The sequence below is a fragment of the Gordonia sp. CPCC 205333 genome (assembly GCF_048537885.1).
Lineage (GTDB): Bacteria > Actinomycetota > Actinomycetes > Mycobacteriales > Mycobacteriaceae > Gordonia.
Window position 1 is genome coordinate 403,243 of sequence record NZ_JBCLVI010000004.1, and the last position, 230,686, is coordinate 633,928.

Consider the following 230,686-nt stretch of genomic DNA (forward strand, 5'->3'; position numbering starts at 1 on the left):
GGAATACGTCCTGCTGGTCGGCGTCGAAACGATGTCGGTCGTGATGGACCCGACCGATCGCAATACCGCCTTCATCTTCGGCGACGGTGCGGGCGCCGTGGTCATCGGCCCCAGTGAGGTCAACGGGATTTCGCCGACCGTATGGGGCTCGGACGGCGAGAATTCCGAAGCCATCTCACAGAACTACGACATCCCCGAATATATGGATCGCGCGCAGGAGTACCAAAACCGTGACGCCACAATCGATCCGGTCGGTCGGATGGTGGTGAATATGGAGGGTCCACGGGTATTCCGCTGGGCGGCAATCACATTGCCGAAGGCCCTTGGGAATGTGATCGAACTGTCCGGCATCGACAAGTCGGAAATCGAGGTCTTTGTGCCGCACCAGGCGAATGCCCGGATCAACGAGTTGATGGCGAAGAATCTCGGCCTCGCCGACGACATTCCGGTCGCGAACGACATCGAGAACACCGGTAACACTTCCGCCGCGTCGATCCCGCTGGCAATGGAAGAGATGCTGGTGACCGGTAAGGCGAAGGGCGGCCAGACCGCACTGTTACTCGGTTTCGGAGCCGGACTGAGTTACGCCGGCGCGGTTGTGACGTTGCCACCCGCCCCCAAGATCAGCAGTTTGGACTAGTCACTGCTAGAACTGTCCCGTGGGCGACACAGGCGCGCTATATCACCGCCTGCTCGCCCTACGGGGACAGTTTCAGCAGTAGCCCTACGCGTTCTCCTTGCGGAAGACGCTTGTCCCCCACCAGGTTCCGAGCGCCGCCAAGATCACCGACGCCAGTAGACCCCATGCGACTGTTGCGGTCCACACGTCGCCACCGAAGGCCGACCGCGCGGCATCGACTACCCAGCGGAACGGCATGAAATCGCTGACCCTCTTGAGCCAGTCCGGCCCGAGAGTCATCGGCAACAGGATGCCCGACAACAGCAGTACCGGCATCATCACCATATTGATCAACGGCGCCATGACATCTTCGCTCTTGGTGGTCAACGCCAGCGCATTCGACGCCGCGGCGCACGCCCCACCGATCAGCAAAGTGATCACGATGCCCACGACGATGCCGACGAATGACCCGCGCATCCCCATCAGTAGACCGAGCAACACCAGAATGATGGCCTGCACCAGCAGCTGCAATTCATCGCGCATCAGGCGGCCCATCAACAGTGCCGTACGGCTAGCCGGCGTAACCCGCTCGGCCTCGATGACGCCCTCGCGCCACTCCCCGATCAAGCCAAAGCCGGCGAAAAACGCGCCAAAGATGCCCAGTTGCACCAACAGTCCGGGCACTAGGAAGGTGTAGGCGTTGTCCGCCCCGCCCGGAAATTGCGCCACGAGTGGTTTCAGTAGCGGCCCAAATAACACCAGATACAGCACCGGCTGCATGATCCCGATCAGCACCCACGCGGGATTGCGCAGGTTCATCCGAATCTGGCGGCGAAAAACGATGGTCGATTCGCGAACGAATGTCATTGCGAGACAACTTCTTTCGTCAGGGTCGGAGCTGATTCCGAATCGCCGGATTGCCCGGATTCGGCGTCGCGCAGCGAACGTCCGGTGAGTGTCAGAAAGACATCGTCGAGTGTCGGCTTTACGATTTCGATGGAATCCAGTGCGACGCCGTCGGATTCGAGGGCGCGCAGTAGTCCGGGGATCTCCCGACCGGCCCCGCGGACTCGGCCGCGCACATGCCGCGCGTCGGTCTCGACGTCGCTGGCGATCACGCCCAGTCGCTTGGACGCGATCGCAACCTGCTCGGTGGTCGCGACTTCGAGACTGACCAAATCGCCGGATACCTGAGCCTTGAGGTTTTCCGCGGTGTCGGCGGCGACAATGGTGCCATTGTCGATGATGATGATTCGATCGCTCAACGCGTCAGCCTCGTCGAGGTAATGCGTCGTGAGGAACACGGTGGCACCGCGTTCGGTACGAAGTTTTGCGATGTGATCCCAGAGATTCGCCCGAGCCTGCGGGTCGAGCCCGGTGGTCGGCTCGTCGAGAAATACCAGCGTCGGATCGTGGATGAGCCCCATGACGATGTCGAGACGACGCTTCTGACCGCCCGACATATTCTTGGGCATCCGCTCCCACAGTCCGTCGAGCTGCAACTGGGCGAATAGCTCATGACCGCGGGTGACCGCGGCGCGGCGCGACATTCCGTAGAGCATCCCGTGGTCGACGACCTCGTCGCCGGCCTGCGCCTGACTGAATGTGCCGCCGGCCTGTGACACGTACCCGATGCTGCGTCGCACCTTGACCGAGTCATGCACGACGTCGTAGCCGTTGACCGTCGCCGTCCCGGCCGTTGGTCGCAACAGTGTCGTGAGCATGCGCAGTGTCGTGGTCTTTCCCGCACCGTTTGGCCCGAGGAAACCCACGACCTCGCCTTCCGCGACGTCGAGGTCAACCCCGTCGACCGCGCGCACTTCCCGTTTTTGCTTGCCTCTGCCGGTGTAAAACGTCTGCACGAGACCTCGTGCTTGAATCATTTCCATCGATTTCGCCTGCCTCCCTTGGTCCGCGACCCACCCTGCCGCAGATTCCGGTCAGATTCCGTCCGGAGCTGTCGTCGAATTCCAAGTATTCAAATTTGAATAGTTTGCGCGTCGAGTTTGCCGGGTTCGCGGACAAGTGTCAACTCAATTCATCCACTCGACGTCGAGTTTGGACACATGACAGACCACCTCGGCGCACCGAATTCATCGGTCGAGCAGGCGCCGGTACCGCTCTCTGTCCCGAGACATCTGATACCCGGGATCATCGGCGGGCGGCGCCCAACTCGCCCCGGTGTCGTTGATGAACAATTCAAGCGAGCCGCTGCGATAGTCGTCGATCACCGACTCCAGCCAGTCAAGCTCGGCAATCGCCGCGGCGTGCCACAGTTGCTGACCGCGCAGCGCGTGAGGCGGTGCGTACGGGAAGGCGGCAGCGTCACTGAGATCCGGAAACGCGGCAATGGTCGCGGTCAACGCTTCCCGTCGCTGTACCAGCATCTTCTCGCCACGCTCCCGACCGAGTAGCGGCAGCATGCCGAATGCGGCGTTGAAATGACGCCGGTCGAACATGTCGACGGTAGCCAGTGCGGACATGAGCAACTCGTCGAGCCGATCCCGGCCAGCCGGCGTCAATTCGTAGACCGCGACATCGCGACCACGGTCAGAGAGCGTGTGCCGCAACAACATTCCCTTATCCGCCAGCGCACCCAGGCCGTGGTAGATCGACCCCGGCTTGATATTGGCCCATTCATCGACCCGCCACGACATCAGTTCTCGACGGATTTGATAGCCGTTGACGGGTTCGAATAGGCCAACCGCGCCGAGCAACAGCATGTGAGTTGTCGAGACGGCCATGGGTGCCAAGCCTAGGCGCGTTGTCATTCGACTTCGATAGAAGCCGTCTCCGTACCGCTACTCTCATCAAAAAGAAGAGGACACGAATGACTGAAGCTCTGCCCAAGCCCGCACGAGGTGGCTACTGGATCGGCGCGATACTTATCGCGCTCGGCGTGATCAGCAGTGCTGTCGGGTTGGTCATCGGACTCGCGTCGCTGTTCGAGGGGCCGACCGTGACCTTCACCGGTTCGACGATGGTCGAACTGCTCGAGAACGAGCCGAAACTCGTCTATGTCGATTCGGAAACAGCCCGTTACCGTTGCACCCTTACCGACGCCACGGGCGAGCAGCTCGAGTTGCGCCAATATCCAGGATCACTGCAGATCAACCGGTGGTATGGCGCCTACGTTTTGCCGACTCCGACGCCCGGCACCTATCTTTTGACCTGCCAGAGCAACGATTCATTCGCAACATTCGGGATAGGTCCCCGAATGGGGACGGGAGCGAAAGCCGCGCTGATCGCGGGGCCGCTCGTCGGATTACTACTGGTAGTCGGCGGGTTCGTGCTGATCATCCTCACCGCGGTCCGCAACGGGCGTCGACGACCGAAGTTTCCGCCCCAACCTACTTCCGCGTAACTTGGTTCGTATGAGACGGTTATGTAACCCGACATAACTAGCACGCCGTTACCGGCATGCCATGACGTAAAGGAACCCCATGACTGTCCTTGCGGAGACCAACGGAATACGCAACATCGGCATCCTCGGTATCGGCGCGTATCGCCCCGAACGGGTCGTCACCAACGACGAGATCTGCGAGAACATCGACTCCTCCGACGAGTGGATCTACACGCGCACCGGTATCAAGACTCGCCGTTTCGCCCGCCGTGACGAGAGCGTCATGGAGATGTCAGTCGATGCCGGCCGCAAGGCCATTGCGAATGCCCTGCTGTCGGGCTCGGATATCGACGCCGTCATCGTTGCTACCAACACGCACCTACTGCTGACTCCCGCCGCAGCGGTTAAGGTCGCCACCGACCTCGGCGCCAACGGCGTCCCCGCCTTCGACGTCACCGTCGGCTGTGCTGGTTTCGGTTACGCGATGGCCCTCGCATCGGATATGGTCCGCGGCGGCAGTGCGACGCATGTACTCGTCATCGGCGCCGAGCAACTGTCGGTGACGATGGATATGAACGATCGCGGCAACTGTTTCATCTTCGGCGATGGAGCCGGCGCGGTCGTCGTGGGACCAACCGAGGAGCAACAGCTCGGTCCGGTCATCTGGGGTTCGGACGGAACACAGTTCAACGCGATCCGCCAAGACATCGACTGGATCACCTTCCTCGACGGCGATGATCACCTCAAGCGCCCCTACCTGCGCATGGAAGGCACCAGCGTCTTCCGCTGGGCCGCATTCGAAATGGGTAAAGCCGCGCAACGCGCGCTCGACGCCGCCAAGATCGGCGCCGAAGAACTCGACGTCTTCGTTCCGCACCAGGCAAACTCGCGGATCAACGAATTGCTGGCTCGCGGCCTGAAACTCAAAGAAGGCACCGTCGTCGCCAACGACATCGAGTACACCGGCAATACCTCCGCAGCATCGATCCCCCTGGCGATGGAAGACCTACTGTCAACCGGCAAGGCCAAGCCCGGCGACACCGCACTACTGCTCGGCTACGGCGCCGGATTGAGTTACGCGGCGCAGGTCGTGAAGATGCCGCCCGTCCCCTTCGAGTGACTCCCGGCGCACCGACTACCCTGGCTAGGTGACTTTCAGCCCCGACACCGTTGCCCGCGAGGTCAGTCGTCGGCGCACTTTCGCGATCATCTCCCACCCCGACGCCGGTAAGTCGACGATGACCGAGGCGCTGGCCCTTCACGCACGCATGATCAGTGAGGCCGGCGCCGTACACGGCAAGGCCGGGCGCAAATCGACCGTCTCGGACTGGATGGAGATGGAGAAGGCGCGCGGCATCTCGGTGAGTTCGACGGCGCTGCAGTTCAACTACACCGCCTCGCAGTCCCCGACGACCCCAGCCGACGACCCGGACAATCCGCATGTCGTCAACTTGGTCGACACGCCGGGTCACGCCGACTTCTCCGAAGACACCTATCGGGTGCTGACCGCGGTCGATGCGGCAGTCATGTTGATCGACGCCGCGAAAGGTCTTGAGCCGCAAACTCTCAAACTGTTCCAGGTCTGCCGCCACCGTGGGATTCCGGTGATCACCGTGGTCAACAAGTGGGACCGGCCGGGCCGTACACCGCTGGAGTTGATCGACGAGATCACCGATCGGATCGGCCTCACCCCGACTCCGCTGTTCGTGCCGGTGGGCATCGCGGGCGACTTCCGCGGCCTGCTCGACCGCCGCACCGGCGAGTACGTGCGGTTCAGCCGTACCGCCGGTGGCGCCAAGATCGCCCCGGAGGAGATTCTCGACGCAGATGCGGCTGTCGCCCGCGAAGGAGACGAGTGGACCTCCGCTCTGGAGGAGAGCGAACTGCTCTCCGAGATGGGTCAGGATCACGATCAGGAGATGTTCCTGGCCGGCGAAACATCGCCGATGATCTTCACCTCGGCGATGTTGAATTTCGGTGTGCGCCAACTCCTCGAGGCTCTGGTCGAACTCGCTCCGGCCCCGGCCGGCCGGGCCGACATAGACGACACCGTCCGCGAGGTGACTGAACCGTTCAGCGCGGTGGTGTTCAAGGTGCAGGCAGGTATGGATTCCAGCCACCGAGATCGGTTGGCGTATATGCGAATCGTTTCCGGCGAGTTCGAACGCGGCATGGTCGTCACTCACGCGCAGACTGGAAAGCCGTTCGCTACCAAGTACGCTCAGGCGGTTTTCGGCCGGGACCGCTCGACCGTGGACACCGCTTATCCTGGTGACGTCGTGGGACTGGTCAACGCGATGGCCCTCGCCCCCGGCGACACCCTGTTCGACGCTCCTCGCGTGCAGTTCCCGCCGATCCCTTCCTTTGCGCCGGAACACTTTTCGACGCTTCGCGCCAACAGCGCCGGTAAGTACAAGCAGTTCCGCAAAGCGATGGATCAACTCGACTCCGAAGGCGTCGTGCAGGTGTTGCGCAACGACACCCGCGGCGATGCATCGCCGGTACTCGCTGCCGTCGGCCCGATGCAGTTCGAGGTGGTGACGGCTCGGATGAAATCCGAGTTCGGTGTGGATACCACCATTGAGCCACTTGGCTATTCACTGGCCCGTCGCACCGACGAGGAAAGTCGCGCGAGCCTCGACCGTCAGCGCGGGGTTGAAGTCTTCACTCGCACCGACGGTGCCATTTTGGCCCTGTTCAGCGACAAGTGGCGGCTGGCCTACGTCGAGAAGGAACTTCCCGACCTGACACTTGAACCCCTTGTGGCTACGGCGGATTGAGGATGAATCTACGCAGTCGCACGCGATCGCCGATCCGCGCCGCCGCATTGATCGGTGTCGCCGGGGTGTTCGCGATGGCGTGCGGGACTGATCCGGTCCCCCCGAGCGAGACGCCAACGTCGAAGGCGAATACAGCTCAATCCGCCGTCGTGGCCAATGACGAATGCCAGCGGATGCCACCCAGTGGCCATATCGACCGGTCCGGAATGAATCTGAATTTCGGCACCGGCGATATCCGAATTTCGTTGTCGCCCACCACTGCGACACCCGCACCGACCCCGGTGGCTCCGCCCCCCGCAGCGCCCGCTCCGCCGGGTGGCCCTAAACCACCAGCAACGTCGAGTCCGACCCCCTCCAGCACACCCGCCGCGCCGAAGTCGCAGTGTTTCGGCTTCTCGCGCTGGGGTAACGGCGACCCATCGGTCCCGCCAGATTCGTTGCTCTTCAGTTTCAAAGGGCCGGACGACGTTGGTGCGCAGGTGTCATTCTTCGTCGGCGACCTCACCGGCGGCAGTCCGCCACCCGCCGGCGGCGCGAAACGCGTCGTCCCACCGCTGGTCACGCCTATCAACGCGCAGGTCGGGCTTTCGGTCGACGGCAAGTATTTTCAGGCGACGCAGTGTTCGCTCAAGATTACCGCGATGTCCTCGGCCCGCGCCGCAGGTTTCTTCCAATGTCCCACTGCGACAACGTCAGAGGCCAATCCGTTCGAACCGTCCGACGACGTCGCATACGACTCCGACGAGTCGATGACCACCACGCCCGCACCGGGTGGGCCGACGCCATCGACACCCCCTCGGACCACAACCGCACCGCAGACGGCGAGCCTGTCAGGCTGGTTCAGCGTCACCAAATAGCGCGGACGTTCACTCGCCGACGATGCGGGCCACTGTCGCTGCGTCAACTTCATCCAGGGTGGCCGGCACGAAAGCTGGCCTGCGATCTTTGTCCACGAGGACCGCACGGACCCCCTCAGCGAAATCGGGGGTCGCGGTAATCTCTTGCGCCGCACGGAGTTCGCGATCGAAACACTCATCCAGCGTTGACTGCGCACCGGCTGCTATCAATGCAGTGGTGACCGCGAGGCTCGTCGGCGATGCCGCGTGGAGCAGGTCGAGCATTTGCGACGCCCAGTTCTCCTCGGTCGCGCCATCGTCGGGACCGGCCGCTCCGCGCAATCCGCCGACGATACCGGCCGCGCTGTCGCCGACGAAATACTCCGCGACCTTGTCAAGCGGCAGTGAATCAGCGGCTGGAACACTAAGTCCGCCAAGCGCTTCGATCAGCGGCGCACCCGATCGCAGTGCCGTAGCCACGTCGGGAAGGTCGTCTGAGTGGACCGCGTGCGTGGCAAGGCCGACTTGCAGGGCCTGCGCCCCGGACACTCGTGCTCCGGTGAGCCCCAACCAGTTTCCGACTCCCTCCGGCAGTCGGGGCAGGAAATATGTCGAGCCGATATCGGGGAAGAATCCGATGGCCGTCTCGGGCATCGCGATGAGCGCCCGCTCAGTCACGACACGGATCTCGCCGTGAACGCTGATTCCCAGCCCGCCGCCCATCGCGGCGCCATCGATGAGGGTGACATACGGCTTGGGGTAGTTCGCGATCAGTTGATCGAGCCGATACTCCGCACTGAAATAGTCGGTGATTGCGGTGTGGTCACCGGCCACCGCAGCCTCGCGGATCGCCCTGATATCACCGCCGGCACAAAAGGCGCGGTCCGACGCCGAACTGACCAGGACAGTACGAACTGAATCGTCGTCGCCCCAGGCTACGAGCACCTCGTAGATATCCTCGACCATCGATTGATCCAGGGCGTTGAGGGCTTTGGGGCGATCGAGGATAATTTCGCCAACGCCGTTGGCAACTGCGCTACGGATGTACGACATGCACCGAACATTAGTGCGTGTAGGCCAGATCACGCCCGGAGGGGCACTCGGTCATGACATACTCCACAAATGGTAAACGTTACGACGGACGTTGTCACGGTTCTTGCGGCCGACAGCGGTGGCGGTGCCGCGCTTGATCAAGTGTTCGGCATGACTGCCGTCGCAGGCGTAGTCTCGCTCGGGCTCCTATGGATCGCCTATCAGCATCGGATGCGAAAATCGGACTGGCTCAACGATCTTGGGCGCTGGGTGGGGTCGGTTGGCGAGCGCCCGAGTTGGTCGGTACTCCCGGTCGTGCTGTTCACCACGACGATCCTCACCGCGTTCCTCGGATTCATCTGGGATGTCAGTCTGCATATCGGCCGCGGGCGCGACGAAGGGCCTCTCGCCAATCCCGCGCACTACTTCATTCTGGTCGGCCTATTCTTCTTGTTCATCGCAGGTTCGCTGGCGATGATTCTGCCGCGTAACGCAGACGGGTCGGTCGCCAAACCGGGCAAAGCCGCGGTGAAGATCACCCGCACGTGGTACTCCCCGGTCGCCGGCATCCTGGTTGCCGCGTGTGGCCTCTACGCGTTGATCGGCTTCCCGCTCGACGACATCTGGCATCGCATCTTCGGTCAAGACGTGACGCTGTGGGGGCCGACCCACCTCATGCTCATCGGTGGTGCCGGGTTCTCGCTGATCGGCATCATCCTGCTAATCCACGAGGGTTACCTCGCGGCTACGTTCAACGCGGACAAGGACATTCCACAGGGCCCGGCCAAGCTCGGGTCGTTCACCATCCCGGCGTGGGTCACCGGAACTGCCTCGACCAAGTTGGCGCAAGCACTTGCCTGCGGCGGTCTCCTGATCGGTCTGTCGGTATTCCAAGTCGAATTCGACTTCGGCGTTCAGCAGTTCCGTCTGCTGTTCCAGCCCGTGCTGATGATTGCCGCGGGCGTCTTCGGTCTCGTCGTCTGCCGGCTGTGGGCCGGCGTTGGCATGACCTTCGTCGCGGTCGCCTTCGCGGCAATTGTCCGCGGCATCGTGGCGGTCCTCGTCGGCCCGATCCTCGGTGAACCGAGCAATATTTTCCCGCTGTATCTCGGCATCGCCGTCGTCGTGGAACTGCTGGCCTTGACGCCGCTACGCAACAATGCCATCGCCTTCGGCGGCGTCAGCGGTCTGGTCGGCGCGACGCTCGGCGTATGGGGCGAATCGCTGTGGGTCAACGGACTCTTCCAGACTCCGTGGCCAACGAGTCTGTGGCCGTCGATCCTGACGGTCGGCATCCCGGTCGGCATTACCGTCGGGCTGACCGCCGGCCTGCTGGCCCGTGTTCTTCAACCAAAGCCGTTGCCCAGCAAGCCTATTCGACGCGGCATCGTTGTGCTGATGATCGCAACCATCGCCGGAGCGGTGCTCTACGGCCTCAATATCAAAGAGCCCGAGGACGCGGCTGTCACGGTGGCGTTGACCGAGGCGCCGGTGGTCGACGGGTTCCGGATGGTCACCGCGGATGTACGTATCGTTCCCGATTCCACCGTGTCCGACGACCCGGACTGGGTAACCATCCTGGCGTGGCAGGGCGGCGGCGACAGCCTGCACGGCCTCGTCATCGACCGCCTCGACAAGGTCGGGCCGGGTCACTACAGATCCACCAAGGCTGTACCGGTATCAGGCACCTGGAAGACAGTATTCCGTGTTCAGGACGGCAATATCCTGACCGCCGCGCCGATCTACCTCGCCGGAGATCCCGCGATCGGCGCGACCGAAGTAACCGCGACGCCGTCGTTTACCCGACCGCTCAGCCGCGAGATCGACGTCTTGCAGCGCGAACGTAAATTCGATCACCCGGCGTGGCTCTTCTCTACGGCAACCTGGATCGTCGCGCTGATGACGATAGTCCTGGTGTGGGTGTTGTCCTGGGGCGCTGCCCGAATCAACGAGTCTTACTACGGCAGCCAAACAACGACCGAGCCGGTACCAACGCCCATCCCCGAGAACGCCGCGTGAGGGTTGTCTACCTGGCCGACCACTCGGTGTGGTTGGCATTGCCCGCCTTCGCACCCGCTCTGCTGATCGCCGGGGTGGTCGTCGGGATGGTGATTCGTGATCGTCGTGCGCCAGATGATGCCGAGGACGACAACGGAACCGACGAAACGGATCTTCCATGATCGACGTCGTAGCGCATGGGACCGGTGAAGCGTCCGCGCTTCCAGTCCCCATCACCTTTGCCCTGATCGGCGGATCGTGGGCGCTCGCCGGTTCATTCGCGGTACTCGCGTTGGCCTGGCGTAAGCCGCGCCTGACGGCGTCGGGCCATTTCGCATCAGTGAGCGGTAGGGTGACGGCGGTCGCCGACAGTTCGGTCACGCGCGCAATGCTCGGCGTACTTGGCATCGTCATCTCCGCTGCGACGCTGATCCTCGGTGTCGTTGCCGACGACGAGCACAATCCGTTGACCGGTACGTTCTACGCGCTGCTGTGGGTTGGGCTCGTCCCGCTATCCCTGCTGTTCGGCCCGGTGTGGCGATTGATCTCACCATTGCGCGCCATTCATGGGTTCGCGTGTCGAACAACCGGTTTCGACTTAGACCGCGGATTGCTGACATATCCCGACCGGTTCGGCCGATGGCCGGCCGCACTTGGGTTGTTCGCCTTCGTATGGATCGAATTGTGTTCGAGCAATCGCGGCTCGGCCGACGCGGTATTGGTGTGGCTGATCGTTTACGTCGTGGTACTCGGCCTCGGTTCGATACTCTTCGGACGCCGGTGGTTTTCCAGCGCCGATCCGTTCGAAGTATTCAGCGAGACAATCGCAACCATGTCGGTGCTCGCACGCAATCCTGATGACCGCTCATTGATGCTGCGCGGTCCCCTTTCCGGGCTCTCGACATATGGCAGCGGCCCGGGATCGGTCGCGGTTATCGCAGTCCTGCTCGGCTCGACCGCCTTCGACAGCTTTACCAGGATCACCATGCCGCACACCATGATCGAGCGGACCGGGGTGATGGCGGCATTCATCGCCGGGGTCGCGGCGACCTTCGTCGCGGCGTCGATGGCTACCGGCGGAGTAACGTCGGCGCAGCGGCGCGCATTGCCCGGTAACCTCGCCCACAACTTGATTCCGATTGTCGTTGGCTACCTGATCGCCCACTACGCAACATACTTCGTCGAAGAGGGCCAGGAAGCGGTAGGCGCGTGGTGGGTTTCGCTGACCGGCGGTGGCGAGCCGGGGGTATGGCGGACCTTTACCGAACACCCGGCGATCCCTGCCTCGATCGCGGTGAGCGCGGTGGTGATCGGTCATATTCTCGCGGTCATCGCGGCACACGATGCGGCACTGCGGGCCCTGCCCCGCCGACATCAACTGACCGGTCAACTGGCGCTAATGTTGCTGATGGTCGGCTACACCTTCACCGGGCTGTACCTGCTATTCGGTGCATAAACCCGGCAACGCACCGCTCACCGCTGGTCGAGTGCCATCCCCACCGCTGGTCGAGTGCCGACGAGCCTGCGAGTCGGTGTATCGAGACCACCGCACCACTCACCGCTGGTCGAGTGCCGACGAGCCCGCGAGTCGGTGTATCGAGACCACCGCTCACCGCTGGTCGAGTGCCGACGAGCCCGCGAGTCGATGTATCGAGACCACCGCACCACTCACCGCTGGTCGAGTGCCGACGAGCCCGCGAGTCGATGTATCGAGACCACCGCTCACCGCTGGTCGAGTGCCGACGAGCCTGCGAGTCGGTGTATCGAGACCACCGCACCCCGAAGTCGAAACCCCCTTGCCAGATCTACTGAGAACAGCTAACGTTGGCGCCGTTCTTGTAGCCCACCGAGGAGTTGATCGCCAGATATGAACGACTGAGATTCGTCCACCACGCCGCGCGCCACGCATCTTATGCGTCGAGCCCGTCGGCATCATCGGATCAATCTCATTGGAGTCGCTCATGTCTACCTCGTTTCCCGCTGCCATTTCCCCCTCCGCGTCGGGCTCGCCAATCACCCTGTCCGACATCACCTTCGCCTGGCCCGACGGTACCGCGGTCTTTAAACATCTATCGGCGACCATTCCGGCCGGAGTCACGTCGATCGTCGGCGCCAACGGCGCGGGGAAGACAACACTGTTGCGCCTGATTGCCGGTGACTTGCGGCCGACGTCAGGAAGCATCACGGCTACGGGCTCGATCGGTCTGGTAGATCAGCATCCGCAGGCCAACCAGACCGACACGGTTGCCGACGTACTCGGCATCACCGATCGTGTCGCCGCGCTGCGCCACATCGAAGCCGGCTCTGTCGATCCCGACGACTACACTGTGATCGGCGATGACTGGGATATCGAGGCACGGGCAGTCGCGGAACTATCTGGAATCGGTTTGGGCACACTGGAACTCGACCGCACCGTCGGCGAGGTTTCCGGAGGTGAGGCGACGCTACTGGCCATCGCGGCAAGATTGCTCGACCGGCCGACCGTTTTGATTCTCGACGAACCGACCAATAACCTCGATCCGCGAGCGCGCCGGTTGCTGTTCGACGCCATCGATCGGTTCGCCGGCTCAGTCTTACTCATCAGTCACGACTTGGAATTGCTCGAACGAGTCAATACCACAATGGAGTTGTATCGCGGTGACCTCCGCGCATTCGGTGGTGCGTATTCGCTCTACCGACAGACGATGGAGTCCGAGCAAGATTCCGTGGCTGCCGCCGTCGTCACAGCCTCGAATGACCTTCGCAAACAGCGGCGCGAGATGATCGAGGCGCAGACCAAGCTGGCACACCGGGCGCGGACGGCCCGCAAGGCGGAAGCCGAGAAGCGCGTACCCAAGATCATCGCCCACGGACGTCGTTCCGCCGCACAGGTTTCGGCGGGCAAACTGCGTACCGAGGTGGCGGCCGACGTAGATGCCGCGAAGGAGCATTTGAACGACGTTGCGGCCGATGTCCGCAACGACCTGACCGCGAAGATCGCGCTACCTGAACTATCGATCGCGACGCGCCGCGAGATTGTCGTCGACGACGAATTGCCGGTTGACGGACCCGAGCGCATCCGGGTGGCCGGAGCGAATGGCTCCGGCAAGACAACCCTGCTGCGTCGAATCATCGACGATGAGGCGATCCAGGTCCCGTATTGTTTTGTGCCGCAGTTGATCACCTTCGACGACGAGAACCGATCGATCGCCGAGGCGATGGCCGACGCGCATCCCGAACTGACGCTGATGCACATCCATTCCGCGTTGGCGCGCATGCTGTTTCGAGGCGATCGGTCAAAGCAACGGCTCTCGACACTGTCGGGTGGAGAACGCCTGCGAGTTGCGCTGGCGATCGGGCTGGCGGGCACCACGCCAGCGGAACTGCTCATCATCGATGAACCGACGAACAACCTCGATATCGAAACCGTCGAACAATTGGCCGCTGCGTTGAACGGGTGGAACGGAGCGTTGGTGCTGGTATCTCATGACGAGAATTTCGTTGACCGCGTAGGCATTTCACGAACGGTGACGCTCTGATCGACCAGCGGAAAGTCACCACAGCTCACCAATCGCCGCTGGTCGAGCGCCGAGGAGCACTAGCGACGAAGTGTATCGAGACCCCGTGAGAGACTTGCGAAGCAACTCACCAGGTCTCGATACACCGACTCGCAAGCTCGCCGGCACTCGCCCAACGGAAAGTCGCCTGCCACTCGACCGGCGCGAACTCGCCACACTACGGCCAGAACTACTCGATCTGCTCAGCGGCCTCCAGCCACTGCATCTCAGCGTCTTCCTTGTCCGCGACCACCTTGCGCAACTCGGTGTCCAACGCGACCAACTTCTCCTGATCGGTTGCAGCAGCTGCCAATTCGGTGTGCAGCTTCGCCTCGCGTGCGTCGAGCTTTTGGATTTGCCGCTCCAGCCGGTTCATTGCCTTACGTGCCTGATGATGTGCTGCGGCGTCGGTGGTCAGCTCAGAACCCACCGAATTCGACTGTGCCGTAACTACTTTCACCGAACCCTGACTGCCGGCCAACTCGGCCCGCCGAGTCAGGTATTGCTCGATGCCGCCGGGCAGGTTGGTCAGCGCGCCGTCGCCGAACAGCGCCCAGGTGGAATCGCAGATTCGCTCGATCAAGTACCGGTCGTGACTGATCACCACCAGGGTTCCGGCCCACCCGTCGAGCAGGTCCTCCAACTGTTGCAAAGTATCGATGTCGAGATCGTTGGTCGGCTCGTCGAGCAGCAGCACATTCGGCTCAGCCATCAGGACGCACGTCAGCTGGAGCCGACGACGCTCCCCACCGGACAGATCGCCGACCGGCGTGCGCTGTCGCGCGGGCGCGAAACCCAACCGCTCAGCGAGCTGGCTGGCAGAAAGTTCCTTGTCCCCCAACGTAATATGGCCCGCGACTGCCTCGACGGCGTCGAGTACACGCTGATCGGGATCGAGGTCGTCGAGTTCCTGGCGCAGCCAACCGAGCGACACCGTCTTGCCCTCAATCCGCCGCCCGGGTGCCACCGGCACCTCACCGGCGAGCGCGCGCAGCAGCGTCGTCTTGCCCGAGCCGTTGACTCCGACCAAGCCAATACGTTCGCCGGGCGCCAACCGCCAGGTGAGATCGTCAAGCAACACCGTCGTCGTACCGTCGGCGCCGACCGGTGTTTCGATATGAGCGTTCTCCAGTTCGATCGCAACCCGACCGAGGCGTCGCTTCGCGAACGCCGAAAGGCTGACGCTGTCACGCGGCGGCGGCACGTCCGCGATGAGCTTCTCCGCTGCTTCAATTCGATAGCGGGGCTTGGACGTTCGCGCCGGCGGTCCGCGTCGCAGCCACGCCAACTCCTTGCGAGCGAGGTTACGGCGACGCTCTTCGGCGGCGTCGGCCAATCGCACGCGTTCCGCTCGCGCGAACACCCAGTCGTTGTAGCCGCCTTCATATTCGTCGACGCGGCCGGAGTGGACTTCCCAGGTGCGCTGGGCGACAGTGTCGAGGAACCAGCGGTCGTGCGTCACGACGACCAGCGCGCTGGACCGCGAGACGAGATGCGAGGCGAGCCACTGCACGCCTTCGACGTCGAGGTGGTTGGTCGGCTCGTCCAAGACCAGCAGGTCGGCGTCGGAAACCAGGGCCGCAGCTAGCGCCGCGCGTCGTCGCTGCCCGCCTGATAATTCGTCGACGCGCGAGTTCATCAGCGCATCGACGCCGATCCCCGCCAGGACGCCGCGGATTCTGGCGTCGCCGGCCCATTCGTGTTCCGCCAAACCCAACTGTCCGATGACGACATCGGCGACGGTCGCACCGGGTGGAAGTTCGCCGCGCTGGGTGACGGTGACGACACGCACTCCCCCGGCCCGCGAGACTCGCCCGGCATCAGGTTCGACGATGCCGGACAGAATTTCCAACAATGTCGTCTTGCCGCCACCGTTTAGACCGACGACGCCGATACGTTGGCCGGAATGGACACCGACACTGACTTCGTCGAGCAGGGGTTTGATGCCGAAACTCTTGCTGATTTTCTCCGCGTTGATCAGCACCGCGTTGGGAGTGGTCATTTCACTCCGATGAGTTCAGATACTTTGACTCGCTCAACACAACGCACCGCTAGACGATACCAACGCCGCTCATGACCTCTGACCACGCGCCCTCGCGGGCGACCGAACGACTGCCAGTCGTCCTGGTACATGGCTTGCGAGTCAGCGGGGCAGCCCTGCACCGGATCGACGCGGCGATCACCGATCGCGAGACCCGATGCCCCGACCTTCCCGGTCATGGCACACGGAGCGGCGAAGTCTTCACGATGGAATCCGCGGTCGACGCGGTATTCGACGCGATCGATGACGTCGGCGGTCGTGCGATGGTGGCGGGTATGTCACTGGGCGGGTATGTCGCAATGGCGGCGGGGGCCCGCGACTCGACGGCAATCGCGGGTCTGACGGTGATGTGTGCGACGACTCAACCGACTGCACTGTTGGCCGCACCATTCCGGGTCTTCGGTGCGGCGACGAGATATCTGCCGAAGGAGGCGGCCGCTATCAGCAAATTCCTCACCCGGATCGCCGTCGGACGCGGTGTGTCCGAGGATATGGAAGCTGGCGGGCTCTCCCTGCATTCGATTCGCGACGTAGTGAATGGCCTCGCAACGTTCGACGCTCTCAGCGCGATCGCGTCCTATGCCGGGCCGACTGAATTTCTCAACGGCGCACAAGATCCGTTCCGCTTGAATGAACATCGATTCCTCGACGCCGCTCAGGACGCCCGTCTGACCGTCGTCGAATCAGGCAGTCATCTCTTTCCTCTGATCCAACCGGCGCTGGTCGGCAAGTTCATCGCCGCAGAGGCTGCCAGCCTCGACCATGATTTCGACCCGGCCACCGACCGATAAGCACTGGATAACAAAACTCCTTCACTTTTGTCACTTCTGTAACCAGTGCGTACCGTCGAGACGGTGAATCGCGAATCCATCCGAAATCGGGCGCTCGTCACCTTGGCGGCAGCGATCGCCGCCGGAACTCTGACCGCCGCTCCGGCGACGGCGGCGCCACAAGTCGGCCCTGACGTGTCGAGCCATCAACATCCGGGTTCGTCGTTCATCAACTGGTTCGCGGTGCGCGCAGCAGGTCAGCAGCTCGCGATGGTTAAGGCAACTGAGTCCACCTGGTACGTCAATCCCTACTTCGTGCCCGACAGTGTGTCGATACGTGCGGCCGGTCTGATCCGGGGCACCTATCACTACGCCGATCCCTCCCGATCCGCCGCCGCGCAGGCGCTGTTCTACGCGACGACGGTGCTTGGCCAAAACGGCATCCTCGACCTTCCACCCGTACTCGATCTGGAAGCGACCGGCGGACTGGGCCCACGAGCGCTTGCGGCCTGGGTACGTGAATTCTGCGGGACGCTCGAGGCGATCACGCACCGCAAGACGATCATCTACACCTACCCACAGTTCTGGAACAACGCGATGGGTGGCACCCGCGAATTCGGCGACCATCCGTTATGGATCGCGTCCTACAACGGCAAAGCCGCGCCGGTGATGCCCAAGGGCGGCTGGCGAACCTGGACTTTCTGGCAGTTCACCGATAGTGGACGGCTGGCCGGCGTGCCGACACGGGTGGATCTCAACCGATATAACGGCTCGATCGCCGGACTCCGACGTTATGGCAACGCGCTCAACGCCTTTGGCAGCTGAGGCGATATTATTTTGCCAAGTTTCGAAGAGCTCCGCGCAGAAATTGCGAATAAATGCGGCTGACATTTTCCCGGTCTACGTCCGACGCGGTCAAAATATGGTATCCGAGCGCCGCGCCAGATCCGGTTACCATTGCGGCTATGGCGGGTAAGTCGTCGGAGGTTATCGACGAGCCATCGAACTCCGACTCCTGTGCTTCTATCAATTCGGAAATCTTATCAACGAACATGCCGCCCACAGTAATAAGCTGAGAAACAATAGGATCCGGAGAGAGTTCGAGGGATATTCGAAGTATGTCCCCTATCTGGGGACGTTGAGCGATATAATTCATGCCGACATTAATCAAAATGTCGACACTGTCTTCGAGCGGGCTATTGAGCACACTGTCGTAGTAGGGGAACAACTCCCTCACCACATTCATTAGTTCCCGCTGAATTACCCTGTTAAACAGATCCTGCTTGGATCCGAAATGCGCATAAAGTGTCGGTTTCGTGGACTGCGCGACCTCAGCAATTTGGCCCATGCTGGTATTGGCGTAGCCATTTTTAGCGAATTCCTCGAGTGCGGCATCGAGCAGATCGTCGTCGCTCGGGCGGCGTTGAGTTGGAGGCACGGGTTTCCCGACTTCCTCTCCATGGGCGGCTCGGCAGATCGCAAATCGCCCTTGACTGTACCGGACACGTAAGCGTCAAGCCGGAGTCGCCACGTGTCATGAGAGGAATGATTTGAATCCGAGCACCACTTCCGGACCCGAACTTCCCTCCCGATTCGCAGACTGGCGGCTAGGTCCATTCACGCCGGCCTCAGTACTGTCGCCAATCGCTTACAATAGAGTCCACAGTCATCGAAACGCATAGCGGACCAGGCGTGGCGCCGGGAAGATGACGGCTTCTATGACACCGCGTGTTCGCGATTAAGATTCCATGAAATCGTGGCTGCGCATTCGGGCAGCGTTCGGTTGGGAATTCGGGTTACGAGGCAATAAATGGAGGTTGCGAGGCTGATTATGCTGTATATCAGCTGGCGACCGGCATATCGGTAGCAGTCGCTCCTGGCCCACCCAACCGCCTAGCAGCTCGCTGGCCTCGTAGGGCAAGGGGGACCAGCCACAAGAATGCTCCAAGGTCGCCCACGAGCGTCGAAGGTAGACGATTGTGCACGAACCCGACGGACAGCCCACTGTTCACATCGGCCCAGCCGAAACACCCGCTCAGGCCGACATGGCCGAATCCGGGGGCGAGCCCGGGGACCGGACTACGATGGAACCCCAGATTCCATGACATCGGTAGTCCGATCACTCGATCACGCTGCCAGCGGCGCTCGCCGTCGAACATCCGTACCCGCTCGGCGGAAAGAAGGCGGTCTGCGCCGACGCGGCCGTCCGTCGCGAGAGCGGCGTACACCCGGCCCAAGTCACGCGCCGTGGAGATCGCGTTTGCCGCTGGCATCTGCGTTCCCGTCAGATACTTCTCAGGTGACGTCGCAACCATGCGCGCGGTACCCGGTCCCATGTAGAGCGCACGGCACGAGGCCCCGCCGAGAGCTGCCGGGAAGCGCGTTCCGCGCGCAAGCAGGTTGTCGCGAGCTACAGCGGTGAACACTCGTCGGGGATCGACATAGTCCGCAACCTGAACCGGCGGCCTCGGAGTACCGAGCGACAGTTGAGTGAGGCCAAGAGGGGCGCATAACTCGTCTTGGTAGAGGGTTCGCATATCTTTGCCGGTGACGTGTTTCGCGATTCCCGCGAGTAACCAGCCGATCGTCAACGCGTGGTACGCGGGTTTCCCCGCCAATTCATCGCGACGCGAACTTGCCAGCCGTCGTTGCATCAACTCATGGTCGAGTGCGTCATGGACAGATCGCGACATTCCGCTCAGTGCCGACAAGCCTGCGGTGTGTGACAGCACTTGCCGCACCGTAATGTCCGACTTCCCTTCGGCGGCGAAGTCCGGCCAATACTCGGCAACCGGATTGTCATAGTCGATAAGCCCGCGATCAGCGAGACGATGAATAACGATCGATGACAATCCTTTCGAGGCCGAATAGATCACTGCGGCGGTCGACTCCGTCCAGGGCTGCTCGCCACGCGCATCCCGGTTGCCGCACCAGATATCGACCACCGGGACCCCATTGTCGAAGACAGCCAACGCGCCGCCGCCCAAACCACCCGACCAGACTCGCCCGAAGACCTTCGTCAACCGCTCGTAGCCGCGATCCGAGTATCCAGAAACTACGGTGTGCATTGCCAACCCTTTCAGCTTTACTCCGAGTAAAGCATTGTGGGGCACGCTACCGCTCTGGTGTGACCGAGTCAACACTCATCAGAGATGCGGTTGTCTATACGGATTCGTGACATTCGGAAAATGTGCGATCACCCAAGTCGGCCGAGCGTCGACCAACAGCCTTCTTATCTCACCGAAACGGCTGCCCTACCGAGTCTGCGATTCGGCATGTCGGGGTACCGGCCCCGACTTTCCATCAGGAATGCGCGACTAAACCACCCGCGCACCGGGCACCGGACCGGTCGCGATACGCACTGCTTTCGCCACCCCCGCGCCCGACAATTCCGCGGCCACGTTAACCGCAGCCGCTTCGTCGGCGCAGAGGAAGGCGCAGGTCGGCCCGGAACCCGAAACGATACCGTTCAGCGCGCCAGCGTCGACGCCGGCGCGCAAGGTTCGACGCAGGGTCGGCTGAAGGGACAGCGCGGCCGGCTGTAAATCGTTGTGCAGCAAAGCCGCAACGCGCGCAGGCTCACCGGCGGCCAGCGCCTGCAACAACCCGTCCGGTGGCGGTACATCATGGTCAGCGTCGTCACTGCGGGCCGCGCGCAGTCGGTCGAGTTCGGCGTAGACGGCCGGCGTCGACAATCCTTCCCGTGCGAGCGCCAGTACCCAGTGAAATTGTCCCCGCGAAAGGATCGGTATCAGCCGTTCGCCGCGACCGGTGCCGAGCGCCGTCGCGCCATGCAGCCCGAACGGTACGTCGGAGCCGAGTTTCGCCGCGATCTTGTTCAGAGTCTCCCGGTCGACATCGAGTTTCCAGAGCGTCGCCAGCGCCACGAGCGCCCCGGCCGCATCGGCGCTGCCACCGGCCATCCCGCCGGCGACCGGAATCTGTTTGCCGATAACGATGGCGGCCGACGGGTCGCGGCCGGCCCAGGCGGCCAGCTCGATCGCTGCGCGCGCCGCCAGGTTGGTCGCATCGTCCGGCACATTGCCCGCACCCTCCCCGGCGGTCGAGACGGTCAGCTCATCGGCGGTGGTCACACTGATGTCGTCGCCGAGCGACAGCGCTTGGAACACCGTGGTCAGGTCGTGATAGCCATCGTCCCGCAACGCCCCGACGCCAAGGTAAAGGTTCACCTTCGATGGCGCGTGCACGGTGATCGGGGTCGGAACCGCCGAGAGTGATGGGGACACGGGAATACAGCGTAACGCAGGTGCGGGCTAAGCCGGTGTCGACGACGTTACGCCGGGTCCACCTGCGCCAGCCGGACGAAATCGTCGACCGACAAACGTTCGCCGCGCGTGCTCGGCTCGATGCCTGCCGCACGCAGACGTCGTTCGGCCTCGGGCGCGCTACCCGCCCAGCCAGACAGGGCCGCCCGCAATGTCTTTCGGCGCTGCGCGAACGCGGCATCGACTACGGCGAATACTGCGCGCCGGAACTCGGCATCGTCGGGGAAGGTGTCGGTGCGCTCGATCCGGACCAGGCCGGACTCGACCTTCGGCTCAGGCCAGAAGACGTTACGTCCCACCGCACCAGCCCGGGAGACTTTTCCGTAATACCGGGCCTTCACGCTGGGCACCCCATACACCCGACTCCCCGGATCGGCCGCAAGCCGATCGGCAACTTCAGCCTGAACCATCACCAAAGCCGTTGTCAGCGTGGGAATTTCAGCCATCAGGTGAAGCAATACCGGCACTGCGACGTTGTAGGGCAGGTTAGCGACCAGCGCAGTCGGAGTACCCGGCACGTCCGCGGCCTTCACTTTCATGGCATCGCCGAGCACAACGGTGAAATCGGCCAGCTGACTTGGCGCGAATTCGCCGATGGTGTGAGGCAATCGATCGGCCAGCACCGGGTCGATCTCCACCGCGACAACGGATCCGGCTACCGCGAGCAAAGCCAGGGTCAGCGACCCCAGTCCCGGACCAACCTCGAGCACGGTGTCGTCGGGACCAACTTTCGAGGCGGCGACGATACGGCGCACTGTATTCGCGTCGTGTACAAAATTCTGACCGAGGGTCTTGGTCGGGCGAACGTTCAATTCCGCTGCGAGAGATCGGATCTGAGCCGGACCGAGAAGTCGGGGCTTGGGGTCGGTACTCAGCGCAGACCAAGACTCGACGAGCATGCGGGCCAGGCGCCCCACCCCTGTGCGGCAAGAGTCTTCTTGGCGATATCGATCTGCTCTTCACGGGTCGCGAGGTCGGCCCGCGGAGCATACTTGCCGCCACCCCAACGCAACCACGTCCCGGCGTCGAACTGAATGCCACCGTAGAAACCATTGCCGTTGTTGATCGCCCAGTTGCCGGTCGACTCACACTGCGCAAGCGCATCCCAGACCGAACCCGCCGGGACGAACGGGGCGCCGGGCTTTGTTCCGACGCGAACAGTCGCGGCGACCGGCTCGGTGGTCGTCTGCGATTCCAGCTTCTTCCGCTTGACTTCTTTTCCGTTGATCGTGGTGACTTCGTAAGTTACCCGCGCCTGACCGGGCTTGCCAGGACTGACGACGACCTTGCGGTCCTTGATGAGGTTGGGATCTTTCTTCTGGATCTGCGGCGGCGCGACAGCCTCGACTCGAGAGGTCTCCGAGACCCGGATACGGGTGACCCGAATAGCCATATTGGCCTTCACCGGCGTCGATGCCGCTGGCCAGACCTTGTCGGTGGGCGCCAGCGGTTTGCCTGTCGCGGCCAGCACATCGGCAACGGTCTTCGCGGCGACGTCCGGGGTCCAGGTGACGGTTCCGTCAGTCAGTTTGACCTTCTTGGGGAGCGTCACGTCAACGATGGCGCCGTTGGTCGGCAGCGTCGGGAAATGCGCGTCGGTCGCCGAGTCGCCCAGATTGGTCTGCGCGAGCAGTTCAGGCACGGTCGAAGCATTGGTGCGGACAGTCTTGGGTTTTCCGTCGACGTCGATGGTCACCGACTTCATCCGCTTCATCGTCACCACTTGGCCGTCGTGCAACGACGAGTTGCCAGCCGGCAGCAGAAGGTCACCGTCGGCGGGGGTATACCCCTTGGACCGTAGGACCGAATCCACCGACATCGACATCGTCGAGACATGTTCGATATTGCCGTCGACATTGAGAGTGACGTTCTTATGCATCGCCACCCCCATCGCTCCGCCAGCGGCGACGGTCAACGCGACGGCGCCGACTGCGAGCCGCGCACGGTTCGACTGAGAGCTATTGATCTTGGAAACGACAGACACGTTGTGACAACCCTGGTTCGACGACAGTCTTCGTCCGACCCCGCTGAAGACGACTTCGGGGATCCGACGGATCACAGTATGGTAACGAACGTGCGCAATTAAGGCAAAGCAAGCCCGAAGGCAGCGCAAGCGTTTGCCCCGAGTTGGATAGCCAAATCAGTTGCGTCGACGCCACGGATCGCGGCGAGCCCGCGCACTGAAAATGGCAGGCAGTAGGACTGATTTGGCTGGCCACGGTAGGGATGCGGCGTCAAGAACGGCGCGTCCGTCTCAACCAGCAATCTATTTTCTGGGACCAGTTTCGACGCCTGCGCCAACTCTGAAGCATTGGTAAAGGTCACAGTTCCCGCGAAGCTGAGGTAGTAGTCACGCTCCACGCATTCACGTGCAACGTTTCGGTCACCGGAGAAGCAATGCATGATTACGGTCTCCGGGTCCCCTTCGGCCGCCAGAACATCGAGCAGATCGGCGTCGGCCTCTCGATTGTGGATCATCAGCGGCTTACCGATCCTCTTCGCGAGGTTGATATGCCAGGCGAAAACATCCTTCTGCACGGCCGGGTCGGCGCAATCGTCGGATTTGCCCGGCCAGTAGTAGTCGAGGCCGGTTTCGCCGATCGCGACGACGCGGGGATGCGCGGCCATCTCCTCCAATTCGGCCGCGGTGTCATCGTCGAGATCATTGGCATGGGTCGGATGCAATGCGACGGCGGCATAAGCACGCTCGTCCCAGTCCGCCGCTGCCACGGCCCAGCGCGCATCGACCATGTCATCGGCGACGGTGACGACGGCGCGCACACCGACCCGCTCGGCATGGTCGAGGATCTCGCGCACGGACTCGGGGTCACGCCCGCCGCATGCCGCGAGGTGCGTATGGGAGTCGATGAGCCCCGGCAGGGGCGTCGGATCTGGCGGCGGCTCACGACGACGACTCTTGCTCACCGCGCCCACTCTGCCAGGTGCCGACTCCCCGACTCCGGTCCGCCTATAACTCGACGGACCCGTCGACCACAGTTGTCGACTGTCCGCCGATCCAGATTCGATCACCGTCGTCATCGACGTATACGCGTCCGATCCGATCCAGGACGGTCCCCTGTGCGGCGACATACGAAGCGGGGGCATCGTGTGTGGCGCGCAGCCACATGGCCAGACCCGCGTTGAGGCTCCCGGTGATCGGATCTTCCGGTACGCCTTGTCCCGGAACAAAGGCGCGCACCTCGTAGTTCGGCTCGCCTGCTTCGACGTCGGTGTACGCCCCCACGACACCAACTTCGTAGTCGCCCAATGCGGCCATATCCGGGACTAAGTCCAACACACGCTGCGCCGAATCGAGTAGCAGTCCCATCCAGTTGGGACCGTTGGCGACCCATGCGGCATCGACGATGTCGGTGACACCGATACCGAGGGCGAGAGCGATCTCGGTCCGCACCGACTGGTCAATCGGGCCGCTGCGGATCAGCGGCGGCGCGGCGAATGCGAGTCGGTTTCCGTCGACTCGGATATTGATGAGGCCTGCACCGCATTCCTGCACGATCTCAGGTCCTCGTGGGGTGCCACCGTTTGTGCGCCAGGCATGCGCCGAACCCAGCGTGGGATGGCCCGCGAACGGCAACTCGCCTGCCGGGGTAAAGATACGCAGGCGATAGTCAGCGCCCTCGACGGTCGGCGGCAGGACGAAGGTGGTCTCGGACAGGTTCGTCCACCGCGCGAAAGCGGCCATGTCGGTGTCGGATAGGCCATCGGCATCAAGTACCACGGCAACCGGATTGCCTCGTACCGGAACAGAAGTGAACACGTCGACCTGAGCGAATTTCCGTTGCATGCCCGCCATGCTGGCACGGGTCGGGCAACCCCCGCATGTGGTTTTCCACGCACTGAGACACCCCGCCGGCCATAGCGCGCCAGATCCGTCGAAGACAGGTAGCGTTTGCGCAGTGTTGGGTTTGCCAGATGCAATCAGAGTCGCACTTTTCGATCTCGACGGCGTATTGACTACGACCGCCGTGCTACACCGCACTGCCTGGGGAGAAGCGTTCGACGCGTTCCTGTCCACCCGCGCGGGCGGTGGTGCGGCGAGTGACGGCGAGGTCTACCGTCCGTTCACCGAGCAGGACTACCTCGACTACGTTGACGGGCGCCCGCGCCTCGACGGAGTGCGCAATTTCCTGGCGTCGCGCAACATCACCGTCGACGACGCAACGGCCGATGCCATCGGCGCGGGAAAGAACAAACAATTCTTGGATTTGCTCGAACGTGACGGCGTGACCCCGTATCCGGGATCGGTGCGCTATCTTCAGGCCGCCGCCGACGCGGGATTAGGCATAGCCGTCGTGACGTCTTCGAAGAATGGCGAAGCGGTGCTCGACGCCGCCGATCTCTCGAAATTCGTGCAAGTGCGGGTCGATGGCTTGGAAGTCGCTCGACGCGGCCTGCCCGGCAAACCCGCGCCCGATTCCTATCTACTCGGCGCCGAGTTGATGGGTGTAACAGCCTCCGAGGCCGCAGTTTTCGAAGATGCGCTGTCGGGCATCGAATCCGGTGTCGCCGGAAAATTCGGCTACGTCGTCGGCATCGATCGGGTTGGCGGCACCCAAGCCGCCTCGATGACTTCAGCCGGTGCCGATATCGTCGTCACCGATCTCGATCAGCTACTTGAAGGAGGGTCGCGGTGACCACACCCGATCACGGTTTCGACATCCACCCCTGGCAGTTGAGTTGGCGCGGACTCAATGTCGACATGTTGTCGGTGACCGAGTCCCTGTTCGCACTGTCCAACGGGCACATCGGGTTACGCGGGTCCTTCGAAGAAGGCGAGCCGGTTGACATGCCGGGCACCTACCTGAACGGCTTCTACGAACAACGTGGGCTGCCCTACGCCGAGAGCGGTTACGGCTACCCCGAGTCCGGCCAGACGGTGGTCAACGTGACCGACGGCAAGATCATCCGGCTGCTCGTCGAAGACGAGCCGATGGATCTGCGCTACGGCACCACGGTGGAACACGAACGCACACTTGACTTCCGGACCGGCACCCTGCGTCGCGAGACGCTGTGGACCTCGCCGACCGGACGCACGGTACGGATCAAGTCGGAGCGTTTGGTGTCTTTCACCAAACGCACCATCGCCGCCATCCGCTACGAGGTCGAGCCCATCGGCGAGGACATGAAGATCGTGGTGCAGTCGGACCTGCTGGCCAACGAGCCGGTGGCACCTCCGGGCAGCGACCCTCGACTCGCCGCCGCCTTGGATCAGCCACTGGTCTCCGACCTCGCCGACTGCCGCAACTACTGGGGTGTGCTGGTACATCACACCCGCAAGTCCGGCCTGCACATGGCCGCGGGTATGGACCATGAGATCGAATTCCCCGACCGCGCAGACACTTTCGTACGCGCCGAGGGGGATTTGGCACGCCTGACCGTCGCCGCCAACGTGCCGCAGGGCACCAAACTGGTCTTGACCAAGTACATGGGATACGGCTGGTCGGCTCGACGCAGCGTGCCCGCTCTGCGCGCACAGGTCGACGCCGCACTCGCGATGGCCGTGGAGACCGGCTGGGAGGATCTGAAGGCCGACCAGGCCGCCTATCTGGAAGACTTCTGGCATAACGCCGATATCGAACTCGACGGCGATCCCGAACTGCAACAAGCGATTCGCTTCGCCCTCTTCCACGTGTTGCAGGCCGGTGCCCGCGGCCAGTCCCGCGCCATTCCGGCCAAGGGGCTCACCGGCCCCGGCTACGACGGTCACGCGTTCTGGGATACCGAGTCCTTCGTCCTGCCGATGCTCACCTACACGCTGCCGGCATCGGCCGGTGAGGAATTGCGTTGGCGGCACTCGACTTTGGATAAGGCGCGCCACCGCGCACAGGAACTCTCGCAACCCGGCGCCATGTTCCCGTGGCGCTCCATCAACGGTGACGAGTGTTCGGGATACTGGCCGGCGGGCACCGCTGGCGTCCACGTCAGCGCCGACATCGCCAATGCCACCGCGCGCTACCTGCGCGCAACCGGCGACGAGCAGTTCGAAACCGAGTGTGGCGTCGAACTATTGGTTGAGACAGCGCGAATGTTCGCGGGTCTCGGTCACCACGATGCCGACGGCGGCTTCCGCATCGACGGGGTCACCGGCCCCGACGAGTACACCGCCATCGTCAACAACAACATCTTCACCAACCTTGCCGCACAACAGAATCTGCGGGATGCGGTCGCCGCTGTCCGTCGCCGACCCGAGGTTGCTGCCGAGTTGGACGTGACCGATGCCGAAGTGGCGCATTGGGTTTCCTGTGCAGATGCGATGGTGATCCCCTACGACGACAAGCTCGGCGTACATCAGCAGTGTGAGTCGTTCACACATCTGGGCGCATGGGATTTCGAAGCTTCGGTTGGCAAATACCCACTGCTGCTCAACTATCCGTATTACGACCTCTATCGCAAGCAAGTCGTCAAACAGGCCGATCTGGTCTTCGCGATGTACACCCGCGGCGATGCCTTCACACCTGAACAGAAGCTGCGCAATTTCGACTACTACTATCCGTTGACCGTGCGTGACTCGTCACTGTCGGCATGCTGCGAGGCGATCGTCGCGGCCGAGGTCGGCTACCTGGACCTGTCCTACGACCTGATGTGCGAGTCGGTGTTCACCGACCTACACGACCTGCACAAGAACGTCAGTAGCGGACTGCATATCGCGGCGCTCGCCGGCGCGTGGATGGACTGTGTCGCCGGCTTCGGTGGTATGCGTGATTTCGGCGGTCAGATCACCTTTGCGCCGCGGCTGCCCAGCCGGTTGTCGTATCTCTCGTTCCGCATGGTCGTCCGTGATTCGAAGATCGTGGTTGCCATCGACCGGGACAAGGCAACCTACCGGTTGATGGACGGCCCGCCGATCCAACTCGCGCATCACGGCGAACAGTTCATCCTGGACGGGGAGGGACCAGTCAATCTCAATATTCCCTCGATCGTGACTTCCGACCCGCCCAAGGCGCCGGTCGGGTGCGAACCGTACCGACGGGAGACCGTGGCCGAATAGCCCAGGCGGGGCCGGGAGAAGGGTTTCGCGGCTCACCTCCCGTTCCCGGCTCCCCGCCGGCACCCCGCTACGATGAGACGATCATGTCGAACGCCACCGCCAGCGCCGCCTCACACGGTCAGTCCAGCCCGTTTTACCTGACCACCGCGATCGCGTATCCCAATGGTGCACCGCATATCGGGCACGCCTACGAGTACATCTCGGCGGACACACTCGCCAGGTTCAAACGACTCGACGGTTACGACGTCCGGTTCTTGACCGGCACCGACGTCCACGGTCAGAAGATGCAGCAGACCGCGCAGACCGAAGGTATCCCGACTGCCGATCTCGCCAACCGCAACTCCGATCGCTTCCAGGTGCTGCAGGAGCGGCTCGGCTCCAGCTTCGATCGGTTCATCCGAACCTCCGACGCCGATCACAAGCGCGCGTCGGAGGCCATCTGGCAGCGGATGGCCGACGCGGGCGATATCTACCTCGACAAGTACTCGGGCTGGTACGACGTTCGCGACGAGACTTTCTACTCCGAGGACGACACCACAACCGACGACTCAGGCAGCCGCGTCGCCGCCGATACCGGCCACGTACTCACCTGGACTGAAGAAGAGACGTACTTCTTCCGGCTGTCCGCCTACCAGGATCGTCTCCTCGAACTGTACGAGTCCCATCCTGAGTTCGTCGGCCCCGACGTCCGGCGTAACGAGGTCATTAGTTTCGTCAAAGGCGGCCTGACTGACCTGTCTATCTCTCGAACCACCTTCGACTGGGGCGTTCCGGTGCCTGGGCATCCTGACCATGTCATGTACGTGTGGGTTGACGCGCTGACCAACTATCTGACCGGCGTCGGATTCCCCGACGACGAGCAGACGTTGAATCGCTACTGGCCGGCAGATCTGCACATCATCGGCAAGGACATCATCCGATTCCATTGTGTCTATTGGCCGGCATTCCTTCTGAGCGCCGGCATCGAATTGCCGAAACGTGTTTTCGCACATGGCTTCTTGTTCAACAAGGGCGAGAAGATGAGCAAGTCGGTCGGCAATGTCGTCGACCCCGAAGCGCTTATCGACGAGTACGGTCTCGATCCGGTGCGCTACTTCTTCCTCCGTGAGGTTTCCTACGGGCAGGACGGATCGTATTCCACCGATGCCATCGTCGCGCGGATCAATGCCGACTTGGCGAATGAATTCGGCAATCTCGCGCAACGCACACTCTCGATGATCGTCAAATACTTCGACGGAGTCGTGCCGGAGCCCGGCACGTTTACCGCCGATGACACCGCCCTGCTCACCCGCGCCGATGGCCTGCTTGAGCAGATGCGTGCCCACTTCGACCAGCAGGCAATCCATTTGGGGCTTGAGGTGTTGTGGTCGACGCTCGCCGAGACCAACCGCTACATCTCCGCTCAGGAGCCGTGGAAACTCGCGAAGACCGATCTCGCGCGTACTGGCACTGTGCTCTACGTGTGCGCCGAGGTAGTTCGAATCGTCGCACTGCTGGCGCAGCCGGTGATGCCGACATCGTGCGCGACGTTGCTCGACCTACTCGCCGTCGATGCGAAGGCGCGTGACTTCACCGCTACCGCAACACGTTTGACTCCGGGCACTACGCTGCCCAAGCCGTCGCCGGTGTTCCCGCGTTACGAAGCGTAGGCACCCCTGGTCGCCCCCGGCAACGCCAACATGACCGACACCCACTTGGCACTGCGACTCCTCACAGCGCTCGACGCCCACACCCGCGCGCATGGCATGCCCGGCCCCGCCGCGCTGATCGGCGACTGGGCCGGCGGCGACGCCGTGATCGCGCCGTCGCTAGCGTTGGCCGCAGACACACCCATACCCGATCGACCGCAACAGTTTTGGTTCGGCTACCACGGTTTCGGCATTCATGCACAGCGGTCACCACTGCCCGACGTCGTTGGTGGACTATCCGACGACATGCTGGTGTTGCGCGACGATCAGTGGCACTATCGCCATATCGACGATCATCCGCTTCCGGACTGGATCGCCGAATGTCTAAGCGTCGCCGAATCTTTCACCACATCCGCAACTCCTTGGTCGGCATCGTGGACACCTCCGCCACGGGCGCCACACGTGTCGGCTATCGCCCAGTGCCTTGAGGCCATCCGCGCCGGCGAGATCTATCAGGCGTGCGTCTGCACTCAGTTCACCGGTCGGATCGACGGCTCACCGCTCGGATTCTTCGTCGACCTGGCTTCAGCCACTACGCCAGCCAAAGCGGCTTTCCTGCAAGGTGATTGGGGGGCCGTGGCAAGTTTCTCGCCCGAACTGTTCCTTTCCCGACACGGCGCTCGAGTGTCATCGAGCCCGATCAAAGGCACCATCGCCGCATCCGACGATCCTGCGTCTCTTCGGGCGTCGGTGAAGGACGTCGCGGAGAACATCATGATCGTCGACCTGGTCCGCAACGATCTGGGGCAGGTGGCGAAGATCGGCTCGGTTGCTGTCGAGGACCTGCTTTCTGTCGTTCCGGCCCCTGGCGTGTGGCATCTGGTGTCGACGGTGTCGGCGACCCTCGATGACACCGTAGGGAACGACAAGCTGCTCGAAGCCGCTTTCCCACCGGCATCGGTGACCGGTACCCCAAAGATCCGAGCATGCGAGCTACTCAGCGACTGGGAATCAAAGGCACGTGGAGTGTATTGCGGCGCAATAGGTTTCGCGGGTCCAGATCTCGAGCTCGATTTGAACGTGGCGATCCGGACGGTCCAGATCACCCCCGACGGTTCGGCGACCCTTGGGGTAGGCGGCGGGATCACCATCGACTCTGATCCGGATCGAGAGTGGCAGGAATGCCTGGACAAGGCGTCGTCGATCATGGAGTTCAGTCGAAGCGTTGCGTCACCGGGTCTCGATACACCTCGTCGCTAGCGCTCCTCGGCACTCGACCAGCGGGAAGCACCAGACCATCTGCAAACAACCCCCGATGGTCGAGTACCGACAGACGAGCTTGCGAGTCTGCCGGTGTATCGAGACCACACAAACACCCCCGATGGTCGAGTGCCGACAGACGAGCTTGCGAGCCTGCCGGTGTATCGAGACCACGCAACACCCCCGATGGTCGAGTGCCGACAGACGAGCTTGCGAGCCTGCCGGTGTATCGAGACCACGCAACACCCCCGATGGTCGAGTGCCGACAGACGAGCTTGCGAGCCTGCCGGTGTATCGAGACCACGCAACACCCCCGATGGTCGAGTGCCGACAGACGAGCTTGCGAGTCTGCCGGTGTATCGAGACCACGCAACACACCAACCCAACCCCCAAGCACCCCAACACTTCTCCACACCACTCACGGAGTCTCGATACACCTCGTCGCTAACGCTCCTCGGCACTCGACCACCGGGAAGCACCTAACCTCGCGCTGTTAGCACCGCCTCGTATAACTCTCGCCGGGACACTCCCGCCGCGGTTGCCACCTGTCCGCACGCGTCTTTGAGGCGCAGTCCGTCAGCGACCAACGCCTCGACGTCAGTCACCAGATCGGCCGGGTCTGCATCGACGGCGACGGCCGGTGCCAGTACGACGGTGATCTCGCCCCGTACGCCTTCCGCCGCCCACGCTGCCAATGCCGCCAGATCGCCCCGCCGGACCTCTTCGTACGTTTTGGTCAACTCTCGGCACACCACCGCGTTTCGGCTCCCGCCAAGGACCTTCGACGCCGCCGCCAACGTATCGGCCAAACGGTGCGGCGATTCAAAGAACACGACGGTGCGCGGTTCAGTTGCCAATGTCGAGAGCCACGCGGTTCGCGCGCCTGCCTTGCGCGGCGCGAAGCCGTCGAAGCAGAACCGCTCGGAGGGCAGGCCCGACACGGCCAGTGCGGTCGTCACCGCCGACGGGCCCGGCAAACATGTCACTCTCAACCCGGCGTCAGCACAAGCGGCGACGAGTTTAAAACCCGGATCGCTCACCGAGGGCATGCCCGCATCGGTGATGACCAGAACGTCCGCGCCACCGCGGATCGCCTCGACGAGCCCCGGCGTTCGGGCCGCCTCCACCTGGTCGTAGTAACTGATGAGCCGCCCACCGATAGACACTTCGAGGCCGGCGGCGAGCGCCCTGGCGCGCCGGGTGTCTTCGGCGGCGACGATGTCGGCGTCGGCCAGCATCTGCCGCAACCGCGGTGACGCGTCGCCGTATTGCCCCATCGGTGTCGCGGCCAGAATCAAACGGCCCGCGGTCGACGAAGTCATGTCATCCACCCTATGCGCGGCATCGACCTCTAGGATCGGTTGGGTGACTTCTGCCGTGCTGGACGCAAACTCGACAGCGCCCGGTCCGTTGGCTCAAGATTCTGTCGAGAACTCAACTGACCTCGGCAGTCGACCAGGCCGCACGATTCCCCGCCCGATCTTCGGCCCAACCGACCGGTTCCGCGGTCGATGGGTCGGCCTGGTGATCCTGATACTGGCCACCGTCACGCGCTTTTGGGCGCTGGTTTACCCAACTGATCAGGGCACTCCCGTCTTCGACGAGAAGCACTATGTGCCCCAGGGCTGGCAGGTCCTGACCGGCGGCAACTGGATTGAGGACAATCCCGCCTACGGCCTGGTGGTTCATCCGCCGGTCGGCAAATGGATGCTGGCGATCGGTGAGTCGGTATTCGGCTACACCCCGCTCGGCTGGCGGATCATGCCGGCGCTCTGCGGCATCGGCATCATCATGATGGTCTATCTGGTGGTGCGACGGATGTCGCGCTCGACGCTCATTGGCGCGCTCGCCGGTATTTTCGCGATCTGCGACGGTGTGCTGGTCGTGCAGTCCCGACTCGGGATGCTCGACATATTCCAGGCGTTCTTCATGCTCGCGGCGTTCACCGCTCTGATTGCCGACCGCGATCAGATGCGCGAGCGTATGCACCGGGTGTATGTCGAAGGCCGGATCAGTGACAGTCGGTTCGGCCCACGGCTCGGCTTTCGCTGGTGGCGTTTCACATCGGGTGTGATGTTGGGTCTCACCTGCGGAACCAAATGGTCGGGCATCTACTTCGTCATCTTCTTCGTCATCCTCGCGCTCGGCTTCGATGTTGCGGCCCGTCGCGCCTATCACGTTCAGCGACCGTGGGTCGGAACGCTGGTGCGAGACGTAGTGCCATCCGGGATGAGCCTGGCCGTGATGCCGGTAATCATCTATCTACTTGCCTTCATCCCCTGGTTCAATAGCGAGACTTCGGTCTACCGCTATCAGGTCGGCAATACTGTCGGGCTGGTCGGTCCGTGGGCGTGGGTGCCCGCCGCTTGGCGATCGCTTTGGTACTACGAGTCGAGCATCCTGAACTTCCATGAGGGACTGACCAATTCGGCCGGCAATCACCATCCGTGGGAGTCCAAACCGTGGACGTGGCCGATGGGCCTGCGACCGATGCTCTACGCCATCGAGAACGGGCCCGACAAATGCGGTAGCGGCGATTGCGTGCGCGCACAGATGTTGGTCGGCACGCCCGCGATGTGGTGGCTCGCGCTGCCGATGCTCGCCTGGGGATTGTGGGCAGTGGTGGTTCGGCGGGACTGGCGATATGCCGCGGTACTCGTCGGCTACGGCGCGGCCTTCCTCCCGTGGTTCGCCAACCTCGATCGCCAGATGTATTTCTTCTATGCCACCGCGATGGCACCGTTCCTGGTGATGGGCCTGGCATTGTGTTGCGGCGACATCCTGTCGGCAACAGCTCGAACCGCCTCGCGAAGACCGGAGAGGCATATCCTGGCGATCCTGGTCGTCTGCCTTTACACCGGGATGGTCATCGCGAATTTCTTGTGGCTCTGGCCGATCCTTACCGGAGCTCCGATCAGCCAGGAGACCTGGCGACTGCAGATCTGGTTGCCCAGCTGGGGATAGTTGCGCAGCGCTCGGCTTCCCTCCGCCCCACCAGACCTGGGATCTTCCGGAGATAGTCCGTCGACCAGGGGCAAGTTGCCCCCACCCGACGGACTATCACCAGACTTTATTCGCGGCGCAGGTTATTCGACGCCGCCCCTTTGCGGACGTTCACTCACTTTTGCGCGTCACCACTAGACGACGCCTCGGCCACGATCACTTCTGACGTATCGATATCCGTGGTGGCCCGGTCGTCGGACGGTCCGAAGTCGTCACCGGCGATTTCCTGGGCCTGGGTCCTGATGTGCTGGTCCACCTGACTGAGCAACTCTTCCCGTGCGACGACGAGAGGGTCCTTGCGCAGGTCCATGTAGAGCGAGACACACATACCGATCATCACCACCACGAATGGCAAGGCGGCGATAATCGCCATCTGTTTGATTCCATCGAGCGCATCCTCTCGTATCGCCAGCAGCAACGCCGCCACAGCTCCGGTGAGCACACCCCAAAAGATCGTCACCCATTTGCTCGGCTCGGCCACCCCGCGCTGCGAGAGCGTACCCATTACCAACGACGCCGAGTCGGCACCCGAGACGAAGAAGATCGCCACCAACAACATCACCAGGCCCGCGGCTATCGGGAACCAGGGCAACGTGTCGAGCATCTTGAAGAGAATCGAATCTGACAGTGCGTCAAAGGCTTTGGCGGTCATACTGTCCGGAACGCCAGGCAGCTTATTCTGCTCCTGCTGCCGGATCGCCGCGCCGCCGAACACGCAGAACCAGACCAATGACACTGTTGTCGGAACGACCATCACACCGATGACAAACTCGCGAATGGTGCGGCCCCTGGAGATTTTCGCCAGGAACATTCCGACGAAGGGTGTCCACGACACCCACCAGGCCCAGTAGAAGATGGTCCACCCGGCCAACCAGCTCTGACCGTCGCCATCAACAGTCGCCGACGATCGTGCGGAGAATGTGGTGATATCGGTCGCGTAGGCGCCCAAGCTGGTCGGCAGCAGGTTGAGAATGAAAACCGTTGGGCCAACGACGAATACGAAGACAGCCAGCACTAACGCCAGCACCATGTTGATATTGGATAGCCACTGAATCCCTTTGGCCACACCGGAAACCGCCGACGCGACGAAGGCAGCGGTGAGGACCGCGATGATCGCCACGAGCAGTAACTTGCTTGGCTCGTTGACCCAGTTCGCCGATTGCATACCCGAGCCAATCTGCAATGCGCCGAGGCCCAGGGATGCAACGGTGCCGAAAAGCGTTGCGAATATTGCCAAAATGTCGATTACCTTGCCACCTGCGCCGTTGGCCCGGTGGCCAAGGATGGGAGCGAACACCGCTGAGAGCAACTGGCCGCGCCCCAGTCGAAAAGTGCTGTAGCCGATGGCCAAACCGACGACCGCATACATCGCCCACGGGTGAAATCCCCAGTGGAACATCGTCGTGGCCATCGCGATGCCGACGTCGCGGCCGTTCGTTCCCGGCGGCGCGAACATGAAGTGCCGCAACGGTTCATAGGACCCGAAGAACATCAGCCCGATGCCCATACCGGCGCTGAACATCATCGCAATCCAACTGACGGTTCGGAATTCGGGCTTTTCCCCGTCTTGGCCGAGTGGGATTTTGCCATATTTGCTTAACGCCAGGAAGAGCGCGAAGATTACGAATCCGGTGGCGGCCAGGATGAATAGCCAACCAAGATTGTCGGTGATCCAGCCGAGCGCCTTGCCGGTTGCGTTGTTGAGGCTGTCGGAAGCTACTAAGCCCCAGATCACAAAGCCTACGACGAATGCCGCCGTGACGCCGAATACCCAGGGGTCGACCCGTGGGCGCGATGTTGAAGGTTCCTTTTCATTTACTGTGCGTTTCGTATGATTTCTAGTAGAGGCCACCTAGATACACAAACAAAGATCGCCTCGAACTATCAACTTTTCGCGACTTTCGGTACGTCATCGTTAACTGAAATTTCCGTCAATACCGCCTTTGATCTGCTAGAACTGCCGAATCAACGGACACACCAATCCACGAGGTCCACCTCGGACGGAAACCAGCTTGCTGCCGTCGATCTCGAGGACTTCGATGCCGGCATCGACCAGACGCCTGTTCGTCTCAACACTCTCGTCGTACGCGATAACCACGCCGGGTGCGACGGACAGGAGATTGCCGACCTCGACATTCGACTCGACATCGTCGGAGCCGGGACGGCTTTGGATGAGCCGCATCTCGGTTGTACCCACCGCTTCGGCCGCCGCCTGCTGAAACGGCCGCGGGGTTTCGACGCGAACGCCGCCGTCGTCGCGCGATCGAATCGTGTAGGCGACGAGGGACATCGCGGCGGACCGGCCGACGAGAAGGGTATCGGTGTCGACCATCGTCACCAGGGTGTCCAACCGGGTGTGCGCAACCCGACGGTCGATCGGTACCGCAAGCACGGTATGCGCTAGATCGTCATCGAAGAGACTGCGCGCCAACGATTCTGCCCCGGCAGGTGTGGTGCGTTCGCTGACCCCGACAACCGCGACGCCCGCCGAGAGCAACAACACGTCGCCACCTTCGACCGGAACCACCTGAGATCCATAGGCCCGACGCGTACCGCTGAACATCGGATGGTGGGCGTAGATGAGATCAGTCAGCGACGATTCACGTTCTCGCGCAACGGAAGCCAACGAGGCGATGGCGAACCGTTGTCCGATCCAAAACGAACTGTCGCGCGCGAAGAGAAGGTTGGGCAGCGGGTCGATCGCGAAGTCATCACCGTGATGCATCTGCCGCACAAGCGAAGTACCGTCCAGTGGCACCGACCGAGCGTCGTGCCTCGGCAATTCGTCGAAGGTCATTCCTGCGATCAGAATTTCAGCGAGACCGGCTGCGGGAAGCCCACGCAGATACGCGGAGAGTTCACCGGCCAGTTGCACTCCGAGTCGCCGCGGGCGGACGGCCGCTGCGATGCCCTGGATCCGGGCGGCGCCGCTGACCGCGATGGTCTCGACTAACAGCTCACCAAGCAGGTACACCGCAACGTCGCGGTTCCTGAGCACGTCGGCAAGGGAGTCATGTGCCTGCTGAATACACTCGAGTCGCGCTGAGCCCGTTAACAATCGGTCAGTATCACGGGGCGTCACCCGCTGGATCTCATCACCGGGACGATGCAGCATGACGGCGCGCAACGGAGCCGTTTCGGTGGTAACACCAGGCGTCGTTCCGTCCGGCAGTCGCGCCGTCGATAGTCCGTCTGCCCCGCCTGCCATCACCTTCTCCCGTCGCCATTGGCGATGTTCACTCGCCGGTCTCCGGTATCAGTATCGCCGCCGGAGCCGATTCACGCGCGAAGACCCACATCACGAAGGCCACCGCGAGCACCGCGCCGGTAGCCGCGAAGGCCACCCCGAACCCGAGTTGCTGGGCCAGGTAGCCGACGATGATCGGACCGCTGACCGCACCACAATCGGCGGCCATCCCAAATGTCGCGAGCGCTGACCCACCCTGCGCTCGGGAACCGAGCACATCGGCGAGGGCGGCCTGCTGTGTCGGCGCGAACAGCCCTGCGCCGGCACCCGCGATCACCGAGAGAACCAGCACGACCGCCAACTGCGTTGGCAGACCGAACACCGCGGTCGACACCGCCGTCACCGCGAGTCCCGGCAACATGATCACGCGCCGGCCACGTAGGTCAGACAGCCTGCCCGCCAGCAAGATCGCGACCACGTTGCCGGCGGCGAATGCCGCCATCACAATGCCGGCCCACGCGGCTCCCCGCTGCAGCCCTTCGGTGATCATCAAAGGCACCACCGCGACTCGCACGCCCATCGACGCCCACCCCTGGGCGAAGTTGGATGCGAGGATGGCCCGATAGGTGCTGTCGCGCAAGGCTTCCCGCAGGGTCAGCGGATCGGCCAACACAGTCCCGCCAGTGGTTGCCACCCGATGTGCATCGCCGAGCGCAGTCGCGACCACGAGCAGTGCGACCAGTAGCGCAACCGAGTACACGATGAACGGCAACCGCAGCCCGTACGACACCAATGCACTGCCGATTAACGGGCCAGTGATATTTCCAATCAGGAACCCCGCGGAGAAGTACCCCGATACCTTTCCGCGAATATCCGGTGGCGACATCCGGATCAGCAGCGCCATCGCCGAAACCGTGAACATCGTCGAGCCGATGCCGCCCAAACCGCGGAAAAGCAATAACTGCCAATAGGTTTGGGCGAATGCAGTTGCGAAAGTGCTCACCGCGACGATGAACAGGCCGGTCAGATAGACACGTCGCTCGCCTAGTTTAGTGACCAGACGCCCCGCCGTCGGCGCGAAGACCAATCGCATGACGGCGAATACCGACACGATCGCCGATGCCGCGGTCAGCCCGACGTTGAAGCTGTGCGCGAAGGACGGCAAGGCCGGTGCGACCAACCCGAATCCAAGGGCGATAACCACATTCGCTGCCAACAGCACCCAGATACCGCGCGGGATAGCACTCCTTGCACTCGACCGGACGGTGCCAGCGCTCACGTGCCACTCCCGGAATCGAGCCGATCGAGGGACTCTGCGGCCAATCTGCGGCCGAGTTCGATCATCTCGCCTGCCTTATGGAAATCCAAGGTGCGAACCGACTTTCGCGGAACTCGAATCATCAGATCAGGTGGAGTACGGGCCAACTGGTAGCGCGTCAGCGTGTCTTGCATGATGTCGAGGGAACGACTGAGGACGTCGAACCGCCCCATCTTGGCGAGGACCTCGGCACCCGGATCGGCGATCACCGCCGGTCCGGCGTCGACCACCGCGCCACCCGCAGCGTCAGGTATCGGTTCGGCGGGGTCGCCATCGGGCAGATGACCTTCGCTGCCGAAGCGGTCGCGCACCGACCTCATGAAATCGCTGTCCATGAACGTCCGCGAACTGCGCCGCCAAATCGTGTCCGGACGCACGGCGGTATCGACCGCCGCTGGCTCGAAGCCCATATCGGGCACTCCGTCGGAGCCGAGAATCACGCCGATGGTGAGGTCACTGATCACCGACGTCGTCGGCGAGATCGGCAAGGCATCGAGGATGCCGCCGTCGCCGAAGACCCGGCCGTCGTAGACATGTGGGCTGATCACGCCGGGAATGGCGATCGACGCGCGGATCGCGTCGACCAGGCTGCCTCGTTGAAACCAGACCGAGCGACCGGCGTTGAGATCGGTGGCGACGGCGGTGAACGGGATCGGCAACTCTTCGATCATGACGTCGCCGAGGATTTCGCGTACCCGCGCCAAAATACGTTCGGCGGCGATCACCCCGGGCTTGGAGAGGGAGATATCGAGTAGTCGCACCACATCGAGCTGGGTCAGCTTGCTGGTCCAGTCGACATAGTCGTCGAGTTTTCCCGCGCTGTACAGGCCGCCGACCAACGCACCCATCGACGAACCGGAAACCGTCACCACCTCGAAACCCCGGGCGTCGAGTTCGTTGAGAACTCCGATATGTGCGTAGCCGCGGGCCCCGCCACTGCCGAGTGCGACCGCCACACGCCTAGGTTTCGCCATACCCTCAGCGTATCGCCGAGTGCCAGAGCCTTATTGGCGGACCACCATCACCGGGCAGGTCGCGTGATGCAGCACCTTTTGGCTGGTCGAGCCGAGCAACAAGCCGCGGAATCCACCCCGACCACGACTGCCGACGATGATCAACGATGCGGTATCACCCGCCGCTTCGACGACGGCTTTCGCCGGATCGTCAGGCAGCACGCGTCGCTCAACCTCGACGTCGGGGTAGTCGGCGGCATAGCCGGCCATCCGCTCGGCGAGCGCTTCGACGGCGTCGTCGGACATCCGCGCGATAGCGTCGGGTTCGATTCCGTAACCGTGTAGCGCATCCGCGTCGAGTTGTGACCATGTATGCACTGCAATGAGTTTCACATTTCGCAGCGATGCCTGCCGGTACGCTTCGGCGACGGCCGGGTCGCTGACTGGATCATCGCTGACACCAACCACGACCGGACCGTCGGGGTTAAGAGCCGAGTCACCTTCGACAATGACCGAACGGCCGTGGTGATGCGCGGCTACCGAGATACTCACCGAACCAAGCAACAGCCCACGGATACTTCCAAGACCGCGCGTCCCCACGACGACAGTGGCGTCTTTACCTACTTCCAGCAATGCACCGGCCGCGTCGCCCTCAACCACCGTTGTCGACACCCGGAGATCGGGAGCGACTTCCGCGGCGACGGTCGCGGCGGCGTCGGCCGTTTCGCGTGCCTCTGCACTAATCGCATCGACCACATCTTGGGGAATCACCAGCCCCGGTGCGTAATTGCTGACACTCGCGTCGTAGGCGCTTACCAACGTAAGGTCGGCTTCCTCAATTGCGGCGGCATGCGCAGCCCACCGGACCGCCTTGGTCGACGCTTCCGAACTATCCACTCCGACAACGAATTTCGCCATTTTTGTCTGTACTCCTCAGCTGTATCGAACAACCCGCGGGTTTCCAGCGGTGCCGCCGGCCCACTACCCATCGTGCCCGTTTGCCCGATGCCCGGCAATGGACCTTTGACCCGAGCCGACCTGCCCGGCACGCCGAGAACCGTCGAAAACCAGCGCTCTCGCACGTCCGGGGCATGACAAAGGCAAATCGGGCAAACGAGTACCGTTGACGGTGTGACCAATTCGGCCGACAAACACCAGCCCTCAGACTCGGCGGACAGCGCCAGGGCGCAGCGGTCGGTGCCCCAGTCCGATCCGTCAGATCTGCGCGGATCGGACGGATCACTCCGTCGGGCAGTGGTACATAGCGTCGTAACCGCGGGCTTCTCGATCGCCGTCCTCCTCGTCGCAGCCGCCTCCAGCGACACCCTGCGGACCGCGTTACTCCTCGCCGCACCGGCGATCATGCTGATCGGCGGGCTCACCGCCTTGGTCCGGACCTACCTCGCGTATCGCAGCGGTCGTCGCTGGGGTGTGTGGCAGGGTGCGGCATGGTTCCTGCTGTGCCTCGCCTTGATGTTGTTCATGTCGGCGGGCAATGTCGTGTTGAAGTCTGAGTGAGGGTCGGCTGGGCGGCGGGAGGCCTCGTCGGGTCAGGCTGAAATCTGCGACGTCGGGCGAGGCGAGGGCAGCACTCCCCCGCAGGCGCTGCCCGTGCAGTTTCGAGCCGCTGCTGAAGTCTGCGACGTCGGACCAAGCGAGGGAAATGCTCCCCTACAGGCGCTGGTCGTGCAGATATCAGCGGCGCGCCGCCCGAAACTGCGGCATCACAGCGCACAGGGGCAGATACTCCTCGCAACCCGTGGCTCTGCCGCTTCCAGCCAGTACTGAAGTCTGCGACGTCGGGCGAGGCGAGGGAGATTCGCCCTCGAAGACTCTGGCCCCGCAGATTTCAGTTGGCGCTAAAGTCTGCGACGTCGGGCGCAGCGATCAGCCCGACGCCCCCTACCGGCTCCGCTTCCCGTACCGACGTTCGAATCGCTCGACGCGGCCCGCGGTATCCATCCGGCGCGCCGTGCCCGTCCAGAACGGGTGTGAATCACTTGTCACGTCGACCGTGATCAGTGGGTAGGTGTTGCCGTCCTCCCACTGCACAGTCGATGCCGACGTCGCCGTCGAGCGGGTGAGGAATCGCTTCCCGGTGTTAGCGTCGGCGAAGACTACCGGGTGATAGTCAATGTCGGCTGTGGTCGCGGGCAATTTCTGTTGCGGGCTCATGGGTTTCGCCTTTCTCCGGTGGATCGAGTTGTGGGATCGGGAAGCTCGACGTCGTCGCAGGGCTCGACATGCGACATGCCGAACGGACTGTCAAACGTATCCCAAAGTTGTTGTCCGCCAGCCATTTCCTCATCGGTCAGGCATGCGGACCGCAATGCGTCCTGGATACGACCGCCGTCTGGACGGTGAATCAGCACGACGATCGCGCTGTGCCGATCGCCATAGACCGGATCCCACCGCAGCGCCGACATCGCCACGCGCGCAGGATCTTCGAAGGATCTCTCCTCCGGCTCCATAGCGGCAAGCCACGGCGCACCTGCAGCGATACGCAGCCCGCCGCCAGCACCTTCAAGCCAGAGCGCATCATCGGGATGACTCGCCAGCCATAGCCTGCCCTGCGCGCTGACCACCCCGTCGAGCAGTGAATCAATGGCATCGTGCAGCCGTTGTGGGTGAAATGGCCGGTCGGAGTTGAACTCCACCAAGCGGACACCGCAGTCTTCATCCAACGGCGGCTGACCATCCAGGAGCGGGTCGTGCGGCCCAGCGACTCGACCTCGTCGCGCACTATCAGGGATCGCAGTCATCAACTGCGCCATAAGAATTGGGGTAAGACGACGCTGCGGCAGTTCGATCATCGTCGGCGCGTTCGGTGCCAAGCGTTTCAACACCGCCATCAGCCTCGCAGAGTCCCAGGGCTCGCGCATGGCGGGATCACAACCTGCGACGATGAGCGCGTCGGCAAACCGCACCTGTCCGACGGCGACCTGCGCGAGGGTCCGCTCGTCATCATCGACCGAACCGGGCATCTCTTCGTCACCCGTCGCGGCAGTGAGCCACGCATCTTCCTCGACGCAGGCGATGGTCGCGCGTACGTCGACGTCGGCGCCGGCCGGCGCGTCGGTGAATCCCGGCATGTCGGCGACCACGACGTGGCTGATTGCCCAGCTGACTTGTTCCGGTTCCATTGTTGGGTCAAGTTGCAGCACAATACTTTCCACCGAAGACCTTCGATGCAGCCGGCGCAACAGTGGCAACAGATCCGCCCTCAATGTGCACGACACACAGCCATGCTCAAGCTGGAGCTCATTCACCGCAATGCGTTCCTCGCCACCGAGATCGACGCTACGAACCGTTGCGACCACCACCCCCTCGGACAGGCGGCTCACATCATGGTGAACAAGGGTGACTCCCGCGACCACCAGCGCTTCCGCTGCGCGGGCTGTCGCACGCGCGTCCAGTCCGGCGACCATCACGACCGGCGTCCGCCCATCGTCGGACATACTCCACCTCCAAAGCCTGCTGTTGGAAACGATTTCCATTTGAACGACTTCGACTGTAGCGTGACAGATCGGCTAACGCCAATCGTTTTCATTAACAATCATGCATACCTACTCAGAGAAGGACGAGGACATGTCCGCGCACTGCCAAGTCACCGGGCGCAAACCCGGCTTCGGCAAACAGGTTTCGCATTCACACAAGCGAACCTCCCGCCGCTGGAACCCGAATATTCAGCGGCGTCGTTACTACCTGCCCAGCGAGGGACGCACTATCACCCTGCGCGTCTCGACGAAAGGCATAAAGACAATCGATCGCGACGGGATCGAAGCCGTGGTCGCCGCGATTCGCACTCGCGGGGAGAAGGTCTGATGTCCAAAAGCACCGATATTCGTCCGATCGTGAAACTCAAATCCACGGCGGGCACCGGATACACCTACGTGACACGCAAGAATCGCCGCAACGACCCGGACCGTCTGGTCTTGCGCAAATACGACCCAGTCGTGCGGCGCCACGTCGACTTCAAAGAGGAGCGCTGAGCCCAATGGCCAAGAAATCCAAGATCATTCGGAACGAACGGCGCAAAGTCCTCGTCGCCAGATACGCCGAGCGGCGGACCGAGTTGAAGGCGATCATCGCGAACCCGGCATCGACGCCGCAAGCCGCCTTGGCGGCAACCGCCGAACTTCGACGCCAGCCCCGCGACGCGAGCGCGACGCGAGTTCGCAACCGCGACGTCGTTGACGGCCGTCCGCGTGGCTACATCGGAAAGGCCGGTTTGTCGCGCGTGCGTTTCCGCGAGATGGCGCACCGCGGCGAACTTCCGGGTATCGCAAAGTCCAGCTGGTAATCGAGAAAGACAGAAAACATGGGAACCAAACGTTCACCTCGCCCGGCCGCTCCGGCGAAACCTCGCTCGAATCCCCTCGCCGGGCACACCGAACCCATCAGCTACCACGACGTCGCGCTGCTACGACAATTCCTTTCCGACAATGGCAAGATCCGGAGCCGCCGGGTCACCGGTTTGACTCCGCAGCAACAGCGTCAGGTAGCGACCGCCATCCGAAACGCGCGGGAAATGGCGCTGCTTCCATTCGGAAAGACAAGCCGACCAGGACGCTGACCTGCACAGTTGCAATTAATTTGGTGCCGCCCTGGATTGTGACAATGGATGTTGCTAACGTTGCGCTATGACCAGCACACTCGATGGTGGCAAAGCCCAAAAATACGTCCCCGCACCCGCAGATGACGAGAGCGGTGACTACGCACAGCTCCTGGACGATCTGTCCGACGCGTCAGTGCGACGCAATTTCGACCCCTACATCGACATCGATTGGGACGCTCCGCATATGGCGGTCGTCCCGAACGACCCGCGCTGGGTACTGTCGACCGAGGCCGACCCCATCGGACGATCCGACTGGTACAAATCGCTTCCGCTGGAGAAGCAGATTGAGGTCGGCATGTGGCGTCAGGCCAATGTCGCGAAGGTGGGCTTGCAGTTCGAGTCGATCCTGATCCGGGGCTTGATGCAGTACAGCTTCAAATTGCCCAACGGCGCCAAGGAATTTCGGTACACCACCCACGAGGCCAAAGAAGAGTGCAACCACACTCTGATGTTTCAGGAGTTCGTCAACCGCTCGGGTATGGACGTGCCCGGTGCCAAACTCGGCCACCGGCTGATCTCGCCATTTGTGCCCTTGGCATCGACGATCTTTCCGACCATCTTCTTCTTCGGTGTACTCGGCGGCGAAGAGCCGATCGATCACATCCAGAAGGACTTCCTACGCACCGGCTCCAAGCTTCACCCAACAATGGCTGCGGTCATGCAGTTACATGTCGCCGAGGAAGCTCGCCACATCTCCTTCGCACACAACCTGCTGCGCGAGACCGTTCCGGCGAAGGGGCGCATCCAGCGATTCCTGTTATCGCTCGTCTTCCCTATCGTGATGCGTGTACTGTGCGGTGCGATCGTGGTCCCGCCGAAGGAGTTCCAGCGTCGCTTCGACGTGCCAGATTCAGTCATGAAGGAAATGTTCTGGCGTTCGGAAGACTCGAAGGCGTTCCTGCACAACGTGTTCGGTGATGTGCGCATGCTCGGCGATCAGTGTGGCCTGATGAACCCGGTATCCCGCCGGATCTGGAAGGCAATGGGGATCGACGGACGGTCGTCGCGCTTCCGCAGCGAGCCGCTGTACCGGGCGGCCTGACCTAACCCATGCCCCATGTAGTAACCCAGGCGTGCTGCGGCGACGCCTCCTGCGTCTACGCATGCCCCGTCAACTGCATCCACCCGACGCCGGATGAGCCGGATTTCGGCACGGCGGAAATGCTGTACATCGATCCATCGACCTGCGTGGACTGCGGAGCGTGTGTAAGCGCGTGTCCGGTCGGCGCGATCAAGCCGGGACATCGACTGCCCGACAACCAACAGCGCTTCCTTGACATCAACGCCGGGCAGTACGGCGATTCGGCCGGCGACGTTCGCTTTCCGGTGGACCAGAAGTTCCGACTGCCGATGGCACCGATGGATCATCCGACACCGCTGCGCATTTCGGGCACAAAGCCCGTATCGGTGGCCATTGTCGGATCCGGACCGTCGGCGATGTACGCGGCAGATGAGCTGCTGCGGTACCCACGTGTCGAAGTGACGATATACGAGCGATTGTCGACACCGTTCGGGCTCGCCCGCTTCGGAGTGGCACCTGATCACACCGAAACCCGCACTGTCATGCGGCTTTTCGACACTGTGGCTCGGGACCCACGACTGAACATTCTGCTCAACACCGAGGTTGGGCGCGACATAACGCTCGACGAGCTGAGGTCGCGGCACCAGGCAGTCATCTGGGCCGGCGGTGCGCGGACGGATCGCCCGTTGACTGTGCCCGGCGTCGAAGCGGTCGGCTGTGCGAGCGCGACCTCGTTCGTCGGGTGGTACAACGGCCATCCTGATTTCGCCGATTTGGATTTCGATTTGTCGAGCGAGCGAGTAGTACTGGTCGGCAACGGAAACGTGGCTCTCGACGTCGCTCGTATCCTCACCGCGGATCCGGAATACCTTGCCAATACGTCGATTTCGCGTCGCGCACTCGTTACGCTTCGGAAGTCGGCCGTATCGGAGGTACTCGTAGTCGGGCGGCGCGGCCCAGAGGTCGCCGCGTTTACCCTGCCCGAGTTGGTTGGCCTGGCCGACGGCGGAGCCAATGTCACCGTGGATCCGCTTGAGCTCGGAGCGCTACCTGAATTGCCTGCGGCACAAGGCCATCCCGGCGACCACGTTGCCGCTGAGAAGATTGCACTGCTTCGCGAAATATCGGCACGCCGCGTTCGCGCCGGAAAGACGATCCGGTTGGCCTTCCGCCGTTCGCCTGAAGAGATCCTCGTCGATGCGGAGGGCACCGTTTCCGGAATTCGGTTGGGTATCAACGAGATCGACACATCAGGTGCGGCGAAAGCTACGGGTGCCAGCGTCAACGTGGACGCTGGATTAGTGCTGACGTCAATCGGCTACCGCGGTGTTGCCGTACCCGGCCTGCCATTCGACGATGCGCGCGGCGTGATACCGAACGACCGTGGCCGAGTTCTCGACGGCCAAGGACCAATGCGAGGCGTCTACGTGACCGGGTGGATCAAGCGTGGACCGTCCGGCTTCATTGGCACCAACAAGACCGACTCAACCGAGACGGTAGCGATGCTGCGGGAGGACTTGGAAGCCGGAGTGTTGGCTTCGGCTGTCGTATAGGGCAGTCGGCCGCTGGTCGAGTGCCAGACGCCAACCCTCGGCCGGTCGAGTGCCAGACACCAACCCTCCGCCGGTCGAGTGCCAGGCGCCAACCCTCCGTCGGTCGAGTGCCAGGCACCGAGCTTGCGAGGTGTCTGGTGTATCGAGACCACGCAAGACGAAACGCCCAACCCAGCCACCCGCAGCACTCAACTATCCACACCCTGTGGATAACCGATTGCGCCGTCCAGAATTCTGCACCATAGTCGGCGCATGGGCGGGCACATGTACATACTGCGGTGCGCTGACGACAGTTTCTACGTCGGAAGTACCGTCGACGTCGAAAAGCGCGTAAGTCAGCACAATTCTGGGAAGGGCGCCAAGTACACCAGGCGCCGATTGCCCGTAGAACTCGTCTACCAGGCGGAGTTCGAAACGATCGACGAAGCGTATGCGCTGGAGAAACGCGTGCAGAACTGGTCGCGCGCCAAACGTCGGGCGCTCATCGAGGGGCGATTCGATTTGCTTCCAGGACTGTCCAAGAAATCATTCGATCGCGAGTGATTTCCGGCTGAGTGTTGCGGCGGCGGACCTGTTGGGCGCGTTGGTATTTCGGGTTGCGGGGTCTCGATACACCAGACACCTCGCAAGCTCGGCGTCCGGCACTCGACCAACGGAAGTGAGCACCACGCAAGCTCGGCGTCCGGCACTCGACCAACGGAAGTGAGCACCACGCAAGCTCGGCGTCCGGCACTCGACCAACGGAAGTGAGCACCACGCAAGCTCGGCGTCCGGCACTCGACCAACGGAAGTGAGCACCACGCAAGCTCGGCGTCCGGCACTCGACCAACGGAAGTGAGCACCACGCAAGCTCGGCGTCCGGCACTCGACCAGCGGAGGAGGTCACTCGACCAGCGGAAGTGAGCGGCCCGCCGTCAGAATTCGCTGATCAGTACCGCAATCGTGCCCGGCTCTAATGCGTCGAAGATATGCTCCAGGTCGCCCGCGTAGCTCATGTAGTCACCTGGGGCGAGTTCTACCGCGTGATCGGTTGGGCCGACTCGCGCTCGTCCAGCGCTGATGATCACATGTTCGGTGACTCCACGCGCGTGTGGTTCGGACACCCGAGGCCGGCCCGGTTCAGCGCGGATCAGGTAAATATCGCGCCGCGTTCCCGGACGCGCCGCCGACATGAGAGTCGACGAGTAGTCGTCCGCCTCACCCGCCTTGATCACCGGCCCGTCGCCCAGTCTGATCACTTCGACCGTCGGCGCCGGAGCGTCGACGAGCGCCGAAAACTGCACTCCGAGAGCCAGACTCAGCGCCCACAGCGTCTCAACGCTGGGATTTCCGTCGCCAGTTTCTAGCTGCGACAACGTCGACTTACCGATCCCTGCCCGTCGGGCCAACTCGGCGATCGACAGCCCGACTCTCGTGCGTTCCCGCTTCAGAGCGGCGGCGACTAACTGCTGCGGGCTTACCCTACTACGATCGTTCGACATACCGGCCGATCGTTCATCTTGACGGATCTCGTCCATGGGTCCATCATAGTGGCCATGCGTTCGCCATGGAGAACAATCCCCCGCGATGTCGTCGTCATTGCGGCATCGATGTGGGTTATCGGCGCGTCATATGGCGCCGCCGCTCACGCCATTGGGCTGGCCTGGTGGCAGATTCTCCTCATGGCATGCGCGGTTCTGGCCGGATCTTCGGAATTCGTCCTGATCTCAGTCGTCGCGGCCGGCGGCGTACCGATAGTCGGCGCGCTCGCCGGACTACTTGTCAACGCACGAAACATCTCCTACGGCCTGTCCGCCGGGCGCTATCTGCCGCGCGGATGGCGCGGACTGGCGGCTGCGCATTTCGTCAACGACGAGACCGCCGTATACGCCGCGCCGCATACAGACCTCAACGCCGCTCGGCGGGCCTTCTTCCTGTGCGGCATCGGCGTGGCGGCGTCGTGGCCGCTCGGCGCACTCACCGGCAGCGTGATCGGACAAGTAGTCTCACCGGAGACACTTGGACTCGACGCCGCATTCCCCGCGCTCTTGTTCGCGCTGGCAATCCCCGCGCTGCGTAATCGCGAAACCCGTTGGGCCGCAATATTCGGTGGAGCCATGGCTATCGCAACCGCGGGTTTCGTCACTGCGGGCCTGCCGGTGGTACTCGCCCTTGTCGGCATTCCGCTCGGATGGGTCATTACCCGCCGCGGCGAGACACCGGAAGGTCAGCACAAAGCCGACACCCAGCGCTCCGACGACAAGATCCTGGTGTCTTGATGACTGGATGGCAATTCGCCGGCGCTGTAACGCTTTTGGCCGGCGGCACCTATCTAATCCGAGTCGCCGGGCCGCTACTGCGGGCGCGCCTGGACATCACGCCAAAGGCCGAGGCGGTACTGGAACGCGCGACGATCGTATTACTGATCGCCGTCGCGTTAACCAGCACGCTATTCATCGGTTCCGACATCGCTGGGCCGGCTAGACCGATCGGCGTAGCCGTAGGCGTTCTGGCCGCCGTGCTGCGCGCACCGCTCATCGTCGTAATCGTCGCGGCGGCCGGCACCACGGCGGCACTGCGAGCCGTCGGAGTGGCTTGACGACCTGAATCAGCCTTGACGCGCGGGGCGCCGAGCGCCCTGTGCCGCTCCGCTGCGGCGACGACCGGGCTGATGCCCCGCAGTCGACGAACCGCCGCGCTGGCCGCCCGAGGGACGACCGGAAGTGTTATGCCCGTTGGCATTGCGGCCTTCAGCTCCGCCCGACCGGCGCGCCTGGCCGCCCTCGCCATTGGTACGACGAGCGCCACCGCTGCGGCCGCTGGACGGACGCCCACCGGACCGATTGCCCGACGAACGACCGCCGCCGCTGCGCTGCGGTGCGGCTGCGACCGGTTCGGGCTTGACGTACGCGGCGCGTTCGCCGACCAGTTCGCCCACGACTGTCGACTTTGCATCCACTCGCTGTGGTTTCACGTCAATCTTCGCCTTGCTCAACAGCTTTCGCAGATCGCTGCGCTGCTCAGGCAAGCAGATGGTGACGACATCACCATCACTACCGGCACGCGCAGTGCGGCCGGAGCGGTGTAGATAGGCCTTATGCTCGGCCGGCGGATCGACGTGGACAACAAGTTCCACGCCGTCGACATGTACGCCACGGGCCGCGACGTCGGTGGCTACCAGAACGCGGGCGCCGTCGCCGCCGAAAGCGGCGAGATTGCGGTCACGCTGGGCCTGGGAGAGGTTTCCGTGCAGGTCAACCGCCGGAACTCCTTCGGCGGTAAGCTTTTTGGCCAGCTTCTTGGCCTGATGCTTGGTACGCATGAAGAGGATCCGACGTCCGGTACCTGACGCCAATTCACGCACCAGGTCATTCTTATCCGCGGTTGAAGCGGCTTCGAATACGTGGTGAGTCATCTGCGCGACCGGCGAGTTAGCCTCGTCAACCGAGTGCATCTTCGGGTCGTGCAAGAAGCGCTTGACGAGCTTGTCGACACCGTTGTCGAGCGTCGCCGAGAAGAGTAGGCGCTGGCCATCGGCTGGCGTTGCGGCGAGGATACGAGTGACGACCGGCAGGAAGCCAAGGTCGGCCATATGGTCGGCCTCGTCAAGCACGGTGATTTCGACATTGTCGAGGCGAACGATCTTCTGCCGCATGAGATCTTCCAGCCGTCCGGGGCACGCGACGACGATGTCGACACCGCGGCGGAACGCCTGCTCCTGGCGAGCCTGCTTGACGCCGCCGAACACAGTGGTGACGGTCAGTCCAACGGCCTGCGCCAGTGGGGTGAGGACGTCGGCGATCTGGGTGGCGAGCTCGCGGGTCGGAGCCAGGACCAGCCCGGTCGGCGCCCCCGGCTTGCGCGTGACCTCCAACTCGGCCAATCCGGCAGCCATCGGAATGGAGAAGGCAAGGGTCTTACCCGATCCGGTCTTGCCGCGACCAAGTACGTCATCACCGGCGAGGGTATCCGGCAGGGTGTCGACCTGGATCGGAAATGCTTCGGTCTTTCCCTGCGCGGCAAGGACTTTCACAATCGCCGCGGGGACACCGAAGGATTCAAACGTGGTACTCAAACTTAAACTGCCTTTCCGGCAACATGATTCACCCGAAACAGCATGGCGCGAGGCCCTGGTGTGACGATCCGGAGGAATCGAATGGCGAAGGCGCAGGTGTGCGCATTCGTTCGCCGTATGAAGTCATCTGGCCGGTGGGATCCGGCAAAAGGAGGCGTTCTACGACGCGTGATCCAGCGCCGAAACGCGGATCAATATTGTCAATTCTACCCCAGCGATGCCATTACTTCGAATCGAGGCGATGAGGCGTTCACCACTCAGTCTCGCCGACTATTCACGATAAGCCATGGTAAATTCTCTAAATGACACTTGATGCGTCGGGGCTGTCACGCGCTTTTCGGGGACATGTTGCCGTTCAAGCCGCAGACCTCACTCTTCCCGCCGGCCGGATATGCGGACTGGTCGGCCCGAACGGGGCCGGCAAGACAACCCTGCTCCTTATGCTCGCCGGCCTGCTCGCGCCAGATACCGGCTCCATCGGCATCGACAACACACCGGTGTCACCACGCGAACTACGTCGGCAAGTCGGGTGGATGCCGGATACCTTCGGGACCTGGGAGAGCCTCACCAGCCGCGAGATCTTGACGACCTTCGGCCGCCTGTACGGGCAATCGACCACATCGGCACGGGCTCGGGCGGATGACCTGCTATCGCAGGTCTATCTGAGCGAGTTCGCAGACAAGAAGGCTCACGAACTCTCCCGCGGGCAGAAACAACGACTCGGCTTCGCGCGCACTCTGATGAACAGTCCCAATATCCTGCTCCTCGACGAGCCTGCTTCCGGGATGGACCCGCGATCGCGTGTCGAACTCCGCGATCATCTACGCCGCCTGGCCGACAATGGCGCCGCCATCCTGTTGTCGTCCCATATCCTCACCGAGTTGTCGGAGATGGTCGACGACGTGGTTCTGATGACAGCCGGCCGCACCGAGATCTATCATGCACCGACTGAACCTCGATGGCGCATCCGGCGTATCGACCAGCCCATCGGCGAAGCCGAAACCATCGACTTTCCCGACGAGCGGGCGGCGGCGGACTACCTGACCCGACTCATCGGTTCAGGTGTGCAGATTGCCGAGTTCACCCGCGTCTCAGGTCATCTCGAAGATGCCTACCTGGCGTTGGATCCGGTGCGTCGATGATGTCTACTGCCCAGCCCACAAAGCGCAACCCCGAACCAACAATCGACGAGCAAGGAAACACCGTGCTGGATTGGCTTCGAATCATTGGCGTGATCGTCGGCCTGGAATTACGCCAACGCCTGCGCACTACGCGCTGGCGCATCACACTGTGCGTGCTGTTCGCATTTGTTTCCCTTGGCGTATTGGGGTCGTTGTACCTGGCCGTCAACGCATTTGACGCCACTTACCGTGAGTGGACGGTCAACTTCTACGCAATCTTGATTTCAATACTGATGTTCGTCGGCATCATCTTGGCCCCCACGTTGGCCGCAACGTCAATCAACGGCGACCGCAAGGATGCGACGCTGGCCGTCGTTCAGGTCACATCAATCACCAATTGGCAACTCGCGCTTGGCAAGCTGTTCGCGAACTGGCTGGCTTCGCTAGTCGTAGTCCTGATCGCGAGCCCGTACTTGATCTGGGCGATTACTACCTCACCCTATGGCGTGGGCCCGGCGATCCTTGGTGTCGCGATACTCGCGCTGCTGTTCTTGTGTTACGGCGGAATAGGTTTGGGGCTCTCATCGCTGACGTCGCGGCCAGCGGGCTCGGCAGTGCTCACCCAGGCGACGGTAATCTTCCTGATCCTGGGGCTACCCGCATTGTTCGGCCTGCTTTACGAGAGCACCGCCGAACGCCACGACGTTGTCCGACAGGAGTACAGCTACCCGTCCGGCTACGACGACGCGGGCGTATGCACCGACAAGGTGGAGTCCGTGAAGTTCAACCACACCGAACGTATCTGGTGGCTGCTGCTGCCGAATCCATTTACCATCACCGCAGACGCTCTCGCACCGCATGACGGCACGCGCGCCGCCGATCCTGACAACTGGGATACCAACGGCCGGTCGGTCGCAGTCGACATGTCCCGTCTCGTCTCCGGAGCTCGAACGCCCCCGTATATCGCCGACTTACGCTGCTCCGACACGCAGTCCGTTCGATACAGCCGGGGAGGACGCAGTGACACAGACTCTTATTGGGCACGCGAGCGGCGCCATGAGAATTCACGCGTTGGGGATAGCTGGTACCTCGGGCTGTTGGTAAATCTCGCGATCGGCGCTGCGGGCCTGCTCATCGCCGCACGCCGCCTGCGGGTACCTGCAACGAAACTGAGTCGCGGAGTACGCATCGCATGAGTCTGTACACCCTCGTTGTCATCGCAGTCTTCGCTGCCGTTCCCGCAGCGATCGCGGCAGTGTTGGTGGCCGTCATCGCGAAGTCGGAACAGCCGCTTTCACGCGGCGCGTCGCTGACCGTCGTAAGCGCGCTGGGTGTCATCGGTGGGGTGGCAAGCGCGGCAGCGTTCTTGACTTGGGAAGTGGGGTTCACCAGGTACCCCAACGGGAGTATTGAAGGGCCATATGGGTTTTGGCAACTCGTCGGGACCGCCTTGTGCGCGGCAGGCGTCTGCGCATTCGCCACCGCCCGCGCGCGCCACATTTGGGCCGGGGCACTCGCCGCGGCCGCGTCGACAACGCTCGCCTACGCGCTGACATGGGCAATCATCGCGTCGACCAAGGACTCGACCGGCCTCTTTCTGGTCGGAATGATCGGGGTGATGATCGGGGGCGGATTCGCACTGTCGTGTGTCGCGACGCTCGTGGCGTTGATCCGGTCCGCGCGTCGACCGGCCGTGCCGCGATGAAATAGGCGTCATTTCGAGGGAACTAGGCACAACATCGCCACTTGCATCCGATCTCAGTCGAGGTTAAATTGACCAGCGAGTCATATCTCCTATCGTGAGGAACTCCGAATGCTGTCTCGGATTTACAACGCCGTCGGCTCGCAGGTCAACCGCATAGATTCACTCAATCGTGCAGCGTTTGACCCGACGACCCCGCAGCATCCTGCTGTTGATCGGTGGAAGATAGTGCACTACGGAATCATGGTTCCGGACCTGCCCGCTCCCTTTCAGTTCTTCGACATGATTTCGGTCCTGGGTACCGCCAAGCGCGTTCGCGCGTTCTCGGTCCCCTCGCTCGCCAAAACAGCAGGCGATGACACCGCATGGCTCCTCGTTGGCTCCGCGGCTACCCGCAATAGCTTTCGCCAGTACGGCATCGAGTCCGAATGTGAACTGGCTGCCGACGGTTCAGATTTACGGTTCGGCGACGCGGTGCGAATCGAACACTCCGCCAACGGAATTCAAATGACCGCCGCCGTCGACGACGTACGCGTCGAACTCAGCATCAAGCCGACCGATGCGGTCTCCCACTTCGCACACATTCCGTCGGTCTACGACCATTGGAGTGTGCTCTGTGAATACACCGGCACGTTCACCATCGGTGGAAACAGTGTCGATACCGCGGGTCTGTGCACCTACGAGTACGCGCGGGGACGACAGGCACCATTGCCAATCCACTTCTTCACCTATCAAATCCTCAATGTGACGCCGACGACACAAGTCCTGATGACCGACCTCAGCGGCCCGGGCGGACTCCCGATTCAGCGAATGGTGTTCGTACGTGACCTCAACGCCGGTGGTTCCACCTATCAACGTGGATTCGCCCATCAGGTAACCGAGCCCGGTTCGGTCATCACCACACCCGATGGTCTTGCAATGCCCCTTCCCGGCCGGTTCACCTGGCGTGTCGACGATGCCGAGGGCGATGAACTGATCAAGATCGTCGGCATCAGCAATGACGATTGGGCATACGGCATGGCCGCGGGATTCGCGGGCAGCTATGAATACACCGGATCTTTGCGCGGCGAACCGATCAGCGGGCGCGGATATATCGAATGGATCGACCGCCGATAGGCGCGACACATCCGAACCGCGAGTGATCCTGTCTGGGCATTCGCCAGCCGTCAGCGAACCGTTGTGAATCAACCCGGGGTGCGGCGCAACTAGTCGTCTTCGGTTCTCATCCGCAGACTGATTTCTTCGGCGTCGAGGATCGCGAGCTCAGCGGTGAGAACCGCAGCGCTGTATACGCCCTCATCGCGGAGCCGGAGCAACTCGCTGCGCTGCCCGTCGATCATCGTCAGGCGCGCCTTGACGAAATTCTCTCGGGCCAGCGGCGTCAGATGCTGCTCCTGATCCTCCTCCTGTTCGGCCGTCTTCAGAAACGCCCCGAAACGTTCGCGCAACCCGGGAATCGTGTCGAGATATCCGGACTCAGCGATGGCGCGTTGCGCAGTCTGACGCATCTCCAGATGCAACCGCTCGCGCTCCTCGGCTTGTTCGGCCGACGTATCGGGGATGTGGAGGGCCCGCATCACCAGCGGCAAAGTTCCCCCCTGAATGAGCAACGATGCCGCGGCGGCCGTGAAGGCGGTCAGGACGAGCAGCGAACGCGACGTCGTATCGGCCGGCAGTGTCTGCGCCGCGGCAACCGTGACGACTCCACGCATCCCGGCCCACACCACCAGGCTCGCTTCCTTGGGCCCCAGCGGCGCCGAGAGGTAATAGTCGATGTCGGCGAGTTTGCGGTTCACTCGAAAACTGAAGCGCGCCAACTGTTCCGGCGAATGATTACGCACCGCGCCGTCTTTTCCGGTGCGTCCGATTGGCTTCCGTTGAGGCAGTGTCACCGGCTCACCATCCGACGGCGTGAGTCGCTCACCGAGATCCTGTAATCGCGGCTTGATGGATTCGCCGCGGCGCGCGCTACGCGCCAGCCCGGAGAGAAGCGGTGCGACGAAGAGCGCGCGCACGGCCAGGGTGACGGCCAACGCCACGAGTCCGACCCATAGCGCGACGAGCGCGCTGCTGTGCTCCTCGTGAACATCGCCAATCAACCCCCACAGTTCCAGTCCCATCAGGAAGAACACGCCTCCCTCGAGGAGTAGTTCGATGGTCCGCCAATTCTGTGCGTCGGAAACTCGATGCTGCGGTTTGAAGAACTTGGCCGCGCCACGTCCGGTGACCAAACCCGCGGTCACCGCCGCCACCAATCCGGAGGCGTGGACATGCTCGGTCGGCAGGTATGCCAGATAAGGAACGGTGAACGAAATCGCCGTATTGACAGCGGGATTGGTGATCCGTGCACGCAGCCACAAGTTGGCTCCACCAATCACGACACCCACGGCTACCGCCGCGACAACCGCCCACACGAAGTCCAGTGCGACACCGCCGAAAGAGATGCCGCCCGCCATCGCGGCAACTGCCGCACGCAGCAGCACCAATGCGGTGGCGTCATTGAGCAGACTCTCCCCTTCCAAGACCGCGACGACTCGGGGTGGGGCGCCCAGCTTCTTGACCATTTGCGTGGCAACAGCATCGGTCGGGCTGATGATGGCGCCCAGCGCGATGCCAGTTGCGAGGTTCACCCCCGGAATCAGCAGGGACATGATGAGGCCGAGGACGACCGCGCTGAGAATTACGAGAAGCACGGAAAGCCCACTGATCGCGGTGAAGTCCCGACGAAAGTCCATGGTGGGCATGGACACCGCCGCCGAATACAGCAGCGGTGGAAGCACTCCCACCAGAATCCATTCCGGATCGATCTCCACTGCCGAGACGAAAGGGAGAAAGCTGATCGCCACGCCTACCGGCACCAGGATCAACGCGGGGGCTAGCGCGAGTTTGGGCCCGAGCGCATTCGCCGCGGCGACGATCAGAATGCCGACTACGGCATAGGTAATGAAATCCACGTTCCTTACCTTTCCTCATCGCCACCGGTTTCGCTGGAAGGCGAGGACGCGACCGGTGCTATAAGAACAAGAACGCCACCGGCGCAGCGGCGGCAAGGCCCTCAATTCACTTGAGTGCGCAGGAACTCCACCGTTGTCGTCCATGCCTTTTCGGCAGATCCATGGTGATAGCTTGGCCGAGTCGAGTTGTAGAAGGCGTGGCCGGCCGGATATAGCCGCAAGTCGGCGTCGATGCCGGACTGCTCGGCGATCTTCTCGCGCAATTGCTCCAACATCGACGCCGGGATGCTGGCGTCCTGTGCGCCGAAGTGACCGAGGACTGGCGCAGCGAGACCGTGGTAGTCGGCGTCGACCGTATGGTCGTCGAGGCCCCACCATTCCTGAATCAGGATGACGCCACTGCCCGACCGCGACTTCGGAATCGCGAGATAGCCGTGGGCTTGGACTCCCGAACTGTCGAAAGTGACGTTCTGGCGAGGGTTCACGGTATCGGTCATGTCGGACTCAATCTTGTTCGGCGGCTTTAAGATCCAATCTAGCGCGCCGTTTTGTGGACGAGTCGTATGTTGTCACATGTCCGCACCGAGCTCAGACCGCCTCGACGATCATCGCGACCGACATTCCGCTACCCGCACAAATCGACACCAGGGCACGCCCACTCCCCTTTTGCGCCAATAGCTTTGACACTGTCGCGACAATCCGTCCGCCGGTCGCGCCGAATGGGTGACCGGTCGCCAAGGAGCCGCCGACAACATTGAGTCGAACACGATCGATTGCGCCAAGCGGCGCGTCCAGGCCCAGATGATCGCGGCAGAACTCTGCGTCGTTCCACGCGGCTAGCGTCGAAAGGACCTGGGAGGCAAAGGCTTCATGTATCTCGTAGAAGTCGAAATCTTGTAGCGTCAACTCGTTGCGGCGCAGCAATTCGTTCACCGCATAGACCGGCGCCATCAGAACGCCCTGGGTCTTAGGGTCTCCATCGGCGTAGTCGACACCCCAGCTCTGAGCGTCGACAATCCGCGCCAACGGCGTCAACCCACGCTCGGATGCCCACTTGTCGGTGCCCATCAGGACCGACGACGCGCCGTCGGTCAGCGTCGTCGAATTGGCGGCGGTCATCGTGCCGTCCGGGCCGCCGAAACACGGTTTGAGTCCCGCGAGCCGTTGCACGGAGAGGCCACGACGCAGATTGTCATCCTCGGCGAGACCCGCGAAGGGGGTTACCAGGTCATCGAAGAATCCGCCGTCATACGCGGCGGCAAGATTCTTATGCGAGTTCAGGGCGATCTCGTCCTGCTCGGCTCGCTCAATACCCCACGCCGCACCGGTAATCGCCTGTGCCGCACCGGGAGTCAGGTTCGTCCGACGCTCGGCGGGGCTCGGAATGTCGAAGTCGAGTGACAACGGGATCCGAACCGCCTGCTTGGCCATCTCCACCGTCGACCGGGCAGCGTTGATCCGCACGAGACGATCGCGCAGCCGCGGACCGAACCCGATCGGCGGATCAGAGGTCGTGTCGGCACCACAGGCGACGCCGGATTCGATTTGGCCACAGGCGATCTTGTTGGCGATATGCACAACGGTTTGCCCGCCGGTCGCACATTGTTGCTGCATGTCGACGGTGGGCGTCGCACGCGACAGTTCGGTGTCGAGGAGCGCTTCGCGGGTGAGACTGTGGTCTCGCGCGAGTTTCACGACCGCGCCGCCGGCGACCTCACCGAGGTGTTGGCCACGCAAGTCGAATCTCTCGACCAGGCCAGACAGGGTCGCGGTCAACATCGACTGGTTTGTCTCGCCAAGATAGGCGCCATTGGAACGCGCGAAAGGTATGCGATTGCCGCCCAGAACATAGACGGGCGTGAGCTGGCGTGTGGTCATGGCCAGTGACTGTAGTAGAAACGTCGGCCAACCTTTACATTGGGTGATGTAAAGGTTGGTTCCACTTCCGCCAGTTTCACCATATCGCGTGATCGGGGGCTTGCCGCAAGGCCCCGGTGATGGTGCAAACTCTTCTGGCCGCAACCGAATTCAGGAGGGGTTTGATGAGTGATGTGATCGTCGTCGGTGCCGGACCGACGGGGTTGATGCTGGCTGGCGAGTTACGACTGCAGGGGGTCGACGTCGTTGTCCTAGAACAGAATGAGGAACCCACGCCCTTCGTCCGCGCATTGGGCATTCACGTTCGCACTATCGAGATCATGGAACAACGCGGCCTACTGGAAGATTTTCTCGCGGAGGGCAAGAAGTACCCACTCAACGGATTCTTCGCGGGAATATCACGCCCTCAACCGCCGAACCTCGACACCGCCCACGGATTTGTCCTCGGCATACCGCAGCCGACTATCGATCGGATCCTCGCCGAACATGCCGTCGCCGTCGGCGCTGACCTGCGTCGGGGTCAGCGCGTCGTCGCGATCGATCAGGACGACGATGCGGTGAGCGTCGAATTATCCAACGGCACAACACTTTCCGGACAATATCTGGTCGGGTGCGATGGCGGGCGGAGCACCGTACGCAAGCTGCTGGACATCGAGTTTCCCGGCGAGCCATCGACGGCCGACACGCTGATCGCCGAAGTGGACGTGACGATGCCAGCCGATGAACTTGCCGCGAAGGTCGCCGAAATCCGCCTAACACAGAAACGGTTCGGCATCGGCCCGTCGGGTACGGGAACGTATCGCCTGGTGGTTCCCGCCGCCGATGTCGCTGACGGGCGCACCGCACCACCGACCCTCAATGACATCAAACAGCAGCTCCTCCTCGTCGCTGGCACCGACTTCGGCGTTCATTCGCCTCGTTGGCTCTCACGCTTCGGCGACGCGACTCGGCAAGCTGAGCGGTACCGTCGCGGGCGAGTGTTTCTCGCCGGTGACGCCGCACATATCCATCCGCCGATGGGCGGGCAAGGATTGAACCTAGGTGTTCAAGACGCTTTCAACCTGGGCTGGAAGCTGGCCGCACAGATCAACGGTTGGGCACCCGCGGATCTGCTCGATACCTACGAATCCGAACGGCATCCGGTGGCCGCCGACGTCCTTGACAACACGCGCGCGCAGGCGGTGTTGATGTCCACCGACGCGGGCCCGCAGTCGGTGCGGCGCTTGTTCACCGAGCTGATGGACTTCGACGATGTCGCGCGATATTTGATCGAGAAGATAACCGCGATTTCGATCCGGTACGACTTCGGCGATGGGCCCGACCTCGTCGGCCGACGACTCCGGGACGTCGGACTGACTGGCGGCAATTTGTATCGGCTGATGCGCTCCGGGCGTGGATTGCTAATCGATCGGACGGGGAAATTGTCAGTCGGCTCGTGGCGATATCGCGTCGATCACGTCGTCGACGCCGACGCCGAAATCGACTTTCCCGCAATACTTTTGCGCCCCGATGGTTACGTGGCGTGGGTCGGCGATGACCAGTTGGGGCTCGAGTCGACGTTGGATAGGTGGTTCGGAACGAGATAGGGCTGGTTGCCGGGCGCCACGTCGACGTCGGCTACGTGAACGTCGGCACCGCCTCGGCCGCCACGCGAGCGATACCGTCGAGCTCACGCCTCGTGGCTCCGTCGCGAGCACGCTGCGCCAAACCGTTGAGTATCGCCATTACATAGCCGGCCACAGCAGCCGTATCGGTATCAGCGGGGAGCCTGCCCGCATCGACATCACTGTCACATTTGCGACGCAATGCGGTCGTGTTGCCCTCACGCATCTTCGTAAGTGCGGCACGAACCTCCGGGTCGTCGGTACCCGCGTCACCGTATGCGACCAGACATCCCCGCGGCAATCCCCGTCGGGTGTATCTGCCGGGAGCCTCGGACAAGATGCGGCGGATTGCCTCCCGCGCGGTAGGTTCTTCGGTCAGCGCAGCGACGATGAAACCGCCGTATTCGCTGTCGTAGACACCGACCGCCTCGTCGAATAGCGCTCGCTTACCACCGAAGGCGTTGTAGAGGCTCGGCTGTCCGATCCCGAGTTCGTCGCTGAGATCGCGGACCGATGTCGCCTCGTATCCCTTGCGCCAGAACAGGCGGATCGCCTGGTCGAGCGCTATGTCGCGATCGAAGGCACGAGGTCGGCCACGTGTCGGTGTAGAAGCCATACTGCCATTTTATACCGTCCGCTACACAATCTGCTACGCTCACCTTAAACTAGCGACCGCTACAAAAAGGGGTTCTCCAAATGTCGAGGTTGACGGGTAAGACAGCATTGGTCACCGGGGCGGGGCGCGGGATCGGACGCGCTATCGCTCTACGTCTCGCGGCCGACGGCGCACGGGTCGCGGTCCACTACGGCACGAGCACAGATGCGGCATATCGCGTCGTCGACGAGGTGGAGGGGCGCGGCGGTTCCGCATTCGCGATCGGCGCGGAGCTCGGGTCCCCAGATGGCGTCGCCCTGCTGTGGTCGGCATTCGACGCACAGGCCGAGGGCCTCGACATTCTGGTGAACAACGCTGGCACACTCGGCGCGCGGACCCCGTTCCCCGACGTCGAAAGGTCAAGTTACGAAGAGGTTTTCGCGGTCAACACCACCGCGCCATTCTTCATCGCTCAGAGCGGATTGTCGAGGCTGCGCGACGGCGGCCGGATCGTGAATGTCTCGACATCGTTCACCCACGGGCTACGCAATCCCGACCTGCTGCCCTACGCGATGTCGAAGGCGGCGGTGGACGCGTTCACCGCAGGTCTCGCGAAATATCTTGGGCCGCGGGGTATCACGGTCAACGCCATTGGCCCCGGCGCGACCGCGACCGATATGAACGCGACCCGGCTAGCGACTGACGAAGGGCGACAAGCGATTGCGTCACGCTCACCGCTCGGACGGGTAGCCGAGCCCGAGGATATCTCCGACATCGTGGCCTTTCTTGCTTCCGACGACGCGCGATGGGTTACTGGACAGTGGATCGACGCGAGCGGAGGGTCGTTGCTCTGATGCCGCGTGCGATTTGGATCATCGGTTTCGGCATCTTCGCCCAGGGCACAAGCGAACTCATGCTCGCCGGTCTGCTGCCGGAGTTGGCCGACGACCTCAATGTGACCATCCCCCAAGCCGGCTGGCTAATCAGCGCGTTCGCGCTGGGCATGCTGGTGGGTGCGCCAGTGCTCGCGATCATCACGCTGCGATGGCCCAGGCGGCTTGCGTTGCTCGCCTTTCTGGGGGTGTTCATCGTCGGACACGTGATCAGCGCACTCACCGACAGCTATGGAGTCCTTTTCGCGATGCGATTTGTGAGTGCGTTCGCCTACGCCGGATTCTGGGCCGTCGGCGGGAGTACGGCGATGACGTTGGCCGGGCCGGAACGTCGGGGCCAGGCGATGAGCGTCGTCGCGGGCGGGCTCACCGTCGCGACCGTCATTGGACTACCCGTTGGCACGTGGATAGGACAACATCTTGGCTGGCGCGGAGCGTTTTGGACGGTTGCCGTGCTGTCAATTGTCGCTGCCGTCGCTGTCGTTGTCGCGGTGCCGACGTTGCGGACCGATGAGCCGCCGAGCATCCGTGCCGAACTGCGCGGTCTTCGACCACCCCGATTGTGGTTGTCGTATGCGATGACCGCTGTCTCGACGACCGCGTTGATCGGTACGTTCTCCTATCTGGCGGCGATGTTGATCACGACCACCGGCCTGGATCCAGCCTGGGTACCTGCGGTCCTGTTCGGATACGGGTTGGGCGCGCTGATCGGAATCACGATCGGCGGGCAGACGGCTGACCGGTTCCCGCGAGCGATACTCGGGGCGGGGTTCACCGGGTTGATGTTGACCTCGGCGTTGCTCGCGCTCGCAGCACATCATGTCGGCGCGACTATTGTCTTGATCGTCACTCTTGGCCTGCTCGGCTTCGGCACGAATCCGGCTTTGAATTCGCGGTTCGCGGCCATTGCACCGGAGGCTCCCACCCTTGCCGTGTCTGGGAATGTGTCGGCGTTCAATGTCGGGATCACGGCCGGGCCGTGGCTGGGCGGGCTGGCACTGGCAGCGGGGTATGACTACCCGGTTGTCCCGTGGATCGGGGCCGGGGTCGCGGGGTTGGCGTTGGTGTTGTGGGGGTTGGATACGTGGGTTGTGCGACGTGTTCAGCCGCGGTCGGCTCCAGTCGAGCACGCGAGTGTCGGATGAAGAACACCCCGCATCCGAGGCCCCGCTCTTTCTCAGCGGTGCACTCGACGCCATACCGCACGCACACAGCAATTGTCCTGGCCGTCTGCTTTCAGTTCGAATACGGCAAGACCCCCTCGCTCCTGCTCCGTCGCAGGTGAGAGGGGGTCTCGTGGTGGAGCTAGGGAGAATCGAACTCCCGACCTACTCGATGCGAACGAGTCGCGCTACCAACTGCGCCATAGCCCCTGGTGGCCTCTTCAGGCCAGCCTTCGACACTTTATCAGCCGTCCCGAGCGGCGTCGCATTCGCCGGTCGCCTACCGTGGTGGCGTGGCTGAACTTTCCGACGACCAGGTCGTCGCCATCCTCGACAAGGCTGTCGCTGCGATCAACCCGGTCCTCGACCTCCTCGCCGAGCGCGACGTCCTGGGCCTCAAGAAGCACACCTATCACCCTTGGCCCGACGGTCCGCGCAGCCATCAGGCGATCCATCTCGCCTCTACCCCACTGGATTTCGCGGACTGGCCGGGCACCGCCGGCTGGACCGAGCTATCGATGAAGGAACGTGCGCAGTGGTGGGTCACTCGCGTCGGAGCGCTGAATACGGTCGGCGTTGCCTTCCCCAGCGTTTTCGGGTTCTGGGCGCGCTACCTGCCGGTGACGGCACTGCTCGGCTTCGCCAACCAGGCGATAGTGTTGGTCGCCATCGCACGCGAATACGAAGTGGTCGAGCCGCAGTATCAAGTGGAGCTGTTGGCGGCGGTGCTGTGCGGTCGGACCATCGACGCACACGCCGCGGGCCGCGCGACGTCGGCGATACCCACCGGCGGACGCTCGCTGATCGCGACGGTATGGAATGTCGCACAGACTCTGCGCAGTCTGTCCGGCGAGCTGGATCGACGCCCCGGTCCGGCGAAACCCTTTGAGGCACTTCGCCTTATCCCGATCATTGGCGGACCGTTCTCCTATCTCGGCGAACGGCTCGCACTCAGTCGCGCGGCATCGCTGGGTCGACGCTGGATTGTCGATCATCCCGACTCGATCTCACCAATCGACGACTAGAGCGCGACGCACACAGACACGAACATGCCCCACCCGACCCGCGGATGGGGCATGTTCTCGTAACTGAGTCTGTGGGCTAACCGACGCGGCGGAAATCCTCGTCCTCGCGCATCACCCGACGACGCTGGAACGGCGGCAGGTGCTCGAATATCGGATCGTCGTCGTCGATCTCCAGGACAACCGACCCCGGTCGGCGTAGTCGACGCGGAATGCGTTCGGCGAGTTCAGGTTCGGCGATCTCGCGGCGGCGACGCGCGTCGGCTTCACGACGTGACTTCTCCAAGCGTGCCGTCCGCTGCTTACGGATCTGCGCTTCGGTGCGCACCGCTCGTCGCAGATAGGCGAGATAGGCGGTCAACGCCACAACCGCGACACCCGTCGCGATCCAACCGATCATGCCGAACAGCACACCCGCTCCCACCGCGAGCAGAGTCAGGGCCAGCAGTCCGATCAACACCCGCTGGCGTTCGCGGTACCGGACGTCGCCACGGCTTTGGTCTAGTTCCGGGTTGTAGCCACCCCGCCCACGCGGCCGTGAACCCTGTTCCTGCTCCGACTCAACGTCATCGTGATCTTGCGCGGCAACGGTTTCCAGGTCATCGTCGTAGTCGTCATACTCGGCATCTCCGTCGAGATCGTCGTCATACTCAGCGTTCTCATCGAGTTCGTCGACGTACTCAGCGTCCTCATCGAGTTCGTCGTTATACTCGGCATCCTCGTCAAGGTCGTCGTCATACTCGGCGTCGGAATCCTCACCTACGACGTCGATCACCTCGGTGACATCCTCGGAACTGTCGTCGTACTCAGCATCGACGATCGAATCATCCTCGGCCACAACATCTTCGGCGGCATCGTCTTCGACCAATTCCGCGTCGACAGTCACCGGAGCGACTTTCTTCATCTCGACGGTCTTTTCTTCATAGGCGACGGCGCCGACGGATTCGGCATCGGCGTCATCACTCGACGAGTCCGCTTCGGCAGCCTTCGCGTCAGCGGCCGCCGCGGCTTTGGCCGACATCGCCGCCTTCACAGTTCGCTTGTAAGACGCATCATGCGGATGGGCGCCGGACGCGATACGGCTTCGCGATTTCGCTCGCACCGCTCCGCCACGGTGCAGCAAACGGGTCCGCCGGACGGCTTCGGTGGTCTTGGCGACCTCCGGACGTCCCTTGATGAACATCGGGACCAAGACGAAGAGCCAGATGGCCACCAGCCCTACCCACAACACCGAGTTCGGCATTCGACTCTCCTCTCACATTGGTTAACCCGAGTCACAAGAATCCACCACACAATCTATTGCTCCGGCGGTCAGGACCGGTGGCGGCGCGCCGACGCGGATCAGGTTTCTCAGGACTTGCCAAGAAACCTGTTGACCCTCGACGACCAGCGGGAGTAAATTCATCGTTAGGTGAATTCAACGCACGATGAATTGAGGCATAGATGAACACCTCCCCACCCGCCATCGCATGCGAACGAGTCACCGTGCGCCGCGGCTCGATTACCGCCGTCGACGACCTCACCGTCACCATCCCGCAGGGTTCGATCACGGGTCTGTTTGGGCCGTCGGGTTGCGGAAAGACCACCCTGATGCGCTCAATCGTCGGCACTCAAGGCAACGTCGAGGGAACCATCGAAGTGCTCGGCCACCCGGCCGGCTCCGCGATATTGCGCCGTCATGTCGGCTACGTGACCCAGTCGGCGTCGGTGTACACCGACCTCACCGTTGAACAGAATGTGCGCTATTTCGCGACCCTGTTCGACGCCGAGGAACACATCGACGAGGCTATGGCGGCAGTCGACCTCACCAGCTATGGCCCGCATCCGACGTCGGATCTGTCGGGCGGACAGGTGAATCGAGTGTCGATCGCTTGCGCGCTGGTCACTCAACCCAAGCTACTGATCCTCGATGAGCCGACCGTTGGACTCGATCCGGTCTTACGCGCCGACCTGTGGGCCCGCTTCGCGGGCCTCGCCGAATCCGGAGTGACGCTGCTGGTGTCCAGCCACGTCATGGATGAGGCCGCGCACTGCGACAACCTGATCCTGATGCGCGATGGTCGGCTGGTTTCGCAGTTGACCCCCCTCGAACTACGCTCGCGCACTGGGCAATCCAACCTTGAGGACGCGTTCCTCACCCTCATCGAGGAGTCCGCGGCATGACTATCGTCACCGCCCACGCGTCCAGCAGATCGCCGATACACCCGAAGCTTCTGGGTGCAACGGCAATCCGGGTTCTACGACAGCTGCGCGCCGACCCTCGCACCATCGGGTTGATCATGATGATTCCGCTGCTGCTAATGACGCTGCTCTACTTCATGTTTTCCGAACAGCCCGCACTTCCCGGTGGCACAACCGAATTCGACGCCATCGGGATCATAATGCTGGGCATCCTGCCGTTCGTCACGATGTTTCTCATCACGTCGATCGCGATGCTCCGCGAACGTCGGTCGGGAACATTGGAGAGGTTGCTGACCACTCCGATCAGCCGTCTCGACCTCCTGGGCGGCTACGGCATCGCGTTCTCCGTTGTCGCCGCGGTACAGGCGATCCTGGCCTCCGGAGTCTCGTTCTGGCTGCTCGGGCTGCAGACTCAAGGGTCGGTGCTGTGGGTTTTCGTAATCGCAATGCTCGACGCCATGCTCGGCGTCGGATTGGGTCTACTGTGCAGCGCTTTCGCCCAGACCGAATTTCAGGCCGTGCAATTTCTGCCCATCGTCGTCATTCCTCAGCTATTCCTATGCGGCCTATTCGTTCCACGCGATCAGCTACCAGGATGGATGGAGGCGTTGTCGCGCGTGATGCCACTGACCTACGCGGTACAAGCCCTACAAGAGGTCGCCAGTCATCAGTCCCCGACCGCCATCATGTGGCGCGACATCGTCATCGTCGCGGCATGTATCGTCGTCGCGCTCGCCCTGGCGGCGGCCACACTGCGACGACGCACTCCGTAGACAGCCGCTACCGTAGTGACGCCATGACTACTCGACGCAGCGGCCGACGCCCCGGTGACCCGGACACACGGGGTGCGATCCTGCACGGCGCACGCGAACTCTTTGCCCGCGATGGCTTCGACAAGACGTCGGTACGGGCAATCGCGAGCGCGGCCGGCGTCGATGCCGCCCTCGTCCACCACTATTTCGGTACAAAACACAAGCTCTTCCTGGAAGCAGTCGCCATCCCGGTCGACCCGGCGGAGATCCTCGCCGAACTCAGCTCAGTCGATGTGGAACACCTTGGCGTTCAACTGATTCGAGTCGTCCTGGGCGTATGGGATGGCGAATTGCGCAGTGCCGGTGTTGCCTTGTTGAAGACCACGCTGGCCGCCCCCGACGCCGGCATTATCCGGTCCTTCCTCGGCGAGATCATTTTGACGAATATCGCCCAACGCGTCGAGGATGACGCGGAAATCCGCACGTCCCTATTGGCTACTCAGATGCTTGGGTTGATCGTGACCCGCTACGTCGTCGAGCTGGAACCGATCGCGTCGATGCCACTCGACGACGTCGCGCGGAAAGTAGGGCCGACGCTGCAGCGATATCTGACCGGCGAGTTGTGAGGCGCTACTCGCCCGCGACGAAACGCGCATCCACACTTACACTGATCTCGACCCCATCGGACTGAATCTCCAATGCGTGGCCTCCGGCCGGAGCCGCGAACATCGCCGCGCGCACCACCGGCCCATTGCTCGACACACCTGTCGAGAGCATCCCCGGATCGCCAAGTGCCAACGCTCGGACGGCACCCGCATCGACGGCATCGGCATACGCCTGAGCTTTGGCGATTGCGTTGCGAACGGCCTGGGAACGCACGTCGGCTTCGTAGGCGTCGCGATTCTCACGTAGTACCGCCCAATGCAATTCGCCGATCTGCACCCCATCACGGGCACCCCAGGCGTCCATGAACGGTGCGAGGGCGTCGAAGTCGGTGAACTCCACCGACACCGAGATCGACGTGCGATAAATCGGCGGCTGCAATCTTCCGTCGTGGTCGGTCGGCCGATAGCTGCGACTGCGTACGCGATCCGAACTCCAGTTACGCACCGACCCCGCGGTCTCAAGCTCGCGCACGGCGGAAATCAGCCGACTTTGCAGCGCCACTGCTTTCTCGTGCGCGGCAACACTTTTCAACTCCTCGAATTCGGCCGTCAGTGGAACCGAGACACACTCGGCCGAGTAGATCTGCGACGCGGTTCCGCGGACAACGAATTCAGTCATGGTGCCACCATAACCGTCAGGAGTAATTGGCCCGCCCGAGCCGGACCAGACTTTCAGCGGCACTGCCCATCAGTTCGTCGGCGGTCAGCGCGAACAGAATATGGTCGCGCCAGCGGGAATTCACATCCATGTAGCGTTCAAGCAGCCCTTCGCGTCGAAACCCGATCTTGGTGAGCACCGCCTGCGATGCGCTATTCGACGGCTGCACTGTTGCCTCCAGACGATGCAGCCCGACTGGGCCAAACGCATGGTCGACGCCCAGAGCGACTGCGGCAGTGGCGATTCCATTTCCGTAGTGCTCAGAATCGATCCAGTAGCCGATCCATGCGCTGCGCACAGCGCCACGCTGAACGTTGCCGATCGTCAGTTGTCCGACATATTCGCCGTCGACCTCGATCACCAACGGCAGCAACGTCCCCCGTTTGGCTTCCGAACGGAGCACTGAGAATAACGGACCCCAATTGCTACGCTGATGGCGTTGCGCCCACGACCCCGGCGCCGTGGGTTCCCAGGGCAGCAAAGCGTTCTGATTACGCAGTCGGAGATCGCTCCACCGTGCGGCGTCGCGGAGTCTCACCGGACGAACGGTCACCAATCCACCGGCAACGCGCAGCGGTCCCAGGGTGGCCGGCCACCCCGGGTGTACGTGCGATTTGGACCACGAGAACACTCGGCCAGTCTAGTCATCGGATCGACAGCTTTGGTACGCGAGACAGAAAATGTGTCGTTCGCGCCAAGGGACGGCGGAAAACCGGTTTCCACAGCGCCGCGCAGCCGCTCATCCAGCATCTGCGGGTCCACGGCGACCGGCTTCCCCGGCAGTCGTCGACCCCGGCTAACGAAGATGGTGCGGCGCAATCAGTTCCGACGCGGCCTAGCCTCGCTGGGCCAGGAACATCACATCTACCTCATCGCCGGTCCGCAACTCTTCGGTATCGGAGTTCACCACAATCAAACAGTTCGCCTCGGCCAGCTCAGCCAACAGATGCGACGTCCCGGTCGGCGAGCCGCCGATCACCTGGACGAGATAGTCGCCCGTCCGCTCATCGCGCATCAACTGCCCGCGCAGATATCCGGTCCGCCCCTCGACCGACAGAATCGGCCCAATTGTGCGTGCCTTGATCACCCGACGCATGGGCTGCCGTTTGCCAAGTGCGATACGGATCAACGGCCGCACCATTACTTCGAAGCAGACCAGCGCACTAACCGGATTAGCGGGCAGCAGGAAGGTGGGCACATCGTCTCGGCCGAGGCGACCGAACCCCTGCACGGAACCGGGATGCATTGCGACGCGGACGATTTCGAGGTCGCCCAGTTCACCCAGCGCGTCGGCGACCGCACGCGACGCCGCACCTCCGACCGCACCGCACAGCACGACGATCTCCGAGCGAATCATCTGCGCCTCAACCACTTCACGAAGGCGTGACAACTCGCGCTCCGCAATACCGACACGGTTGACGTCAGCTCCGGCATCACGTGCGGCCGCGGCGAGCGCGTAGCTGTTCACGTCGTACACCTGGCCCGGACCGGGGACGCGGTCGATATCGACGAGTTCATTGCCGATTGCGATCACCGACAGTCGCGGACGGGGGTGAACCAACACGCGTGCCTGTCCGACCGCGGCCAACAACCCCACCTGCGCGGGCCCGATGATCATGCCTTCGCGGACCGCTACGTCCCCCGGCTGCACGTCGTCGCCGACGCGGCGGACGTATGCACCCGAATCGACCGACTGCCCGACACTGACCGTCTGGACCCCACCATCGGTCCAGCGCAACGGGACCACGGCGTCGGCGAGAGTCGGCAGCGGCGCACCCGTTTCCACCCGGACCGCCTGCCGTGGCTGCAGTCGTGTCGGCGTACGGGATCCCGGTTCGACCTCGCCGACGACAGGCAGTTTGACCATCATCGGCTCACCATCGACATCGACATCCGCGTCGCCGACGTCGAGATCCTCTGGAGTCTGGCCGGCCGCTACAACGTCGACGGCGCGGACCGCGTAACCATCGACGGCAGCTTGGTCGAAACCTGGGAGCGGGCGTTGGGTAACCACTTCTTCAGCACAAAGCAGGCCCTGAGCTTCCGAGATCGCTACCTTCACCGGACGAGGCATCACCGCTGCCGACGTGATCAACGCCAGATGATCATCGACAGAACGCATTTCGCCTCCTCAAACAGTGTCACTCGGCCCGCGTTGTGCTCCCGGCGCCGGTCACAGCCGGTCCTCTTCAGCCTGAAACGTTATACGCCACAAGCTGTCAACGCGGGGAGGCACACCGTGTCGGTTGGTTCACTGGACGCGCCGAATACACCTGGGACCAGGTGGCAATGTACGGCGCGAGCTACTTAACGCCGAGTCGCTGCGTCAGCCAGGCACGCAATTCAGGACCGTAATCATCGCGATCGAGCGCGAAATCGACTGCGGCTTTGAGGTATCCCCCCGGATTGCCGAGGTCGTGGCGAGTACCGCGGTGAACAACCACGTGTACCGGCTCGCCCTCCTCGATGAGCAGGGCGATGGCGTCTGTCAGCTGCAACTCGCCGCCCGCGCCGGGCTTGATCCGGCGGAGGGCGTCAAAGATCTTGCGGTCCAAGATATATCGACCCGCGGCCGCGAAATTCGACGGTGCGTCTTCGCGTTTGGGCTTCTCGACCATTCCGCGCAACCGCATCACGTTGGGATTCTTCGCGTCGGGTAACTGCTCGACATCGAATACTCCGTAGGCGCTGATCTGCTCGTCGGGGACCTCGATCGCGCAGAGCACCGATCCGCCGCGTCGTGCACGAGTGCGAGCCATCACTTCCAGGACACCGCCGGGTAGTACGAGGTCATCGGGCAACAGGACCGCTATCGCATCCTCGTCATCAGTCAGGTACTGCTCTACACAACCCACCGCGTGACCCAGGCCGAGCGGCTTGTCCTGAACCACCGAGGCCACTTCCAGCAACGATGGCGCATTGCGCACCTTGGCCAGCATTGCCTGCTTGCCGCGTTTGGCCAGCGTGCTCTCCAGAACCAGATCTTCGACAAAGTGCGCGACCACGCCGTCTTTGCCCGGCGAGGTAACGATCAACAGTCGCTCGGCGCCAGCCGACTTCGCCTCCTCAGCGACCAATTCGATTCCTGGAGTGTCGACAACGGGCAACAATTCCTTCGGAACCGTCTTGGTCGCCGGCAGGAATCGAGTACCCAGACCTGCGGCGGGAACAACAGCGGTCCGCGGAATCGGCGGGGCAATCGGTTTGTCGTCGTCTAGATCGGTACTCTCGGTGCGTGCCATAGCCGTCAGCCTAATGCCGATGGCTTTGAACCTCCGGGCGAGAGGGTGCGAAGTGACTGGGAACGCAGCCAAAGTGCAGCGGCGGGCGGAATTGTCGGCGCGACGCGACGCGATGTCGCTCTTCGCGCGGGAACAGGCGGCGGCCAACCTGTCCGAATGGGTCTATTCGGCACCATTCAGGCTGGAATATGACGTGACGGTGGCCGCGTATATCCCCGTCGGGACCGAGCCGGGGTCGTTGAGCTTCCTCGACGCTCTCGCCGACCGTGACGTCCGCGTATTGGTGCCACTCGTCCCCGACGGTAAACCAGCACCGTTGGAGTGGATTTCATACGACGGCCAGGATTCGTTGGAGACGCGTCGATTCGGTTTGCTTGAGCCAGCGGGCACATCCTTGGGAAGCGGCGTGCTCGATACCGTCGATGTCATCTTTGTGCCGGCTCTCGGCGTCGATCGGCGCGGAGTGCGCCTTGGCCGCGGAGCGGGCTACTACGACCGGAGTCTGAGCGGTGTCGATGCCGAGTTGGTCGCCGTCGTGTACGACGATGAACTGGTCGACGAGCTTCCCGAAGAATCGACCGACATCCGGGTTGGATGGGCGTTGACGCCCGGCAGTGGATTCGTAGAACTGGGCTAGCGGGGCGCTACGACGCCGCAGCAGCGGTCTTCGTGGTCGTCGAACTGCTCGACGACGAATCCGAACTCGATGAAGAACTGCTCGACGCGGAATCGCTCGACGATCCCGACGAGGTCGAGCTATTCGACGAGCGGTTGTCGGTGCGGTAGAAACCGCTGCCCTTGAACACGATGCCGACCTGGCTGAACAGCTTACGTAGCTTGCCGGAACACTCCGGGCAGACGGTCAGCGAGTCGTCAGAGAACGACTGAACAATGTCGAACTTGTTGTCGCACTCCGTGCAGGCATACGAGTAGGTTGGCACCGAAACCTCCGGAAGATCAATGTTTGCGTCTGTCAGTCTAACCGAAAATGGCACTCGAACATTCCGAGTGCTAACTCTCGCCGATGACGGCGGTGTCCCTATCCACGACTCCATCCAGATTCATATCCGCTGACCTGGCCCGATGCGCGTCCCACCGCAGTGCAACCGCTCCGATGACAGCCGCCACTACGGTCCCGATCAGAATCGCGACCTTGGCCGCGTCGTGGTCCGTGCCATCGGGAAAGGAAAGTTCGGCGATCAACAATGACACCGTGAAACCCATCCCGGTCAGCACTCCGACCGGCAGCAAGTCACGCAGGCCGACGGCGTCGGGCAATCGCAGCGGCGTCAGTCGGGTGACCAGCGCGGTCGTCCCCATCACGCCGACAACCTTGCCGACCACCAGACCCGCCACAATCCCCGCGGTCACCGGCGATGACAGCATCGACGACAGTCCACCCTGCGCTCCGACTACCGAGACTCCAGCCGCGAAGAAGGCGAACACCGGCACCGCGGCAACGGTCGAGAACGGTCGCACCGCGTGTTCGATCGATGTCGTCGGAGCAGCGTCGCCGCCCCGTGCGATGGCGGGCACCGTGAAGCCGAGCAACACGCCGGCCACCGTGGCGTGAACTCCGGACTCGTGCATCAGACCCCAGGCGACCACAGCGAGCGCGATCAGTATCGGTGGCCGCACAAACCGGAGTCGGGCCGAATCCATCCGCACCACCGCCCCGAATGCCATGATCACCGCGAGGGCACCGGCGAGGGCCACGGCATCGATTGTGTCCGTGTAGACGGTGGCGATGACGACGATGCCGAGAAGGTCGTCGACGACCGCAAGTGTCAGCAGGAAGGTTCGTAATGCGATCGGCAGGCCCCGACCGAAGACGGCGAGCACCGCCACCGCGAAGGCAATATCGGTGGCGGTGGGGATTGCCCAGCCGCGCAACAGATCTGAATCGCCGCCGCGTAGGCCGACGATCACGACGAAGAACGCGGCGGGAACAGCCATGCCACCCACCGCCGCTGCGATCGGAACGCCGGCCAGTCGTGGCTGCCGGAGGCTGCCCGCGACGATCTCGTGTTTCAGCTCAACGCCGACAACGAAGAAGAAAATCGCCAGCAGTCCGTCGGCGGCCCACTGTCCCAGACTGAGGTGCAGCCCCAGCCCACTCGGGCCAACTTGGACGGCCACTAGCTGCGAATACGCCTCGCGCCAGGGCGAATTCGCCCAAATCAACGCGATCGCCGAGGCGATCAGTAGTAACACACCGCCGGTGGTCTCCGCGGAGAGCCGACGCCGAAGCGTCGCCAACCGATCCGGATGTACCGGCGCATCAACCATGTCTGCGACCTTATCCACAGATTTGTCGCCAAGCGAACCGTAGTGGATAACCCAAGAGACAGTGCTACGCCCGCTGTTTTCCCAACTATGTTGTGCGACATGCAATTCGACAGCCTCTCCGGCCGACTGGCGCCCCGTTGGGCTGACCGGGTAGCTGCCTGGCTGCGGCCCGGGTGGGCGCGGGCGGTGATAGTCCGACGCGCCGTCGCCATCGGGTTAGTAGCCATAGCCACGGTCGTGACCGTCGCCGATCACCGTGCCGCACAAGGACAATCGGTGGTGGCTGCCGCGCATGACCTGCTTCCGGGCCGCGTCCTGGCGGCCTCCGACCTCACCATACGACGCATCGCGGGCACGAACTTGCCCGACGGTGCGCTGCGCCTGTCGGCAGACGGCGTCGGTCGAACGGTAACCGGCGCGGTGCGTGCGGGCGAGATCGTGACCGATGTCCGCCTGCTGTCGTCACGTCTACCCGCGGCATTGCGCGGAATACGAGATTCGCGGCTGGTACCCGTCCGACTCGCCGACGACGCCGTCGCTGATCTCCTTCGCGAAGGTGACGTCGTCGACGTACTCGACGAAACATCGGAACTGCTCGCGCGCGACGCCGTCGTAGCACTGGGCGTCGCCAGGCGAAGTAGCGGAATAACCGGCAATTCCACTGGTATACGGCCGATTCTGCTTGCGATGAGTGGTCGTGACGCCCACCGGGTGGCAACGGCCGGGCTGAAAACCGCCCTGACGGTTGTCCTACATTGACTTGCCGCACTTTTAGGTCATCTGTGTCGAATGTGCATCACATTCACTGTCGAATGATCCTATTGGTTTAAGATCAACCTTAGGTTTAGCCTCGCGAAGGACGAACCCCCGAACTACCCAGTGCTGCAATCGAGAGCGGAATCTACACGAGAGGACCGCACAGCGTGCTTAAGGGATTCAAGGAATTCATACTCAAAGGCAATGTCGTTGAGTTGGCCACTGCGGTCATCATTGGTGCCGCATTCACCGCCATCGTCACTGCCTTCACCACGAAGATCATCCAGCCTCTGATCAATGCCATCCCGATCGGCACGGATAAGGCTGACGGACTCGGCTTCAAGATCACCGACAACGCGAACACCTTCGTCGATATCGGCGCGGTGATTACAGCGGTAGTCAACTTCATCATCGTCGCGGCAGTGGTCTACTTCATCATCGTGCTGCCGTACAACAAGCTGTCGGCGTTGGCCGGCTTCACCAAGGACGATGCTGAGCAGGTCGAGGTCGCACTCCTGACCGAGATCCGCGACATCCTCGACCCGGAGGCCGCCGCCAAGGCCAAAGCCAAGACGGTCGCCGAGGCCGATGCGAATCGGCCAGCGTCCGACAGTGAATCGTTCGAAAGTGGTCCATTCGGCCGTGGCCCGCAGCCGCCCGCCGGTGGACCGCAGCAGGGATTCACACCTCAGGGATATCCCGGGTCGGACGGACCGGCCATCGTGCCGTCTCGCGATCTGGGCGGTCCGCCGTCGGGCGCGATTCCGCTTCAGACCCATCGGTTCCCCGGACCTGCTGTCCAGCCGTCGCAGCCGCCCCAGGGCCCGCCGCCGGCAGCGCCGGCCGGCGGTGGTTACGCCCCGCCCAGTCCCGCACCGGGACCCGGCCAGGGCAGCTATCCTCCTCCGCCGCAGGGTAATTACCCTCCGCAGGGGCAGGGCAACACGCCACCGCCGAGTTTCCCCCCGTCGAATTTCCCCCCATCGGACTTCCCCCCGTCGGATTACCCACCGTCGGATTACCCACCGTCGGGCGGATTCCCGGCTCAGGGTGGCGACCCGGATGCCCCGGGACGCCATTCGCGCTAGTTCGTCGAATTGAAAGAACCGCCTCCACAGCGTGGGGGCGGTTCTTTTGCTCTACGCTGGCGTCTCGAGCACCACTGTCCGGTCGGCCATCGCCGCTACGAACGGATCGTGGGTGATGATGATCGTCGTGCGGCCCGACGCGAGGCGCCGCAACGGGCCCAGGATGCGGTCGGCAGTCTCCCGATCGAGTCCGGTAGTCGGCTCATCGAGTACCAAGACCGGCGTATCGCGCAGGAACGCGCGGGCCAATGCGATTCGTTGGCGTTGTCCGCCACTGAGATTCGCACCCGAATCGCGCAATTCGGTGTCGTAGCCATCGGGCAAACCGCGAATGAATCCGTCGGCGTCGGCGGCTTGCGCGGCGTCGACAATGGCCGCGCGGTCGGCGTCGGGGCGACCGAAGGCGATGTTGTCGGCGATAGTGCCGTGGAAGATGGCGATCCGCTGCGGCAACAGTGTCGTGCCCGCGCGGGCATCGGTCAGCCGTCGCGCACGCAAGTCGATGCCGTCTACTTCAACCGATCCCTCGTCGGGGTCGTAGAAACGCAACAGCAGATGCGTAAGCGTTGTCTTTCCGGTGCCACTGGCGCCGGTGAGCGCGATACATTCACCCGGCTGGACAGTCAGCGAAAAGTCTTCGAGCACACGGGTATCCGCGCCGGGATAACCGAATCCGACGCTACGAAAATCGACTCGCGCCCCGACGTCGTGCCGGTGGGCGGAAGAAGTGATCGGTGCAGCCACCTCGACATCGTCGGATAGGCCGGCGGGCTCGTCGAGCAACTGTGCGACCCGCTCCGCGCTCGCCGTCGCCGACGTCACCTGAACGGCCAGACCGCCGAGCGCCTGAATCTGCGGGTAGAGGTACCCGAGATAACCGGTCAGTGCGATCAGACCGCCGATGGTGGTCCGACCTTCCGAGATCTGCCACGCGCCGAGCGCCAAAACACCAAGCATGCATAGTAATTCGACGACAACCACCGATTGCTGAAATGCCTCGCCGGCTTTCGCCTCCGATACCCGCGCGCGCATCCAGCGGTAGCTCTGCCGTTGTACGCGGGCCTGATCGGCGCCTGACTGGTTATCCGCCGCGATGGCGTGCCCGTTGTCGATGCCCTCGGCAATGAGGGACGAGATCTCGCCGTTGGCCGCTCGCTCAGTCCGCGAGGCGCGCTTGAGGATCCGGCCGAATCGTCGGGCAACCAACCACAACACCGGAGCGAGGACAAAGGCGATCAACGCCAAATCCCAGCGAACCCACACCGCCGCAACGGCATAGGCGACAACTGACGCAGCGGCGATAATTCCCGACACGATACCCGAGGAGACGAGTTGTTCCACCTCGTCGACGTCGCTGCTGTGCCGGGCGATGAGATCGCCGGTCTGGAACTGCCGACGGGTATGCGGCGCGAGCCGTTGAGTGTGCGCATACAGATCAGTACGCAGGCGCAGCAGCATCCGTTCGGTAACGACCTCGGCGAGAATACTGCCGAAATAGGATGCCGCCGCGCCCGCGAGAGTCACCACGATCCACCACACCATCGGAGCGATGAGGGCATGGAGATCGCCAGTCGCCAGTACGTCGTCGACGATATGCGCGAATAGATAGACGACCGCGACACTGGCCAGAACGTCGAGGAACTGCAGACCGACAGCGGCGGCCAATTTTCCCCACAGTTCCGACATATACGGCGAGAATCGTCGCATCGCCGAGAACACTGTCAGCGTCGGATGCCACGGATCGCTCGACGGGAAGGAAAGCTCGGGCTGGTCGATCAACGACGTGACCGATGCTGGAGAGTCGGCGACTCCGATTGTGGCTGACTGCGGTGTCACGCGACTCTCCTTCAACGTACTGCGGTGATGCGACTACTCCTTATGAACCGAAGAAGCCGAGTGGCGGCACCCGGCGTGGCGCCGGTCCCGGGCGACGCCCCGGCTTCGGGCCACGGTGCGGCCGACCCGGATTGCCGTGACGGCCGCGGGGCTGGTGCTGGGGCTGACGAGGACCACGAGGCATAGATATCTCCTGTGTTAACCGCGGCGAAGACCACGGATTCGGTAATTCGTCACCGAATCGCGACGAACATCCGCAACGGTAGACACAAGATCGATCGAATGCTTCCATCCGAAGTGCCAGTAAGAACCCTAGAACGATTGTCTGGAAAGTCGCTGTGCGATGACTGGGAGTTCGGATCGTCACTAATCGCTGGTAAAGGGTTTAGTCCCGTTGATTTCTGGCAATTATTGGCGATTCCTACCAGGATGCTGACACTTGCCACTTGACTCGTGCTCCGCGCATAAAACGACTCAGCGCGGTAACCGAATCGGTTACCGCGCTGAGTCGTTTGATTACCGGAGCAATTATCAGCCGATGCTGAACGGCTTGCCCCACAAGGTGATAACGCCCTTGACCGAGTCCGTGCTCACCTTGACGGTGAAACGCGCACGCGCCGAAGCGTAACCAGCACACCCATTCAGACGGAAGCCTTCTTGGCTGAATGCGACGCCGCCACGGTTGCCCTTGAAGGTGAAGTCACTGACTTCGTAATCCTTGTAGGTGGTGTAGTCACCCGAGGTGGTTTCGATAATCGGCACGAAGCCGGCTTGGCCGGGGCCGAGCGAAATCGATGCGCTGCCCGAAGCGGACGGTGTACCGCCGCTGTCAACGCTTCCTTCGCTTCCGCCCGATACGCCAGAGAGGTTCACCTGGCAACCGACGACGTAGCCGCCAGCGATTACGCCACCCTCGGCGCCACCGCCGATATTGACGGCGATCTTGCCGGATACCCACACCTCGCGGCTGGTCGCGATATTGGCGACGTTACCGGCGCGGTAGTTGACGAACTCGTCGTACAGACGAGCGTTGACGGTGGAGCCGTCGATGAGTTTCTTAGCAACGTGGCCGCCGGGTAGTTTGCCTGCGGTCGCGCCACCGGCACCGACCGTGGTGAGCCCCATCAACGCGACACCGGCGATACCGGCAGCCGCAGCGAGGCGACGAGTAAAGGTCTTGTTCATGATTCCCCTTTGGGTTCAGTTCAGGGTTAGAAGGTCTGGATGGTCAGATCGCCGAGATCAGCCGAGGCTGAATGGCTTGCCGTAGAGCGTGGACTGGACAGCACTGCCCTCGCCGTTCACGGTGCCCTCGTCGGTGTTGTAGCCATCGGCTGCCAGGACCTTGACGTAGGAACGCGCCTGCGCGAAACCACCGCAACCCTGCACGTCGATCTCCACACCGGAGAACTGCAGACTCACCAGATTGTTCTTGAAGTCTTTGTCGGTAACTGAGACCTTCTTGATCTCGCCGGGCGACAGGGGCAGGGAAAGCGATGCCCCGATCGACGGAGTAGCCGAGATGGAAATACCCGCATCCAAGCTACCCAGATTCACCTGGCAGCCGACCAAATAACCAACCTCGACGTTGCCGCCGCCCTTGGAAATCTTCGACGTGTAGGTACCCGATACCCGTGCCGAACGACCGGCGCCGTTATGCGCCTCCGACTGCTGCGCGAAGGCGTATTCGCCGGTACGCCAGGTCTGCACGACCTGACCATCGATGCCGGTGACCTTCTTGTAGCCATTGGGCAGCTTTCCGGCTGCGGCCCCACCCGCACCCATGCTGGACAAACCAACTGCGGCGACCGCAGCGACAGCGGCGGCCGCGGCTGCGCGACGCATGCCAAGCTTGCTGATCTTCATTCGTTCCCTCTCACCGGAATGGGCTGCGACCCCAACTTGCGCGAGCCGATATTCACACGTTCGCCCGCAGTCGGCGACTGCGAGCTTGGCCGAAACGTTATCGGGTTAAGAGAATGCTGAGCAACATGAACGCACTTATATAAGAAGATTTAATCTTTCCGATATTTAGTATTTACATGCGAATAGCGAAATATGGAAAGTAAACACCAGGAAAACTCACAGCCCAAAGCATGTTTGCAGGTACATGCGTTATTCGTAATGTGGCGGTCGGTTGGCTTGATACCACTCAACCGGAGCGCCGATGTGACCTTCATCACGATCATCGGCGGTTTGAGACGGCAGGTCATCGCCGAAAATGTCGGCTAGGCGCTGCCGCCTGCGCGAATTCTCACCGAGGGGTTCATTTCGCTGTGATATGTTGCCGGGTTGCTTAGCGTCGCTAATCGAGTCGGGATCGCCCGTATCCCCGCCGCACGTCGGGTCACCCGATTCGGTCAACGGTCGGACTCAGAAGTCGCTAATGGACTCAATGACGTGCCTAGCCAACATCGTCACGGTCGCCATACCGTCGCGGACAGCGGCCCGCGAGTCGGCGAGGTTCACCACCAATGTCTGTCCGGAGATGCCGGCAAGACCCCGTGAAAGGCCCGCGTCAGTAGCACCCGCGGCCAGTCCCGAACTGCGGACCGCCTCTTCGATGCCAGGCAGACGACGATCGAGGAGCGCTTCGGTCGCTTCGGGGGTTACATCCCGTGCTCCGACACCGACACCGCCAACCGAGATCACCAAGTCGACGCCGCCGATGACGGCGGTATTGAGAGCGTTGCGGATTTCCACTTCATCGCCGGAGACGACGACCGTGGCGTCAGCATGGAAGTCGGCCTCCTCCAGCAATTCGACGATCAGCGAGCCGAGTGCGGTATCCCCATCACCGTGTGCCGCGCGGTCGCCGACCACAACGACCAACGCCCGACCGACCTCTGAACCGTCTGGTGCCGACGCGGAGCCACGACGCTGAGCGAACTCGCGCGCGGCCGCGTCGGCGGCATCATCGGCCGCTGCGTCGGGGACGGGAGTGGAAACATCGGGAACCAGGTCAGACATTGCGACAGGCCTTTCGACGACTTATGACGATGAGTTAGATATCTATACAAACAAATGGAAGTCGACGGCCTCTACTTGGCCGGCAGCGTGCCCAGGGTTACCTGGACGGTCTTAGTCTGTCCGCCCGCGGTGTAGGTGACAGGCACGACATCGCCAGGCTCATAAGACCGTACCGCGGCAACAAGCGCGTCTCCCGAGGAAATCGTGCGATCACCGAATTTAGTGATCACCGCTCCGTTGGGAATACCCGCTTTGGCCGCCGCGCCGTTCGCAGTCACCTCGGACACCTGCGCGCCAGCCAACGTGGCATCGGTCGTATCGGAACGAACCGACACCCCAAGGCTCGAATGCTGAGCCTTCCCAGTCTTGATCAACTGGTTGGCAACCTGGATAGCTTGGTCTACCGGAATCGCGAAGCCCAGACCGATGCTGCCCGACCGGGCGGTGCCACTGGAATCGCCGCCACCGGTCGTCGCGATCGCTGTGTTGAGACCAATCAGTGCGCCACGCGCGTTGACCAGCGCACCACCGGAGTTGCCTGGATTGATCGCGGCATCGGTTTGGATGGCGTCGATCACCGAAGTGGTACCGCCGGTCCGCGACGTTGACACCGGACGATTGAGCGAGGAAATAATCCCGGTGGTCACCGTGCCGGCCAGGCCGAGTGGCGAACCGATCGCGATCACGTTCTGCCCGACAGCCAAATTCTTCGACGTCCCGATGCTGATCTTCTGCAAGCCAGACTTGTTCACCTTGATGACTGCGATGTCGGAGATCGCGTCGGTGCCGACCACCGTCGCCTTCGCACGTGAACCATCGTTGAACGCGACGGTCACATTGCTCGCCGGCCGGTCGCCGCCGGCACTCACGACGTGATTGTTGGTCATGATGGTGCCGTTGTCGTCCAGGATCACGCCCGAACCCTCGCCCTCGACATTGCCTTCGCGCACCAGCACCGAAACCACGGTCGGCAACACACTGGCAGCAACGGCCTGAACCGAGCCGGCGGGCGCCTCGACCGGTTTGTTGGACTCGTTGGGATCTCCGCCGAGCGGACCGGAGATCGTCGTCGACGGCGTGTCGTCGTCAATCGCGGAATATGTCGCTGCGCCCGCGCCACCGGCGACGAGCGCGAGTGCTACCGCGCCGACCGCGATTGCCGCCGTGGCGCCACCCTTTCGACGCGGAGCAGGCACCGCAGCCTGTAATGGTGCGGTGCTCTGTTGGCCATATGCGCCATAGGGATTCGATGCCGGGTCGAAGCCCACTGGCGGCTGCGCTCCCGATGGCTGGCCATAGGCCGGCTGCTCGCCGTACTGCGGCCCGCCGGTCGCGTTCCCTTGACCGTACCCCGTGTGTTGGCCATGGCCGGTCGAACCGTAGTCACCACCCTGCCCGTAGCCGAACCGCTGCGGTGCATTCGGTTGAGGGGAATTGGGCTGCGATGGATTCTGTGCGGATGGATTCTGTTGGGGCGAACCAAACGGGTCAGTCCCATAAGGCTGCTGAGGCCCCTGCTGCGATGGCCCCTGCTGCGATGGACCCTGTTGCGGATACGACGGAGGCGGGCCGAAAGGCGATGTCCCCGAACCGAATTGGTCGCCGCCGGACGGTGTCGAATTCGGCGGTGTCGAGCTCGGTGGCGTCACGCTCGGATCCGGCGTCGCCCCCTGACCGTTTTGGTCACCCCCGTAGCTGTACGGGTCGGGGGTCTGATCACCGTTGTCGCGATCATCGCCGGTCATGTGCGCCTTCTTTCATTTCTGCTCAGGGCCTCCTCGTCGAGGCGGCGGTATACGGCTCGTTCGCTGGCCGTCTACGAGAACCACGCGTGGGATAGTCGCTCACTCCGGACAGATTGTGGATTCATCATTACTGACGAACCACTACCGGAGATGGTTCCACGGGAACCGAATGTCCGGGCAAAGTCATCCTAATGAGCGCCCCACCAAGATGAGATTGTGATGCCGAAATGCTGCCGCCGTGTTTCACAATCACTTGACGGACGATTGCCAGCCCCAATCCAGAACCCGGCATCGACCTCGACTGCGTCGAACGATAGAACCGCTCGAAGACCAACTCCCGGTCCTCGGGCGGAATCCCCGGACCGGCGTCGGCGACCGTGAATTCGGCAGTACTCAAATCGATCTGGCGCAAAGTCACCTCAATCGCACGACCACGCGGACTCCACTTCGCGGCGTTGTCGAGCACATTGAGGATCGCTCGGGACAACCCAGCCGGCTCACCGAAGACATACCAGGGTGCGGCGTCGACCCTGAAGTCGACGTCGCTGCGTCGGCGTCGAACACGTTCCAACGACCGCTCGATGACCTCGACCATGTCGACTTCCTCGTGCACCACTTCGGGAGCGTCTTCACGGGCGAGATCAACTAGATCACCGACCAGAGTCGACAACTCCTCGATCTGGGCCAATACATCCGAACGCAACTCGACCATGTCCGCCGCCGGCACCGGCGGTGCGCCCGGCGCGGTCGAGGCCATCAATAGTTCGAGATTGGTCCGCAACGACGTCAACGGGGTACGCAACTCGTGCCCGGCGTCGGCAACCAGTCGCGCCTGTTGGTCGCGCGACTCCCCCAACGCGCGCAACATCGTATTGAAAGACTCTGTGAGGCGGGCCAATTCGTCATTGCCGGTCACCGGCAACGGGGTGAGATCCTGCGTTTTGGCGATCCGCTCGGCCGCCCGAGTCAATCGAGTGACCGGCCGCAGTCCGGCCCGCGAAACAGTGGTGCCGGCCAGCGCGGCGAACGCCACACCGCCGCCACCCACCACCAACAGCACCCAGGCCAATCGTTTAAGCACGCGGTCGGTCTGTAACAGACTCTGGGCAAGAACAAGGGTGTTGCCGTCATCGAGTTTACGAGCCAGTACCCGCTGATTGGCGAGGGTACGCAGGCTCTGGTTGTGCTGGCCGGGCGCATTGACCGAGCGGGCGACCGCCTTCTCGGCATCCTCGAAGGGCACTTCACCGATCAGGTATGTCGCGCCATCTGGACGCACCAACGCCAGAGAGATGTTGGTGGAGAACACCGTTCCCGTTGCCAACGCCTGCGGTCGTTCGGCGAGCATGCCCGACTTGGCCAGCGCTGTCATACCGTCAGCGCGAGACTCGAGCTGTCGGTCCACCTCGTTGTACATCGCGCGATAAACAACGAAATATGCTGCGGCAGCCATCAACCCGACCGAGACAAGCACCACCGTCGCCGACAAGAGGGTGACGCGCATAGTCAGCGACGCTGAGCGAGTCAGCGCCCAGGGCGCGCGCATCTCCTTCTTGACACCATCGTTTCGACGATTGCCGACGGAATGGTTGCGGCGCAATGCCTTCCAGCGCGAGGTATCGCGATCTGTCAACACAGACTTCTCACGGCGGCGTCTCCCGCAACACATACCCGACGCCGCGCACGGTGTGGATCAGGCGCGGCTCGTCGTCGGCTTCGGTCTTGCGGCGCAGGTACCCGACGTATACCTCCAGCGCATTACCCGACGTCGGAAAGTCGTAACCCCACACTTCTTCCAGAATTCGACTGCGAGACAACACGCGGCGCGGATTGGCCATGAGCATCTCCAGCAATGCGAATTCGGTGCGGGTAAGGCTGATCGACCGGTCGCCGCGCGCGACGTCGCGGGTCACCGGGTCAAGTGTGAGGTCGGAGAATTCCAACGCCTCGGAATCCGCATCGTCGTCGGGAGTGGCGCGACGTAGTAGAGCGCGCAGCCTAGCGAGCAATTCCTCCAACGCGAACGGCTTCGGCAGGTAGTCGTCGGCACCCGCATCGAGGCCGGAGACCCGCTCGGACACCGAGTCACGAGCCGTGAGCACCAGGATCGGCAGATCGTCGCCGGCCGACCGTAGTCGACGGCAGACTTCAAGTCCGTCAAGCCTGGGCATCATGACATCGAGGATGAGCAGATCGGGGCGGTCGGCCACGACCTTCTCCAGTGCTTCCAAGCCGTCCGACGCCGTTTCCACGCTGTAGCCATTGAACGCAAGAGATCGACGCAGTGACTCACGTACCGCACGATCGTCGTCGACGACAAGAATCCGCATGACTACAGTCTTATCGCAGTCCGGCTGAGAGACGTGTAAGACTCACTGAGAAAGCCCGATGCCCGGCACCACATCGTGGCACCGGGCATCGAATTTCAGTTATCGCAATGCGTACTTACGGGGTAAGCGGTGCGATGGGACCGCGGGAGACCCGACGCCACGAGTACGCGGTGAACAGAGCCGCGACCGGAATACTGACCAAGCCGCCAATACCGCACAGGATCAATCCAACCGTCGCGATAATCGCCGCCAGCAAGTACGTGATCAGAGTGGTGACGAAATTGTCCTTGACCAGATTGAAGCTGGTCTTGATTCCGTCGATGGCCGACAAATCGCGTTCGACGACTGCCCAGGTGGTGTAGAAGGCGAACAAAGCGACGATAATTCCGCCGATAATGATGATGCTGCCAATCGCCGCCGCGATACCGACCAACAGAGACGCGACGATCACCTGAACAACATTGCGGGGTTTGAAGAACGAGCCGATGTCGACCTGTTGGCCGTCGGCGATCTTCAGCACGCTGTTGATGAAGGCCGAGGCAAAGACACCGACCAGCACCAACACGATCAAGTAGCCGACAATGAGGACGATAAAGCTTGCGGCACCGAGTGTCTTAGCACCTTCGATCGTCATGGTTTCGCCGCTATAAGACGAGGTGTACGAAGTGGTGGAGGTGGTGCCCAGTGCCGCTGCGGCAACCCAGACGATCGCGTAGATGACACCGATGATTACCGCGTACGCGAGCGTTGCGACAATGAGCGGCACCGCATTCTTACTGAATTTGTTCCAGGCCCAACTAAAAGCGTCGCCGACATTAAATTCGACCGGCCCGTTGGCCGGGTATCCGGGCTGACCTGCCGGGTGATATCCGCCGGGTTGCGCCTGATACCCCGGCTGCTGATAACCCTGGCCCTGTTTGGCGAAATCCGGACCGCCTGCTTGCGGAGGCTGATACCCGCCCGGCTGACCCGGCTGGTAACCACCGGGCTGCTGCGGAGGCTGGTAACCACCGGGCTGCTGCGGAGGCTGGTAACCGCCCGGCTGCTGCGGTGGCTGGTATCCACCCGGCTGGGGTTGCCCCGGCTGCTGCGGGGGCTGGTAACCGCCCTGCTGCGGAGGCTGGTAGCCGCCGGGCTGACCCTGTGGGTTCTCGCCGGGGTTGGGTGGCTGCGTCATCGGACTCCTCAATCTTTTCCTAATTCGGTCACTACCGTGCCCAAACTTATCAACTTAGCCGGACAATTGGGAGCTTCTTAGTCATCCATTCACGCGACCAACCGACCAATGTTCACTAATCGCGACCTGCGAAAACTCGTTCCCCCTGCTAACGCTTCAGCAGGACGAATGATTTTGTGCAGCGTGAATGGGATCGCGCGTGTTGTTTCGACGCCGAAGAAAACCTCTGCCGGACGCGAATTCTCAGGCTTTACGCCATCCGGCGGCCTTGACCATGTCGCCGACCCGCGTGAATTTCACCCGAGGGCGTCCCTCGCGCGCTCCCCGAGCACGTTCGGCACGATCGATCGACCGCATACCTCGATAACCGATCACCTTCGCCCGGCGCGAGCGCAGCAGCGCGGCGAACGCACCCGGCTGGGTCACCGGCGGTCGAAGCGAGCCGGCGACGGCGTCGTCGAGAAATTCTTCGACGGTGGTGACGGCGTCGAGCTTGTTGGTTCCGATACCACCGCTTGGACCACGTTTGGCCCAACCGATGACGTATTGCCCTGGCATCACGACACCGTCGGCGTCGAGAAGACGTCCGAGATCGTTGGGGAACACGCCGCGCGTATCGTCGAACGATAGCCCGCCGATCGGAACCGAGCGATAGCCGATGGAGCGGACCACCAAGTCGGTGGCAATGTCATGGGTCGTCGACCCGGTAGCGACCGAAACTCGTTCCACCGCAGCGTCACCCAGGATCTTCTCGGGCGCGGTATGAAACAGGAAAACGATGCGGCGGTTGCTTGGGTCGGCCGGGCCGGAAAGATCGATGTCGGTCGACGCATCGTCGAGTACCACCACATCTACGCCCGGAATCGATTGCAGCGCACGGTATTCCGCATCGGTGTAGGCCGCGGAGTCACTGCCGCGGCGCCCGAGCAGCACCACCTCGTGGACGTTCTGCTCCGCCAAGATGCGCAGGGCGCGATCAGCGATGTCGGTGGTTGCCAACAACTCTGGCGGCGAGACCAGTATCCGCGCGACGTCGAGTGCGACGTTGCCGGTACCGACAATCACCGCTCGACCGGACCCGTCGTGCCGGATCGGTGGTGCCGATGCTCCGGGCACCGCGTTGTACCACGCGACAAGGTCTGTCGCCGACGTCGATCCGGGTAGGTCTTCGCCCGGAATGCCAAGTCGCCGTGACTCACTCGCGCCGACGCAGTAGAAGACAGCGTCGAAATTGTCGGCCAGTTCAGCCGGCGTGATCTGGCCGACGGCGACGTCGGGGCCGACGGTGACGTTAGTCGCCATCGTTACCCGTGGGTCGCGGTAGAGAATGTCGAATGCCTTCATAACATTCTTGGTGCTCGGATGATCCGGCGCCACACCCGCACGGACCAGTCCACCCGGCGTGGGCAGCTTATCGATCACGGTGACCTGCGCCTGAGTGCGATCAAGAATGGTGCGAAGCGCGTACCCGCCCGACGGCCCCGTCCCCACAATGGCAACCCGCATACCAGCCGGCAACTTCGGCAAGGTCGGATAAACAACGTCGTTCCAGCCGGACTTCACATCGTCGTTCTCCTTGTAATAGGAGGCGTTGATGTCGATGAAGACCTTGTCGCGAGTCCCCAACCGATCAGCCGGATAGATGGCGTCAACCGGGCATGCGTCGGCGCATGCCCCACAGTCGATACACGCCTGCGGGTCGATATGCAGGATGTCGGAGCTGCCGAATCCGCGCTCCTCCGGCGTCGGATGGATGCAGTTGACCGGGCATACCGCCACACATGCCGCATCGCTGCAGCATGACTGGGTAATGACAAACATCAGAGCATATTCACTTTGCGGTAGATACGCGCTGCGGGCTTGGTCAGCAGGCCAGCCTCGTCGAGAAATTCCATCAGATGAGCGCAACCACCGCGGACCATCGAGGCGAAATGCTCGTTGTTCTTGGCCTCCCGACGTGCACGCTCGACGTCGAGACCGGCGTCGGCGTAGGCCTGCGGACGCACCAAGCTGGAGAAGATGAAGGCTGCCGCCGAGGCGATATAGAAGGCACTCCACTGACGACGGATCTTGCCAACCGTCTGCATGGAGTCGCGGACCTCTTCGCGTGCGAACTTCATATGACGCGATTCTTCGAGGACGTGGATCTCGTTGATCTCGCGGATGAACGGCAGAACCCGCTCGTCGCGCATACAACCGCGCTGGAAGACGTCGAGAATCTCCTCGGCAACCAAGATGCCCGCGTAGGCGACCTCGTCTTTGGCCGTCCGCATGAACACCTTGCCCAGGCGGCCGACCTTCTTCGACGGCCGGTACGACTTGCCGACCATCTTCGCCGAGGCCTTGGCAAACATGATGGAGTGGCGGCACTCGTCGGCAACCTCGGTCAGCGCGAACTGAAACTCGGGGTCGTGGTAATCGCCGAGATACTGGTCCCGAATCACCATCTCCTGCAGGATCATCTCGAACCAGATGCCGATATTCATGATCGACGCGAACTCGTGACGAGTCAGCGCGATTTGCTGTTCGGTGGTCATCTCGTTCCAGTAGTCGGTGCCGTACAGCGTCGACCATTCCGGGCTGCAGCCGTACTGCGCCGGATCCATCGGAAGGCTCCAGTCGATCTCGGTCATCGCATTGCGCGATAGCCGCGCAGCGGATGCCAGCAGACGTTCAGAGACCTCGTTCGCGCCGGTGTCGCGGGTGCTGACGTCAGCGCCTACGCTGGCGGCACTTTCGGGGGATACGGTGGCAGTCACTCGAATCGACCTCCTAGTAGTGTTTACCCCGTTCACCGGGCTAAACTATGTGACAACGTTCGATGGTATGACAACGAATATTGTCACGATAGCATCGAGCTGCCGCAAGGTAAACGACTTCGACGTACTGAATTGGAACAGATTCCAGTTCACCCCCGTGTATGCGACCACAATAGAAAAGAGGGCTACCTCACATGCCATCGATCTTCATCTCCGGCGGCGCTGCCGGCATCGGCCTCGCAACGGCACAACGATTCGCGAGCGAAGGCTGGACCGTCGGCGTCTACGACGTCGACCAGAAGGCGCTCGACGCCGTGAAGGCCGACAATCCTGAATTCGTCGTGGGCACCCTCGACGTCCGAGACGAAAAGCAGTGGGAACAGGCGTTGGCCGACTTCACCTCGCATACCGACGGCAAACTCGACGTCCTAGACAACAATGCGGGAATCCTGGTCGCCGGACCACTCAACGAGATCTCGGCCGACGCCATCAAACGTCAGATCGACATCGACGTTCTGGGGGTCACCCTCGGCGCGCAAGTCGCCTTCCCCTATCTGCGCGACACCGAAGGCTCCCACCTGGTCAATATCGCGTCGGCGTCGGCTATCTACGGTCAGCCCGACATCGCCACCTATAGTGCGGCCAAGTTCTACGTGGCGGGTCTGACCGAAGCACTTGAACTGGAATGGGAACCGCACGACATCCGCGTCGTCGGGATCTGGCCGCTCTGGGCCAAGACCGCGCTGGCCGACAACGATGCCAAGTCCACCAAGACGCTCGGTGTTCGAATCACCCCTGAGCAGGTTGCCGAGCGCATCTGGGAGTCGGTACATCCCAACCAGAGCGACAAACTGATCCACCGCACGCATTACTCGGTCGGCATCCAGACGACGCTGCTCAACAACGCGAGCAAATTCGTGCCGAATTTCGTGTCGCGACAAGTGAATAAGCTCATCGCCCAGTAGTCCCGGTCGCCGTCAGACCGTTGAACCGCCCGGGAAAATCGTCCGAATAACACCTCGCCGAGGGCATATTGCCCTAGGTGACGAAGTATTCGGACGATTTTCCCGGCCGACGGGGCGGCGGCGCGCTATCTCTCCAGTCGACCGAGTAGTTCGCGGAGCGTGGCCAAGTCGTCAGAACTGAACTCTTGCAATGCTTTTGGCGCAGGATCGGGAACGGCATGGGCACGTTCGACGACCTGTCGGCCAGCGTCGGTAATCGACACCAGTTTGCAACGACGGTCGCCCGGGTCGACATCGCGCATCACCATGCCGCGCGCTTCGAGTTCATTGATCGCGACGGTGGTGGCGGGCTGATCGAGCGCCGACGCATGGGCCAATTCCTTGAGCGTCATCGCGCCGGCACGATTGAGTCGCTTCAACACCCGAATTCGACTGAACGCCACCCCGGTATGCTCGGCAACCGCACGACGCCAGCCATCCCGATCGTCAATCGCGATGCGTACCAATAGGTTCCACACTTCATCGGCTGATCCCGTCACGTCAGACATTCGCCGGCTCCTTTGTCTCGTCGAGCAGGTCTGCCACCGATTGGCGCGAGCGCTCGGCCACCGCCCCGGTCGCGGCGACGCCGAGCACAGCCACTATCGCAGCCAAACCCGTCACCGTCCACCACAGGCCAGCGCCCGACAGTTGCCCGCATAGCGCCACGCCGAAGGTTATTCCGACCTGGCGGCTCGATGATGCGACGGCCGCCGCGGCACCCGCCTGGTCAACCGGCATGCCACTGACCGCCGAATTCGTAATCGGAGCGTTGAGCAGACCGAATCCGATACCGAAGACCGCGAAGATGACCGCCAGCGCCAAGAGCGACGTCGTCGCCCCGACGACGGTGAGGCACCCGGCCGCGACTGTCATCAGCGTGCCACCACCGACCAACGACGGTCGTGCACCGAACTTTCCGACCAATCGACCCGATAGCGGAGAGAACACCAGCACCGCGAGCGCCATCGGCAGGAACATCGCGCCGGCCTGCACCGCCGAGAGTCCGCGGATCCCCTGCAGGTAGATCGACATCGTGAACAGGAATGCGCCGAACCCTGCGAACGCACAGACCGCGGTAAGCGTCGCGGCCGAGAACGGCACACTTCGAAAGAACCGCAGATCGAGGAACGGCGAACGGGATCGGCGCTCGTGTACGACGAAGACCACACCCGAGATCACGCTGACAATGACGAGTAGTGGCAACCTCTCAATGAGTGCGAAGACCAGAGTGAACATCGTGACGATGGCGAGAAGTTGCCCGATCGGATCGAAATGGCGCGAGCGCGCTGCCTTGGATTCGGGCACCACCAAGAATGTCCCGACAAGTGCGACCGCAACGATAGGCAGGTTGATCCAGAAGACCGACTGCCACCCAAGCGAATGAATCAAAAACCCGCCGACGATCGGGCCGATCGCCGTCGACACCCCCACCACCGAACCCCACACACCGATCGCCCTGGCTCGCTCGACGCGGCCGGTGAAAGTCGCGGTGATAATCGACATCGCGACCGGATTGAGCATCGAACCACCAATAGCCTGCAAAAACCGCGCGGCGATCAGGATCCCGATCGTCGGCGCCAAGCTGCAGAGCAGCGAACCTACCGCGAAAATCACCAGACCGATACGGAAGACCCGACGCCGACCGAACCGGTCGGCCATTGCCCCGGAAACCATAAGCAGACTGGCCAATGTCAACGTGTAGACGTCGACGACCCACTGCAGATTCGACAGTGGCGCACCAAGGTCGGCACGAATGTCGGGCAGCGCGACGTTGACGATGGTGATGTCCATTGACGAGATCAACAGACTCAGACTGCAGGTGAGCAGCACTAACACCTTTACGGCGCGGCGTCAGCGCGGAAATGCTTGTATTCACACAAGAATTGTAGAGTCACAATTAATTTCCTGGCAAGCACGAAAAACAAAACCCCCACCTCCGCGATGGAGGTGGGGGTCAGTTAAGTGCGACTAGCGGCGATCGAGATCGACCAGACCGAGCTGAGCAGCCTTGACCAAGCGACGCGGGATGCGCTGAGCAACGCCGTTCACCTTGGTCTCTTGCAATGCCGGGTTGTCCGCCTTCCACTGCGAACGACGGCTGCGGGAGTTAGCCCGCGACATCCGGCGCTTGGGTACAGCCATGATTAAGCCCTTCTCATAAATGCAGGTTCCGTGCAGGTATACCGTGCGAGTCTTGGTGTGCGTACACCAGCAGACCCCGGTCGGGAGCGGCATACAACCAGTCAAGACTACCGAACAGTGCGGCTTCGTCCAAAACCAACGGTCAGGACGATGCGTCCGCAGCGAGTCCGATCACCACGAGGACAACGAACAAGGCGATGAAGGCGACGCATATCCAGCCCATGATGATCCCCGCGAGCGCCATGCCCGCACCATCCTGGGCACCGTTGGACTCGTCGATCTCCTTCTTGGCGATATGGCCCAGAATGACGCCCGGGATGCCAAGGACTCCGCAACTGACGAGAAGCCCCAAGATACTCAAGATCATCGCGGCCACCGCTTTACCATTGGTCGCGCGAGGGGTATAGCCGTAACCCGGATATCCCGCGTAGGGGGCGCCATACGGCTGCTGCACGGGGTAAGCGGGCTGAGCCGGGTAGGTGGGATAGGCCGGTTGCGCCGAGTAATCCGGATAGCTCGGCTGGCTAGCGGCACCAGGCGCGATATACGGCGCGGCGGGCTGCTGGTAGTCGGGTGTCGCTGTCGGCTCCGGCGTAGGCACGGGCGCGAAGTCGTCGGCGGGCGGCTGTTTGTTGAGATCCAGCTTTGAGATGTCACGCAGCTGGGTCTGGTCGTAGGCGCCGGGCTCTTCCGACGGCCCGGGTTTGGACATATCGGGTCCGGTCATGACTTCATACCTTTCACTCGTTCCACTGCGAGGTCGGTTGTCTGCCGGACGCGGCAACACCCGAAGGAATAGGGATAGCGAGATATTCAGGATATACACCGCGCGATGCCCACCCGGCGAACGGCACCGTCACTGTCATCGCGGTAGGGACTGACACCTAGACTCGGTTGTCGTGTCCGGCGTCGTCTCAGGCTTTACCGTCATCTTCATTGTGGTGGCCGTCGGTTTGGTACTTGGCCGCACGAAGGTACTGGGGTCAGCTGCGACCGATGTGCTCTCGCGTCTGGTGTTCTTCGTATGTACGCCAGCACTCCTGTTTCATTCACTGCTGACCACTGACCTATCGGTGGTCTTCTCCTCGACGCTGGTCATCGCCGGAGCAAGCGCGCTGATCATCGGCGCGCTCTACGCGGTCATCGCCACTTTCGTGTTGCGTCGCGCGGTACCCGAGGTCGTGATCGGCGCGCTGTCGTCGTCCTATGTGAATAGTGTCAACCTGGGGCTCCCCATCGCGATCTTCGTGCTCGACGACGCATCGTTCATCGCACCGCTATTGCTGTTCCAGATTCTGCTGTACTCGCCGATAGCGTTGGTGACGCTCGACGTCACCGCGCTTCCCGGAGCAGAAAACCGATCGACGGTACGCGATGCCGTTATCGCACCACTGACCAACCCGATTGTGTTGGGAGGCGTTGCCGGCCTTGCCTTTTCATTCCTGGACTGGCATCCGCCCAACGCCGTGCTCGAACCGATGAAGATGCTGGGAGAAGCGTCGGTCCCGTTGGCGCTGCTCGCTTTTGGACTATCGCTGACAGGTGTCAAGATCCTGCGAAAAGGCGACAGTCCACGCCGCGACGTCGCACTGGCGGCGACGCTGAAGATGGTGGCTATGCCACTGTTGGTCTATGTGATCGCCCGATGGGGTTTCGGCCAGTCCGGACACCAACTGTTCGCCCAGGTGGTCATCTCAGCCCTACCGACAGCACAGAATGTATTCGTCTACGCGACTCGATACCGTCGCGCCGAGGTGTTGGCGCGTGACTCCGCCCTGGTCACGACGTTGGCGTCGATCCCGGTCATCGCGCTGATAGCGGCGCTTCTGGCGTAGTTGGTTGGATGTCTCGACCTAACCTTTTCTCGACCGTAGGTAATCGCCAACCACCGCCGCGCCGAGTCCGTCAATGTCTGGCGCAACCACGCGTCCACCCACGCGGCGGGCAATGTGATCGATGAATTCGGCCAGACCCAGGTCCTCACCGAGACGGAAAATCGTTATCTGCGAACCCATTCGAGCCACATGATCGAGTTCGCGCACGGTCAGGGCAATCGTCTGCGGATGCGGTGGATAGAAGAAGAACGGTTCGCCGGACGGATCAAGGTGTGCGGTCGGCTCGCCATCGGTGACGATCAGCACCACCGGCTGCGCGTTGGGGAATCGCCGTAGGTGACGCTGCGCGAGCAGCAGGGCGTGATGCAGATTGGTACCCTGCTCCATCCTCGGCGAGAGCCCGGTGAGCTCCGCGACGTCGATCGAGCGCGCGTATCGACCGAAGGCGATCAGATGCAGTTCGTCGGTCCGGAACCGCGTAGATATCAAGTGGTTCAACGCGATCGCGGTGCGCTTCATCGGCGTCCAGCGGCCCTCCATCTCCATCGAGAATGACGTATCCACCAGGAGCACGACGGCCGCTTGAGTCCGAGCCTCGGTATCGATCACCTCGACGTCGCGCACGTCCAGACGTACGCCGCCCGCCCGTCCCGGCCCGTCACTTGCGGTACGTACCAACGCGTTGGTGATCGTTCGGGTGGTATCCCAGGGGTCGGTGTCACCGAATTCCCACTCGCGCGATGCCCCGGTCGGCTCACCGAGTAGGCCGGTCTGTCTGGTCCGCCGGTCCCCCGACCGACCCGATAGTTGTTGCGCGACGTCGGAGAAGATGGCTTGGCCCAACTGCCGCATGGCTTTTGGACTCAGCCGCAATTCCCCGTCGGGCGTCTTCTCGAAAAATCCCTGCTCGGACAACGCCTTTTCCAGATCGGCGAGGGTCCGCGCGTCGGCGACCGCCTCCGGGCCGAGTTGACGCTCCAGCGCGTCCAAGTCCAGATCGGCGAGTTCGGCTCCCGCATACTGTTGCGACAGTTGCTCGCTCAATGCTTCAAGCTCGGAGATATCGCGTATCGCCGCGGCGCCCTCACCGAAACCCATCGGCCGATCTCCGGAGAAGGACTGTGCGTCGTCCCAATCAAGCCCCGGCCGCGCGTCGCGCAACAGCGAGTCCATCTGGGACAACTGATTCATCAACTCCGGTGAACCAAATGCCTGCTGCGCCAACTGATCTAATTCGGCACGCTGCTCGGTTGACAGCGAGTTATAGAACTGCTGCGCGGCGGCCGAACGCTGCGCCAGTGAATCGATCAGTTCTTCGGTGGTCTGCGGGTTCTCCGGGAAGTGGTCACCATGGCGTTCCATGAATTCGTCGAACTGTTCGGTGGTGTCTTCGCCGCGATTATGCGCAGCGAGCAGTTCGTTGAGATCGGCCAGCATCTCCGAAATCTGTTGGCGGTCTTGTTCTGTAGCGCCTTCCATCGCCTGTTTCATTCCCGCGAACCGCTGATCGAGCAGTTCGCGTCCGAGCAGGTCCTTGATCTTGTCGTAGTCCGCGCGAGCCTGTTGGCTACGCCAGTCATACGATGCCAGTTCCTCGACGGCCTGAGCGGTCGACGGCGGCAGGTTACTGATCTGCATTTCCGCGAACCTTGCGTCGTCGTCCAGATCGCGGGCCAGTTGCTTACGTTCTTCGAGTACCGCCTGGTCGAGCAGTTCACGGATCTCGGCGAATGTCCCGTCCAGATTTCGTTCGCGCAGAAGCTGATTACGCCGCCGATTGATCTGCTCCCGCAACTGGTCAAGCCCACGCATATTCTGCGAGCCGCGGCGCAGCAACTCGCGCAACGCCCGCTGCGGGGACACCCCGCTCATCACGTCCTCGCCGATCTCCGAGAGCGCCTCGCGCAGATCGACCGGCGGCGCCAACGGATCCGGGCCATCGACGTAGGGGCGATAGCGTGATCGATGAAAATTCTTGTCGGCCATAGCTTCTCCGCTCAACTGTCAGCCGTAGAGGGTCTGGCCCGCGTCGTCAGCTTCCTTGCTGATCCGGCGCGCGAGAAACAGACCTTCCAGGGCGAGCTCCACTGCGCTGGCCCGTTCACCATCAATGGTCGCATCGAGACGTTCGGCGAGTGCATCGACAACTGGCGCGGTACGTGCCGGATCAGGAAGCGCGCCAAGCAATTCGACGGCGGTCACCCGGTCACCGGTGACCACTGGCTCACCACTTTCCAACGCGGTGACCAGCGGACCCATATCGATTCCACCGAGATGGGCGCGCACGGTGTCGGCTACCGACTTACGCAGCAAATGCTCCAGAATCTCCAATTCGCGGCCCTGTTCACCCGACTCGAATTCGATCTTGCCGCGCAACACCTCGATCACCGACTCTAGGTCGACAACCCGGGCCACCGGGACATCCTCACCGAGCAGAGCAGCGCGGTGAAGTGCCGCCGCCGCAACGGTTTCCGCGCCTGCGATAGCGAATCGCGCCGACACTCCCGAGCGCTGGTCGACCGATGGATGGTCACGCACATACCGGGTGAAGCGGGCCAGGATCTCGACGATGAAGGTTGGCACCGTGGCAGTGAGGTCGGCTTCTTGTTCGATGACCTCGACCTCGTCGTCGAGGTCCAGTGGGTAGTGCGTGCGGATCTCGGCACCGAACCGATCCTTGAGCGGCGTGATGATGCGACCGCGATTGGTGTAATCCTCCGGGTTGGCACTGGCCAACACCAGGACGTCGAGCGGCAGGCGCAGCGAGTAGCCGCGCACTTGAATATCGCGCTCCTCCATGACATTGAGCATCGACACCTGGATGCGCTCGGCGAGGTCGGGCAATTCGTTGATCGCGATGATGCCGCGATGCGCACGCGGAATCAGTCCGAAGTGAATGGTCTCGGGATCGCCGAGGCTGCGACCCTCGGCGACTTTCATCGGATCGATGTCACCGACCAGGTCAGCTACCGAGGTGTCCGGCGTCGCGAGCTTCTCGCTATACCGCTCATCGCGATGTCGCCAGTCGATCGGCAGGTCGTCGAGCAGTTCGGCTGCCTTGCGGATCGACGCCGGGGTGATCGGTTCGTACGGGTGCTCACCTAGTTCAGAACCCGCGATTACCGGTGTCCACTCATCTAGCAGTCCGACGAGCGTGCGCAGGACGCGCGTCTTGCCCTGGCCGCGTTCGCCGAGCATCACGACGTCGTGCCCGGCAAGCAGCGCGCGTTCCAACTGGGGCACGACGGTCGCCTCGAACCCGACGATGCCCGGCCACGGGTCGATTCCCGTTCGCAGTGCGGTCAATAAGTTGTTCCGAATCTCGTCGCGGACATCGCGCTGCACGTGCCCGCTGGCGCGCAATTCGCCGAGGGTGCGCGGCGACGGAGGCCGGGATTCGGTGGGGCGGGAGTTGGCGGTGGGGGTGTCTTGATCTGCCACCCGGTCAACGCTACTCCGCGAAATCCGGTCGCCGCCACGGAAACCCGACCGCCCCGCCCCTACCGCCCCACCCGCAAACCCGACCTCGCCGGACATCCCCGACGCCGTTTCGAGCGGGGGTTGTCCGATGAAGTCGGGTTTGCGCTGGTCAGGCTGGATCTCGGCCGATGAACGCGGCAAGTTTCACAACTGCTGACGCATCGTCGGCGACCGGTTTGGCCGGCCCATACTGCCCGGACGAGCGCAGCATCTCCTCGATCGGCGCCATCCCACCAAGCAGATTCGACGCGAACTGCTCGTCGAGGTCGGGAGTCACACCGGACGCCCGCGCAAGGTCCCAGGTATGCATGAAAACATCAGCCGTATAGAACATGTCGATCGCCGTCGACAGCGGATAAGTACCTGCTCGCGGATGAGTGAACTCGGACTGCGCATTGTCACCGTCGAGCAGCGCCTGCACAGCCGCGGCATGTGCGGACCAAGCCGCCACCGGATCGACGTCGACCGACGGCGAGGGCTCCAGAATGATTCCACCATCGGCGAGGAACGCTGGGAACCATTCGACCAGATGTCGCACGACGTCACGCGCAACCCAATCAGCGACCGGCGATTGCGCATCCCAATCTTCGGTAGCGACAACATATTTCGCGAACTCTCCGGCCACAGCTCGATGCCGCTGCGCCGGCGCGAGGTCGGCGATTCCGTTCGTCATCAGATCGTGCCGGATGCGATCAGAGCGTCGAGCTTGGCATAGCCCTGATCGACGCCGACTTCCATTCCCGATGCCAGCCAGGCGTCACGGGCCTCGATGCTGTCGACGAGCGATTGCGCGTGCAAGCGGGTGCGGCCATCGCCGAGGTCCTCGAAACGCATACTTTCCAGCGAGACGTCGTCGGGCATCCCTTCGAAGGTAAAGGTCTGGACGATGCGGTCGTCGCTGATGGTGTGGAAGCAGCCACGGAAGCCGTACTCCTCGCCGTCTCTGCCGGCGACATAGCGCCACTCCCCACCGTCGCGGGCATCCCAGGCGACGATGCGGGTGTCCATGCCGTCGGGGCCGACCCATTTCGCGAAGAGTTCCGGGTCGGTATGCGCTTTGATGAGTTGCGCCGGAGTGGCGGTGAAATCCCGGGTGATCCGAATGATGGGCAGGTTGGGGTCGGCCTCGATGGCTGCCTCGACGTGTTGGGTTGTCATGATGCTTTGCCTTTCTTGGGTTTTGGACTTTCGGTATGCCCTTGCGGGCCGACGTTGAGGTCGGCCAATAGTGTGTCGAGCCGTTGATAGCGAGCTTCGGCTTGACGCCGGTAGCGCTCGATCCATTTGGTCATGAGATCGAATACCTCGGCTTCCAGGTGGACCGGCCGTTTCTGCGCCTCACGCGATCGGGTAACGAGTCCGGCGTCTTGTAATACCTTGAGGTGCTTGGAAACTGCCTGAATACTCACGTCATACGGTTCGGCGAGTTCACTCACCGTCGCGTCGGCCGCGGTGAGACGGGCGACGATGTCACGCCGGGTCGGATCCGCCAATGCGGCGAAGACTCGCGACAGTTGGTCGGTCATGGCCGGGTATCACCTCCCTTATTCAATGAATTGGTTGAATACAAGTAGACGCCTCCGCCCCCGGCTTGTCAACCTATTAGTTGAACACCCACCTCGGGGCCCACCTCTCCACCCGCAGATATCTCCACCCGCATCTCCACCCGCGGGGGGATCTGTTCCGCGGGCTGTCACAGCATTCTGATTGCGGACAATCACTCCCCGAAAGGACAAGCACATGTCACCCCAGTACTTCGTCGATGCGATACTCGTCCTCGGACTCATCGTGGTACTCGGCCGCCGCCAGCTGACCTGGCGACCGGTGGAAATCTCCCAGATGTGGCGCCTACCAACAATTTTGGGCGTCGTCGGATTGGCAATATTGGGAACCGCTGACGGCCGGTTCAGCGCACTCGACATCACATTGATCGCCGTCGAACTTGCCACCTCCCTGGCGATCGGCGCGTGGATGGGTGCCATCGCGCATTTCCGCCGCCTTCCCGAACCAGTCCGATTCGGCCGGGACGACCGCAACCTGGCGCACTACGAATCCCGCACCGCCCCCTGGGGTTTGGCCCTCTGGGGACTGATGATCGCTACTCGCATCGGACTCGCCGCCATCGCACACATCAGTGGCGCACAGCTGGCCGCATCGACCGGCATCATCCTGCTCGCGTTCGCAGCCAATCGAGCCGGAAACACGTTCGTGTTCGCCGGCCGCCTGACCCGCCACGCCGCAGCACCGATGACCACATATCGTGACGCGCTGCGGTCATGATGGAGCGATGAACTCCCAACCCGCGCCGAGCAGCCTGAGCATCGCGCTCCACCTGCTCGGCGTCGGCGTGGTTCTCTGGTCGCTGACCGGCGAAGATCGACCATTGTGGGTCGACATCCTCGCCTACCTCGCGGTCGGGGCCTGGCTTGTGTCGTCAGTCGGTGTGCGGGTCGTCGAACGGCTTGTGCCGGCCCGACAAACCAATGTCGGAGCCGAGATCGGCTGCGCACTCGTGGCGACGTCGGCCGGCGGACTGGCTTCGGCAGGCACCTCGGGGCTCGCCCTGGTCCCCGCGGTGATCGCGGTCGGTGCGGTAATCGGTACTGCTGAATATCCGCTGCTCTGGGGGGTTTTCGTCGGAGCGCTCGGAATAGTCACCGTCGGCGTCGGTGCGGTGGTCGCTGATATCTCGGCGATTTCATTACTGGCGATGATGGGGGGCATCGTTATCGCAGCGCTACTCGGGTTATCCCGACGCCAGACTCGAATCTCCGACGACGCGCTGAAGTTGTTGCGCGAGAGAGAGTTCGCCGCACGCGACGAAGCTCGACGGGTGGCGCTCGCCCGCGATCTCCATGACCTCTTAGCCCACAGTTTGGGCGGCCTGGTCATCCAACTCGACGCGGTCGAAGCACTACTCGAGTCCGGGAAATCGGATGCCGCGGCCGAACGTGTCGGTGCGGCAAGGACTTTGGCCGCCCAGGGCCTCGGCGAAGCACGTCGCGCCGTCGCAGCGCTGCGCGACCCGGGCATCGTCGGGCCCGACGTCGACTCAGCTGCTGTCCTCGCCGACATCGAGGATCTGCTCGCCGCGCATCGAAGCGTCGGAGGTATCGCGAACCTGGGCAGCGACGGTCACACCGATCGCGTCCCGGCCAATCACGCCGATATCATTCGCCGCACCATCCAAGAGTCTCTCAGCAATGCCCGCAAACACGCCAGCGGATCGCCGGTGTCAATCGAAGTGCATTGGCATGATGGTCTAGTGAGTTTCACCGTGACCAACCCACTGTCGGTCGGCACCGCACTGGCGGCGTCCGGCGGCGGCCACGGGCTGCTAGGAATGCGTGAACGGTTCATCGCACTGGACAATGGTAGTTCTCTTGTCGCAGAAGAGGATTCCCGTATCGGGAAGTTTCGAGTGACCGCTCTTCTACGGATGCCGGGGACTGCGGAATGAGTGAATCGACCATCACAGTCCTCGTCGTCGACGACCAGGCCATTGTCCGGGACGGCCTCGTTACCGTGCTCTCGTTACACGACGATATCGACGTCGTCGGATCGGTAGGCGACGGCGCGGCAGCGATTGTCGAGTCAGCGTCGACAACGCCGGACGTCGTGCTGATGGACCTGCGGATGCCCGGCATCGACGGCGTAGAGGCCACGCGACGTGTCCTCGCCGACCGCCCCGAGACTGCGGTGCTCGTACTGACAACCTACGCCGACGACGAGTCGATCTTCACTGCCTTACGTGCCGGCGCGCGCGGCTATCTGACTAAAGACGCTGGCCGCGCCGAACTCGTGGCAGCGGTTCGTTCAGTGGCCCGCGGTCAGGCGACTTTCGACGCCCAGGTCGGCGCGCGGATAGTCGAACACCTCGCCGCTCCAGCCGAATCGGCAACAAGCTCGACGCCGACGCCCGTCACCTCGGTGGCGCAACGATTTCCGCGCCTCACCGGCCGGGAAGCAGAGGTCGCGACGCTGGTCGGCAAGGGTCTGAGCAACGCCGAAATCGCCACTGAACTCTTCGTCGGGGTCTCCACGGTGAAGACCCATATCAACTCGCTCTTCGCGAAACTCGGTGTGCGCGACCGCGCGCAGGCGATCGCCTTGATCCGGGAGTAGTCGCTATTAGGCAGTCAGCCCAACCGGGATATCCCCGCGCAGGGTCACGCGATGCATGATCCGTCGTTGCCCGCCGTCGAAGTCGACATAGTCGCGATTGGCGTAGTGGAGCGTATTTCGGTTGTCCCACAACACCAAATCACCTAGTTGCCAACGGTGCCGCACAATATGCTCCGGCTTGGTCAGGTGCGCGTAGAGCAGGTCCAGGATTCCCCGGCTCTCCGCGTCAGACACGCCTTCGATATGTGAGGTGAATCCGGGGTTGACGAAAATCGCCCGCCGTCCGGTCTCTGGATGCACCCGCACCACCGGATGCCGTACCGGCGTCAGCTCGGTTACCTCGCGGCCATCCCAGGTATTGCCTTTACCACCGCGCTTATGTTTGAGGTAGTACCCGAACTCACGATTGCCGTCGTGGACCGCGGTCAGCTGATCGATCAGTCCGCGCACCGGCTCGGACAGCGATAGATACGCCAATTCGGCGTCGGCCCAATTGGTATCGCCGCCCGTCGGCGGCAACACGACCGGCCGCAGGATGGATCCGAGCGGTGGGCGTTCCATAAACGTGACGTCGGTGTGCCACACGTCGGCGAACCCGTTGTCGGCGCTGTCGAGTGAGTACATCTGCTCGGGAACGTCGGTGCCGCTGTCGTGCACGGGATGCCCGGTGGTGAGATCGCCCAGGCGATTGGCGAATTCGATGTGTTCGGCGTCTTCGAGTTGCTGTCCACGAAAGACCAGGACCTTGAACTCCACCAGCGCCGCGCGAATTGCCCGCACCTGGTCATCAGATGCCGACGCGATGTCGATCCCGGAGACCTGCGCGCCGAAATGGGGCCCGAACCGGTCGATGTCGAGTTCGACGCCGCTGCGCACCGTCGTACGTGACTGGTTGATAACACTCATGCTGCTGCCGCCTCCTTCACCGCGTGGCCAACTTCGGCACGCAGGGTTGCGTATTCCGGCGAGCCGCGTAGCTCGTCGGGGGTTACCCCGTCACGCGGCAAACTTGACGAGATATCAAGTGCCACCCGGCCGGGACGTTGGGTCAGTACGACGATGCGGGAGCCAAGGAAGGCTGCCTCGTCAGCACTGTGGGTAACGAACACACTGGTCCGTCCGGATTCGGCGCTCACCTGGCGTAGATCTTCCTGCAGTCGTTCACGAGTGAGCGCGTCGAGAGCCGCGAACGGCTCGTCCAGCAAGAGCAACGATGTCTCTGCCGCCAATGCGCGGGCTATCGCCACGCGCTGCTGCTGCCCTCCGGAGATCTCCCAGATCCGACGATCTCCGGTGTCCGCCAAGCCAACTCGGTCAAGAAGCTCGTTACGCCGTTCTGCACGTTGACCTTTCGGAACTTTCGCATACTTCAGCGCCAGATCGACGTTGCCGCCGACCGTTTGCCACGGAAACAGCCGCGGTTGCTGAAAGACGACTCCCGAGGTGACCCCCGGTACCGGCGGACCACCCGACACCGCGACGTCGCCGATGGTTGCCTGTTCGAAGCCCGCGATCAGCCTCAACAGTGTCGACTTGCCGCAGCCCGACGCGCCGACCAGCACCAGGAATTCGCCTGGTGGGACGTCGAGGTCGACGGGGCCCAACGCGGTCACCGCATCGGATCCGTTGCCATAGGTCTGAGATACGTTGCGAATACTGACAGATCCGCGGCTGTTACGTGCCGCCGTGAGGTCGGTCGCGGCCTCCTTACTGACTGAAGACACCAGGCAACCCTTTCGTATAGACGGCCTTCTGGAAGGTCTCCAGGGTCGGCGCGGAGGGAATCTGCTGCTGCGCAGCGAGGAACTGCGCAGCCGACTGCAAGTTGACCGCGATATTGCCGGGTTTGCCGTCGACACCGAGCCACGTCGGCGTGGTCAGCTCAGCGACATCGAGGTAGGTCCCCTGACTCAACTGGTTCTTCGCATCGTCGACCGTGATACCCATCTCGGCGGCTATCGCTTCGGCGGCAGTCTGCGGATCGTTCTTGATCGTTGTCAGAGCACGCGCTTGGATCTGCCGCCACGCGTCCACGACGTCGGGATGCGCCGTCGCGAAAGCTGTTGAGACGACGCCTAAGTCGAGAGTCGGCTTACCCGCCGTCGCCAACTGCTTGCTGGCGATCAGCGTCTTTCCGTTTGCGCGCAACTTGTCCAGTGTCGGGAGCCAGGTATAGACAGCGTCGACATCGCCGCGATCCCAGGCGGCGAGCGACGCTTGTGGCTGAAGGTCGATGATGTCGACGTCGCCAGCCGCCAGCCCAGCCTGGTCGAGCGCGGCGAGCAGGCTGTAATGCGCTGTCGACGCGAACGCGGTTGCAACGCGCTTGCCCCGAAGATCGGCAATCGTGTTGATACCGGTGCCATTACGAGCGACCAACGCTTCGTTGTCACCGGCGACGTCGAGGACGAATGCGACCTGATAGGCGATATTCAGCGGCGCCGACAGCCCGCGCGCCACCGGAGCGGAACCGATTGCGCCGAAGTCGATTTGGCGCGCGACAAACGCGGTGTTGACGTCGGCACCCGAGTCGAATTTTGTCCACTTGATGTTGTACTTCGGCAGCGCTTCTTCAAGCCACCGTTTGTTCTTCACAATCAGATCGCCACTGGGAAACGACTGGTAGGCGATCCGGATCGTCGGCTTGGAACTGTCCTGACCGGAGTGATCGATAGCGCAGCCCGATAGTGTCGCCACGGTGATCGCAAGTAGTGCGAGCAGGCCCTTGAACGGGAATTTCATTGCGGGACTATACCTTTCCGCGCCACGGCACCGCGCGAACTTCAACCGCACGCAGCACACCATCGATGATCAACCCGGAGATACCGATGGCGAAAATGCCGACCAGCACCACGGGGGTGTTGTTGTAATTACTTGCGTCCTTGACGACGCCGCCAATACCCGGAATGCCGTTGAAAAGCTCGGCGGCTACCACCGAGGAGTAGGCCATGCCAACCGAAAGTCTTATGCCGGTAAAGGTTTCGGGAAGCGCGGAGGGAATCACGACGTCGCGCACCACCTGCCGCGGCGACGCCCCCAGCGCTCGCGCGGCCTCGACCAAGCCAACCGGTGCAGCCACAACGGCAGCCGTCGTGGCGACCGCGGCCGGCGGGAGCGCTGCCAACGCGAGCAACGTGATCTTCGGAGCCTCGTCGATGCCAAGCCAAATGACGAGAAGGAAGAAGTACGCCAGCGGCGGCAGTGCTCGCAGGAAAGTCAGCCACGGCTCCAGCAAACGTCGAACCCAGCTGAACGTTCCCATCGCCAAGCCAAGCAGCACCCCGAGCACCACGCCGACAATCACACCAGCGAAAACGCGGCGCAGAGTCATGTAGAGGTGTTCCCAGAGCAGGTAGCCCTGATAGCCGCGGACACCGTCGTGCGTTGTCGACAAGTCAACGAATGCCCGCCACACCGTGCTCGGGTACGGCACGAAGGTCTCGCTCCAGACACCGCTCAACGCGGCGATCTCCCAGACCACGAAGAAGGCGATCACCGACAAAATCGGCAAGCCGAACTTGGTTAACCAGGCCCGTTTCGGTTTCGGCCGGGCCTTGCCGGGCCTCGCGGCGTCGGGCGGCGCCTGTTCGGCGATATCAACGAAAACACTCACCGGGCAATAGGTACCGGTTCGCGGTCCAAGCCAACATACTTTGAATCGCAGCGAGGGAAAGTCGGGCAAGGGCCGGGCTGAAAACTGCAACATCGTCGACGGCGAGGGGAGGTACGCCTTCCAAGCAGCGCAGGCGCGGATAGCAGTCGCGGGCCAGTAGCTGCGGCGCGGCTGCGATCGAGGGGAAGTACGCCCTCGCGACCGACCACAACGCAGATTCCGGCGTTGGTCTGACGAAGTCTGCGGCGCAGATGCGACGAGGGGACTATGCACCCCAGTGGGCACATTGGCGCAGATTGCAGCATTGGCCGGCATCTGCGGCATGGCCGCAACGGTGGGGGCAGCACACCTCGCCAACACTCACGACGCAGATTGCAGCCAAACGAAACCGATTCGGCTCCCCGCTGCGTCAAAGGATGTATGGGACGCGACACCGGGGTCTACACAACTGCTGAACTTCACGCGTTTGGCGCGTCCACGGCAGACATCAAGCGGGCCGCCAAGGACAAGATGATCTTCAACTGTAGGCGCGGATGGTGGCATGTCGGCGATGCCGTTCCGCTCGCCGTCGAGGTTGTGAAGGCGGGCGGCGTGGTGAGTTGCCTGTCGGCCATTCAGTTCTACAAGCAGACGCTCCACCCGAAGTTATACCTGCCGGCCGAACCGGAGGTACACCACGGAAGGCTCAGCCGGTACGGCAAATCTGTGGTCGACGCACCGGCTATCGCGTGGTGCCAAGGCCACGGGCCACCGCTTCCCCTGCAAGGCGCTGTGGATTCGCTCGCGATCGCACTCGGCTGTGCGGTCCGCTGCCTTCCACCGGAGGAATGGATAGCGACGTGCGACTCGGCGCTTCACTACACGCCGCTCACGAAGGCCGCTCTTCGCACACAGCTAGGCAACGTCTCGCGAACCGTCGACAAATTGCTTGACAAATGCGACAGCCGTGCGATGTCGGGCCCTGAGTCAATAGTTCGAGTTAGATTGCGCGCCTTGGGATTCGACGTACGCGTCCAGCCGTCGATCGGCGGGAACGAACACGCCGACCTTCGCATCGGGTCACTGCTCATCGAATGTGACAGCAACGACTATCACCTCGCGGAACATCAGAAGCTGGTCGACTGTCGACGCGACCGCATGACTCTCAAGAAGGGAATGATGACCATCCGCATCATGGCTTCCGAAGTCGCCCACGACTGGCCTTCAGTGTTGGCCGATATTCGCGCCATCACAGATCGAGATCGACATCGTCGACCTTATCGGCCATATGCCGCTGTGTGAACAGGCCGTGGGATTCGTACCAGACGCAAACTGCGACGACACGCCCGCCGAAGGACAGTTTCCCTTGCCGCAGCTAGAGATGCAGACTTCAGCTCAGTCAAAGTTCGTCGCAAACTGCACCTCCAACACAAACTAGGGCAAATCCCCCTCACCCAAGGTGATGACGCAGACACCAGCCGCGCCGGATGCAAACTGCAGCCTCAACGCCGCCGAAGGAACATCTCCCTCGCCAGAGCTGACACCGCAGACACCAGCCGCGCCGGACTGAAAACTGCAGCCTCAAGGCCGCCGAAGGAACATCTCCCTCGCCAGAGCTGGCATCGCAGACATCAGCCTGCCCGGCCGACGACTCAGTGGGCGAAATGCCTTGCGCCAGTGAGGTAAAGCGTGATGCCGGCGTCGGTTGCCGCCTCGATGACCTCATTGTCGCGGATCGATCCGCCCGGCTGCACGATCGCCTTCACTCCACCTGCGGTCAGCACCTGCAGACCGTCGGGGAAGGGGAAGAATGCATCCGATGCCGCCACACTTCCGAGCGCACGCTCGCCGGCGCGCTGCACCGCCAGATGCGCGGAGTCGACGCGATTGACCTGCCCCATACCGACGCCAACCGACGCGCCGTCACTCGCCAACAGGATCGCATTCGACTTCACCGAACGGCATGCGCGCCAAGCAAATTCGAGGTCCGCCAGGGTTTCCGCGTCTACCGCTTCTCCGGTCGCCAGCGTCCAGTTGGCGGAATTGTCACCGTCGGCGTCGAGGATGTCGCGCTGTTGGAGCAACAGGCCGCCAGACACCGGCCGCATTTCGGCGCCCGCCCGTTGCGGAGGTTGAGCGCGCAACACGCGAATATTCTTCTTACGCGTCAACACCGACAACGCGGCATCGGCATACGACGGCGCGATGATCACCTCGGTGAAGATCTCGGCGACCTGTTCCGCCATCTCGACGCTGACCTCGGTGTTGGCTGCGATCACGCCGCCGTAGGCGCTGACCGGGTCACATTCGTGTGCCTTCCGATGCGCCTGCGCGATATCGTCGGCGACCGCGATGCCACAGGGGTTGGCGTGCTTGATGATCGCCACAGCCGGCCGATCGAAGTCGTATGCACTGCGCCATGCGGCGTCGGAGTCGGTGTAGTTGTTAAAACTCATCTCCTTGCCGTGCAACTGTTCGGCCGACGCGAGCCCACCGCCCTGCCCGCCGACGTAAAGTGCCGCACCCTGATGAGGGTTTTCGCCGTAGCGCAATACCGCCGAACGCTCCCACGTACCACCGATCCACGCCGGGAACGACGGCTGGCCAGCGACCGAAACCTCCGGTGCGACAATCGAACCCATCCACGAGGCGACCGCGACGTCGTAGTCGGCGGTATGGCGAAAAGCCTTGGCCGCCAACTGCTGTCGCTGCGCCAGCGTGAATCCGCCGGCCGCGACCGCCTCGGCAACCTCTCCGTACTCGGATGGATCGACCACGACGGCGACCGATGGATGGTTCTTAGCCGCACCGCGAACCATCGACGGCCCGCCGATGTCGATCTGTTCGATGCACTCATCGGGGGTGGCACCCGAAGCAACCGTCGCGGTGAAGGGGTACAAGTTCACCACGACGAGTTCGAATGCCGCTATGCCCAACTCGCCCAGTTGATTAAGGTGATCATCTTTGCGAGTGTCGGCCAGAATGCCAGCGTGGACACCGGGATGCAGGGTTTTGACCCGACCTTCGAGGCATTCCGGGAAGCCGGTGATCTCCGACACTTCGGTTACTGGGATAGATTCCGCGGCAATGGTTTTCGCCGTCGACCCGGTCGAAACCAATTCGACTCCCGCAGCGTGTAACGCGGCTGCCAGGTCGGTCAGACCGGACTTGTCGTACACGCTGATGAGCGCGCGGCGCACCGGTCGCCTGGTGGAATCTGCTGCGGTAGGAGAATTCACGGAATGTGGGCCTTTCGTCCGTCGGTAACGACGCCGCGGGCAGCGATCGCCGCCACTACGTCGGTAAGCAAAACGCGCTCAACAGCTTTGATGCGTTCATGCAGAGTCGCCTCGGTGTCATCAGGGCTGATGATGACCGGGGCCTGCGCCAGGATGGGACCAGTGTCGACCCCGGCGTCGACCAGGTGCACCGTGGTTCCGGTGACCTTGGCACCGTACGCCAGCGCATCGGCCACCCCGCGCGCACCGGGAAAGGCCGGCAGTAATGCGGGATGGGAGTTGATGATTCGCGCGGTGAAACGCGAAAGGAATTTCGCGCCAAGAATTTTCATAAATCCAGCGGTGACGACGTAGTCGGGCTCGAAGCCTGCGACGTATTCGGTGAGCGCGCGATCCCACTCGCCCCGATCTGGGTAATCGCCTAGGCGGACCGTCACCACCTCGATACCCCTCGCGGCGGCATGTTCGGCCGCATGACAATCTCGGTCGACGACTACTGCGGCCACTCGATAGGGAGAATCGTCGCCATCGGCCACATCGAGCAGAGCAGACATCAGTGATCCGGCGCCAGACGCCAGTACGACGATGGGTGTGCGCGGACCCGTCGGCAAAGATTGGGTAAGCGCATCGGTCACCCGACTAGCTTAGAACTTGACCTAGGAGCGTCTACCCGTGACCTCGGTTTCGTCCTCAAAGTAGTCAACGTCCTCGTAGTCATCGCGGCTCAACCCACGTCCACGCGCGGCCCGACCCGACTGCGATGTCGAGTCGTCGAATATCTGCGCGGTGATCTCCTCGTCGACCTCATCGGCTGCGGATTCCGGCCCGGCGAAGTCCTGCGGGTCGAAGTCATCGACATCGAAGTCATCGACGTAGTACTCGTTGTACTCGTCGGAGTCAGACGGCTCGTCCCCGTCAACCGACTCGTACTCGGCATCGTCATATTCGACGTCGTCGTACTCATATTCGACGTCGTCGACGCTCTCGGCTGCCCGCGCGGCCTTCGACGCCGGTGTCAGCGCGTTGACCAGCGCCACCAGCACTCCGGGCACTCCGATCGCGGCGAAGGTGAACACGCCAGCGACCGGCACACTCGTTCCGAATGTGCCCAATTCGCCGAGATCGCCGCTGCTGGCCCACGTCGCGAGCACCATGATCAACGCTGCGACCGCACCCGCTACTGCGACCGACCGCAGACTGCGGATCAGATCACGATCACGGCATCGCCACCCTACGTAGACTCCGACAGCTGCGGTGACCATGAATCCGACCGCGGCCGTCTTGCCTAGCTCACCGTCGGGCAGTACTGCCATCAGCGGCAGCGGCGGCACCGCCCCGCCATGTGCGTCGAGCAGGCTCAGCGATGCCAGCCCGACGTTGACGTCGGCGCCGACCAGTGCGGCGGCACCAGCCACCGCGAGGTTGGGCAGATACAGAACCGACAGGACGATCAACCCCAGATAGCCGTCGACTCCGTTCGCTTGAGCGATCAGTTCGGCAACCGCCGAATGCCGCACGATGAGCATCACGACGATGATCACGCCGACTACGCTGAGCAAACTGAGTATGGCGACGGCGCCGAGCCTGCAGGCGCGTGCGAGATCGTCTATCCGTATCGATGTAAGCCCGCGGGCACTGGCCCAGTCGCGCCAATGCACTCCGACGACCGCGATCGCAGTCGCCAATCCGTGGACCAGAACCGTGCATCCGAAAGCTGCCAACGGCGTAGGGCTCTGCACCGGCAATACCGATTGGCCGTCCATCACCACGGCCATCGCGAGCGCGGTGATCATCAGCGGACCACCGACTGCGGCAGCGAATAGCGCGCCAAGTTCGTAGACATTGCGGCGCTCACCGATCGCCGGTTTCACCGACTTCACCGCCAACACGACCAGGACGAGTGTCGGCAGCAACGGCAGTGCACCGAGGGTGACGCCGGCGATAGTGAGGGGCACCTGATGGATCGCCAGCCACGCGGACCCGACTGATACCCCGATTCCGCCGAATCCACCGCCGGCCGCGGCAACGGTGATCGAAATGATCACCGTCAGGGCGAGCACTATGGCAACGGGAAGGCCGAAGGCGACCAACACCAACTCTCGCGCCGAATTCTCCGATCCAGCCACCTGCGCGCGACGAATTTGCCGCAACTGGCGCAGTCGCGCCGCGAGGCTCTCGGATTTAGGTTCGGCAGGTTTGGCGCTCATCATCTTCGAGGGTGGCACGCCCGCCCGGCGACTCGAAGGGGGCGCGCCGCGCGGACCCAAGTTGTGACAGGCCAAACGCGCAAGATAAGCAGGAAGGGCCGCGCGGTTGAGATATCCGCGCGGCCCCTGATGGCAAAAGTGTCAGTCTCTGTTGAAGACCGTCGTCGCATTGCCCGAGTTGTCGGCGGGCGGTTCGGTCTGAGCCTGGCCAGCGGAATCGGACGGCGCCGACGGGTCGACCGGCGCACCGAAAGCCGTAGTCGGCGCGGCGGCGGGCTGGGGAGCCGACGTCGTGGCCGGGGCGTACGAGGTCTGCGCATACGGCGCAGCCTGCGACTCGGCTGCGGCCGGCTGGCCGTAACCTTGCGCGGTCGCCTGCGGCTGGGCGTAGCCCTGTGCGGGCGCGGCGGGTGCCTGCGTCTGGCCGTAACTCTGTGCCTGGCCGTAGGTCTGTGCCTGACCGTAAGTTTGCGGCGCCGAGTCGGTGGACGGAGTCTGCGCGACGGCGGGCGTCGCCGAAGGATCAGCGGTGGCGGTCGCCGAAGCCCCGGCTGCAGGTGCGACCTTGACCTTTTCCAGAGCCACTAGAACCCACAGCACAGCAACAGCGGCGATGACAAGAGTCAGGAATAGATAGATGTAGTCCCAGAACGTATTTCCCGCACCGGACAAATCGAGCAAGCTGTAGGAAGTATCGCTCGACTTCACCGCCACATAGATGACCTCATACAGCTTTTTGACAAAAGCCGCGATCGAGATCGCTCCGACGACCGTTGCCACCACCTTGGCGTCGATCTTGTCGCTCACCAGCGTAACGAGCGCAAGAACTGCGAGGATTACGCCCTCAAAGATGAAGTAGCCGTAGTGAAACAGGCCAAGCAAGAGGGTCACCGCACTGATACCCGCGACTGCGATTGCGAGAATCTGTCCGATATTCGCGGGCAGACCTTGGCTCGGTGGCTTCGGCTGGGTGTATCCCTGACCGTACTGTCCCGGCTGCTGTCCGTAGCCCTGCTGCGGCTGCTGACCGTACTGTCCCGGCTGCTGCCCGTAGCCCTGCTGCGGCTGCTGACCATACTGTCCCGGCTGCTGCCCGTAGCCCTGCTGCGGCTGCTGACCATACTGCCCCGGCTGCTGGCCATAGCCCTGCTGTCCATACTGCTGCTGGCCGTAGCCCGACCCACCCTGCTGGTAACTCATGTTTCAGACATCTCCTGCTAGACAGTTGTTCAAGGCACGACTCCCCGCGCCAGGTCGCTCGACTTCGCTGACCACGCTAATACATCTTCAGTTGACCACGTCGAGGCGACGCGGTCATCCACCCGAATGACCGCCACCGCAAGGCCGATGAGTTACCACTCGTGCGCTGCGCCTACCTGCGAAAACCACTGAATAAGCGCGTAATCGTCGACGGCGCGGGGGTCGATGTTCACATTGTCGCGACCTGCCAGAATCGCGGTGACCGGAACCTCCAGCTTCTTCCCGGTCTTGGTATGCGGAATTCCAGGCGCCAGCAGCACTTCGTCGGGCACGTGACGGCGTGAGAGCCTTGTCGCGACCGTCGACGCGATCTTCGAGATCAACGCGTCGTTGAGCGTCGCCCCGGGAATCAATGTCACGAATAACGGCATCCAGTACTTGCTGTCGGGTCCGTCGACGCCGAGGACGAAAGCTTCGGCGATTTCGTCGATCCCCTCGACCACCTCGTAGATATCCGCCGAACCCATCCGGATTCCATGCCGGTTCAGCGTCGCATCACTGCGGCCGTGAATAGCGAGCGAACCGCGTTCGGTCAACGTCACCCAATCCCCGTGCCGCCACACCGAATTCGACGGCGTGGTCCACTGATGACTGAAGTACGCGTCCCGATAGCGCGCTCCGTCGGCGTCATTCCAGAAGTACACCGGCATCGATGGCATCGGTTCGGTGATGACCATTTCGCCGACCTCGTCTCGCAGACTGGCGGTGTCGGGTGCCCAACTATCAAGTGCGACACCCAAATAGCGCACCGACAGTTCGCCGGCCACGACGGGTACGCCGGTAGATCCACCCGCGAACGCGGACACGACGTCAGTTCCGCCGCTGATCGACGACACCGGCAAGCCGGCCTTCACGTTGTCATCGACCCACACGAACAAGTCTGCGGCCAACGTCGATCCAGTGCTGCCGAGACACCGCAGAGCAGTCAGATCGTGGTCGACGCCGGGCTGTAGACCTGCTTTCCGCGATGCTTGTAGTTGTCCCGGACTCGTACCGAAATAGGTAACTTTCTCGTCGGCGACGATCGACCACATACGGTCTGCGCTGGGGTATAGCGGCGATCCGCTGTATGTGACTATCCTTGCACCGCAAAGCAATCCGGCGAGCTGGAAATTCCACATCATCCAGCTCAATGCGGTCTGCCAGAGGAAGACATCGCCTGGAGTCAGGTCACTGTGCAACCCGGCCGCCTTCAGATGCTCGAGAACCACGCCGCCGTGCCCGTGGACGATTCCCTTCGGCTTGCCCGTTGTTCCAGAGCTGAACAAGACCCAGAGCGGGTGGTCGAAGGCAACCTTCTCGGTCACCAAGTCCACGCCGTCATAGGCTCCGACCAGCGCGGCATACGACGACACGGGAATACGCCAGTCATCATGCGCCTCACCGATATTCACTACTTCGACGACACTCGTCAGCAGCTCGGCAAGCGCCATATTGTCCGCGCTCTTATCAATTTGCTTGCCGTTGTACAGATATCCGTCCGCGGTAAACAACACCTTGGGCGATAGTTGCGCCATCCGCCCGGCCGCTCCCTCGGGCGCATAGTCGGCTCCGCAACCCGAAAAGATCGCACCTATCGACGCCGTCGCCAAAAACGCCACCACCGCTTCGGGAATATCGGGAAGGTATGCGCAGACAACGTCGCCCACGCCGACTCCCGCCTGCCGCAGCGCCTGAGCCGCTGCGGCAATCTGGCTCGGCAATGCGGCCCAACTGATCTCGGTGCGCGCGCCACTCTCGTCGAGGCCGACTATCGCCGCGCCGGCCAGTCCGGAGTGTGCGACGACCTGATCGACATAGTTCAGGCGGACGGCCGGGAACCAGTGGGCGCCAGGCATAGTCGAGTCGGCTAACACATCGGATGGTTCGCGGCCCAGCGGAGATGCGGCGCGTTCGTCGAGACGGTAGTAGTCCCAGACCGCGCGCCAGAAACCCGCCAGATCATCCACCGACCATTGCCACAGTTCGTCGTAGCCAGTCAATTGTCGTCCCGATCGGGCCGAAGCCAGTTCGGCGAACTTCTCCATTTCGGTCGACATCAGCCCAGTCCCAGTAATTCGACTGCCTCGGTACGCATTTGCACTTTGCGGACCTTGCCGGTGACCGTCATCGGGAATTCATCGACCACGCGTACATACTTCGGGATCTTGTGGCGCGCGATCTGCCCCTCGGCGAATGCCCGCAGATCCTCGACGGTGAAGTCGGCGACGCCGTCCCGGAGCCGAACCCAGGCCATCAATTCCTCGCCGTACTTGCTGTCCGGCACACCGATTACCTGGGCATCGAGAATATCCGGATGGGTGTAGAGGAATTCTTCGATCTCACGCGGGTAGATATTCTCACCGCCGCGGATCACCATATCCTTGATCCGACCGGTGATTTGCACATAGCCGTTGTTGGCCAGCACCGCGATATCCCCGGTATGCATCCAGCCATCGGCGTCTAACACGTCGGCAGTCTTCTCCGGCTGGTTCCAGTACCCTTGCATCACACTGTATCCGCGCGTGCAGAATTCGCCGGGTTCACCGCGCAGGACTGTCTCGCCGGTCACCGGGTCGACGACCTTGATCTCCAGGTGGGGCCCGACCCGGCCCACGGTGCCGACCCGCAGTTCCAGCTCGTCGTCGGATCGAGTCTGGGTGGAGACCGGTGACGTCTCGGTCATGCCGTAGCAGATGGACACTTCGCTCATATGCATGCGATCGACCACTTGGCGCATCACCTGTTCGGGACACGGCGATCCCGCCATGATGCCGGTGCGCAAGGTCGACAGATCGAAGTCATCGAAGTTCGGCAATGCCAGTTCCGCAATGAACATGGTCGGCACACCGTAGAGGCTGGTGCACTGATACTTCTCGACGGCGGCCAGCGTTGCTGCCGGGTCGAAGGCCGGCGCCGGAATAACCATTGCCGCACCGTGACTCGTCGCGGCGAGGTTGCCCATCACCATTCCGAAACAGTGATAGAACGGCACCGGGAGACAGACCCGATCGGCATCGGTGTAGTTGATCAGTTCGCCGACGAAGTAACCATTGTTCAGGATGTTTCGGTGCGTGAGTGTCGCGCCTTTGGGCGCTCCGGTGGTACCGGAGGTGTACTGGATATTGATCGGATCGTCCGCACGGAGCGAGGCCGCAAGTTCGGCGACCGCAGTGCGGTCGCCATCGGACGGATCATTAAGTAGCGCTTGCCATTCCGTAGACTCAAAGATGACGACCGAGGCAAGATTCGACACTGACTCTCGTGCGCGATCGAGCATCCCGGGGTAGTCGGAGTCTTTAAATCTGGGGGCGGCGAGCACCATGGTGATGCCCGAGTGCCTGAGAGCGAAGTCAACTTCGGTCTGCCGGTAGGCCGGGTTGATATTGACCAGAATCGCGCCGATGGCCGCCGTCGCATACTGCACCATCGTCCACTCCGAACGGTTGGGCGACCACACGCCCACCCGATCCCCCTTTGCGACACCGGACCGCAGCAGGCCGGCGGCCAATGCCTCTACCTCTCGGTGCAATTCGCGATATGTCCAGGTCCGCCCGGTGGCGGCCTCGGCCAGCGCCAAGTTGTCGCCGAACTTGGCTACCGTCTCGGTAAAATTGCCGTAAATGGTGTCGTCCAATAGTGCCGGCTCGGCCTCGGCTCGTGCATAAGACAGCTCTGGGGGGTTGGAAGTCTGCGCGTTCACTTCGAAACTCTCTTATCCGATCGGTAGTGCATTGGTTGAGTTAGGACACCGCGTCGCTGATTCGGGCGAGTACGCTTTCGGCCTGCCGAAGCACCGGACCATCGATCATCTGACCGTTCAGGCTAAAAACACCGGGCGCGTCGTGAGCAGCGGCCAATATCTCTCGTGCCCAAGCGATTTCATCTGCATCAGGGCGGTAGCCCGAGCGGATGGTTTCAACCTGGGAGGGATGGATCGCCGCGGTCGCGGTAAATCCGAGCGCGACCGCGTCGCGGACTTCGGCAGCCAACCCGTCGACGTCGCCGATGTCGAGATGTACGGCGTCAATGGCAAATCGTCCGTACGCGGCGGCCGCAAGCCGCACCGACGCCCGGACATGACGAGCGACATCACGATAGGTCCCTCGCCGCTGTTCACCAGCACCGAAACGACTTGATTTGCCACCGAGACCCGCGATGAGATCTTCTGCACCCCACATCAATCCAATGCAGTTGGCGGCATCGGCGATCTCGTTGGCGCGTACCGCGCCGAGTGGTGTCTCGATAAGTGCGATGGACTGGAATCCGGTGGCGGTTACCGATTCTGGCGTCTCGGCCTTCGCCACCATGACCACGCGATAGTCGGTATCGGCAATCGCCGCGAGGTCGCGACGATGATCGCCGGTCGACGGCGGGTTTATCCGCACGATGACCCGATCTGGGTCCAACGGGTTGGCCGCCAGGGCATCACGAGCTGCCTGCCGATCCTCCGGTGCGACAGCGTCTTCGAGGTCCAAGATGACGACGTCGGCGCGGTCGAGAGCCTTGGCGTAGCGGTCGGGTCGATCGGCCGGACAGAACAGGAGTGCCGGCCCGGGCGGCAGCCAAGCGTTGACTCCGGTTGACGCACCTGCGATGGACATGGATCAGTTCCCTTCGGTTGACTTGGTTCCCCGTGGTTCCGCTCGCCCGCCGTCGCGGCTCGACTCGGGACGCTTGCGCACCAAAGTGGCCCGCGCGGCGCGCGCCACTACGACGCCGTCCTGGTTGCGGCCGACATGCACCAGGTTCACCACGCCCTCCCCCGGTCGCGACTTGGACTCACGTTTGCTCACGCACTCGGTCTCCGCGTACAACGTGTCTCCAGCGAAAAGCGGTGCGGGAAAGGCGACTTCAGAAAAGCCCAGATTCGCGACGAGTGTGCCCTGAGTCAGTTGGGATACCGACAGCCCGACGATAGTCGAGAATGTGAACATCGAGTTGATCAGCCGCTGCCCGCCGAATCCGGGTTGCCGCGCTGACCACGCCGCGTCGAGATGTAGCGCCTGCGTGTTCATCGTCAAGGTGGTGAACAGGACGTTGTCGGCTTCGGTGACTGTCCGGCCGGGACGATGTTCATAGATCGTGCCTTCACCGAATTCTTCGAACCATAAGCCGCGCTGGGTGATTCGAGTGGCACTCGCTCCGGTGGCCGGGTCAATTCCACCATCCCCGCTCACGCGAAACCCAGTTCTCGGGCGATGAGCATCAACTGCACCTCGGTGGTGCCCTCGCCGATCTCCAAGATCTTCGAATCACGGTAGTGTCGTGCCACCGGATACTCGTTCATAAAGCCGTAGCCGCCATGGATCTGGGTGGCCATCCGGGCATTGTCCATCGCAGCCTCCGAGGAGATCATTTTCGCGATCGACGCCTCCTTCTTGAAAGGCTTACCCGCCAACATCTTTGCCGCGGCGTCGTAGTAGGCCGTGCGCGAGACATGCGCGCGAGCCTCCATTCGGGCGATGGCAAAGGAGATCGACTGATAGTCACCGATTGCCCTGCCGAAGGACTGCCGTTCCTTGGCGTATTTCACCGACTCGTCCACACAGCCTTGCGCCACCCCGGTCGCCAGGGCGGCGATGGCGATTCGGCCCTCGTCGAGGATGTTCAGGAAGTTCGCATAGCCGCGTCCACGTTCACCGAGCAGATTCTCCTTGGGCACGCGAACGTCGGAGAATGACAGGGGATGCGTATCCGATGCGTTCCAACCCACTTTGTTATATGCCGGCTCGGCGACGAATCCGGCTGTGCCGCTTGGCACGATGATCGTCGAGATCTCTTTGCGACCACCACGACGGTCCCCCGTCGCTCCGTCCCGGGTCCCAGTCACCGCGGTGACCGTCACCAGCGAGGTGATGTCGGTACCGGAGTTGGTAATGAACTGCTTGGCACCGTTGATCACCCAGGAATCGCCGTCGTCGCTCGCGGTAGTCGCGGTGGCACCGGCATCGGACCCGGCACCCGGTTCGGTCAAACCGAAACCAGCAAGCGCCCGACCCGCCACCAGGTCAGGAAGGTAGGTCTCCTTCTGCTCGGCGGTGCCGAATTTGTAGATCGGCATGATGCCAAGGCCCACACCGGCTTCCAGCGTGATGGCCACCGACTGGTCGATCTTTCCGAGTTCTTCAAGGGCGAGCGCCAGGCCGAAGTAGTCACCGCCCTGACCACCGATCTCTTCGGGGAACGGTAGGCCGAATAATCCCAGCTGGCCCATCTGCGCGATCACGTCGTACGGAAAACTATGTTCCGCATCATGTTTCGCGGCGACCGGAGCAACCACCTGTCGCGCGAAGTCGCGGACGCTGTCGCGCAGGTCGGCGTATTCTTGGCTCAATTCCATTGTGGTGCTATGCCTTCTCTTCTTGGTTTTCCGATTCACTGGAGAGTGTGGCCTGTACCTGGGCCAGCAACTGATTGGCCTTGACCTTGTCGCCGACCGCGACCTTGACCGCGACAACGCCTTCGGTAGGTGCTCGGAGCGCGTGTTCCATCTTCATCGCCTCAACGACTACTACCACGTCGCCCGCTTTGACTTCGGCACCGTCGGCGGCCGAAACCGCAACGATAGTGCCGGGCATCGGCGAGGTGATGTCGCCAGCATGTTCGGTATCGACGTCGTCGGTGAGCACATGCACCGGTCGCAATGCCCAGGTACCCGTCGGCCCGGCAACCCAGCTCACGCCATCGGCGTCGACAGCGACCGACCAATGCTGGGCCAGGCCGTCAACGGTGAGCATCGTTTCGGTCGCGGATATGGTTGCCGACCAGGATGATTCGTCGTCGGCGGTTATTGTTGCCTCCGTCCACGTCGGGCCGGGCACCAGTTCGGAGACGAAGATGCGGGTGCCGTCGGTGACGGTGTGGCGCAGGGCGGCGGTGTCACCGATGCGCCAACCGATCGCGGTATGCCAGAGGCCGTGGTCTCGATACACCGGCTCGGCTAGCGCCTCGCCGGCACTCGACCAGCCAGAATGCGACCGACCCGACACTCCCTCGCCGGCACTCGACCAGCCAGAATGCGACCGACCCAACACCCCCTCGCCGGCACTCGACCAGCCAGAATGCGACCGACCCAACACCCCCTCGCCGGCACTCGACCAGCCAGAATGCGACCGACCCAACACCCCCTCGCCGGCACTCGACCAGCCAGAATGCGACCGACCCAACACCCCCTCGCCGGCACTCGACCAGCCAGAATGCGACCGACCCAACACCCCCTCGCCGGCACTCGACCACCGGGGTTGCGACCGACCACGGTCTCCCGTGGCTCCCCACCCGGTGGTCGAGTGACGCCGAGGCGCTAGCCGAGGTGTTGTATCGAGACCCTGGTGACCATCAAGCCCCGTCTGGTGCAGCGCGACCCGCGCCACCGCCACGGGATCCGTTGCGGGAGCGGCATAGTCGATGACGAGCCGATCGAGCAGTTCGGTATCCAGTTCTCCCGCAGCCACTTCCGGACGGGCCAGCACGAATCGGCAGAAGTCGATATTGGTGCCGACGCCGAGTACGTGGGTCCGGGACAGGGCGGCATCAAGCCGCACCAGCGCCGTCGCCCGATCATGGCCGTAGGCAATGATTTTCGCGAGCATCGGGTCATAATCCGAGCCAACCACCAACCCATCGCGCATCGCTGAGTCGGCTCGGATCGGACCGGCAGTCGGCGCATTCGGCGGTACCGGATGGTCCACGGCGACGATCGTACCGCCGGTCGGCAGGAATCCAGCCGCCGGATCCTCCGCGTACACGCGAGCCTCGACCGCATACCCGGTCAGCTGAATATCATTCTGCGACAGCGATAACCGCTCTCCGGCGGCAACGCGAATCTGCTGCTCCACCAGATCGACGCCGGTGATCATCTCGGTTACCGGGTGCTCGACTTGTAGTCGCGTATTCATCTCCATGAAGAAGAACTCGTCGGGTCGCCGTGCCGAGACAATGAATTCGACGGTGCCCGCGCCGACGTAGGACACGCTGCGCGCGGCGTCGCACGCGGCCTGGCCAATCCGCTCGCGCGTCGCCGCGTCCAACAGCGCCGACGGCGCTTCCTCGATTACCTTCTGATGACGACGCTGTAGAGAGCATTCGCGTTCGCCGAGATGGATGACGTTGCCATGCTGGTCCGCGAGGATCTGAACCTCGATATGCCGTGGTGTGTCAACGAAATGCTCGAGGAATAGGGTGTCGTCGCCGAAGGCCGCGGCCGCCTCGCGACGTGCGGTGACCAGTGCCGCCGCCAAGGCATCGGCATCTTCCACCCGGTGCATTCCTTTGCCACCACCACCCGCGGATGGCTTGATGAGCACCGGAAACCCGATCTCCGGTGCGGCAGCGATCAATTCATAATCGGTCAAGTCCGGCCGCGATAGTCCGGGCACTACCGGCACCCCACGTTCGACGACCGCAGCACGAGCGGAGATCTTGTCGCCCATCGTCGCGATCGCCGTCGCTGGCGGGCCGAGGAAAATGATCCCTGCGTCGGCCAGTGCGGCGGCGAAGTGCTGATTCTCGGACAGGAATCCGTAGCCCGGATGTACCGCGTCGGCGCCGGAACGTCGGGCGGCGTCGACGACGGCGTCGATGCGAAGGTAACTCTCGGCGGCGGGCGCGGGCCCGATCCATACCGAGAGGTCTGCGTCGCGCACATGCTGGGCGTTCGCGTCGGCGTCGGAGTACACGGCGACCGACTCGATGCCGAGCCGCCGCAAAGTGGCGATCACGCGGCACGCGATCTCACCTCGGTTGGCAATGAGGACGCGATTAATGGGTTTGGTCGATGTCGTTGTCATGTCATCACATCCGAAATACGCCGTAGCCGGCATCGGCCAGTGGCGCGTATCGAGTTGCCTCCAAAGCCAATCCGAGGATGGTTCGAGTATCGGCGGGGTCGATGATGCCGTCGTCCCACAGGCGAGCGGTGGAATAGTAGGAGTCCGACTGCTTATCGAATTGCTCGCGGATCGGCGCTTTGAATGCTTCCTCGTCGTTCTCGGACCATTGGTCGCCACCGCGCTCAATCTGGTTGCGGCGCACCGTACCCAGCGTGTCGGCCGCTTGCGGACCGCCCATCACCGAGATTCGCGCGTTGGGCCACATCCAGAGAAACCGCGGCGAATACGCGCGACCGCACATCGAATAGTTGCCCGCGCCGAAAGATCCACCGATCATCACGGTAAGTTTCGGGACGCGGGCACACGCAACGGCATTGACCATCTTGGCGCCGTTCTTGGCAATGCCGCCTTCTTCGTATTCGCGGCCGACCATGAAGCCGGTGATGTTCTGCAAGAACACCAGCGGGATACGACGTTGGTCGCAGAGTTCGATGAAATGGGCTCCCTTGAGGGCGGATTCGGAAAACAGGACGCCGTTGTTGGCGACAAAGCCGACCGGATGACCGTCGATCTTTGCGAACGCGGTCACCAGCGAGGTGCCGTAATTCGCCTTGAACTCTGTGTATTGTCCTCCGTCACTGAGGATTTCGATGACCTCGCGAACGTCATACGGGGTACGCGAGTCGGTTGGCACGACATCGTAGAGGTCACTCTGTGGACGCGACGGCGCGACCGGCGGCGACACCTCCCACTGTGCGGGCTCACGAGGGCCGAGGGTCGCGACGATTTCCCGTACCTTCGCCAATGCCTGCTCGTCGTTGTCGACGAGGTGGTCGGTGACGCCGGAGACGGACGAATGCATCGCGCCACCGCCCAGATCCTCCGCGCTGACGTCCTCGCCGGTGGCCGCCTTCACCAGCGGTGGGCCGGCGAGGAAGATCGTGCCCTGGTTGCGAACGATCACGGTCTCGTCGCTCATCGCGGGAACGTAGGCGCCACCTGCGGTAGATGAACCAAGCACCGCAGCGATCTGCGGAATACCGTTGCGACTCAGATTGGCCTGGTTGAAGAAGATCCGCCCGAAGTGATCCCGGTCCGGAAACACCTCATCCTGCTGCAACAACATCGCGCCACCCGAGTCAACGAGGTAGATACAGGGCAGGCGGTTGGCAGCGGCGATCTCCTGCGCGCGCAGATGTTTTTTGACAGTCACCGGATAGTAGGTGCCGCCGGAGACGGTGGCGTCGTTCACGATGATCATGCACTCGCGCCCGCTGACCCGCCCGACGCCCGCGATGACACCCGCACACGGCACCTTGCCGCCGTACATCTCGAAAGCTGCCAGCGGCGCGACCTCCAGGAAGGGAGACCCGGTGTCCAGGAGCAGGTCCACCCGGTCGCGCGGCAGCAGTTTGCCGCGAGAGGTATGACGTTCGCGGGCCTTCGCACCCCCGCCTGCGGCAGCGGCGCGCAACCGGTCGTGCAGGGTGGCGACGTTTGCTTCGTGGGTGGATCGCCACTGCGCAGCGGGCCTGGCTGCGGGGTCGTCGAATGTGCTGGTCACCGATAACCTTTCAGTTACTAGTCATTAACTGAATGCAGTCTAGGTGACTGCCACCACACTTGTCACCTAGAACGCCAATTCTTCCATCCAGCGTGACGGCGCTCACGTTCTTTCCCTAGTCTGGTCAGTGGATCGCACACCCAGCGGTCCACCACAGCCCGCTCCACGTTTGCGCCCACCACCTCGGGGCACCAACGTCGGAGCCACAAACGAAGGCCAGGTAATCCCATGACCCTCGCTGATGATCGCGCACGCCGCGTACACGCGACCTCTCCCATTGATGCCGCTTCGCGCGGCTCCTTCTCCCTCGACGATCGCTATACCCGCGAGTCGGGAACCATTTATCTCACTGGCATCCAGGCCTTGGTCCGGATGGTTCGAGATCGCGCGATCGTCGATCGCTCGTCGGGACTTCGAACCGCGTCATTCATCTCCGGATATGAGGGCTCGCCGCTGGCCGGCTACGACCTCGAGATCGCCCGACGCCGCAAGTACCTCGATCCCTACGACATCACGCACCGCCCAGGACTCAACGAAGAACTCGCCGCGACGTCGGTAATGGGCTCGCAGGTCGCCGCCCGCGTCGGTCATCTCTCGCCCGACGCCGCAGGTGCCCAACGCGACGGCGTGGTCGGCTACTGGTACGGCAAAGCGCCGGGCCTCGATCGTGCGACCGATGCGCTGCGCCATGCCAACATCATCGGAACCCACCCAAACGGCGGAGCGGTCGCGTTGGTTGGTGACGACCCGGGTGCCAAGTCCTCGACGGTCCCGTGCGCGTCGGAGATGGCACTCGCTGACCTCTACATGCCGATCCTCTACCCCGCCGACAGCGCCGACATCCTGGATTTCGGGGTGCACGCGGCGCTCATGAGCCGAGTGTCGGGACTATGGACCTCACTCAAGATCTCTGCGCATGTAGCCGACGGCGCGTCGACCGCGGTCGTCGCCCCAGATGCGATTCTTCCCGACTACGGCGGCCTGGGCGCCAGTCCCCACATCCCCAGCGGACAGCTGCTCGGCGCCAATCTCATGGAGCTGGAACAGAATCAGCTCACCATCCGCCTGCCGCGTGCCCTCGAATACGCCCGACTCAATGGCCTCAACCAGATCGTCGCGCGTACCGCCGACGATCGGATAGGTATCGTCGCGGCGGGCAAGACGTATCTCGACATGCGAGAAGCATTGCGGCTCATCGGAATCTCCGACGCCGACCTCGCCGGCCTCGGAATCCGCATCCTCAAACTCGGCATGGTGTACCCCATCGAGCGGGATATCCTTGATCGGTTCATCGAAGGAATCGACGAGGTGATCGTCGTCGAGGAAAAGCGCGACTTCATCGAAACGATGATGCGCGACATACTCTTTCGCCGCCCGGATGCTCCCGCCATCGTTGGCAAGACGCACGAGGACGGCTCGACGTTGTTCTCCCGATTCGGCGAACTCGACGTCGACGCTGTGACTCGCGGCATGGCCGCACGCCTGGGCGTTCATCATCAGATCGCCTCGGCCCAACGCTGGCTCGACGATCACATGAATCGGCGCGAGCGGATCAACTTGCCTTTGGCCGTGCGTACGCCGTATTTCTGTTCAGGCTGTCCGCATAACAGTTCGACGAAGGTGCCTGCCGCCGGGAGCGAAGCGAGCGGGCCGAATGACTCGAGATACCTCGTCGGAGCCGGAATCGGTTGTCACGCAATGGTGTTGCTGATGGACCCGCAGCAGGTCGGCGACGTCGCAGGCGTCACTCAGATGGGCGGGGAGGGTGCTCAGTGGCTGGGGATGGCACCTTTTGTGGACGAGAAACATTTCGTACAGAACGTCGGTGACGGCACATTCATGCATTCCGGGTCGCTGGCCTTGCGCGCGGCGGTGGCATCCGGTGAAGACATCACCTACAAACTGCTGTTCAACGGGACGGTCGCGATGACCGGCGGGCAGGACCCGGTTGGCGAGATGGATCTGCCGCAGATGGTGAAACTGCTTCTCGCCGAACGGGTCGCCAAAATCGTTGTGACCTCGGACGATCCCAACCGAACTCGCACTCTCGGCCTACCCGGCGACGTGGAGGTGCGCCATCGTGACGATATGCTCGACATCCAGACCGAGTTGGCCTCGGTACCCGGCGTCTCGGTGCTGATCCACGATCAGCATTGCGCGGCGGAGAATCGCCGCAAGCGCAAGCGTGGCACCTACGAAACTCCAGCACAGCGAGTGATGATCAACGAACGCATCTGCGAGGGCTGCGGCGATTGCGGCGAGAAGTCGAATTGTCTTTCAGTACATCCGATTTCGACGGAGTTCGGCCGAAAAACCCACATCGACCAAAGCTCGTGCAACTTCGACTTCTCCTGCCTCAAAGGTGATTGCCCGGCGTTCGTTACCGTGACTCCGGGCTCAGATCGGGCCAGGGAACGGGTACCCGCGCTGGCGAACTCGCTGCCCGAGCCGGACCGATCCCCCATTGCCACCGGCAATTTCACCATCCGAGTCACCGGGATCGGTGGCACCGGCGTAGTCACTGTGTCTCAGGTCTTGGCTACCGCAGCGGTACTCGATGGCAATTGCGCACGCACCGTTGACATGACCGGCCTTGCCCAGAAGGGCGGCGCGGTGGTCAGCGACCTGAAGGTGTCCGCCGAGCCGACCGAACAGGCCGCCAAGGTTGCCAGCGACGACTGCGACGTCTACCTCGCATGTGACCAACTGGTCGGAGCCGACCCGGTGAATCTCAAGGTTGCGTCGGCGTCGAAGACGGTGGCGGTGGTGTCGACGGCGACGGTGCCAACGGGTTCGATGGTGGTCGACACTCAAGTCGGCTTTCCAGCTGCGGCACAGGTGTATTCGTCGATCGACGCGCGGGTCGCGCGGGCGGTGTATCTCAACGCGGCAGCACTGTCGGAGGAACTGTTCGACGACGAACAATACGCGAATATGATGATGGTCGGAGCGGCGTATCAGACCGGGGCATTGCTGATCTCCGCGGAATCGATCGAGCGGGCTATTGAACTCAACGGTGTCGCAGTGGAAGCGAATATCCAGGCTTTCCGGCGCGGACGGCAGGCCGTCGCCGACCCGGACGGCGTTGCGGCAGCGGCCGATTCGGTACGTGTCAGCGTCGCGGAGTACGCACCATCGGATGCCGCTCGACGCGCGACGGCCGAATTCGACGGGGAGCTGGCGTCAACGGTTACCCGCCGCTACGACGAACTGATCGCCTATCAGAACGAGGAGTACGCCCGGAGGTACCTGTTCGATGTCACACGGGTACACCGGTCCGGGCTGGGCGAACAGTTCACCATCGCGGTGGCACGCAATCTGTTCAAGCTGATGGCCTACAAGGACGAATACGAAGTGGCGCGCCTGACTGGCGACACCGCCTTCGCCGCCGAGGTGGCCGACACCTTCGGTGCCGACGCCAAAGTTGCGGTCCGGTTGCATCCGCCGACACTGCGTGCGATGGGTATGCGCGAGAAGATTTCGTTGGGTCGGTGGGCGAAGCCCGGGATGACCGGGCTTGCCAAGATGAAGCGACTACGGGGTACCGCACTGGACCCGTTCGGGCACACCGAGATTCGACGGACCGAACGCGCACTGGTCGTTGAGTACCGGGAGGTGATCGATCAATTGTTGGCACAGCTCGGGCCGGCGCCGACCCCCCAACAGAGGGCCACGGCAACATCAATCGCCGAGTTGCCTGACATGGTCCGGGGTTACGAGGGTGTGAAGATGGCCAACGTCGAGCACTACCGAGCCGAACTCAACCGCCAGCGAAAACTGCTCTGAGAACTGAAGCTGTCCCCGTAGCGCTCACAGACGGCGATATAGCCTCGCCTCTGCTCGCACCACGGGGACAGTTCAGTAGGTCACGGGCTTAGTGTCCCAAAGCGACCGCGCCCTCGGGAGTGTCGGGCAACTTGCCGCTGCGCATCACCACTCCGGCGACCACACCGCCGATCGCGAAGATCGCCGCGGCCCACCAGAACGCGGTGGTATAGCTGGCCACCGCAGCCTGGGCGGCAAGCGCCGGCGCGGCCAATGTGACGTGACTGGTGGTGAATGACGTTGCGGCACTGGCCGCAATGGTCGACAGCAACGCTGTTCCCACCGATCCGCCGACCTGCTGCATCGTATTGACCGTTGCCGAAGCGACACCGGCATCCTCGGAAGAGACCCCGGAAATCGCGCCCTGCATCGCGGGTGCCATCGACAGGCCCAAACCGAAGCCAATCACCAGCAGACCCGGCAGGACATCGGTCGAGTACGCCGACGTAGCCGTGAGTTGAGCCAACCAGACCATGCCGGCCGCGGCGATGAACATACCCGACGTCGCCATCCAACGCGGTCCGAAACGAGGCAGGACCAGAGCGGTGGCCAGCGTCGACATCACGATGATCACACCGATCATCGGCAGGAAGGCGAGCCCGGTCGAGATCGGCGTGAAGCCCAGATTCTGCTGCAGATAGTAGGTGAGGAACAGGAAGATACCGAACATTCCGATACCCGAGATGAACACCACCAGGTAGGAACCACCGCGTGTGCGGTCCAAGATGACGCGCAACGGAAGCAATGCGTGCTCAGTGCGGGTCTGGAGCCAGCCGAACACCGACAGAACCACGACACCAGTTGCCAGCCAGGTGACAGTTGCCCAGTCACCCCACCCAGCGGTCTCCGCATTGGCGAAGCCATACACGACGGCGAACAGGCCGACGGTCACCGTGAATACGCCGGGCAGATCGAGTTTGGGGCGATGCTCGGACCGAGAGCGGTCGAGGAACAGCCAAGCACCAACCATGGCGATCGCAGCGATAGCCAAGTTGACGTAAAGGCACCAGCGCCAATCCGCCCACTCGGTGAGCATGCCGCCGAGCAGTAGTCCGAGCGCACCGCCACCACCGGCGATGGCACCGAAGATGCCGAATGCGCGGGCGCGCTCCTTGGTATCAGTGAAAGTGGTTGTCAGCAAAGACAATGCGGCAGGTGCCAGCAATGCGCCGAAGACACCTTGACCCGCCCGAGCGGCGACCAACATCTCGAAATTGACTGCGGCACCACCGATCGCGGATGTGACGGCGAAGCCGACGAGGCCGATCATCAGCGAGGTCCGGCGGCCCCAGAGGTCGGTGAGACGCCCGCCGAGTAGCAGGAGGCTTCCGAAGGCCAGCGCGTACGCGGTGACGATCCACTGCCTGCTGGCGTTATCGAAGCCGAGGTCGGCCTGTGCGTGCGGAAGCGCGATGTTCACGATGGTCGCGTCGAGCACCACCATCAGCTGGGCAAGCGCGAGGACACCGAGGATTACCCAGCGCAGGCGATGCGATCGCTGCGCGGATGCCGAGTCGCCACCCCTCCCCGTGCCGTCCTCCCCGACGAACTCGGGCTCGAGTTCTTTGGTGAGAGTAGTCATGTGATTCTCCGTGAAGTTGAATTCGGAGGCAGGTCCTCCGCTTACGAGACACAACGCTAGCACGAACCGGAGGAATTCCCTCCGCTTGATATGATGTGAACATGACCACAACCGATCAGGCGTCCGCGACGCGCCCGCTGCGCGCCGACGCCGCACGCAACCGAGCGCGCATTCTCGACGCCGCGCGAGAACTCTTCGCCGACCGCGGACTGGACGTGACCCTCGACGATGTCGCGGCACATGCAGGCGTGGGCGTCGGCACCGTCTATAGACGATTCGCCAACCGAGAGGAACTTATCGTCGGTGTTTTCGTCGACCACCTGGAAACCATCGCCGCCAAGATCAGGACGGCCGTCGCCGACGCCGACCCGTGGGAGTCGGTAGTCATCCTGCTCACCACCGTCGGCGACGTCATGGCATCCGATCGCGGCCTGGCCACCGTCCTGACCGCAGTAGATCACACTGCCGAAACAATGCGAGCCGCGAAGGCGACCGTCGAGGAACTCGTCACCGAGATCGTCGAAAAGGCGAAGTCCGCCAACGCGATTCGACCAGAAATCGAAACCGCCGACTTCTTCGGGTTAGTCTGCATGCTCGCCGCGATCGGCGATGCGACACAGAACACCGACGGCGCGTGGCGACGGTTCGCCGAGATATTGCTCGACGGCCTACGGGGCGACGGGCCGCGCGTACCACTCACCACCCCCGCACTGACCGAGGACCAGATCCGGCAACTCGACGAGCACAAACTAGAACGTTTGCGCCGACAGTAGGGTCAGCCCGCCCGCCCGAATTCGGCGTCGACAGCGCGGGCGGCCGCGAGATTACCGAGCGGAATGGCCAGCACATCGGCCAAGGCCGCGACCGTGAAGAACGACGGAGTCACCAACCTACCCGATTCGATCTTGCGCAAGGTCTCCGGCGAAATCCCCGCCGCACCTGCGATATCGTCGAGCCTCTGTTCACCGCGGGCGTCACGCAACAGTGCGCCGAGACGCCTCCCTGCGGCGATCTGCTCCGGGGTCAGAGGTACACGAACCATGCGACCCAGAGTAGCCTCTTGCGGTATGAAAATACCAGGAACTGCCTCTCTCGTGGTATTTTAATACCAACACTAGTTCGAACGGAGAGACCTGATGGTCGAGTTGAAGACACCCGCCGAGATCGACGCGATGCGGACGACCGGAAAGTTCATCGCCGGACTGCTCGATGACCTGTCCGGCCGGGCCGACGTCGGAGTGAACCTACTTGACCTCGAACAACGCGCGCGCGAACTCATCGCACTGCGTGGAGCGGTGTCCTGTTACGTGGACTACGCGCCATCATTCGGCAGCGGCCCGTTCGGCAATGTCATTTGCCTGTCAGTGAATGATGCTGCGCTACACGGACTTCCGCATGACTACGTGCTCCGCGACGGAGACCTCCTGACGATGGATATCGCCGTGTCGATTGACGGCTGGGTAGCCGATTCCGCACGCAGCATCATTGTCGGGACGCCGGCGACAGCGGATCAGCGACTCATCCGAGCCACCGAAACAGCGCTCGCCGAAGGGATCGCCGCCGCCCGACCCGGTGGTCACCTCGGCGACATCTCACATGCCATCGGCGCGGTCGCCAAGCAGTTCGGCTACCGGGTCAACGGCGACTTCGGTGGTCACGGGCTCGGCCGAACGATGCACGAGGATCCGCATGTCGCGAACTTGGGTAAACGTGGCCGCGGAATGACACTGTCCCCTGGGCTCACCCTTGCACTCGAGCCCTGGTTTTGCGCGACCACCGATCGCATCCGTTACGACGCAGACGGTTGGACACTGCGCTCGGCCGACGGCTCGCGCGCCGCACATAGCGAGCATACAATCGCAATCACCGAGTCGGGGCCGATTGTACTGACCGCTTAGAGCGGACCAAGCTCGTCCGACCGACACTCAATGCTGTTGCCAGACATGGCATTCGTCTCACCGGGTCTCGATACGGGCGCGTCTCGCTAGCGCTCGGCGAGCCCACTCGACCAACCAAACGAACAGCGCACCCACCGCTGGTCGAGTGCCCGACCAGACGACCCCACCGCTGGTCGAGTGCCCGACGAGGCGCCAGCCGAGACGGGTGTATCGAGACCACCCACACCTAACATCCTTGCCAGACAACGGCATTCACCTCATCGGATCTCGATACAGGCGCGTCTCGCTAACGCGCGACCAGCCACTCGACCGCCTGACCAACCGTTCAGTTCAGTTCTGCGCGCGACCGCTCAAGATGGTCGCGGCGACCAACAGTGTGACCTGAATGAAGCCGAAGATCAGCGCCAAGATCGCTCCGACGCCCAGTTCAACGAATGGCGGCAGAACCAGCACCCCCGCGAACAGGCCCAGCCAACCCGCGGTGGCACCAAAAGCCAAGAACGGCAACAGATGTCGCCATCGCGGCATCAGCGTGATACTCGCTGCGACGCCGACGGTCCCCAACAGCAGGAAGAACCAGCCCGGGTTGAGCACCATCTCATAGGACAAGAACGCCGGTATCGCGACGCCGGAGCCCTGTTCCTCGGTCCAATTCTGCAACTGCCGGTCGACGGTCTCAGGAATCACCAACCAGCTGACCGCGCCCATGAAATATGTGACGACACCGAAGAAGATCGACGCCGCCGCGAGCACATTCTCGATTCCGACGCGCTCGACGAAGCTCGGCGGCTGCGGTGCATACCCGGTAGGCGCCCAGCCAGGTGGCGGCCCCGCGGGCACCGGCCCCTGCGGTTGCGGTCCTTGAGGCTGGAATCCCTGCGTTGCTGCGACCGGCGCCCAACCGGGCGGAGGTCCAGCTGGACCAGGCCCGGGTGATGGTTGCGGTGGCCCAGGGAAAGCGCCGGAAGTTGGGATGGCGCGGGTGGCGTCAGTCTGATTCTGTTCAGATGGCTCGGTCATGCCTGATATTCAATCACCGCAATCGCGCGCGTGGTAGTGCGTTATCCAGACGGACGGTCATATTGGCCCGCATCAGCTCCAACGGCCGCCAGTGCCATCGCGGTCAATAGTGGCCGCAAGTGGTCCGCCGGCGTCGACGGCAACCGTGGTGAGGAGTTGAGCAATCCGAACATCGCATGAACACGTATCCGAGCCTCGTCGCGCGACATCGTTGGCAGCAGACCGTGGGTCACGCAGTCCTGCACGACGTCGACCCACCGCTCGACATACCGGCGCTGCAACAGGCGGACCCGATGATTGGCCTCCGGCGTGAGGGACGACAAATCACGGTCCTGCACGACGATCACGTCAGGTTTGGTGACCAGAACTTCGATATGAAAACCGATCAGCTCGACAAGCATCGAATAGGGCGGCAACTGTCGTTCGCAGACTTCGTTGCCGCCCTCGTAGAGCCGCTCACTGATTTCAAGTAGGAGGGTGTCGAGCACGTCGGTTTTCGACGAGAAGTGCCGATACATCGCGGGACCACTGATACCGGCTTGCGCGCCGATATCCTCCAAACGCACTGCGGCAAAACCGCGTTCGGCCATCTGTGCCGCAGCAGCCGTCAATAGATCGGCACGACGGGCCGCCTTCGCTTGACTACGGCTGGTGATCGCCGCGCCCGTCGATGAGGAATCCATTATGCGATCTGACCTTACTCGCCGTCCCAGTGCCTACTGTTTGGTGAAACGCAGCGAACTAGCGATATTGTCGGGATCGCTCGCGGTGATCTGAGTTGCCCCGAGGGCTACCGACCAGCGATTATCCGCACAGCGGCCGTATGTCACAGTCGCATCGACGTTGATCGTCTTCCCGGTGCGGCTGGACTCGACCCAGTCCGCCCCGCATCGACCGGGGATATCGATGGTCGCGCGCAGCGGATTGCCCCGGCCGATGTTCAGTACTGCCTGGCGAGTTTCGCCGCCCGACGACCAACTGCCGATCCACTGCCCGACCATCGGGTCAGCCGGTACTCCGTCAGTGGTGTCGACTGGCTGCGACTCACTGGACTTATCCGAGTCGGCCGGGGCGCTCGCGTCGGTGCCACAGGCCGCCAGCATCATCGTCGATGCCGCCAACACCGCAATCAACACACGCCTTCGCATACCTGCCCCTTCGCCGGATCGATTCAGCGATCCACTTTATCGGACACTCGCTTCCAATCGCACCAAGTCACGGGTACTGGCCGGCCAACCGAAGGTGCTCGAGCAATCGATCGGTCAATGTCATCGTCGCCATCTCGTCCGCGGTGAACCAGCCAGCGTCCGCGGCATCGTCACCAGCGCGCACTTCGCTGTCGTCTGAACCGTCGGGCATTGCCAGGAAATCGTGGACCTCGTAGATGCCACCGCTGCCGTCCGGCAAGTCGACGACCCACAATTTCTTACCGCAGACGACAGGTAAACCAGTCTCCTCCCACACTTCCCGTGTCAACGCGGCAGCCAACGTCTCCCCCTTCTCGACCTTGCCGCCGGGTATGGTCCACGTGCCGGCCTGCGGCTCGTTGCGCCGCAGCACCAACAGGAATCGTCCGCGCCGATCTTTGATGACGGCACCAACCGCGAGACGCCGTCTTATCCCACCCGCCTCGGTATGCGTCATAAGCGAACTCTCTTCGCCGGGTCAGGCGACGGGCGGGCCGTGAGCCGCCGGCTCACCGCGGCAACCACGTCAGACACCAGAGCGCCGCCGGAGCCGGTCAATTCATCGACTACCCCGAGCCGGTGTAAATCGTGGGACCAAATTCGTTGAGGACCAACCATTTTCGATGCATGAGCAGTGTCCCGATACATGATCAGGCTCGCGCCTTCGGGCGGCAGCGGGGATAGCCACGCGTCGTCGGCGGCGATCACCCAGTCGGCCGGGAACAACGCCAGCGCTCCGCCCCCGGCGCCCTGCCCCATCAGCACCGCCACCGTCGGCGATGAGGTAGCCAACAACGCCGCCATACAAGCCGCGATCTGGCCAGCCTGGCCACCCTCTTCGGCCGCGACCGACAACGCGGCTCCCGACGTATCGATCACGGTGACCAGCGCGAGATTCCACTCTGCCGCGAGGCCGATACCCCGGCGAGCCAACGCCAGGTCGGCGGGCAGCAACTCGGCGTCGACACCGCGATCCTGTCCGACGACCAGCGCGCTAACCCCGCCGAAGTTTGCGAGCGCAAGACGTACCGGCCCCGGTCCCACAATCGATTCACCGGGAATACTCGCCAGCAACTCGCTCAGCCCCGGCCGGCCCGGGGCGCGAGTCGCCCGCACCGCGGCCCACGCGTCGGCGACCGGTGTGGGGTAGTCGGAATGATGCTGCGGTTCAACGATTTCCGACGAGTCAACGAGTTGGGACAGCAGTCGCCGCAGCCGATCGCCAAGCTCATCTAGTGTTACTACATCGTCAATAAGCCTGTGCCGCAACAGATTCTCCGACACCTGCACATCATCGGGAAACGGCTCACCATGTAGCCCCTGATACACCCTCGGTCCGAGGAAGCCGATCAACGCACCTGGTTGCGCCCAGGTGACCTGTCCCATCGACCCCCATGACGCGAACACACCGCCGGTGGTCGGATGACGGAGATAAACCAGATATGGCAGCCCCGCCGCCCGATGGGCCGCCACCGCCGCGCTAATGGACACCATCTGTAAGAACGCGGGAGTCCCCTCTTGCATACGCGTTCCACCCGATGCCGGAGCGGCGAGGATCGGCAGGCGTTCGATCGTCGCGCGGCGAATGGCAGTGACGATCCGCCTACCCGACGCCGCTCCGATCGAACCGCCGAGGAAGCCGAATTCGCTGACTATCAACACCGTTCGGATACGGCCGACCGCACCGACACCGGTGATTACCGACTCGTCGACCCCGGTGCGTTCCCGCGCGCGGCCTAGCGAATCGGCATAGGCCACCTCGATCACTCCGTCGTCGACGGGCGTATCCCACGACTCGAAGACCCCCGCGGTGAGCGAGGCGATCAGTTCGCTGGCCCTCATGCCATACACCGTAACGCCCGGCTTCGGTACGCTGTCGCCGATCGCAATTCATCGACTAGGAGACTGGGTTGGCATCAACATTCACCGTCGTACGCGCCACCGTCATCGACGCTGTCCCCGACGCGATCTTCGGATACCTCGCGGATTTTCACGAATGGGCCAAGTGGACACCTTGGGAAGATCCCGAATTGGAAATGACCCGCACGTATTCTGGGCCACCCAGCGGTCCCGGCGCCGAATACAGCTGGTTCGTCGCCGAGAACGGCGCGACCGGCTTTATGCGAATGGTCCGTACCAACACGCCTCACGACGGCGAAGTACATATCGAGTTCCGCAAGCCGACGGCTGTCGTCTTGGATCTCACCTACGAGTTGACCGCACAGGACGCACAAACCGATGTCGCCTGGACGCTGGTCGGCAAACACAGCCTCATGACCCGTGCGGCAGCGGCCACCGGCATGCTCGATAAGATCGCGGGCAAACAACTCGACCAGGGCTTGGAACAATTGAAATCCGTCGTCGAGAACGGCGTCTGAACACCCCGCGGCGAGGAAAGGCCACCCTATGAGCTCGACGTACACCATCGCGCGCGATATCGATATCGCCGCCCCACCGACAACGGTCCATCCATACCTCGCCGATTTCCACCAGTGGGTGCACTGGTCGCCGTGGGAGAATATCGATCCCGAGTTGCAGCGCGAGTACACCGGCGCCGAACGCGGCGTTGGGGCCGAGTATGCATGGACCGGCAATAAGAAGGCCGGCGCCGGCTCGATGACGATCACCGGCGACGCCGCTGACCGGGTTGAGGTTCGCGTCCTGTTCTCACGTCCGATGAAGGCGACGAATGATGTTGTCTTCACCCTTGATCCGTCGGGCGATACCACCAAAGTCACCTGGTCGATGACCGGCGCTCATACGCTGTTCTCGCGAGTGGGGACCGCATTGGGATTCTTCGACAAACTGCTCGGCAAGGATTTCGAGAAGGGCCTGGCCGCGTTGAAAGTGGCTGCCGAGTCCGCCTGACCTCCGACGACGTCAGCGCGAGTACACCACGCGCGTTCGCGCCAGAATGTCGGCGACCGATCGGCGTCTGGAATCGACCGCACACCAACCCAATCCGACGGCGAACCCCACGCAGATGAGGCTGCGCAACAACGCCTGCGTGGGGCGCAGATGCTGCCCGCGTACCCCGACGACACGCAAACCCATGATCGCTGATCCCGCCGTGCGACCCGAAATCGCCCAGCACGCAAAGAGATACACGACCGATAGCGCCAGGAATCCCGTCGTGGTGAGGATTGCCGACACCCATGACCAGTGTGGGGTGAAATTGATCGCGAGACGCACCAGGAGCAAACCAAGGTAGCAGGCGCCCATCAGTGTCGCGACAATCGCCACGTCGATTCCGGCGGCCGCACCACGGCTGACGATGCCGGCCGCACGGTCGGTGTCATGGACGACTCCGTGTCGGATATCGTTGCGCTCCAACGCTTCCTGATGCTCGGCCGGTTCGTCAGTCATCGTCTTCCACCGATCGTGGACGGCGGAGAATACGCCCGACGAACTCGGACACGGCGTCGTCCGCGCGCTCACCACCACTTCGGACATCGGTCATCACATCGGCGGTCACCGACGTCGATGCTTCGCGAATAATCGCGGTCAGGTCGACGCCGTCGATGACGTCGTTCGCGACGCCAATCAGATCAGCCCGCCGGATAGCGGCGTCGAGGTCAACGCGAGCTACCGCGGCATCAAGATCGACCTGGGCCACAACAGCATCGACGTCGAGGCGCCGAACCACCGCCATCAGGTCGACGCGGGCAACTGCGGCATCGAGATCGATACTGTTGATGACGCGCATCAAGTCAACTCGGCCGATGGCGGCGTCGAGATCGACGTGGGTGATCACCTCGTTGAGGTCAACGGTCGCGACCACGGCGCCGAGGTCGACGTTGTCGATAACCAAACTGGTGAGGTCTATCTCGTCGGCCAACGCGACGACGATGGCCCGGATGAGTTGCGCGACAACGTCGTCGATACCCGTAGACACCCGATGTCGAAGACCACGAACCAACGACCCGACCAGCGGAAGCGACTCACCCACGCGCATCGGCGCGGTGAAGATCGCACCCACCGTCGGCGTGGTGACGTCAGAACTCATCAGTCAATCATCGCACGGCCCAAGACATCTGCACCCAAGACGAAACCCCCGGGTTGAACAATCTCAACCCAGGGGTTTGGTCTGTTGCGGATCTAAGACTTACAGCGCTTGGAACAGCTCACGTGCCAAGTTAGCGGTCTCGCTCGGCGTCTTGCCAACCTTGACACCGGCTGCCTCGAGGGCTTCCTTCTTGGCCTGCGCGGTACCCGAACTACCGGACACGATCGCGCCCGCGTGGCCCATCGTCTTACCCTCCGGCGCGGTGAAGCCCGCGACGTAGCCGACGACCGGCTTGGAGACATTGGCCTTGATGTAGTCGGCCGCACGCTCCTCGGCGTCACCGCCGATCTCACCGATCATCACGATCAGCTTGGTATCGGGGTCCTTCTCAAAGGCCTCGATAGCGTCGATGTGAGTGGTACCGATGACTGGGTCGCCGCCGATGCCGATGGCGGTGGAGAAACCGAGATCGCGTAGCTCGTACATCATCTGGTAGGTCAGCGTGCCCGACTTGGACACCAGGCCGATCGGGCCGTTGCCGGTGATGTTATTCGGTGTGATGCCGACCAGCGCCTCACCCGGAGTGATGATGCCTGGGCAGTTGGGTCCGATGATGCGGGTTTTGTTGCCCTTGGACACGTTGTAGGCCCACGCATAAGCGCTGTCCTGCACCGGGATTCCCTCGGTGATGACAACCAGGAGACCGATCTCGGCATCAATGGCCTCGATGATCGCGTCTTTGGCGAACTTCGGTGGCACGAACGCGATCGACGTGTCCGCGCCGGTCTTCTCGATCGCCTCGGATACCGAGCCGAATACGGGGAGTTCGACGCCGCCGTCGTGGCTGACGGTGGTGCCGGCCTTGCGTGCATTGACACCGCCGACGACATTGGTGCCGGCCTTGAGCATCAGGGCGGTGTGCTTGGTGCCCTCGCCGCCGGTGATGCCCTGGACGATGACCTTGTTCTCTTTGTTCAGAAAGATCGACATGTTCTCGGGGCTCCTACTTGTTCGCCAGTTCAGCAGCTTTGTCGGCGCCGGCGTCCATGGTCTCCGCCAGGATCACCAGCGGATGGTTGGCGTCGTTGAGGATCTTGCGGCCCTCGTCGACCTTGTTGCCGTCCAGACGAACGACGAGCGGCTTGTTGGCAGAGTCACCAAGCTTGCCGAGTGCGCCGACGATACCGTTGGCCACCGCGTCGCAAGCGGTGATGCCGCCGAAGACGTTGACGAATACACTCTTGACCTGATCATCGCCCAGGATGACGTCGAGACCGGCTGCCATCACCTCTGCCGAAGCGCCGCCACCAATGTCGAGGAAGTTGGCGGGTTTGACGCCGCCGTGGTTCTCACCGGCGTACGCGACGACGTCGAGAGTGGACATGACCAGACCCGCACCGTTGCCGATGATGCCGACCGCGCCGTCGAGCTTGACGTAGTTGAGATCGTTTTCCTTGGCCTTCAGCTCGAGTGGATCGGTCGCGTCCTTGTCCTCGAACTCCTCGTGCCCGGGCTGACGGAAGTCGGCGTTGCCGTCGAGGGTGACCTTGCCGTCGAGGGCGAGGATCTGGTCGTCGGGGGTACGGACGAGCGGGTTGACCTCAACGAGCAGGGTGTCTTCTGCGACGAAGACCTCCCACAGCTTCTGGATCGTCACTGCGGCGGCGTCGAGGACTTCAGCCGGCAGGTGTCCCTGCTCGGCGATAGAGCGCGCGGTTGCCAGGTCGACACCTTTCACGGCGTCGACGGCTACCTTCGCCAGGCGTTCGGGCTTAGTTGCCGCGACCTCTTCGATCTCCATGCCGCCTTCCACCGAGCACATGGCCAGGTAGGTGCGGTTGGCGCGATCAAGCAGGAAGGAAATGTAGTACTCCTCGGCGATGTCGCTGGCTTCGGCGACGAGGAGTTTCTTGACTATGTGGCCTTTGATATCAAGACCGAGGATGTTCTCAGCGTGGGTCTGCGCGTCGTCAGGGGTTGCGGCGAACTTTACGCCGCCTGCCTTACCACGCCCGCCGACTTTGACCTGTGCCTTGATCATCACAGGCTTGCCGATTTCTTCGGCGATTGCCCGCGCATCGGCGGCATTGTCGGTCACCCGGCCGGGTGTGGTGGGTACCCCATGCTTGGCGAACAGTTCCTTCGCCTGGTATTCGAAGAGATCCATTCAGCTCACCATCTCGTAGGTTTGCCGCCCGGTTGGGTGTAACGGGGGCCATATCGGACTTTAACCCTGCCGAATTTCGAGGTTGATGGCACCTCCCGGGTTGTGCGTCAGGTCACTCGCTACTTGTCAGTAGATCCGGGTCGACGTCCGTTTTGCGTCAATTGGCACCGAATGGCGTTCCGTGTTTAGGTGGTTAGCGGCGCACAGGCGCCACCGGCGGGCGTGTGAGGTGAATCACTGCAATACGCGCAAACCGAACCGAATGTTGGACTTGCCGCAATCATTTCGTTACCGTCGTAGCGGTAAGTCACGAAACGGTTACAGCTGCCGCCGTATGAATACCCGTGACTGAAGAACTTGAATAAGTCGGCAGCCGGCGTGCGAAAGGAAGAGTGCAGAGCCTTGCCACTACGCGAAGACGCACGTTCGGCGACTCGAAACCCCCGCACCGGCGGGTTTGCCCAAATCTCCGGCAACGAGGTCACCACGATCATTCCGGTTGATGAGCATGACCCGGAATTCGCCGACCTTCAGTATTCGCGCTGGGAGCAGGCCAGCGCCCCCTACGCGACGGTCATCGACGCGTCGGCCCTGACCCGCGGCAGTGCCCGTCCGACCACTTCGGAGATCACTCAGGACATCCTGATCCCCGAGAGCGAGTTCGCCGATGACCTCGCCACCACGACCCATCGCGGCTCGCTTCGCACGACAATCGATATCCCCGAAATTCCAGCGACCTACGAGGACGCCGATTTCGCCGAGGACGATGCCCCCAAGCCGTTCCGCACCAAGACGCCGTCGCCGCGGCGCGGATCTGGTAAACACCGGATTTCCGCACCACCGACCGCACTCAAGGGCGGCCGCGCCGCATTGGTGGCGATCGCGGCTGGGGCTGCGGTGGCTGCCGCGACTCAGGTGGCCGCCAACAACGACGACACACCACCGGCGTCGAGCCCGGCCGACCCGGCAACCACCGCCGCCGACACCGGCCCCGGCGTCGCCCCGGCGGCTTCCGGTGCGGACATGAGCAACTTCACCAAGCAGCTCGGAGTCGGCAAGAACCTGGCCGCTGCCCAGCAGGCTGCGGAGAACCTCGCCCGGCGGCCGATGTTCACCTCACCCATTCCGATCGGCGCATACCAGTTCACGTCATGCTTCTGCGATCGTTGGGGATCATTCCATGGTGGGATCGACATGGCTGCCCCGCTGGGAACACCCATCCACGCCGCAGCCGACGGCGTTGTGATCGAGGCTGGCCCTGCGTCGGGATATGGCAACTGGGTTCAGGTTCGTGGCTCCGATGGCACCGTCACGATGTACGGGCATATGGCATCGTCGGGAGTGCTGGTCCAGAAGGGCCAGCACGTGACCGCTGGCGACGTCATCGCGCTGGTCGGTAGCGAAGGTTTCTCCACCGGGCCACACCTGCACTTCGAGGTGTGGAAGAACGGGACCACCAAGATCGACCCGATGCCCTGGCTCGCACAGCACGGCGTGCGACTGTCGGGCTACACGGGCTAGGTAAGACGCCGACTCAGTCGTTTGTCTCGCGCTCAATTGAGTGGCGAGTGGTCTTATCGGCTGGTCGAGTGCCGAGGAGCGGCAGCGACGAGGGGTATCGAGACCTCGAAACCTGACACACAAAGTCACCAAAACCCATGCAAGACAACAACTCCCGACGTCAACTCTCCCGGTCTCGAGACACCGCCTCGCAAACTCGCCGGCACTCGACCATCCAACATCGTCGAGACCCCGAAAAATAATGCGTAGACGCGCTACAGTTTCTCTCCAGGCAGTCCGCCGAGTGTCATGAATGTCATCCGCCCGACCTTTCCGCCGAAGTCGAAAGTGACTCTCTCGGTTGTGCCGCTTCCCTCTTTCGCTACGGCCTTGCCCATTCCGTACTTGGGATGATTCATCCGCTCGCCGATATCGTAGTTGACCTGCTTGTTGCGGCCGCGCGCCGGATCCGTCGAATACGACGACCGGCCCCGACCGGAACCGAAACCGCCTGAGGTGGAACCGAATTCGGTTGATCCGTATCCGAACGCACCGCCCGACGAGCCATAACCTCGACCAGCGGAGCGACGCGGCTCGGTCCGACGCCAATCGAGCAGGTGTTGTGGAATCTCTTGCAGGAAGCGTGATTCCGGATTCGACACAGGCTGTCCCCACGATGCCCGCATCACCGATCGGGTCAAATACAACCGCTCCTTTGCGCGGGTGATCCCGACATAAGCGAGGCGGCGTTCCTCATTCAGTTCGGCCGGATCGCCGAGAGCCCGCAAGTGCGGGAAATGCCCATCCTCCCAACCGGTTACGAAGACCACCGGGAACTCCAAACCCTTCGCGGTATGCAGCGTCATCAACGTCACCACGCCTGCGCCCTCATCGGGCACCTGATCGGCGTCGGCGACAAGCGCGACCTTCTCCAGGAACGCAGCGAGTGAACCGGGTTCCGGTTCACCGTCGTTATCAGCACCGACGACGCCACCGTCATCTGGATCGCCCTCGTCTTCGTTTGCTGCCTCGGTGGCTTCCATGCTGAAATCGCGTGCGACAGCTACTAATTCATTCAGATTGTCCAGGCGTGCGCCGTCCTGCGGATCGCTCGAGCCTTCCAGTTCCCGACGATAACCGCTGCGTTCGACGATGGCGTCGACCAGTTCACCGATATCTGGACCGTCCGTAGTCGCATCCATGATCGCGACGTCGGAGTCCGGGCCGTCCGCGCTGCCGTAGGTCGCCAGGAAATCGTTACGCAATCCCTCAATCAGTTCGACAAAAGCGCCGATGGATCGGACGCCACCCTTGTTGAGCATCGCGACCTTGCCCTCGGCCGCGTCGAGTAGCCCCTGGTAGAACGTGAGTCCAAGATTCTCCGCGTGCACGGCCACCACTGCCTCGGAGCGGTCGCCGATCCCTCGTCGAGGAGTATTGAGTATCCGGCGAACGCTGACGGCATCGTCTGGGTTGGCGACCACCCGCAGATAAGCGATGACGTCGCGGACCTCTTTACGCTCGTAGAAGCGGGTTCCGCCGACCACCTTGTACGGAATCCCATGTCGCACAAAGACTTCCTCGATGGCGCGCGAACCGGTATTGGTGCGGTAGAAGATCGCGATGTCGGAATACTTATGACTGGACGACCCGCCGATCGTGTAATCGGTAAGGCGTTCCACCTCGGTGGCGATGAAATTCGACTCGTCGCGATCAGAGTCTGCGACGTAGCCGACGATCAGTTCGCCGTCCCCCGAATCGGTCCAGAGCTTCTTCTCCCGACGTCCGGCATTGCGCGAGATCACCGCGTTGGCCGCAGAGAGTATTGTCTGTGTCGAACGGTAATTCTGTTCCAGCAGAATGGTTTCCGCGTTTGTGAAGTCGCGCTCGAACTCTTCGATATTGCGGATGGTCGCGCCGCGGAAAGCATAGATCGACTGATCCGCGTCACCAACGACGCACAGTTCCGACGGCGTCAGACCGTCCTCGGTTGTCGTCTCGCCGACCAACTCGCGTACCAGCATGTATTGGGCATGGTTGGTGTCCTGATACTCGTCGACGAGAACGTGGCGGAACCGGCGACGGTAATACTCGGCTACGGCGGGGTGTGCGCGCAACAGTGCGACCGTCTCACCGATCAGATCGTCGAAGTCAAAGGCATTGGCTTCGCGGAGGCGGCGCTGGTAGACCCGGTAGATCTCGGCGATCTGTTTAGCCGTCGGGTCGCCGTCGGCGGTGTCCGCGATCGCGGCCTCGGGGGCGACGAGCTCATTCTTGTAGTTGGAGATAGCCACCCCAACGCCGCGCGGAGCGAATTTCTTCACGTCCAAGTCGAGGTCCCTTACGACCATGCCGAGTAGACGGCGCGAGTCGTCCGCGTCGTAGATGGAGAAGTTGGAATTCATCCCGGTCAACAGCGCCGACTGCGCGCGCAGGATCCGCACACATGTCGAGTGGAATGTCGACACCCACATGAAATTGGCGCGCGGACCGACCAGCCCGATGACGCGTTCACGCATCTCGGCGGCAGCCTTGTTGGTGAAGGTAATGGCCAGCACCTGCCCGGGTGACACTCCGCGGGCGGCGAGCAGATATGCGATTCGCCTGGTCAGCACGGCTGTTTTACCTGAGCCGGCACCCGCGACGATCAGGAGAGGCGGCCCACTGTGCAGTACGGCGGCGCGTTGCTGTGGGTTGAGTCCGTCAAGCAGTTCAGCGACGCGATCGGTGTCAATGGGATGAGTAACTTGTGCTGTCATATCGGTTGTCAAGGCTACTCTGAGGGGCTGACATCATTCGGTTCACCGACACGCCCGCGAGATATCCCACCACGGCCGATACCATCTCCCTTTGAGATCGCGAACCTGTGCTGATCGCTGCCGACCCACGGGGGCTACCTGGTGAACTACCCAAGTTATTTCACGCCTGCGCGGCGGCAACCAGCGAAGCGCGGACGCCTGCTGTTGATTCTCGCCGCCGTAGTACTGGCCTTGGCAATCATCACCTCGTTCATTCCGCTCTCCCGATCCGGCAGCGGTGGGCCTGAGGTAAATTTCGCCGCTCAGCGGGCGTCGGACACCATCGCGTTCAAGATGGCCCAACTACCGGGTGCGAAATACAGCGGCTCGTTCACCTATGGCGGTAAGAAGTACAACTCGACGTCGGATCCCGGTACCGAACGCACATGGAAGTTCACCGACCTAGTCGTAAGCGCATCGGGAAACGCGGCAGGCACCCTGGAATACGACGGCAACCGCGCACAGTACCGCGTACTGGCCAATTTCACCTTCGTCAATGCGTCGACCGCGTTCTGGAAGTCGTTGTTACCGAACCAGTCCGAAGGCCTCGACTGGGCGAACATCAACAACAAGTGGGTCGCTTCCAGGGATGCCGGAGTCCCGAATCTCGGCGCGTTACTATCGCCGCAGAATCTCGGCCTGCGGTTGGTGTCCCCTTCCGTCGGTACCGCGTCAGCTCCGGGGCCCGAGGTGGTGCCCGGCGAAGCGAAACTCCCAGACACCCGGTACTGGCCGACGCGTGTTCCGCAGGTCAAACTCTCCGATGACAGCTTTACCATCGATGAATTGACCACCACCTTCGATCCCGAAACCCAGAATGTCACGAAGGTCGCCGGTCTCTACCGAAACTATGTGGAAAGCGCCAAGATCAGCCTCGCGGTCGAATACGTCGACCGGACAGCCATCGACAAGGTGTTCACCAGCGGCCGTGCATTGGCTCCCGAACTGGCTGAGGTACCGGTCGTCGCGGCAAAGCCGACGATTGAACAACCGGCAGCACGCCAGATCGGCAATTGCGCGTCAACCGCATGTACCTACGAAATCCAGGTCGGCGGCACCCTGTCGAACGCGGAAGCTGCGATTACGGGCTATAGCAACTTCGGTGTCAAGTCGCTGTTTCGGGACCGCAGCGGAAGCACTTTCCCCAGCGACTGCGATCGAGTGATTCGTGTTCCGCTGAACAAGTTCGCCAAGTATCGGTGTACCGTCCGCGGAATATCAGCAAAGACCGCCGCTCCGCCTACCTTCAAGGGCACAACATTCCTGGTATTCGCGATCTATTCAACGGATATGCTGACCGAGGGCGTCGATGCCAATCAGTCAGCGTCGTCGGCGACGCCGAGACCTGTCCGCACCGGCAGTAAGACGGCGGGGCCAGTCGAAAAGTACAACTTTCAGGTGACGGCGATGCCGTCGACAATCGGTGTACGCGTGGGCGACTACGTCTTTGACGGCTTCAGTCCGTCGGGCAAGCTCTACATCGCTCGGTCCGCAGGTTATAGCGAGCACGTCAAAGCCGAGCAATTCGACAAGACGTGGGCCGGCTACAGCGTGTTGGTCCGGCAAGGGAAAGAACAATTGGCTGCTGCGAAGTATCGGCCAATCATCTGGTACGTCGCTGAGCCGGACGCAGTCCAAGCATTCCGCAATCTGATCAAAGCCGAAGGCCTGAGCCTGATCTCGGTATACGACGTCCCCGCAACCTAACACCCGGCCGACCGGGCGCTCACACTCATCGTTCGTCCAACCGACCAAGTCCCCGGTCATAGGGCATCGGAGTGGGTCGACACGATACGATATGCCTCAATTCTGTTCGGGGGTTCTGGCATCCTCGACAGGCGATCACCAGACGATCGAGAGGCAATGGATTAGTATGACAAATTTTCCACCCGGATCTGCTCCCGCCGCACCAGCTTTTCCTGGGCCGACACCGGCGAAGCAGAACAGCAAGTTGCCCCTGATCGCGCTGATCATCGGCGGCATCCTACTTGTGGTGGCACTTGTCGTGGCATTCATTCCGTTCCCCCATTCCGCCGATGGTGGTCCGACCTCGGCGTTCAAAGCTCAACAGAATCTCGACAAGGCGTTGTTCGGATACGCGCAGAGCAGCGGCGCGAAGTATTCCGGTTCAATCACCTACAGCTTCATAGATTCGACAAACAGCCCTGAGCAAACCATCGAATTCAAGAATCTCGTCGTAGCCAGCAACAATAATGCCGAGGGCACAATCACGATGGGTGGTCAGGAAGCCCAGTACCGCCAACTCGGAAATAACGTATTCCTCAATACCACCAAGCAGTTCTGGACCAACTTGATGAAGCCGGTCCCCGAAGCCCTTGATCTCGATTCGGTCCAGTCCAAATGGGCCAGCGCGGACAGTGCCGGACTGCTGTGGCTCGGATTCCTTGCACCACGCCGATTCGCCGGGCGCCTCGCTGTCGGCGACCAGAACCAGGGTCTGGGTCAAGAACTCGATAGTCCGAATAAGGGCCTGCCCGACGCACGCTTTTGGCCGACGTCAGACCCGAAGGTCACCCAAGAAGGCAACAACATCACGGTGGGAACATTGACCACCACATTCGCTCCTGATTCGCACGCGGTGACCCACATCAAGGGAAACGGAATCGCCCAGGGGACACTCAAGTACAAAATCGACACATCGGTGTCGCCGGTCACCGATAACGACCTCAACAAGATGTTCGCCAACGCCCGGTCTTTCGCACCTGAACTGGCGGCAGTTCCCGCCCCCGGTCTGCGTCCACAAACTCCGCTCCTCAAACGAGTCGAAGGCGGTTCCTGTGCGGTTCCCACCTGCGAATTCCTTTATGACGTCCAGGGTAAACTCACTTCTACCCGCGCTATAACCGGCTATCTGAACTACGGCATCCACGCCACGTTCACCGCGAATAACAGGTCAGTTGGTGGTACTTGCGACAAGGTTGTCCGTGTTGCTGTCGGCACAACTGCTCGGACACAGTGCGATGCGACGAATCTGGGCAATCTGCCCGGCGGTACCTTGATTCGTCCGAATATATCCGCCAAATATCTGCCGTTCGTCACTTCGACACCGGCGGATATCAGCCGGATCATCGATAACAACGAAAAATCGGTGAAGAAGAAGTTGACCTTTGAGCGCTCCGGAAATAAGCGTCCGGGCTCGGCCTCGAAATACAATTCTCAGATCACCGATATGCCGTCATCGTGGATCGTCAAACAGGGCGGTTACGCATTCGACGGGTTCGGGCCGTCGGGCTCCTATCTGGTCACCATGTCGACGGGCTACGACCAGCACCTCAAGGGTGGCGTCTTCGATCCGTCCTGGTCCGGTACTCAGAAGTTGCGCGATCAGGCCGCTCAACAGGTGAAAGCAGCCGAGGGCACCGAGATTGCCTGGGCATTCGCGGAGGAGAACTCCGCCGCAGCAGCGCGGGTCCTTCTCCTTGCCGCGGGTATCACCCCACAACAGATCACGGTTCTCGACATCAAGTCGAGCTAGGAGGGCGAGGCGAATTACGGTGCGTCCCACTTGGTGATGCGGGTGTTCTCGATATCCAGCTGCCCAGCCGGTACACCGCCCGTGCCTCGCGCCGACATCGACCACAGGATACGACCCGACCGCAGATCCACGGCGCGAACCTCGTCGGGTCGAAATCTGTCGAGCGGAAGGCGCACTAACGCAACGGAGCCGCTCACGGGTCCGACGAACGCGCCGAGTGGACCACGATGTACCCACAAGACTTTTCCGGTGAAGGTATCCACTCCCGCTTCGTAGTTCACCGTCTCACCAAGAGTGGGATAGCCACTCGTATTCCTTATGACGGTGATCCGGCCGAGGGTGAATTTTGGCCACGAACGGTCCGTGGTGTCGTAGCCAGGTAGTGGCATGAGAGACGTCGCCGGGAGTTCTCGGCCGGTTGGCAGATCGAAATACAGTTCTGGTAGCGGATTCCCCACCCTGATGAGTGTATAACTTTGCGTTCCATCAGCCGAGCGTCGATTCACCGTTATGTCGTTGAAAACGCCAGGGTGACTCCGACGAACGCGCCCGCTTGAATCGTGAATATCCACCCTATTCTCCCGGATTACCGCTACCTGGGAATCAGGAAACGCGACGCCGCGACGACCCGGAGATCCTCTTGCCGGCAGATGAGTTACTACTGTGCCGGTATTCGCCGCTAGCAGGAAGTGTTGGTTGTCGCCTGCGACAACTTCGACGAATCCATTGCCGTAGGAGAACACTCTCGCTAGCTCGGACTGAGGCCAATGCGACCAAGACGGACCGTCTAATCGCTTGACCGGGACAGAGGTGGTCCAGGCGACTTTTGCGTTGTCGGCGGATCGGCCGACAACCTCGACTGATCCGGCGCCTCCGTTCCCGCGGAAGACAGCTGTCACCATCGACGCCTGCTCAACTGCGATGTCGTCGATATCCTGGTGGACTTCCAGGCGCGGAGATCCATTTCTCAAGTCGTAGTAGTACAAGACTATGCCGGGCGCATCGACCTTTCCCGGTGCGATGTCGTTGCGACAGCGCGCCATTTCGGGAGTCACAGCCGCATATCCGCAATACGTCTTACTGAACTCGCGAGGATGGAAGACGCACGGCAGCTCGCCGCCAACCGGAGCGTCGTCGCATGTCACACCCGCGGGGAGTTTCGATCTCCAGAGAAGAGTGCCCGTCGCGGGATCGAGAGCGGACAGCAGGCCATCGACGAGGAACTGCTGATGACCGGTCGTGTCGTCGTGTTTGGGCGGCGAAACGGTGACCACCAGCAATTTTCCGCACATCACCGTCGAACGAGAACCCTGAGTGGAGATACCTGTTCGCACCACATCGATTTGCGAATTCGGTTGAATAGCCAAAGCCTGCGCTGTCCAGGCTTTGACCAGCGGACGATCCAGCTCCACCGCCGGCATCGACTCCAGGGCACAATTCGCCGATGTGATCGGGACGTATTGCCCGGCAACCGACGACGCGAACGAGGACGAAATCGGCGGCGGTTCCGACGACTCCACTGATTCATCGGGTGTAGACGCGCAACCGACCGCCAGCATTCCCACCGCCAGCACAGCGCCAAGTCGACGAACACCAGAGCTCTTTACGGTAATGAACTCCCTTGCCCCAGGAATCGACATAGGCAAAGAATTCCACAGTCTGTCGTCGCATGGGTGAGAACCGCAGGAGGGCGCGACGCTAACCCAGCAGCTGTGCCTCCGCCACCTCACCGACCCGCCCAGCACCGGTATGCAGCGCGAGTCCGGCGGTACGCGGGGCCACTTGCAGGACCGAACCGTGCCCATCGAGCTGTACATAAACCACATGCAGACCGGCATCGACGAGAAACCGCACGGGAGGACCGTCGCCGAGCCGCAGTTCTGCCTCACCCGAGGTATTCGCGCAATAGCTCAGCGCGACTGTCCAGCGCCACCGGATGAGTGGACCGTCGAGTCTGATCGAGCTCGGCGCGCGCACTTCCGGTCGCCCGCAAGTACCCGAACCGACGTCGAATCGCCGCGCCGACGTGACGCCGCCGGGAACAAGTCGCCCCTTGGTGTCCAGAACCTTCAAATTCGACGTCGACGTCACGATCGTCGGACCGTGCCGCAATCCGCCGAACACCCGGCTGATTTGATTCGCCGGAAAGGTAACGGGCAGAAGCACTTCCAGCGGAACTGCTTGATCGAACATCGCGAAGTCGGGATTGGCGTTGAAGGAAGCCCGACCGTTGGCGAGATACGCCGCGGTCGGGTTGTCATGCCAGCTACGACCGAAGGTCGCGGTGGTCCACAGCGATGAAAGTCCAAGTACCGCAACGATTACTGCTGCACTCCAGGCTGGCACTCGCGATGACGACTCCTGCCCTACTCGTCGCGGCGACATCGCCACCAGAACCCCTGCGATCGCTAGGACCAGCGCGGCGTCGGGCAGATAGCGAAGTGTCTCGGCGAGTTCGGGCGCGGTGATCACCGCCGACCGATTCCACATCACCGGAATCTGCACACCGATGACATAGATTGCGGCACAGGCTATTACCATCAGCGCTCCCGGAAAGCGCATTACGGCGAATACTCCGATGGCTACCACCGCGACCCAGCCCAGAACTATCGCCCACGGCGGTGCCTCGGCCATCGGCGGCGACGGGATCCATCGCTCCCACTGCCACGGGCCGCCGACGACGGCCGGCACGATCGCGCTATTCACCGATCGCCAGACCAGCTTGGCGGTCTGCGTCAGCGAATGACTGCCCGACGCCCCGTCGGTGACCGACAGGAAAATCACCGCCCATACCGTGGTCAAAACCGCCATCGTCACCCACAGTGCCCGCGCCCTGGTGAAGGTGACGGTGAGCGGTGTAGTCGGCATACCGGGTCCATCGCCGACGAGCGCATCTGTTGTCGATGCCGGCAGTCGCCACCGCACCCACAATGCCGCGACACCGAATGCGACCGGAGCGATGAACAACGCCTTCTCGAAGAACATCAGCGCGAGAAGAAGGATCAGCGCCGAACGGACCACGATGACGCGGCGCCGACGACTATCCACACCTCCCGAGCACAGCAGCAGAGCATCGCCGATGATCCACGCCATGGCGGCCTGCAGTGGCAACGAATTGAGCCCAGCTGACCACCACACGAATGACGGCACCGTCATCGGCGAGAAGAGGTAGAACGCGAATGCCGCGAGGACCACCACCTGGCGACGACGTGAACTCCCCGCCCTCGCCACTATCGTCAGTAGCCGCCACACCGCAGCGGCCGCGATGGTCGACAACACCACCAGGGTCGTAGCGGGGAGCGCCCAGTGCAACGGCGTGATCGCATTTACGATGCCCGCCACGAAGAACGCGCCCGGCATAAAATGCCCGTCGTGGTTCTGTGCCAAATAGTCGAGGCTGAAGACCGAATTCGACGATGCCTGGCCGACGATGATCAGGTCATCCCAGTAGAAGTTCCCGGTCGCCACCAGGGCTATCCGCACTCCAGCCTGGATGACCATCAGCAACAGACCCAAGGCGAGAAAAGAGGTGGATCGTTGCGCTCGTATCACTCGACGCATGGTAGTTGACGGCTGGTTGTGCGTACGTGCGACGCGTGGCGTGGCAAAATTGCGAGTCGTGACCGATCCACAGCCCCCGATTGATCTGTCGAAATACGATCTCGAAGACGACGTTTCCGGCCTACCCGACGACATCGACGAACTCCGCCTGGAGATCGACCGCCTCGATGCGGTGATCCTCGGTGCCATCAAACGCCGTTCGGCGGTGTCGAAGAAGATCGGCAAAGCACGCATGGCATCCGGCGGACCGCGACTGGTCCATAGCCGGGAGGTGAAGGTCCTCGACCGATTCGCCGAACTGGGCCAGGAGGGCCATACGCTGGCGATGCTCCTGCTGCGCCTGGGACGTGGCCCGCTTGGGCGCTGAACCGGTGTCGGTCTGCTACACAACAATCCCGAATCCACTGATCGCGGTCGAGGCGCCAACCACCTAGGGTGGTAAACATGAGCCTGGACTCACACCGCGCCGACGCCGACGCCCACCTCGATCTGGACATCACCGCTACCCAATCGTGGCAGGCACTCGCCGCGCACCAGCCGCATGTGTACGCGATGCATCTACGCGAGGTATTCGCGATGGACCCGCAGCGCGGAGTGGACCTCACCGTCGACGTGGCAGACCTGCATATCGACTACTCCAAACATCGAGTGCTGCGCGAAACGCTGGAACTACTCTTCAGTTTGGCCCGCGAAGTCGGCGTCGAGGAGAAGCGCGACGCGATGTTCGCCGGTGAGCACATCAACACCTCCGAAGACCGTGCGGTACTGCATACCGCTCTTCGGCTTCCCGCTGACACGAAACTCGTCGTCGATGGACAGGACGTCGTCGCCGACGTACACCGGGTACTCGGCGAAATGGGCGAGTTCACCGACCGCGTGCGCAGCGGCGAGTGGACCGGGTTCACCGGGAAGGCGATCACCGACGTCGTCAACATCGGCATCGGCGGATCAGACCTCGGGCCCGACATGGTGTATCGGGCGCTGCGCCACTACGCGAACGGCCCGCGCTGTCATTTCGTATCGAATGTCGACCCGGCTGACATCGTCTCCGTGCTCGCCGGACTCGACGCGGAGACAACGCTTTTCATCATCGCTTCCAAAACCTTCTCTACATTGGAGACGTTGACCAACGCCGCCGCCGCGCGAACCTGGTTGTGGGACAAGCTCGACGCCGCCGGCAACACCGCTGCCGTCGCGAAACATTTTGTGGCCGTAAGCACCAACGCAGAACTGGTCGCCGACTTCGGCATTGACACCAAGAATATGTTCGGCTTCTGGGACTGGGTCGGCGGACGCTACTCAGTCGATTCGGCGATCGGGCTGTCCGTGATGGCCGCGATCGGCAAAGACGGTTTCGCGGAATTCCTCGATGGATTTCATCGGGTCGACGAGCACTTCCGTACCGAGCCGCTGGAGACTAACGCGCCAGTCATTTTGGCGCTAATCGGCTTGTGGTACAACAACTTCTGGGATGTCGGGTCGCGTGCAGTGCTCCCATACTCGAATGACATGATGCGGTTCGCGGCCTATCTACAACAACTCACGATGGAGTCGAACGGCAAATCCGTTGGCATCTATGGGCATCACGAGATCACCGACACCGGAGAGGTGTTCTGGGGTGAGCCGGGAACCAACGGGCAACACGCTTTCTACCAGTTGCTCCATCAGGGCACGCGAATGATCCCAGCCGACTTCATCGGATTCGCACAGCCAACTGATGATCTGCCAATCTCAGCCGGCGAAGGCTCCATGCATGACCTGCTGATGAGCAACTTCTTCGCGCAATCGAAGGTGTTGGCGTTCGGCAAGACGGCCGACGAGATCGCCGACGAAGGCGTTGACCCACATGTGGTGGCGCACAAGGTAATGCCGGGTAACCGACCGTCGACGTCGATTCTGGCGCCGAAGCTGACGCCCTCGGTGATCGGTCAACTGGTCGCGCTCTACGAACATCAGGTGTTCGTGGCGGGAGCGGTGTGGGGCATCAACTCGTTCGACCAGTGGGGAGTCGAGTTGGGCAAGACCCAGGCGAAGGAACTGCTCGGCGTGATCACCGAAAAGGACCCGCCGGTGTCACAAGGCGATTCGTCGACCGACGAGCTGGTGCGGTGGTATCGCGGCGAACGCGGCCGTGCGCGGTGATCTGCGACGACGCCCGGTAACCTTAGCCGAATGAAGCTACGTTCTCGTTGGGCCCGGACCGCCGCACTGAGCGGCGTAGGGTTTGCCGTCCTCGCCGCGACGTCGGCGTGCACGCTGGATAAGGACACCGGTCCGACGACGAGTTCGGTCGCGACGAAAGCTACCGTCAGCGTGCCGGCCACCCCAGCCGCACGCACCGCCCCTGGCGCTCAATTACGTTGGGGTCAAAGCGCTTTCCTCCCAGCACGTACCTTCGCCCCGACCACCGGGTTGGCAATGTATACCGTCACCGGGATCAATCCCGCGTCGAATGTGCCGGATTCGATCACCAAAGATGGCAAGGCCTACTACGTGTACATCACGGTGACTTCGCTGGACCAAAAGTCCACGGCTGCGCCCGATTTCAACGGTTTGGCCGGTTCGGTGGATGGGAAATCGGCCGCGTTGATGGTCACGCCACCGTCGGATAACAAGGACTGCATCGCGCCGACGCCGCCGGCGAAGATGAAGGCCGGCGAGTCGTATTCGACGTGTCAGCTCGCCGTCGTCGACGCCGATCAGACAGTGACGTCAGTGGTGTATTGGGCCAACACGACAACTGATCCGGCGCTGAACTATCAGCTGGCGCCGGTGGTGTGGGGTACCCCTGTGCCGGCAAGCAGTTCGGCGGTTCCAACGCCGCCCGCTGGCGGCTAGGCGTTAATCGAACCCTGGATGCCATTTGGGGCTCAGCCGGACAGTTTCCACCATGGTCGCGAATGTCTCCAGGACTCGCTCGAAGGACGCTGGCGGCGACGTCAGCTGTAGCTCGAGCTGAACTGGTGCTTCAGCACTGGTGAATGGCAGCTCGTCGAAGAACATGACGACCTGGGACACCAGGAATTCCCCTACCTGCAAGGTTTGGGATCCGAATGCGTCGGCGATGGTGCGATCTACCAACTCGTCGACTGCGAATCTGGCATATGCGATACCCATAGCCACCTCGGGGTCGATTGCGGCGACGTGCTGTTCGCGTAATTCGATACGCGTTGACGGTTCGGCGGCGTTGATCAAGCCGATGTGAATGAAGCCAACCGATCGTCGGGCGGTGGGTTCATCAATCTCCCATTGTTGCGGAAGGTCGAAGGTGAATGCTGGAAGCAAGGGACTCTCCTGTTATTACTATTCCCTAGCCTGCGGCGGAACATAGAACGAATCCGGATCGACGATACTTCCGGTAGCGGCATCAACTATATACAGAGCACCCGAATCGCGCACCAACTCCAAGTCGGTACCCACTGGAAAATCCCATATGCCAATCAGAGCGGGTTCGATGTTGCAAGCTTCATTGAAGTCAACAATCCGCCAGCAGCCGTCCGAGTTCAAGAACTCTTCAGTGTCAACATCTGACATGATTCGCCATCCGTTGTCAGCTGGGTCGTGTGACTCATCCCTGACCATCCAGCGAATCACCCCTTTACCGTCTACGACATTAGTCGACAGTAGACAGGCACCCGCGTTGGGAATAAACTCGATCATCGCAACTCTCCAAATTTTGTATCGCGCAATCTTAGCTTCTCACCAAGAAGTGGCCGAGTATGCGCGCCCATATATTCAAGACCCTGTCGAATAGTCCGAGACGCACCATATTCGATCGGAAGTGTCAGGTCCAACTCTGGACGATCCAAGAAAATATCATAGAACGGGGCCGCTTCCTCGCCCGGCAGCTTGTCATTCTTCAGCATCAGAACAAAGGGAGTAGGAGTTCTCTTAGAATAGAGGTTGACGTCAGCCCCCAATTCGATCAATCGTTTCGCCATTGGCGCCTCCAACTGTACGTTGTGCTTGTCAATGCGATCAAACAGACCGTGTAGAACATTTACAGATCCCTCTTGATAGGCGGCATTTGCTCCATCATCTAGGAGCCGTTGCGTAATAGCTACGCGCAACTGCACATTCTTATTTGCTATCGCCCCCACTAACGCTTGCGGCTGATTAGCCAGATCGGCCGGGTCGTACAGCGCCAAAAATTCGTCATACGAAGATACGTACTGGGTGAAGTGCCTCAAAAACACCATCCGGCGTGCATCCCTTCTTTGGAGTCGAACTATGGAGCTTCGTCAATATGCGAACGGTTCCTAGCTGGATCTTCTACTCGATAGTTCTCTGGGTCACGATACCAGTCAAGGAATTCCTTCGGAGTGCGCATACCGCGCATATACTCGTCGTGGATGACGCGGTACTCCTGGTTTGCGAGGTGCCCCATATCCCAGTTGCGAGGCATACCGGGCTTCCACGTCACCAATCGGTACCATTCCTGCTGGCCAAAGGAATCGGTGATGGATCGGACGTTCTGGGCCGTCGCCGCATCCTTGTCAAGGATACGGACCCAGATTTGATTTCTCCCGGGGAGAGGCAACGCCAGCCGCCCCTCTCGGATATCCGCCAGCTGAGCGTTTCGTGACCGCACCCAGGTTCGGATGACTTGAAAACGCCCATATTTAGGTCGGCTCTTTGGATTTGCGTATGGGAGTCGATTCCCCTTCGCGTCGTACCCATATGACCCAGGCTTACCCTTAGGAGGCAACGATCGTGGCGAGCCGCCCGGAGTTGGAGCGGTGCCGGTGGAGGGCACCTTCGGCGGCGCAGTCGCCGGGATTTTCGGGCCATCCGGCGGTTTCGGTGTCGCTGGGATTTTCGGGCCATCCGACGGCTTGGGCGTAACGGGAATCTTCGGGGTTTCGCCAGTTCCAGGCACTGCAACCTTCGGCACGCCGACCTCCCCGGGCTTCGGCGAAATCTTAGGAATCTGCGGTCCCTTGATCGCGACATCCTTGCCGAGAGCCATTTTCCCGCCGACCCGAACCGACTGTGCTGCGTCTCGTGCGAGGATTCCCGCGCGGGCGGCCACCGACTTGGCCGAATTGCCCGCGACCCTAACCCCCCGACTTGTAATGCCAACCACCTTCGTCGGAGTGATTATCCAGCTAAGAATTCCAACGGTTAATTGTCCGCTGGTTCCCCACGGGTCTTCCCCGGCAAAATCACGAAAGTCAACGCCTAGCAGCAAATTTGTCGTATCCGCGATTCGGTCACCGGCAGACTTCGATGCCACATATCCCTCATCCCCTTCGCGAAAGGCATCGTATGCGATCTGAGGGACACTTAGCACCCCGTCGAAGATCCCTCCTCCCAACGCCTTCCACGTGTCAGCGGTGCCGTATGGCCCTAGTCCCACCAGTGATCTGAACCCGTTGATCGAATTCTTTCCCGATTCCCATGCACCATCCCATGCTTTCTGAAGGCCAAACCGGGTGTCTGGCGGCATCTCAATCTTCGCTATTTCACCTTTGTCATTCAACGTGAGGACTGTGCCGTCCTTCATTTCAACTGTTGTGGTGGCGTCAGTGTTGAGGGTGACTTTCTTCCATTCGACACTAGAATCATCGCCAACATTAGTCTTGACGACTTTTCCATTCTCCCAAGTGGTGCGGAACTTTCCTTCGAAGACCTCGCCCGACTTGACCGAACCATCTTGGTTGAAGTCCATATGGCCGATGAATGAGCCATTCTTATCGACCACATTCGCCTTGGACTGATTCGTCTTTGGATCGACAAACTGATATGTCTTGGACCCGGTGTTGGGATCAGTAGTCACATACACGGGCAACCTATTGCCATCAATGAACGTATCCACGCGTCGACCAGAGTCGTCGGTGAACCACCCGGTACCTTTCGGGTCGATCTGGCCGGTCACCTTTGTGTCCTTGCCCCCCGGCCCCGATGACATCAAGGTCACCGAACCGTCGCCGGTCTGCTGGCGATGACTCCACGTACCGTCCGGCTTCTGCGCACTATCAACTTGAATCTGTGAACCGTCAGCCGCAGTCGCCACTGTCGATGACTTCTTTCCGTCCCAGGTCTGTCCATAGGACGACCGTGGAATCGCCCCCGCAGGATCCGCACCCGGATCCCACGAGATCCCCTCAACATTTTCGCCGGGTTTCATTTGCAGTTGATAGCCAGATCGACCATCGGTCTCATTACTCCACCGCTGATATCCACCCTCACCGTTGGAAACCACGCGCTGCCGAGAGGTAATCTTCCCGTCTTTGCCGACGAACTCTTGATCGACGGTCTGATCACCATTGCCCACCGGAATTGTATTGATGATCTTGGTTCCGTCTGGGAGTGTCGTCTCCCACCGATCGCCCTCGTGGCGCCCCTTCGCGTCGCCCAGAACCAGTCCGCCCAGTGCGGTCTCATTCTTAGCCGACTTCGGAACACTCTTCGCGCCTTTGCCATCGGGTTCAGCGGATGGCGAAGGTGACGGTTGCACTGGAGAAGGCGCTGGGGACGGCGCGGGAGGAGGTGCCGGTACGGGAGTTGGTGATGTAGATATCGACGGCGGACCGGGCGTCGGGCTCGGCGACGGTGTGGGGGTCGACGGCGGGCTGGGACTCGGCGTCGGAGTGGGGGTCGGTGAGGCAGGCGTCGGCGATGGTGACGGCGACGATGGTGACGGCGGCGTCGGACTTGGAGACGGCGTGGGAGTGGGCGTTGGGCTAGGCGACGGCGTCTCTTTAACCGGGATTGGCCCACCGTAGGGCGTGTAATTGACCGGCGGTACGGGCGTTGGTGTCGGCACCGGCCGATCGGCTACCGGGCCAACCACATCATTCCCCTTTGAAAGTCGTTCTGACGGAACGAGATTGCGTCTGCCTTCACGACGACGCGGGTTCGGGCACCGGCGTCCGCCCCACGACGACGTGGAAGACGCGGTCAGAGCCTATGACAACCTTGATTGGCAGCCACGTGCCCGCGGCTAACACGGCGCCAGATTGATTGGCGCCAACCTCATTGGGTAGGGTGCCTGCACACCGGACAGCATCCGCAGATCGCCCAGTCCGCGCTTCTAACACATGAGCGATCTGAGCCTCGAGTTCTGCTCGACCAATTTCCATCTCCGACAAGCAAGACGAATCGCCAGCCATACCGTCTCCAAATACTCCAGACTAAGACAAATTTTAAGAAGACAAGGCGGTCATCTCGAAAGAGATGACCGCCTGACAGAAATCTGGCGATTTCGTCAGTGCCCCAACTCCGTGCGTATATTGGAACGCATGTTGTTGTTCAGGTCACCGGATTCAGAAAGCGAGTTATAGACTTCCGCAACCACATTGCGTACCGCGGTCGACCCCGACTGGAAACGGGTAAACAATGCCTCGTAGATATCGGCTTCGTCACCTTCCCAGTGAGCCTTCAAGGTATTCTTAGCTGCCTCGAAGTTCTCCAATTCGGCGTCATACCTGGTGACCTGACTCTGCAGGTCTTCAAGAGTGGCTGACACCTGCTCATCATGAAACTTGTATTCTGGCATTTTCTTCCCTTCGAAAGTGGTGGTTGGTCAACGAATTGATTCAGACGCTCCGGAAATTGCCTTCAACATCGGCCCAGTCCGCTGCTCCTTCGCGGTGAACAACACTCTCGTGCTGCTCAGCCTGCCCACTTCGGGACGCCCGTTGCACACCCTCTACTTTTGATTGAATGCTAGTCAGGGTCGTGGTCATATCCTGCTGAGCTTCATTGGCGCGCCGGCCAAATCCGCGCCACTGCTCGCCACCGTCGCCCTCCCACGAGGCGACCGTGTTTTCAATCGCGCTGGTAAATTGACCAGCGAGAGTGTGCAGTTGGCCCGCGGAATCCATCAACTGGCTGATGTGCTGTTGAAGACCCTCGTCCTGAATTCTGGTTAACGCCATCGATATGTCCCCTCATCTGCCGGTTCACTGTCGATCCGGACCAAACTGGATTTGTTGAACGCAACCGCGCGTCCGGTGCTGCCAAATCTGAGGTTAGCCGTCCACTAACACGGGGACCACCGATCACGTCGGCCAGAAGAACTGATAAATCCCTTGCGCCAAGAACACCATTGGCACAATTCCCAAGGTCAGCGGCGCGTCGAGCACTTCGTAGGCACGTGCCACGCGGGCCGCGTTTACGTCGTTCAGCCGGATGACAGCTAGCGGGACAACCGCTCCACACACGCCCGCGACTAGCAGAGCGGATAATAAGGCGGAGACGTCGCTCGCCAGCCCGAACCATAGGGGTGCGGCGATTGCAGACGCCGTCAGCGCCACGGATGCTGTACCGAGAAGCGGTATTACATGCCGGGCATGGGTGAATGACCTCGAGCGGATTACAAGCGCGACACCGACGTACAACGCAAGAATGGCTTGTATCCAAACCCCCGACAGAGCTATTTCGATAAGTGCGGGAACCAACAGAGTCGAGGTCGTGATGACGACAAAATCGACAAGGAATCGGGTAGTACCCAGACGACGCTCGATGTCAGTACGACTAGCCAGCTGCCCCTCGTCTGTCCCCCGCACAAGCGCGACAATCCCGCTCGTCGACAAGGCCAACGCTGGTGCGTAGCCCAGAATCAGGACCAGCGGAATCATCGACCATCCCGAGATCGCGATGGCATTGGCCCCAAAATCCACAGCCACCGCGACGACGAAGAATACGACAGCGCAGACGAGGGCGGCCACGCCGACCACAACCGGCCGAATCGTTCCGATTAGGCAGTTGATCGCGACAGCCAGTGCGGCGCCGGTCAGTGCCAGCGCCCAAACGGAGTCCGCCATCCGGTCCTGGCCCAGGACGTACCCGAGAGCGCCGAGCGCCAACACTGCAGCCCACGCGATCGGCCCCGCACTTCTGGATCGACCGATCCACCCGCAACCGAACGCGGTCGCCGAGATCACGATCAAGCCAATCGGTCCGGTGTAGCCGGTCCCGACGAATGACAGCCAAACGCTGAAAGCCGCGAGGACCGCCGCCACCAGGTAGCCAACCGCACGGTTGCGGGCCGCCCCCTTCCACACGGCGTACTGGCTATTGACTCTAGATTCGATTGCACCGATCACATCGTCGACGAAGGGGGTTTCGACGGCATCGGTGATGGTGGTCAGGTAGAGAGTCGAGCCATCCAAAACGCCGAGTTGATCGAGCGACTCGTCCGGCGAAAGCCGGCCGCGCACCGGATCAGAAAGGGCCCACGCCGTGACATCGATATTGTCATTCCCTTGAATGACAGCTAGCGATAATAGTGACGCGAGCCAGTCGTTAATCGTCACATCGGTTGGCAGGCTGACGTCGACTTGGTTATTGGGTCCCACTACTGTGAGCCGGACAAAACCAGTACTCATGCGCCCCATCATGCCTGACGATGACAATTCGTCACGCACACGTCCACCCATACGCGTCGCGAACAGTCGACCAAAAGTATGCCGAATTCCGGGTACGATCATGGCGCTCAGAGCGCGAGGGGAAACGCCGACAGGTGTCCGGGCAACAATAGGCTGCTCGCGCCACCACCTCCCACTGCGGGATTCACTAAGTCGGTCATCGCCTACGTTCTATCGGCGACTTGGACGACTACGACGATCGAGGCGACATATGGCGGCACGCGTAGTACATCGGCCGGCTCGAACCAGAGTCGACCCGCTTCCCAAGAAGCCACTGGATGTGTCTGCCCCACCGACCATCGACGATCCTTCGTCGATGCAAGAAGGGATCATGCTGCGGTTGGCAATGCCAATCATGGCCGGCGGCGGAATGATGCTGATGATGGCATCGACCGGGAACAAATTGCGCATGGTTGCTGGAGTTGGTTTCATCGTCGTTGCTCTTCTCATGGGACTGACGATGTATATGCGGTCGAAGACCGGTCACCGCAAGCGCGCCGAGATGCAGCGGACTACCTATATAAAGTTCCTGACCCGATTAAAAACGGACCTTCAACCGGAAATTCAATTACAACGCGAAGTTCAGCTGCGCCTGCACCCCGCGCCTACTGAATTGCTGTCACTCATCAGCAGTCCAGCACGCCTCTACGAACGCCGACGCTGGGATCCGGACTTCGGTATCGTCCGAATAGGAACCGGCGCGGGGCCGCTGGCCCGCGACGTAAATTACAGCGCGAGTGGTGACCCAGCGGCTGAAGTCGACCAGATTTCAGTTGCACATCTGGAACGAGCGAAGATTGTTTTCGAACGCATCGATAACGTCCCACTTTGCCTGGAACTGTCCGGGACTGTCTCCATCATCGGCAGCACCCAGGCATGCGAGTCGCTTATCCGCGCGGCGCTCACCCAATATCTCGCACTGCACGCTCCTGAGGACGCAGCCGTCCACGTGTGTATCGGCAGCGACGAAGCTACGCATGGCTGGATCAAATTCGCACCGCATCTACTGGAAGAAGGCGGCTTCGACGGACCTGTTCACCGTCGCAGGGCGACGACAAACCATCCTGATCTCCACGCATCATTGAGTCAGCTCATCGCCGAGCGTGCCGCCGACGCCGAACGACATGGCCGCATGGGCAATCCTCCCCTTTCTTCGCCGTTCATCGTCATCGTCGTCAATCTCGACGATGCCAATGGACAACAACCTCTCGCACTCTTCCCACCCGGAATATCTCCGGCCATGGTTGGCATCTGCGTCCTCACCCACACTCGTCGCCGGATCACCGAGCCGAGTGAGATCACCTGCCGTGTGGAGGTGTCCGACGACGGGCAGGTCACGGTCGAGGACCCCAATCCCACCGATGCCGATCCGCGGCGCGCGTCTTTGGCAGCGGCGAATCGGACCAAGCGGCTCATCATGGGCGCGTCAAAGGGTTCAGTCGATCAGATGACGCCGAGTCTGGCCACCGCGATCGCGCACGAGTTGGCGTCGGTGCGATTGGCCGCCGAAGCGACCGCCGAGGCTCCGCTCGAATCCACGGTCACCATCGAGAAGCTGTTGCGGCTGGACGATATTGGACGGTTTGACCCGATTGACATCTGGCGGCACCGTCCGCTCGCGGATTTCTTGAAAGTCCCGTTCGGCATCGACACCAACGGAAACCAAGTGTTCCTGGATCTGAAGGAATCCGCACTGGAAGGTCATGGCCCCCACGGGCTGTGTATCGGGGCGACCGGCTCAGGCAAGTCCGAGGTCCTGCGAACACTTGTCTTGGCTCAGGCGATAAACCATCCGCCGGAGCGGTTGGCATTCATCCTCGTCGATTACAAGGGCGGCGCCGCCTTCAACGGCCTCGACATTCTTCCGCACACCGCGGCGATGGTCGACAACCTGGGTGACAGCGACGGGCTCGTCGACCGTCTCCACGACGCCATGTCCGGCGAAATGCAGCGCCGGCAACGTGTCTTGCAGGCCGCGGGGGCGAAGAATATCTACGACTACAACGATCGTCGAGACGCCGGAGCTGAATTAGAACCGCTTCCCAACTTGCTGGTGATCATCGACGAATTCGGCGAAATCCTCGTCCAGAAACCGGAATTCCTCGAACTCTTCGTACAGATCGGTCGGATCGGCCGATCCATCGGTATCCACCTGCTGCTCGCATCGCAGCGTCTGGAAGAAGGGCGGCTCAGGGGCCTCGAGTCACACTTGTCCTATCGCATCTGCCTGCGCACATTCTCTGCCGTTGAGTCGCGCATCGTGATCGGAACCGTCGATGCACATGAGCTTCCCGCCCTTCCCGGATCGGGCTATCTCAAAGTCGACCCCGATGTTTATGTCCGTTTCAAAGCCGCGTACGTCTCGGGGCGATACGAGCCCCTCGAAGAACGGGTCAGCTTCGATTTGCCACCCCTGGCCATGCCATACGGAATTCGGAACACAACCGGCGAATGGCTTCGAAACCAGCAGGAGCTCTATACCGCTGTCATGAAAGCCGCCGTCGATCAGCGCGAGGAGAGTCCATTCGACAAAATCGCGCTTGAAGTGGCGGCCGAACGAATGGGCGATGTCGGGCGCAAGGTCAAGCAAATCTGGCTTCCACCGCTGGGCGATGATCTTTCGCTCACCGACGTCGTCGGTGAGTTGGTAGCCACTGCCGATCGCGGCCTTCAAGTCACCGACACGTCGGTCCAGTCGACGCTGCGGTTTCCCATCGGAACCGTCGATGACCCGGCCGAACAATGGCAGGGCACCTTCTATGTGGACACCGGTGCGTCGAATGTGCTCGTTCTTGGTGCTCCGCAAACCGGTAAGACCACTACCGCGCGAGCGATCGTGATGGGATCCGCCATCACCCACACCCCTCGGCAGGTGGCTTGGTATGTCATCGACGCGGCTTCAACCTTGATGGGTGATTTAGAAGGCCTCCCGCATGTGGGAGGTGTGGCGACACGTTTCGATCCCGACAAAATTCGCCGCGCCGTCGCCGAGACAACCTATGAACTGGCCCGACGCGAAGAACTATTCGTCCAGTACCGCATCTCTTCGGTCGGCCAGATGCGCCGTATGGTTGCCGAAGGAGCGATACCGGAAATCACCGTTGCCGACCGCTATCTCCTGATCGACGGCTGGGCGACGTTCAATTCCGAATACGAGCCGCTGGTCGCCAGCGTGACTGACATAGCTATTCGCGGCCTCGGATATGGGCTTCATGTAATCATTGTCGCGAATCGCCTGGCCGATCTTCGCACCAATCTCAATTCCAATCTCAGCACGATGATCGAACATCGCTTGGCCAACGCGGTTGACTCGATGATCTCCCGGCCGCTCCAAAATCGCATTGGGGCACAAGAATACGGTCGGGTTATCACTCCGACCGTCAAGCTCGCACAAATCATCAATGCGACTGGCGAACGCGTCGAACAATCGATCGCGCAGATCCGATCGGCGTGGCGAGGTGCCGGCGCACCGATTATCCGCATGCTGCCCGACCGCATTACGTACTCAGAACTCACTTCCGGAACCGCGGCGAAATCCACGCCGGTCACACTCGGTATTGATGAAGCCACCCTCTCGCCACTACACCTCGACATCTTGGGCGACGACCCACACTTGACGATCTTCGGTGAAGGAGAATCGGGTAAGACGAATCTCTTGCGCGCTATCATCGGCGATATCGTTACCCGGCGTGGAGCCGTTGGAACCAACATCGTGGTCATCGACCCCCGGCGCAGTCTTCTCGACGTCGTGCCTAAACCACCGTTGGTCAGCTACGACACCACGCGCGAACAAGCAACAATCACTTTCGAACGGCTCCACAAGTTTCTGTCCAGCCGGTTGCCCGGCAATGACGTCACACCGGCGCAGTTGCGCTCTCGCTCGTGGTGGACCGGCCCGGAAGTGTTCGTGATCGTCGATGATTACGATCTACTCGTTCCGTCCACCATGAGCCCTAACCCGCTATCTGCTCTTATTCCACTGATTCCCCATGCGCGAGATATCGGGCTCCACCTCGTTGTCACACGCAAAACCGGTGGACTTTCCCGGGCCCTTTTCGATCCCGTCCTGACCGGACTCCGCGACAACGGCGGCGCGAGCATTCTGCTATCCGGCGACCGCTCTGAAGGTCAAATCTTCACCAAGGTCTACCTTCAAGCCGAACCTCCTGGGCGTGGACGCCTCATTCGGCGGGGAATCCCCCCGCAACGCGCCCAGTACACGTATTGGCCTGAGGAGCAGACGATTACGGCTACCGCAGCCAACACCGCTGGAGACCTTGACAAGGTCGGTCACGGAACCGACAGTGCGGGTCCAGTGGCGAGGTAGCGTCTATTCCGATCGAAAGCATCCGTTGCCATCGTGGGAGAAACGCAGCATGCCGTCTGTACCTGATAAGCCGTTGCCCATCCCGAAAACGACGCCCGCACCCAGCTACACTAACTACACCGGAAAAATAGCCCCAAAAGGCGCGGCGGACGTAGTCCAGGGCAAGAAATCGCCAGGCAACGTCGTTTATCCCGGACCGTTCAGAACAATCCCCGGAAATTCTGATACTGCGGCCAATCAGAACCTGGTCGCGCTGCTTGTGGAGCGGACCCGGAAGAAACAAGCGCCATCTGGGGACGGTCCCAGGATGCCAGCAATTAGCGCCGTCAAATACAGAACTGACGGCGGGGCACCATACGATCAGGAAATAAAGAAGCCGCCCGAAATTCCTGGACGCGGAACACGTCAAGGCGCGGTAAACTTCGTTAATGAGTACGCTACCGGGTACGGAACTGATAGCGAATACAACTGGTACTTCCGGCGCCAAACAGATGACTGCACCAATTTCATATCAAACGCCCTATTCTATGGCGGAGGGTTCCAGCCCGACGAAGGCGGCCATCGCAGCTCTCTCGACAACAATCACTGGGCGCAACACGACATCGGCTTGAGAGGAATAGTTCCATCGGCCGCGTGGGCCACCGCAGACAATCTAATTAACTACCTCAATATGAACTGGGGAAATCCCAGTGCACCCCATGGCAGCGTCGTCAAAACGGTTGATGCCTCCCCTAAAGCGGATGTAACCGATCCGCTGGCATTATCACACGCTGGCATGAAACCCGGTGACCTCATATTTGTCGACTGGAACAACGGCCATGGCATCGAGCACGCTGCTATGTATGTCGGGCAACAGCAGGTCATGAACCCACACACGGGAAGAATGGAATTATCTGATGTAGTTAGCTATCACACCAACGACATGTCACACCAGTACTGGGCACTCCCGAAAGCCGATGACCCAAACGGACGTGTTACATATCATTTCGTACATATCCGATACCCCAATGAGTAGGTAAGCGAAGACCGGAAACTCCGATGCTGCCACTAGGGAGGACATGTGACATCGCATCAGAACCGGACAATCCATTTCCGCACGATCACTGCTGCGGCGGCCACCCGCCAGGACCAGCCGGAAACGTCGGTGCACCGAACTGTTGTTGCGCACCGAACCCCGGAAACTGCTGAGGCTGCGGCAGCGGCGGGATCGCGAAGGCATCGACCACCGTGGCCGAGAGCTCCAAGAACGCCGCGCGAGTGCGCTCTGCCAACTGTTCCAGGTCGATATGCGCCCCGACTGCAAGGTGCGGGTCATACGGAATCACCTGAACCGCGCGGGTGCGACCGGCGAAATAATCAGCCAGCATCGAGATGTCGACAGGGGAATTTCGGTCTCGCGCCGAGGCGATGACCACAATCGCATTGCTCGCCAGTTCCTGATATCCGTGTGCGTTGAGCCAGTCGAGAGTAACTACCGCGCTTTGAGCACCGTCGATCGCCGGCGAGGTGACCAGCACAAGCGAGTTCGCCGCTTTCAGCACACCCGACATCGCCGAATGCACAAGGCCCGTACCGCAGTCAGTGAGAATCAGGTTGTAATGATTCTCCAGAATCGATACGACTCGCAGATACTCCGCTTCGGAGAATGCTTCCGACATCGCCGGATCACTCGATGACGCCAGCACTTCCAATCGGCTCGACGCCTGATTGGTATGCCGCCGAATATCGGAGTACCGCGCAAGATTAGGGTCGGCCAACAGGTCACGCACCGTCGAATAGGTTTGCAGGGGCACTCTGCGGGCCAAAGTTCCCAGATCGGGGTTCGCATCTACCGCGATGACCCGGTCCCCGCGCAGTGAAGCGAGCGCCGACCCCAGTCCGATCGTCACTGTCGTCTTCCCGACGCCACCCTTCAGCGACAGAACCGCGACCTTGAAATCCGAGCCGACCGGTTGACGCACTCGCTGGGCCAACTGAACGATGTCTTGACGGCTGCTAGTGCCGCCAAAGGTGATCAGGCCGCCGGCCGCACTTCGTAGGCGTGAGCGCCAACCGCGATCTCTGCGTCCGGCGGTCATCGGCATTTGCTGCATCACCGACTGACCGACCTGAGTGTGCATGGGTGGGCGAAACTGCGAGTCTGGTTGCGGCGGTAGGACATTGGCCTGTGGCGCATTCGGCAACTGATGCCACACCGGCACCTCGGGCGGAGCTATTGGTGCCGGTGACGGAGCCATTGGCGCGCTGGGCGGACTGACCGGTATACCAGGCAGCTGGGGGTCCGGCGCCACCTGACTCTGCTGAATTCTCGATGGCAGCGGACCGGGTTCCATGGTCGCCGGAGCCTCTGGAATGACTGGCGGGACCGGGCGAATCTCGCCGTCCACTCCAGCGGGTGCTGCGGCGACGCCATGCCGCCCGGTTCGCGGCGAAGAACTCCACTGCGCCTGACTCGGCGCTTGAGCTGGCGCCGGATAGCCCGCAGCGCCCTCGATCGGGAAGGCCGGAGGATGCACTGCGGTCGACGCCGCAACATTCGCCGTCGCCGTCATGCCGGCGAATGGATTGCCGCCGATTGCCGGTTCCCTCGTTTGAGGTCGATCATCGCTGGCAGACTCAGGTCCACCCATCCACGACGGTGGCTGCGTCGACTCCGGACTCGTCATTCAGCCTCTTCCGATGGCGTAGGTTAACCGCGTCCACCGAGAACCAGATCATTGGCCTCGGCGTCGGGCTTCTTCCCGTCTTTCTTATCTTTGTCTTTATTTTTGTTCTTCTTCTTGTCCCCGGACTTGCGCGTACCGCCACCTCGCAAACCGGGCATGCTGAATGCTCCGGCATCGCCGTGATTGGTCGCGCCTCTCGTCGGGCTCGACGCATTCGTAGTCGACAGTTGATAGCTGTCGGTCGCGACGCGAGTGGTCGGCGAGGTCGCCGAGAAGTCCGATATCGTCCGGGTACCGCCGGGCACGCTAGTTGTGTTCGACACGTTCCGGAAGGTGCCCGGCTGGCCCGTGTCGCCACCTTTCACCGAGTCCGCGGAATCCGCGGCTTCATTCCCGGTCGACCGCGCGTTATTCATCGCGTTTTCCGCATTATGGCGCTGGCTGGTCCCGATGTTGATAGTTCCCGCCGAGAGCACCGCATTGACACCGAGCTGCGACTGGATCCCATCGGCCTCCTCATTGGTCGCATCCCATTTGCGTCGACTCGCCTGGTGATCCTGATGCGCCGCAATCACTTCCGCGGTAGCCCTGGTCACCTCGACAGAAGCTTGCGACACGTGCGCGGACGCGGCGGCGATGGCACCGCCGGCCATGCCCGATGTCCCCGACGTCGCCGCTATCGCCGCCGCGAGTTCAGCTTCGGCTGCGGCGAGAGCTGCCTGCGCGGCAACTTCGACCGCCTCCGCGAGATTGACCCGATGGAACGCTCGCCACAAGCTCGCATAGTCAGCTTGCGCCGACACCAGTACCGGCGTCATTTCCGTTATAGCGGTATCCAAGGACGTTCCCCACTGCCCCAGCCCTTCACCTGCAACCTGGATACCCCGGGCGACGTGGTTCACCGCTTCGATGTGGGACTGCGCCTTCTTCCGCCACAAATCTGCCTCGGGACCGGAAAACCGCACGTCAGCGATGCTGATCGCGATATTCGACGCCATCTGATAAAGATGACCGGCCGTGCCGTTCCATTGCTGTTGCGAGAGGTGAACCGACGACGGTTCACCTTCGATCTCATAGCGCTTCGGATTGAAGGGCTCAGGGATGGGAACCGGCATCACGCACTCCGAGAGGATGCGTCGTCGAAGTCCTGCGCGCCCGCCTGCAATTCGGTCTCAGACGTGGCGCGTGACTTGCCGATCATCCCGACGAGCCCCGTATCGTGCGCCTTGATGATCGCTGCGAGTCGCTGGGTAGTCTCACCATGCTGACGTACCTCGTCAAGGGCGCGGACGATGTTGGGTCCAAGTTGTGTGTGAAACTCCGCGACCGACGCGGTAATCGCTACGCCTTGGCGATCTCCGTGCGATCCACTGTTCGCCAAGCATTCAATGGCGACGAGAGCTCCCTCAATCATTTGGACCATGGTGCCCGCGAGCTGCTCCATGCCATCTGGATCCGCACTAAAATTCGCCACCCGCCAGCTCCTTCCGGTCGCGCATATTCCGAACCCTACAATGCAAGATTCTATATCCCAGCGAGCGGCAGGGTCACTCAAACGACCGACACCCTAGTGACGGCGCATACTCACTATCAGGTCCGCGATGATGCCGCCAGCCAGAATCCCCGCGAGGATCGCGAACGCCAGAACAATCGAAAAGAGCAGCAGTTTCACGACCGGCGATTGCGATCGGGGTTCAAGAGTTCCATGCAGAACCGCCAGCATAGTCGCGCGGTAGCGGAGGCTGTGAGCCTGAATAATCGTTCTACGATCGTGCGCCGCCATAGTTGACTCCCCTAAACTCTCTGATATGCCCGCATCGAGTATAACCAGTTGGCGCCCTTCTCCCGATACGGCTGTCCAGCGAGCGGCACTTCTCGAACGTTCAATCGATCTGGAACGATGGCGCCCACATCGGATTGCCGTCGTCCCGCTGGAAGCTGCCGCACCGACATCGGTAGTTGCAGCACTTATCGCGATCTCCGGAAATCGAACTCTCGATGATCGCATTATCGGCATCGACACCAGCGGTGAACGGTCATTGACCCATCTACTTGGCGCCTCCTCAGGTGGAAGTCTTGGCGGTTTGGGACAGTCCGATATCACCCGCCGCGAACGTCGTGCGGTAGACAATTATGTCGATTTCGAGACAACTACCGGCGTCGGCGTGATTGCTCCGACACCTGCCCACCCAGAGATCTCACCTGAAACGCTAAACGATGCGCTGCACGGAATTCGACGCCGATATCGCGGCTTCGTCATAGATATCCCCAGTTCGGTCGCAGGTACTCTCATGCGTCCTGCACTGGACAATTGCGACCGCGTCGTCGCGGTAACCTCTGGCGGACGTATTCCCGACTGGGTCTTCAATACTGCGAACCCGCTCCAGCCATTTCTGCACACCAGCCGTCTGACGGCTGTTCTTCCATTTCAATCCAGTCAGTCGGAGGTCGTAGTAACTCGGTACTCGACGTCGATTCGCACCTATTCACTTGGCATCACTGTCTATCCCGACGGGCGATGGGATTTTCCGCTCACCGGCCGGGGACTTGATCTGAGCCTCGGCGCTATCGGATTATCCGACGTCACCGTGAAACTCGCACGCCATCTATTCGAGACCAGCGATCGCTGATATTTCGACAATAGGCCCGAGACTGACCGCAAACTAGCACCGAAGCCGCCGGCCACTCAATATGGATCGAGTGGCCGGCGTTTTCATAGATTTATCCTCCGGGACCGCGTGGCGAGCCATTTCCCGACGACGGCCCGCCCATTGACTCGGGCAGTTTCAGTTCGGGCAACTTCGGCATTCCATCGGGCATCGGACCGAATGGGATTCTCGAACCACCGGGCAGCCCAATCTCAGGTACCCAGAGGGAAGGAGCCGGAATTCCGCGGCGCGTTATCGTCGCGTGCATCAGGTAGACGTTATAGCTCGACCACTGAGACATGGTGAAGTACAGATCGTTGCCCTTCGACCACGGGTGGATGCTCGCCCCGTAGATCGACGGATAGTTCTTGGCCGATGCGATGACCTGCGGCGACGTCCACGGCCCCTGGGGTGTCGCGGCTTGGCGAAGGACGATTCCGTTGTTGAATACGTCGGTCGCGATCATCAGCCATCTGCGCAAGGAGGGGCTGTACTGGACAGAGACCTCGCCAATGCCGCCGGACACGATCGGCTGCGGCTCGCCCACCAGACCCTTCTGCCAGTGGTTACCCATCCAATACTGATAGGCGGCCCGGTACATGATCTGGCTCGCGGGGACGCGCGCCACGTAAACGCCGCCGATACGTCCCTGCTCAGTGCCGAACATGTAAACCCAGTTTCCGCGTCTGGCCAGCGAGAGCATCTGGAAGTCTCGTGCCGGACCCGCGTTGGTCCAGAACGCGGTTCCTGATTTTCGCCACGTGACTCCGTTGTCGTTAGACACCGCGATACCGGAATAATTGGTAGTCCACGAGCCTGGCGACGGACCGAATCGACGCACCGATGCATATGTCATGTACTGACGGCCACCTATGGAAATACCTGAGGTGGGAAGGGTCGTAATCTCCGAACCGTTCACCCGACGAGCTGGAATCACCTGACGGGCGTGACTCGCTGTGTCGGTGAGGAAGCCGCTATAACTCATCTGCCGAAGGTTCTTCGACGACGAATACGCAAGAGTATTAACTCGCCAGTCGAAGCCTGTCGGTGCACTGGTTCCGGTATCACCGGCAAATCCAGATCCGCGAGTAGCGCCTTGTTTCACACTGACGTACGGAAGTGCCGGAAAAGGCACCTCCTTGGGCAGGATCTGTAAGTTGAGGCCATCACCTGTGATGTACTGCGGCTTATTCGAGCTTTCCCCTTTAGGCCGAGGACGGCCGAATGTGTCGCCGAACATCGTAATAACTTGTCCGCGACCGTTATCCCACATGACGGCGTTGCCAGCGCCTGCGACGCCCCACTTGGTATCGGTGTGATCCGCTGACTTGGCGCCTGTCAGTTTCGTGACGAACGCATTCGTGACGCCGCCCTTGGTTATCGGCTGACCGTCACCACGCTTCTCACCCTTGTCTTCGTCCTTCGGGTACAAGTCCGATGGCCCGGTCGGCGCGTTCTGATTATTCTGGTTATTGTTGTTATCGTTGTTATTGGGATTCGTTGCCGGTGCATCAACTTTTAGAGCGGGTACGACTGGCGCGGGAGGAACAATCATCCCGGCGGACTGAACATTTGGCACCGATAATTGTGGTTGAGCGTTGAGATTCGGCTGATTGCCGTTCGCACTGTTGGAGCCGGAGTTTGAGGAACAACCCGCGAGCACCACCGCTGACGAAACGACCAGTATCAGTCCAGGTAACAGCCGGTTACGCAGTCCAGCGCGATGACTCTTCATACTTTCCTTCTCCGAATAGCCGATAGGGTCAAGCTTGCATCAAACACAATCAGCGACCGTAGAGCGCGGCGATCGCATGTACCTTCGCCGCGAATCCTGGTGTTGCGTTGAACTGATTCAACGCAGCGGTCCAGCCATCCGATTTCGAAAGATCTCCCCCGGCCGCACATAGGAAACGTGCCGCTGTCAGCGAGGCGTCATCGATATTGTCAGGTTCAGCCTTGCCGTTATTGTCCGCATCGGTGGCGAATTGCTCCCACCTACTGGGCAGAATTTGCATCGGTCCCATAGTCACGTCAAGCAACTGATTTCCGTCGTATCTTCCGGCGTCAGTGTCGGCGGGAGGTGCTGATTTCGGCGGATTGGCCTGGTCGAGGTCGCGCTGCGCTGGAGATACGGTGCCGTCTGGAGCTAATGACGAATTGTTCGCAGATCCATTGTCGCTCGACACTTTGCCAATTCCGGCGAGCGTGGACCACCCGATCTTGCACGCGGGCACAGCTTTGTCCATCGCGGCTGCGGCATAGGCGTATGCACGCAATGCACGCTCGGGAATGTCGTACGGATCGGCATGCAATTCGGACCACGATTTCAGCTGGACCGAAGGAACATCACGGACCGCGGTTTCCTCGTCCTTGTCCAAGCGCGACGAACAGGCAGACAGGACCAAACATCCAGCGAGCAGCGAGATGGTCACAGCGACCGATCGGCGTCGCCAACCCTGGTTGAAGTACACGAGGGCTGAGGATACGGCCCGTGAGCTGGAAAAACCGGACTCGCTACGCTAAGAAAGCCGACTGGCGTGCGACCACCTGCGCATTCGCCGCAACACCCTGTCATTCACGCAGCGGACGGCCTTTACGCCGGGCGACGGCAGCGCACACCGGCAACTTCTGTCCTCGCCGCTCGGCTGACCCCGATCGGGTGCCCGTGGATCGGAGCGCCGAGCCCCCCGAACGTCCGATAGAATTCGGACGTGGTCACGGGGCAGAACAAATGGCGTCAGCTAAAGTCAGCGGGAAAGCTCGCACGACTGCAGCGCAGTTTCGCTCCGTCTGATCAATTGCCGGTGGTCGTTGCCGTCCTGCCACTCGACACCAGAAGCACGACCAGCCCGATTACCGCAACACTCGCGTCACTTATGCAGTCCGCGCTTCCCACCCCCCTGGTAGCCGTCGATGCAGACGGTGTTTCGCAACCGTTGCGTCGGCTGCTCTCCTCCTCCGGTGCCGGTGACCTGATCGGCCTCGCCGCATCTCATGACGCCTCGTTGAGCCGGGCGAGAGTTACCGACTTCGTCGATACGGCAGCAGCCGTCCCCCTGGCCACCTGCTGGCTCGACGGCCCGGGTGCGATACCGCCCGAGTCCTTGCGATCTGCGGTCTGGAAACTACAGCGGCGATTTCCGAGCGTGATCATCGACGTGCCACACGGCGTGCCGAAATCAACTATCGCGGTCGCCACCGGCCTCGCATCGCATATCGTGCTCGTCGGTGATCCGCAAGATCTCGGACATAGCTGGCTACACAAGGGGAAGTCGATATTGGCCGAGGCCGCGAGGCGTAAAGCTGTCACGGTAGTCGCTGTCGGAGGATCGGACGAGTCCCGCGCCGCGTGTGATCACGACGATGTCGTCCCGATTCCCCAACGTCAAACAGCGGGCTACCGTGCGGGCACTGTGTCGATTCCGACCGACACCGAAGAACTGTTCGCCTTCACGACGCTTCTGCAGCGTGTGACGGGCAATGCGCCAGCTCAGTCTCCGAGCGCCTGATTCACCTTCGCCTTGTAATCGACAACCGCGTCACCGCCTGCTCCAATCAGTTTGGAAACGGCTTCGAGAATCTGACCGACAGACGTGGCAGCCTTATCCCAGCTGTCGAAGACATCGGTGAAGGTGTCATGTTCGGTGCCAACCCAACCACCACGTCCTTTGATCTTGCCGTCGAGATCTCTGATATCACCCAGCAGAGCGGTCGAGACGCTTAGCACCCGCGTCTTGGCGTTCGTCGCGGCGGAATCCCGCCAAGCGAAAATATCTCCAGCCATCGGCTCAGTCCTCGATCTATCAGATGTGGAAATTGAATTGCGAGAGGTTGCCCGCGGCCTGGTTAGCCGCGTTCGCGACTTCGGAATCGATGGCCTTGGCACCCGCCCCGATCGCCTCTGACACTTTGCCGAGATCGCCGATCGCTTCGGCGAGCATCTTGATACTCGTCTTCCAGGCGCCCTGAAAGGCATCCTCGGAAGATTCGACCTTATGACCATGACGATGGTCATAACCGGTTACCGTGGTACCCGCTGCGCTCTCAGCCTCAAGTTGCACGCGCACCTGCTCCAGGCTCTTCCCGAGCGAGATCATGTGCTCTTTGGGAACGCGAATATAGTCGCCCACTACGCAACAACCCCTTCACCGTCAACGATGGTCTTGATTGCCGAGGCTAACATCCCTGGCCGAACACGGCCAGGCCAGCACCCATGTTCGCGGTCATTTGGGCACTCGATATGAGACTAGCGAGATAGGATTCGGCAACTCCGACCCGACATCAGACGGATCGACAGTTGGACTGTCGTGCCAGGAAACACTACCGGTCATCCGGATGACGGCGTCCCGCAGCGACTTCGACCAGTCAATCCTCGGTGTCGTCGCACCGATCACCAGTGTCCACGTCGTCGACGGCAACGGATAGAACGCCTGAATCGATACAACATCACGGACAGAATCTCCATCTCGCTGCTGCTCCTGGCGTTCAGCCAAGACGTACGCATTACCCGACGGCGTTGTCAGCTCGTCGAGTGTGCCGGACTTGCCCTCCAGCCCCTTCCGGATCGGCGCCATCGACGCCAGCCTGGGCGAGCTGGAGGTAAACATCAGGTTGAGCGAAACATTCTCGATACGCCCCTCGGCATCGACGCCCGGATGGATCAGCGTGAGCAGTATTCGATTCTTCTGGGTGACCGCGACCGCGTCTTCGAGCGACTTGAGCAGTGCCCGCCTGACTTTGGCCGGTACGCGCTTGCCGCCGTAGTAGTCGTCGACGATTCGTTCGTTCTGCCGCCGCCATTGGGCGGGATGGGTTTTCAATACGGCCCAATCGGTCGGGAGAGCCACATTCCAATCGAAACCGGGGCGCAACGCGTCCGGGTGCCATTCGATCGCCAGTTCGGGCGCGGATGTCGATTGTGCCGCGTCGTCAGGTGCGTGGTCCGCCGGCGGGTCGCCGGTGTTGTCTGCCGTCGTCAACTCTTCGCCTCTTTCGGATGCGGTATCAAGGGTTTGGTCTCAACTCTCATGTTCTGCAGGTACCTCCGCCAGCTGAACTCGCCTCGGCGACAGTCCGCGCTGGATCAGATCGCCACGACCCGGCGGCAATTGCGTCATCCACGCCTTAGGCCACATCTGCCCCTCTTGGCGGTCACCCGACAGCAGCAACCCCGCGGCGCCGCTTTCTTTCAACGCCTGGATGACCGGCTCATACAGGGCCCGTGAGGCGCCGCCGCCACGCCGCATCACGACGACGTGGAAACCAAGATCGCGGGCCTGCGGCAAGAACGGCACCAACGGCCGCAAGGGGCTATTGGAACCTTCCATCAGGTCGTAGTCGTCGGCGATGACCACGACCTCGGGGCCGGTCCACCACGACCGTTCGCGCAACTGTTTAGTGGTGACGTCGTCGGGGGGCACCCGACGTTCGAGTTCCTTCACTATTGAAGCCACCAGTTGCGCAGCAACATTCGCGGTTCCGGCATAACCACCGATGAACGCCGTCGGCACTACGTCCATGAGTTGGCGCTTAAGGTCGAGCACGGCGAAAACCAGCTGGCCTTCGGAGAAATACGGACACAGCTCGTTGACAACCGTTCGAGCGATATTCGTTTTGCCGCTGCCCGAATCACCCAAAACAACGAGATGTGGGTCGGCGCCGAGGAGGTCGAGCCGCACCGGCATCAGGTCGGCCTCGCTTATCCCGATAAGCACGTGGTCGAAGGTGGGGTGTTCCCGCCGTATCTCGTCCAGCCTGATCGTATCCGGCAACATTCGCACGGCAGGCGCCCCAGGCCCCCGCCACGCGTCCGCGATCGCCGTGATTGTCGCTTCCGAAGTGGCCATCGCGTCAGCCCCGAAAGCGGGTACGGCGATCTGACACATCAGTTGCTCTTGATTGACGCAGCGCCCTGGGTTATCGGCGCGGATAGTCTCAATCAGACGGCGACCGATCGTAGAGTCGAGCGGATCGTTGAGGCGCAATTCGATTCGCGTGCCCAGCATGCTCTGCATTTGAATACGGAAGTCCGCCCACCGACCGGTCGTGACGATCAAATGCAGACCGAACCCCAGGCCGCGTGCGGCGAACTCCTGCACCTCGCGGGACAGCTCGTCGTATTCCTCGCGAAATGTCCACCATCCGTCGATGACCAAAAAGATGTCGGCGCAACGCAATTCAGGTAGTCGGCCGGCTCTGTGTAACTGCCGCATCTGCTCTGCGGTCTCGATCTGATGGTCGGCGAAGATCCGTTCACGCTCGACGAGTTGGGTGACCATCTCGGCAACTGTCCGTCGAATCTTGTCGGTCTCGAACCGCGTTGCCACATCGCCCACATGCGGCAGCCTGGTCATCGGCCGCAACCCACTGCCAGCCATGTCGATCAGATAGAAAGCCGCTTCATGGGGGGTGTGGGTCAGCGCGGCGCCGAGGACAAAAGATCGCAACGCCGTCGTCTTACCGGATTGTGGCGATCCGATGAAAACGAGATGACCGCCCGATCCGGCGAGGTCGACCGTCAGCGCACCCTGCCATTGGCGCAACGGCCTATCTTTGAGTCCGATTGGAAATTGCAGTTGACCGGATTCAGCGGTGTTGACCACCGACAGCCCCCGATCCCGGGTTGTCTCAACGCGGCCCACGACCGCGTCGAAGGTCAACGAATTCGGCAGCGGCGGAAGCCAGATCTGGCGCACCTTGTCCGCGTGTTTACCCAACCGGGTCGCCACCATGTCAAGCGTCGTAGCACTGAACGGATCGTCCGTTTCGACTGTCGCCCCGCGGATCGACTGGGTGTATTCGTCCTGCTTCTCTGCCAGCCACGCCGACGTGGTGTTGTTCAACCCGAACGGCATGGGAATCGGCGGCAAGGTGGTGTCCTCCGCATCAGCCGGCGGCACATACTTGCCGGACACATAGGCCGCTTTGAAGCGAGCGAAGATGTCGGGGTCAACCTTGAGGATCCCCGAGCCGGGAATCGGCGGAAGTTCATGCGCGTCGGGCGACCCAATGACTGTCCTCGACTCTTGAGAAGAGAACGTGCGCAACGCGATTCGATAGGACAGATGTGACTCAAGGCCACGGAGTTTGCTCTCCTCCAGCCGCTGCGTCGCCAGCAGCAGATGAACGCCGATGGAACGCCCGATCCGACCGATCTGCACGAAAAGGTCGATGAAATCAGGTTTGGCCGTGAGAATCTCGCCAAACTCATCGATGATGACGAGTAGGTCCGGGAGGGGCTCCAAGTCCTGCCCAGCATCACGCCGCCGGTTGTATTCGGTGACATTCGGCAATGAACCGGCGGCCTGTAGCACCTGTTGGCGACGCTGCATCTCGCCGAGGAGTGCATCATGTAACCGGTCGACAAGGCCGGAGTCGTCGGAGAGGTTGTCGACCATCGCCGTCGTATGTGGCAGCTGGTCGAGGCCGGCGAATGCAGCGCCGCCTTTGTAGTCCACCAGGACTAGCGCGAGTCTTTCCGGTGAATGCCAAACAGCTTGGGCCAGAACAAGGGTACGCAAAACTTCCGATTTACCCGACCCGGTGGCGCCGACGCACAGACCGTGTGGCCCCATGCCGTCTTGAGCGGACTCCTTCAGATTCAGCCGTACCGGCGCACCGCTTCCGTCGATGCCGAAGGGCACGTTGAGGAAGTCGTCCAGCGGACGCGGCGCCCACATCGCGTCGATGTCGTAGGAACCGAAGTCGTCGATCCCCAGCAGGCGATCAAGGGTGATCGTCGTCTCGAGGGGAGCATCGGGTGCGGAATCCTCGACCAGGCGAATCGGCGCGAGCCGTCGTCCGACATTCTCTGCCAGCGACGTACTCACTACGTCGATCGAGCCGCGGGCCGCGCCGCGGATGAGCCGCCGCTCCCGTTGGTTCTCTTCGTTATCGACCTGAGCGCCGAACGCGTTGGGTACCTCAGCTAGAACCTCGACCGTCACCGACCGGTCCTCGCCAATCGTCACCCGCGTGTCGACGGTGCCGGGCTCGAGTTGCCGATCCTCGTTGAGAACCACCGCGACGACTTTCAACTGCCTGAGGTCAGAGCCAACCATCAAGCGAGACAACACTTCCCGCCCGTGAGGATCGTCCGAGTCGGCCACGACGACGAGATGATGCCCCTCAACGACGTGGTCGCCGTAACGCTTCGACTTGTCGGCCAGTTCCGCACGTCGCCGCTCAATCTCGGTGGTGAGCGCGGTGAGATCCTCCGAATCGACCGACGTCTGACGACGGCCCAGTGGACCGTCGAACTGCTCGGGGTCAAGGATATGCGGCAGCCACAGCGCCCACCGATACGAGTCGGACAGCCCTCGCGCGGGTAAGGCAAGGTGTACTCGCACATCCTCGGGCGCGTGGAACGCCGCCAACTGGATGAGTATCGCACGCACTGCCTCATAGGTCTGGGCGGCTGGTCCCACGACCGACACCACGCCCGTCAGCGGCACCGCGATCGGCAGGTTATCTATACGTTCGGTCAACGCGACCACACGGTCGAGATGAGCCTGCGCTACCGGCTCTGGCCGTTTGAGCGGATCATCGTCAGAAGATGTGCGGACCGCGCGCGCCAACGGCCCGACACCGCTACCGACGCGGACCGTGAGGAAGTCGGCATCGCTCGCCCGTCGCTCCCAGAGCCGCGACGGATCCCGGATTACCTCCAGGAGGTTCGCCGGGACGGGGTGACGTCGTAGCGACAACTCGCGTTGGTCGCGCACTTCGCTCTCGATGTCGGTTCTAGTGGTCGCCAAGTATTCGACGTAGACGCCACGCTGTTGCTCTGCCTTCTTACGAGCACCCGTTTTGGCGTAGACGAACATGGCGATACCGCCGATGACCGCACCGGTGACCATCGCGCCGCCCGCGATCATCCGAATCGGATTACCCGACGACATCATCATCGCCATCATGCCCAAACCCGCGAAGAGCGGAAGGATCGCGCGCAGCGCGGAATTGGCGCCACCCGCGGAATCGATGGATGGCACACGCGCGATCACCAGTGGATCCTTGGGTAACGGATCAATGTGCAGTCGCGCTGGTCGATGAACCAGTCTGGTACCCACCGGCACTTCCCTCGTAGTCTCGTCGGTCAGGTGGCAGCGCAAGGACTAACCATCATCTGCAATGATTACCCCATGGGCGCAACGTTTGTGCGGCTAACAGTGCTTGCCGATGACAGCCAACTCGACATCAGCCTGCCGGCGCATCGCCCGGTCGTCGAGTATATCGACGATGTCGTCGCGATGTTCGGTCCGTCCGCGGCCGCGCCGACGACAGCGTGGGCGCTTTCCTTACCGACTCACGGTCCGATCGAGCTCGATGACACACTCGCCGATCATTCCATCGCCGACGGCGTCACCCTTCACCTGACAAAGGCTCCCGACGCGGCACCACCACCCTTCGTTGACGATGTCATCGCCGAGATGCGTCGCACCGTCGACGACCGGTACGAACGCTGGACCGCACAGTCCAGGCGCGTCTGGCTTTCGGCGGTCCTCGCCGGAGTGCTGTTAAGCGGAGCGGGATTTGTCGCGCTGCAGTCCTCGGATACTGCCGTGGCGGGCGGCCTTGCGGTATTGGCGCTCGTCACGATTGCGATAGGCACCTTCGCGCGCGGAAAACCGCTTGGCTATGTGACCTGGGCAGCCGCACCGATCGGCGGGCTAGCAGTATGGCGAGCGACGCAAAGCGTCGGAGTTGCCGAATCGGTGAGCTGGGCGTTCGCTACCGGAGCACTAATCGCAGCACTCGCTACCTATACCAGCCTGGACTCGCGGTCATTGACATTGGCGGGCGGACTCGTCGGCGGCTCGCTATACGTCGCCGGCGGCGCGTTCGCCCTCGGGGCCAATCCCACCGCGTTGTCGGTATGGGCCTCGATTGGGCTGGTCGTTGTCACCATTTTCACCCCGCGGTTGGCGCTGTCCTCGTCGGGCCTACTCGCCCAAATACAGCGCAGTGAGCAATTGGAACTGGCTGAACGCGCGGCTGTCGAAAAGGGATTACATCGCGGGCGTGAAGTTGTCGACGGGTTGGTGTGGGCCGCTTCTGCCTTGCTCATCCCGGTAGTCGCCATCATCGCCGGTACCGGAGTGTGGGAGCAAGGTGTTGTCGCGGTCCTACTCGTTCTGATTTTCACTCTGCGCAGTCGGTCGTTCACCCACTCGCGGCATGTCGCACCGATGCTCGGCGCCTCAGCAGTGTCGGCCGTGGTCGTAGTGTGCGCAGTGCCGCATTGGATCGAGTTGACTCAGGCCGCTGCCATTATCGCGGGCGTTGTCGGCACGATCATTGTCGGAATCGCGGTCCTTATCGGACAGCTCCCGGCGCTCGATGAAGTTCCGGCAGCGCGACTGCGCCGTTTCCTCGATGGTGTGGACCTGCCGCTTGCACTCGCCTATTTCCCCGTCGTGTTCGTCGGGCAGGGGGTCTACGGCCTGTTCTGGCCGTACTGACACATCACAGTCAGCGTCGTCGCGAGGCAAAATAGTCGATGATGAATCCCGCGGCAACGATGCCGACCAGGATGACGGCGGCCAACACCAATGAGATCACAATTAGTCGCAGCGTGAGTTGCTTGCCCCGCAGTGGCTGACTGCCATGAATCAAAGCCGACGACGCCAGCTGCGCGCGGAGTTTATGGGCCTGCAGTACGGTGCGCGGGTCACCCCCGGTAGTCATGGTTAGCCATCCTACTATCCTGATGGAGGCTGCGGGGCGCAGCGATGCAACCATCTCTCGGCGGCACACAAACGGAGGACGAATGGGCAACGATCAGTCAGATATGCCACCACCGTGGCTGAGTGATGACGACGATAGCGACCCGGACCCCACCGCCAAAGTCGGCGAACCGAATAGCACCCCTGAGCAATTGGGGCCGATAGCCGGGAACGGCATCGTGAATGAACCGGGGACCGCGACGCCCATCTTCGCTGGGGATAGACAGCCTCCGCCGCCCCCACCAGCACCGCGCGGCTGGGTCCCGGCCAGTGACGACGATGATGCCGAGATCGACGCACCTGCACCTGCACCTGCACCTGCACCTGCACCTGAAAGTGCTCTCGCGTCGGAACCGCCTCCGCCAAGACAACACGCCGTCACGCCTCCATCACCAGCTCCCCCCGTTTCCCCGCCGCCGGTTGTCGCCGCACCACCCGTGGCGCCCCCTTCTCCTGCAGCAGCATCACCCACCCAAGATGTATTCACCGGGTCCGATCAGCCCGAACCGGTTGCGGCACAACACTTCACCCCGCCATCCTTCTACGGACAGCACGCGAGTAAAGAAGGTATCGCGGAGGACCCGAGTCTGGGCGAGAATGCGAACGCCACGGACTCGTCGTTCCAGCCGCCCCAACATTTTCAACCGCAGAGTTCTCCGGCTCCCAACTTCTCGCCGCCCAATTTCCAGCCACCCAACTTTCAGCCACCGCCGCAATACCAAGTGCCGCCACAACAACCACCGGTTCAGCCCCACCCCCAGCAGTACGATCCGACGTTGGGAGTACCTCATGGCGCAGCGGTCGCGAACCCGGGTTACGCACCGCAACAGCAGCAGCCGGTCCACCAGCAGCCACCTATTGAGCAAGGCCAGCCGGTGCAGCAGCACTATCCGCCGAACCAGCCACCGGTCGGAAACCTTGCTCCCCCACCGGGTCTCGACCAGATCCGACTGATTCATAGGTCAAAGAAGGCGCCTCAATCAGGATGGCGGCGCGCGGTGCATAGCGCCACCGCCGGGGTCGTGAATCTCGGCGACAGTGCACAGCAACAGCACATCGACCAACTGATCGAGCGCGTGCGTCAGCCGATACGTGGCGACTTCCGGCTCGCGGTCCTGTCGTTGAAGGGTGGTGTGGGCAAAACAACGACCACCATCGGCCTGGGGTCGACATTCGCGTCACTTCGTGGTGATCGCGTTATCGCCGTCGACGCGAATCCCGACCTGGGGACGCTCGCGAGCCGGGTCCCGCAGCAAACCACATCGAATGTGCGTGGTTTGCTCAACGATCCCAATGTCACGCGCTACTCGGATGTGCGAGCACATACGAGCCAGGCTGAGAGCCGGCTGGAAGTGCTTGCGTCCGAACGTGATCCAGCGATATCGGAAGCATTCAGCGAGGATGACTATCGACGAGTCGTAGGAATTCTGCGCAATCACTACAACATTGTGTTGACGGACTGCGGCACCGGCCTCATGCATTCCGCGATGAAGGGCGTTCTGGGCCTCGCACATGGGATCGTCCTGGTCACCTCCCCGGCGATCGATGGAGCGCAGAGTGCGTCCGCCACCCTCGACTGGCTCAACCACCACGGTTACGAGCGGCTCGTCAGCCAGTCTGTCGTGGTGATTTCCTCATCGACGCCGGGCTCCCCGCCCGTCGACATCGATATGATGGCTCAGCACTTCCTTGGCCGAACCCGAGCGGTTCAGGTGATCCCCTATGACAGCCACCTCGCCGAGGGTGCTCAAGTGGATCTCGAGCTGGTCGGCCGAGACACTCGCACCGCACTCATCGAACTGGCAGCGACTATCGCCGACAGCTTCCCGGTTACCGTCGGGATGCCACCGAACGGTGTGCCCAACCAGTGGCGCGGATAGGCGGGCGCCTGTCAGGTAGACGGCTAGTTAGTCGCAGGCGTGGGACCGTGTCCGTGAATCCGTGTTCTGGAGCTGAACTGAACTTCCGGTCGACCGCACGTCCTTCACATTCGGAAAGACGCGGGCGAGGTCCTGAAGTCAAGGCGACTTCCTACGAAATGAACCGTACGCACATTGTCCGCGACTTCGACTAGTCCTACCATCCCATTCCGAAAAGAACGCATCGATCCTCCCGGCTTCGAACTCGCGCCGGGCCAGTTGTTGGCCGACCCGCCAAGTCGTGGTGGTGATTTTCGAATCTCTGTTGAGAAGCGGCAGCCGCCGCTTACCAACAAGGACGTAACTTGGCGGAGGAGCGTTCCTGCCTGTTACTCGGACATGTGTATGAAGATCACGCTCTTTGAGGAGCGGTGCGTGCGCGAGTTCATCCAGCGTCGGGCACCTAACACCGGACCAGTCCAGGTCATGGATACTCACATGACTTCTAGTCACGTGAGTGACAAGAGATGCACTCCATTTGCCCAACTCAATCGACGGCGCTGCCCACACCTGCCCGGCCGCCAATCCCGGATCACCGGACATTCGAAGCCTCTCGCGTGGTTATTTCAGAATGTGCGACCAAATCGAATACCGCCCGGACCAGGGGCGGCGCTCCAGCAGTAGTCACACTACCAACGCAACTCAACCGGTCGTGGCGTCACACTCGACGCAGTGCGTCGAACACCGGCCTCAACTGCTCCAAAGCATCATCTCGTGCATCCACCTCCGCCCGCAACTCGGACCATTCGGTCTGAGGAGCGGTGACAATGCTCAGTGCTTCGCTTGCATTTTTGATTAATACATCGCTAACTACGAAATCAGCGTCTTCTAGTGACTGCGGACCATAGCCTTCGTCAACGCTCGGACCGCCAGGGACCAGGGCGGCGACCGTGGCGGCCGCAGCGATCACAGCACATGACTGATCAGCCTCTAGCGGGCTATCCGGTTCGACCTGAAATGTCTCTCGCAATAGCTCAAGTTTGCCCTCAGCGTCGGCTTCATCGAACTCATCTACCCAGTCCCCCGCGTCATCGTTGTCAAACGGACCATCGCCCCAAGCACCCATCTGTTACCCAGCCTTTCGTATCGATGTATAGCTTCCGACTATACCTAGAATAGCATTCTAGGCGCTTCAATTTTCTCGTGTGGTACCTCGACTCTGCCGCACTGTTTCCCGACCAAAAAAGGAAGATTCTGAGCGGCACAATTCACATGCTTCCACACTCGATCATATTTGCCTGGAGTTATTCTCTCGAAGTCGGGACTATCCAATCGAGCTATCGGACATCGAACAACACCTCCTTGGCCATCGTCGAACGCGGGGCTCTCCCATATCTTGGGCCTAAATTCGTTCATCTGCCCGAGGTACTCAAAATTTCGGACCCCCGTCTCAATCCCGTGCACTATCACCGCAAACGTAGCCAACTCGGGAACCAGAACAGCGGGAACGACCCATGCCGAGCGTTCTTGAGTCGCAGGGACGGGCGTGCAGAACATATAGAGCGCCATTCCGGTGACTTGGCGGTACTGCGACACTCGCGACACCACCGCGACGGCTGCACGTTGCTCATCCTTCGATACGACACCGAAGAGCGCACCCTGCCTGAACATGATCGGTATCAACCCCACCTCGTCGTCGCATCGCGAGGAGCGCGATCGCTGCCTCGCGTGCCGTTCATTGACTCAAGAGTCCCTGGCTCGACGCGCACGCGAATTGTTATGCGACGGTTCATCTTTGGCCGGACGGCATGTGCAGCAATCAGGCTCCTTCCGTCTTCAAACCTATGTCAAGCTACTAGGTTGGATCGACCTGGACCGTCTAGCCTACTCGTCGTCGATTCTGATCTGCCCGATCGTGGTGCCCGGCGGGAGTTCCGTCGCTCGCTTGCTGATCTGAGACATCAACGACCAGTTGACTGCAAAGTCGGTCAATTCCAGGTTCTCAACCGATAGGTCCCCGCCCAGTATCGACGGAACCTTGTACCCAACACACTCGTTGTAACGCAGCTCGGAGTTGGTGGTCGATTCACGCCACTCATTGAAGAGCGATGCAAGCAAGTCGTCTTCTTTGTAGTCGGATAGTTCACAGTCATGGAAGTCCGAAAAAGTAGAGGGAACTTCAAACACATCTACGCCCGGCTCAAACATGTAGATCTTGCAATGCTACGGGATACCCCCGAGGGTGGTCCCCCAAACTCTGCCAAGCCAGTCAAACGCAAACGGCAAGATCTTCCGCGCATAGCTGGGAAAGTCCTCAGCTATCCATCCCGCAATTTGATTTGCCAATTGCGGAGTGCAAATCCGATAGAGGCCGAAGTCATACACCGTCCCGCCCATAGTCCGAATAAGCTCGTCAGCATCTACCGGGGAGCCGGTTAGACGCGCATCTTCCACTTCCGACCCCTGACCCGCCGTCGGCGTGTAGGTCCGTTCAAACTTCTCGAACACCTCGTCCGCCCTTCACTGTCATGAAATTCAAAGATAGAAAACGCTCGACAGAAGATCACAAATAGCATATTTCATAGCCAAATAGTTCCGACCGCAGCAAACCTACGGACAGTATAGGCAACCAACTCATCTTCTATGCAGTAGAGCACCCGTAATAGAGGTATCGACTGCGATTACTTCACTCTTCCAAACCAACGTCTCAGCTTGAGACGCTGCTTTCACCAGCCCGGCAGTCTCATCGACCTCGCCCAGTAGAATATCGAATCTGCCATTCCGCCTTGCACTACCAGCTGGTAAACCCCACCATCAACTTCAGGAGCCGCGACGACATCAACTACCTGCCCTACTGCGGGTTCTATGGCGAGCTTCCGGGTTGTGAATAATTCAGGATTAGGATTTCCAATGATAATCTCCAGCCCCTCATCTACCCCTGATGACTTCCATAATGCGGTAAGGGGCTTCGCCCCCACAATAGAAAGGCACAATCCATCTTCCACTGCGCCGTCTATTAGATACGGTCCGTTCACCAGCTCACGGTCACGCGGGACAATCTCAAGAAGGCTGCCAAACTCCAATCCCACAACAGATTCGAAATATTTTGGACACAGTTCTTCCATCGACGCCTCCGTACTTTCCGAAGTAACGAGTCTTCCGATAGGGCTGAAGGTGGGCACTCGAACTGTGGTGCGCCGGTTCAGCTTTCGAGTTGGGCGGCTTGCCGCAGCCCGCCCTGTCCGTCAGGCCACCACAAAGTCGGTACCGGATCGCTGAGCAGAAATAGCCCAACAGCATGCGAAGCAGCCAGCCGTAGGCTTTCTTCGCGGAAGTCGGCTGCCTCGTCCCACCCGGCTGCAACATAAGCCATTGCGGGATACACCGACGAGTAGTCGGCACCCTCGTCCCCATCCGCAGTCTCGCTAACGGGATAAGTGTCCATCATCGACGCGGTCCAGCTTCCCAGCGCAGACCCCGCCTCGACTCCCGTTGGCTCTGTCTCATCCATCAAATCTTCGAACCAGGCAACAAACTCGTCAGGATCTGCGGGAGCAACTGCGGGGTCGAATGCAGCTAAATCATAGGACAAATCTTTCAACCTTTCCCTGGTTTCGGCAACCTATTCTTAACAGTCAACGGTTTAATCACCCGAGACTTGTCCCGTTCAGCATTCGCAGCCACCCTCGCGCGACGATCAGCCTCCGCCTTCTCAGCTTCCAATCGCCGTTGACGAACCCGACCTTCGACCAACGCCACCAGCTCGTCGCCCAATTCAGTACGATCAAAGGTTGCCAAAATCATCGCGGCCCCGTTCGCAGCCGCAAGCTGACTCTCATCGGACCCTACTAGTTTAGCCTCAAAGTGTTTTCGGTATAACGCGTAGCCTTCGTCAACCCTCCCCACGGCGCAAGTAGCGAGCAGCCCAAGCATTCCCGGAAAAGCCCACGGCGGCTCATCGTCCCGAAGCATTGCCTCTACCAATGCGTCCAGAGTCGGCACCTCGTCACAAATGCGCTGAAAAGCGGAATGCACGGCCGACGCATAGCGATGCGCACGTTCCACATCGGCAATTTGCCCCGATTCCTCGTCTATAGCAATCTTCCAGCGATCGGGCGAGACCACGAGGGCACCAAGACCGACACCCCACACCCGACCGTCGCCATATTGTGTGCCTCGTTACAATTCTTGCACACGGGCAGAAACTAACCGAAAACTTGTCGCCACTTCCGCAAATACGGCATCGGACCTGTCTTCGATACCTAATTCGACGACAAGATCGATATAAACACTGTAACCATCGGAAATATCATATTCCAACCGCTTATTCTCTACAAGCCTAAGCTTAGAATCCTTGGACAACCTGCTATATAGCTGAGCAGCGACCAAGTTCTCAATCCGACAGATCAAAGATCGCCCTGTTGCCACCATCCTTTACCTGCCAATCTGACTATTGGACCACGACGCCGCCACATCGCCGCTCCTACTCGGAGTACTTTCCGGATGGAGCCGACATTTCGGATAACTGAGATTCCGATAAGCGAGCGCCTTTCGTCGCGTATACTTTCGGGCGCCGGCTCCTGCATTTGCTTAAAATAGATACTTTGGCTCTTCCGTGATTTCACGTGACACTTCGACATCGCCACACTTCTTGCCGACTATAAAGGGAAGATTCTGTGCGGCAGAGTTCACATGATTCCACACTCGACCGTATGTGGCTGGATTTGGTCGATCAAAATCAGGATTATCTAAGCGAGCCGCCGGATATCGGATTACTCCTCCCTGACCATCCGAAAAGGCAGGGTTCTCCCAGAATTCCGATCGGAATCCGTTGAGGACACCAAGATATTCAAATTTCCGATATCCGGTTTCAGCACCATGGACTATAGCAGCAAACTTGGCCAGCTCAGGTCTTACGTCTACCGGAATGTGCCAGGATGATGCCTCACGAGTCGCTGGGATTGGTGTGCAGAACGCGTACAACGCCGCAGCCGTAACGCGCCGATAACGCGATACTGCAGCGACCACCGAAACAGCCGCGTGCCGCTCGTCATCAGACACGATGCCAACCAGCACCCCAGGCCCCAGATCTTGTGGATTCATACGATCTTCGTTCCGGCACCAACTGCATCCACATGGCTGGCAAGATTGGCGAGGCTCCCATGTTTTGAGATCAGGTACTTTTGGCCGTCCGCCAGAATATTTGCCGAAAGTGTACTCCGATACACATTTCCCGTCGCCATTCCTTTGAATAGCGATTGCTGCGCTGAGGTATGCGGGAAGCGATCCATGTACGCCTGCTCCACGCCTGTGCGAAGTCGGGACGTACTGTTAGTCATACGCTCAAGTGGTCTAAGTTCCAAATGCGAGCGAAATGGATTAACACTGTGACGATATCTTGCCGAGCTAAAACGAGTCGCTTTGCCGATATACTGCAAGTTTCCCGATTTGTCGAACAGCCCGTAAACTCCGCCACACATTTTCAAACCCAGCGGATCAATCCACGTGTGCGGGTTGTGCACGTATGCGGTGGCCGAAGCAGGGTTGGGAGCCACGCCCAGCGGATCGCTACTCGTGTAGCTACCCGTCTCCGGGTGATAGTACCGGTGTCGGTTGTAGTGCAGCCCGGTCTCGGGATCGAACTGTTGCCCAGCGAATCTCAGCACCGTTGAGGCGCCTGCCCATCGAGTCTGTCCCCAGACTGTGGAACTGGCCCGGCCGGCGATCCGCCCGGAAGCGGGGTCGATCAATTCGGTCGGCGCACCGTTGAGGTCGGCGACAATTGCATAGAACTCAGCGTCAATCGACGCCTGCGAACTTGCGACCGATCCGACGGCGGACGGCTGCCCGGTGAATCCGTCACCTGCACCTACACCTGGGCTGTAATGCCGTGCGTGCTGCTCTAGCGGGTCGCCAGTGGCAGGGTGATAAGTCCAGACCCACGCCGAAGCACCACCCGCACCGAGTCCGGCGCGGGGAGTGTGTGCCGTGTTGACCTGGATGGCGAGGTCATCGCCGTCCCAACCGAATACAACTGAATCCAGTAATCGCCCGTCGGCGGACGTATGCCGCTTGGAAACACGCCGGCCGAAAGCGTCGTACCCGTAGCGCCACCGCGTGCCATCAGGTGACAACACAGTGCGGATCTGGCCATTGGTGGTGTACTCGAAACGTGTCACCGACGGCTTACGCGACAACCTGGACGTCGTCTGCATGACCATCTGACCAGCAGCGTCGTAGGAGAAGCGTGATCGACCCGCGCGAGTCACATGTGTGCCGGCCGAACCCACACGATCCGACTGTTCAACGCGAGCGACGCCGGCGATCGGCGAGGAGGCCACTCCTTCTGAACTACTCGCGACGCCGTCGCTCGCCGCCAGCACGCCAGCCGGCGAGTACGCGTACCGCTCTTCCTCACGAGACTGATCAAGTGATGACGATAAGACGCGCCCCACTGAGTCGAGCCCGAACCGCTTAGTCCGTCCCGACGCCAGGTCCGTCAATGATTCGACGTAGGTGTCGGACCGATACGACCATCTGCGGCCTCCGACCACCCGCGCATCCGAGCTGCCGGAGCGAGGATCGCCAGCCGCACCGATCTGCAGAGAAGTCAGCCGGTTCCGAGAGTCGTATCCAAACCCTAGCCGCGACAAGGACCCGATGGCCCGCCCTGCTTCGCGGCCGATTTGATCGTAAGAGAATCGCAAGCCGTCGATACCGGTCGCCCCGCCGACACCAGCATCCGGGCCAGCCGTAACGACCGAGCCGATCCGGCCGGATGGATCAAACTCGAACAGAGTCGACCACACGCCTCCGGCCGGACCCAACCGTGATCCGTCCACCGTGCGGGTGACGCTCAACTCGTCGGGCGACCACCGCCACGAGACCGAGACATCATTCACTGTCTCTCCGACGATCAGACCCGAGTCATCGCGCTGGTATTCCACGCGCGCGTCATTGTTAACCGCCGAGACGAGCTCGCCCGCCGCGTTGAATTCAAAATTCTTGACGTCGTCGTCCGCGCTGACACGTACTACCCTGCCAACGGCGTCATACTCGGTGACCGAACGACGACCCAACGCATCGATACGAGATATACCGCGACCCGCCGCGTCGTATTCGTACGACGTAACCGCGTCATTGAAATCGGATTCCGATCGGACGCGGCCAGCCTCATCCCGGTCGAACCGCCAGATCATTCCATCAGGATTAGTTACTGCGACGGGTTCACCCTGCGTCGAGTAACTCGTGCGCAATTGCCCGCCGTCTGCCACCACAGATACCAGGGGCAAATCCATCGGGCCGAACTCACTGGCTACCCGATGACCGGCCTCGTCGACCGCCGCCACCAGATTGCCTTCGCCGTCATACTCACCGGTTTGAGTTGTGCCGTCCGGATTCGTCTGCAGAGTCAGCAGGTGATCGGGATTCCAGACTTGAGTCGTGGTATTGCCCTCGGGATCGGTCGCTTCGACAATATTGCCGAATGCGTCGTAGACATATGTCCATACGCGCGCACCGGGTTCCACAACTAATGTCGGCCGTCCCGCGTCATCGCACGTGACTTCGGTCGTTAGGCCCGATGAATCCACAATTCGGGAGAGAACCGATCCAGAAGTCCTAAATTCGAACTCGCGAACCGTTCTGCGGCCATTGGGATCGATGATCGACGTGACATTTCCCGCGGCGTCCACCTCAAGCTCGGTTACGCGGCCCATCGCGTCGACCTGCCGAACCGGCACGCCCAATCCTGCGAACAGTGTCGACGTCCGCGCGCCATCCGGTTCGGTGGTCGCGGTAACAGCACCGAACTCGTCTCGTTCGATCAGCGTCTCGCCACCAACTGCGTCGACAACCGACACAACCGCGTGATTCCGATGACTGTAGGTGGTCACTCCGCCGGCAGGATCAATGTGTTGCCACATATCTCCATCAGCAGTCGAGCGGAATACATGAACCCTCAACCGCCCCAGCATTTCATCTACGACGGGGGCTTCCGGTTCAACTCGTCCGACACTGATTGAGCCATCGCGAGCGTCAATATGGAATTCGATGCCAGCGACGGACAGACCGTGCTCGCTGATAGCTGACGCCAGCGGCAACGAGGCGAGGCGATCGAGCCTCGTATCGATTCCAACGAGATCGACAGTGGAGTCGAGTTCGGTGACCGATTCGATCAATGCGAGCACATGACCGGCGGCCGGCGCACCTTCGTAGGTGTCCCGCAAATGCACGAACGCATTCGCATACACACCACCCGTACCAGCTTGAACCGCGACGCGACCCATGTCGTCATATCGGTGACGATACGAATGCCCATTCCGATCGGTCCAGCCGATCAACCGGTGATCACCGTCGTATTCGTAGCGAAGGGCCTGCCCTGACCAATTGGTCACCGCAACGAGGTCATTTGAAGACGAATAGTCGAATTGCCGAACGACGTCGGATTTACCGTCACCGTTAACGGTCAATTGGGCGACCAAACCAGTGGCTTCGTCAGTGCTGACTTCGACCGTGGCACCACCGGAATGCCGCAGTCGCGCAATGTGCCCGCTCTGAGTGTCGTATTCGACGTCGATGCGATGCCCAGAGTGGTGCACTATCGCCGACACACCGATAACCAGCGACATGTCCAGCGCTCCACCAATACTGGACGCGCTGATAGGACCGCCGGATTCCAGCGACGACCTTTCACCGAACAGAGCGAATTCATACGTCACGCCTGTTCGAACATCACGCATGCGGTAAGCGCCATCGACGAAAGACAACGGCATGGTGCCGACCTCGGGCATCACCTCGTTCTCATCCGACGGGTTTGCGTACCGAAGGACCGCCGCATCAGCGGTGAGTACCGTGACTCCGTCGGCGTCGACCTCAACTCGAGCGTCGAGCGTCGAGCACCACGATGGGCCGAATAGACGTCCAGCACGGAATGACGAGATATGTGACCGCTCGAGAATCAGCGGGAAGGCCGCGTCGATCCGCAAATCGACTTCGGTATCGATCAACTCACCCGACGCCGCGTCGACGGGCTCGCCGCACGAGAATACGTTCTTAACGCCCTTAGCGAACTTGCTTTCGCTCGCCAGCTTCCCGAGCTTACCCACTTGGCCGAGCTTGCCGACTCCAGGAATAACCCCCACCGCGTCCATGGCGAACTGTCCCCACGACTTATTTCCGGTCAGAGCCAACGCCGCACTGATCGCCAGACCGATTCCAGCCAGCGCGCCGCCGATGATCGTTCCCAAGCCTGGGAACATCGCAAGAATGCCGCCAGCGAATAACAAAAGTTCCGATATCTTTCCCAGAATATCGGCGTGATCATCAATCCAATCGCCGACGCCCTTCCAGAAGGCGTTCCAGCCCGACGGATTCTTCTCGAACGGGGTGTCGTGCTCCTTGTCGATGACACCCTTCGCCGTCGTCGACGCCGTTTCCATCGCCGTATGAACGCCATTAGCCTTTGTCAAAAGGCCATTCCACGCGCCCATCATATTGTGATAATGGGTCCACGCGGCGGCCAACTCGGCGCGCACCCGATTCGCGTGTGCCTCGGCAGCGGCGAAGGCCGAATCCGCCTGAGTCTCATTCGCAACCGCAGCCGGTAAACCCGGTGTCGCAGCGGCGGCTGTGACCGCAACCTTGGCTTGCGTCAAATTTCCCGACGCCGTCGCCTCTGCGCCCTCGGCACCCACCAACTCGGCCTCTAGTCGGTTGACGTTATGCGCAGCCGTCTGCACTGCCTGATGCGACCCCGGCGCCTGAGCGCGAATCGACGTCATCAGCGTGTGCTCAGTGGTGAACACCCCACCGAACGCCTTGATACCGGTGCCGACATTGCGATGCGCCGTCGCCGCTTTGGTTAGCCAATCAGGCAACCGATCATCAAGCTTCGACCGAAATTTTTCAGCCTCATCGCCTTGAAAATCAGCAGTGTTCAGCGACCGCAATAGACGAGCAGCATTGTCCGAATGGTCGGCAAAATCCAGGTACTTCTGCGCACCCGACACCACCGACGCTGGCGTGCCCCCCAACCACATCGGCGACGAATCTACCGGAGCCGTAAATGTCTCCAACGGAGGCAACAGCGCAGCAGGCATTAACTTTCACCCTCCTGAAAGAACCAGCAACGAATCAGCCGAGACCGCACCCGGAATCAGCCATGCAAAATGGTGTTATTAATACCCTTCTGCATTGACAACACCTGCTGCGAATTGTCACCCAAGGTCTGCCTAATCTGTGTCAGCACCTGAGTAATCGAGTCGAATCCGCGGGAAACCTTGCCGTGAATCCCCGAATAGGTCTCATGCTCGTCGCCCGACCATGCCGAAGCCAACTTCGTCACATGTTCTTCGAGTTCATCCACCGCCGACTGCAGATTGGTGGCTGCGGTCTCCACTCGCTCCTCAGCCTGCTGCGCCGCACCATGGTCATACGAATAATCCGTCATCACACGCTCCAATCAAAAGAATAACGGGCAAAGAAGTCGAACTTAGATGTTGGTGTTCTCGGCATCGTGGAAGTTCATATGAGCACCTGCCGAACGAACCGTATCGTTCTGGTCCGACTCACCGCGGGTGTAGTCCGACGACACTTGCTCGGTTCGAGCCCCTAACTGCCCCAGGGCCTTATTCACCTGGTCAGCCGCGGACTTCCACTGATCCTTCAGACCCGACAACGCTTCCTTTGCGCCACCGTCAATCTTCCCCAGCAGGTCATCCATCGCCGACTCGAACTCAGATGAATTCGACGTGAACTTCCCTACCGCATCCTGCAAATTCGAAGCATGCCCCTTCACCGCAGCATGCTCGACCGAAAAGAAACCAGCCATGATATGTCCTCCCAGTTACCCGAACTAACTACCTACGACAAATGCCAACATTAGCGGTAACGGATCGCCACCGCAATAATTCAAATCATCCACCCGGACCACGCGGAGCGTTGCGACCGCTGCCCGGCCCCTGCATCGAATCTGGCAGTTGCAGGGTCGGCAACTTCGGCGATCCCAGATCGGGCGCCGGGCCAAACGGGATGCGTGCGCCGCCCGGCAAGGGGATCTCCGGGACAGTCACCGACGGCGCGGGGATTCCGCGACGCGTCACGGTCGCATGCATCAGGTAGACGTTGTAACTAGACCACTGCGACATGGTGAAGTACAGATCATTCCCCTTCGACCACGGGTGGATGCTCGCCCCGTAAATCGACGGATAGTTGGCGGCAGACGCGATCACCTGCGGCGACGTCCACGGCCCCTGCGGATTCGCCGCTTGTCGCAGCACGATGCCGTTGTTGAAGACGTCGGTCGAGATCATCAGCCAACGTCGGAGCGACGGGCTGTACTGCACCGAAACCTCGCCTACGCCACCGGAGACCACCGAACGCGGCTCAGCGGTGAGTCCCTTCTGCCAGTGGGTACCCGTCCAGTACTGATACGCCGCTCGGTACATGATCTGATTCGCCGGCACGCGGGCGACGTAGACGCCACCGACGCGGCCTTGTTCGGTGCCGAACATGTAAACCATGCCACCGCGCTTCGCGAGAGCGGGCATCTGGAAGTTGCGAGCCGGACCGGCGTTGGTCCAGAAGGCAGTGCCCGACTTTCGCCAGGTTGCGCCGTTATCACCCGATACGGCGATACCCGAGTAATTCGACGTCCATGAACCCGGAGCGGGACCGTAACGGCGGATCGATGCGTACGAGAGGTATTGCTTGCCGCCGATCGAAATTCCCGACGTCGGCAACGTCGTGACCTCCGAACCGTTGACGCGGCGAGCGGGAATCACTTCCCGCGCGTGATTCGCCCGGTTGCTCAGAAATGAGCTGTAGCTCATCTGGTTGAGATTGCGGGTTGAGCTGTAGGCCAAAGTGTTGACACGCCAATCGAATCCGGTCGGCGCCGACGTACCGGTATCACCGGCATAACCCGATCCTTGCTTTCCCCCCTGCTTCAGATTGACGTACGGCAACGCGGGAAACGGGATCTCCTTGGGCATGATCGGCAGATTGAAACCCGCACCACTCACATACGGCGGCTGACCGCTCGACTCGCCTTTTGGCCGTGGAGTCCCGAAGGTGTCGCCGAACATGGTGATGACCTGGCCGTTGCCGTTGTCCCACATGACCGCGTTACCCGCGCCCGCGACGCCCCATTTGGTGTCGGTGTGATCAGCGGACTGCGACCCGGTCAGCTTTGTGACGAAGGCATTGGTCACACCACCCTTGGTAATCGGCTGGCCGTTGCCACGCTTCTCGCCGACGTTCTCCGTCTTCGGCGTTGGGTACAGATCATTACCCGGACCGGTCGGGGCCGGCGAATTCTGATCGGGTACCACCGTCACCGGCGCTTTGTCATCGCCACCCTTCGGCAGTTCCGGAACGGCCGGGGCCGGGGGAACGATCATCGCCGCGTTCTGCACATTCGGCACACTCAATTGCGGCTGAGCGTTGAGATTTGGTGCCTGCGCCTGTTGCGAATTGCCGGAGTTCGACGAGCAGCTCGCGAGTGCCAACGTCGCCGACAAACTCAATACGCACCCCGCGACGACACGCTTCTTCGTAGTCGTGGTGTTCATCTGAATGTTCCTCATCCCCACGATTCAGCGCCCGTACCGGCCGGCGAACGCATGTACTTTTTCCAAGAATCCCGGCGTCGAATTGAATTGCGCCACCGACGCGGCCCAACCATCCGACTTACGAAGGTCGCCACCGGCCGCACAGAGGTATCGCGCGACGGTCAGCGTCGCATCGTCGAAGTTGTCCGGATCAGCCTTGCCGTCGTTGTCGGCGTCGGTCGCGAATTGTTCCCATTTGCTGGGCATGATCTGCATCGGTCCCATGGTGACGTCAATGGTGTCGTTACCGTCGTAACGTCCGGCGTCGGTGTCAGGGATTGGCTTCGCACGTTCAGGATTCGCCTGAGTCAGGCCACGTAATTGCGGTGAGACGATGCCGTCGTTCCCGATGGACGAGCCGTCGGCGCTGCCGTGTTCGCTGGCGACCGCGCCTATTGCCGCGAGAGTTGACCAGCCGATTCCACAACCGGGAACGGCCTTATCCATCGCCGCCGCAGCGTATGCGTAGGACTGCAGGGCACGCACCGGAATACCGTATGGCTCGCTATGCAGTTGCGACCATGCCCTCAACTGCACCGACGGGACGTCCTGTTTGGCCGAATCCTCGTCCTTGCTCAGTCGCGACGAACATCCCGCGACCAGCACAACGGCCAACAGAACACCCATGACGCCCATGGCTTTTCGCATGTATCGAATCCCTCCGACCCGCTCGCGCAGCATGTTACCGCACTCGTTAGCCGGACAAATGGAGAGGCCATTCGTTTGCATGCGTAGCGACTACTGCTTTCGGCGCAGAAGTCTTCTACACCGGCCGGGGCGCTGCAACTTCAATGCCCTACATTGCCACATGCAGTGATATGAATCACATTTCATGCAGCGAAGTCGCCGGTAAACCTGTCTACCCAGTTTGACGCTATCTCTTGGCGAGAGCGATTATCGCTCCTCCCGCCAGCGCGACGATCGTGCCAACCAATGCGAGATACACGCCGATCCCGAGTTTGAAATCGCCATCGACAAGGACAGCACTGGCGACCGCTCCTGCGACACCAATCGCCCCCACAATTAGAGTCGGACGTTTCCAGGCTTCGGAGTACTTACCGATCAACCGCGTGAACCCGACAATCAGGAGCACGATGCCCGCCGCTGCCACCGCCCAATGGAGCCTGCTCGACTGATAGGTGACCTCAAGGGTGTCGGTGCTGTGGGTTGTGCCGAACCCCGTTATCGTCGCGGCGTCGTCAATCTTCGCGACGTACCAGACGAGTGGATACGACGCCAAAGCCAGAATCGATCCGACAATCGTCACGACGGCGCCAATTGAGAACCCGGAATAGTCCGCGACTGCCGGTACTGACGGAGTTCCCTGCGATACCGCCCCGTGTGGCGATTGTTGTTCTGTCATCTCGATGTCCCTCAGACTAGTTGCGCGGGACACCTCGCCCCCGCCTCGGTGGAAGAGTACGACACGACATCGATCGACGCCGGTTTGGTGTCATTTCTCCGACCCACATTCGCCTAACGTCACGGAGTCTCGCTTTACACCAGCCGCTGACTTACCGCGTCGGGCAAATGCCGCAGCGCATACGACAGGGGCACCCAGGGCCAATTCGGCACCGGCGCGAACCGCGGTTCCGCTTCGATCGCCTTCACCAGCGCTCGCACGCCGTCGTCGGTCTTCGACATCAACTTGGTCTTCACGCCACGGTTGATATCGGTCTCGATATATCCCGGTGCGATTACCGACACGGTAATCGGCGAGTTAGCGAATTCCGCCTGCAGACCCTGCCCCAGTGCCGACAGGCCGGCCTTCGAGGCCGAATACGCCGCTTGCGCTTTGGGCAATCCGCGGATCGCGCTCATCGAACTGATCAGGACGAGATGACCGGCATTCTGTTCGCGGAAGATTTCCAGTGCCGCCTCGATCTGAGCAACTGCCCCAATGAGATTCGTCTGAATCGTCTCGATATTGGCGTGCATTCTGCCGGTGCCCAGCGGCGCGCCCTTGCCAAGTCCGGCGTTGACGATCACGCGATCAAGACCGCCGAGTTGGTCCGCGAGATCGCGGAACGCAGGACCAACGCGGTCGACGTCGGTCACATCGACCGTCGCCGTCGCGACCCGCTCCGCGTCCGCCACGATTTCGGCGGCCAGGGCATCGAGCTTCTCGGCTCGACGCGCACATAGGGCCAACGCTCGCCCCTTCTTCGCGAACTCACGGGCCATGCCCTCGCCAAGGCCCGAGCTGGCACCGCTGATAAGGATCTTCTGCCGTTTGGTCATGGCCGCCAACCTACCTGCCGGGTTACCAACTCGTGGCACCGAATCCCCCTCTATCAGGGTGTACGGTCGGGAGTCATGGGGCGAATTACCACGCGCAGACCGCTGACGAAAATCACCGTCGGTCGCGATCCGCAGCGTCGCGTCGACACTCTCGCCGTCGAAGAACCCCTCGAGATCCGCATCAACGGCAATGCATTAGCCGTCACGATGCGCACCCCCGGCCACGACGTCGAACTCGCCGCAGGTTTCCTCGTCTCCGAAGGAGCCATCTGCCGCACCGAACAATTCCGGGCGGCGATCCACTGCGGTGGACCGGGTTCGGGCGGCGGCGGGAACGAGTACAACATTCTCGACATCGCACTTACCCCCGACGCGGTGGTGCCGGCCACCGCTGCGCGCAACTTCTACACGAGTAGTTCGTGTGGCCTGTGCGGCAAAGCCAGCATCGATGCGGTTAAGACCGTGTCGAATTTCGACGTCGCCGCGGACACAGTCACTCTCGATGCCGAATTTCTCGCCACTTTCCCCGACCGACTACGCGAGCGTCAATCCGCCTTCGACAAGACCGGGGGTCTCCACGCGGCGGCCCTATTCGATGCGACATCGGGTGAGTTGCTGGTTCTTCGCGAAGACATTGGGCGGCATAACGCCGTTGACAAGGTTGTCGGCTGGGCCTTGTTGAGCAATCGACTTCCCTTGCGCGCCAGCGTGTTACAGGTATCTGGACGCGCGAGTTTCGAACTAGTCCAGAAGGCCGTGATGGCCGGGATCCCGATATTGGCCGCGGTATCCGCGCCGTCGTCGCTCGCGGCCGAACTCGCCGAAGCGTCCGGAACTACTCTCGTCGGCTTTCTCCGTGGCGAGACGATGAATGTCTACTCCCGTCCCGACCGAATCCTCGCCGAATCCAGTCTCTCGGCCATTCCGGGATGACCCACAGCCGCCGCGCCCTCACCTTCCAGCCCAGGAAAGCGATCCCCGATGACCATCGATCACACACCAAAACCCAAGGTGCACAATTCTATTCCGACATCGATTGCCGAACCAGCACCCACGCTCGCCGGTCGGGTTCCCGGATTGGCTCCCAACGAACCGCGCCAGGGTGGTTTCGGCCCGCTCACCGACGGCAACTGGTCGAGTAGGCCGTATCACCACGCGGCAGCGTCGTGGGGCGCGGCGCAATCGGTTGGCCTTATCCTTGCCAAACAGCGCGAACTTGGTCGCGGCACCCATTCGATGTTCGTCATGAATCACACCGACGGTTTCGACTGTCCGGGCTGCGCTTGGCCCGACGACAACAAACTTACTCTCGACTTCTGCGAGAACGGCGTCAAACACGTCACCTGGGAGATGACCCCCAAGCGTGTCGACAATCGCTTCTTCGCCGACCACACGGTGACCGAACTCGCCGACTGGACCGACTTCGACCTGGAAAACCAGGGGCGGCTGACTGAACCGATGCGTTACGACGCGCAGACTGACCGCTACCTGCCGATTTCCTGGGCCAGTGCATTCGAAATTATCGGCGGCACACTGAGATCGCTGGCGACACCAAACCAAGCGTCGTTCTACACATCGGGTCGCCTGAGCAACGAGGCGACCTTCCTCTACCAACTGCTGGCCCGCGAATATGGCACCAACAATGTTCCTGACTGCTCCAACATGTGCCACGAAGCGTCTGGCCGAGCGCTCACCGCATCGATCGGCACCGGCAAAGGCACCGTCGACACCCACGACTGGGAGCGGGCCGACCTCCTATTCGTGATGGGCAACAATGCGGCATCGAACGCACCGCGCATGTTGACCGCACTCGCCGAGGCCACCCGACGCGGGGCGAAGATCGTGCACATCAATCCGATGGTCGAAGTTGGTGCGACGAAAACTATTGTGCCGCATGAGATGTTGGAGATGGCCCGGTTCCGGGCCACCAAGACCTCGGACCTCAACCTCCAGGTGCGTCCCGGCGGGGATCTCGCCCTCATCCGCGGTGTCGCGAAGACTGTATTTGAAACCGCGGCAACCGATCCCAGCGTTCTCGACAACGAGTTCCTGGCTGAGTACACCCATCAGCTGGCCGAGTACCGGGCATTGGTCGAGTCGACTCCGTGGGACACCATCATCACCCAGTCCGGACTTCCCGGGGAACTGATCCGGGAAGTCGGACGCTGGTACGTCGAATCCGACAAGACCATCATCAGCTGGTGTCTGGGCATCACCCAACATGAGCACGGCGTGGATACCGTCCGCGAAATCATGAATCTCCTTCTGCTGCGTGGAAATATCGGCCGCGAGGGGGCCGGGCCGTCGCCGGTACGCGGGCATTCCAATGTGCAGGGCAACCGCACCTGCGGAATCAACCACCGCCCCACCGCCGCCTTCCTCGACAAGCTCGACGAAGTATGTGGCATTGTTTCTCCACGTGAGCACGGCCTGGACACGGTGACCACCATTGAGGCGATGAATGCCGGCGAGGTCAAGGTATTCGTCGGGATGGGCGGCAATTTCGTGATGGCTGCCCCCGATACCGCGTATACCGCTGCGGGACTTCGCAATTGCGATCTCACCGTGCAGGTGAGCACCAAACTCAACCGCAGCCATTTGGTGCACGGACGCGAAGCGCTCATCCTCCCCTGCCTCGGCCGCACGGAGAGGGACGAACGTGCCGGCGGTCTGCAAGGACAGACCGTCGAGGACGCGATGAGCATGGTGCATATCTCGCGCGGCAAGCGACGCCCCGCATCGACGCAGTTGATGTCGGAGCCCGCGATTCTGGCCGGCATCGCCGAATCGACGTTGCCCGACAGTGCGACTCCGTGGTCGTGGTACTCCGACGACTATGACCGAATCCGCGATGTGATGGCGAAGGTATTGCCCGGCTTCGAGGGGTTCAACGACCTCGTCAAACAGCCGGGCGGATTTCGCATCCCGCAACCAGCCAGGGAACGCGACTTCCGCACATCATCGGGTAAAGCGGAGTTCTCGCTGGCACCGCTGCCCAATGTGATCCCCGACGCCGCTGAGGTCCTGATCCTGCAAACCATGCGCAGTCACGACCAGTGGAACACCACCATTTACTCCAATAACGACCGGTATCGCGGTATCAAGAATATCCGCGAATTGATCTTCATGAACGAGGATGACATGACCGAGCGCGGCCTCTCGGAGGGTGATTTCGTCGACATCACCTCGACGTCGAAAGACGGTTCGGTCCGCACGATTCGCCGCTTCCGCGCACTGCGGTACGACCTACCCAGGGGTGCCGCCGCCGGCTATATGCCCGAATGCAATGCACTGATCGGCATCGCCGATTACAGCACCCAGAGCGACCAGCCGCTGATGAAGAACGTGCCGGTACGGGTGACACCGACAGCGGAGTAGCCCCTCCGATCGTTCGAGGACCAGCCATCGCTCGTACGAGAGCAGCACCTCGCGCTCGTCGAGCACCACCCATGCTCGTGCGAGAGCAGCACCTCGCGCTCATCGAGCACCACCCATCGAGCGGGCGAGAGCAGCCCCTCCGCTCGTCGAGTGCCAGCCATCGAGCTTGCGAGAGGGCTGGTGTATCGAGACGCGGTGCGCCGACCTCGCGAGCCGACCACAACGCCGCCAGCCGTCAACTATTTCAGCAACCGCGACATCCGACGGTCCGCCAGCACCTTTCCCCCGGTCTGACACGTCGGGCAGTACTGAAATGACCTGTCGGCGAATGACACTTCGCGGACAGTGTCACCGCATACCGGACACGGAAGCCCGGTTCGCGCGTGAACACGGAGTCCAGTTCGCTTCTCCGACTTCATCTTTGCGACCTCGCGCCCCTCCAACCGCGACGTCGCATCGGCGAGGACCGCTCGGATCGCTTCGTACAAACCGTCCAGCTGCTCCGAGGTCAAGTTCTTCGACGTCGCGAATGGCGAGAGCTTCGCGGTGTGCAGGATCTCATCCGAATACGCGTTGCCGACGCCGGCGAGGACCCGCTGATCGGTGAGGACATTCTTGACCCGGGCACCCGTTGTGCCGAGCAAGTCGCCGAAGTCGTTGCGAGACAGGCTCAGTACGTCCGGCCCCAGCGTCGCGATCCGCTCGACGTCTTCGGGTTTGCGGACCACCCATACCGCCAGGCGTTTCTGCGTACCGGCTTCGGTGACGTCGAATCCCTCACCCGGCATGCCGCAATGCACTCGTAATGCGATGGGGCCCTTGCCCCCAGGACGCGGCGGTGTCGGCGAGAGGTTCTCGCTCCACCGGAGCCATCCCGCGCGGGATAGGTGAATGATCAGATCAATGACCGGCTCGGCGTCGTCGGGCCCATCGGCACCGTGCGTCGTTTCGATGATCAGATATTTGCCGATGCGGTGCACGCGGGAGATGGTCCGACCGGCCAACGCGGTGTAGGGCGGGTCAGCTGTCTTCAACACAGCCAGGGATGCGACGTCGACGCGTCGGATCGGGAAACCCGCCGCGCGGTCGTCGAGGAAGTTGGCGATCGCTGCCACCTCGGGAAGCTCGGGCATGATATCTAGTGTGCCGTACGCCACGGTGTAACACGCGCTTTCGACGTCTCGCGGCACGCCATCACCGCTGCCTGCGTAGCATCGGAAGGAATGTCTTCCCGATATACCGACGCCGACCTCGCTGCCCACATTGCCCAGGGTGCAGGAGAGATCTTGGTCGGCGTGCGCCACCAACACCTACTCGACGGCCGTCAGCTCGGCGACGTCGGCGACGCAATGGCCCAGGCATGGATCTCGACAGTCCTGCGCCGACACCGCCGTCACGACGCGGTGTTATCCGAGGAAGCCGAAGACGTCGGCGACCGGTCGACGGCCGAACGCGTTTGGATCATCGACCCACTCGACGGCACCCGCGAGTTCGCGTCGGGTACCACCGACTGGGCCGTGCACGTGGCGCTCACCGAAGGCGGTCGCCCGACGGTGGCCGCGGTGTCGTTGCCCGCCAAAGGCGAACTCTTCCGCTCAGACGAGGTCGAGCCGCTGACGGGTGAACTCACCGGCCGAATCGCGACCTCGCGCTTCGGCGGTTCTTATGAAAGTTCGTGGGTTGCCAACCGTCTGTCCCTGGATATGGTGCAGATCGGGTCGGCCGGCGCCAAGGCGATGGCTGTGGTGCGTGGCTCAGTCGACGCCTACGTGCACGGCGGCGGCCAATACGAGTGGGACAATTGCGCGCCGGTCGGCGTCGCCCTTGCCGCCGGGCTGCACTGCAGCCGCCTCGACGGTTCGGAGATCGTCTACAACAACACGACACACGCCTACCTGCCCGACTTCGTCATCTGCCGCGAGGAACTTCGCGACGACATTCTGCGCGCGCTGTCTGAAGTGTGGTGAGCCCGCGGGCAGAAGTTCCGACCCGGTGAAATCTCATCCCCCGCACGGGTTTCGAAGGGCAATATGCCCTTCGAGGGCGTTCACGGGGACGAGATTTACTTGCGCAGCAGGTAGATATCCATAATCCAGCCGATCCGGGCTCGCGCTTCCTCGCGCGCCGACCGGATCTGCTCTCCGACGTCACCGACTCGGCCGCTGATCAAGATCTCGTCGTCGGATCCGACATATGCGCCCCACCAGATCTCGTCGTTCGCGTCGGCGGTCGCCAAGAAGGCAAGGTCGCCGTCGAGCATCACGATCTGGTTGCCCGCAACCTCTTTCGGCGTCTCCGGCAGGCGACGCCCGGTGGTTATGTGAATCGGTTCGCCGATCCGGTGCGCGACGATTCCGTGCGCGGCCGTCAACGCCGACGCGCTGGTCACACCTGCGATCACCTCAACATCCAGTGTCAGGCCCTCAAGCGCCGCAAGCTGTTCGACGATACGCAAGGTGCTGTCATACAGCGCTGGGTCACCCCAGACCAGGAATGCCGCCACGCCGCCGTCAGGTATCTGCGATCGGAGGACCGAGGCGATCGCATCCACCCGCGCACGATGCCAGCGCCGAACCTCGGCGTCATAGTCGGCCGGCCGACGATCTCGCGGCGGATCGGCAATCTCGACGACGCGATGGTCAGGCGGTGCGTATGCCTGCAGGATCGCGGTCCGCGCGTCGAGCAACGACTTCTTCGCCGTGCCCTTATCCAGCATCAGAAACGCATCGACACCGGCCATCGCTTCGATCGCCTGGACAGTGACCTGTTTGACGCCGCCGGGCCCGATCCCGATGACGCGCAGCCTGATTCGATGGTCAGGCACGAATCTTGGGCAGGCCGTGAACCCTGGCGACCACGTCGAGGATCGCCTGGCGCGGCAGCAGACGTTGCGCCAAGAACACCAATCCGGCGCGATTTCCCTTGGCATACAGCGGTTTTGGGTCATCCGACAGCGCAGCGTCGACGATGACCTTCGCCATCACCGCAGTGTTCAGACCCTTGTCCTCGTTCTTCCGAGTCGTCGCGGCGAGCGTCTCGTATTCCGACTTGTACGGCGAGTCGTCACCGATGTAGATGGTCCGGCGGGTACCGATCCCGGTCGCGATCGTGCCCGGTTCGACGGTGAACATCCGAATTCCGTAGGGCGCCAATTCACGTCGGCTGGCCATCGCAAATGCCTTGAGTGCCGACTTGGTGGCGGCGTAGTTGGAGCGAAACGCCACCGGGAAACTCGACAACATCGAACCGACCATCACGACCGTGCCGGTCCGACGTTCCCGCATTCCGGGCAGCAGCGCTTTGGTGAGGGCGATCGGACCGAAGACATTGTTCGCGAACAGTTCCTCAATCGCTTCGATCGGTGTGTCCTCCAATGCACCGGCCTGCGACTCACCCGCGTTGTTGATGAGAATGTCAACGTCGCCCGCCGCTTTGGCGCAGTCGGCGATCGATGCGGCGTCGGCGTTGTCGAGTCGCAGATAAGTGACGCCCGGAACCTTGGTGGCGACAGTGTCTGGATTACGACTGGTGCCGAACACGGTGTGCCCACGCTGAACGAACAACCTGGCTGCCTCCGCACCGATGCCGTTGGACGCGCCGGTCACGAGAACGATTTTGGGATTTGCTGCGTAGTTTTCGGCCACGTGCCCCCGGCAGGATTCGAACCTGCGACACCCGCTTTAGGAGAGCGGTGCTCTATCCCCTGAGCTACGAGGGCGATGACGCGCCTGAAGCGTTGTCGTCAACGTGTGGAGTCTACGTGAGGTCAGGTCAGCGACACCAACTGACCAAGATCGTCATTGGGCAGATCGCCATCAACAACGGCGGTGACGGTCGTGTGGTTGAGCACAATGCTGCCGTTGTGGTTGTCGAGGAAGGCGGTGTCAGCCGCGTCGCGACCGGTTGCGATACGCACCAGGGTCTGGCGGGGCGCGAGGCAGGTGGCGTCGACGACTCGCCAATGCCCGTCGACGAAGGCCTCCGCTACGGCGTGGAAGTCCATTGGATCGCAGCCGGGGGCATAGACCGCGACCAGTCGGGCCGGGACGTTGACGGCGCGCAATACGGCGACGACGAGGTGCGCATAGTCGCGACACACGCCTGCACCAGCCAGCAAAGTGTCCGCGGCGCCGTCAATCGGGTCGCTCGACCCCGGTACGTAGTCGAGATGTGTTCCCACCCAGGCGGAAACCTTCTCGAGTAGCGCGGACGGCTCGGTGACGTCCCCGAATTCCTTTGCGGCGAAACCGAAGAACTTGTCCGCCTCGGCGTAGCGGCTCGGGCGCAGGTACAGCGACAGATCATAGTCGGACACCGGGGCAGGCTGGGTATTGCCGAGGATGGTGGCCTCGTACTTCGCCTGCAGGTTGCCGACGCCGGCATGCATCAGATGGATGCGGGTGCCGTGGGCGCCGCTGATCTCATGGACGTCCAGGGGTTGGCCGTTGAGTAGGAACGACAACGATTCGCTCACCTCGGTCCCCGGATGCGGTGCGATGGCGATCTGAAATTCCAGATCGGTCTCCCCGTTGATGTCGACGTCGAGATGGGCGGAAACTTCGCGTTTGAGCACGGGACTCCTCGTAGAGAAATGTATGGCATGGAGAATGACGGGGATGGACCGAAGGTACCAACTATCGGCGGTCTTCAAACATCGGTGACGACTACGTCACAGCGCCGAGGGTGAGTCAGCAGTGTGGTCCTAGGCCTAAATGGGCGACTGGTTGTCCCAGCCGATCGACACTCACGCCATCCGGGGACAGGCGGCGAACTCTCAACGATGCGCCAAGTACATCAAGATCGCCCGCACCCGGCGGTTCTCCGACTCCGGCGGCAAGTCCAGTTTGGTGAAGATGTTGGCGACATGTTTGGCGACCGCCGCATCCGAAACCACCAGCGTCGCAGCGATTTCGGAGTTGCTTGCCCCCTTCGCCATCAATTGGAGGACCTCTGACTCGCGCGGTGTCAGACGGTCGATCACATTCGGCGAGAACATCTTTGCGACGACCTCCGGGTCGATGACGACGCCGCCGGCGCAGACTGTGTCGACCGCCCGCAGAAAGTCGTCGACCCGCCCGACCCGTTCCTTCAGCAGGTACCCGACGGCTCCGGTCGCGCCCGACGTCGAATCGAGAAGTCGCCGCGCATAGGCGGCGGCGACATATTGCGACAACACCAGAACCGGCAGCCCGGGACGGCGTTCACGAAGCGTGACAGCCGCCCGAAGTCCGTCATCGCCATCGCCCGGCGGCATCCGGACGTCGGTGACCACCAGATCGATATCGTCAATATTGATGGCGCGCAATGCATCCGCGTCCGCGACTGTCGTCACCACGTCATGTCCCGCTCGCTGAAGTATGCGAACCAGCCCTTCGGTGAGCAGCACCGAATCCTCCGCGACAGCTATCCGCGCACCCACAGGCGTCGACTCCCTTCGGTCGATCCGATCATGACATATCGATCGAACCGCCGAAGACGTCGACCGCACCGACTCAGAGAACTTTCACCCAGCGCAATACCGTCGGCCCACCGCCTGGACTGGTCACCGTCAAAGTCGCGCCGAGCGCGTCCGCGCGTTCCATCAACCCTGCGAGCCCGGTGCCATTGGCGACGTCGGCCCCACCCACTCCGTCATCGGTGATTGTCATCATGATCTGCTCTCCCGCCTCCGACGTCGCGGCATCGAATTCGATGATCACCATCGACGCCTGACCGTGCTTGCTCGTGTTAGTGACGGCTTCGCTTGCGGTGTAATACATTCCACGCTCGGCATCGGCGGATAGGCGTCGGCCGCTCACCCAGCCCGCCTTCGGCAGGACGCGCACCGCGATCGGACCGCCCAATTCGGCGCACGCCGCCTCGATACCGAAATCATCGAGGACCTGCGGGTAAACGCCGCGGACCGTGTCGCGAAGGCCGGACAATGCCCGCTCGACTCGCGTTTGCGCCGCTTCGATGTCGGCGCGGACCTGTACGTCGTCGGTGGCTTGCGCGAGCTCACCCAACTGCATCGACGCTCCGACCAGATCTTGTTGCGGGCCATCGTGCAAGTCACGCTCGATGCGGCGCCGCTCGCCCTCGAATGAGGTCACCAGCACACCGCGCGACGACTGCAAGCTGACGACCAACGCGGCGAGCTCTTCCTCTCGGGGGCCGAGCAACCCACTCGCCAATGACGCGAACGCGGCCGATACGGCCCCGCAGAGATACAAGCCCACGATGCCGACCGGGATGGCGATCAGCACCAGCACCCATGATTCCGCAAACGAGTCGACAACCCACGGGCCCATATTGATCGACTCGTCAGTACTCGCGAACAGCGGCGAAAACAGCAGTGCGCCGAAGAATGCGCCGTAGATCAGCAACCCCAGACTGGCGAGCGGCGCAAATGCCGCCAGCACCAGCGAGTAGCCAACCTCACGCCAGGTCGCGGCCTCGCCCAACCGCGCGCCGGCCCGTTCAGTGATCGAGCCGGTCAAGTGCGGATGCGGGTCTCCGATCGACGGCACCCGCAGGAGCGCCACGCGCTGTCGCTCGATCTTGCCCAGCAGATATGACCACGCGGGAGCGAGCGGCAGCAGGAGGATCACCACGTAGGCGAAGAACAGCAGCCACCCGACCACCACGGTCACCGCCGCGTAGGCCAGGCCGCGCCATGGATCCGATGAGGTCAGGAATCGGCGCGGGGTCCCGCCGATAATCTGCCATGGCGATGGGCGTCGAGGCTTCGACGCTAGCGGAAGTTCCGGCGGGACTGCGGTCATCGTAGAAGTTGCCATACCTTCGACGCTATGGGGATTCGACGCGGCACACACTGGTGCGGCGGCGAATCTCGTTGGTAGTGCTGAGGCTACCGTCGAACGCGATCAACATGGGTCACACCACTCGCAACGACAGTGCGACGACGAGTCTGGTCGCCGAATCGTCGAGGTCGAGGCCGGATATCTCGCCGACCCGACGTATCCGATATCGAAGTGTATTCGGGTGGATATTCAAGTCCTGCGCCGCTTTCCGGACATCGCCGAACCGGTCCAGGTATGCGCGCAGACTTGCGCTCAGCGATCCACCGGTCTCTCGATCAGCCGCGGCGATGGCTCGCACCCGCGAATCGACGAGGTCGGGATGCATGGCCAGGTAGCTGACGATTTCGCCGAGCAACACCCCGGTCTGCGACGCCTCGACCGTCGTCACATCGTCGATCAGATGGTGGCCCCCGATTGCGGCGTCGAGCACGCGGTCGGCTTGCACGCGCAGGTCGACTATGCCGCGCAGGCCCGACGTCGGCCCGGCGACAACTGCCCGTATCCGCCGGCCGAATAGTCGCGCGGCACCGGTGACAGCGGTATCCGCCCAGTCCCGAATATCGTTGGGCGCCAGTCCATCTGTCGGAACCACCGCGTACACCCTTGCCCCGATGGCCGCAGTCAGCGACAGCGGAGCGATCGCGCTTGCGTGCAGCGTGAGCGCGGCCAGTTCAGAGGTCGTCAGAGTAATTGTCTCGCTGACTGATTCGTCGAGAACACTGAAGGCCACGAGCATCACCTCCGTGTCCGTCGAAAGATTGAATTCGGTTGCGAGGTAGTCGAAGTCGATATCTGATCCGAAGGCGCCGAGCAACCGGCGGACAAGGTCGTCGTGCGCAGTCCCGGCAGCGCGTCGCCGTGCGATCACCCGTCCCGCGAGCGCTGCCGCACCGCGCAGCACCTGTTCGACGTCCTGCGCCCAGTCGTGCCCGGCGCGTTGAAGCCAGATGGTGCCGTAGAACTCACCGCCGCTGCCAGACCTTATCGGCATGGCAAGCCGCGCTTGCAAACCGAGGTCGGGATGCGCCGTTACCGCAACCACTTCGGTGGATTTGCGCACGGCGTCGAGCACACCCCAACGCCGTAACCAGGCCATCATCTCCGGTGGGCCTTCACGACCGAGAATAGACAGTCGGCGGAGTTCGTCGGCCCGCTCGTCGGCCGTGCTGTAGGCCAGGAGCTGAGCGCGTTCATCTTCGATATTCACCAACCCGCCGGTCTGTCGGGCCACTTCTGCCGCAAGAGTGAACAGGTCTTCGACGCGGCCTGATCGGCCGGTGTCACCGACGACGGCATCGTCGAGTACCCGGCTGATCACGTTGTAGATCCGTTCGGATCGGGCACGCGGATCAATCGCAACCACGACGACACCGGCCGCGACGAGCTCGTCGGAAATCCCCGCGGGCACGTTCTTCGCAAGCACCGTGGTCGGTAGCGATCCGACGTCAGACGCGGCGCGGAACCATGCTGCGATTGTCGCTACGTCGAGACCGACGAACAGAACGATGTCGGCGGCGCGTGCCGACGGCCCGACGCCGAGGTGTACGTCATCGGCATCCAAGAGCGCGACCGACGCTACGACGGGATCTACATTCGGGAAGCCAACCGACGATTCCACCGTATTGCCCAGCGCGGACAAAAGTTCACTTAGCCGCACCCCGCGGCCAGTGACCATGTCGCGCGCTTTGTCCATATGGACAAATACTACCGCCAATCATCATCTGATCGGCTATAGGCGCCGAGCGCTGTTCGGCGGTCAACTGGATACATGGACGCGATCACCTCGCCGCCCCGCGCGGTCAATGAACCCGTACACGACTATGCACCCGGATCGCCTGAACGATCGGCGATAGCTTCCGAACTCGACGCCGCATCAGCCGACGGTCGAGAATTCCCACATATCATCGGCGGCGTCGAACGGATGGGCAGCGGCGAATTGATCGACGTAGTGGAGCCGCACGCACATACAAGGCGACTCGGCACAATTGCGGACGCGACACACGCCGACGCACGTGCCGCGGTCGATGCCGCGCTGGCCGCCCGGCCGGACTGGGCCGCAACGCCTTTCGACGATCGCGCCGCGATTCTACTGCGTGCGGCGGACTTGCTCAGCGGACCCTGGCGTGAGCGGATCGCAGCAGCCACGATGCTTGGCCAGTCAAAGACGGTGCAGCAGGCAGAAATTGACAGTCCATGCGAACTCGTAGACTTCTGGCGATTCAACGTCGGCTTCGCTCGCGAATTACTGGCAGAGCAACCAGTGTCCTCACCGGGGGTATGGAATCGCCTCGACCACCGCCCTCTCGAGGGATTCGTGTACGCGATCACTCCGTTCAACTTCACCGCGATCGCCGGGAATCTGCCAACCTCACCGGCACTGATGGGAAATACCGTGGTGTGGAAACCTTCACCCACACAAGCATATTCGGCCCATCTCACGATGAGGGTACTCACCGAAGCAGGGCTGCCACCAGGTGTCATCAACCTGGTGAACGGCGACGGGCGAGCCGTGTCCGACGTAGCGCTCTGCGACGATCAGTTGGCAGGTATCCACTTCACCGGGTCGACGCCGACCTTTCAACATCTATGGCGCATAGTCGGCCAGAATCTGCCGACCTACCGGAACTACCCACGCTTGGTCGGCGAGACCGGCGGCAAAGACTTCATCGTCGCACATAGCTCGGCCGACCCCGACGTGCTGCGAACAGCTTTGGTGCGAGGCGCATTCGAGTATCAAGGGCAGAAGTGCTCGGCGGCGTCAAGAGCCTACGTGCCGCGGTCGGTATGGCAGCGGATGGGCGACGACTTCCTCGCCGAGACCGAGTCACTTCGCTACGGTGACGTGCGCGATCTCTCGAATTTCGGTGGCGCACTGATAGATCGGCGTGCCTTCGACAAGGCAGTCGCGGCCATCGACCGCGCCAAGAGTTCGCCGACGGTGACCGTAGCGGTCGGTGGTAACTGCGACGATTCTGTTGGGTACTTCGTTCGGCCGACGGTCCTACTGTCCGATGATCCGCACGACGAGGCCTTCGCGACCGAATATTTCGCGCCCATTCTCTCGGTCCACGTCTATGAGGACGCCGCCTACGAATCCATTCTGCCGGTGGTGGATTCGACGGCGGCCTACGCACTGACCGGGGCAGTGATCGCCCGCGACCGGAATGCGGTAGCCACCGCGATGTCGGCGCTGCGGTACGCGGCTGGCAACTTCTATATCAACGACAAGCCGACTGGAGCGGTGGTCGGGCAACAACCATTCGGCGGATCGCGAGCGTCGGGAACCAATGATAAAGCCGGGTCGCGTGCCAATCTCGCACGCTGGACGTCGACGCGCACGATCAAGGAGACGTTCGTTCCCCCGACGTCGTCGCCCTATCCGCATATGGCCGGTGAATGATGAGTGTGGTCTTCGATTCGGTGCTGCGCCCGGCGATCAACGCCGCAGCGTCGAGCCAGGCGATAAAGTCCTTCTCCCAACATAATTCACTGACGGCCAAGGTGGTCGACCGATTCGTCGCCGGTACCGACCGTACGGCACTGTTGGCGGTGCTGGGGCGGGAATTGGCTGACGGACTGTCGGTGACGGTCGACTACCTAGGCGAGGACGCCAACGAGGAGCCTGCCGCGGTGAGGACCGTACACGAGTACCTGGGCCTCATCGCGGCAATGTCGGCGATGAGTTCGTACGCTACGGCCGGCCGGATGGAAGTATCGGTCAAACTGACCGCGATCGGATTGACACTGCCAGAAAATGGCCGCAAGATCGCCACCGAAAATGCCCGAACGATCTGTGCCGCAGCGCATCACGCCGGGGTGCTGGTAACCCTCGACGCGGAGGCATCCAACACAGTCGACGACCGCTTGGAGATTCTGCGCGAGTTGCGATCGGAATATGCCCACGTCGGAACAGTGCTGCAAGCGTATCTGCGCCGAACCGAGGACGACTGCCGCAATCTGGCCGATGCACGAGTTCGGTTATGCAAAGGTGCCTATGCGGAACCGGCCTCGGTCTCCTTCGGACAGCGTCAACTGGTCGACGAGTCGTTCCTGCGCTGCCTGCGAATTCTCATGCGAGGCAACGGCTATCCGATGGTTGCTTCACATGATCCGGCCATGATCGCCGCGGCGATGGAATACGCCCGAGTGGCTGATCGTGACCTGGCGTCGTGGGAGTATCAGATGCTCTATGGCATCCGTACCGACGACATCGCCGATTGGTCGAATCAGGTTCGCAGGTGAGGGTTTACCTGCCCTACGGTCAGCAGTGGTACGGCTATTTCGTGCGACGCCTGGCTGAGAAGCCAGCGAATCTAACCTTCTTCGTTCGGTCATTAATCGGGCGATAAGGTGGCGCTACGCCCGTCCGGCGTCGTGCATTACGATCGCCACCTGTACGCGATTCGACACATCCAACTTGGTGAAAATCCTTGAGATATGGGCCTTTACCGTGGCAACGCTCATAAACAGCTCAGCAGCGATCTCCGCGTTCGATGCCCCTTTAGCCAGACAGAGGGCCACCTCGCGTTCGCGTGCGGTCAATGACTCCACCGCGCGCCGCGCCGGGACGGAACGGTCGTCACCGTGTCCGTCGACAACCTGTTTGATCAATGCTGCCGTCACCGTCGGGCTCAGCGCGGGTTGGCCGGCGAGCACGTTCTTGATCGCCGCCACGATGTCAGCCGGCGGAGTGTCCTTGAGCAGGAAGCCATCCGCCCCAACCGCCAGTGCGCGCACCACGTAGTCGTCTGCGTCGAAGGTCGTCAGCACAATCACCGCCGGCGGCGAATTGAGTCCCTTAAGCATCGCCGTCGCTTCGATCCCGTCCATCACCGGCATCCGCAAGTCCATCAGCAGCAGGTCGACAGGTTCGGCGTTATGCGTATCGAGCGCTTCACGCCCGTTACCCGCCTCGGCCACCACTTCCAAATCACGGTCGCCGCCCAGCAGAAGTTTCAAGCCGGAACGCACCAGTGGGTCGTCGTCAACGATCATCAAACGCGCGGTCATGTCTGCCACGGTAACCACACCCGCAGAATGAAGCGATTATCGGCGGTCTTCCGGTGTGACTCACGGCCACCGCTGAGTTCTACCCGTTCGGCCAAACCGACGAGACCAAACCCCGACGGTGGCGCGGAAAGAACAGTCGCGGCCAATGGCAGCGCATTGACAACTTCCAAATCGATACCGGATTCTTGATCGCCGGTGATCCGCACATGCACCGTCGCGGCGGGCGCATGCTTTCGCGCATTGGTCAGCGATTCTTGCACGCAGCGGTACAGGGTTCTTCCGACCGCCGACGGCAGCGTCGAAAAATCTACCGTCGCAGCGTATTCGATACGCATACCGGTATTTCGATTGTCATCGACCAGCGCGTCGATATCTTGCGGTCCGGCCTGTGGACTCTCTGGAGCCGCGTCACCCGGCCCCTCCCGCAGTACGCCGAGAACTTCCCGGAGCTCGGTGAGCGCCAAGTGCGAAGTCTCGGCGATCACTGTCGCCGTCTCGCGAACCTGTTGGGGGGGAAGGTCATCGCGGAACGCCAGTGCCCCCGCGTACATATTCACCGTCGAAATTCGATGTGCCAGAACATCATGCATCTCGCGAGCGATTCGGGTGCGTTCAGCTGTCCGTGCGCTGGCCACTTTGGCACTCTGCTCAGCTTCAGCCAGTTGTGCGCGAGACTGCCAGCTGGCCAACAGTTCTCGTCGCGAACCTATATACATCCCCCAGGCCACCATCATCCCGACGACCGCCGCGAGCACACCTACGTCGACATAGGTATTGGTTTCAGTTCCCGGCTCGCTGAAATACCGCGCCGATACGGCTCCACACACGAAGGAGAGGATGGCTTGCGGCACAATCTCACGCCAGCGCCGTCGAGTCGACAAGGAGACCAGAGCCAGCGTCGCCGGACCAGCCGACGTCGCGGAGACAAGTCCGGCGATATTGGTGAACGTCGCGATTGCCACCGGATACGACCGCCGCCACCAAACCGCCGCATAGGAAATGACGCCAAGCGCAAGGTCAGCGGCCAACCACCAGCGCGCATGCTCGAGTTGATAGTCCAACCGCGGCACGAACACGACTGCCGATAGGGCAACCATCAGTCCGAATCGCCACAGGGTGCTCCACCAACTCAGCGGTGGTTGGTAGTCCTCGGGGCGCACTCACCCACCGTAGACCGACTGTCGGCTCGCGGGCGTCAGCCTCGCGGCTGCCGACACCCCTACTTTGGTCGGTATCACTCTGGCCTGCCGCATGATGTGCCGATACCCCGGCACCCGCGAGCATAGAAGCCATGATCACAGTCGAACACCTCACCAAACGTTATGGCGACTACGTCGCTGTCGACGATGTCAGCTTCACCTGCAAGCCCGGTCAGGTCACCGGCTTCCTCGGCCCGAACGGCGCGGGAAAGTCGACCACCATGCGCATCATCGCCGGGCTGACCCCCGCGACGTCGGGAAGCGCGACACTTGGCGGCACACCGTATGCCGACATTCCCAATCCTGCGACACAGGTTGGTGTCCTGCTCGACGCGTCGGCACAGCATGCGGGCCGCACCGGTGAGGAAATCCTGCGCCTGTCGGCGATGACATTGGGCCTTCCGCGCAGTCGCGTCGATGAGGTCCTCGACATGGTCAGCCTCACTTCCGAGGAAGCCGGACGTCGTGTCCGCAACTACTCACTTGGCATGCGTCAGCGCCTCGGCATCGGAAACGCTCTGCTCGGCGACCCGCATATCCTGATTCTGGACGAGCCGGCCAACGGCCTCGATCCGGCCGGAATCCATTGGATGCGTTCACTTCTGCGTAATTACGCTGACCGTGGCGGCACGGTTCTGCTGTCGTCTCATCTACTGCACGAGATCGAGATCATCGCCGACGACATCGTCGTGATCGGGCACGGACATATCGTCGCTCAAGGCACCAAAGACGAACTGCTCGCCGGTGCGGGCACAAAAGTCATCTCAGCCGATGACGCCGCGCTCTGGCAGGCACTGCATGCCGCTGGAATCAGTGCACAGCAGGCCGCCGGCGGCGGTTTCACCGTCGACGCCGCTCCCGCCGACGTCGGGCGGATCGCATTCGATTCACGCATCCCCCTCGTCGAACTGCGTCCCGGTGACGGTGCGCGCCTCGAGGAGATGTTCCTCCAACTCACCCAGCAGACCCAGCGCGAGCAGCCAGTCCTTCAAGGAGTCCCCTCATGACCACCGTCGCACCGCCCGTGACCATCAATACCGCGGCCGCCCCAATTCCGTTGAGCCGCTTGATCAAAGTGGAGTTGCGCAAACTCGTCGACACCCGCGCCGGATTCTGGCTCGTCGCGTCGATCGGGGTGATCACGGCGGTCGTCGTCGTCGCGATGCTGATCGCCAACGCGAACACCCCCGAGAAGCTGACCTACAGCGAGTTCTTCGGGATGATGAACATGCCGACCGCGATCATCCTGCCGATCCTGGCCATCTTGCTGGTGACCGGCGAGTGGAGCCAACGGACCGCGCTGACGACGTTCACGATGGAACCTCGCCGAGAGCGGATCGTGCTCGCCAAGTTGGGCGCGGCGGTGATCGCCGCCATCGGAGCTGTCGCACTGTCACTCGTCGTCGGAGCCATCGGCAATGTTATCGCCGGGATCGCGTATGGCGATCCGGCCGGGGCATGGACATTCACGGCAGCCAACCTGGTGAATTCCTTTGTGCTGCAGATCTTTGGCCTGTTGCTCGGATTCGGTTTGGCCGCGTTGATTCTCAATACCCCCGGCGCGATCGTCGCCTACTTCGCATTGCCGAGTGTGCTCGGCATCGTCGGCGGAATGGTGCCGTGGTTCCACGACAACCTGGGTCAGTGGATCGACACGACGCAGACCAACGAGCCCTTCCAGTCCAGCGACTGGGCGTCGGGTGGCGAGTGGACCAAACTGATCGTCTCCGCACTGATTTGGATCGCGATCCCGTTGGGCTTGGGCATCTTGCGAATCCTGCGGTCGGAAGTGAAGTAGCACCGCCCGCACGGCATCGTTGAGCGGCAGTTTCCAGCCAGATAGGTCGGCTGGAATCTGCCGTTTCGGCGTCTGCGACGGAGGTGTGCCCCCGCTGGCACCCAAGCAGCAGCTTGCATCCCAGCTGAAACCTGCACCCTCAACATCGGCGAGGGAAGTACGCCCCCGCGCAGTCTCCAGCCACAGATACCAGCCACCTCAGACTCAAGCCTGCGCCCTCAACGCCGACGAGGGGCACCCTCCCTCACCGACGCCCCAACCGCAGGCACCAGCCAAAGCCAACTCAGTCCCGCCCGACGCCGCTACCGCCCCGCAGCGGCTACTCGCGCCGCTATCGCGTCGACGAATACGGTCTTGATGTCGTCGGCACTCTTCGCCACATACGACGTTCCGCCGGTTGTGTCGGCGATCTGCTTGAGCGAGTCAGTGTCGGCATCGTCGGAGATACCGATAGTCAAGATCAAGACCGGCCGTGCCGGATCTTCCAGGCGTTTGAGCTCCGACAGCAGCGTATCGAGGCTAATGCTGTTCGGATCCTCATTCTCGCCGTCAGTCATGATGATGACGCTGTTGGAGTAGTTCGGGTCGTAACTGTCCTGAACCTTCTTGAACGCGGCCAGCGTGGTGTCGTAGAGGCCGGTGCCGCCGCCGAGGTCGCTCAGACCGCGACGGACCGCGTCACCGAGGTAGTCGCGGTGTGTCTTTCCTCCCGACGCCGGTGCATCGAGCCGGCGGATCGGCGCCAATTCTTGCCAGTCCTGTCCGGACCCACCCTTGTCGATCGAAAACGCCCAACCACCGATCTGAGTGTTGTTGGGGAACAACTTCAGTCCGGTCAGCGATGCCTGCAGCAGCAGATCCGCGCGGGTGCCGTCACCCGAGCCGGCCGACTGCTCCATCGAGCCCGACGTGTCTTCGACGACGAGCGTCCGGATCGGTACGCCAAGGACTTGCCACTGACGCAACGCTTTATCCACCTGCGTCGGGTCCTTGAGGTTCAGCAGCTCGACGTTGCCAAGCCCAGAATTACCCGGCAGCGCGGCGCCATCGGCACCGCGATACCCCGCCTCGTGCAAGATACTCTGCCCGTCACCACCATTGATGGTGTCCGACAACACTTTTCCGGCCGCAGCCGCGTCGTCATGCCGCGCCGACGACGCAGTGTTGACCATTGGATAGTCCAACATCACCGTGCCGTCCGACGGCGCCTTCTGCTTCAGCTCCGACCCCGGGTGGGTACGGGCGAATAGCAGGAACTGCTGCTCGGTGGTCACCACGGGCACGTTCGACGTATTCGCCAAGTTGAGCCGCGTGCCCTCGTTGTCGTTCGCCAGTCGCGCGTTATTCTGTTGCACCGCAAGCACTGTCATCGCATCGGTCAGCTGTTTCTGCTGCAGTGTCCCGGCGTTGACCTCTGCCAGCGCACCGATGATGGGCGCGTCACCGGTCGAGGTATCGATCGGTGATCCCATCCGCAGGTCCGGAAGTTTCATCACATCGGTCCAACTCGCCAGTGCGGGAACCTGTTTGCCGACGACGACTACCGGCGATTTCGCAGTCGACTCGTTGACTAGATCAAGGTTGCGACGTACCTGGGTGGTGACCCGACGCGCCTGTGTCTGCGAGTCGGCGACCCATAGATCGGGTGCCTTGTCGCCCTGCGTCAGTAGGCCCGGCGCATCCGCACCGGCCAGTGTACTGACCGTGAAGTCGTAGCACGAGTTGTCAGATGCCTTCTGCGCCAGCGCTTTGAGCGATCCGGTCATCGTCTGGTCAGACGCCACTGACACCTGCGTCCGATCGCCGCACCCTCCGACGACGCCGGATCGCCACAGGACGAGGCCGGTCACCAATGCGGCGACGACGAGCAATGCGAGTAGACCCCAAAGGATTCCGGCCCGACGCGATGATCCCGTGTCCCGGTGGTCGAAACCGAATGTGTCGTCACCGGGTTTCTGGTCCGCCACCAGCGGACCCGATGTCGTGCGACGCGAGGTCGACTCAGCACGGTCTGAAACCGGTTGATTCGCAGGGCCGTCCGACGACCGCACCGCGCGGCCTGGTCCGGCATACCCCGACTGACCCGGTCCGCGCGGATCGACCTCGGGCAGCCGATGGCTCCCTGTGTCCGGTCGCCCGCTGCCTTGCGATTCGGTGTCATCACCCGAGGTGTGCCGTCCCATAGTGCCTCTACTCCTAGCGCCCAGTCAGCCGAATGTTTCCCGGAATCGTCGCAGCGATTCCTGGAGGTCGCCCTTGGTCGCCATCGCGGCGGCCTTGCCTGCCGGACCGATGAGCGGCAGACCCCCGAGTTCCACGGTGAAGGTAACAGTCGATCCGTCGCCGGATGGGGCAATGGCCAGATCAATCTTGGCTTTCACCCCGCCCTTGCCGCTACCTTTGAACCGCACGCCGCGCGGTGCGTCGAAATGTTCGATGACCCAATCGAAGCGCACGCGCGCACCTTTGAGTTTGATGATCGATGCCACCTTGGTGCCGACGCCAAGCTCGCCGGGGGCGGGCACTTCACTTCGCCATCCGTCGTGCAAGACCAGCCAGTCCTCGAAGCGAGAGAGGTCGGACGCGAATTTCCAGGTATCTTCCGGGGAGATGTCCACAACAATGGAGTCGCTCGTTTTTGCCATGAACGCAGACAATACTGTGATCGACCGCGCTCGCGACCTGTTGGGTGCCCGACTCGTCGGTCATGGTGTGACCGCGATCATCACCGAGGTTGAGGCTTATGCCGGAATCGACGACCCGGCATCGCACGCATTCACCCGTACGCCGAGGTCGGAGATCATGTACGGCCCGCCCTGGCGGCTATACGTCTACCGCATTCACGGACACCACTGTGCCAATGTCGTGACCGGACCGACCGAGCAGGCGTCGGCGGTTCTGATCCGTGCCGGACGCATCGACGGCGGCGTCGCCCTCGCACGCGAACGTCGGGGGCCAGTTCCCGACAATTACCTGGCACGCGGGCCGGGAAATTTCACCAAAGCGCTCGGGATAACCATCGCCGACCTGGGAACCGACCTGACGACTGCGACGCCGGTCTATCTGGACCGCGGTAGCGACACCTCGGCCGTCGAGATCTCGTCCGGTCCGCGCGTTGGCGTACGACACGCGGCGAACCGACCGTGGCGGTTCTGGATTTCCGATGACCCGACGGTCTCGGCCTACCGTCGGCACGCGAAAACAAGCGATCAGATCTAACCTCGTCCGCTAAACCACAATCGCCGTCGTCTCGTATGAGCGAGACGACGGCGATAGAAGTGTGACCGGGTTACTGCTGCTGCGGCGGCTTGTTCTCCTCCGAACCGACAGCCTTCTTGACGGCGTCCTGCGCCTTGTCAACCTGACCCGCGTATTTGCCCTTGGTGACCTTGTCGATGGCGTCGCCACCCTTGTCGACCAGGCTCGGGTTGCTCTTGAGTGCCGACTTCGCCTTATCGATCAAGCCTTTGAGATCCATCTCTGGCCCCTTCGTCACGCGAAGGCCGTTCCTTCGCACCGGCTCCCAGTCTAAGACGAGCCGCCTTGGCCCCGCACTACTCGGGGCAGGACTCGTGACGTTATCTCGACGGCCACGATAGCGACTGCGGCGCTAATCAATGCGGTGCTGTTCATCGCCCAATTCGTCGAGTCGAGTTTGAACATATCCTGCGTCCAGGGCCAGGCGAAGATGATCAAGTATGCCCCGACCGACGCGGTCAGCAAAAGCACTTTCCACCAGGTATATGGCCTCGCGACAACGGCCAACACATAGACGGCGACGGCGATCAACGTCATCAACGTCGCTGTCGATGCCTGTGTTTGCTCGGCGCTCATCGCGACGGTGTCCTCAGAACCAAGAGCCCGCCCCTGTCCACCGGGGTTGACGATCACGTACGTGACGAATGTCGCGATGCCGACGATGAGTCCGTTGGGTACCGCCTGGGTCAATACGCGACGTACGAAGCCGGTACGTGCCCGTTCGTTGTTGGGCGCCAACGAGAGTACGAATGCCGGGATGCCGATGGTGAACCATGCGGAGATAGTGACGTGGATCGGCTGGAACGGATAGCTAAGTGAATCGAAACCGAAGATCTTTCCCGCCACACCGGCAATGCCGATAAGCAGCGCCAGGAATACCGCGTATACGGTTTTGGTGAGGAACAGATTCGAGACTCGCTCGATATTTCCGATCACCCGACGACCCTCGCCGACGACGTAGGGCAATGTGGCGAATTTGTTGTCCAGCAACACAATCTGCGCGACTGACCGTGCCGCTGAACTACCCGATCCCATCGCTACGCCGATGTCGGCGTCTTTGAGCGCCAAGACGTCGTTGACGCCGTCACCGGTCATCGCAACCGTGTTATCCCGCGACTGCAATGCCTTGACCATCGCCCGCTTCTGGTCGGGGCGTACTCGCCCGAAGGTTACTCCGCTCTCCACCGCGTCGGCGAGTTCGCTTTGGTCACTTGGCAATTCGCGGGCATCGACCGAGGTGTCGGCATTACCCAAACCAAGCGACTCGGCTACCGCACCGACCGATCGAGCATTGTCACCCGAGATCACTTTGACGTCGACCCGTTGCGAGGCGAAGTAGTCGAGCGTTTCCCTGGCATCCGACCGAACTCGCTGCTCAAGCACCACCAAGCCAGCTGGTTCGAGCGTGCCGGGCACTGTCGAGTCGCCGGTCGGCTCGGCGTCGACGGGCCGATCGGTACGTGCGAGGAGCAGGACACGCAATCCACTTTCGCCGATTCGTGTTGCCTTGCGGGCGGTTTCGCTCTGCGGGTCAAGCAGGACGTCGGGCGCACCGATAAGCCAGTTGCCAGTGTCGGCGCCAGAGGTGTCGTCACGGAATGACATTCCGCTCCACTTCTTGGCTGAGGTGAACGGCATGACCGCGGTCGTCGACCAATTGGGCGCCGAGGGATATGCCTCGGCGACGGCGGCGATACTCGCGTTCGGGCGTGGATCGCGAGCTGCCAAGGCGGCCAGTACTTCTCGGTATCGGTCGTCGGGCGTATCGTCACCCGTCGCCGAGACCACGTCCGAGAGCCGCATACCGTTCTCGGTCAACGTGCCGGTCTTATCCGCACAGACCACGTTGACGCGCGCCAGACCTTCGATCGCGGGCAACTCGTTGACCAGGCACTGTCGCTGTCCCAGGCGAACCACGCCGACTGCGAACGCGATCGAGGTCATCAGGACCAGGCCCTCGGGAACCATCGGCACCAGTGCCGCGACCATACCGAGAATAGAGTCCTTCCAACCGCTCTTACTGATGAACAGCTGGTTGACGATGGTCAGAATTCCAGCCGGAATCAGCAGCCACGTAATGACTTTCAGGATCTGGTTGATTCCGCTGCGCAACTCCGACGCCACCAGGGTGAACTTCGACGCCTCGGCCGCCAACTGGGCAGCGTAGGCGTCGGCGCCGACTTTGGTCGCGCGATAGGCGCCGATGCCCGAGACCACGAAACTGCCGGACAGGATCTGATCGCCTGGCGTCTTATCGACCGCATCGGCTTCCCCGGTCAACAGCGATTCGTCGACGTCGAGTGCGCCAGCCTCCACGGTTTCGCCATCGACGACGACCTGGTCACCGGGTCCGATTTCGATAATGTCGTCGAGCACGATCTCGTCGGGCGCCACCTCCTGCGCCACCCCGTCGCGGCGTACCGTCGGGCGGGTCTGGCCGACGATGGCCAGTTTGTCGAGGGTCTGCTTGGCCCGGATCTCCTGGATGATGCCGATCGCGCTGTTCGCGACGATCAACAGGCCGAACAGTCCGTTGATCATCGATCCGGTCACCGCGACCAACGCGAACAGGACACCCAGAATCGCATTGATACGGGTGAAGATGTTGGCGCGCACAATATCTGACACGGTGCGGCCGGAGCGGTCGGGTAGGGTATTCACCTGTCCCGATGAAACCCGTTGTGCCACTTCGGCCGAGGTAAGACCGGGATTGGCACTCTTCACCAACACGTTCTCGCTCATGCGGATCGCTCCCACCAGTCGGGGCGCACGGTGCCCGATCCGGTGCGGGTCACCAGGTCGATGTCGCCACCAGGTTGGGGCGTCAGGACTGTCACCGATTCAGCTGCGGCACTGGCCAACACCCGTGCCATCGGGTCACCCCAGGTATGCCGGGCAAGGTTGAAGGTGCCCCAGTGGATAGGTAGGAGCACCGCGTCGGCACCCAGGTCTCCGGTCAACATCCGGTGAATCTGAACCGCTTCTTCGGGATTGACGTGAATATCCGGCCACAGGACGTCGTAAGCGCCGGCCGCGATGAGAGTCAGGTGGAAGGGCCCCAACCGTGCCCCGACGTCGGCGTAACTTTCGGTGAAGCCGGTATCGCCCGAGAAGAACGCTCGATGCTCCTTGCCTACGATCGCCCAACTGACCCACTGAGTCAGGTTGCGCGCCAGGCCCCGTCCGGAGAAATGGCGGGCCGGCGTTGCAGTGAACGTCAACGTTCCACCGGTGGCTGCCACCTCGATCTGACCGTGCCAATCGGTCTGCCGAATTCGAGTGGCGGGAATCCCCCAGCTCAGCAAATGCGCACCGACACCAATCGGAGCGACGAAGACAGCATCGGGTTGGGTTCGCGACAACTCGATGACACTGCTCATGTCTAGATGGTCGTAGTGATCGTGGCTAATCAACACGACATCGAGTTTCGGCAAGTCGGCGATTGCGCACGGCGTCGGATGCATCCGGCCCGGTCCGACGAGCTGTGACGGCGAACATCGCCGGGAGAACACCGGATCGGTAAGCACGCGCGAACCATCGATTTCCAGCAGAGCGGTCGCATGGCCGAGCCACGTCACCGCAAGGTCGCGAGCTTGGTGCGCGAAATCGGGGGTGGTGACGACGATCGGCCGACTCGGCCGACCGGGGCGGCGAATCATGTCACTCACGGCACCCGCCGGGCTGCCGTTCATCGGGATCGGCGGCTCCAGGTTGCCGAACCGGCCGTCGCGCAAAAACTCCGACCCGACGACGTGTGGTGCGATGTCAGCCGCGGAGGCGCCAACCGCCCGCGCCGGCGTCACCCCGCGCGCTGCCAGATTATCGGTGACGGTGGCCGCCGCACGGGCTCCGAAGGCTGCCGCTTGCGCCAAGGTTGATGTGCTCATTTGAACCACACTAATCGTGCTCGACGAGGGTTAGGCGTTAGCCGTCGCGCGTGGCGACGCCACGCTAGGATTTGTCACGAACCGATCACAGGTCGATTCCGACAATCAATCGGCATACGCCGTACCAGCGAAGGAGATCGACGCCAGATGACAAGGATGTCGGTGGAGGATCGCCGCTCGGCGCTCATCAGTGCGGCCTACCGGGTAATCGCCGACCTTGGCGTCGAGGGCGCGACCACCCGACGGATCTGTGCCCAAGCCGGTATGCCGCTGGCGAGTTTCCACTACGCGTTCGAGAGTCGGACCGCTTTGCTGCGCGCGGTGATCGACACCGCGGTACCCAGCGACCTCGGCGCGGTGCTCGACGCCATCTCCCCGGGCACCAATCCACAAGGCGAGGGCATCGAACACCTTCGTGCCAACATGTATGAGAACCTCGACACTTTTTACGAGATGCTGCGTGCTGATCCCGGCCGAATGCAGGCGACGATCTCCCTCGGCATTTACGCGCATAACCACCCTGAACTCGACGACGCCGGCAAAGTTATGTATGAACGTCTCTACGCGATCGCCGGTGACGGATTGCGGGTCGGCGCTGCCCGTGCGAACGTCGAATTCAACGTACCCGTAAGCGATTTGGCGCCGCTGATGATCGCGACCACCAACGCGATCACGCTCACCTACCTCAGCACCGCTGACGACAAGGTGGTCCGTCAGCTGATTACCGCCGTCGTCAATGTAATGATTGAGCATGCCCAACCCCTCTGAAGCGCTCTGGCAATCCGATCCTGACACGTACTGGCGCAGCATCGATGCTGCGGCACGCGCGGCGCGGCTCGACTCCCCGGCGCTGATCATCGATCAGGGCGCACTCGAGCACAACATCGCCGATCTTCGACGGCGCGCCGGCGGCGTCCCGATTCGGGTCGCGAGCAAATCGCTTCGAGTGCGTTCGGTCATCGGCGACATTCTCAGCCGGGATGATTTTGCGGGCGTATTGGCCTACTCCGTCGACGAAGCACGTTGGCTGGCAACCGAACTCGGCATCCCGGACGTACTGATGGGCTACCCAACCACATCGCGCGGCGCGATCGGCAGGTTCCTCGCCGACGACATCGCACGTGAACGCGTGACGCTGTTGGTTGATTCCACTGAACATCTGGACCTCATCGATTCCGTCGGCGCGCCCGGGCAGCGCGGCACAGTACGCATCGCGATCGACCTCGACGCATCCCTGCGACTGGCCTTCGGTCTGGTCCATATCGGGGTGCGCCGTTCTCCGGTACACCGGCCCGCCGACGCGGAAGCGCTGGCACGCGCGATCGCCGAACGGCCGGGATTCAAATTGGTCGGCGTGATGTCATACGAGGCGCAGGTCGCGGGCGTCGGAAACCAGGTAGCCGGCGCGAGAGTGAAGAATCGCGTGGTCGCCACAATGCAGGATCGTTCGATGTCGGAACTGCGCAAGCGCCGTGGTGCGGCCATCGCCGCGATCTCCCGGCATGCCGAACTTGAGTTCGTGAACGCCGGTGGCACCGGATCATTGGAGGAGACCGCAACGGATTCCTCGGTGACCGACATCGCCGCGGGCAGCGGCTTCTTCGGCGGACACCTCTTCGACAATTACGCGCACTTTCACCCCGCCCCGGCGATGGCTTTCGGCCTCGACGTGGTGCGCCGGCCGACACCTAACATCATCACCTGCCTCGGTGGCGGATGGATCGCATCCGGCCCCGCCGCACCGGATCGGCTCCCTAAACCTGTTTGGCCACAAGAACTTTCCTATATCGGCACCGAGGCAGCCGGCGAAGTTCAAACGCCGTTACGCGGCGAAGCTGCACATGGCCGCAACCTCGGGGACCGAGTATGGTTTCGTCATACCAAATCCGGCGAGGCGGCCGAACACGCAAACGAAGTCGCCATCATCGACCGCGATGCCGACGGCGGACCCCGTGTCGTTGACGTGGTGCCGACCTACCGGGGTGAAGGAAAGAGCTTCCTGTGAGCCCTCACGAGCAGACACCCGCGACAGCCGTCAGTAGATGGCGCAATTGGGGTGGTACGGAGACTGCGGATCCGGTGTCAGTACGTCGGCCGAGGTCGGAAACCGATGTGGCCGAACTGATCTCCGATGCCCGCGAACATGGCTTGACGGTGAAGCCGATCGGTGCGGGACATAGCTTCTCGGGCATCGCGGTGGCACCTGGAGTGCAGGTGACACTAGAGAATCTGCGGGGATTGCGGAGTGTCGACTCACAAACCGGCCGAGTAACCCTCGGCGCGGGTACCCATCTCTACGAGATGCCTGAGCTACTTGCACCGCACGGTCTCGCGATGCCCAATCTCGGCGACATCGACAAGCAGACGTTGGCCGGGGCGACGTCGACCGGCACTCATGGCACCGGGGTTGGCTTCGGCGGAATCTCCACGCAGATCGTCGCTGCGACGCTGGTGGACGGGACCGGGACGGTACGCCGCATTGAGGAATCCGATCGAGATCTCAAGGCGGTCGCGCTGGGGCTGGGAGCACTTGGCATCGTGACCGAGGTGACACTGCAGTGTGTGCCGGCCTTCACGCTGACCGCGGTCGAAGCTCCCGGACACGTCGACGAGGTGCTGGAATCGTTCGGCGACAATGTCACGAGACACGACCACTACGAGTTCTACTGGTTCCCGCACACCGAGTGCACGTTGACCAAGACGAATACGCGCGGTCCCGCCGATACGCCGGCGTCGGGGCCGGGCAGGATACGTCGCTACATCGACGACGAACTGCTCAGCAACAGTATGCTCGGGCTTCTTTGCGGGATCGGCGCGCGCTGGCCGCAGGTGGTGCCGACTTTCAATAACATTGCGGGACGAGCACTTTCGCCCCGCACCATCACCGACCTGTCGACCAAGGTATTCGCGTCCGAGCGCAATGTCCGCTTCCGGGAGATGGAATACGCGATTCCGTTAGAAGCCGTGCCGACCGCCGTACGCGAGGTGCGTTCGATGATCGAGCGGCGTGGGTATCGAGTGAGTTTCCCGATCGAGGTGCGCGCGGCGGCGGCCGACGATCTGATGCTGTCGACGGCGTCGGGTCGGGTGAGCGGATACATTGCGGCGCATCGGTATTCGGGTGATGACGCTACCGACTCGCAGAAATACTTCGACGACGTCGAAGCGATCATGATTGCCCACCAAGGCCGTCCGCACTGGGGCAAGATGAATACCCGCGACGCCGACTACCTACGGTCGGTGTACCCGAAATTCGACGACTTCGGCAAGGTTCGGGAACGCTTTGACCCCGAACGGGTATTCAGCAACCCCTATCTGGAGCGGGTGCTGGGGTAGGTAGCGCCGTCGGTCGAGTGCTGACCACGAGAGATCCAACCGCCAGTTCCCTAGCGTCCCTTGTATACGGGTACTCGCTTTTCTGTCCTCGCGGCGCGCCCCTCGGCCAAATCTTCACTCTGCCATGCCTTCAGCATCGCATCGATGCGGTCCTGGGGCGCCGAGTCACGCGCACCGTCGCCGTTGAGCACCAGCTTGTAGTGCTGCAGGGTCAGCGGCGCGAGCGACGCTATCGTGGTTGCCCAATGCTGGGCATCGGTGAGGTCGCCGATGCGGTTGGCGAAACCGAGCGCGTGGGCTCGATCCGCCGATAGTGGATCACAGCCGATCAGCATTCCGCGCGCCTGCCCCGAACCGACTAGCGACACCAGCCGTCGGATGGTCCACTCATCCACGGCCACACCGATTTTCGCGGCCGGAATACCAGCCAGCGCGTCGGGTGCCATCACTCTCAGATCGGCGGCCATCGCCAATTGCAATCCGGCGCCGAGCGCCGAACCGTTCAGGGCCGCGATAACCGGCACCGGAGTCGATTCGATCTGCTGCAATGTCGCGACGAGCTTTTCCAGGAATGCCGGGTCATAGACGGCGCCGGAGAGGTCAGCGCCCGCACTGAAGACGCTACCGCGCCCGGTAAGCACGATCGCCCGCGACCCGTCGCTGGCCGCGGTGGCGAACGCGTCTGAGAGTTGAGCCACCATCTGCTCGTCCAGAGCATTGCGCTTGGCTTCTCGGGCCAGTTCGATCGTGGTCACGGAGTCGGTAGTTGAGCTGAAAATCATGGGCAATAACCTACCGCGCCGCGGCGCATGCCACAGTGATAACTGTGAGCGCTGATGCAGTAATCGACATCGACCCTGGTGAGGCACCACTCGCACATTCCGATGTACTCGTAATCGGCGGTGGGCAGGCGGGGTTGTCCGGCGCCTACTACCTAGAACATTTCGGCCTGAGCGATCGCTACCAACTACTCGACGCCGCGCCGCGCCCGGGCGGGGCGTGGCAGTTCCGTTGGCCAACACTCACGCTCGCCGGAACCAACCGCGTGCACGATCTGCCCGGTTTGGGCCTGGTAGAAGCACTCGGCGAAGACGAACTCCACGACGGCATGGTGCGGGCATCGAGCGCGGTGCCGCGATACTACGAACTGTACGAGGAGAAGTTCGGGCTGACGGTGCGCAGGCCAGTCCGGGTGCGGTCGGTGCGAAGGTCGGACGATGGGTCACTATTCCTCACTCGGGTCACCGGGTCAGGCGCGGCAGCCCGAGACGACGGGGCCGAATTCGAGATCACCTCGAAGACGATCATCAACGCGACCGGCACCTGGGAGCGTCCGTTCATACCGCATGTGCCCGGCATAGAGGAATTCGGCGGACGGCAGCTGCACACCCACGACTACAGCGGACCATCGGACTTCGCGAACAAGCGAGTACTGGTGGTCGGTGCCGGTATCTCGGCGGTGCAGTTACTCATCGAGATCGCACGCAATGCGCCTGGGGTACAGACGTTTTGGACATCGCGAACCGAGCCGTCCTTCGGGCCAGCGGACTTCAACCCCGACCGGGGCCGCGAAGCGGTTGCCCGGGTCGAGGAACGGGTCCGGGCCGGCCTGCCACCCACGTCGGTGGTGTCGGTGACCGGACTGCCACTAACGCCGGCTATCGCCGCCGCCCGAGAGGATGGGATTCTCGCCGACTGGCGACCCATGTTCGGACGGATAACTCCGTCCGGCGTCGCCTGGGATTGCGGAGCGCTGGCGGGCGAGACCCTTGACGTCGATGTGATCTTCTGGAATACCGGATTCCGCAGTTCTCTCGATCATCTATCTCCCTTACGCCTGCGTGGTCCGGGCGGTGGAATCGTAATGACCGGACGGCTCGCCACGACTGTCGCCGACGATCCGCGGATCCAATTGATCGGTTACGGGCCGTCGGCGTCAACGATCGGCGCGAACCGAGCGGGCCGTGAGGCCGCGCGAAACGTTGCGGAGTTCTTGACTGGCGACGACACCTGAAATCTCGTCCCCTCAGGGGACGTTGCCCAGACCACTTGAACCTGCGGGCATATTGCCCTTCACGGGCACTGACAGGGATGAGGTCTTCTGATCGAACGACTAGCTATCTCTCGTCTTGACATTCTGTTGTGTTTTCACAACACTATGTCATGTGAGTCCTGTCAGACGTGGGGATAAGCTCCCAATCTTCAACCGCATCGCCGTGTTGCGTGCCGAGCGGTCGATGTCGCGTGCTCAGCTCGCCGAACTGGTCGACATCAATATGCAGTCGGTCGGCGCACTCGAACGCGGCGACAACTACCCCAGTCTCGACTTGGCCTTCCGAATTTGTGCGGTGTTCTCACTGCCCGTCGAGGCAGTGTTCAGCCGCGTTCCGTTCGGCGCGATGTCGACCGAGCTCTACGGGCGCGCCGACGAGCCAGCCCGCGCCGCCCCGCGATCCGACCATTCGAAAGGCGCCTCGCAATGACGACCGATCCGCACTCACCGCTCCCCGAAGCGGCGACACCCAGGCTCTGGCGCCGCTATGAAGCGTGGCGCACTCGCATGCACGACACCTTTGTTCGCAAGAACGGTCACCGCCTACCGACGTGGCATAACCGCCGAGGCGCCCGGCGAGCCGCACGGCTGCTGATCCTCAACCTCCTTCTCATCCTGATCAGCTCAGTCGTTGCCTACTTCTCATGGTGGTTCTCCATCCCGTTCGTCATCGGCATCGTGGGCTGTATCGCCGCGCAGTACGTGCTGCGCATCGTGTCCGGCTCAATCGCCGACACTCCCGCACCAGCGCTGGACGAGTTTCAGCTCGCCAAGCGAAATGCCGCGCGTTCAATAAGTTTCGGCATTCTCGTCGGCCTGATGTTCGTGCCGTACTTCATCCTCATCTTCTTGTCGAGCTGGCACGACGATGGCGTGCCGTCCCAATATGTCTACGGTGCGGCCATCACCCAGATCGCGCTTCTATTGACCGGAACCATGACCCCCACCCTGCTGACGGCATGGTGGACCACCGATCCCGATCCGGACGATTTCGACCCCGACACAACCGAAAGTGACCCACGATGAGCCACGCCCTCCATGTCCGCAACCTCGCGAAACGCTACGGTGATCTCGTTGCGCTGCAAGATGTTTCGTTCTCCGTCGCACCTGGTGAGATCTTCGGGTTCGTCGGCAGCAACGGTGCGGGCAAATCGACGACGATGCGAATCATCCTCGGCGTCCTATCCTCCGACTCCGGCTCGGTCACGATCGGCGATGACCCCATCGATTTCTCCACTCGCCGCAACATCGGCTATATGCCCGAGGAACGGGGCCTGTACCCCAAGATGAAGGTCGGGCAGCAACTCTCGTATCTCGCACGGCTACACGGCTTTTCACCCGATGACGCCGCCGCGAGCGTTACCCGCTGGACCGAACGACTCGGCATCGGAGAACGCATCAACGACAATGTCGGCGACCTGTCACTCGGCAATCAGCAACGGGTGCAGCTTGCCGCCGCCCTGGTGCACGACCCCAACGTCCTCGTGCTCGACGAACCCTTTTCCGGCCTCGACCCGGTCGCCGTCGACGTCATGAGCGAGGTACTGCGCGAAAAGGCGAATACCGGTGTGCCGGTGTTGTTCTCGTCCCATCAACTCGACCTGGTCCAGCAGCTCTGTGATCGCGTCGGCGTCATCGTCAAGGGTGCGATGCGTGCGGTCGGCACCGTAGATGAGCTCCGGTCGGGTCATGGCGCGGTTCTCGAAGTAGTCGGTCCCCCGACAACTCTCACGTGGGCGAACGGCCTGCGCGGAGTTCTCGACGTGGCCCACGACGGCGTCACGACTCGACTCACCCTGGATCAGTCCGTCGCCGACGACCAGGAGATCTTGCACGCTGCGCTGGCCACGGGGCCGGTCCACCAATTCCGAACCAGCAAACCCAGCCTGACCGAGATCTTCCGAGAGGTGGTTTCCGCATGAACGCCCGATCCGCGATTTGGCTTGTGGCACAACGTGAAATCGTGACACGCGCCAAGACCCGCTCCTTCCTGATCACCACCGCTCTCATGATGGTGGTCATCGTGGTTGGCGCAATAGTGCTGGCGCTGGTCACCGGCGGCGACGACCGGCAACGCGTCGGCATCACCGGCGATGGCACGGCGACCATCAGCGAGACATTGCCCAGCGTGGGTGATCAACTCGGTGTGCCGATCGAGGTGGTCCGCATCGACAATGCCGCGCAGGCGCGCAGTCAGGTGGCCGACGGCAGTCTCGATGCGGCAATCGTCGCGACGTCCCCCGGAAACTTCGTCGCGGTGAGCAAGAACCAGATCGATCCCCAACTCGACGGCGCGATTCGAAGCACCATCGATTCGGTGAGCATGACGAGCGCGTTGTCAGCGCGCGGCGTCGACGCAAAGTCACTGCCCGCTATCACGGTTAATGCCGAGCAGACCACGCCGCGCAAACCCGACGCCGACCAACGGATTGCCATCGCGCTCATCGGAACGATTCTGTTGATGATGGCAATCATGACCGGCGGTTCGATGGTTGCCGTCGGGGTCGTCGAGGAGAAGACTTCTCGCGTCGTCGAGATCCTGCTGGCCACTATCAAACCGCTGCACTTGCTGTGGGGCAAAATTCTGGGTATCGGTGCCATCGCACTGGCTCAGGTTCTGATCCTTGGAGCGACGGCGGTGATCGCCGGCAAAGCAACCGGGCTGTTGACACTGCCCGGCCTGGCCGGCGGGGTGTTCGCGGCCGTACTCATCTGGTTCGTGCTCGGATTCCTCTTCTTCGCGACGCTCTACGCGGCCACGGGTGCATTGGTATCGCGTCAGGAGGAGCTCAATGCGAGTTCGGCTCCACTGACCATCCTGGCGCTGGCCGTCGTGTACTCGGCGACCTTCGGCATCAACGCTCTGGACTCAACGCTCATCCAGACGCTGAGCTGGATTCCGCCATTCAGCGCGGCGTTGATGCCGATGCGGATCGCTACCGGCGACACCGATACGTTCCAGATCGTCGGGACGCTGATACTTATGATCGTGGCCTGCGCGATCGCGGCGTGGACGGCTGCCAAAATTTACCAACGGTCGATCCTGCGAACCGGATCACGGGTGAAATGGATCGAAGCGCTGACCTCGCGCGGCTAACCGCCCCTGACGTCGACCTCGACAACACCGAGTGGCAAGATAACTTCACCGACATGATGTGATGTACGCGATAATCGTTATATCAAGTGGTATCAACCACCCGGTTAGTGAGGATGTTGAGGACATGCGCAGATGGATGATCTTCGGAGCTACCGCGGCTACCGTGGCTTTCGCCGGAACCACGGTCGCCGCGACTAGCGCACCGGCCGCCACCCGGGGTGACGTCATCAGTTTCAGCGTGGCCTCGGCGACGTCCTGGGGCACCATCTCCTATTACAACGGCGTCAATATTCTGCGCCAGCAGCATGACTTCGCACTCACCGAGAAGGGCCCAGACGGTCTCTACCGCCGCACGATAACCTTCCCCAGTTCGGTACCTCGCCAGATCTTGGGCCTGCGTATGCAGAGCGAAGGCGATACAGCACAGTGTCAGATCTCGGTGAACGGCAAAGTCCGCAGTCGCGGTGTCGCACACGGATTCCGGTCGTCGGCTTTATGTAGCTGAGTTCAGCTGGAACTCAGCGATATCGGCCAGTACGTCATCCCCATATCCGCCTGAAGGTCGGGCATGGTCAGATCTGTGCTGTGTAACACGCTGCCGCACATCTGAGTTGGGCGCCGCCGACGCCAGAACAGTTCCGTGAAACAGAAAATGTCCCCGTGACGTGAGCAGACGGCACTATTGCGTCTGCTCCCGCTACGGGGACATTTGCAGTGAAAGAACTAGTTGGCGCCCAGCAGGTCGATGACGAACACCAGCGTCTTGCCCGACAACCGGTGGCCGGCACCCGCGGGTCCGTAAGCCAGCTCCGGCGGCACCGTCAGCCGACGACGTCCGCCGACCTTCATGCCGGGGATGCCTTCCTGCCAGCCGGGGATCAACCGATCGAGGGGGAAGTTTGCCGACTGACCGCGATCCCACGACGAATCGAATTCCTCGCCGGTCTCGTACTCGACGCCGACATAATGCACGTCAACGACGCCGCCGCGCTGCGCTTCGGCGCCGTCACCCTCGATGAGGTCGACGACCTGCAGTTCAGCTGGTGCGGGTCCCTCCGGGAATTCGACTTCGGGCTTCTCGGTGGCCATTAGCGGTCTCCCATCACGACAAAGTCGCGCTCGGTGTAGCCGGTGTACAGCTGACGCGGACGACCGATCTTGGTCGTCGGGTCGCTGTGCATTTCCCGCCAGTGCGCGATCCAGCCGGGCAGCCGGCCCAGCGCGAACAGCACGGTGAACATTCGCGTGGGGAATCCCATCGCGCGGTAGATGACGCCGGTGTAGAAGTCGACGTTCGGGTAGAGCTTGCGCTCGATGAAGTAATCATCGTGTAGCGCAACCTCTTCCAGGCCCTTGGCGATGTCGAGTAGTTCGTCTTGAACACCCAACGAGGCGAGGATCTGATCCGCGGTCTCTTTGACGATGGCCGCGCGCGGATCGTAATTCTTGTAGACGCGGTGTCCGAAGCCCATGAGCTTCACACCGTCTTCTTTGTTCTTAACCCGATCCATGAAGGCCTTGGTGTCGCCACCGGAAGCCTTGATCTCGTCGAGCATCTCCAGCACAGCCTGGTTGGCACCGCCATGCAGCGGCCCCCAGAGTGCGTTGATGCCGCCGGAGATCGACGTGAACAGGTTGGCCTGGCTGGATCCGACGAGGCGCACCGTCGACGTCGAACAGTTCTGCTCGTGGTCGGCGTGCAGGATGAACAGCATGTCGAGGGCCTTGGCTACCTCGGGGTTCACCTCGTAGGGCTCAGCCGGGAAGCCGAAGGTCATCCGCAGGAAGTTCTCCACCAGGTTGAACGAATTGTCCGGGTAGAGGAATGGCTGACCGACCGACTTCTTGTACGCGTAGGCCGCGATGGTCGGAAGCTTGGCGAGCAGACGAA

The 230,686-nt window shown here is 61.9% G+C and carries 208 protein-coding genes, 2 tRNA genes and 2 pseudogenes (2 of these 212 running past the window's edge); 81 read left to right on the plus strand and 131 right to left on the minus strand.

Annotation, left to right across the window (positions count from 1 at the left end; translation table 11 throughout):
- Nucleotides 1-640 carry the 3' portion of a beta-ketoacyl-ACP synthase 3 gene (locus AAFP29_RS16420; protein ID WP_419218463.1) on the plus strand. It extends 419 nt beyond the left edge of the window, so the window shows 640 of its 1,059 coding nt (coding positions 420-1,059); its start codon lies off the left edge, out of view; its stop codon occupies nt 638-640.
- An 84-nt stretch (nt 641-724) separates the two neighbouring features.
- On the opposite strand, the gene AAFP29_RS16425 is transcribed toward AAFP29_RS16420, so the two are convergent.
- The 3 genes from AAFP29_RS16425 to AAFP29_RS16435 all read right to left on the minus strand — a co-directional run bounded on the left by AAFP29_RS16425 (nt 725) and on the right by AAFP29_RS16435 (nt 3,363).
- A complete protein-coding gene (locus AAFP29_RS16425; RefSeq protein ID WP_419218464.1) occupies nt 725-1,486 on the minus strand; it encodes an ABC transporter permease in 762 nt (253 codons plus the stop codon).
- Complete coding sequence (locus AAFP29_RS16430; RefSeq protein WP_419218759.1) at nt 1,483-2,502, minus strand: ATP-binding cassette domain-containing protein; 1,020 nt, start codon at nt 2,500-2,502, stop codon at nt 1,483-1,485. Before AAFP29_RS16430 ends, AAFP29_RS16425 begins: the two co-directional genes overlap by 4 nt.
- Nucleotides 2,503-2,712: 210 nt before the next feature.
- Entirely contained in the window at nt 2,713-3,363 is a 651-nt protein-coding gene (locus AAFP29_RS16435; protein WP_419218465.1) for a PadR family transcriptional regulator, read from the minus strand.
- An 86-nt stretch (nt 3,364-3,449) separates the two neighbouring features.
- Here AAFP29_RS16435 and AAFP29_RS16440 point away from each other — a divergent pair, with 86 nt between their 5' ends.
- From AAFP29_RS16440 to AAFP29_RS16455, 4 genes are all read left to right on the plus strand, one after another.
- Nucleotides 3,450-3,983, plus strand: a complete 534-nt coding sequence (locus AAFP29_RS16440; protein ID WP_419218466.1) for a hypothetical protein — start codon at nt 3,450-3,452, stop codon at nt 3,981-3,983.
- Nucleotides 3,984-4,062: 79 nt separating this feature from the next.
- Nucleotides 4,063-5,082, plus strand: a complete 1,020-nt coding sequence (locus AAFP29_RS16445) for a beta-ketoacyl-ACP synthase III (RefSeq protein ID WP_419218467.1) — start codon at nt 4,063-4,065, stop codon at nt 5,080-5,082.
- Nucleotides 5,083-5,110: 28 nt separating this feature from the next.
- Nucleotides 5,111-6,742, plus strand: coding sequence for a peptide chain release factor 3 (locus AAFP29_RS16450; RefSeq protein WP_419218468.1), 1,632 nt, complete (start codon nt 5,111-5,113; stop codon nt 6,740-6,742).
- 2 nt (nt 6,743-6,744) lie between these two features.
- Nucleotides 6,745-7,599, plus strand: coding sequence for a hypothetical protein (locus tag AAFP29_RS16455; protein WP_419218469.1), 855 nt, complete (start codon nt 6,745-6,747; stop codon nt 7,597-7,599).
- 9 nt (nt 7,600-7,608) lie between these two features.
- On the opposite strand, the gene AAFP29_RS16460 is transcribed toward AAFP29_RS16455, so the two are convergent.
- Nucleotides 7,609-8,631, minus strand: coding sequence for an enoyl-CoA hydratase/isomerase family protein (locus tag AAFP29_RS16460; protein ID WP_419218470.1), 1,023 nt, complete (start codon nt 8,629-8,631; stop codon nt 7,609-7,611).
- A gap of 69 nt (nt 8,632-8,700) precedes the next feature.
- Here AAFP29_RS16460 and AAFP29_RS16465 point away from each other — a divergent pair, with 69 nt between their 5' ends.
- From AAFP29_RS16465 to AAFP29_RS16480, 4 genes are all read left to right on the plus strand, one after another.
- The gene (locus tag AAFP29_RS16465; protein ID WP_419218471.1) at nt 8,701-10,629 is read left to right on the plus strand and encodes a hypothetical protein; all 1,929 of its coding nucleotides are present in this window, start codon (nt 8,701-8,703) and stop codon (nt 10,627-10,629) included.
- Complete coding sequence (locus AAFP29_RS16470; RefSeq protein ID WP_419218472.1) at nt 10,626-10,790, plus strand: hypothetical protein; 165 nt, start codon at nt 10,626-10,628, stop codon at nt 10,788-10,790. The genes AAFP29_RS16465 and AAFP29_RS16470 overlap by 4 nt, the downstream gene beginning before the upstream one ends.
- A complete protein-coding gene (locus AAFP29_RS16475) occupies nt 10,787-12,064 on the plus strand; it encodes a hypothetical protein (protein WP_419218473.1) in 1,278 nt (425 codons plus the stop codon). The genes AAFP29_RS16470 and AAFP29_RS16475 overlap by 4 nt, the downstream gene beginning before the upstream one ends.
- Before the next feature lie 505 nt (nt 12,065-12,569).
- On the plus strand, nt 12,570-14,126 hold the full coding sequence (locus tag AAFP29_RS16480) for an ABC-F family ATP-binding cassette domain-containing protein (protein ID WP_419218474.1): 1,557 nt from the start codon (nt 12,570-12,572) through the stop codon (nt 14,124-14,126).
- 208 nt (nt 14,127-14,334) lie between these two features.
- Here AAFP29_RS16480 and AAFP29_RS16485 read toward each other — a convergent pair whose 3' ends face one another.
- On the minus strand, nt 14,335-16,146 hold the full coding sequence (locus tag AAFP29_RS16485) for an ABC-F family ATP-binding cassette domain-containing protein (RefSeq protein ID WP_419218475.1): 1,812 nt from the start codon (nt 16,144-16,146) through the stop codon (nt 14,335-14,337).
- 71 nt (nt 16,147-16,217) lie between these two features.
- On the opposite strand from AAFP29_RS16485, the gene AAFP29_RS16490 reads away from it, so the two are divergent.
- Together AAFP29_RS16490 and AAFP29_RS16495 are read left to right on the plus strand one after the other, a co-directional pair.
- Nucleotides 16,218-16,976, plus strand: coding sequence for an alpha/beta fold hydrolase (locus tag AAFP29_RS16490; protein ID WP_419218476.1), 759 nt, complete (start codon nt 16,218-16,220; stop codon nt 16,974-16,976).
- 63 nt (nt 16,977-17,039) lie between these two features.
- Nucleotides 17,040-17,780 (plus strand): glycoside hydrolase family 25 protein, encoded by a 741-nt coding sequence (locus tag AAFP29_RS16495; RefSeq protein WP_419218477.1) that lies wholly within the window; start codon nt 17,040-17,042, stop codon nt 17,778-17,780.
- Nucleotides 17,781-17,787: 7 nt separating this feature from the next.
- Here AAFP29_RS16495 and AAFP29_RS16500 read toward each other — a convergent pair whose 3' ends face one another.
- From AAFP29_RS16500 to AAFP29_RS16530, 7 genes are all read right to left on the minus strand, one after another.
- A complete protein-coding gene (locus AAFP29_RS16500) occupies nt 17,788-18,393 on the minus strand; it encodes a TetR/AcrR family transcriptional regulator (RefSeq protein WP_419218478.1) in 606 nt (201 codons plus the stop codon).
- A 403-nt stretch (nt 18,394-18,796) separates the two neighbouring features.
- Nucleotides 18,797-20,023, minus strand: a complete 1,227-nt coding sequence (locus AAFP29_RS16505) for a serine hydrolase domain-containing protein (protein WP_419218479.1) — start codon at nt 20,021-20,023, stop codon at nt 18,797-18,799.
- Nucleotides 20,024-20,272: 249 nt separating this feature from the next.
- On the minus strand, nt 20,273-21,202 hold the full coding sequence (locus AAFP29_RS16510) for a 4-(cytidine 5'-diphospho)-2-C-methyl-D-erythritol kinase (protein ID WP_419218480.1): 930 nt from the start codon (nt 21,200-21,202) through the stop codon (nt 20,273-20,275).
- 47 nt (nt 21,203-21,249) lie between these two features.
- Nucleotides 21,250-22,149 (minus strand): 16S rRNA (adenine(1518)-N(6)/adenine(1519)-N(6))-dimethyltransferase RsmA, encoded by a 900-nt coding sequence (rsmA, locus tag AAFP29_RS16515; RefSeq protein ID WP_419218760.1) that lies wholly within the window; start codon nt 22,147-22,149, stop codon nt 21,250-21,252.
- Nucleotides 22,113-23,225: a transglycosylase family protein gene (locus AAFP29_RS16520; protein WP_419218481.1), complete on the minus strand. Its 1,113-nt coding sequence runs from the start codon at nt 23,223-23,225 to the stop codon at nt 22,113-22,115. The genes rsmA and AAFP29_RS16520 overlap by 37 nt, the downstream gene beginning before the upstream one ends.
- Before the next feature lie 98 nt (nt 23,226-23,323).
- Nucleotides 23,324-24,175, minus strand: a complete 852-nt coding sequence (locus tag AAFP29_RS16525) for a TatD family hydrolase (protein WP_419218482.1) — start codon at nt 24,173-24,175, stop codon at nt 23,324-23,326.
- Between the two features lie 34 nt (nt 24,176-24,209).
- On the minus strand, nt 24,210-25,046 hold the full coding sequence (locus AAFP29_RS16530) for a PhzF family phenazine biosynthesis protein (RefSeq protein WP_419218483.1): 837 nt from the start codon (nt 25,044-25,046) through the stop codon (nt 24,210-24,212).
- 112 nt (nt 25,047-25,158) lie between these two features.
- Between AAFP29_RS16530 and AAFP29_RS16535 the strand changes: the two genes are divergently transcribed.
- The 4 genes from AAFP29_RS16535 (at nt 25,159) to AAFP29_RS16550 (ending at nt 31,138) form a co-directional block, all read left to right on the plus strand.
- Entirely contained in the window at nt 25,159-25,896 is a 738-nt protein-coding gene (locus AAFP29_RS16535) for an HAD family hydrolase (RefSeq protein ID WP_419218484.1), read from the plus strand.
- On the plus strand, nt 25,893-28,250 hold the full coding sequence (locus tag AAFP29_RS16540) for a glycoside hydrolase family 65 protein (RefSeq protein WP_419218485.1): 2,358 nt from the start codon (nt 25,893-25,895) through the stop codon (nt 28,248-28,250). Before AAFP29_RS16535 ends, AAFP29_RS16540 begins: the two co-directional genes overlap by 4 nt.
- Before the next feature lie 83 nt (nt 28,251-28,333).
- The gene (gene metG, locus AAFP29_RS16545; RefSeq protein WP_419218486.1) at nt 28,334-29,899 is read left to right on the plus strand and encodes a methionine--tRNA ligase; all 1,566 of its coding nucleotides are present in this window, start codon (nt 28,334-28,336) and stop codon (nt 29,897-29,899) included.
- 30 nt (nt 29,900-29,929) lie between these two features.
- On the plus strand, nt 29,930-31,138 hold the full coding sequence (locus AAFP29_RS16550) for an aminodeoxychorismate synthase component I (RefSeq protein ID WP_419218487.1): 1,209 nt from the start codon (nt 29,930-29,932) through the stop codon (nt 31,136-31,138).
- A gap of 479 nt (nt 31,139-31,617) precedes the next feature.
- Here AAFP29_RS16550 and rsmI read toward each other — a convergent pair whose 3' ends face one another.
- Nucleotides 31,618-32,460 carry a 16S rRNA (cytidine(1402)-2'-O)-methyltransferase gene (rsmI, locus tag AAFP29_RS16555; RefSeq protein WP_419218488.1) on the minus strand — a complete coding sequence of 281 codons (843 nt, stop codon included), beginning with the start codon at nt 32,458-32,460 and terminating at the stop codon, nt 31,618-31,620.
- A 34-nt stretch (nt 32,461-32,494) separates the two neighbouring features.
- On the opposite strand from rsmI, the gene AAFP29_RS16560 reads away from it, so the two are divergent.
- Nucleotides 32,495-34,102 (plus strand): dolichyl-phosphate-mannose--protein mannosyltransferase, encoded by a 1,608-nt coding sequence (locus AAFP29_RS16560; RefSeq protein ID WP_419218761.1) that lies wholly within the window; start codon nt 32,495-32,497, stop codon nt 34,100-34,102.
- 154 nt (nt 34,103-34,256) lie between these two features.
- Here AAFP29_RS16560 and AAFP29_RS16565 read toward each other — a convergent pair whose 3' ends face one another.
- The 5 genes from AAFP29_RS16565 to AAFP29_RS16585 all read right to left on the minus strand — a co-directional run bounded on the left by AAFP29_RS16565 (nt 34,257) and on the right by AAFP29_RS16585 (nt 40,517).
- On the minus strand, nt 34,257-35,876 hold the full coding sequence (locus tag AAFP29_RS16565; RefSeq protein WP_419218489.1) for a BCCT family transporter: 1,620 nt from the start codon (nt 35,874-35,876) through the stop codon (nt 34,257-34,259).
- 216 nt (nt 35,877-36,092) lie between these two features.
- Nucleotides 36,093-37,349 (minus strand): arginine deiminase family protein, encoded by a 1,257-nt coding sequence (locus tag AAFP29_RS16570; RefSeq protein WP_419218490.1) that lies wholly within the window; start codon nt 37,347-37,349, stop codon nt 36,093-36,095.
- A gap of 28 nt (nt 37,350-37,377) precedes the next feature.
- On the minus strand, nt 37,378-38,607 hold the full coding sequence (locus AAFP29_RS16575; protein ID WP_419218491.1) for an MFS transporter: 1,230 nt from the start codon (nt 38,605-38,607) through the stop codon (nt 37,378-37,380).
- The gene (locus tag AAFP29_RS16580; RefSeq protein ID WP_419218492.1) at nt 38,604-39,620 is read right to left on the minus strand and encodes a patatin-like phospholipase family protein; all 1,017 of its coding nucleotides are present in this window, start codon (nt 39,618-39,620) and stop codon (nt 38,604-38,606) included. Before AAFP29_RS16580 ends, AAFP29_RS16575 begins: the two co-directional genes overlap by 4 nt.
- 30 nt (nt 39,621-39,650) lie before the next feature.
- The gene (locus AAFP29_RS16585; RefSeq protein WP_419218493.1) at nt 39,651-40,517 is read right to left on the minus strand and encodes a universal stress protein; all 867 of its coding nucleotides are present in this window, start codon (nt 40,515-40,517) and stop codon (nt 39,651-39,653) included.
- 213 nt (nt 40,518-40,730) lie between these two features.
- Here AAFP29_RS16585 and AAFP29_RS16590 point away from each other — a divergent pair, with 213 nt between their 5' ends.
- Nucleotides 40,731-41,117: a hypothetical protein gene (locus tag AAFP29_RS16590; protein ID WP_419218494.1), complete on the plus strand. Its 387-nt coding sequence runs from the start codon at nt 40,731-40,733 to the stop codon at nt 41,115-41,117.
- 384 nt (nt 41,118-41,501) lie between these two features.
- On the opposite strand, the gene AAFP29_RS16595 is transcribed toward AAFP29_RS16590, so the two are convergent.
- Complete coding sequence (locus AAFP29_RS16595) at nt 41,502-41,774, minus strand: type B 50S ribosomal protein L31 (RefSeq protein WP_419218495.1); 273 nt, start codon at nt 41,772-41,774, stop codon at nt 41,502-41,504.
- On the minus strand, nt 41,771-43,057 hold the full coding sequence (gene mrf / locus AAFP29_RS16600; protein WP_419218496.1) for a ribosome hibernation factor-recruiting GTPase MRF: 1,287 nt from the start codon (nt 43,055-43,057) through the stop codon (nt 41,771-41,773). Before mrf ends, AAFP29_RS16595 begins: the two co-directional genes overlap by 4 nt.
- Before the next feature lie 130 nt (nt 43,058-43,187).
- On the opposite strand from mrf, the gene rpmB reads away from it, so the two are divergent.
- The 7 genes from rpmB to AAFP29_RS16635 all read left to right on the plus strand — a co-directional run bounded on the left by rpmB (nt 43,188) and on the right by AAFP29_RS16635 (nt 47,334).
- Complete coding sequence (rpmB, locus tag AAFP29_RS16605) at nt 43,188-43,424, plus strand: 50S ribosomal protein L28 (protein ID WP_419218762.1); 237 nt, start codon at nt 43,188-43,190, stop codon at nt 43,422-43,424.
- Entirely contained in the window at nt 43,421-43,591 is a 171-nt protein-coding gene (rpmG, locus tag AAFP29_RS16610; protein WP_170323114.1) for a 50S ribosomal protein L33, read from the plus strand. Before rpmB ends, rpmG begins: the two co-directional genes overlap by 4 nt.
- 5 nt (nt 43,592-43,596) lie before the next feature.
- On the plus strand, nt 43,597-43,902 hold the full coding sequence (gene rpsN, locus AAFP29_RS16615; RefSeq protein WP_419218497.1) for a 30S ribosomal protein S14: 306 nt from the start codon (nt 43,597-43,599) through the stop codon (nt 43,900-43,902).
- Between the two features lie 18 nt (nt 43,903-43,920).
- Complete coding sequence (gene rpsR, locus AAFP29_RS16620; protein WP_419218498.1) at nt 43,921-44,175, plus strand: 30S ribosomal protein S18; 255 nt, start codon at nt 43,921-43,923, stop codon at nt 44,173-44,175.
- A 67-nt stretch (nt 44,176-44,242) separates the two neighbouring features.
- Complete coding sequence (locus AAFP29_RS16625; protein WP_419218499.1) at nt 44,243-45,259, plus strand: AurF N-oxygenase family protein; 1,017 nt, start codon at nt 44,243-44,245, stop codon at nt 45,257-45,259.
- An 8-nt stretch (nt 45,260-45,267) separates the two neighbouring features.
- Nucleotides 45,268-46,791 (plus strand): 4Fe-4S binding protein, encoded by a 1,524-nt coding sequence (locus tag AAFP29_RS16630; protein WP_419218500.1) that lies wholly within the window; start codon nt 45,268-45,270, stop codon nt 46,789-46,791.
- A gap of 252 nt (nt 46,792-47,043) precedes the next feature.
- Entirely contained in the window at nt 47,044-47,334 is a 291-nt protein-coding gene (locus AAFP29_RS16635) for a GIY-YIG nuclease family protein (RefSeq protein WP_419218501.1), read from the plus strand.
- Between the two features lie 371 nt (nt 47,335-47,705).
- Here the strand turns inward: AAFP29_RS16635 and AAFP29_RS16640 are convergent, their stop codons facing one another.
- Entirely contained in the window at nt 47,706-48,308 is a 603-nt protein-coding gene (locus AAFP29_RS16640) for a helix-turn-helix domain-containing protein (protein ID WP_419218502.1), read from the minus strand.
- Between the two features lie 18 nt (nt 48,309-48,326).
- Here AAFP29_RS16640 and AAFP29_RS16645 point away from each other — a divergent pair, with 18 nt between their 5' ends.
- Nucleotides 48,327-49,049, plus strand: coding sequence for an AzlC family ABC transporter permease (locus AAFP29_RS16645; RefSeq protein WP_419218503.1), 723 nt, complete (start codon nt 48,327-48,329; stop codon nt 49,047-49,049).
- Nucleotides 49,049-49,369 (plus strand): AzlD domain-containing protein, encoded by a 321-nt coding sequence (locus AAFP29_RS16650; RefSeq protein ID WP_419218504.1) that lies wholly within the window; start codon nt 49,049-49,051, stop codon nt 49,367-49,369. Before AAFP29_RS16645 ends, AAFP29_RS16650 begins: the two co-directional genes overlap by 1 nt.
- 9 nt (nt 49,370-49,378) lie before the next feature.
- Here AAFP29_RS16650 and AAFP29_RS16655 read toward each other — a convergent pair whose 3' ends face one another.
- Nucleotides 49,379-50,845: a DEAD/DEAH box helicase gene (locus AAFP29_RS16655; RefSeq protein ID WP_419218505.1), complete on the minus strand. Its 1,467-nt coding sequence runs from the start codon at nt 50,843-50,845 to the stop codon at nt 49,379-49,381.
- A gap of 302 nt (nt 50,846-51,147) precedes the next feature.
- On the opposite strand from AAFP29_RS16655, the gene AAFP29_RS16660 reads away from it, so the two are divergent.
- From AAFP29_RS16660 to AAFP29_RS16675, 4 genes are all read left to right on the plus strand, one after another.
- Nucleotides 51,148-51,987: an ABC transporter ATP-binding protein gene (locus tag AAFP29_RS16660; protein ID WP_419218506.1), complete on the plus strand. Its 840-nt coding sequence runs from the start codon at nt 51,148-51,150 to the stop codon at nt 51,985-51,987.
- The gene (locus AAFP29_RS16665) at nt 51,984-53,162 is read left to right on the plus strand and encodes an ABC transporter permease (RefSeq protein ID WP_419218507.1); all 1,179 of its coding nucleotides are present in this window, start codon (nt 51,984-51,986) and stop codon (nt 53,160-53,162) included. Before AAFP29_RS16660 ends, AAFP29_RS16665 begins: the two co-directional genes overlap by 4 nt.
- Nucleotides 53,159-53,671 carry a hypothetical protein gene (locus AAFP29_RS16670; RefSeq protein ID WP_419218508.1) on the plus strand — a complete coding sequence of 171 codons (513 nt, stop codon included), beginning with the start codon at nt 53,159-53,161 and terminating at the stop codon, nt 53,669-53,671. The genes AAFP29_RS16665 and AAFP29_RS16670 overlap by 4 nt, the downstream gene beginning before the upstream one ends.
- Before the next feature lie 108 nt (nt 53,672-53,779).
- Complete coding sequence (locus AAFP29_RS16675) at nt 53,780-54,784, plus strand: DUF6670 family protein (protein ID WP_419218509.1); 1,005 nt, start codon at nt 53,780-53,782, stop codon at nt 54,782-54,784.
- Between the two features lie 89 nt (nt 54,785-54,873).
- Here the strand turns inward: AAFP29_RS16675 and AAFP29_RS16680 are convergent, their stop codons facing one another.
- The 3 genes from AAFP29_RS16680 to AAFP29_RS16690 form a co-directional block, all read right to left on the minus strand.
- Nucleotides 54,874-56,622 carry a cation:proton antiporter gene (locus tag AAFP29_RS16680; protein ID WP_419218510.1) on the minus strand — a complete coding sequence of 583 codons (1,749 nt, stop codon included), beginning with the start codon at nt 56,620-56,622 and terminating at the stop codon, nt 54,874-54,876.
- A gap of 101 nt (nt 56,623-56,723) precedes the next feature.
- Nucleotides 56,724-57,119, minus strand: a complete 396-nt coding sequence (locus AAFP29_RS16685; protein WP_419218511.1) for a dienelactone hydrolase family protein — start codon at nt 57,117-57,119, stop codon at nt 56,724-56,726.
- Nucleotides 57,120-57,210: 91 nt separating this feature from the next.
- On the minus strand, nt 57,211-58,500 hold the full coding sequence (locus AAFP29_RS16690) for an acetyl-CoA C-acetyltransferase (protein ID WP_419218512.1): 1,290 nt from the start codon (nt 58,498-58,500) through the stop codon (nt 57,211-57,213).
- A gap of 164 nt (nt 58,501-58,664) precedes the next feature.
- On the opposite strand from AAFP29_RS16690, the gene rox reads away from it, so the two are divergent.
- Nucleotides 58,665-60,086, plus strand: a complete 1,422-nt coding sequence (gene rox / locus AAFP29_RS16695; protein WP_419218513.1) for a rifampin monooxygenase — start codon at nt 58,665-58,667, stop codon at nt 60,084-60,086.
- Nucleotides 60,087-60,117: 31 nt separating this feature from the next.
- Here the strand turns inward: rox and AAFP29_RS16700 are convergent, their stop codons facing one another.
- Entirely contained in the window at nt 60,118-60,720 is a 603-nt protein-coding gene (locus AAFP29_RS16700) for a TetR/AcrR family transcriptional regulator (protein WP_419218514.1), read from the minus strand.
- Between the two features lie 80 nt (nt 60,721-60,800).
- On the opposite strand from AAFP29_RS16700, the gene AAFP29_RS16705 reads away from it, so the two are divergent.
- The gene (locus AAFP29_RS16705; protein WP_419218515.1) at nt 60,801-61,553 is read left to right on the plus strand and encodes an SDR family oxidoreductase; all 753 of its coding nucleotides are present in this window, start codon (nt 60,801-60,803) and stop codon (nt 61,551-61,553) included.
- On the plus strand, nt 61,553-62,737 hold the full coding sequence (locus AAFP29_RS16710; protein ID WP_419218516.1) for a Cmx/CmrA family chloramphenicol efflux MFS transporter: 1,185 nt from the start codon (nt 61,553-61,555) through the stop codon (nt 62,735-62,737). The genes AAFP29_RS16705 and AAFP29_RS16710 overlap by 1 nt, the downstream gene beginning before the upstream one ends.
- A 152-nt stretch (nt 62,738-62,889) precedes the next feature.
- On the opposite strand, the gene AAFP29_RS16715 is transcribed toward AAFP29_RS16710, so the two are convergent.
- Nucleotides 62,890-62,965: transfer RNA gene (locus tag AAFP29_RS16715), tRNA-Ala, on the minus strand.
- Between the two features lie 83 nt (nt 62,966-63,048).
- Here AAFP29_RS16715 and AAFP29_RS16720 point away from each other — a divergent pair.
- On the plus strand, nt 63,049-63,780 hold the full coding sequence (locus AAFP29_RS16720) for a hypothetical protein (RefSeq protein ID WP_419218517.1): 732 nt from the start codon (nt 63,049-63,051) through the stop codon (nt 63,778-63,780).
- Between the two features lie 76 nt (nt 63,781-63,856).
- Here the strand turns inward: AAFP29_RS16720 and glpR are convergent, their stop codons facing one another.
- Nucleotides 63,857-65,020 carry a gephyrin-like molybdotransferase receptor GlpR gene (gene glpR, locus AAFP29_RS16725; RefSeq protein ID WP_419218518.1) on the minus strand — a complete coding sequence of 388 codons (1,164 nt, stop codon included), beginning with the start codon at nt 65,018-65,020 and terminating at the stop codon, nt 63,857-63,859.
- A gap of 200 nt (nt 65,021-65,220) precedes the next feature.
- Between glpR and AAFP29_RS16730 the strand changes: the two genes are divergently transcribed.
- From AAFP29_RS16730 to AAFP29_RS16740, 3 genes are read left to right on the plus strand one after another with little or no spacing between them, the layout of a single operon-like run.
- A complete protein-coding gene (locus AAFP29_RS16730) occupies nt 65,221-65,940 on the plus strand; it encodes an ABC transporter ATP-binding protein (protein ID WP_419218519.1) in 720 nt (239 codons plus the stop codon).
- Nucleotides 65,937-66,731 carry an ABC transporter permease gene (locus AAFP29_RS16735; protein ID WP_419218520.1) on the plus strand — a complete coding sequence of 265 codons (795 nt, stop codon included), beginning with the start codon at nt 65,937-65,939 and terminating at the stop codon, nt 66,729-66,731. The genes AAFP29_RS16730 and AAFP29_RS16735 overlap by 4 nt, the downstream gene beginning before the upstream one ends.
- Before the next feature lie 23 nt (nt 66,732-66,754).
- Nucleotides 66,755-67,336: a TetR family transcriptional regulator gene (locus tag AAFP29_RS16740; RefSeq protein WP_419218521.1), complete on the plus strand. Its 582-nt coding sequence runs from the start codon at nt 66,755-66,757 to the stop codon at nt 67,334-67,336.
- A 4-nt stretch (nt 67,337-67,340) separates the two neighbouring features.
- Here the strand turns inward: AAFP29_RS16740 and AAFP29_RS16745 are convergent, their stop codons facing one another.
- From AAFP29_RS16745 to AAFP29_RS16760, 4 genes are all read right to left on the minus strand, one after another.
- Entirely contained in the window at nt 67,341-67,994 is a 654-nt protein-coding gene (locus tag AAFP29_RS16745; protein ID WP_419218522.1) for an SIMPL domain-containing protein, read from the minus strand.
- A gap of 16 nt (nt 67,995-68,010) precedes the next feature.
- The gene (locus tag AAFP29_RS16750) at nt 68,011-68,664 is read right to left on the minus strand and encodes a GNAT family N-acetyltransferase (protein WP_419218523.1); all 654 of its coding nucleotides are present in this window, start codon (nt 68,662-68,664) and stop codon (nt 68,011-68,013) included.
- A gap of 204 nt (nt 68,665-68,868) precedes the next feature.
- Nucleotides 68,869-70,155, minus strand: a complete 1,287-nt coding sequence (gene glp / locus AAFP29_RS16755) for a gephyrin-like molybdotransferase Glp (RefSeq protein WP_419218524.1) — start codon at nt 70,153-70,155, stop codon at nt 68,869-68,871.
- A 181-nt stretch (nt 70,156-70,336) separates the two neighbouring features.
- The gene (locus AAFP29_RS16760; protein ID WP_419218525.1) at nt 70,337-71,275 is read right to left on the minus strand and encodes a UTP--glucose-1-phosphate uridylyltransferase; all 939 of its coding nucleotides are present in this window, start codon (nt 71,273-71,275) and stop codon (nt 70,337-70,339) included.
- A gap of 19 nt (nt 71,276-71,294) precedes the next feature.
- On the opposite strand from AAFP29_RS16760, the gene AAFP29_RS16765 reads away from it, so the two are divergent.
- Nucleotides 71,295-71,912: a 5-formyltetrahydrofolate cyclo-ligase gene (locus AAFP29_RS16765; RefSeq protein ID WP_419218526.1), complete on the plus strand. Its 618-nt coding sequence runs from the start codon at nt 71,295-71,297 to the stop codon at nt 71,910-71,912.
- A gap of 7 nt (nt 71,913-71,919) precedes the next feature.
- On the opposite strand, the gene AAFP29_RS16770 is transcribed toward AAFP29_RS16765, so the two are convergent.
- Nucleotides 71,920-72,216: an FmdB family zinc ribbon protein gene (locus AAFP29_RS16770; RefSeq protein WP_419218527.1), complete on the minus strand. Its 297-nt coding sequence runs from the start codon at nt 72,214-72,216 to the stop codon at nt 71,920-71,922.
- Nucleotides 72,217-72,286: 70 nt separating this feature from the next.
- Entirely contained in the window at nt 72,287-73,564 is a 1,278-nt protein-coding gene (gene nhaA, locus AAFP29_RS16775; protein ID WP_419218528.1) for a Na+/H+ antiporter NhaA, read from the minus strand.
- Nucleotides 73,565-73,663: 99 nt separating this feature from the next.
- Between nhaA and AAFP29_RS16780 the strand changes: the two genes are divergently transcribed.
- Nucleotides 73,664-74,323, plus strand: a complete 660-nt coding sequence (locus tag AAFP29_RS16780) for an SAF domain-containing protein (RefSeq protein ID WP_419218529.1) — start codon at nt 73,664-73,666, stop codon at nt 74,321-74,323.
- A gap of 164 nt (nt 74,324-74,487) precedes the next feature.
- Nucleotides 74,488-75,408, plus strand: a complete 921-nt coding sequence (gene mscL, locus AAFP29_RS16785; RefSeq protein ID WP_419218530.1) for a large conductance mechanosensitive channel protein MscL — start codon at nt 74,488-74,490, stop codon at nt 75,406-75,408.
- A gap of 51 nt (nt 75,409-75,459) precedes the next feature.
- Here the strand turns inward: mscL and AAFP29_RS16790 are convergent, their stop codons facing one another.
- The 10 genes from AAFP29_RS16790 to AAFP29_RS16835 form a co-directional block, all read right to left on the minus strand.
- On the minus strand, nt 75,460-77,244 hold the full coding sequence (locus AAFP29_RS16790; protein WP_419218531.1) for an ABC transporter ATP-binding protein: 1,785 nt from the start codon (nt 77,242-77,244) through the stop codon (nt 75,460-75,462).
- 531 nt (nt 77,245-77,775) lie between these two features.
- Nucleotides 77,776-78,429 (minus strand): MspA family porin, encoded by a 654-nt coding sequence (locus AAFP29_RS16795; RefSeq protein WP_419218532.1) that lies wholly within the window; start codon nt 78,427-78,429, stop codon nt 77,776-77,778.
- A gap of 57 nt (nt 78,430-78,486) precedes the next feature.
- A complete protein-coding gene (locus tag AAFP29_RS16800) occupies nt 78,487-79,110 on the minus strand; it encodes an MspA family porin (protein ID WP_419218533.1) in 624 nt (207 codons plus the stop codon).
- Between the two features lie 507 nt (nt 79,111-79,617).
- On the minus strand, nt 79,618-80,214 hold the full coding sequence (locus AAFP29_RS16805) for a MogA/MoaB family molybdenum cofactor biosynthesis protein (protein WP_419218534.1): 597 nt from the start codon (nt 80,212-80,214) through the stop codon (nt 79,618-79,620).
- Nucleotides 80,215-80,285: 71 nt separating this feature from the next.
- Nucleotides 80,286-81,959 (minus strand): trypsin-like peptidase domain-containing protein, encoded by a 1,674-nt coding sequence (locus tag AAFP29_RS16810; RefSeq protein ID WP_419218535.1) that lies wholly within the window; start codon nt 81,957-81,959, stop codon nt 80,286-80,288.
- Between the two features lie 127 nt (nt 81,960-82,086).
- Nucleotides 82,087-83,505 carry an ATP-binding protein gene (locus AAFP29_RS16815; RefSeq protein WP_419218763.1) on the minus strand — a complete coding sequence of 473 codons (1,419 nt, stop codon included), beginning with the start codon at nt 83,503-83,505 and terminating at the stop codon, nt 82,087-82,089.
- Between the two features lie 97 nt (nt 83,506-83,602).
- Complete coding sequence (locus tag AAFP29_RS16820; protein WP_419218536.1) at nt 83,603-84,289, minus strand: response regulator transcription factor; 687 nt, start codon at nt 84,287-84,289, stop codon at nt 83,603-83,605.
- Nucleotides 84,290-84,404: 115 nt separating this feature from the next.
- Nucleotides 84,405-85,466 carry a hypothetical protein gene (locus AAFP29_RS16825; RefSeq protein WP_419218537.1) on the minus strand — a complete coding sequence of 354 codons (1,062 nt, stop codon included), beginning with the start codon at nt 85,464-85,466 and terminating at the stop codon, nt 84,405-84,407.
- 243 nt (nt 85,467-85,709) lie between these two features.
- Nucleotides 85,710-87,287: an FAD-dependent oxidoreductase gene (locus tag AAFP29_RS16830; RefSeq protein ID WP_419218538.1), complete on the minus strand. Its 1,578-nt coding sequence runs from the start codon at nt 87,285-87,287 to the stop codon at nt 85,710-85,712.
- A complete protein-coding gene (locus tag AAFP29_RS16835) occupies nt 87,287-88,225 on the minus strand; it encodes an AurF N-oxygenase family protein (protein ID WP_419218539.1) in 939 nt (312 codons plus the stop codon). Before AAFP29_RS16835 ends, AAFP29_RS16830 begins: the two co-directional genes overlap by 1 nt.
- A 194-nt stretch (nt 88,226-88,419) precedes the next feature.
- Here AAFP29_RS16835 and AAFP29_RS16840 point away from each other — a divergent pair, with 194 nt between their 5' ends.
- The gene (locus tag AAFP29_RS16840; protein WP_419218540.1) at nt 88,420-89,190 is read left to right on the plus strand and encodes an SDR family oxidoreductase; all 771 of its coding nucleotides are present in this window, start codon (nt 88,420-88,422) and stop codon (nt 89,188-89,190) included.
- A gap of 125 nt (nt 89,191-89,315) precedes the next feature.
- Here AAFP29_RS16840 and AAFP29_RS16845 read toward each other — a convergent pair whose 3' ends face one another.
- The 4 genes and pseudogenes from AAFP29_RS16845 to AAFP29_RS16860 form a co-directional block, all read right to left on the minus strand.
- Nucleotides 89,316-89,738 carry a MarR family winged helix-turn-helix transcriptional regulator gene (locus tag AAFP29_RS16845; RefSeq protein ID WP_419218541.1) on the minus strand — a complete coding sequence of 141 codons (423 nt, stop codon included), beginning with the start codon at nt 89,736-89,738 and terminating at the stop codon, nt 89,316-89,318.
- Nucleotides 89,731-91,108: pseudogene (locus AAFP29_RS16850) on the minus strand (MFS transporter). The gene AAFP29_RS16845 and the pseudogene AAFP29_RS16850 overlap by 8 nt, the downstream one beginning before the upstream one ends.
- A gap of 92 nt (nt 91,109-91,200) precedes the next feature.
- Entirely contained in the window at nt 91,201-91,374 is a 174-nt protein-coding gene (rpmF, locus tag AAFP29_RS16855; RefSeq protein ID WP_007316437.1) for a 50S ribosomal protein L32, read from the minus strand.
- A gap of 142 nt (nt 91,375-91,516) precedes the next feature.
- Nucleotides 91,517-92,101, minus strand: a complete 585-nt coding sequence (locus AAFP29_RS16860; protein ID WP_419218542.1) for a DUF4190 domain-containing protein — start codon at nt 92,099-92,101, stop codon at nt 91,517-91,519.
- A 172-nt stretch (nt 92,102-92,273) separates the two neighbouring features.
- Between AAFP29_RS16860 and AAFP29_RS16865 the strand changes: the two genes are divergently transcribed.
- A complete protein-coding gene (locus AAFP29_RS16865; protein ID WP_419218543.1) occupies nt 92,274-93,209 on the plus strand; it encodes an AEC family transporter in 936 nt (311 codons plus the stop codon).
- Nucleotides 93,210-93,227: 18 nt separating this feature from the next.
- Here AAFP29_RS16865 and AAFP29_RS16870 read toward each other — a convergent pair whose 3' ends face one another.
- From AAFP29_RS16870 to AAFP29_RS16890, 5 genes are read right to left on the minus strand one after another with little or no spacing between them, the layout of a single operon-like run.
- Nucleotides 93,228-95,195: a VWA domain-containing protein gene (locus AAFP29_RS16870; protein WP_419218544.1), complete on the minus strand. Its 1,968-nt coding sequence runs from the start codon at nt 95,193-95,195 to the stop codon at nt 93,228-93,230.
- Nucleotides 95,196-95,213: 18 nt separating this feature from the next.
- The gene (locus AAFP29_RS16875; RefSeq protein WP_419218764.1) at nt 95,214-96,746 is read right to left on the minus strand and encodes a sigma 54-interacting transcriptional regulator; all 1,533 of its coding nucleotides are present in this window, start codon (nt 96,744-96,746) and stop codon (nt 95,214-95,216) included.
- A gap of 52 nt (nt 96,747-96,798) precedes the next feature.
- Nucleotides 96,799-97,362 carry a maleylpyruvate isomerase family mycothiol-dependent enzyme gene (locus tag AAFP29_RS16880; RefSeq protein WP_419218545.1) on the minus strand — a complete coding sequence of 188 codons (564 nt, stop codon included), beginning with the start codon at nt 97,360-97,362 and terminating at the stop codon, nt 96,799-96,801.
- A complete protein-coding gene (locus tag AAFP29_RS16885; RefSeq protein WP_419218546.1) occupies nt 97,362-97,847 on the minus strand; it encodes an SRPBCC family protein in 486 nt (161 codons plus the stop codon). The genes AAFP29_RS16880 and AAFP29_RS16885 overlap by 1 nt, the downstream gene beginning before the upstream one ends.
- Nucleotides 97,844-98,215, minus strand: coding sequence for an ArsR/SmtB family transcription factor (locus AAFP29_RS16890; protein ID WP_419218547.1), 372 nt, complete (start codon nt 98,213-98,215; stop codon nt 97,844-97,846). The genes AAFP29_RS16885 and AAFP29_RS16890 overlap by 4 nt, the downstream gene beginning before the upstream one ends.
- A 214-nt stretch (nt 98,216-98,429) precedes the next feature.
- On the opposite strand from AAFP29_RS16890, the gene AAFP29_RS16895 reads away from it, so the two are divergent.
- Genes AAFP29_RS16895 through AAFP29_RS16905 form a run of 3 tightly spaced genes read left to right on the plus strand, consistent with a single transcriptional unit; the run spans nt 98,430 to nt 100,814 of the window.
- On the plus strand, nt 98,430-98,969 hold the full coding sequence (locus AAFP29_RS16895) for a hypothetical protein (protein ID WP_419218548.1): 540 nt from the start codon (nt 98,430-98,432) through the stop codon (nt 98,967-98,969).
- A gap of 7 nt (nt 98,970-98,976) precedes the next feature.
- Nucleotides 98,977-100,149 carry a sensor histidine kinase gene (locus AAFP29_RS16900; RefSeq protein ID WP_419218549.1) on the plus strand — a complete coding sequence of 391 codons (1,173 nt, stop codon included), beginning with the start codon at nt 98,977-98,979 and terminating at the stop codon, nt 100,147-100,149.
- On the plus strand, nt 100,146-100,814 hold the full coding sequence (locus tag AAFP29_RS16905; RefSeq protein ID WP_419218550.1) for a response regulator transcription factor: 669 nt from the start codon (nt 100,146-100,148) through the stop codon (nt 100,812-100,814). The genes AAFP29_RS16900 and AAFP29_RS16905 overlap by 4 nt, the downstream gene beginning before the upstream one ends.
- 6 nt (nt 100,815-100,820) lie before the next feature.
- Here AAFP29_RS16905 and AAFP29_RS16910 read toward each other — a convergent pair whose 3' ends face one another.
- Genes AAFP29_RS16910 through AAFP29_RS16925 form a run of 4 tightly spaced genes read right to left on the minus strand, consistent with a single transcriptional unit; the run spans nt 100,821 to nt 104,427 of the window.
- Entirely contained in the window at nt 100,821-101,720 is a 900-nt protein-coding gene (locus tag AAFP29_RS16910) for a TauD/TfdA dioxygenase family protein (RefSeq protein ID WP_419218551.1), read from the minus strand.
- A complete protein-coding gene (locus tag AAFP29_RS16915) occupies nt 101,717-102,538 on the minus strand; it encodes an ABC transporter ATP-binding protein (RefSeq protein ID WP_419218552.1) in 822 nt (273 codons plus the stop codon). The genes AAFP29_RS16910 and AAFP29_RS16915 overlap by 4 nt, the downstream gene beginning before the upstream one ends.
- The gene (locus AAFP29_RS16920; RefSeq protein ID WP_419218553.1) at nt 102,522-103,556 is read right to left on the minus strand and encodes an ABC transporter substrate-binding protein; all 1,035 of its coding nucleotides are present in this window, start codon (nt 103,554-103,556) and stop codon (nt 102,522-102,524) included. The genes AAFP29_RS16915 and AAFP29_RS16920 overlap by 17 nt, the downstream gene beginning before the upstream one ends.
- Nucleotides 103,557-103,563: 7 nt before the next feature.
- On the minus strand, nt 103,564-104,427 hold the full coding sequence (locus AAFP29_RS16925) for an ABC transporter permease (RefSeq protein ID WP_419218554.1): 864 nt from the start codon (nt 104,425-104,427) through the stop codon (nt 103,564-103,566).
- A gap of 420 nt (nt 104,428-104,847) precedes the next feature.
- On the opposite strand from AAFP29_RS16925, the gene AAFP29_RS16930 reads away from it, so the two are divergent.
- A complete protein-coding gene (locus tag AAFP29_RS16930; RefSeq protein ID WP_419218555.1) occupies nt 104,848-105,708 on the plus strand; it encodes an endonuclease domain-containing protein in 861 nt (286 codons plus the stop codon).
- 350 nt (nt 105,709-106,058) lie between these two features.
- Here the strand turns inward: AAFP29_RS16930 and purH are convergent, their stop codons facing one another.
- The 11 genes from purH to AAFP29_RS16985 all read right to left on the minus strand — a co-directional run bounded on the left by purH (nt 106,059) and on the right by AAFP29_RS16985 (nt 121,486).
- Nucleotides 106,059-107,645: a bifunctional phosphoribosylaminoimidazolecarboxamide formyltransferase/IMP cyclohydrolase gene (gene purH, locus AAFP29_RS16935; protein ID WP_419218556.1), complete on the minus strand. Its 1,587-nt coding sequence runs from the start codon at nt 107,643-107,645 to the stop codon at nt 106,059-106,061.
- Nucleotides 107,642-108,280: a phosphoribosylglycinamide formyltransferase gene (purN, locus tag AAFP29_RS16940; RefSeq protein ID WP_419218557.1), complete on the minus strand. Its 639-nt coding sequence runs from the start codon at nt 108,278-108,280 to the stop codon at nt 107,642-107,644. The genes purH and purN overlap by 4 nt, the downstream gene beginning before the upstream one ends.
- Before the next feature lie 21 nt (nt 108,281-108,301).
- Nucleotides 108,302-109,852, minus strand: coding sequence for a DUF6350 family protein (locus AAFP29_RS16945; protein ID WP_419218558.1), 1,551 nt, complete (start codon nt 109,850-109,852; stop codon nt 108,302-108,304).
- Between the two features lie 141 nt (nt 109,853-109,993).
- Entirely contained in the window at nt 109,994-111,052 is a 1,059-nt protein-coding gene (locus AAFP29_RS16950) for a hypothetical protein (RefSeq protein ID WP_419218559.1), read from the minus strand.
- A 152-nt stretch (nt 111,053-111,204) separates the two neighbouring features.
- Nucleotides 111,205-113,151, minus strand: coding sequence for an acetoacetate--CoA ligase (locus AAFP29_RS16955; protein ID WP_419218560.1), 1,947 nt, complete (start codon nt 113,149-113,151; stop codon nt 111,205-111,207).
- Nucleotides 113,151-114,794 carry an AMP-binding protein gene (locus AAFP29_RS16960; RefSeq protein WP_419218561.1) on the minus strand — a complete coding sequence of 548 codons (1,644 nt, stop codon included), beginning with the start codon at nt 114,792-114,794 and terminating at the stop codon, nt 113,151-113,153. Before AAFP29_RS16960 ends, AAFP29_RS16955 begins: the two co-directional genes overlap by 1 nt.
- Before the next feature lie 40 nt (nt 114,795-114,834).
- On the minus strand, nt 114,835-115,695 hold the full coding sequence (locus AAFP29_RS16965) for an HpcH/HpaI aldolase/citrate lyase family protein (protein ID WP_419218562.1): 861 nt from the start codon (nt 115,693-115,695) through the stop codon (nt 114,835-114,837).
- Between the two features lie 3 nt (nt 115,696-115,698).
- Nucleotides 115,699-116,271, minus strand: a complete 573-nt coding sequence (locus AAFP29_RS16970) for a MaoC family dehydratase (protein WP_419218563.1) — start codon at nt 116,269-116,271, stop codon at nt 115,699-115,701.
- On the minus strand, nt 116,268-117,434 hold the full coding sequence (locus tag AAFP29_RS16975; protein ID WP_419218564.1) for an acyl-CoA dehydrogenase family protein: 1,167 nt from the start codon (nt 117,432-117,434) through the stop codon (nt 116,268-116,270). The genes AAFP29_RS16970 and AAFP29_RS16975 overlap by 4 nt, the downstream gene beginning before the upstream one ends.
- Before the next feature lie 7 nt (nt 117,435-117,441).
- Nucleotides 117,442-119,880, minus strand: a complete 2,439-nt coding sequence (locus AAFP29_RS16980; RefSeq protein WP_419218565.1) for a biotin carboxylase N-terminal domain-containing protein — start codon at nt 119,878-119,880, stop codon at nt 117,442-117,444.
- Between the two features lie 4 nt (nt 119,881-119,884).
- Nucleotides 119,885-121,486 carry a carboxyl transferase domain-containing protein gene (locus tag AAFP29_RS16985; protein WP_419218566.1) on the minus strand — a complete coding sequence of 534 codons (1,602 nt, stop codon included), beginning with the start codon at nt 121,484-121,486 and terminating at the stop codon, nt 119,885-119,887.
- Between the two features lie 228 nt (nt 121,487-121,714).
- Here AAFP29_RS16985 and AAFP29_RS16990 point away from each other — a divergent pair, with 228 nt between their 5' ends.
- Nucleotides 121,715-125,272 carry an indolepyruvate ferredoxin oxidoreductase family protein gene (locus AAFP29_RS16990; protein WP_419218567.1) on the plus strand — a complete coding sequence of 1,186 codons (3,558 nt, stop codon included), beginning with the start codon at nt 121,715-121,717 and terminating at the stop codon, nt 125,270-125,272.
- 88 nt (nt 125,273-125,360) lie between these two features.
- On the opposite strand, the gene AAFP29_RS16995 is transcribed toward AAFP29_RS16990, so the two are convergent.
- The gene (locus AAFP29_RS16995; RefSeq protein ID WP_419218568.1) at nt 125,361-126,893 is read right to left on the minus strand and encodes a DHA2 family efflux MFS transporter permease subunit; all 1,533 of its coding nucleotides are present in this window, start codon (nt 126,891-126,893) and stop codon (nt 125,361-125,363) included.
- Nucleotides 126,894-126,994: 101 nt separating this feature from the next.
- Between AAFP29_RS16995 and AAFP29_RS17000 the strand changes: the two genes are divergently transcribed.
- Nucleotides 126,995-127,666: a TetR/AcrR family transcriptional regulator gene (locus tag AAFP29_RS17000; RefSeq protein WP_419218569.1), complete on the plus strand. Its 672-nt coding sequence runs from the start codon at nt 126,995-126,997 to the stop codon at nt 127,664-127,666.
- 2 nt (nt 127,667-127,668) lie between these two features.
- Here AAFP29_RS17000 and AAFP29_RS17005 read toward each other — a convergent pair whose 3' ends face one another.
- Nucleotides 127,669-127,935: a helix-turn-helix domain-containing protein gene (locus AAFP29_RS17005; RefSeq protein ID WP_419218570.1), complete on the minus strand. Its 267-nt coding sequence runs from the start codon at nt 127,933-127,935 to the stop codon at nt 127,669-127,671.
- 94 nt (nt 127,936-128,029) lie between these two features.
- On the opposite strand from AAFP29_RS17005, the gene map reads away from it, so the two are divergent.
- Nucleotides 128,030-128,791 (plus strand): type I methionyl aminopeptidase, encoded by a 762-nt coding sequence (gene map, locus AAFP29_RS17010; protein WP_419218571.1) that lies wholly within the window; start codon nt 128,030-128,032, stop codon nt 128,789-128,791.
- A 330-nt stretch (nt 128,792-129,121) separates the two neighbouring features.
- Here map and AAFP29_RS17015 read toward each other — a convergent pair whose 3' ends face one another.
- The 5 genes from AAFP29_RS17015 to AAFP29_RS17035 all read right to left on the minus strand — a co-directional run bounded on the left by AAFP29_RS17015 (nt 129,122) and on the right by AAFP29_RS17035 (nt 132,840).
- Entirely contained in the window at nt 129,122-129,811 is a 690-nt protein-coding gene (locus tag AAFP29_RS17015; protein WP_419218572.1) for a DUF5336 domain-containing protein, read from the minus strand.
- 41 nt (nt 129,812-129,852) lie between these two features.
- Nucleotides 129,853-130,494 (minus strand): TetR/AcrR family transcriptional regulator, encoded by a 642-nt coding sequence (locus tag AAFP29_RS17020; protein WP_419218573.1) that lies wholly within the window; start codon nt 130,492-130,494, stop codon nt 129,853-129,855.
- A 33-nt stretch (nt 130,495-130,527) separates the two neighbouring features.
- Complete coding sequence (locus AAFP29_RS17025; RefSeq protein WP_419218574.1) at nt 130,528-130,959, minus strand: hypothetical protein; 432 nt, start codon at nt 130,957-130,959, stop codon at nt 130,528-130,530.
- A 67-nt stretch (nt 130,960-131,026) separates the two neighbouring features.
- On the minus strand, nt 131,027-131,455 hold the full coding sequence (locus AAFP29_RS17030) for an NUDIX hydrolase (protein WP_419218575.1): 429 nt from the start codon (nt 131,453-131,455) through the stop codon (nt 131,027-131,029).
- Nucleotides 131,452-132,840: a carboxyl transferase domain-containing protein gene (locus AAFP29_RS17035; protein WP_419218576.1), complete on the minus strand. Its 1,389-nt coding sequence runs from the start codon at nt 132,838-132,840 to the stop codon at nt 131,452-131,454. Before AAFP29_RS17035 ends, AAFP29_RS17030 begins: the two co-directional genes overlap by 4 nt.
- Before the next feature lie 68 nt (nt 132,841-132,908).
- Here AAFP29_RS17035 and AAFP29_RS17040 point away from each other — a divergent pair, with 68 nt between their 5' ends.
- Together AAFP29_RS17040 and AAFP29_RS17045 are read left to right on the plus strand one after the other, a co-directional pair.
- Nucleotides 132,909-133,376, plus strand: a complete 468-nt coding sequence (locus AAFP29_RS17040) for an SRPBCC family protein (protein WP_419218577.1) — start codon at nt 132,909-132,911, stop codon at nt 133,374-133,376.
- Nucleotides 133,377-133,404: 28 nt separating this feature from the next.
- The gene (locus AAFP29_RS17045) at nt 133,405-133,866 is read left to right on the plus strand and encodes an SRPBCC family protein (RefSeq protein WP_419218578.1); all 462 of its coding nucleotides are present in this window, start codon (nt 133,405-133,407) and stop codon (nt 133,864-133,866) included.
- 12 nt (nt 133,867-133,878) lie between these two features.
- Here the strand turns inward: AAFP29_RS17045 and AAFP29_RS17050 are convergent, their stop codons facing one another.
- From AAFP29_RS17050 to sucC, 4 genes are all read right to left on the minus strand, one after another.
- Complete coding sequence (locus AAFP29_RS17050) at nt 133,879-134,364, minus strand: RDD family protein (protein ID WP_419218579.1); 486 nt, start codon at nt 134,362-134,364, stop codon at nt 133,879-133,881.
- Nucleotides 134,357-135,004 carry a hypothetical protein gene (locus AAFP29_RS17055; protein WP_419218581.1) on the minus strand — a complete coding sequence of 216 codons (648 nt, stop codon included), beginning with the start codon at nt 135,002-135,004 and terminating at the stop codon, nt 134,357-134,359. Before AAFP29_RS17055 ends, AAFP29_RS17050 begins: the two co-directional genes overlap by 8 nt.
- Before the next feature lie 99 nt (nt 135,005-135,103).
- Complete coding sequence (sucD, locus tag AAFP29_RS17060; RefSeq protein ID WP_419218582.1) at nt 135,104-135,994, minus strand: succinate--CoA ligase subunit alpha; 891 nt, start codon at nt 135,992-135,994, stop codon at nt 135,104-135,106.
- Nucleotides 135,995-136,007: 13 nt separating this feature from the next.
- On the minus strand, nt 136,008-137,171 hold the full coding sequence (gene sucC / locus AAFP29_RS17065; protein WP_419218583.1) for an ADP-forming succinate--CoA ligase subunit beta: 1,164 nt from the start codon (nt 137,169-137,171) through the stop codon (nt 136,008-136,010).
- Between the two features lie 402 nt (nt 137,172-137,573).
- Between sucC and AAFP29_RS17070 the strand changes: the two genes are divergently transcribed.
- A complete protein-coding gene (locus AAFP29_RS17070) occupies nt 137,574-138,692 on the plus strand; it encodes a M23 family metallopeptidase (RefSeq protein ID WP_419218584.1) in 1,119 nt (372 codons plus the stop codon).
- Nucleotides 138,693-138,946: 254 nt separating this feature from the next.
- Here the strand turns inward: AAFP29_RS17070 and AAFP29_RS17075 are convergent, their stop codons facing one another.
- Entirely contained in the window at nt 138,947-141,430 is a 2,484-nt protein-coding gene (locus AAFP29_RS17075; protein WP_419218585.1) for a UvrD-helicase domain-containing protein, read from the minus strand.
- Between the two features lie 141 nt (nt 141,431-141,571).
- Here AAFP29_RS17075 and AAFP29_RS17080 point away from each other — a divergent pair, with 141 nt between their 5' ends.
- Together AAFP29_RS17080 and AAFP29_RS17085 are read left to right on the plus strand one after the other, a co-directional pair.
- Nucleotides 141,572-143,176, plus strand: a complete 1,605-nt coding sequence (locus AAFP29_RS17080; RefSeq protein ID WP_419218586.1) for a hypothetical protein — start codon at nt 141,572-141,574, stop codon at nt 143,174-143,176.
- Nucleotides 143,177-143,342: 166 nt separating this feature from the next.
- Nucleotides 143,343-144,965 (plus strand): hypothetical protein, encoded by a 1,623-nt coding sequence (locus AAFP29_RS17085; RefSeq protein ID WP_419218587.1) that lies wholly within the window; start codon nt 143,343-143,345, stop codon nt 144,963-144,965.
- 14 nt (nt 144,966-144,979) lie between these two features.
- Here AAFP29_RS17085 and AAFP29_RS17090 read toward each other — a convergent pair whose 3' ends face one another.
- Nucleotides 144,980-146,605 (minus strand): hypothetical protein, encoded by a 1,626-nt coding sequence (locus AAFP29_RS17090; protein ID WP_419218588.1) that lies wholly within the window; start codon nt 146,603-146,605, stop codon nt 144,980-144,982.
- Nucleotides 146,606-146,663: 58 nt separating this feature from the next.
- Nucleotides 146,664-148,526 carry a hypothetical protein gene (locus AAFP29_RS17095; protein ID WP_419218589.1) on the minus strand — a complete coding sequence of 621 codons (1,863 nt, stop codon included), beginning with the start codon at nt 148,524-148,526 and terminating at the stop codon, nt 146,664-146,666.
- A gap of 58 nt (nt 148,527-148,584) precedes the next feature.
- Between AAFP29_RS17095 and AAFP29_RS17100 the strand changes: the two genes are divergently transcribed.
- The 3 genes from AAFP29_RS17100 to AAFP29_RS17110 all read left to right on the plus strand — a co-directional run bounded on the left by AAFP29_RS17100 (nt 148,585) and on the right by AAFP29_RS17110 (nt 151,364).
- The gene (locus tag AAFP29_RS17100; protein ID WP_419218590.1) at nt 148,585-148,893 is read left to right on the plus strand and encodes a chorismate mutase; all 309 of its coding nucleotides are present in this window, start codon (nt 148,585-148,587) and stop codon (nt 148,891-148,893) included.
- Nucleotides 148,894-148,970: 77 nt separating this feature from the next.
- Nucleotides 148,971-150,668 (plus strand): glucose-6-phosphate isomerase, encoded by a 1,698-nt coding sequence (gene pgi, locus AAFP29_RS17105; RefSeq protein ID WP_419218591.1) that lies wholly within the window; start codon nt 148,971-148,973, stop codon nt 150,666-150,668.
- 30 nt (nt 150,669-150,698) lie between these two features.
- A complete protein-coding gene (locus AAFP29_RS17110; RefSeq protein WP_419218592.1) occupies nt 150,699-151,364 on the plus strand; it encodes a hypothetical protein in 666 nt (221 codons plus the stop codon).
- A 3-nt stretch (nt 151,365-151,367) separates the two neighbouring features.
- Here the strand turns inward: AAFP29_RS17110 and AAFP29_RS17115 are convergent, their stop codons facing one another.
- From AAFP29_RS17115 to AAFP29_RS17130, 4 genes are read right to left on the minus strand one after another with little or no spacing between them, the layout of a single operon-like run.
- On the minus strand, nt 151,368-151,811 hold the full coding sequence (locus AAFP29_RS17115) for a hypothetical protein (RefSeq protein ID WP_419218593.1): 444 nt from the start codon (nt 151,809-151,811) through the stop codon (nt 151,368-151,370).
- Between the two features lie 18 nt (nt 151,812-151,829).
- Nucleotides 151,830-152,186, minus strand: coding sequence for a DUF2185 domain-containing protein (locus AAFP29_RS17120; protein ID WP_419218594.1), 357 nt, complete (start codon nt 152,184-152,186; stop codon nt 151,830-151,832).
- Nucleotides 152,183-152,725 carry a hypothetical protein gene (locus AAFP29_RS17125; protein WP_419218595.1) on the minus strand — a complete coding sequence of 181 codons (543 nt, stop codon included), beginning with the start codon at nt 152,723-152,725 and terminating at the stop codon, nt 152,183-152,185. Before AAFP29_RS17125 ends, AAFP29_RS17120 begins: the two co-directional genes overlap by 4 nt.
- A gap of 29 nt (nt 152,726-152,754) precedes the next feature.
- Nucleotides 152,755-154,986 (minus strand): GH-E family nuclease, encoded by a 2,232-nt coding sequence (locus tag AAFP29_RS17130; RefSeq protein ID WP_419218596.1) that lies wholly within the window; start codon nt 154,984-154,986, stop codon nt 152,755-152,757.
- Between AAFP29_RS17130 and AAFP29_RS17135 the strand changes: the two genes are divergently transcribed.
- A complete protein-coding gene (locus tag AAFP29_RS17135; protein ID WP_419218597.1) occupies nt 154,946-155,254 on the plus strand; it encodes a hypothetical protein in 309 nt (102 codons plus the stop codon). The two genes, AAFP29_RS17130 and AAFP29_RS17135, sit on opposite strands and share 41 nt — an antisense overlap.
- A 482-nt stretch (nt 155,255-155,736) precedes the next feature.
- Here the strand turns inward: AAFP29_RS17135 and AAFP29_RS17140 are convergent, their stop codons facing one another.
- From AAFP29_RS17140 to eccD, 3 genes are all read right to left on the minus strand, one after another.
- The gene (locus tag AAFP29_RS17140) at nt 155,737-156,027 is read right to left on the minus strand and encodes a WXG100 family type VII secretion target (RefSeq protein WP_419218598.1); all 291 of its coding nucleotides are present in this window, start codon (nt 156,025-156,027) and stop codon (nt 155,737-155,739) included.
- 40 nt (nt 156,028-156,067) lie between these two features.
- On the minus strand, nt 156,068-156,409 hold the full coding sequence (locus AAFP29_RS17145) for a WXG100 family type VII secretion target (RefSeq protein WP_419218599.1): 342 nt from the start codon (nt 156,407-156,409) through the stop codon (nt 156,068-156,070).
- A 123-nt stretch (nt 156,410-156,532) separates the two neighbouring features.
- Nucleotides 156,533-157,861: a type VII secretion integral membrane protein EccD gene (gene eccD, locus AAFP29_RS17150; RefSeq protein ID WP_419218600.1), complete on the minus strand. Its 1,329-nt coding sequence runs from the start codon at nt 157,859-157,861 to the stop codon at nt 156,533-156,535.
- Between the two features lie 250 nt (nt 157,862-158,111).
- Here eccD and eccCa (AAFP29_RS17155) point away from each other — a divergent pair, with 250 nt between their 5' ends.
- Together eccCa (AAFP29_RS17155) and AAFP29_RS17160 are read left to right on the plus strand one after the other, a co-directional pair.
- Nucleotides 158,112-162,227 carry a type VII secretion protein EccCa gene (gene eccCa, locus AAFP29_RS17155; RefSeq protein ID WP_419218601.1) on the plus strand — a complete coding sequence of 1,372 codons (4,116 nt, stop codon included), beginning with the start codon at nt 158,112-158,114 and terminating at the stop codon, nt 162,225-162,227.
- A gap of 49 nt (nt 162,228-162,276) precedes the next feature.
- A complete protein-coding gene (locus AAFP29_RS17160) occupies nt 162,277-163,242 on the plus strand; it encodes an amidase domain-containing protein (protein ID WP_419218602.1) in 966 nt (321 codons plus the stop codon).
- An 85-nt stretch (nt 163,243-163,327) separates the two neighbouring features.
- Here the strand turns inward: AAFP29_RS17160 and AAFP29_RS17165 are convergent, their stop codons facing one another.
- From AAFP29_RS17165 to AAFP29_RS17180, 4 genes are all read right to left on the minus strand, one after another.
- Nucleotides 163,328-164,893: an AAA family ATPase gene (locus AAFP29_RS17165; protein ID WP_419218603.1), complete on the minus strand. Its 1,566-nt coding sequence runs from the start codon at nt 164,891-164,893 to the stop codon at nt 163,328-163,330.
- Between the two features lie 23 nt (nt 164,894-164,916).
- A complete protein-coding gene (locus tag AAFP29_RS17170) occupies nt 164,917-166,008 on the minus strand; it encodes a hypothetical protein (RefSeq protein WP_419218604.1) in 1,092 nt (363 codons plus the stop codon).
- Complete coding sequence (locus tag AAFP29_RS17175) at nt 166,008-166,367, minus strand: hypothetical protein (protein ID WP_419218605.1); 360 nt, start codon at nt 166,365-166,367, stop codon at nt 166,008-166,010. The genes AAFP29_RS17170 and AAFP29_RS17175 overlap by 1 nt, the downstream gene beginning before the upstream one ends.
- A 93-nt stretch (nt 166,368-166,460) precedes the next feature.
- Nucleotides 166,461-166,676, minus strand: coding sequence for a hypothetical protein (locus AAFP29_RS17180; protein ID WP_419218606.1), 216 nt, complete (start codon nt 166,674-166,676; stop codon nt 166,461-166,463).
- Between the two features lie 25 nt (nt 166,677-166,701).
- Here AAFP29_RS17180 and AAFP29_RS17185 point away from each other — a divergent pair, with 25 nt between their 5' ends.
- Nucleotides 166,702-167,523, plus strand: a complete 822-nt coding sequence (locus AAFP29_RS17185; protein WP_419218607.1) for a hypothetical protein — start codon at nt 166,702-166,704, stop codon at nt 167,521-167,523.
- Nucleotides 167,524-167,614: 91 nt separating this feature from the next.
- On the opposite strand, the gene AAFP29_RS17190 is transcribed toward AAFP29_RS17185, so the two are convergent.
- Together AAFP29_RS17190 and AAFP29_RS17195 are read right to left on the minus strand one after the other, a co-directional pair.
- Nucleotides 167,615-169,276 carry a DUF4185 domain-containing protein gene (locus AAFP29_RS17190; protein ID WP_419218608.1) on the minus strand — a complete coding sequence of 554 codons (1,662 nt, stop codon included), beginning with the start codon at nt 169,274-169,276 and terminating at the stop codon, nt 167,615-167,617.
- 49 nt (nt 169,277-169,325) lie between these two features.
- On the minus strand, nt 169,326-170,012 hold the full coding sequence (locus AAFP29_RS17195; RefSeq protein ID WP_419218609.1) for a hypothetical protein: 687 nt from the start codon (nt 170,010-170,012) through the stop codon (nt 169,326-169,328).
- A gap of 240 nt (nt 170,013-170,252) precedes the next feature.
- On the opposite strand from AAFP29_RS17195, the gene AAFP29_RS17200 reads away from it, so the two are divergent.
- Nucleotides 170,253-171,050 (plus strand): hypothetical protein, encoded by a 798-nt coding sequence (locus tag AAFP29_RS17200; protein WP_419218610.1) that lies wholly within the window; start codon nt 170,253-170,255, stop codon nt 171,048-171,050.
- Here AAFP29_RS17200 and AAFP29_RS17205 read toward each other — a convergent pair.
- From AAFP29_RS17205 to eccCa (AAFP29_RS17220), 4 genes are all read right to left on the minus strand, one after another.
- Entirely contained in the window at nt 171,032-171,325 is a 294-nt protein-coding gene (locus tag AAFP29_RS17205; RefSeq protein ID WP_419218611.1) for a WXG100 family type VII secretion target, read from the minus strand. The two genes, AAFP29_RS17200 and AAFP29_RS17205, sit on opposite strands and share 19 nt — an antisense overlap.
- A 19-nt stretch (nt 171,326-171,344) precedes the next feature.
- Nucleotides 171,345-171,638: a hypothetical protein gene (locus AAFP29_RS17210; protein ID WP_419218612.1), complete on the minus strand. Its 294-nt coding sequence runs from the start codon at nt 171,636-171,638 to the stop codon at nt 171,345-171,347.
- A 126-nt stretch (nt 171,639-171,764) separates the two neighbouring features.
- A complete protein-coding gene (locus tag AAFP29_RS17215) occupies nt 171,765-172,520 on the minus strand; it encodes a hypothetical protein (RefSeq protein WP_419218613.1) in 756 nt (251 codons plus the stop codon).
- A 39-nt stretch (nt 172,521-172,559) separates the two neighbouring features.
- On the minus strand, nt 172,560-176,543 hold the full coding sequence (gene eccCa / locus AAFP29_RS17220) for a type VII secretion protein EccCa (RefSeq protein WP_419218614.1): 3,984 nt from the start codon (nt 176,541-176,543) through the stop codon (nt 172,560-172,562).
- Between the two features lie 138 nt (nt 176,544-176,681).
- Here eccCa (AAFP29_RS17220) and AAFP29_RS17225 point away from each other — a divergent pair, with 138 nt between their 5' ends.
- Nucleotides 176,682-178,001, plus strand: a complete 1,320-nt coding sequence (locus AAFP29_RS17225; protein WP_419218615.1) for an EsaB/YukD family protein — start codon at nt 176,682-176,684, stop codon at nt 177,999-178,001.
- A 10-nt stretch (nt 178,002-178,011) separates the two neighbouring features.
- On the opposite strand, the gene AAFP29_RS17230 is transcribed toward AAFP29_RS17225, so the two are convergent.
- On the minus strand, nt 178,012-178,227 hold the full coding sequence (locus AAFP29_RS17230; protein WP_419218616.1) for a hypothetical protein: 216 nt from the start codon (nt 178,225-178,227) through the stop codon (nt 178,012-178,014).
- 328 nt (nt 178,228-178,555) lie between these two features.
- Here AAFP29_RS17230 and AAFP29_RS17235 point away from each other — a divergent pair, with 328 nt between their 5' ends.
- Nucleotides 178,556-180,145 carry a MinD/ParA family ATP-binding protein gene (locus AAFP29_RS17235; protein WP_419218765.1) on the plus strand — a complete coding sequence of 530 codons (1,590 nt, stop codon included), beginning with the start codon at nt 178,556-178,558 and terminating at the stop codon, nt 180,143-180,145.
- 697 nt (nt 180,146-180,842) lie between these two features.
- Here AAFP29_RS17235 and AAFP29_RS17240 read toward each other — a convergent pair.
- The 13 genes from AAFP29_RS17240 to AAFP29_RS17300 all read right to left on the minus strand — a co-directional run bounded on the left by AAFP29_RS17240 (nt 180,843) and on the right by AAFP29_RS17300 (nt 194,976).
- The gene (locus AAFP29_RS17240; RefSeq protein ID WP_419218617.1) at nt 180,843-181,250 is read right to left on the minus strand and encodes a DUF4259 domain-containing protein; all 408 of its coding nucleotides are present in this window, start codon (nt 181,248-181,250) and stop codon (nt 180,843-180,845) included.
- Between the two features lie 758 nt (nt 181,251-182,008).
- On the minus strand, nt 182,009-182,311 hold the full coding sequence (locus AAFP29_RS17245; RefSeq protein ID WP_419218618.1) for a T6SS immunity protein Tdi1 domain-containing protein: 303 nt from the start codon (nt 182,309-182,311) through the stop codon (nt 182,009-182,011).
- Between the two features lie 539 nt (nt 182,312-182,850).
- Nucleotides 182,851-183,249 carry a hypothetical protein gene (locus AAFP29_RS17250; protein WP_419218619.1) on the minus strand — a complete coding sequence of 133 codons (399 nt, stop codon included), beginning with the start codon at nt 183,247-183,249 and terminating at the stop codon, nt 182,851-182,853.
- A 77-nt stretch (nt 183,250-183,326) separates the two neighbouring features.
- On the minus strand, nt 183,327-183,635 hold the full coding sequence (locus tag AAFP29_RS17255; RefSeq protein ID WP_419218620.1) for a hypothetical protein: 309 nt from the start codon (nt 183,633-183,635) through the stop codon (nt 183,327-183,329).
- 86 nt (nt 183,636-183,721) lie between these two features.
- On the minus strand, nt 183,722-184,249 hold the full coding sequence (locus tag AAFP29_RS17260; protein ID WP_419218621.1) for a hypothetical protein: 528 nt from the start codon (nt 184,247-184,249) through the stop codon (nt 183,722-183,724).
- A 465-nt stretch (nt 184,250-184,714) separates the two neighbouring features.
- On the minus strand, nt 184,715-185,227 hold the full coding sequence (locus AAFP29_RS17265; protein WP_419218622.1) for a hypothetical protein: 513 nt from the start codon (nt 185,225-185,227) through the stop codon (nt 184,715-184,717).
- The gene (locus AAFP29_RS17270) at nt 185,224-190,224 is read right to left on the minus strand and encodes an RHS repeat-associated core domain-containing protein (protein WP_419218623.1); all 5,001 of its coding nucleotides are present in this window, start codon (nt 190,222-190,224) and stop codon (nt 185,224-185,226) included. The genes AAFP29_RS17265 and AAFP29_RS17270 overlap by 4 nt, the downstream gene beginning before the upstream one ends.
- 56 nt (nt 190,225-190,280) lie before the next feature.
- The gene (locus AAFP29_RS17275; RefSeq protein ID WP_007317140.1) at nt 190,281-190,574 is read right to left on the minus strand and encodes a WXG100 family type VII secretion target; all 294 of its coding nucleotides are present in this window, start codon (nt 190,572-190,574) and stop codon (nt 190,281-190,283) included.
- 42 nt (nt 190,575-190,616) lie between these two features.
- Nucleotides 190,617-190,955 (minus strand): WXG100 family type VII secretion target, encoded by a 339-nt coding sequence (locus AAFP29_RS17280; protein WP_419218624.1) that lies wholly within the window; start codon nt 190,953-190,955, stop codon nt 190,617-190,619.
- 85 nt (nt 190,956-191,040) lie between these two features.
- Nucleotides 191,041-192,696: a DUF4185 domain-containing protein gene (locus AAFP29_RS17285; protein WP_419218625.1), complete on the minus strand. Its 1,656-nt coding sequence runs from the start codon at nt 192,694-192,696 to the stop codon at nt 191,041-191,043.
- A gap of 24 nt (nt 192,697-192,720) precedes the next feature.
- The gene (locus AAFP29_RS17290; RefSeq protein ID WP_419218626.1) at nt 192,721-193,383 is read right to left on the minus strand and encodes a lytic murein transglycosylase; all 663 of its coding nucleotides are present in this window, start codon (nt 193,381-193,383) and stop codon (nt 192,721-192,723) included.
- Nucleotides 193,384-193,609: 226 nt separating this feature from the next.
- On the minus strand, nt 193,610-194,098 hold the full coding sequence (locus AAFP29_RS17295; protein ID WP_419218627.1) for a hypothetical protein: 489 nt from the start codon (nt 194,096-194,098) through the stop codon (nt 193,610-193,612).
- A 134-nt stretch (nt 194,099-194,232) separates the two neighbouring features.
- Nucleotides 194,233-194,976, minus strand: a complete 744-nt coding sequence (locus tag AAFP29_RS17300; protein ID WP_419218628.1) for an SDR family oxidoreductase — start codon at nt 194,974-194,976, stop codon at nt 194,233-194,235.
- Between the two features lie 75 nt (nt 194,977-195,051).
- On the opposite strand from AAFP29_RS17300, the gene fdhD reads away from it, so the two are divergent.
- Both fdhD and AAFP29_RS17310 read left to right on the plus strand, forming a co-directional pair.
- Nucleotides 195,052-195,909, plus strand: a complete 858-nt coding sequence (gene fdhD / locus AAFP29_RS17305; protein WP_419218629.1) for a formate dehydrogenase accessory sulfurtransferase FdhD — start codon at nt 195,052-195,054, stop codon at nt 195,907-195,909.
- Between the two features lie 48 nt (nt 195,910-195,957).
- Nucleotides 195,958-198,354 carry an FdhF/YdeP family oxidoreductase gene (locus AAFP29_RS17310; protein WP_419218630.1) on the plus strand — a complete coding sequence of 799 codons (2,397 nt, stop codon included), beginning with the start codon at nt 195,958-195,960 and terminating at the stop codon, nt 198,352-198,354.
- 239 nt (nt 198,355-198,593) lie between these two features.
- Here AAFP29_RS17310 and AAFP29_RS17315 read toward each other — a convergent pair whose 3' ends face one another.
- Nucleotides 198,594-199,487, minus strand: coding sequence for a DNA-formamidopyrimidine glycosylase family protein (locus tag AAFP29_RS17315; RefSeq protein WP_419218631.1), 894 nt, complete (start codon nt 199,485-199,487; stop codon nt 198,594-198,596).
- A gap of 90 nt (nt 199,488-199,577) precedes the next feature.
- Between AAFP29_RS17315 and AAFP29_RS17320 the strand changes: the two genes are divergently transcribed.
- On the plus strand, nt 199,578-200,321 hold the full coding sequence (locus tag AAFP29_RS17320; RefSeq protein ID WP_419218632.1) for a 3'(2'),5'-bisphosphate nucleotidase CysQ: 744 nt from the start codon (nt 199,578-199,580) through the stop codon (nt 200,319-200,321).
- A gap of 95 nt (nt 200,322-200,416) precedes the next feature.
- Here the strand turns inward: AAFP29_RS17320 and cobF are convergent, their stop codons facing one another.
- The 7 genes from cobF to AAFP29_RS17355 form a co-directional block, all read right to left on the minus strand.
- Nucleotides 200,417-201,178 (minus strand): precorrin-6A synthase (deacetylating), encoded by a 762-nt coding sequence (gene cobF / locus AAFP29_RS17325; protein WP_419218633.1) that lies wholly within the window; start codon nt 201,176-201,178, stop codon nt 200,417-200,419.
- Nucleotides 201,171-201,959 carry an SDR family NAD(P)-dependent oxidoreductase gene (locus AAFP29_RS17330; RefSeq protein WP_419218634.1) on the minus strand — a complete coding sequence of 263 codons (789 nt, stop codon included), beginning with the start codon at nt 201,957-201,959 and terminating at the stop codon, nt 201,171-201,173. Before AAFP29_RS17330 ends, cobF begins: the two co-directional genes overlap by 8 nt.
- A gap of 40 nt (nt 201,960-201,999) precedes the next feature.
- A tRNA-Arg gene (locus AAFP29_RS17335) sits at nt 202,000-202,072 on the minus strand.
- A gap of 48 nt (nt 202,073-202,120) precedes the next feature.
- Nucleotides 202,121-202,927, minus strand: a complete 807-nt coding sequence (locus tag AAFP29_RS17340) for a transglutaminase-like domain-containing protein (protein ID WP_419218635.1) — start codon at nt 202,925-202,927, stop codon at nt 202,121-202,123.
- A gap of 201 nt (nt 202,928-203,128) precedes the next feature.
- Entirely contained in the window at nt 203,129-203,773 is a 645-nt protein-coding gene (locus tag AAFP29_RS17345; protein ID WP_419218636.1) for a response regulator, read from the minus strand.
- Between the two features lie 73 nt (nt 203,774-203,846).
- Nucleotides 203,847-205,133: a sensor histidine kinase gene (locus AAFP29_RS17350; protein ID WP_419218637.1), complete on the minus strand. Its 1,287-nt coding sequence runs from the start codon at nt 205,131-205,133 to the stop codon at nt 203,847-203,849.
- A gap of 97 nt (nt 205,134-205,230) precedes the next feature.
- Nucleotides 205,231-206,850, minus strand: coding sequence for a PucR family transcriptional regulator (locus tag AAFP29_RS17355; RefSeq protein WP_419218638.1), 1,620 nt, complete (start codon nt 206,848-206,850; stop codon nt 205,231-205,233).
- 75 nt (nt 206,851-206,925) lie between these two features.
- Here AAFP29_RS17355 and pruA point away from each other — a divergent pair, with 75 nt between their 5' ends.
- Entirely contained in the window at nt 206,926-208,557 is a 1,632-nt protein-coding gene (gene pruA / locus AAFP29_RS17360; protein ID WP_419218639.1) for an L-glutamate gamma-semialdehyde dehydrogenase, read from the plus strand.
- Nucleotides 208,557-209,506, plus strand: a pseudogene (locus AAFP29_RS17365) (proline dehydrogenase family protein). The gene pruA and the pseudogene AAFP29_RS17365 overlap by 1 nt, the downstream one beginning before the upstream one ends.
- 7 nt (nt 209,507-209,513) lie before the next feature.
- On the opposite strand, the gene AAFP29_RS17370 reads toward AAFP29_RS17365, so the two are convergent.
- Nucleotides 209,514-210,167, minus strand: coding sequence for a response regulator (locus tag AAFP29_RS17370; protein WP_419218640.1), 654 nt, complete (start codon nt 210,165-210,167; stop codon nt 209,514-209,516).
- Nucleotides 210,164-211,327, minus strand: a complete 1,164-nt coding sequence (locus AAFP29_RS17375) for a sensor histidine kinase (protein ID WP_419218641.1) — start codon at nt 211,325-211,327, stop codon at nt 210,164-210,166. Before AAFP29_RS17375 ends, AAFP29_RS17370 begins: the two co-directional genes overlap by 4 nt.
- Before the next feature lie 131 nt (nt 211,328-211,458).
- On the opposite strand from AAFP29_RS17375, the gene AAFP29_RS17380 reads away from it, so the two are divergent.
- Together AAFP29_RS17380 and AAFP29_RS17385 are read left to right on the plus strand one after the other, a co-directional pair.
- Nucleotides 211,459-212,373, plus strand: a complete 915-nt coding sequence (locus AAFP29_RS17380) for an ABC transporter ATP-binding protein (RefSeq protein WP_419218642.1) — start codon at nt 211,459-211,461, stop codon at nt 212,371-212,373.
- Nucleotides 212,370-213,164, plus strand: a complete 795-nt coding sequence (locus AAFP29_RS17385) for an ABC transporter permease (protein ID WP_419218643.1) — start codon at nt 212,370-212,372, stop codon at nt 213,162-213,164. The genes AAFP29_RS17380 and AAFP29_RS17385 overlap by 4 nt, the downstream gene beginning before the upstream one ends.
- Before the next feature lie 302 nt (nt 213,165-213,466).
- Here AAFP29_RS17385 and AAFP29_RS17390 read toward each other — a convergent pair whose 3' ends face one another.
- Both AAFP29_RS17390 and AAFP29_RS17395 read right to left on the minus strand, forming a co-directional pair.
- Nucleotides 213,467-215,347: a substrate-binding domain-containing protein gene (locus AAFP29_RS17390; RefSeq protein WP_419218644.1), complete on the minus strand. Its 1,881-nt coding sequence runs from the start codon at nt 215,345-215,347 to the stop codon at nt 213,467-213,469.
- Nucleotides 215,348-215,371: 24 nt separating this feature from the next.
- Nucleotides 215,372-215,809, minus strand: coding sequence for an SRPBCC family protein (locus AAFP29_RS17395; RefSeq protein WP_419218645.1), 438 nt, complete (start codon nt 215,807-215,809; stop codon nt 215,372-215,374).
- Between AAFP29_RS17395 and AAFP29_RS17400 the strand changes: the two genes are divergently transcribed.
- The gene (locus AAFP29_RS17400) at nt 215,787-216,383 is read left to right on the plus strand and encodes a DNA-3-methyladenine glycosylase (protein WP_419218646.1); all 597 of its coding nucleotides are present in this window, start codon (nt 215,787-215,789) and stop codon (nt 216,381-216,383) included. The two genes, AAFP29_RS17395 and AAFP29_RS17400, sit on opposite strands and share 23 nt — an antisense overlap.
- 70 nt (nt 216,384-216,453) lie before the next feature.
- Here AAFP29_RS17400 and AAFP29_RS17405 read toward each other — a convergent pair whose 3' ends face one another.
- From AAFP29_RS17405 to AAFP29_RS17415, 3 genes are read right to left on the minus strand one after another with little or no spacing between them, the layout of a single operon-like run.
- On the minus strand, nt 216,454-216,642 hold the full coding sequence (locus tag AAFP29_RS17405; RefSeq protein ID WP_419218766.1) for an antitoxin: 189 nt from the start codon (nt 216,640-216,642) through the stop codon (nt 216,454-216,456).
- Nucleotides 216,643-216,692: 50 nt separating this feature from the next.
- Nucleotides 216,693-219,164 carry an HAD-IC family P-type ATPase gene (locus AAFP29_RS17410; RefSeq protein WP_419218647.1) on the minus strand — a complete coding sequence of 824 codons (2,472 nt, stop codon included), beginning with the start codon at nt 219,162-219,164 and terminating at the stop codon, nt 216,693-216,695.
- Nucleotides 219,161-220,309 (minus strand): MBL fold metallo-hydrolase, encoded by a 1,149-nt coding sequence (locus AAFP29_RS17415; protein WP_419218648.1) that lies wholly within the window; start codon nt 220,307-220,309, stop codon nt 219,161-219,163. The genes AAFP29_RS17410 and AAFP29_RS17415 overlap by 4 nt, the downstream gene beginning before the upstream one ends.
- A gap of 147 nt (nt 220,310-220,456) precedes the next feature.
- Between AAFP29_RS17415 and AAFP29_RS17420 the strand changes: the two genes are divergently transcribed.
- The 3 genes from AAFP29_RS17420 to AAFP29_RS17430 are packed head-to-tail and all read left to right on the plus strand — an operon-like array spanning nt 220,457 to nt 223,645.
- Nucleotides 220,457-221,077: a TetR/AcrR family transcriptional regulator gene (locus AAFP29_RS17420; protein ID WP_419218649.1), complete on the plus strand. Its 621-nt coding sequence runs from the start codon at nt 220,457-220,459 to the stop codon at nt 221,075-221,077.
- Entirely contained in the window at nt 221,061-222,314 is a 1,254-nt protein-coding gene (locus AAFP29_RS17425; protein WP_419218650.1) for an alanine racemase, read from the plus strand. The genes AAFP29_RS17420 and AAFP29_RS17425 overlap by 17 nt, the downstream gene beginning before the upstream one ends.
- Nucleotides 222,311-223,645, plus strand: coding sequence for a D-arabinono-1,4-lactone oxidase (locus AAFP29_RS17430; RefSeq protein WP_419218651.1), 1,335 nt, complete (start codon nt 222,311-222,313; stop codon nt 223,643-223,645). Before AAFP29_RS17425 ends, AAFP29_RS17430 begins: the two co-directional genes overlap by 4 nt.
- A gap of 50 nt (nt 223,646-223,695) precedes the next feature.
- Here the strand turns inward: AAFP29_RS17430 and AAFP29_RS17435 are convergent, their stop codons facing one another.
- Nucleotides 223,696-224,427 carry an enoyl-CoA hydratase gene (locus AAFP29_RS17435; protein ID WP_419218652.1) on the minus strand — a complete coding sequence of 244 codons (732 nt, stop codon included), beginning with the start codon at nt 224,425-224,427 and terminating at the stop codon, nt 223,696-223,698.
- A 44-nt stretch (nt 224,428-224,471) separates the two neighbouring features.
- Here AAFP29_RS17435 and AAFP29_RS17440 point away from each other — a divergent pair, with 44 nt between their 5' ends.
- The 6 genes from AAFP29_RS17440 (at nt 224,472) to AAFP29_RS17465 (ending at nt 229,300) form a co-directional block, all read left to right on the plus strand.
- Nucleotides 224,472-225,659 (plus strand): FAD-dependent oxidoreductase, encoded by a 1,188-nt coding sequence (locus AAFP29_RS17440; protein WP_419218653.1) that lies wholly within the window; start codon nt 224,472-224,474, stop codon nt 225,657-225,659.
- A gap of 151 nt (nt 225,660-225,810) precedes the next feature.
- A complete protein-coding gene (locus AAFP29_RS17445) occupies nt 225,811-226,128 on the plus strand; it encodes a helix-turn-helix transcriptional regulator (RefSeq protein WP_419218654.1) in 318 nt (105 codons plus the stop codon).
- Nucleotides 226,125-226,724, plus strand: coding sequence for a hypothetical protein (locus AAFP29_RS17450; protein ID WP_419218655.1), 600 nt, complete (start codon nt 226,125-226,127; stop codon nt 226,722-226,724). The genes AAFP29_RS17445 and AAFP29_RS17450 overlap by 4 nt, the downstream gene beginning before the upstream one ends.
- On the plus strand, nt 226,721-227,620 hold the full coding sequence (locus AAFP29_RS17455; RefSeq protein ID WP_419218656.1) for an ABC transporter ATP-binding protein: 900 nt from the start codon (nt 226,721-226,723) through the stop codon (nt 227,618-227,620). Before AAFP29_RS17450 ends, AAFP29_RS17455 begins: the two co-directional genes overlap by 4 nt.
- Complete coding sequence (locus AAFP29_RS17460; protein WP_419218657.1) at nt 227,617-228,795, plus strand: ABC transporter permease; 1,179 nt, start codon at nt 227,617-227,619, stop codon at nt 228,793-228,795. Before AAFP29_RS17455 ends, AAFP29_RS17460 begins: the two co-directional genes overlap by 4 nt.
- A 124-nt stretch (nt 228,796-228,919) precedes the next feature.
- Complete coding sequence (locus AAFP29_RS17465) at nt 228,920-229,300, plus strand: hypothetical protein (protein ID WP_419218658.1); 381 nt, start codon at nt 228,920-228,922, stop codon at nt 229,298-229,300.
- Nucleotides 229,301-229,518: 218 nt separating this feature from the next.
- On the opposite strand, the gene AAFP29_RS17470 is transcribed toward AAFP29_RS17465, so the two are convergent.
- On the minus strand, nt 229,519-229,884 hold the full coding sequence (locus AAFP29_RS17470) for an FKBP-type peptidyl-prolyl cis-trans isomerase (RefSeq protein ID WP_419218659.1): 366 nt from the start codon (nt 229,882-229,884) through the stop codon (nt 229,519-229,521).
- Nucleotides 229,884-230,686, minus strand: the 3' portion of a protein-coding gene (locus tag AAFP29_RS17475; RefSeq protein ID WP_419218660.1) for a citrate synthase. Its footprint extends 520 nt past the window's final position; the window shows 803 of its 1,323 coding nt (coding positions 521-1,323); its start codon lies beyond the right edge, outside the window; its stop codon occupies nt 229,884-229,886. Before AAFP29_RS17475 ends, AAFP29_RS17470 begins: the two co-directional genes overlap by 1 nt.

Coding starts and splice junctions, on each gene's coding strand:
- AAFP29_RS16860 (WP_419218542.1), bottom strand. CDS start 92,101: ATGACCGGACCCGATATGTCCAAACCCGGGCCGTCGGAAGAGCCCGGC.
- AAFP29_RS16645 (WP_419218503.1), top strand. CDS start 48,327: ATGCGTTCGCCATGGAGAACAATCCCCCGCGATGTCGTCGTCATTGCG.
- AAFP29_RS16660 (WP_419218506.1), top strand. CDS start 51,148: ATGACACTTGATGCGTCGGGGCTGTCACGCGCTTTTCGGGGACATGTT.
- AAFP29_RS17020 (WP_419218573.1), bottom strand. CDS start 130,494: ATGGATTCCTCATCGACGGGCGCGGCGATCACCAGCCGTAGTCAAGCG.
- AAFP29_RS16595 (WP_419218495.1), bottom strand. CDS start 41,774: ATGAGCCCGCAACAGAAATTGCCCGCGACCACAGCCGACATTGACTAT.
- AAFP29_RS17460 (WP_419218657.1), top strand. CDS start 227,617: ATGAACGCCCGATCCGCGATTTGGCTTGTGGCACAACGTGAAATCGTG.
- AAFP29_RS17095 (WP_419218589.1), bottom strand. CDS start 148,526: ATGCGTCGAGTGATACGAGCGCAACGATCCACCTCTTTTCTCGCCTTG.
- AAFP29_RS16910 (WP_419218551.1), bottom strand. CDS start 101,720: ATGAGTGTTATCAACCAGTCACGTACGACGGTGCGCAGCGGCGTCGAA.
- AAFP29_RS16955 (WP_419218560.1), bottom strand. CDS start 113,151: ATGTCGACCGAAATGGAGAAGTTCGCCGAACTGGCTTCGGCCCGATCG.
- rox (WP_419218513.1), top strand. CDS start 58,665: ATGAGTGATGTGATCGTCGTCGGTGCCGGACCGACGGGGTTGATGCTG.
- AAFP29_RS17025 (WP_419218574.1), bottom strand. CDS start 130,959: ATGCGAAGGCGTGTGTTGATTGCGGTGTTGGCGGCATCGACGATGATG.
- AAFP29_RS16800 (WP_419218533.1), bottom strand. CDS start 79,110: ATGAAGATCAGCAAGCTTGGCATGCGTCGCGCAGCCGCGGCCGCCGCT.
- AAFP29_RS17000 (WP_419218569.1), top strand. CDS start 126,995: ATGACCACAACCGATCAGGCGTCCGCGACGCGCCCGCTGCGCGCCGAC.
- AAFP29_RS16830 (WP_419218538.1), bottom strand. CDS start 87,287: ATGTTTGTCATTACCCAGTCATGCTGCAGCGATGCGGCATGTGTGGCG.
- AAFP29_RS16950 (WP_419218559.1), bottom strand. CDS start 111,052: ATGAGTTACCAGCAGGGTGGGTCGGGCTACGGCCAGCAGCAGTATGGA.
- AAFP29_RS17145 (WP_419218599.1), bottom strand. CDS start 156,409: ATGGCGTTAACCAGAATTCAGGACGAGGGTCTTCAACAGCACATCAGC.
- AAFP29_RS16740 (WP_419218521.1), top strand. CDS start 66,755: ATGACTACTCGACGCAGCGGCCGACGCCCCGGTGACCCGGACACACGG.
- AAFP29_RS17210 (WP_419218612.1), bottom strand. CDS start 171,638: ATGATCTCGCTCGGGAAGAGCCTGGAGCAGGTGCGCGTGCAACTTGAG.
- AAFP29_RS16570 (WP_419218490.1), bottom strand. CDS start 37,349: ATGGCAGGCGGGGCAGACGGACTATCGACGGCGCGACTGCCGGACGGA.
- AAFP29_RS16650 (WP_419218504.1), top strand. CDS start 49,049: ATGACTGGATGGCAATTCGCCGGCGCTGTAACGCTTTTGGCCGGCGGC.
- AAFP29_RS17265 (WP_419218622.1), bottom strand. CDS start 185,227: ATGAATCCACAAGATCTGGGGCCTGGGGTGCTGGTTGGCATCGTGTCT.
- AAFP29_RS16990 (WP_419218567.1), top strand. CDS start 121,715: ATGACCCTCGCTGATGATCGCGCACGCCGCGTACACGCGACCTCTCCC.
- AAFP29_RS16840 (WP_419218540.1), top strand. CDS start 88,420: ATGCCATCGATCTTCATCTCCGGCGGCGCTGCCGGCATCGGCCTCGCA.
- sucC (WP_419218583.1), bottom strand. CDS start 137,171: ATGGATCTCTTCGAATACCAGGCGAAGGAACTGTTCGCCAAGCATGGG.
- AAFP29_RS16975 (WP_419218564.1), bottom strand. CDS start 117,434: ATGGAATTGAGCCAAGAATACGCCGACCTGCGCGACAGCGTCCGCGAC.
- AAFP29_RS17270 (WP_419218623.1), bottom strand. CDS start 190,224: ATGCCTGCTGCGCTGTTGCCTCCGTTGGAGACATTTACGGCTCCGGTA.
- pruA (WP_419218639.1), top strand. CDS start 206,926: ATGGACGCGATCACCTCGCCGCCCCGCGCGGTCAATGAACCCGTACAC.
- AAFP29_RS17425 (WP_419218650.1), top strand. CDS start 221,061: ATGCCCAACCCCTCTGAAGCGCTCTGGCAATCCGATCCTGACACGTAC.
- rpsR (WP_419218498.1), top strand. CDS start 43,921: ATGGGAACCAAACGTTCACCTCGCCCGGCCGCTCCGGCGAAACCTCGC.
- AAFP29_RS17275 (WP_007317140.1), bottom strand. CDS start 190,574: ATGACGGATTATTCGTATGACCATGGTGCGGCGCAGCAGGCTGAGGAG.
- AAFP29_RS17415 (WP_419218648.1), bottom strand. CDS start 220,309: ATGAGCACATCAACCTTGGCGCAAGCGGCAGCCTTCGGAGCCCGTGCG.
- AAFP29_RS17420 (WP_419218649.1), top strand. CDS start 220,457: ATGACAAGGATGTCGGTGGAGGATCGCCGCTCGGCGCTCATCAGTGCG.
- AAFP29_RS16745 (WP_419218522.1), bottom strand. CDS start 67,994: ATGACTGAATTCGTTGTCCGCGGAACCGCGTCGCAGATCTACTCGGCC.
- AAFP29_RS16700 (WP_419218514.1), bottom strand. CDS start 60,720: ATGGCTTCTACACCGACACGTGGCCGACCTCGTGCCTTCGATCGCGAC.
- AAFP29_RS16900 (WP_419218549.1), top strand. CDS start 98,977: ATGAACTCCCAACCCGCGCCGAGCAGCCTGAGCATCGCGCTCCACCTG.
- AAFP29_RS16845 (WP_419218541.1), bottom strand. CDS start 89,738: ATGTCTGACGTGACGGGATCAGCCGATGAAGTGTGGAACCTATTGGTA.
- AAFP29_RS17435 (WP_419218652.1), bottom strand. CDS start 224,427: ATGATTTTCAGCTCAACTACCGACTCCGTGACCACGATCGAACTGGCC.
- AAFP29_RS17385 (WP_419218643.1), top strand. CDS start 212,370: ATGACCACCGTCGCACCGCCCGTGACCATCAATACCGCGGCCGCCCCA.
- AAFP29_RS16820 (WP_419218536.1), bottom strand. CDS start 84,289: ATGCGGATTCTTGTCGTCGACGACGATCGTGCGGTACGTGAGTCACTG.
- pgi (WP_419218591.1), top strand. CDS start 148,971: ATGAGCCTGGACTCACACCGCGCCGACGCCGACGCCCACCTCGATCTG.
- AAFP29_RS17015 (WP_419218572.1), bottom strand. CDS start 129,811: ATGACCGAGCCATCTGAACAGAATCAGACTGACGCCACCCGCGCCATC.
- AAFP29_RS16905 (WP_419218550.1), top strand. CDS start 100,146: ATGAGTGAATCGACCATCACAGTCCTCGTCGTCGACGACCAGGCCATT.
- AAFP29_RS17450 (WP_419218655.1), top strand. CDS start 226,125: ATGACGACCGATCCGCACTCACCGCTCCCCGAAGCGGCGACACCCAGG.
- AAFP29_RS16765 (WP_419218526.1), top strand. CDS start 71,295: ATGGCTTTGAACCTCCGGGCGAGAGGGTGCGAAGTGACTGGGAACGCA.
- AAFP29_RS16980 (WP_419218565.1), bottom strand. CDS start 119,880: ATGACAACGACATCGACCAAACCCATTAATCGCGTCCTCATTGCCAAC.
- AAFP29_RS17035 (WP_419218576.1), bottom strand. CDS start 132,840: ATGAGGGCCAGCGAACTGATCGCCTCGCTCACCGCGGGGGTCTTCGAG.
- AAFP29_RS17355 (WP_419218638.1), bottom strand. CDS start 206,850: ATGGACAAAGCGCGCGACATGGTCACTGGCCGCGGGGTGCGGCTAAGT.
- AAFP29_RS17295 (WP_419218627.1), bottom strand. CDS start 194,098: ATGACAGAACAACAATCGCCACACGGGGCGGTATCGCAGGGAACTCCG.
- AAFP29_RS17110 (WP_419218592.1), top strand. CDS start 150,699: ATGAAGCTACGTTCTCGTTGGGCCCGGACCGCCGCACTGAGCGGCGTA.
- AAFP29_RS16665 (WP_419218507.1), top strand. CDS start 51,984: ATGATGTCTACTGCCCAGCCCACAAAGCGCAACCCCGAACCAACAATC.
- AAFP29_RS16685 (WP_419218511.1), bottom strand. CDS start 57,119: ATGACCGATACCGTGAACCCTCGCCAGAACGTCACTTTCGACAGTTCG.
- AAFP29_RS16435 (WP_419218465.1), bottom strand. CDS start 3,363: ATGGCCGTCTCGACAACTCACATGCTGTTGCTCGGCGCGGTTGGCCTA.
- AAFP29_RS16640 (WP_419218502.1), bottom strand. CDS start 48,308: ATGGACGAGATCCGTCAAGATGAACGATCGGCCGGTATGTCGAACGAT.
- AAFP29_RS17055 (WP_419218581.1), bottom strand. CDS start 135,004: ATGAGTTCTGACGTCACCACGCCGACGGTGGGTGCGATCTTCACCGCG.
- AAFP29_RS16670 (WP_419218508.1), top strand. CDS start 53,159: ATGAGTCTGTACACCCTCGTTGTCATCGCAGTCTTCGCTGCCGTTCCC.
- AAFP29_RS17120 (WP_419218594.1), bottom strand. CDS start 152,186: ATGATCGAGTTTATTCCCAACGCGGGTGCCTGTCTACTGTCGACTAAT.
- AAFP29_RS16485 (WP_419218475.1), bottom strand. CDS start 16,146: ATGACCACTCCCAACGCGGTGCTGATCAACGCGGAGAAAATCAGCAAG.
- AAFP29_RS17455 (WP_419218656.1), top strand. CDS start 226,721: ATGAGCCACGCCCTCCATGTCCGCAACCTCGCGAAACGCTACGGTGAT.
- AAFP29_RS16460 (WP_419218470.1), bottom strand. CDS start 8,631: ATGTCGTACATCCGTAGCGCAGTTGCCAACGGCGTTGGCGAAATTATC.
- AAFP29_RS16945 (WP_419218558.1), bottom strand. CDS start 109,852: ATGAGCGCCAAACCTGCCGAACCTAAATCCGAGAGCCTCGCGGCGCGA.
- AAFP29_RS17405 (WP_419218766.1), bottom strand. CDS start 216,642: ATGGATCTCAAAGGCTTGATCGATAAGGCGAAGTCGGCACTCAAGAGC.
- AAFP29_RS16965 (WP_419218562.1), bottom strand. CDS start 115,695: ATGTCCATCGCAGGTGCGTCAACCGGAGTCAACGCTTGGCTGCCGCCC.
- AAFP29_RS17315 (WP_419218631.1), bottom strand. CDS start 199,487: ATGCCCGAGCTTCCCGAGGTGGCAGCGATCGCCAACTTCCTCGACGAC.
- AAFP29_RS17410 (WP_419218647.1), bottom strand. CDS start 219,164: ATGAGCGAGAACGTGTTGGTGAAGAGTGCCAATCCCGGTCTTACCTCG.
- AAFP29_RS16465 (WP_419218471.1), top strand. CDS start 8,701: ATGGTAAACGTTACGACGGACGTTGTCACGGTTCTTGCGGCCGACAGC.
- AAFP29_RS16625 (WP_419218499.1), top strand. CDS start 44,243: ATGACCAGCACACTCGATGGTGGCAAAGCCCAAAAATACGTCCCCGCA.
- AAFP29_RS16815 (WP_419218763.1), bottom strand. CDS start 83,505: ATGCGCGCGCCCTGGGCGCTGACTCGCTCAGCGTCGCTGACTATGCGC.
- AAFP29_RS17045 (WP_419218578.1), top strand. CDS start 133,405: ATGAGCTCGACGTACACCATCGCGCGCGATATCGATATCGCCGCCCCA.
- fdhD (WP_419218629.1), top strand. CDS start 195,052: ATGGGGCGAATTACCACGCGCAGACCGCTGACGAAAATCACCGTCGGT.
- AAFP29_RS16710 (WP_419218516.1), top strand. CDS start 61,553: ATGCCGCGTGCGATTTGGATCATCGGTTTCGGCATCTTCGCCCAGGGC.
- AAFP29_RS16430 (WP_419218759.1), bottom strand. CDS start 2,502: ATGATTCAAGCACGAGGTCTCGTGCAGACGTTTTACACCGGCAGAGGC.
- rsmI (WP_419218488.1), bottom strand. CDS start 32,460: ATGACTTCGTCGACCGCGGGCCGTTTGATTCTGGCCGCGACACCGATG.
- AAFP29_RS16455 (WP_419218469.1), top strand. CDS start 6,745: ATGAATCTACGCAGTCGCACGCGATCGCCGATCCGCGCCGCCGCATTG.
- rpsN (WP_419218497.1), top strand. CDS start 43,597: ATGGCCAAGAAATCCAAGATCATTCGGAACGAACGGCGCAAAGTCCTC.
- AAFP29_RS17310 (WP_419218630.1), top strand. CDS start 195,958: ATGACCATCGATCACACACCAAAACCCAAGGTGCACAATTCTATTCCG.
- metG (WP_419218486.1), top strand. CDS start 28,334: ATGTCGAACGCCACCGCCAGCGCCGCCTCACACGGTCAGTCCAGCCCG.
- AAFP29_RS16505 (WP_419218479.1), bottom strand. CDS start 20,023: ATGCACACCGTAGTTTCTGGATACTCGGATCGCGGCTACGAGCGGTTG.
- AAFP29_RS17165 (WP_419218603.1), bottom strand. CDS start 164,893: ATGACGAGTCCGGAGTCGACGCAGCCACCGTCGTGGATGGGTGGACCT.
- AAFP29_RS17465 (WP_419218658.1), top strand. CDS start 228,920: ATGCGCAGATGGATGATCTTCGGAGCTACCGCGGCTACCGTGGCTTTC.
- AAFP29_RS17255 (WP_419218620.1), bottom strand. CDS start 183,635: ATGGATGAGACAGAGCCAACGGGAGTCGAGGCGGGGTCTGCGCTGGGA.
- AAFP29_RS17125 (WP_419218595.1), bottom strand. CDS start 152,725: ATGGTGTTTTTGAGGCACTTCACCCAGTACGTATCTTCGTATGACGAA.
- AAFP29_RS16690 (WP_419218512.1), bottom strand. CDS start 58,500: ATGACCACACGCCAGCTCACGCCCGTCTATGTTCTGGGCGGCAATCGC.
- AAFP29_RS16825 (WP_419218537.1), bottom strand. CDS start 85,466: ATGACGCAGCCACCCAACCCCGGCGAGAACCCACAGGGTCAGCCCGGC.
- AAFP29_RS17075 (WP_419218585.1), bottom strand. CDS start 141,430: ATGACAGCACAAGTTACTCATCCCATTGACACCGATCGCGTCGCTGAA.
- AAFP29_RS16885 (WP_419218546.1), bottom strand. CDS start 97,847: ATGACAACCCAACACGTCGAGGCAGCCATCGAGGCCGACCCCAACCTG.
- AAFP29_RS17390 (WP_419218644.1), bottom strand. CDS start 215,347: ATGGGACGGCACACCTCGGGTGATGACACCGAATCGCAAGGCAGCGGG.
- eccD (WP_419218600.1), bottom strand. CDS start 157,861: ATGAGTACTGGTTTTGTCCGGCTCACAGTAGTGGGACCCAATAACCAA.
- AAFP29_RS17005 (WP_419218570.1), bottom strand. CDS start 127,935: ATGGTTCGTGTACCTCTGACCCCGGAGCAGATCGCCGCAGGGAGGCGT.
- glp (WP_419218524.1), bottom strand. CDS start 70,155: ATGCGTTCTGTCGATGATCATCTGGCGTTGATCACGTCGGCAGCGGTG.
- AAFP29_RS16550 (WP_419218487.1), top strand. CDS start 29,930: ATGACCGACACCCACTTGGCACTGCGACTCCTCACAGCGCTCGACGCC.
- AAFP29_RS16490 (WP_419218476.1), top strand. CDS start 16,218: ATGACCTCTGACCACGCGCCCTCGCGGGCGACCGAACGACTGCCAGTC.
- AAFP29_RS16440 (WP_419218466.1), top strand. CDS start 3,450: ATGACTGAAGCTCTGCCCAAGCCCGCACGAGGTGGCTACTGGATCGGC.
- AAFP29_RS17285 (WP_419218625.1), bottom strand. CDS start 192,696: ATGAACACCACGACTACGAAGAAGCGTGTCGTCGCGGGGTGCGTATTG.
- AAFP29_RS17350 (WP_419218637.1), bottom strand. CDS start 205,133: ATGGCAACTTCTACGATGACCGCAGTCCCGCCGGAACTTCCGCTAGCG.
- AAFP29_RS16735 (WP_419218520.1), top strand. CDS start 65,937: ATGACTATCGTCACCGCCCACGCGTCCAGCAGATCGCCGATACACCCG.
- AAFP29_RS17300 (WP_419218628.1), bottom strand. CDS start 194,976: ATGACCAAACGGCAGAAGATCCTTATCAGCGGTGCCAGCTCGGGCCTT.
- AAFP29_RS16760 (WP_419218525.1), bottom strand. CDS start 71,275: ATGGCACGCACCGAGAGTACCGATCTAGACGACGACAAACCGATTGCC.
- AAFP29_RS16445 (WP_419218467.1), top strand. CDS start 4,063: ATGACTGTCCTTGCGGAGACCAACGGAATACGCAACATCGGCATCCTC.
- AAFP29_RS17050 (WP_419218579.1), bottom strand. CDS start 134,364: ATGACTGACGAACCGGCCGAGCATCAGGAAGCGTTGGAGCGCAACGAT.
- AAFP29_RS16630 (WP_419218500.1), top strand. CDS start 45,268: ATGCCCCATGTAGTAACCCAGGCGTGCTGCGGCGACGCCTCCTGCGTC.
- AAFP29_RS17085 (WP_419218587.1), top strand. CDS start 143,343: ATGACAAATTTTCCACCCGGATCTGCTCCCGCCGCACCAGCTTTTCCT.
- AAFP29_RS16795 (WP_419218532.1), bottom strand. CDS start 78,429: ATGAACAAGACCTTTACTCGTCGCCTCGCTGCGGCTGCCGGTATCGCC.
- rpmB (WP_419218762.1), top strand. CDS start 43,188: ATGTCCGCGCACTGCCAAGTCACCGGGCGCAAACCCGGCTTCGGCAAA.
- AAFP29_RS17090 (WP_419218588.1), bottom strand. CDS start 146,605: ATGTCGATTCCTGGGGCAAGGGAGTTCATTACCGTAAAGAGCTCTGGT.
- rpmF (WP_007316437.1), bottom strand. CDS start 91,374: ATGGCTGTACCCAAGCGCCGGATGTCGCGGGCTAACTCCCGCAGCCGT.
- map (WP_419218571.1), top strand. CDS start 128,030: ATGGTCGAGTTGAAGACACCCGCCGAGATCGACGCGATGCGGACGACC.
- sucD (WP_419218582.1), bottom strand. CDS start 135,994: ATGTCGATCTTTCTGAACAAAGAGAACAAGGTCATCGTCCAGGGCATC.
- AAFP29_RS17180 (WP_419218606.1), bottom strand. CDS start 166,676: ATGGCGGCGCACGATCGTAGAACGATTATTCAGGCTCACAGCCTCCGC.
- AAFP29_RS16930 (WP_419218555.1), top strand. CDS start 104,848: ATGGGACGCGACACCGGGGTCTACACAACTGCTGAACTTCACGCGTTT.
- AAFP29_RS16895 (WP_419218548.1), top strand. CDS start 98,430: ATGTCACCCCAGTACTTCGTCGATGCGATACTCGTCCTCGGACTCATC.
- AAFP29_RS17160 (WP_419218602.1), top strand. CDS start 162,277: ATGCCGTCTGTACCTGATAAGCCGTTGCCCATCCCGAAAACGACGCCC.
- AAFP29_RS17190 (WP_419218608.1), bottom strand. CDS start 169,276: ATGAAGAGTCATCGCGCTGGACTGCGTAACCGGCTGTTACCTGGACTG.
- AAFP29_RS17240 (WP_419218617.1), bottom strand. CDS start 181,250: ATGGGTGCTTGGGGCGATGGTCCGTTTGACAACGATGACGCGGGGGAC.
- AAFP29_RS16880 (WP_419218545.1), bottom strand. CDS start 97,362: ATGACGAACGGAATCGCCGACCTCGCGCCGGCGCAGCGGCATCGAGCT.
- AAFP29_RS16475 (WP_419218473.1), top strand. CDS start 10,787: ATGATCGACGTCGTAGCGCATGGGACCGGTGAAGCGTCCGCGCTTCCA.
- AAFP29_RS17320 (WP_419218632.1), top strand. CDS start 199,578: ATGTCTTCCCGATATACCGACGCCGACCTCGCTGCCCACATTGCCCAG.
- AAFP29_RS17225 (WP_419218615.1), top strand. CDS start 176,682: ATGGGCGCAACGTTTGTGCGGCTAACAGTGCTTGCCGATGACAGCCAA.
- AAFP29_RS17170 (WP_419218604.1), bottom strand. CDS start 166,008: ATGCCGGTTCCCATCCCTGAGCCCTTCAATCCGAAGCGCTATGAGATC.
- AAFP29_RS16780 (WP_419218529.1), top strand. CDS start 73,664: ATGCAATTCGACAGCCTCTCCGGCCGACTGGCGCCCCGTTGGGCTGAC.
- AAFP29_RS17030 (WP_419218575.1), bottom strand. CDS start 131,455: ATGACGCATACCGAGGCGGGTGGGATAAGACGGCGTCTCGCGGTTGGT.
- AAFP29_RS16635 (WP_419218501.1), top strand. CDS start 47,044: ATGGGCGGGCACATGTACATACTGCGGTGCGCTGACGACAGTTTCTAC.
- AAFP29_RS17380 (WP_419218642.1), top strand. CDS start 211,459: ATGATCACAGTCGAACACCTCACCAAACGTTATGGCGACTACGTCGCT.
- AAFP29_RS17290 (WP_419218626.1), bottom strand. CDS start 193,383: ATGCGAAAAGCCATGGGCGTCATGGGTGTTCTGTTGGCCGTTGTGCTG.
- AAFP29_RS16920 (WP_419218553.1), bottom strand. CDS start 103,556: ATGAAATTCCCGTTCAAGGGCCTGCTCGCACTACTTGCGATCACCGTG.
- AAFP29_RS17395 (WP_419218645.1), bottom strand. CDS start 215,809: ATGGCAAAAACGAGCGACTCCATTGTTGTGGACATCTCCCCGGAAGAT.
- AAFP29_RS16810 (WP_419218535.1), bottom strand. CDS start 81,959: ATGACCGGCGATGATCGCGACAACGGTGATCAGACCCCCGACCCGTAC.
- AAFP29_RS16580 (WP_419218492.1), bottom strand. CDS start 39,620: ATGGCGAAACCTAGGCGTGTGGCGGTCGCACTCGGCAGTGGCGGGGCC.
- AAFP29_RS17250 (WP_419218619.1), bottom strand. CDS start 183,249: ATGGAAGAACTGTGTCCAAAATATTTCGAATCTGTTGTGGGATTGGAG.
- mrf (WP_419218496.1), bottom strand. CDS start 43,057: ATGTCCGACGATGGGCGGACGCCGGTCGTGATGGTCGCCGGACTGGAC.
- AAFP29_RS17280 (WP_419218624.1), bottom strand. CDS start 190,955: ATGGCTGGTTTCTTTTCGGTCGAGCATGCTGCGGTGAAGGGGCATGCT.
- nhaA (WP_419218528.1), bottom strand. CDS start 73,564: ATGGTTGATGCGCCGGTACATCCGGATCGGTTGGCGACGCTTCGGCGT.
- AAFP29_RS16585 (WP_419218493.1), bottom strand. CDS start 40,517: ATGGCGAAATTCGTTGTCGGAGTGGATAGTTCGGAAGCGTCGACCAAG.
- AAFP29_RS16875 (WP_419218764.1), bottom strand. CDS start 96,746: ATGTCCGGCGAGGTCGGGTTTGCGGGTGGGGCGGTAGGGGCGGGGCGG.
- eccCa (WP_419218601.1), top strand. CDS start 158,112: ATGGCGGCACGCGTAGTACATCGGCCGGCTCGAACCAGAGTCGACCCG.
- glpR (WP_419218518.1), bottom strand. CDS start 65,020: ATGCCGAACTCGGTGTTGTGGGTAGGGCTGGTGGCCATCTGGCTCTTC.
- AAFP29_RS16995 (WP_419218568.1), bottom strand. CDS start 126,893: ATGACTACTCTCACCAAAGAACTCGAGCCCGAGTTCGTCGGGGAGGAC.
- AAFP29_RS16530 (WP_419218483.1), bottom strand. CDS start 25,046: ATGCAACGGAAATTCGCTCAGGTCGACGTGTTCACTTCTGTTCCGGTA.
- AAFP29_RS16480 (WP_419218474.1), top strand. CDS start 12,570: ATGTCTACCTCGTTTCCCGCTGCCATTTCCCCCTCCGCGTCGGGCTCG.
- AAFP29_RS17140 (WP_419218598.1), bottom strand. CDS start 156,027: ATGCCAGAATACAAGTTTCATGATGAGCAGGTGTCAGCCACTCTTGAA.
- AAFP29_RS16805 (WP_419218534.1), bottom strand. CDS start 80,214: ATGTCTGACCTGGTTCCCGATGTTTCCACTCCCGTCCCCGACGCAGCG.
- AAFP29_RS16425 (WP_419218464.1), bottom strand. CDS start 1,486: ATGACATTCGTTCGCGAATCGACCATCGTTTTTCGCCGCCAGATTCGG.
- AAFP29_RS17230 (WP_419218616.1), bottom strand. CDS start 178,227: ATGACTACCGGGGGTGACCCGCGCACCGTACTGCAGGCCCATAAACTC.
- AAFP29_RS16730 (WP_419218519.1), top strand. CDS start 65,221: ATGAACACCTCCCCACCCGCCATCGCATGCGAACGAGTCACCGTGCGC.
- AAFP29_RS16705 (WP_419218515.1), top strand. CDS start 60,801: ATGTCGAGGTTGACGGGTAAGACAGCATTGGTCACCGGGGCGGGGCGC.
- AAFP29_RS17185 (WP_419218607.1), top strand. CDS start 166,702: ATGCCCGCATCGAGTATAACCAGTTGGCGCCCTTCTCCCGATACGGCT.
- AAFP29_RS17400 (WP_419218646.1), top strand. CDS start 215,787: ATGGAGTCGCTCGTTTTTGCCATGAACGCAGACAATACTGTGATCGAC.
- AAFP29_RS17470 (WP_419218659.1), bottom strand. CDS start 229,884: ATGGCCACCGAGAAGCCCGAAGTCGAATTCCCGGAGGGACCCGCACCA.
- AAFP29_RS17205 (WP_419218611.1), bottom strand. CDS start 171,325: ATGGCTGGAGATATTTTCGCTTGGCGGGATTCCGCCGCGACGAACGCC.
- AAFP29_RS16675 (WP_419218509.1), top strand. CDS start 53,780: ATGCTGTCTCGGATTTACAACGCCGTCGGCTCGCAGGTCAACCGCATA.
- AAFP29_RS17370 (WP_419218640.1), bottom strand. CDS start 210,167: ATGACCGCGCGTTTGATGATCGTTGACGACGACCCACTGGTGCGTTCC.
- AAFP29_RS16870 (WP_419218544.1), bottom strand. CDS start 95,195: ATGGCCGACAAGAATTTTCATCGATCACGCTATCGCCCCTACGTCGAT.
- AAFP29_RS16890 (WP_419218547.1), bottom strand. CDS start 98,215: ATGACCGACCAACTGTCGCGAGTCTTCGCCGCATTGGCGGATCCGACC.